Raw genomic sequence first — 229268 nt, 5'->3', positions numbered from 1 at the left:
AACTTAACATCGCCGTCAACGAAGGTGGTCAGACTTTTCATATAGTTCGTAGTGTCTCGGATTGGTAGGATTCTAGCCGGTCAACTCGCAGCTCTCATCGACCGGCTGTTTCAGGTAAAATCTATCTGACCAATAGGATTTCAACAGAGCGTTCTTAGTCGAACACTGATCGTACAGTAACAATATACAATTTTTAGTTGCTAGGTGAGTGAACTCCAAGGCAATGTATTCAGCCCTCCAACAGGAAAGTTGGTCAATCGGACGACACATACAGCGACGCTTGCTGCTTCGCCTGCCATACTGCTCTCGGTGGAATGGGCAGGTCAGTTCGCAGTCAACTGACTCCCGCAGCAACGCCCGACCATCTCCTGATTGTAAGCGGTCTCGTGGTGATTAACAGTATGGGCAACGAATCAGGTGTGAATATTAACGGCCCCGATACCCTCAAAGGTGCGTTGCTGCTCATGCTCATCGGGATTGCGATCATCAGCTACGGCGGATACGATCACGTACAACAGACGGAGGCAGTTCGAGACGCAGTCGAGGTTGATGCGACTATCACCGAACTCGACATCGAGGCGGACAGCGGAACGTCATCAAACCCAGGTGCGAATTACGATCCGGTGGTTGAGTTTGAATACAGCTATAATGAAAACGAATACACTGGAACAAAGATCTATCCTGCAGATATTGAACAGAACTACGAAACGCAATCAAGCGCCGAATCAGCTATTGAGGAGTACGAACAGGGGACACAGACAACCGCATATGTTTCTCCCGACCAGCCGGGAGATGCGTTTTTGAAAAATCAAACGTCGAGCGCACCGATAATCGCGATTGTACTCGGTGGATTATTCACCCTCTTCGCAACAGTTTCCGCTGTAAAGAAAGTCTAACACGCTGAAGATGGTTAGTCGAGGATAAAAAACGACTCTGTTGAAATCCTATAGGTTCGATAGCCTTGGGAGGGATACCGAGGCGGTCAGCCCAATAGCGGCGGAGTGTCCACAGAGTACGTGAACGAAGACCCATGAACAGACATCGCTCGTGGGTCGAGATGTAATCATTTCGATTGAGACCGTAGAAGAGTGGGTGGAACACCTTCTGTACTGAGCGATTGGGGGTGTAAACTATCAACCACAGAGGATCTCAACAAAGCCGAAAAAGAGGATTTCAACAAATTGAGTCGGCTAGAGTTTGGGTATTTCTGACGCGTCAACCGAGTTCTGTGTTGACCGGTTCGAAGCGCCTTCTCCGTCTCGCAACTGGAGGTATGCCGACGCGATGATCGCGTAGTATGGCACAAAGAACGCCGTTGTGAAAACAACTGTCACGATATCGGCGGCGACCGATAGGCCAGCGAGGGTCAATAACGGCGAGACCGCACCGATTACGCCACCAAAGAGCGCAGTCACAATAACGAGTATACCGAGTTTGATCCGGGATCCACGAGTCAACCCCCAGCTCCGCTTGAGGCTGCTGATGATCCCGCGATCTTCGACAGCGACAGCAAACATGAAAAATAGGAATGAGGCTGCCAAAAACAACCCAGGGAGAACCAAAAGAACGGTGCCAAGCATGATCGAGATAGTGATTATTAACCCACCAACAAGAGCGAAGACCGTGGTCCGACCGAGTCGCCGCATGGATGTCGCAGGGAACCGTGACATCTCACTTTGTGGTTGAGCAAATGTTCGCGAGAGGATAACGAGGTAAGTCGAGCTCAATATCATGATCACAACGAATAGAGCAACCCCGGCGCTTCCGGGAATCGGAAGCGCGAGTCCTGCATCCTGACTAAACTGTTCGGCAGCCTCTGGCGGGAGAAGCCCTAAGACGGCGCTATTGGCGCTTATTTGGAGTCCAAACTGGATAGCGAGGAATCCCAGAAATAGGATTCCACCAGTTCGAGAAACTGTCCGCCGAATACCGTCGCTAACCGCATGGCTGAGTTGGAGGGCCATACTGATCAAATGTGTCTAGCCGGTTCTAATAAAACAAGCGAAGACGCTGATAAACGTAAAAAAATTTTGTAGCTATCCGAACTCAATTGAATCCATTTACCAAGTTTTGGCCCTGTTGAAATCCTCAGTAAGTGATATATTTTGACCCGATCACGGTCAATACAGGGTATGAACTTATCAAAAATAGGTCCTCAGCGCGAACATAACGATGAACGCGCTAACTGCACCCACTAATCCGACTTCAACTGAGCTGTCGCCAAGAATGACAAGTCCAAGTAATGTGCCGACGGCGATGGCGAAACCGGATACGAGAGGACGACGAATGTTGGCCATTATACCAGGTCTTCTGCCGACATTGAAAGTGTTTCCGAGCAATGAGAGTCTCTTATACGGTCCGGCTATCAATACGCACTCTTCAGCGACCGGCTGTTTCAGATGAGAATCTGTCTGAAGAAGAGGATTTCAACAAACCGGATAAATCCAACAAACCAGCTTTGTTGAAATACCAATCTTTATATGTGTTATTGTCTGAAACATTCTATCACTGAAAATATTTTATTATCTGAGGTGATCAGATATTCGATAACTACCACTCGGCCCGTAATCTTACGTTTTTGATCTTCCATCCTAGACTATGGTACTCGTACTACCGAATTCTTCCACCTTTTCGCGGAAGACACAGCTAGCAGCTCTCGTTGGTAGCCTCGGTTATGTTCTCGTTTTGCTGTCAACAGCAGGGTTGGCGTACGGGCTGACAAACTTGTTGGCAGGTCTAGTGAGTATTCAAATCGGGCCTTGGCTCTGGTGGTCGATTCTCGGGGGTGCAGTCGTCGGTGCTTTGCTGGCAATAGCTTTCGCCCAATACGGGTCTGTGACACCTCTCCTCAGTGTCGTAGTGATCTATGGAATGGCGATGTACCAGATGTGGCAGGTTCTACAAGCCCCAGAGCCACTCCTTCCCGGAACTCCCCTTGACCTCTATCTCATCGGCTGGCCGCTGCTATTTCTCCTTGCGCTGGGGAGCGGTCTCATCGAGCGGCGGGTTCGAACTGCTAACGCCTCTGCGAAGGGGTCCGGGAACCCATGACCTTCGACCAGCCCCCTGAACCGACCTATCGGTCAATCTCTTGTACTGAATGATTGGTGGTGAAAAACATCAGCTACTGAGTATTTCAACAGAGCCACCACAAAGAATTTGTTTTGAACACCGATATCTCCGGCTGGACATGTATTGTTCCCGCCGCCGTGCCCTCCAACTGCTCGGCGCTTCCACAGTCATGACTTCAACTTCCGGTTGTCTGAGTCCCGGTAGTCTTGATGAGTACGCTCTTATCGCAGACGAACTAGACCTATCATCGGTCGGTCGGCCGTATCTGTGGTCCGACCCCACGGAGATCAGGGCTGTGACAAGAGTCGATTTCACCACCGAAATGAAAACGCAGTACGTTTCGGAACTGTTCGATCAGGGCAGTGTAACTGTCAAACAGTGGCCGCTCGTTAGACGAGCACAGTGGGGAAAAACGACGAGACCATATCCAACATTCCTCAAACGGAACGATCGCTTCTATCACGTCCAGATTGCTGACGAGCGGCAGCTTGAACGTGATCGATGGCATTTCGCAGTCGAGCGGACTGATGAAACGCCACCTGACGACGCGACAATTGAAACTCGTCCCTTCGATCTGTCAACACAAGATGAACGAGTGCTTGACGCAGCACTTGACGCGGTCTATGCTGGAAACGATGGATTCCTCGGTGACCCTGAATTCGACGAGCTGCAAACTGTGGAGTTCCATCACGGCCTTGACCCTGACGCAAGTGACCTGATTCCGTCGGCACAGTTTGATTTTGTCGAGGTCAATGAAGAATACTTTCGGCCAGTTACAGAGCAACGAAGTGTTCAGGTGCCAGAGTGGACGTACACCGTCACCGGGGTCACGCAGTCACCCAGCGAATTCAACGAGTACGCGAGAACCGAAATCGTCGAACACGATCTGACAGTCAGCAGTCTCTCCGAGTCCGCACGGAGTGTGATTGATGACGCGATCAGTGACGATCCGCGTCGGTACGAGGAGGGAAGTCCTCTCTCAGACGGCCTCTCGGAAGTGTTAGAAGCGCTCGGTATCGCCGGCGATCTTGAACCAATAGACAGCTACGAGGATCGGGTCGACTTCCGGAACGTCGTCGCCGAGTACGAAGACGCGATCTATCGGTTTGACCTGATCGTGACGCCGTAAGATACCAGTTTGTCAAATCACAAAAATTTAGTTCATTCTGGCTCTGTTGAAATCCTATTCTTCAGATAGGTTCTCGTGTGAAACAGCCGGTCAGCAGATCTGCCTACAATCAAGAATTATACAGTTCTATTCACGGTTACTTAGTCCGGCACCAATTGCAGCACCAATTGCCACTCCGATAGCGAGCCACAGTCCGATATTATTTGTAGCAGAACCGATAGCGACCCCAATCGCAAGTCCAATCGCCATCCCTATTCCCGTGTCTTTCCCGCTCGTTCCTGTCTCGCTTTCCCCGCTCATGTACTATCAGGTGACGTTAGGAGATGGTAAGCCCACCGTCTGTATTGATCGCAGCTGGGTCAGAATGTATCAATTGCTGAGGATTTCAATAGAGCCGTCGCTGTTCAACATAGAAGTGGCGTAGTCCTAGTCAGTCACTTCCTAAGGAGTCCAACAGAGCCCGAATGCTGTACCTTTTCTCCCGGTTTGCTGGCTTCGGCCATCCAGTCATTATTTATACATCTCACAATCATATTGGATATGGCCCTCCTCAAAACTCCACGGCTCCGCTGTGAGCAACTGATACTGCTCATGTCGGTGACGCTGTTCCACATTTTCAATCGGCCACCCGTTTGGGCAGATGAGAAACTGCCTCAGTCGGATGTGACGACGGCTGAGTACAGCTCCACGTTCGACAGGTAGTACCCCTCCGATTGATGCTCTACCCTGTTGGCGGAGTTGGATTTATTGCCCTCGGTTTAGCTATCGGCTGGTACGGACTTCGGCCGCTCGCGACTGTCCCAAGTATTCTCCGAGCCACTGTGAAGGACCCGAGCGAGGTGACGGATAGCGGGTCTTTTGTCGTTTGCCGCGGCGTGACGAACGAAGCGAGCGAGACGCTTTCGGCACCGTTTACGGGATCGCAATGTCTAGGGTTCGAGTACGAGGTTACCGAACGGCAACCGTTCGGGATCGGAATTCCATGGTTTCAGGCTCATCTCGACGATGGCGTGGCGACACGTCCGTTCACCCTTGATAGTGCGAGCGGGACCCTCACCATCGTCCCATCAGCCAAGCGGTTCGCACTCGATACAGAATCAACGGTCATCACGGTCGCTGCCAACGAAACGCCACCAGAACGTATCCAACGGTTCGTCGACGTGCGAGACACGCTTGAACCGGTCGCACGATGGGTGCGAATTATTCCGGGACTTGGCACGCGGCGTTACGTCGAGCGCCGGATCGATCCCGGTGAGGAGTATTTGATTGCGGGGCACACGGACCGCCAACAGAACGAGGTTGTCATCGCGGGTGATCTCATCATCACCGATCGCTCTCCGAGACAGCTTGTACTCCACCGGGCCTGGAGAGCGATATTTCCGATAGTGATTGCGTTGGTGTTCGTCAGTGTCGGCGTCGGAGGCATCGCTCTATGATCGACTGCTATACGAAACTGATTGACCCTCTACGATGACACGAAACTCAACCGCTATCGCAACGCGCAGCCTGACGAAACGATTCGGGAGTGAGTCCGCCGTTGACGGACTCGACCTTTCCGTCGACCACGGCACAGTGTACGGGTTTCTCGGGCCGAACGGCGCCGGGAAGACGACGACGATGCGTATGTTGACATCACTGACCCAGCCGACAGACGGTCAGGCATGGATCGACGGGAATCCTGTCTCGGATCGCGATGCGATCAGAGAATCGATCGGCTATCTCCCCGAGGAACCCCCGGTCTTCGACGAACTCACCGGGCGCGAACAGCTCGAATACTTCGGTCGGCTCCGTGATATCCCCGCCACCGAGATGGAGGGTCGGATCGTAGACTGGCTCAACCGGTTCGATCTCACCGACGACGCCGACAAGCGGCTCGACGACTACTCGAAGGGGATGCGCCAGAAGATCGGCCTGATTCAGGCGCTGCTCCACGAGCCCGATGTCGTGTTCCTCGACGAACCTACCAGTGGCCTTGACCCGCGAGCGGCTCGGACGGTCCTCGACGTCATCGCGGAGCTCACTGAGGAGGGCCATACGGTGTTCCTCTCGACGCATATCCTCTCGGTCGTCGAGGAACTCGCGGATGTCGTCGGCGTCCTCTACGAAGGCGACCTTGTTACTGAAGGGTCACCCGCTGAACTGACGGCGCGGATGGAAGCTGAAGAGGGAACGACTCTTGAGGACGTGTTCCTCTCGGTCACCGCCGAACGCGGACCTGCCGCCCCCAGATCAGCTACAGAGGGTACTGGAGACGCCCCCGACTCACAGGACGAACAGGCTACAGACCAATGACTCGGGCGAAGCGTCCTCGGCTCATCGCCCGAACGGAATTCCGACGTCGCTGGCGGACGATGAAGGGGAACCCGATGCAGCTGTTGGCACTCGCGTTCGCGGCCGTAATGCTGCTCCTATTCTCTCTCGGCGGCGTGTTTGGTGCGTACCTTGCCGGGGGGTTCGTCGCCGGAAACGAGGCCGAACCGCTCATCGAATGGGCACGGATGGTGTTCGTCTATGGGTGGATATTCGTGGTCGGATTCGGCGCGTATCGCGCGTACGCTGTCGCCCTTCGTCCCGACAATCTCGATGGCCTGTTGACGATGGTCTCCCATCGAGACGTGATCGCTGGCCTTGTGATCACCGAGTTCGTGCTGTGGTCTGTGTTCTTCCTCACTGTCGGAAGCGCCGCCACAGTTGCATTTGCCGTCAGTGCGGGCTCACTACTTACGATTCCTGCCCTGTTGCTCACGCTATGTCTTCTCCTCGCGACTGGGATTCCAGCCGGCTTTCTCCTCGCACTGGGCGTGCGAAACGCCGGCGTTCGATCGCGGCTGCTCAGCCGCCTCCGAACACTGTTTCTTTTGCTGTTTGGAATCGGGTACTTCGCGTTGATCTTCACGAATGCGTTCGCGTCAGTGTTGGAACCAATCTATCGAGTACTCGCCCCGACGCCGATCGATTGGTTCGGCGATCTCGCAGCAATAGAGCTTGGTATCGGGGCCTCTCCACTCCGAGCGATCGGTGCCGTGGGATTCACGGCCCTGTTTGCTGTCGCAGCGGTTGTCTCGCTGTTCCGACTCTCGGAGTGGCTCTGGTACGCTGACGGCGTTCACATCACCCACGAGGCCGACCGCTCGACTGACCAGTCCTCGTGGTTCGGCGGGCTTGCGCGGATATTCTCACAGCCAGTCGTCGGCGTCATCACAGTCGATTGGAAACGTGCCCGTCGGTCACCGCTCTCGCTCTCGTTCGCGTTGTATCCGCTGATCGTGCTTGCTGGCCCAGTTTTCACTGCTGTCCAGACCGGCGAAATCGGCACGAGTCTTCCACTGTGGCTGCTGATCAGTGGAACCTGGGTTGCCGGATCGCTCTTCGCGCTCAACGTGGTGGGCCAAGAGGGCGCGTCACTGCCAATCACACTGCTCTCTGACGCGCCTGAACGCTCGCTGGTCGTCGGACACGCCGTCTCTGGTGCGCTTCTCATAGCGCCGATAACCGTTATAACAACCGTCGTGGCGGGCATTTTGAGTCCACTCTCAATCGCAGTCGTGGTGAGTCTCGGCGTATCCGCACTCGTTTTGTCGGCCGTGTCGGGGGCGATCGCCACCGGAATTGGCGTCGGCTTTCCACGCTTCGAGGCGGTTAGCGTCTCTCGAAGCACAAAGGCGATTGTTCCGAGCGTCTTCGCCTTCGTGATCTACTCTGTGGTGGTGCTTGTCGTAGCACTTCCGACCGTTATCACTCACTCCGGCATTGCAGGCCACGCGCTCGCCTCGTTCGTTGGTGTCGACCAGTTTGTGGTTGGTCTAAGTGGAACAATTACTTCGGCCGTCCTCGCAGGTTTCGCCGGTGCCATTTCGATGTACATCGCACGAGATCGCGTGAGTGAGTATCGTCTTGAGTGAGGTCCAATATTAATGTCAGTAGTCGAGAACTCTAGCTCGGCATCGACGCACCATATCCGGACGAGTTTCCGATCCGGAGCGAAATTGAGGGCCAGGCGGCCGGCTCTATCCCAACCTCGACACGCTCGTTGAGAAGGGACTTATCGAAAAGAGTCAGCGGGACCGACGAACCAACGAGTACAGCACTACTCGCCGGGGCACGAGAGAGATCGAAGCTCGGACTGAATGGGAAGCCGGGTATATTGACCACGACGGGTGATCGAACCGCTGCGTTCGGGGACTGTTCGACTCTAGTATTTCGCGTCCCTCAAAATCGGAACCATACTTCGAACTCGACCAAAACACCCGACAGAGAAGCAACAACTGTTTGTCAACAAGAAGAAAATTTGATTATGATCAAGATCTGATTATGAACTATGAGCAAGACAGAACAGTTAAACAACTCTGAAAAAGAGATTGTCGCCGTCACTAAGCACGGCCAGGCGACCATCCCAAAACGGTTCCGCGAAAAGCTCGGGATCGAAGCGCCTGGGAAGGCGTTGTTCCGGGAAACCGAAGATGGAGAGGTGATCGTTGAACAGGTCCGCTCACCGAGCGAGATGCGCGGCTTTGCCGCCCGTAGCGAAGCGAGTACGGACAAGCCTGCGTCCGAGATTCTCAAAGAGAAACGCGACCAAGACCGGAACGAACGTGACTCGCAGTTCTCAACTGAAGAGTAATGTCGGCTCCTGACCGCGTTGTCTTCGACGCCGAGCCACTGATTGCACACTCCGACGATGAACCAGGCAGCGAGGTTGTAGAAGAGTATCTTGACGCGGTCGCAGTCCAGGACACCGTCGGCTACGCCAGCTACGTGAATCTCGCTGAGATCCGGTACACAATCGCCCGGAAGTACGACTGCGACACAGCCGACGAGTATCTCGACTGGTTGACCGATCTCGGTATTAAAACGGTAGATGTCGGCGATACTTGGACGGACGCCTCAGAGTATACGCTCAAGTATAATCCTGCGCTTGGCGACTCGTTCGCGCTGGCAACGGCTGAACATGTCGACGCGACGGTCTTAGTTGGCGGTGACAACGATTATGACGACGTCTCCGATATCCCGATTGAACGGTTCCGCGACGGTTCCGCGTAGGCACCCGTTCGAAGATCTGACCTGTCTCTAAACCACGGGAAGTCTCAGGGCTTGACCCCGAGGCGGTTCACCGCTTCAGTTGACCGATAGCGCCAAAAGATAATTACTCGTGTATGCAGTTTGTATACAAATGAGCACGTCGATCCGCGTCTCTGACGACACGAAGGAGATGCTAGAGAGCCTGAAACGGGATGACGAGACGTTCGACGAGCTGCTCGAACGCCTCGCTCAGACCGAGAAGCCGATCAACATCGGCGCGTGGAGCCCGGAAGACGCCGACCGCGCACGCGACGCCGTCAAGCGCTCGCGAGAGAGTTTCGAGCGGTGACCTTCCTCGACACCTCCGTTATCATCGACATGCTTGAAGGCGTCCCGGACACCGTCGAGTACGTTGAGGACCGCGGACAGCCGTACCTCACGTCTGCGCTCTGCGTCTTCGAGGTGTTCAGCGGGACAGTCGGTGCCGGGACCACCGACCTCGTCGCGATCCGGCAGGATTTCGGTGGCGTTCAGTCGATCGAACTCAACGACCAGATCACCCTCGAAGCCGCGCGGATGCAAGACCAGTTGATGGATGACGGTGAGCGCATGGCTGCTCGCGATCTCCTCATCGCCGCGACAGCGCGCTCCACCGGTGCCGAACTCATCGTCGCCGATTCTGACTTCGAGACGGGACTTCTCACCGACGTGATGGACGTGACGAACCTCCGGACCCACGACTGACTGACTCCCCTTCCCCAGGCTCCTCGAGGTCGATGTCTCACACGCCTTTCGCACCGGCAACAAGCAGCGCCGCAGTGGCCGGACCACCGCTCCCGAATGCGAATGCCGCAGTGAGCATCGTCGCGAGCAGGCCACACGCCACGGGGACAGAGGCAGCGTGCTGCGGCGTCGGCGTCGCCGCGTCTGGGTCATGCTCTATCGCACACTTCTCGTGCCGCGCGCGCCTGCAGATCGCATCCGCCCTGTGCAGCGAAGGAAACGGCGGCACCTGCCAGTGTCACCGCTCCTAGCGGTGGCATGTCACCGTCGAGATGCAGCAGGTGCGCGAAAACGTTGCATTCGCAGATGTCGTCGAGCACATCCCTCGCGGGGGAGTCTAGAGCTCGCGAGTTGGCACAGACGGGTGTTGAAGACCCCTCACACCGACGTGAGAATCGCTCAGTACAGGTAACTCACCTGTCACCCCGAACCTTGGTTGCCAGTTATTCGTCAGATCACTTCACGAAACAACGAGTCAGCCTTGACAATTAATGATCGCCATCAGGCCGATCATCCACGATGTCGAATGATTCCGTCTCCACCGTCTCATCAACGTCTCCTTCAATAGTCATAACATATGAAACATTTCTGACCGGGTCTCCGATGGTGAGATTTAGTCCACCGAGTTGGACACCAACCGAAGCGACTCTGTTGAAACCCTTAGGAACTGATAGGATCGGTGTGCGAGATACAGAGAGTGTAGATAGCACGGAAACTCCGTTTTTTTCCATCTAAATCCGGAACTAACCATAGAACATGTATGCTGACTCGCTAGTATTCCGTCCCGCTAACCAAGCAGATGGTCATCTTCTAGAGGGGTTCAGTCCCACTTCCGCGATTTTTAAGTTGTGAAATGGTCATAGAGGTATTGTGTACGAATTGGTCCACCGCTATGCCCCCCAGAGCCCCGCTGGTCGAACTGCGATTGCTATCATCGGCGGTTTGCTCGGTGTCCCCGCGTTTGTGCTCGGACTTATCGGACTAAGTGGAAACGTTGCGGCAGGCCTCTTGTTTCTCTTGGTCAGTACAGTAATACTCGGAATATCCGGACAATTAACACTAGGTGTCGTCCGTCAGGCGAATGCGGCTCCAGCATCCAGTCCACAGAACGACCAACAGATAGACGAGGCAAATGAGACACCGATTGAAACGCTTCGACGACGATACGCGGAGGGCGAAATTGACGACGAAGCATTTGAGCGACGTCTTGATCAACTCATCGAAACTGAAGAACCGGAACAGCGAAAGACCGAGAGTGAACGTGTATTAGAGTAGGTATTTACGCTGACCGAATCGATATATATCGATTTCATCACTGCGACGTGCCACATTCGCGCTCTGTATTCAGCACGTCTCCAAGAATATATCACTAATTGAGTATTTCAACAAAGCCGACGAATAATAAATAGTGATCGGCTTCAGTGCTTCGTTCGCCGTCGTGACTGCGATTTGGGTCCCGGTGACTCATCGCTGTGTTTTTGAGATGGAGTCTCCAAACTGAACGACTAATTCCTCCACAGAGAGTGCGTAGACCGTCATTTCTGTTCCTTTCCTAGAGTACCACGTATCGACGGCTTCGACAAGGTCAACTTCGCAGAGGCGATCGAGGTGATACTTGGCGTTCTGGGTAGACGTGCCGGTAGCCTCAGCGATGTCTGAAGTTGTCGCTGGTTCGTCGTCAAGCGTCGCCAGAATCTGCTGTGCAGTGTCTGAGGAGACCGTCTGGAGTACGTCACTCGGCTGCTCGTGATCAACGACGATATTACTGCGTTCGCGCGGCGTGTGATCGATTGGGGTACGATAGGGGAATGCTGTTGGCATAGATAGTGGCTGGTGTGAGTTACCGCTCAGTGTAGCTGGTTACGCGGTCGTTGAGTTCGAGTGATCCATCACGCCAGTGAATATATGCGATCAGTACCAGCCCGCCGAGAATGGCGAAGCCGACAAAGACGAGTCCCTCCTCTCCGATCCAGCGCGGTGGGCCGACGATGTCAACGGCGAGGAGCTCCGGCGTCTGCTGTGAATGTCCCAGTCCGAATATCGCGCTTTGTGTGAAATTGTAGAACACGTGAAAGCCGATGCTGAGTGCGAGTTCACCGGTTAGCACGTACACGCCACTCAGTACTAGCCCGGCGATCAGGTAGTACCCATAGTGGCTAGGATGTGTTATTTTTCCGCCGTGTAGAAACGCAAACACGAGCGTGCTGAGAGTTACTGCGAGGCCGACGGCCATCCACCGAGGTACGAATCCATTCGATCCCTCAGCAAGGTTCTTTAACATCGCACCGCGCAGAATGAATTCTTCCCACGTGGCCGCGAGCGCGATATACGCGAACACGATCCCCATCGCAGGTACGAACGATAGATCCCCGGATCCGCGCATCACACCAACGAACGTAGCCCAGCCAGCACCGAGGGACACTACGAGCGCCCCACCGTTGATTGCGGTGGCGACGAGCCCACCAACAGCGAATGAGTGCCACCACTCTCGATCGAACGAGAGCCCGAATCCACTCACAGGACGTCGATCAATAACTCGTGCACCGAGGAGAATTGCACCGATGAGAATGACGCCAATGCCAGTCAGTTCGAGGAGTTCCCGGACGGGATGCTCAAATCTGGCTCGGATCGTAGTCTGGAGTATGGCAAGGAGAATGAAGGTCAGCACCGTCGGTATCAGCGCACGAAGTGGCGCACGCAGTCGACCTTGTTCAGTGTTCCAGACCGGCCAGAGGAGTCGGAAGGCCCTCTCACTCAGGGCGGTCGGTATGACGCGGTCAATCGTCGATCGTAACGACATACACGCCGCAAGAGGGCGGGTGCAAGTAGCATCCTAGGCACGGCTTCCGACCTAGAAGCTGTGACGGGTTTTTTTACTTGCACCCGTGTCTGGCACGTATATGGACGAGGACGAGGATGCTGTCTTGGCGGTACTCGACGACGAGTACGCCCGGGCGATCCTCGCTCACCTCACAATTGAACCGATGTCAGTCGATGAACTCTGTACGGCCTGTGAGATGTCCGATGCGACGGCGTACCGCCGTCTCAGCCGGTTACAGGACGCAGACCTCGTGACCGAACAACAGGAGCTGGACCCCGACGGCCATCACTACAAGCGGTATGCAGCTACAGTCGAGACTGTCACCGTCACGTTCGCCGATGGAGGCTACGAAGTAGCAGTGACGCGCTCGACAACCGATCCTGCCGACCGGTTCACAGATCTGTTCGAGGGGTTGTCCTGAGATGCTCCTCTTACAGTTGGATGCAACTGGGACAGATCCGCTCATCGCACTCGGGGTGCTCGTCCTTTCCGTGCTCTCAGTAGCGTTGTCGCTGACAATCGCCGTCGTTCTGGTTCGTGGTTACCGTCAAGGACCGTCTCATCGCGGGATGCTTTGGCTCGCGGTCGGTCTCATCTTCCTGATTACGGTTCCTGAGTTGCTTCGCGTCGGGTTACCGACGGCGACCGACATCGGGACTGTCGGCCGGTCGATACTCGTCAGTGGCTGTGAGCTATTCGGATTGGGGACGATCATGTGGATCGTGTACGGGGGTGAGATGTAGTGATATCCGAGAGTTTGCTGGCGCTGGAACCACTCAGTGTGGTGTTGGTAGCTCGCGGCGTGACTGCTCTCGTCGGCTTGTTTGTCGCTACGTTAGCTTATCGTGGGTACCGTCGAAATGGCTCTGTAAAAATGCGAGCGCTTGCAATTGGTATCGGTCTGCTAACGGTAGGGGTATACGTGGCCGTCATGCTCGCTGATATGGTGGGAGCAGGGAACGGGATCGTATTGCTGGTCCGCGGTTTCGTGACAGTTATGGGCCTCTGTGTCGTGCTGTACGCTATCATCGTAGCATAGTCGTTTTTTGTCGAGAAGACGACACGGACATCCACGGACAGTACAGATTTCACCACATATTTGTCTCGGTCGGCCGGCATATTCGGTGGATGGTCCCCTTCGAAAACGCACAGCGCTACAGCCCTTCACCCGAAACGATAGCCGTTATCGTTGCGAATGTGCTGCCACTCGTGGGCGTCATCGGCCTCGGGTGGGATCTCGCTGCGCTGGTCTTCCTCTACTGGTTCGAACTCGGTATTCTCTCGTTTTGGGCGCTCGTCAAAGCAGTGTTCGCGGGCAGACGGTCGGAGTTCGATTCCGATCCACTGATCGGAGGCGCGCTAGCGAGCAAGCGCACCACGATCCCGGTCCCGTTCACCGACCTTGGCATTCGGTTCTCGACGCTGCCTGTCCTCGCCGTTGCCATCCCCATTCTCACACTCGTCTGGTTCTTTGCAGGCGTCACGACTGTCGGCGTGATCGGTCCTGAAACTCCCGATATTGACGCGTTGGTGATGGTGATGCTCTCCGCGTTCGGAATCTTTCTCAGCGAAGGAGCCTCAACGCTTCTCGAGTATTTTCATCGAGGCGGATACCGCGATCACAGTGCCCAGACGGCGATTCAAGGGAATTGAATTCTCAACGCGAGTCTCGATTCACGACACAATCCCTTGGACGTAGATGTGCGCGTACGCGCTCGCCCACACAATAGAAAGCAGTTCACCAACACTTGATGATATCACACTCAAAACAGGATTCAACGAAGCCAAACTCATCCCCATCTGAGGGAGAGATGTCGGCAGATAGAGGCTGAGTGCGCTTCCGGTAGCAATCACTGCGATGAGCACGAACTTTCCTCGGTAGTTCGTTGTGATACGCCAGCTAACCCGTAGGGATTCAATGGGGCCGTACTGGCCGATAACACAGGCTTCCGGTGCGAACCAGAACTTGAACAACAAGAGGAGAAACGGCACAGCAAAGATAATCCCACCGACTGCCGCCGCGACGGGAAAGCCAACTATCTCCACGGGATTCCCCGGAATCGCGCCCCCCAGAACGAGTAGTGGAAGCAAGACGAAAAACGGAATCGTCATTGCGGAAAAAACGATGAAAACGATCAAACTAACTAACGCCGGCGTTCGAGAGAGACTTCGATACAGGCCCTCACGTATCGTAACTGGATCTTCGGTCAGCTCTCCAGCGACGATCATTCCTACATAGGCTCGAATCAAGACGATGAATGCAAACCCCGCCGCTACCTCAACCACGCTGATTACGGGCGTGGGAAGCGCGTTAATTAGGTCTGTTTCGAGCAGCCGGTTAGCGAGAATAATTATGCCTGTGAAAGCAACAATCGACGGGTAGGATCGAAACAGACGAACGGACCAAACTAACGCATCGAAGACAGTTCGACGAGTTGCGGTCGTGTCGATATTACGGCAGTCGAGACAGCCACAGCCATCGATATCATCTCGAGCCCTGATTGTCGGTGCCACATCACGTGTAGTCGTGCCGTGGCTGGGAGAAGTCTCTCGGGTCGATGAGTCGGTGTGTTCGCTCATTCGGTCGTGACGAACTGGGCAATGGATTCGCCAGCGGCAAGCAGGATCGATGGTGGGCCCAGCAGCGATGCGAAGGATTTGAACGCGCGCTTGAGACCCGGCCGATCGTCCTCGGTGCCAAGAAAGAGGAGTGTCGGATCTTCGGAAACAACAAAGACGTTCATTTCACGACCTTTCTCCGAATAGCAGGTATCTGTGACTTCGATTACACCAGCTGCCTCGAGATTTTCCAAGTGGTAGTGGATGTTCTGAACGCTCTGGTCGAGTTGCTCAGCTATCTGTGAAGGGGTCGCCGGCGTCTTATTGAGCAGCCGGAAAATATCGTAGGCTGTCTCGGAGGACAACGCTTCGATCACCTCGCGTGTCGCGTCGTCGTCAAGGCTCAATACGGTCGGAGTATCGCTTCGTTCGACGGCAGCGTCGGTTTGTGTCGGGAGGAGTCGTGCCATAGGTATGATTACCTTCTGTGGACGAAGGCCACGGGGAACCGATCCGGTTGGTGACTGTTCGAAACCATCGTACGTAATTGTTGGTGGATGATCATACTGATTCCGGGGTACTAGCTGAGGCAGTGATTAACCGTATGTAGTAGGCTGTATACACCGTATAGAAGTACGCGAAGCCGACCGCGGAAAGGATAATGCCGATTGGGAGCAGGACAACGATCGGAATTCCGAGTTCAACTGGTAATATGTCAGCCGGCCCAGCCTCTGTCATCGTCAACTCGAGCAAGTATTCAGGGATGAAAAAGACGTTCAGTAGAACGAGCCACGCCAGCGAAAATCCCGCGACGCTTTTCAGGTTTGATTGGACGAGTTCAATACTTCTCCGGAATGCGTCAGTAACACTCTCGTTTTCGATGACGATCGCGGTGTCGTAAAACTGCACGAACATGATGACCACGAGGATCGACACCAACCAGATAAGCAGAGAGATGACGCCTGCTGCGAACGCAGCCATCTCGTTAATCACGGCGATTGCCATCGTCCCAATACCGAGGACGAACCCGATGAGTCCGAATCCGATAGCCGTTGCAAGAACAAGTAGCACGAACAACACTGTTGCAAGGAGGAGTCGGAGGTAATTTGCCCAGGCTGTAGTGAAAAAGTGGGTTAGAGACACGTTTGTTCCTTCTATCGCAGCTCGGGCAGTGCCGATGAACCCACCGAGTACGAACGGGAAGACGACCAGCCAAGCGAGCGATACGCCTGTCGAGAGGAGTGGTGATTCAATCAGCTGATCGACGTATTGCAGCTGGCTGCCGGCCCCGACGAGGAGACCGGTGACAAGCAGGATTGGATTCGCGCGGAGGGCGGTAAATCCATCTTTGAATGCGGAGACTGTAACCATCACATCTACCGATTACCGCTGTCGTATATTAGGTCAAACGTAGTATCAAAACGAGATTTAACTGTTTCGAGGCCTTCTAATGCCTGTTTCGTGACTATGCCGCAAAGAACAATTTTGATTTGAGCTATCGGGGTCTTGAACTACTTCGCCCTGCGAGAACTAGTTATCATGATACTACGTCAGTATCGTATACTGTTCGAACAGTTCTGTGAGATAGAGCCGTTTCGAACCCTACCGGTAATCGATGGACGTAGGAAATGAGAACTCGATATACTCGGCGGAAGCTGCTGACGACACTCGGGGCAACGGGCGTCACGAGTGTCGCTGGCTGTCTTTCGTCCGGTAATAGTCGATTTCGGTTGAGTGCCTACTCAGTAGAGGAGCCGTTCAAAACGTTACTACGGACAGATCCGACGGGACACCGAGCGCAGTTTGCTATCGATTATCCTGACGAGTACAAGCGTACCGTCTACGACGAACTACTTGCGAGTGGCTCCGTTACGGTACTGAGCTACCAGTTGGCCTACGAGTACGAGTTCGGATCTGAGCAGCGGGAACGCCCCCAGTTCGGGACGGACGGCGACCGGTACTACCGAATTCACGTCGATACTGTTCGCACTGTCGAACGGGACTGGTGGGAATTTTACCTCGACTTGCAGAACGCGGAACAGTCCGACGGTACTGATCCGGTGACGGCACCGATCACGTCACTGTCCGATCGTGACCAGCAGATACTACAGCAGGCGATGGAAGCCGCAGCAGCGGATCGAGACCCAGCAATCGATGTTGGTGATCAGAAGCCAGGTTCACGCGGCGTCACGTATCATCACCACCTCGATTCCGAAGCTAGCGACCTTGTCCCATCGCCCCCGTTTGAGTATCTCCAACACAACGACCACCTGTTCCAAGCCCGAGCCAAGCAAGAAACTATCCCAGTCACCGAACGGATATTCACAGCCGAACAGATCGGAGAATCACGATCTGAATACGAGCAACACGTGCGCGACGCCGTTCTCGAAGTTGACTTTTCGACGGTTTCGCTCTCAAGTGAGGCGACAGAGGTGCTCGACATGGCAACGGACGGGCGACCGGTCTCGGGGTTCTATGAAGAGTCACCACCACTGTCGGACGGGCTCGACGCAGTCCTCACGCATCTCAACGCCGCCGACCACATGAGAGGACATAGCGATTACAGGGAGTACACGACGTTTCCGAATATGTACGCGATCTACGACGGGAGTTGGTACGAATTTGAGTTAGCAGTCTATCCCTAAGTGAATTTTCGACGATTCTATTGAAAGCCTGTCCAGCTGATAGCTTTTGACCCGGTTGCGGTCAATACAGGTCCCGCATCAACAACTTTTATAGAGAGCAAGGAGAATTCCCGCACCTTTAGGCGCGGGATGAATCCGACATTTTGACCGACAATCTACCGGCGACATTCCAGTCGGATATTCCACGCGGTCGTTAGTCTTAATCAGAACTCTCTCATAATGTATTATGAAGTCAGTTCGATGCTGGAGACAACCCGCACCTACGTCGCCCGAATCACGAACCACTCACAGGTTCGTGACGACCTTGACCAGTGCGGGTTCTCTGCATCAAAACTGTGGAACGTCGGCCGCTACTACATCCAACAACGGTGGGAAGATGACGGTGAGATACCCGACGAAGCCGAGCTGAAGTCGGAGTTGAAAGACCACGAACGCTACAGTGACCTGCATTCTCAGTCAAGTCAGCGAGTTCTCGAAGAACTTGCTGAGGCGTTCACGGGCTGGTACAACTCTGACGACAGCAGCAACCCACCGGGCTACCGGAAACGTGGCGACGACCATCCACGCTCGACCGTCACATGGAAGAAACGAGCCATCAAGCACGACGACAAACACGACCAACTTCGGCTCTCAAAAGGTTTCAACCTGAAAGAGAGTCGGTCTGACTTCATCCTCGCCGAGTACGAAACCCGCCCTGACGTAGAAGTTGAGAACATCCAGCAGGTGCGTGCCGTCTACAACGACGACCACTGAGAACTCCATCTCGTCTGTAAGAAAGAGATTCCCGTCGAGGACGCCCCCGGTGACAAGACAGCGGGTATCGACCTCGGAATCAGCAACTATCTCGCCATCGACTACGAAGACAGTGCGGGTGAGTTGTATCCGGGGAACACGCTGAAAGAGGACAAACACTACTTCACTCGTGAGGAGTACCAGACTGAAGGTGAGAATGGCCCGTCGAAGCGAGCGCGGAAGGCTCGGAAGAAACTCTCTCGACGCAAAGACCACTTCCTCCACACCCTCAGCAAACACATCGTTCAGCGGTGTGTCGAAGAGGGCGTGGAGAAGATAGCGGTTGGCGATCTTAGTGACATCCGCGAGGATGAGGACGGTGACTCGCGGAGCTGGGGTGCGTCGGGGAACAAGAAGTTGCACGGCTGGGAGTTCGACCGATTCGCCCGCCTGCTTGAATACAAGGCCGAGGAACACGGTATCCTCGTTGATCGTGTAGACGAGGAGAACACCTCGAAGATGTGTTCGTGTTGCGGGCAGATTCGAGATAGCAACCGTGTGGAGCGTGGTCTGTACGTCTGTGAGTCGTGCGAGACGACGATGAACGCGGACGTGAATGGTGCGGTGAACATCCGGCGAAAGATAACTCAGAGTCCCCCGACGGGGGATATAAGTAACGGCTGGTTGGCACAGCCCGGAGTTTTCCTGTTCGACCGCGAGAGCGGACGGTTCACACCGAGAGAACAGGGAGATTGCAAACCCTAATATCCCAACGCTCGGGATTCTTCCGCCTTCAGGCGGAGGAGGATGTCAATCTCAGCGTGAGTGATATAAGTGTGACCGGGGAGATTCCGGAAAATCTCTGATCGCAGTGATATATTCACCTCGATTGCTCCGCCGTCTCTCGATTCTGATTGCGGAACCACACTGTTTCCGGAAACGTCCAGAAACCCAATTAACGGTGCGGAGCTCGCTCTATACTGATCATAGTAGTTCGAGCCGGCTGGACCTCATGAAGAACACTGTCTGACGTGCTCATCGAGGTCGCTAGGTCGTAGATACAGACAGACAGCTTTAGCTCTGGTTGCCTGCGTCAAATACGGCGGCAAAGTCCTTGAGAAGCTCCTGAGGTGATTGCTCATCATCGCGAGACGGAAGTGGTGCTTCCCAGCAGTCGATCTGAAGTGTGTGCCCATTCGATACTGTCTCCGACTCAGTTACCACATTGAAGATGCCGGTGCGATAGATCGCTAGTAGTCGCTGGTCATGAACACCGACATAATCGATACCAGCCCGATCCAGGACTGCCGGAATGTCAGTGGGCTCAGATAGCGAGACAGAGGCGCTTGGAGACGCCGAGTCGCTCATACCTTGGCTTAGTCCATCGCATAAATAAAGACCCATCTCGAGAAAGGCCGCACTCTCAACGATTAACCAACAAAAGCAACAGCAACGGGATTTTGTTGGTTAAGTTACCTGAGCCGCTAGGCCCGGTGACGGTGGTGTTGGCGGGTTCCCCATTTTGATAGACCTGAGGACCCTAGAGGGGTTGTTGACTTCGACGTCACGGTGCTTGAGGCATCAGGGATCATCTGTCGCACACCCCTCGTTGCCGCTGTAAACATCTCCCGGGAAATGGTATGGTGGCTCGAAAGAGATGGACCCCTCGTTGCCGCTGTAAAACCACCGTAGAGCGGTGTATGTATAGAAAACATCCACCTGCCCGCTCACACGTTCTACTATCAACACCACATCGATCAGTAATTTTATACCAAAGCGTGTTGTTTGTTACCGTACCACGCTTTTGGCATACTGAGAGGCCATGTTGTTTTGGCGTCGAAGACGTGAACCGTATGTTTCACTGTCATGGTGTTTTCCCCAAATCACGTAGCTGACCGGCTCTCGATCGACTTTCTCTGAATCACCCACAATTTCATCTGGAGGTCACACATCATTCGTGTTTACAGCGGCAACGAGGGGTGTGAGACCACCTCGATACCACTCTTACAGCGGCAATACGGGGCCCGTTATGAGACTGGACTTCTCAAAACGTAGGAATATACGGGTTTTAACCCCACTTGGACGGGTCGTCTAATACAGACTCCTGTTTACAGCGGCAAGGCGGTGAGAAGATTGATATGGGTCGGGTGAGTGCGACCCTGCATGAGCGATACGGAGTCATTCTTCGGGGATCCTGACCCCATTTTTGCTGATAAGGAACTCCTTCGTGTGAGTCATCTTCCGGAGGGTGATCGGATCATCGGCCGTGATGAGGAACTCACAAACCTCGCGAACGCGATTAAGGACGCCCAGCGAGGTGGGACGCCGAACAACGTGTTGATCTATGGAAAGACGGGAACAGGCAAGAGCCTCTGCTCAAAGTACATTACGCAGGACCTCACTGAGGCTGCCGCCGAGAATGATGTCCATGTTGACGTCGCATACATCGACTGTTTTCAGGACTCAACAGAAACGCAGGCTATCCGAACGATCGCTGAATCGTTCAACGATCCCGACGTGACGGATGTGAAAATTCCAGCGTCTGGCGTTTCCACGTCTGATTACTATCGGCGGCTCTGGAAGATACTCGATCTACGTCTCGACGTTGGTATCATCATTTTAGACGAGATCGACAAACTCGAAGACGACAACGTTCTCATGCAGCTCTCACGAGCGGCGGAGGCCGGAAAGGTAGAAGACAGTACACTCGGCATCATCGGGATCAGCAACAAGATTCGCTACAAGGAAACACTCAATGAGCGCGTCAAATCAAGTCTCTCCGAGCGTGACTTCGTGTTCCCGCCCTATGACGCAAATCAACTGCGTGCAATCCTCAACTCACGGGCAGATGCGTTTCGAGAGGGCGTCCTTGATGACGACGTGATTCCGAAGGTCGCAGCACTCGCAGCGAAAGAACACGGAGACGCTCGGAAGGCGATTGATATTCTCCGATATTCTGGGGAAATCGCCGACGAACACGATGACGACCGCGTCAGCGTTGAGTACGTTGATGAAGCACACGAGCGTGAAGAAGAGGCGCGACTCGCCGAACTAATTGGAAAGCAACCCGAGCACTCGAAATATCTCCTTCAGGGGCTCGCACTCCAGATGCAGCAGTCAACCGATACAGATGCGATGATCCCCTCAAAGCAGGTGTACTCGGCCTACGAGGTTGTGTGTGAACGCGAAGGAACCGACCCGCTCAAAATCCGTCGCGTCCGCGACCTCCTCTCCGAACTTGCGTTTCTCTCGCTGATCGAACAGAATCGGAAGGGCCGAGGGAAAGGGAAGGGTGCGCATACAGTGAATCAACTGGTTGATGCCCCCGAACTTATAATTGAGGCGTGCAAGTCGGCGTGAACTGGCTTTCTTGTGCGAGTGCTGATGGTGAATGTCGGAAAGTGTGTCCGACCGTCACTCGGCGCACTCTAGATCGGCGTCTTCACCGTCAATCTCAATAATGTCACCGTCGCCGATGTCTAGGGCGTCACGAAGGGTCTCAAGATGGTCGTCTGCCTCTTCGCGGCAGAAGTTGAGACTAGCACTCTCAATGCATATGTGTTCAGCCCACACCATCTCGAACGTTGTTTTCACCTTCGGGAACTTCACCGACGTATCGACTTTCTACCGCACCGATTCTGATTCAGATCGGTGATGGTACTGCTGTACCCAAGGTTCAACTTGATTCCAGAGTTTCGAGGGAGTTGCCGAGGGAAATATATTAGTGTTTACTTGTATAAGCTACTGCTAATATAATGGGAGATGCGATCACTGACGGAACCACGGAGGAAACGGAGACCTGCTGTACACCGCTCGAAGATGTCAACTCGGATGCGATGGCGACAGACCTCCAAGTACTGACCGCGATGGGGAATGACACACGATACGAACTGCTTCGCCAAGTTTTGAACGCCGACGACGGCGTCTGTGTCTGCGACCTCGAAGCCGCGGTCGGTGTTAGTCAGAGCGCCGTCAGCCAAGCGCTCTCGCGATTGTACACCGCAGGACTTGTCACGCGCCGCAAAGAAGGATCTTGGCGGTACTACGAACCGACTGAAACGACTGCGGCCCTTCTCGAAACCCTCGACGATCTGCGGGGTTCCCATGAGTAACGATACTACTACGGTGGCCGGTGACCGCGACCCCGAAGAGACCCGTAAGATGGTGCGCGAACGCTACGAAACTATCGCTTCGGACAGTCAAAACTGCTGTGGCGACGTCGGCATCGATACCACCGACGACGGTGGATGCTGTGACGGCACCGAAGGAGCGTCCGGGAGCGAACGCCTTGGCTATGACGCCGACGATGTCGCGTCTGTCGCCGAGGGCGCAGACCTTGGCCTTGGGTGTGGAAATCCGAAGGCGTTCGCCGAGATGGCGGCCGGCGAGACGGTGCTCGACCTCGGCTCCGGTGCGGGCTTCGACTGCTTCCTCGCCGCACGGGAGATCGGTCCGGACGGAACCGTCATCGGTGTGGACATGACACCGGAGATGGTCTCGAAAGCGAGGGAGAACGTCGCGAAAAACGACGCCGACAACGTCGAGTTTCGCCTCGGCGAGATCAGCCATCTCCCCGTTGCAGACGCGACTATCGACGTCGTTATCTCGAACTGCGTCGTCAACCTCGCTCCCGAAAAACAGCTCGTGTTCGACGACGCCTTCCGCGTCCTCAAGCCCGGCGGGCGCGTCGCCATCTCGGACGTCGTCCAAACCGCGCCGTTCCCCGACGACGTCAAGATGGATCCGGACTCGCTAACCGGCTGCGTCGCCGGTGCGTCGACCATCGAGAATCTCGAAGCGATGCTCGATAACGCCGGCTTCGAAGCGATCGAGATCGCGCCGAAGGGCGAGAGCACCGAGTTCATCAGCGATTGGGACGCCGATCGCGATCTCGGTGAGTATCTCGTCTCTGCCACTATCGAGGCTCGGAAGCCGCCACAGAAACCCTAACTCACCAAAAATTACAAACGGGCTTGTCCAGAGGAGAATTTTCCGATTGGAGGGACGAACGAATCCTCTGATTACGTCTATGCTACGGTTCGTCCGGATAGAACTCGTCGAACAGCGCCTTGACGCGTTGCTCTATGTCGTCACGAATCTCGCGGACAGTGTCAAGGTCTTGACCGTGCGGATCGTCTAACGCCCAGTCTCGAACGTCGACGTTCTCGGCGTCCAGTTCTAGCGTCGAACAGCCCATCGTGGCGACGACATCGCACGATTCGAGCTCGTCAGTCGAGACCTCCCGAGGCGTTCGGTCAGAGAGGTCGATGTCTCGTTCTTGCATGACCGTGATCACTTCCTTGTGGACGTGTTCAGCTGGATGTGTACCGCCGGTGAGAATCTCGAGAGTATCCCCTAATTCCCGGAGATCACGTTCCCGCTCGGCGAACGCAGCTGACATCTGGCTTCGTCCCGCATTCTGTACACACACAAATCCAAACTTAACGGGTGATGCTGTATCCATAGATAATCTCCTCTTTTATACCGTGTTAAGCGCTCCTATGAGTGTTACTTTTCAATATATATGGCTCAGTAGCCATTGTATCGAATGCTGGCTATTACCGACCAGTGAGAGTTACTTCGTCGATGGGTCATGTCGATAACTCTCGCTTCCGATCAAAGCTCCCGCGATCCGTCTAGGGCGATGAGGACGGCGTTGGCGCGTGCTGTCGCTCGATATTTCCGCCACTTCCCCTCTTTTCGGCGAGTGATGAGTCCAGCGTCAGTGAGTTGGGACAGCGCATGGCTGATCGCGCTGTCGCTGACGTCGAGCAGTGGCGCAAATTCACAGACGCAGAGTTCCTCGCCAGCGATGTGGAGGATACGAACGATCTTGTAGCGGGTCTCGTTCGCGAGCGCCGATAGCAATCCAACGTCTTCGTCCAGCGCAGGCCCGCCTGCGGCCGCGTCGATCTCTTCGAGTTCAGATAGACGCTGACATACCTCCTCGTCGCCACATCCACCTCGTTCGTCGGCGAGGTACCGTTGTAGACGTTCGGTTGAGGACATACACTTCGATTGAGCAGATAACGAATTAAGTATTCTGGACCGACCCGCGCACTCCTTACACTCAACTCTGACTCTATCACTTTAGGACTCTATAAGATATACTGTAGGCTCTATCGACAGCACGGAACCGATATGACGCGTAAAAATACTTGGATCAGCGTATTTCTTCTATTTTGAGTACTGACTACGTCTATGCGAGTCGAAGGTCTTATGAATATGATTGAACAATCCCTCAATTGAATGCGATGGAACAAGGCCACCAATATGATCCGTGACCGCCGCACTGCCAGCCGGACAATTGATAAAATACTCTTTCCCGAGCAATGACTGAACTCATCCTGTACGAGGAGGCGATGTGTTGCTCCACCGGCGTCTGTGGTCCTGACCCCGACGAAGAACTCGTTGAAGTCAGTGCCGCCCTCGACCAACTCGAATCGGAATTTGAGGATGTCGATGTCTCGCGGGCGAACATGCAGCACAACATCGACCAGTTCCTCGAGACCGAGTCCATCTCCGACTTGGTCGAGGAACACGGTCCCTCGATTTTGCCGATCACTGTCGTTGACGACGAAATTGTCGGCAAGTCCGAGTACCTCTCGTACGACGAACTCGCGGCAGCAATCGAAACAGCCACCCCGACCCAAGAGGCCTAACGCATGAACACAACCCCCACCGACGCACGAGCGGTCGTAGAGCCGACAAGCGAGGAGACCGAATTCGTCTTTTTCAGCGGCAAAGGCGGCGTCGGTAAGAGTACCGTGAGCTGCGCGACAGCGACCTGGCTCGCGGACAACGACTACGAGACGCTGCTGGTGACGACAGACCCTGCGCCGAACCTCTCGGACATCTTCGGGCAAGAGATCGGCCACGAAGTCACTGCTATCGACGACATCGAGAACCTATCGGCCATCGAGATCGACCCGGACACGGCGGCCGAAGAGTATCGACAAGAGACGATTGAGCCGATGCGACAGCTTCTCGACGACGAGCAACTCGAAACCGTCGAGGAACAACTCAACAGCCCGTGTGTCGAAGAGATCGCCGCCTTCGATAACTTCGTCGACTTCATGGATAGCCCGGAGTACGATATCGTCGTCTTCGACACCGCTCCCACGGGACACACCATCCGACTGATGGAGTTGCCCTCCGACTGGAACGCTGAACTGGAGAAGGGCGGCTCGACCTGCATCGGGCCGGCAGCCTCGATGGAGGAGCGCAAACAGGACTACGAGCGTGCTATCGACACGCTTCAGGACGACGAGAAGACTTCATTCGCGTTCGTCGGCAAGCCCGAGGACTCTTCGGTCGACGAGATCGAGCGCAGTGCAAGCGACCTCGGCGAGCTTGGGATCGAGTCCCAACTGCTGATCATCAACGGCTATCTCCCCGAGTCGGTGTGTGAGGATCCGTTCTTCGAGGGGAAGCGGGAAGACGAGCAGGCAGTTATCGAACGCGCACGGACGGAGTTCGGCGCCGACGCGATGGCAACGTACCCACTCCAGCCGGGCGAGATCGCAGGGCTCGACCTACTCGCAGATGTCGGTGGCGTCCTGTACGACGGCGACGAGGCCACCGTCGACGTTGGGACGGCGACCGACGTAGACGCCGAGACTACAGTCGACTTCGAGTCGATGGCTGACACTGAGGCGGTCGCCGAACAGCTGCAACCGGGCGATGAGACGCGGTATCTCTTCTTCACCGGGAAGGGCGGCGTTGGCAAGAGTACGATCGCTTCGACGGCGGCGACGAAGCTCGCCGAAGCTGGCCACGAAACGCTCGTCGTCACAACTGATCCGGCTGCCCACCTCGAAGACATATTCGGAGAACGTGTCGGCCACGAGCCGACCTCGGTCGGTCAAGCAAACCTCGACGCGGCACGGATCGATCAAGAAAAAGCGCTCGAAGAGTACCGCACACAGGTCCTCGACCACGTCACCGAGATGTACGAGGACAAAGAGGACACCCAAATTGACGTGGACGCGGCGATCGCAAACGTCGAAGAGGAACTGGAGTCACCGTGTGCCGAAGAGATGGCCGCCCTTGAGAAGTTCGTAAGTTACTTCGACGAAGACGGCTACGATGTCGTCGTCTTCGACACCGCCCCCACGGGGCACACGCTCCGACTGCTCGAACTCCCCTCCGACTGGAAGGGATTCATGGATTTGGGTTCGCTGACCAAGGGTGCCGCGCCCGCGAAAGGCGACCAGTACGACGAGGTCATCGAGACGATGAAGGACCCCGATCAGAGTACGTTCGCGTTCGTGATGTACCCCGAGTACACCCCAATGATGGAAGCCTACCGGGCCGCCGCAGATCTTAAAGACCAAGTCGGGATCGAGACCTCACTGGTGGTCGCAAACTACCTGCTCCCCGAGAAATACGGCGATAACGCCTTCTTCGAGAATCGTCGCGCCCAGCAGGCGGAGTACCTCAGCGAGATCAGTGATCGGTTCGACGTGCCGATGATGCTCGCTCCGCTACGTCAGGACGAGCCGGTCGGACTGGACGCATTGCGCGCGTTCGGTGAGGAAATAACCGGCTTGGATGACATCACCAAGGATACTGAGCCGGAGGTGACGGCGTCGTGAGCGAAGCCGTGTCGGAAACGACAGCCGTCGAGGAGTCACTTCAGACGTTCATCGAGACGCTCCGTGACTCAGCGACCTATCAACAGTTCGTGGACGCGAACGAACAACTCGAGGCCGACGAGGAGTCAAAGTCCCTACTCGAAGCGTACCAAGAAAAACAGCAGGAGTTACAGGCGGACGAGTTCGATTCGTCGATTATGAGCGAATTACAGGAGCTACAATCCGAGGTCTCAAGCAACGACACCATCCAACAGCACCGAGCAGCACAAGAGGAACTCGCCGCCCTCCTTGAGGAGACGAACGACGTCATCAGCGAACAAATCAGGCAGGAGTTCGCGCAGTCTCTTGGGGGTGGGTGCTGTTGAGCGCCTCCGACGATGAAGTTCTGACCGCCGCTGAAGCGCTCGGTGAAGACCTCGATGTGGCACAATCGGAGGTAACGGCTGACGAGTTCGAGTCGCTGCTGATCGAGTGCAACGAAGCGATCAACGACGGAATTGGTCTCGAGTACGGTGAGGTCTGCGGCGCTGGAAGCGACTGCTGCTAACACCAGTTCTGGTATTTTCTCAGTATTTCTATATGGCTTCGACCTCTGCGTCCCGGCGCGCTATCTTCCGACAAATCGCACAACGAGCGCACGTTGAGTGGCCAACATATGATTCGACACCGATCTATGATCGTACCTCACTTGCCGGATTACACTCGGACGTTCGGATCGTCTCAGAAACCTGGTTTACGCATCCCAACCATGATTCGGTTGAGCAGTTCGTCCTCGTACTTCCACTGGCCTACTTCAGCTTCGAGGCTCACGATCGCTATACACGCTCGACACGCTACGAGATGGACTCCCTGTTTCGGGTGTTCGTCCTGAAGGAACTCCACGGGTTGGAGCACGAGACAGCACTGTCCGAGTATCTAAAGAACCGTCCTGTACTCTGTGAGCAACTGGGTCTCGAGACGATCCCAGAGCAGTCAACACTATGGCGGAGTTGGCACAAGCGGTTCACCCCTGACCTCCGAGAGACGGTCGAAACGGCGGCTCGAACGATCCTCATCAAAGCCCAGAATGCAGGTGTCGGGATTCCGCGTGAACCGGAACGAAAGCTTCGGCACCACGATGACGAGTCTGGCGAGTTAGAACCAGCCGATCATACCACGTTGGAGCAGGCAGAGAAGATCACCGACCACGTCAGCCGCATCGTGTTCCCGGCGTTTTCGCTGGACCGTGGGGACGGCTGTGAGATACACGAGAACGCCTACTGGGACCTCCAGACGTATCTCGGATTGCGCGAGCGGCTGGCTGCGAACGAAGGAGCCCGCAGTTTCATTCATAAGTCCTCGCGAGATCGAACACCACTCGGACACGCCCACCGCGACCACATTCGAGATCTCTCTATCCAGCAGATTCGCGAGATGTACCGACAGGCGGTCCGACAGCTGATCAATGAACTCGCAGAGACGAAGGAGTTCTATCGAGCCGGAATCGTCGCCATTGACATCACCGAAGCCGACCCCTTCACAGGCGACCGCGCCGGACACGAAGACGAGATAATTGGAACGAAAGAGAAGAACGACGAATACGCCCACCAGTGGGCGACAGTCCAGTTGGTCGGCAACGCTGTTCCACTCGTCCTTGATGCCCGCCCAGTACGGAAAGGCGAGTCACGGAAGGAGATCGTCGAGGACCTGCTCGACTCTGCCCAGGATCTCGTTTACGTCGATAACGTGCTGATGGACCGAGAGTTCGACAGTCAGCACATCTTGGAGATGATCAGCCAGCGCGGGCTTTCCTACGTCGTTCCCAAGCGGATGCAGACCAGCGAAAAAGCCCAAGCCAAGCGGTTGCTCCGACGGGGTCAGGACCGATACGAAACCGACCGGAAGCTCCATCTCGAGAAGAACGAATGGCACGAGACGCGCTTATCTACCGTCGGAAAGAGGACTCCGAGCATGGCGATCACCGGCAGTACTCGGTGTTCATGACGAATCGAGGGAGTGGACACCTCACGGAGTACGGCTACCGCTGGGAAATCGAGAGCGGATACAAGTCGGTCAAACGCTTCATGGCTGCTACCACGTCGAAGAATTTCGGGCTTAGATTCTTCGACTTCGCGTTTGCGTGTCTGCTGTACTCGATCTGGCGATCCGTCGACTTGCTCGTTCAGGCTGCGTTGACTGGTAACTACGAGCACTCGCCGATGGTGACGGCAGATAACACACTGACGCTGCTAAAGAAGGAGACTGGAATCGGTTAGAGAGACACTCTGTCTGGGTTAGCGCGCCGTCTGAGTGGCTACACTATTGGACGTCTGAAAAATCTGCCCATATAGTTGAATATTTTACAAGAATGGCCGCTTGGAGAGTGATCTGGAGCAGTTTCCGCTGACCGAATCGGTCAAATTCGCGCATCACAGGCCCGCTAAACCCACTGTAGTCTCAACTTCCAAAGCGCAATATTTTGTATAGCGACATGCAATTTACAACACGGGGGATCTAGCCTATTTGTCCGTAATCAGCCGCTAGACGGGTGATTGGGGCGATATTGAAAATTTTGCTGTCCACTTTGGATTAGTCGAGTAGTCACAAGTAAATTTTTGAGGGTCGCCGCCGTCGGTGAAGCTGAATCGATGGCACCGCCAGCTGACGGCCCTCAACCCAGGGAAATGACCGGCGATACACCACTCGACGAGCCGCTGCCGAATTTCCTTGACGCCAAGGCGAAGACGATCGAAGAGACAGATTTAGCTGAAGACGAGACCCAGCGCTCAGGGAATTACGTTCAAGCGCTCGAACGCGTCGTCCCGGACTGGATAGAGTGGATGGACCGTCGCGGGGTAACCACCCTCGAAGCGCTCGACAGCCGGCATCTCGCCCGATATGCTGGTCACCTCGCCCGGCGCGTGAACGCTCGACAGGCAAACGGTGATGCCGAGGGGATCACACCCGCTACTGCGTGGAACTACTACTCGCTCGTCTCTGCGTATCTCCATTATTGTCAGCAGTGGGAGTACATCGCAGAGAATCCGGCAGACACTGACCGGGCGAAAGACGAAATGCCTGACCGCCCCACGACGGATTCTGGGCAACAACAGTTCTGGTCACAACAGCAGCGTGAGGCTATTGTCTCGTACGTCGACGAGCGAGCACACGACGCCATTGATGCGGATCCCCGGAGTCGAGAGGCACTCACAGCTGCCCGTGACCGGGCGCTTGTCTACGTTCTCGGATTTTCAGGTGTCCGTGGCGCTGAGATTCTGGCTGCCAGTCGCGATGACCGACGGACAGGGATTACGTGGGCAGACATCGATACTGATCAGGAAATCCTGACGGTACTTGGAAAGAGCCAGAAAGTCGAGAAGGCACCGTTAACTGACCGTCCTGTCGGGGCTCTCAGGCGCTGGCAGAAGCTCTTAGCCCCGCCTGCCGATACGTGGCCCGTGTTCCCTTCGTTCCATCTCGCCTCACTCCGAGAGGCCGCACGGAGCCAGCTCCAGAACCGGGGAGTCGATCCTGGCACAATTGACACAGTTACCAGCTTCAGCACAGCTGAACTCGTCGATGCCTTCCGAGAACGAGAGCTTACGCCACCGGCGCTAACCACTGAGGGCGGTCGGTACACGCTCAAGAAGCTCTCTCAAGAAGCTGCTGTGGACTGTTCAGCCGATTCAAAGGACTATCTGACGCTCCATGGCGCCCGCCGCGGTGTTGGGGAAGCATACTACGACGAGGCAGGATTCAGTGACGCACAACGCGTCCTTCGACATGAAGATCCGTCGACAACATCGAAAATGTACGCTCACAAGGAAGCCAGCGAACTATCTGACGTCGGCAGCGAGATCTTCTCATCAGAAGAGTAGCCGTTATTTCCTTGCCGTCCAGTCATAAACCGCTCACTGCGATATTATTCTAAATCGTACCCCCACTCTTTGAGGATGTCAACGACATTGTCTGTGTGTTGGAGTCCGACCAATAACGCTGCTTCCCGGAGATCGGCTTTGCGAACGCTTTCTCCAAGCCGGGCCTCGATGAGGGATTTCTGTTTCCGCTGGACGTTCATCGTCTCTTCTTGGAGGTGAAGCTGGACCGTCTGGTCGCGGCCGTCAGTGATGCTATTTCGCCGGAGAACCCAGGGGATCTCTCTCGCTGAAGTGTTGTTCGTACCGCTTTTGACTGTATCGTCAGCTCCGGTTTCAATCTCCACTTCGGTGGACCGCTCCTCCGGGCTGCCGTCCTCATTACCCGTGGTTTCCTCCTCGAACTCAGGCCCGCTGTCATCACCTTCCTCTTCCTCATCGTTCCATCCGTTGACGGTGCCTTCTTTGAATCCTCCCATTAGACGGTCACCTCCTCACGGTCATCTAACGTCCCCGGCTCCGGAGGTGAGGGGGCTGTAATTCTTCCTTGTGTCTCGAGGAATCGGGCTATCCGGTCAAACTTTGCAAGCGTCTCGACTTCGTAATCTCGTCGCCGGCTTCGGTGGCGCTGGACAAATTCGAACGCACTACACTGGTGTCGCCAGCACCCTTCCATCATCGACGTTCGGTCCCCGATTACCTCTGGTACCTCAAACGGCACTTCTTCGAGGATCTCTTTTTGATCTTTCGTTCCCTTGAACTCGATCGGAACGGCTCCAAGGACGCCTACGTCGATATTGAGTTCATTCGCGAAGTTCGTGGCCAACTCTTCTAATCCCTCAACAGATGCTTCTCCCTTCGCCGACGGCTCGAAGGGAATGAGGAGGTTCCGCGTCGCGTAAATCGCGTTATAGAGGTGATCCGACTCTGTTGCTGGCGGGTCACAAATAAGAACGTCATATCGGTCTGGGATATCATTTTCAGCGAGCACACGCCGGAGCTGCGCGTAGATGTTGTACGCATCACCAAAGTCCTCTGCGCGGCTCTTCTCGCGTGCTAGGTGGTCTGCGAGATCTGAGAGCGTGTTGTGTTCTGGAATGATGTCGATCCCTTCTGCTGTTCGAATGAGATCATCAAAATTGCCACCAGGGTTATCGACAAGATGTCGCACAAGGCTATCCGCAGACGAATTACTTCGATCGTCGTCAACATTGAACAGTCGACTTAGATTTCCATCCTGTGGGTCAAGCGGGATTACCAGTACATCAAGCCCTGCTCGTGCGTGTGCACGCGCAATGTTCGCGGTCAGCGACGTCTTCCCAACTCCGCCGGCCTCGCTGTAGACCGTGTATGAGAGCATACAGTACGATCTGTGACTAAGCATATAAACGTATGTCAGACACATGTCTGTGACTGTTGTTTTACTCAGTGATATAAGAAAGACAAATACTTTAGAAATCTAAGTAACATATCTAAGTCACAAATCTAAGACAGTTTTATTAATTATGTATTATCGAGCGTTCTCAGAGACAGTAGCATGACACAGTCACCTCAGGACGGACAGCTTGAAATCGAGTTGACCGACGATGTTGCGGTTGTCACCGGGGGAGATCGCGGAATTGGTGCCGCAATCGCTGCCGAACTCGCAGACTTGGGCGCAACCGTGTATGCAGGTGCCAGAGATACTGCTGATATCACTGCAACCAACCAGTATGCAGTCAAATTGGATGTCTCTGATGATGAAGAAATTGACTCAGCAATCGATCGAATTGCCGAGGAACACGGGTCACTGGATATCCTTGTGAACAATGGTGGTGTCTTCTTTCGATCGGGACCACTTCGCGAAATGAAACGGGCAGATTGTTACCATGTCGGCTTCACCACCTCTTTAAAAGCGGGTGTATTCGCCTTCTAGTTTTTATAACCTCATCGCAGAAATTCACTATAATAGCAATATTGTTGCGTCAGAAAATGAATGATGGGAGAGTACTACCGACTCGTTTGCCTTGTACTGAACCACTAGTCTTGATCTCTTTGGGGTCAATTCGTGTAGACACACCTGCAGACATCGTAGATAACATCGCAAACATGCGGCTACAGTCGGGTATTCGATACAGTACTGTTTTCCACCGTCGGGGGTAGGGAGTTACCATCACTGAGACACTATTGAACGAACTGGATCCCAATACTTTTGAGGCAGAATTGTATAATGTGCACACTACATGAAACACGACTCAGCTGGGGTTATCCGTAAGGCAGCCGTCGCGGGAGTTGTGCTGTTACTAATTGGCTCGATGGGAATCGGTGTCTCGGGATCGGCCGCAGAGCGTTTCAGCTCAGAGTCAGTTCCCGAGCTCGATGCGACAGTCACCGGAAGCAACGTCGTGACGCCGGGCGAGACCACGACGATGACGATCGCGATTCAGAACCGTCACGACGGAGTCACCAACTCTGATCGGGCAATAGAAGACGTCTCGCGGGTCGTGCAGGCACACGGAGTCCAAATCGGCGCCGCAACCGGGACGACGGTCACGTACGACGACGACGAACTTCCACTTAATGTCAAGATGGGAAAACAGAGCGTCGGTACAGTGCGGACCGGCAGCATCACGCGAGTCCCGCTGACCGTCGAAGTAAACGAGTCGGCTGAACCGGGAACTTACACAGTGCCGATGGATCTTGAGTTTTCGTACATCCGGGACATGTTCGTCGACAGCGACGATTACACTGTTAACCGGAACACCGGGACTGAGGAGACAAGCGTCACGATTCGCATTGAGCCGGACGGTCAGCTTGCTGTCGTCGACGTCAGCAGCAACGGGTTGTATAAGAATGCTGAGGGTGAGGTGGCGGTGACGGTACGCAATACCGGTAACGAGGCGATGTCCAACGCGAGGCTTTCCATGGTCGGTTCGGAGCATTTCGAGCCGCAGAGTAACCGAGCGGCACTCGGTACCGTCGCCCCCGGTGACACGCGTAACGCCACCTTCCAAGCTGTCGTCCGTGGAGTCGAGTTCGCCGAATCGTACGCCGTCGGATTCCGGGCCGCCTATGAGGACGCGAACGGACAGCCGAGCGAATCGATGGTCCGGTACGGAAACGTCGACGTGGCTCACGGCCCGCAGTACAATGTGTCAGTCGAGTCGCGTTCGCTGTATGTCGATTCGACCGGGGCGGCACGGGTTACTGTGACGAACACCGGCGACGTCGCCGCAACGAACGCTCGCGTGTTCGCTGAGCCAAGTCGCCCGTTCGCTCCACTGTCAAACGGCGGACAACTCAAGACACTCGAACCCGGCGAATCGGCGACCACAGAGATCAAGATGGAGGTCTCAGACCGCGCGCTCGCGCAGTCGTACGCGCTCCCGATAGTCGTCGCCCACGACGACGACTTTGGAAACACCGTCCGCAGCGACACGCTGACCGGGAACGTCTCGGTCGGCCCAGAGCGGCAGTTCGTTGTGGTCGACACCGCCCGGATCGAGGCGGGCGCGACCGAGCGAATCGAGCTGACCGTCAAGAATACTGGCGAGAGCGCGTTCGAGGACGCGACCGTTCGAATCAACGCAGACTCGCCGTTCGAGACCGACGACGACACAGCGTACGTCGGTAAGCTGTCACCGGGTGAGCAGGCGACCGTCTCGTACACCCTTACTGCAGGCGAGGCGGCGACGCCGAAGGCGTACACTCTCGACACAACGGTTAAGTACGACAACCCGTTCGACGAGACGGTCGTCTCCGACGTCCAGCCGGCCACAGTCGAAGTGACCGAATCGAGTGGTCCCTCGACTCCACTCGTGTTGACGGCAGTCGGCGTGCCGGTATTTCTCGTGGCGGGAGTCATCTTCAAGCGCGATCAACTACGCCAGTACCTCCGATAGATGAACGCCGGAAAACAGATCCAAGACGGTCTTGAACACGCGGGCCGATACGCTGCGCAAAATCAGGTCAAGACGATTGCCGTTGTCCTCGTGACGGCGCTGCTCGCCGTCGGCGTCGGGGTCGCAGGGATCCAGATGAGTATGGGGATGACCCTTTATATCGAGGACGACTCCCAGACAGCAACCGATTGGGAGACGCTAAAAGATGACTTCGAGACGGGAAACAACGTGTTCGTCATCGTCGAATCGAGCGAGCTTCACGACCCTGAGACGATCAGAGCGATCGACAGGCTCGACAGACGATACGCAGAAAACATCGACGAAACGACCACAGTTACCTCTATAGCAGATGTCGTCAGCCAAGGGAACGGTGGCGAGCTACCGCAAACGGAAGCGGAAGTCGAACGGGCGATTGACAGAGTACGCGCGCAGGGGCCGGAGTCGGCCGCAATGGTCGATCGCCTCGAACCCAAGCCCGGCACAACCATCATCCTCGCGAGCTATGGCGCTGTCGACACGTTCGACAGGGGGGCGTTCCTCCCACAGCGCGACTCCGACATCATCTACGACAGGGTGCGAACGGAAACTGCTCTTGCGCCGTTACCGCCCGGCGTGACGACGACAATCACGGGACAACCGGTCTTCGAGAACGCCGCGTTTGGGCTCATGTTGCCCGAGATGATCACGCTGTTCGCTGGGGCGTTCGCGCTGATTTTCACCGTGGTGTACCTTGTTATGCGCGCGAAGGTGGAGCGCGGGTGGCACGTCTTCCTTCCCCTTGGCACAGCGCTGGTCGCGCTGTCATACATGATCGGTGCGATGGGTGTATTCGGGTTCGATTTTAACGCGATCATGCTCGGCGTCATGCCCATCGCGCTCGGATTGGGAATCGATTACGGGCTACAGATTCACTCGCGGTACGTCGAGGAACGCGAGGCCGGGTGTTCGCCAGAGACTGCTGCAGCAGTCGCCACGCGGACCACCGGCCGCGCGCTGCTCATCGCTATGGGTGCGACCGTAATCGGACTGGGATCACTTCTGGTGTCTAGCGTTCCCCCTGTTCAACAGTTCGGTATAACCAGCGCAATCGCCGTGTTGGCGTCGATGGCACTATCGGTCACGCTCCTTCCTGCGCTGCTCGTTCGCTTCGACCGCGACGGATACACGCAACAGGATTCGACTGACTCGGCACCGGCGTCGAAAGACTGGCTCGAGGCGAGCACCGAGCGATTCACCAGCGTTGTCACCGGGGGACGACCGCTTTTGACGCTGTTGGTCGCCCTCCTGTTGGTCACCGGCGGGGCGTACGCGTACCCACAGGTGGAACCGAATCAAGAAATGATGGACTTCTGGCCGCAGGATCTTGACGCGAAGAACGACATGGATCGGCTGTCTGACACCGTCGACAGCCCAAAAGTGATGTACGTCAGCGTGAGCACCGAGCGTGCGTACTCGCCGGAGACGTTCCGAGAGTTGGCTAGATACCAACGACTTATGCTCACAAACGACCGGGTAAATGCGGTTCAGAGTCCCGTTTTGGCCGTCCAGGCGGCCAACGACGGTTCGATACCTAAAACTCGTAACCAACTTGACGCGACGCTGACACAGCAGACTGGATCGGGGATGATGGCCGTTCGAGACCCGACAGAGACTCCGTCACGCGTACTCCTGACGTTCTACGTTGACGACGTGGAAGGCGAGGCGGTCCGGACGCTGATCGACGAGTTCGAAGGAAACGCAGACCTCGCACTGACCGGCGCTCACGATGTCCGTGTCACCGGCAAACCAGTTCTTAACCGGAACGTGATCGAGAACGTCACGGCAGGACTGACACCGATGACGATTATCTCCTTCGCGCTCGGGTTTGTGTTCCTGTCGCTCGCGTTCCGGTCGGTCCGGGTGTCCGGAATTATCGTCGTCAGCGTCGCCGGGAGCGCGGCACTTCTCGTCGCCGGGGGAATGTACCTACTTTCCGTCCCGTGGAATCCCCTCACAATCACGATGTCGTCACTCACGCTCGGGATTGGCGTGACATACGGGATCCATATCTACGAGCGGTTCGTCTTCGAGACGGAGACGCACGGTCGACCGCCACTCGGAGCCGCGGCGACGTCGGTTGCCAAGCTATCTCGGCCGATTATTGGATCCAGTTTCACGACGATCTTCGGGTTCGGTATCCTCGTCGCCTCGCGATTCCCGGTCCTCGCGAACTTCGGGGTGACGACCGTGTTGGCGATCGGGCTGTCGCTCGCAACTGCCTTCGGGATCCTTCCTGCTGTATTGACGCTCAGATCGTCTGTCTCAAAGAGCGAAACCACCACTGAGCAAACTCACGAAGCCGATTGACATCCTCCTCGCGCTAAAGCGCGAGGCTTTCTCCTCAATTTTCCGTAAAACTGTGAACGCGGCTGTGAAGCGCTCGGTCCTGGTTTTGCCGTGCGAGCGCTGGTGGTTCTGTGATTCCCGCGAGATTGCGCTGACGTATATTATCCAGAACATCAAGCGCTTCGTCAAACAGTGAATCTCTCCGCTTTACAGCGATTCAATACAGCCCGTTGAAGCTAATGTCGCCATCTGAACTCGTATAGGGGAACGACGGGTTTCAGACGGACCTCTGTGGGGTTGAAGCCCGGTGGATCTGCTCCGAGAGCTACCGGAGTATGATAGCTTCAGACGGACCTTGTGCCGGCCCATTTTTTTGCCCTCGGTTTGGATTCATAAGACGGAGTCTCTCCTTTATGCGACGCTTTGTTCGCTGATCGTCTCACCATTCTCAAACCGATCCCGTGAGAGCGGCGAGATATCCGTGAGATCCGTCCCCCCGTCAACGATGAGGTCGGCGACAATCTGTCCAGAAGCGGGTGCGTGCTGGAACCCGTGACCAGAGAAGCCAGCGACGGTGACGAGACCGGGGATCGACTCCTCGACAATCGGGTGTCGATCCAGTGTGACCGCGTACAGCCCGGCCCAGCCCCGTTTGATCCGGGTATCGAGTCCGAAGTACTCGGTGTACGCATCGGCGTTTTCCACCGCTTGCGCTGCCCATTCGATATCCATTCCCTCGTCGTAGGCGTCGGGGTCTTGGTCAGGGTCAGCAGTTTCGTCAAACTGCCCCCCGACAAGCGCCAAGCCCTCTCGCTCGGGGCGGAAGTACGACCCCGTCTCAAGATCGATTGTCAGTGGAACTGACTCAGAGACTGGGGAAGTCGGCTCGACCACAGCGATCTGCCGTCGTCGAGGCGAAATCGGGAGATCAACGCCAGCCATGGCAGCGACTGTCGGGGCCCACGCGCCTGCAGCGTTGACGACGCAGTCGACCGCGTGCCGCTCGGACTCTTTGGCGTCCACCGCTCGGAGCTCAGCGCCGACGACACGGTCGCCCTCGCGGTGGAGTGTTGTGACCGCCGTTTTCGTTCGGATGTCGACACCTAACTCGCGGGCAGCCTCGGCATACCCCTGGAGGGCAAGGTTCGGATCGGCGATCCCGTCGGTGGAGTTGTACGTCGCCGCAACGAACGGGTCTGGGTCGAGCCCAGGGCAGTGCTCTGTCGCCTCTGCGGGCGTGAGCAGTTCGCTTTCGGCACCGAGTTCGCGCTGCATTGCAACGTTCTCGCGGAACTTCGCAGCGGTTTCTTCACTTCGGGCTACAAACAGATAGCCGTTCTTCCGGAGCCCGATATCTACACCGAACCGCTCCTCGAAGGCGTTCCAAACCGCCTTGCTAGCGAGTGAGAGTTCGACATTCACGCGCGTCGAGAACTGCGATCGGATCCCGCCGGCCGAACGAGTGGTGCTCCCAGCTCCGAGCGACCCCTTCTCGACTAATGTCACGTTTGCGCCGCGATCAGCCAACGAGTACGCGGCTGCAAGCCCGACGACGCCCCCGCCGACAACGAGTGTGTCCATACCTCTCGATCGCTCCCCAGAACATAAACGTACGACGCCGATCAGTCTCTCTCTGTGATCAAAGAGTAGGCGAGAGAGGCGAGCGTGCCAAGTAGTCGGCCGACGATCAGGCTAAGTCGTCGGGAACCAACGACCTGATTATGATGCTCGTCCTTTCCGCAGCGGAAGTCGACAAAAATCTTGAACTTGCGAGGCTCGTTGACGTAGTCGATGACGCATTAGTCAAACAGGCTGCTGGCGAGGTTGAACGCCCCCACCGACCGCATTTCCCAGTCGGTGCGGGTCTCGACGGCGACGAAGCCATCGGAACCGGGATCGCGATGCCAGCCTACGTTCACGGGGCGGACCACTACGCGACGAAACTCGTCGGCGTTCACGAGGGGAACGCAAAGCAAGGACTCCCGACGATCAATGCCCAGGTCGTCCTCACGGAAGCTCGGACGGGCCTCCCGAAGGCGTTGATGGCAGGGACGACAATTACGAACGCTCGGACCGGCTGTATCGGGGCGGTTTCCGTCAGGGCCTTGGCACCGGAACCGGATGGAGACAGTCTTACACTCGGAATCGTGGGAGCAGGCGCGCAGGCACGGTGGCAGGCGAAAGCGATTGAGACCGTGGCGACGCTTTCGGATGTCCGCATCTACTCACCGAGCGAGTCGCGAACGACGTGTGCAACAGATCTGCGCGAGGCGGATATTCCAGCCCGTGCAGTGGACACGTCGAGAGACGCCGTGGAGGGAGCCGATGTGGTCGTGACCGCGACGACTGCGACCGAACCCGTCTTCCCACCTGACGCACTCGGTGCGGGGAGTCTCGTCGTCGCGGTCGGCGCGTTTACGGCGGAGATGCAAGAACTCGACTCGCAGATCCTTGAGCGCGCCGAGCAGACATTCGCCGACGTTCCTGACGAGGCCGCAGAGACCGGCGACCTCCTTGCAAGCCATCTCGACGCCGACGATCTGATCGAACTCGGTGTGCCTCTGACAGAGGGGTACGTGCGAAAATCGCCTGATGGGGTGGTGGTTGTGGTTAGCGTTGGATCCGCTACCCTTGATGCTGCAGCGGGCGAGACAATCTACCGAGAGGCGGTTGAGGCAGATGACGGGACTGAGGTTCCACTGTAGGGTAAGAGGTGGCGGCTACTATCGGTCGTTGACGACATATCGTTGACAATCAAAAGAATTAGAATAGTGCCGAGAATAAGCAATAAAAGTCTGTTTTTGTGAATTGGATGTCGTTCTATAACTAGTTTAGATCATTTAACGGTTAAATATACTTATACTCATCCATTTTGTAACTTCGATGTGACCATGGTCGACCAAGTATTTAAGTAGTATTGTATATGAGCGAAAACTGGAATGCCATTAGATATCACGGAACGTGTGGATCGTCGAGCCTTTCTGACCCTCGCCGGAAGCGGAGGCATTGCCGGCCTTTCAGGCTGTATCGGATTTGGCGGCGATGAAGAGAGTAGCGATGGCGGTGACGGCAGCGGGAGTGACGGTAGTGACAGCGACGGTGGCGATAGCGGCGATGACGCTCCAGATACGATCGTCTTCGGACAACCCGGTGCGCTGTCTGGCTCATTCGACTTCCTTCAGCCCGGTGTGTCGCAGGCGGCTGACGCCGCAGTCCGCCACATCAACGAGGCTGGCGGGCCTCTCGGTGCGGAGCTAGAGCTCGTTCGCCGAGACACCGCCGTCGACCCGCAGGAAGCACGGACCGTCGCGACGCAGTTGGTCGAAAACGACAACGCCGCCGCGATTGTTGGTCTCTTCTCGAGTGAGATCAACCCGCTGTGGGACTACCTTCAGGACCTCCGAACGCCCATCGTCACCCCGTGGCCGGGGTCGACGTTCCTCGACACCCGCGGCGGTGACAAGGGAACCCCCAGCGACGTGAGTGACGATGAGTGGGTGTGGCGGACCGTTGTCGGAGACACCGTCCACACTGGTGGGAGCGCCGTCTATGCGCTTGAAGAAGGGTTCGAGACGCTCGGAATCATCAACGGCAACACCGAGGGCGAGCGGAGCTACGTCGACGGATTCCTCTCCGTCTACGAGCAGAACGGGGGGACTGTCGCCGAACGAGTGGAGGTCGAACTGGGGAGTTCGAGCTATCAGTCGGCGCTTAGCCGGCTCTTTGACGCCGACTTCGACGCCTTCCTCGTGAGCATGCCGCAGGAGTCGGCGATCACGGCTCTCAGTGACTGGTCCGACGGCGGCTATGGGCGTCAGCCCATCCTCTCGGACACCCTGGCACAGCAGGCTGTTATCGATCAGGTCGGCAGTGACCTCCACGGCGCGTGGGTCGCCTCACCCGGTCGTTCAGGCCCGAGCTACGACACATTCGAGGACATTTATAACGAAGAAGGTGACGCCGAGATCAACGGCTGGACGCCGCCATCGTGGGACTCCGTCCAGGTAACTGCGCTCGCTATCGAGCGCGCCGGCTCAACGGACCCCGAGGCGATCCAGAAAAACCTCGGTCCCGTGAGTCGCGGCGAGGGGACGACTGTCAGCACCTTCGCGGAAGGTAAGGAAGCGCTCGCCAACGGTGAGGAGATCACCTACCGAGGTGCCGCGACGCCAACGGACTTCACCGAGCACGGCAACGTCTTCGGGAGTGTGACGATCAGCACTGCCGAGTCCGGTGGCTTCGTCGAAACCACCGAGGTCGCCGCCGAAGATGTCCGTGAGTACGTCGCGGAAGGCGAATACTAACCGCGATGGGGCTACTTCAGGAGATCATCTTCGGACTGGTCACCGGGTCATATATCGCGATCGCTGCGATCGGGTTTACACTGATCTACGGGATCGTGAACATGATCAACTTCGCGTACGGGGAGTACATCTCCATCGGTGCCTTCATCGGGTTCCTCGCCGCGCATACCCTGCCCGGCCCGCTTCCAGTCGCGGTCGTCGTGGCGATGATCGGCGGTGGCGTCGTCAGTATCATCTTGGCCCGTGGGTTTTTCACCCCGATCAACCACACCGGACCGGTCCCGATGTTGTTGACATCGATCGGCCTCGGAATCGTTCTCCGGAATGGACTCCGACTCGTTGGCGGCCGAAGCGCCCGCTACTTCGAGACAGAGACGTCGACGTTCCAGTTTGACGCGATTCCGGACCTTCCGGTCGGACCCGTCGACCTCCTCGGCGGCTTCTTCGTCACATCCGAACAGCTGGTTGTGGTGGGGTCAGCAGTGGCGGTGTTCGCGTCCATCCATCTCTTGTTGACCCGAACAGACGTGGGAATCGCGATGCGGGCGATGGGCGACGACGAAAGCTTAGCGCGCGTTCGCGGTATCGACACCCAGTTGATCCGCGACAGCGTCTGGGTGCTCGCCGGCGTTCTCGCCGGACTCGCAGGCGTGCTGATGGCGGTCCAGACGAACGTCAGCGCCGACACCGGGTTCAGCCACATCCTGCAGATACTCTCTGCAGCCATCCTCGGCGGGGCTGGAAGCCCGTACGGGGCGATCCTCGGAGCGTACGTCATCGGCCTTGTGTTGGCCGTCTCGACGGCGTTCCTCCCCTCGTCGATGACCGGCTTGTCGTCTGCGGTGGCGTTCGTGATTCTGATCGCCGTACTGCTCATCAAACCCAGCGGGATTGCCGGAACAGAGGTGCGTGAGGCGTGAGCGTTCTCGATCGGCTCCCATCCGGACGCGGAGACCGAGCCCTGATTGCGGGACTCGTCTGTCTCCTCCTCGGCGCGCTGTTCGCGGTGACGCCACTTCGCGCCCAACTCCCGAGCGCGCTCTACGTCTTCGTCGAAGTCGGGATCCTCTTTGTGATCTACGGGATCCTCGTACTGGGGCTTGACCTTCAGTACGGTCACACCGGCCTCGTCAACTTTGGCCACGTCGTCTTCTTTGCAGTCGGTGCGTACGCGACTGCGATGCTCACGGCACAGGACACATTTGCGGGGATCGGCTTGGGGTATCCCTGGCCGTTAGGGCTCGCCGTCGGTGTGATCGCGGCCGCGATCCTCGGGGCAGCCGTCAGCCTCACCTCGATCCGACTCCGCGGCGACTTCCTCGCGATCGTGACGCTTGCGACAGCGGAGATATTCCACTCAATCTTCGTCAACTTCGAGAACATCTTCGGCGGGAACGTCGGCATCCTCGGCGTGCCACGACCGATCGCTTCGCTCGTCTCCGACAGCGACACCCGCCTCGTCGCCACGCTTCTCGTCTTGGGTGGGGTCACCCTCGTCACTCTCGCGGTCGTCACTCGACTGACCGATGCGCCGTACGGGCGCGTCCTCCGGGCGATCCGGGCTGACGAACTCGTGACGCGCTCCGTGGGGAAATCCACGATAACCTACAAAACGCAAGCGTTCGTCTACGGCGCGGCACTTGCGGGCCTCGCCGGAGGGTTGTTCGCGCTGTACAACGGTGCGGTCGCACCCGGCTTCTTCACGATTCAGGTAACGGTCACCGTCTGGATCGGGATGCTACTCGGCGGCGCAGCGAACCACCGAGCAGTGCTCGCCGGGTTGTCGATAATTATGGGGCTTCGGCTCATCTCCCGGTTCGCACTCAACGTGACGCCGGTCTCCGGCGACGTGTTCGCCTCAATTCGGCTCATCGTCGTCGGCCTGATCCTCGTTGCAGTAATCCGCTATCGCCCTGCCGGAATCTGGGGCGACCCGCAGGAGTTGGGGGTGGACCAATGAGCCTCCTCTCCGCGGAGGGCCTCGTGAAGGAGTTCGGGGGCCTGCGAGCGATAGACGGGCTTTCGGTGTCGATAGAAGACGGAGAGCTCGTCGGCGTGATGGGACCCAACGGCGCAGGAAAATCGACGTTCTTCAACTGCGTCAGCGGCGTCATCTCACCCGACGGCGGCACCGTCAGTCTCAAAGGCTCCGACGTGACGGGCGATTCGCCCGAGTCATTGGCACATCGTGGGTTGGTGCGGACGTTCCAGAACACCCGCGAGTTGGAGACGATGACGGTCCGAGACAACGTGCGGCTCGCCGCTCCAGACCAGCCGGGCGAACGGACGCTTCCCGCGCTGCTTCGCAGCGGTTCAATGCAGGAGCGAGAGGGGACCGTCCGAGAGCGGGCAGATGAACTGATCGAGATGTTCGAACTGGATCACCTCGCCGACGAATACAGCAGCAACCTGTCCGGCGGCCAACGGAAGCTGCTTGAGCTCGCGCGTACGCTGATGCTCGATCCAGACGTACTCATGCTCGATGAGCCGTTCGCGGGCGTCAACCCGACGTTGACTCGTGAGATTGCAGACCACGTGCGCGACCTCAACGAGGACGGGATGACGGTCGTAATCATTGAACACGAGCTCGAAACGTTGACTGAGCTCGTTGACCGGCTAATCGTCCTCCAACAAGGGCAACTGCTCGTTGAGGGTGACCCGGAGATGGTCCTCAAAGACGAGCGTGTGATCGAGGCGTATCTCGGCGGTGATGCCAAATGAGCCTGCTTGATGTCGTCGATCTTGACGCGGGATACGGCGACCTTCAAGTTCTCTCTGGCGTTGATCTCCACGTCGACGACGGCGAGTACGTGACAATTGTCGGGCCAAACGGCGCCGGCAAATCGACGGTGATGAAAACGATTGTCGGGATTGCGACCTGTCTAGGCGGGTCGATCGAGTACCAAGGGACGGACATCTCTGGGCTGTCCCCAGAGGAGGTAGTCCGCGAGCGGATCGGCTACGTCCCACAAACGGACAACGTCTTCCCGACGCTGACTGTCGAGGAGAACCTGCGGCTCGGCGCGTACGTGCTCGACGAGATGCCGACCGACCGCAAACGCGATGTCTACGATCGCTTCCCGGCGCTCGCCGGCCGAACAGATGAGGATGCTGGTTCCCTCTCAGGCGGCCAACAGCAGATGCTTGCGATGGGGTGTGCGCTGATGCTCGATCCCGACGTGTTGCTCTTAGACGAGCCCAGTGCGGGGCTCGCACCCGATCTCGTCGACGACATGTTCGACCGGGTAGACGAGATCAACGAGGCGGGCACCACGATCCTCATGGTGGAACAAAATGCGAAAGAGGCGTTGCGACGCTGCGATCGCGGCTACGTCCTCGCCAACGGGGAGAACCGCTACGAGGATGACGGCGACTCGCTCCTCAATGATGAGGACGTTCGTCGGGAGTTCCTCGGCGGATAACGGTTCGACCGCGGACCACAATTTTTGGTACGGCTTCTCCTCGTAGGTGTCACCCCTCAATGGTTCCTTTTTTCTCTAGGGTTCTATGTCGACAATCCCGAGATACGGATACCCCGACGGGTAGGTTACAGAGAGCCACTCGACAGTTCGGTCGGCAAGCGAACCCGTAGTGCTGTCGTCTAACGGTAGCATTCGTTCGGCGTCCTCTGTCCGTTGCTCCTCACCGAGCAGATACGCGACTGGTCGGGGGCTGAAGGCCGCAAGCCGCTCTGCGAGTTGGCCGTCGCCGCGTGGTTCTGCAAGCACCACCGGGAGTCCGGGGAACGATGCCGTCTTGGCGTCAAAAATGTCGCTGTTACCAATCTCTGGTCCGTCCGCGTCGAATGCCTTCTCAAACTCTGCGATTCCGGCGTCGAGGTCACCGACGCCAAGAATGACCGTATCGACTCCAGTGATCGACGACGATGCCAGATCACCTGTCGGCTGGACCCGCCGTTTGCGGGGAGTTCGGTCGCTGATGAGAAACGGGAGCGTCGAGCCTGGATCGCCTTCCTCGAGGTAGGTAAGATCCCACTCAACAAGCGTTCCATCCTCTCGAGTCCGTTTGTACTCCGAGGGGCCGTCGACGTGGATGCCCCGGTCGCGGAGGTCAGCACTCGCGGTATCAATATCGTTAACGTCGACGGCCCAGGCACATGGGCCGCCATCTCCCTGAATAGGATCGTCCCACCACGGCGACTCGGCGTCAGGCTCTAGCGTCGAAATGAGTTCGATGTAGCTTCCGTCCCGAAACCCAACAATTGCCATGTGCGTGACGCCGTTCGAGTGACGGCCGCCGTACTCCACCGGGAGGCCAGCATCGCTGAATGCATCGACGAGACGGTCCAGATCTCGTCCTGCGACCGTGACATGGTCGATTTGGAGGTCCATATGTGGAGGGCGAAAGCGACCATCAAATACGTTCCGGCGACGGCGCTGCGACTGTTGTCAGAATTCTATTTTATACTCTGCATTCTCGTCCCGACGGCGGCGTGAGGGGAATTCCGCGTCAATCTCGTCGTACCACACAACGGGGCGCTTCGCGCTGCCGTTCTCTTCGAATTCGACGAGGCCGTAGTCGGCCAGCTCGTTCACGTTGTTGAGAACCTCTGGTGGGTCCCGGTCAACAAGGCGAGCGAGTTCACGAATGCCTTCCGGCTCGTGTGCAACGATTGCTTCGAGGAGTTCGAGGTTGGTCGATCGAAAGACGCGACCGAACGTCTTGAGGTCCTCGATTGACAGCGTTGGTTCACCGGGTTCGACATCGTTGCCGGCGTCGATCGCTTCGAGCCGCTCCTCGAGGCCGCTGCGATCCGCGGACTTGATCTGGACGTGGAGTGTTCGGGTCATGATGGGTGGGTTGGTCTGGGGTTGCGATGATGCGTCGGTCAGCGGGCTCGGGAGTCACCAGTCAGTTCGTTTCTCTGGGGGGAGTGCCCCCCGCCACGCGCGGAAGATTTCTCTGGCTGGAACGTGGGGACATACCGGCCACGGTCGACGAAGCCGAATACGCTGTATATATAAATATGGTGACGGGAATGAACGGCGATGTTAAGTTAAGAGCGAGGCGGTCGACGTTTCGAGTGCTCTATGCCCAAAAGCGACCGCCTCGCCGGCTCTACTGATTGGATCGACTTGGAGTTTGTGGAGCGAGAGCGGACACCCCACGAGTTCATTGAAACCGGTATTCAGCTCCACCTTGCTGGCCTATCACTTTCGAATACCAAACAGTATCTTGAGAAGTTGGGTGTCGAGCGAAGCCGCACAGCGATCCACAACTGGATTCAAAAGGCCAATCTACAGCCAGCTGACGGGGCAAGCCCGAATCGCGTTGCGGTCGACGAGACTGCGATTCAGATCGACTCAGACCGATTCTGGCTGTACGCTGCCGTCGATCCTCGTACAAATAAATTCCTCCACGTTGACGTATTTCCTGTCCAAAATCAACAATTCACTCTGGTGTTTCTCCGCGATCTCAGAGAGAAACACCATGTTGACGACGCGCTCTTTTTCGTTGACGCTGGCGGCCATCTCACAGCTGCGCTCTCACGAACCTCGCTTCGATTTCAAATCACTCGTCATGGAAATCGGAATGCTGTCGAACGTGTCTTTAGAAAAGTAAAACGCAGAACATCTTCGTTTTCAAATACGTTTAGAAATGCGGAGCCGACGGCGGCAGAATCGTGGCTCCGAGCCTTTGCCGTCTGCTGGAACCGATGCTTAAGTTAACACGACCCTTCATCACCGGTGAATCCCTTTTGTGACGTTCCGCCCAGTGCTTCCTGTCTGTCTGTGGAATCATCTCTATTATCACCGGTGTCGCCGGTTGTATCATCGTCAGTCATTGTGAAATGAGGTTGGGAAGTATCACACAAAAGCGTTCTCCACCCACTGGGGTAACATTAGTTGAGACTGGCTCTCTCAATGCATAGAGCCCAGGCCAGTTGCTCGACTTGCCGACAAGCCGTATGATACTCAGGACCCCCCGCGCACGAACCCAGAAGTCACACGGAGGAAAAGTATGACTGACCGAAGCGAAGCAGATCTCGGTCAAATTCGTCCGGGTCGTCGACTCGAAAGTGGAAGAGCTGATTTCGCATATCTCCGATTTCAAGCACTAACTCGCGGATCACGTCCTGTTGATCATCGAAGAGTGATTCGAATTCTGCCCAGTGAATCGAGACGAATTGGGCATAGTGTGCGTAACTACAATGCTCGATCGACGCTGGCGTTGGCAGTGGGTGTTCCTCATCGAACGTTTCGGATAGCTGCTCCGACAGCGAATCTCCGAACACTCGCGTGAAAATCTCGCGCAACTGTATTTCGATAGACTCGATCAACAGAAACGGCTCGAGCATCTGTTTCAATCGCGTCAGGAGGTCGTAGTCGGTCAGAATCCGCCACTCGTCGTCTCGATCGGCCACGATGTACGTGTGTTCTGCGAGTGCATCGAATACGGCGAGAAGGTTCTCGTCTTCACTGATGGTGTGTGCATCTTCGACGGCCGCTCCGACCGAAATCTTATCGAGCGTTTTGTGTCCGACCTCCAGCCGCTGGAATGCAAGGAGGGTCCGGACGACTGACCTGTAGGTGACAATCCCGACGAGCTCGCTGTCACGTTCGACACCGATCTGGGTGTAGCTGTTCTCGAACATCCGACGGAGCGCCGATTCGAGCCCGAGGTCATATTCGACTGTCTGGAGGGTGTTTTCGATGGGCAGGTCAGCGATTGTGTACATGGATGCTCAGAACGTTGGCCCGTAGCTAACTATGCGTTTCCGTCCGTATCCAAATGACCGCTTTGTCCAGGTAGTATTCGATGTCTCTAGGTGTTGGTCAGTAAGATGCGTCTCGGTTTCTGTTCACAGATATGGAGACAAATATTGCTATTAGCGGGTTATTCAGTAGTCCGAGAGACTTGATTGTTCATGTGGCTGTCTGCCGGTAAGCACGTACGATGCAATAGTTCTAAAGAACTCTGCGAGGAGGACAAGCAGTATTGGGCCAAGAAAAATACCGTAGAACCCGAACGCGATCGGTCCGAGAATATAGGCAAACATTAGTAGTCCCACATGCGTCCGGTTACCGCTCACATACGGGCGAATTAGAAAGTCAGGAATCGTATCAACGACTACGAAGGCTAAAACGAGAAACAGGATCACGAAGCCGAACGCACTTGCCTGACCACTGGTGACAGCAGCTATCGCGAGAATTGCTCCGACAGGGAGGTACACAATTTTCATTCCCACAACTGGTATTAAACTTCCTGCTCCTGTGAGTGCGCCGACTAGGGGCGCAAATGGAACGTTTACTGCTCCTGGTGCAACGAGATTGTATCCAGAAAAGACAAGAATTCCGATGATACCCGTCACAAATGCGTTTAGGATATTACCGAAGAGAATGGAAGACAGTTCATCATCAACAGCTACTACATATGACTCGACAACACCTGATCCATCAAAATTGTCGAGAAACCAGTCTACAAGTCGTGAGCCGTCAGTAAGCATATAATATGTCCCGGCCAGAAGAATGAATCCATGGAGTGCTGCGTTTGCGATGAACCCGACTGAACCGGTCAGTGTAGCAACTATTTGTTCGACCCATGTCTGAACTGCGGGGTCGTTGAGGATTGCTACGACTTCCTCAGGACTCAGTCCCAGTATGTCACTAATTTCTAGTCCTACGAGTGGACCCGGGAGTCCACTTCCTTGTGCCGACTGTAGTGCAGAGATGTATGCTGCACCGGGACCATCCCCTCCAGCGAGCCGTTGGATTTCGGGTACTACCAGTACAAGGGTGTATGTGAGCAAAAAGAGAAACGGCAGTAGGAAAATAGCAATTGTAACCATAGCAAGAACTTGACGGCGATAGGGAACGCGATGGCCTTGGAGTCGCGACGGAAGCGAGAGGTTCTCGAGTTTACGATAAATTGGTCGGCTTGCGTAGTAGAGAAAGATTGCAAATATCAGCGTTGCCTGAAACTGGATTAAAACAAAAATGACAGCAGCTACTAATCCTAACCCTCCAATTCCGAAGATGATCCGCCGTCGTAGTCCTGAGCTATATTCCATTTACTAACTAATTGCCACATTACAAGAAAGGTATGTTGGTGTGGCGTGGGTGACTTTTTGTTTGTCAGGGCTCAAGGTTCTATTCCTCTAGCAAGAACTTATGCCCAGAGTGAATCCAATTGATCTCGTGTTACGTAATATCTCGCTCAAGATGGTGGCTTCACAGCGTCAGAATTGTCTGAGAATCCTGATACGTAATTACGTGATAGAACTGTGACTGACACAGCAAAATCCGTTACAATTAGTTATATAAAATCCACGAAAGGAATCGTACAGTTAGTTGCTGTACTTTCTGTTCTGTCAATAATAACAGGTGTGGCGACGCTAACAGGTGCCGCAAAAATTAATTTTATTGCCGATCAGTTGCCATTAAGTGCGACAGAGTCTGCTGGCTTTACAGGGTCGCTAACTGGGTTTCTTCTTTTTCTCACCAGTTACGGTCTTCGGCGACGATGGCGGGCTGCGTGGTACGTATCTCTCTTTCTCGTTCCCATGATAACGATTCAGGGAGTTCTTCAGTCAAGCGTATTTTCGACACCGCTTGTACTGCTCTCTCTCGTCGTATTTATGATATTATTATCTAAAGAAGGGGTATTCGATCGAAACGTCACACTGACAGACACGCAAATTGCTGCGGGCTTGGCTTTGGTCGGCGCACAGGCGTACGGTACGATTGGAACGTATTCACTTCGGAATGAATTCCGGGGAATTGACACTCTACTAGATGCATTTTATTTTACGATTGTAACTGGAAGCACGGTTGGATACGGCGATGCCACGCCCATTCCGGAAAGTGGATTTGCCCGCTTATACGCGCTGTCTGTCTTAATCGTTAGCACGGCTACGTTTGCTGTCGCACTTGGTACACTCTTAACTCCCGCTATTGAGAACCGGTTTACCGAGGCATTAGGTATGACAGACGACGCTGAACTTGACCAGCTTTCAGATCATATTATTGTCGCTGGAAATGATCAATTGACCGCCCCAATTATTGATAATTTACAGAGCGATTGCTCAATATTGGTTATTTCTGATACGGATACGCCCCAAAGCTTCACTGAATCAGATGTTTTAGAATTACATGGTTCTCGGACATCGAATGAGACATTTGAACGAGCTCGGCTAGATACGGCGCGTGCCGTCGTTATTGCTACAGAAGACGACGCAGAAGACATTATGACGGCAATCACCGTGAGAAAACAAGACGACGATATCTGGATTGTTGCTGCAGCGACAAATAATGAGAATATTGAGAAATTCCGCTTTGTAGGAGCCAATACGATAATTAGTCCGGCGCTCGTGGGCGGAGAATTATTGGCAGAATCTGCTCGGACCCAACAAGACACAGCAACTGAGGTCGTCCAACATTTACAAAAGGAGCAAGAAGACAATCGTAATCACTAGAACTATACTCCAAGGCGATCGGTACGGGACACCCACAGCGACCCAAGTGAGATATCCTTTGTTGAAATCCCCCTAGGCGATATATTCTGATCAGATGTCGATCAGTACTGAGGTCATACCAAGCGAATCGGTGGCCCATTTTTCAGCATTGTTGTGCTGGTCGCTGAGCGCGATCAGTTATTTGAAGAGATTGAAGCAGCAGTCGGTGAGGTGGAGACGCCACAGGCGGAAGCTGAAATGATCCTGCGGACGACGCTTAAGCAAGTCCGATCGAACCCTCTTGTTCGGAGGCTGTTTGTGGAGGGTGAGATACGACAGATCGATGAGCAGTTGAATGGAACAAACTATGATAATGCCACCAGTACAGCGGACGACAATAACACGGGCACGATTAGTGAAGGCGATAGCGACAACAAACCCGACACAGGTGCCGAAGTAGACTTCCGCGTGTTACCGCAGCCGGAGGCATGGGTTGCGCGCGATGATGTCCGGATAGACGATCCGGATATCGTACGAGGACTCCTACGGTCGCTGCTGTTCGTCACGCAAGCACAGAACACACCTATCGTCCTGAACGAGACCTATGATGAGGTTGAGGAGGCACTGATCGACACGGTTATTACCGGATTGTTCGCAGATAAATCGATGTCATCTAGTGTCTGATTCGGACACTCGTGGGTGAGCGCTGAGCATTCGCCTACCGCTCTCAGTGGTTGACATCTTCCCCGCGCGAGCAGGTTCGCGGCGCGACGCTCCGAGACGAACGTCTTAATTGGGAACATCGCTCGTTGGGTGACGCCGTCGCGTCATCCTTGCCTGCTGTGACTTCCAGTTACTACTGAGCATTGACCAACAACCCCCTACTCAAGAGCGCTCATAATTGTCACATCCCGCTTTGCTGTAACAGCATGACTGCGGCGAGTGCAGTAAAAATGTCTGGGAGAACAGTAAATAGGCCAATTCCAGTCGGCTCGACGCCAAAAACAACCCACACGATCGGATTTGCCCAAATAGCATACAGCAATAGCGAGACGTTGATGAGTAGCAGTGTCCGCGTGAACGGATTGGGAAGACGCCGATAGATTCGGAAATACGTTACACCCACTCCGAGAAGAATTGTTGCGGTGAATATCGAGACGAACACCTTTATCAGGATAAACAGATTTCGAATGAGATGTTCTCCCGAGAACGGTTGCTCTAAGAGCATCCAGACAAGGAGTGTCACTCCGAGTGCGACACTCGCCGCTATAGTGACTAATAGAATCGTTCGTCGGGTCGTCTCTGTCTCATCAAATTTCATCTGTATGCTACTCCTGCTCATTCTGTGTATCTCCGTCTGATTCCATATTCACACCTGCCTCTGGTGATGATGATTCAGTTGGTAATAGTTCAGTCATATCTGCTTTCCGAGCTACTTGCTCAAGGATGTCCAAATTCTCTTCCATCTGGTCAGTTAGAAAATAAGTCATTCCGTATCCGTCGCCCATCGTGGTTAATACCCTGTTCTCACAGAGCAGGTCAAGATGATGGCGGGTAGTTTTGTAGTCTAATTCTAAGCTCTCCGAAAGCTGATTTGCGTTCATCGGTGTCTCGTGGAGTGTGAGGATGATGCGAAGGCGATTTCGACCGCCTCGTGAACCACCAATCAACCACCAGAGAACCCGACGCATCTCTATGTGACTACAACCGGGAATATAAAAATATGACTGGATTGAATCGGTGGGATGTGTAAAGACCGATTGGGATAATCGGTCGCTCATAAGAGGTTGCGCCAGCAGGGGACCAGTTCTATCAACAACAGGACACCCATTCTACTGTGATTGTACTATGCTTCAGCAGTTATCACTCCAAGGCCTGCGGATAAGATTATTTGCCGAATTTCGCCACACCTACAGACAGACTTGAACCAGAATTGCACCCAAATTCATCCAGACTACGTGAGATCGATTCGTTCGGTAAACAGAGGCCTGAAGTCCGTGTCAGAAAGCAGTGGTGCGGAGTCCAGTTCGGTTGCTGGGTCGTGACCTTATCTGAATTTGGGTCTAATTGTGCGTCGATATGGTCTGACTTCTGGCTCAAGTCCGGCAAAAGAGTAACTCCAAGTAAATGCTGCCTATGAGTGTAATGTCAAAATCCATCTCCGATGAGCGCTACGAGATACGATATCTACCACACAGGTATGTATCTACCACCATTTCTTGGAAATAATGAATCGAGGCAATAATACGACCCTCAGCCGCTCCCGCTTAGAACGAGTGGCCTCGCTTATGATCCTCTCGATGCTGGTGGTCAGTGTATTCGCCGTCACTGCCCCCGTTGCATCTGCTCAGTCGAGTGGGACTGCAATCGCAATCTCAAATGTCACTGCAAGCACTCAGACGCCAACGGCGGGAGAACCGTTCTCACTTCGGGTCACGATGTCGAACTATCCCAATAGTCAACGGACAGCGAATCTTAATGATCTCGTCGTTGAGGTTGATGGCAATCGAGAACACATAGTAAATGGACTCGGTCAATTGACACCTGGGTCACAGATGACTGTATCCGTCCCGGTGACAATCAATGACCCCGGACAGAAAACTATCCGTCTCGAACTGTATGGGAGTGCCGGAGCGGTAATCAATGTCCAGTCTCAATACATCGTGGATGCGCGCGAGCCACAACGCCCGAGTTTGGGGATTGCTGTCACTGAACCCAAGACCGGTGACACGGGAAGTGTCACGGTTTCTAATCCGGTCGTCGGATCGACACGGCAGGTGAACGTAACTGTCGCCAATGGGAACACAGAATCACTCCGTAACGTCCAATTGCGTTTGGACGGTGATGCGGATATCAAAAATTCCCGACGGATTAGTGCTTCAATCGCGTCCGGAGACCAAACCAGCCACACGTATCGGGTGAAGTTCTCCCGGTCCGGACAGCAATCACTTAACGCGACACTTACATATGATACTCCCTCCGGAAAGACACGGACGGTGTCTCAAGTTGATACCGTCAACGTTGATGCGGCGACGAGTGATGTGACACTGGATGTTTCCAATCGGATTCGTAACGACTCATCGGTCATCCTTACAGAACTTCATCAGTTCGGCAACGTAGAACTTGAAGACGTACAGATCCGTGCAGTAAATGATGGAAGCACTGTTGCCAGAGTCCCTATTTCGAACGTTCCGGGCAAGGGATCCCGAAATGCCACTCTGGATGATAACGACATTCCAGCTGGCAACATCACGATTGTGGCAACGTTCACCGCCGGGACTGACCGACAGACCATCCAACAGAGTCTCCGGTACTCAAAATATTCCCCAGCGCCAACCTCTGCGATTGCACTAACCGATGTTGGAATCACTCGGGGTGGGGGAACGTTGACCATTGAGGGTGAGGCAGCGAACGTCGGCACCGCACAGGTGAATTCGGTTCTGATCAGTGCTGCTAACACGGACGCCGTAACGCCCGTTGGGCCGACAAAAGAATATTTCATTGACAATATCGACTCAAATGAGTTCGAAACGTTCGAAGCGACGGTGAACGCCTCGTCGGATCTTGACCAGATCCCGATTCAAGTAGAGTACACCATCAACGGCCAGCGGGTGTCCAGCACGCTCCCAGTTGATGTCGGCACCATCGAATCTCAGTCAGACAGCAATCAAGAAGGTGGCTCCCCGCTGCTAGCAATCGGTCTCCTCGTGATCGTGGTAGTCGGGGCTGGGATCGGAGTGTATCGGTGGCGAAACTAATGAGCATCAACGATAGCTTGCCAGCTGGTCCGTTGAGTAGTCTGATAACTGCCTCATCAAGGATACTCAGATAATGCCTCCAGCAATACAGATACACGACGTTACGAAGCGGTTCGGTTCCTTCACGGCCGTCGACCGTGTCGACTTACAGATCGAACAGGGCGAGGTGTTCGGTTTTCTCGGCCACAATGGCGCCGGAAAATCGACGCTGATCAACATGCTGCTAGACCACATTCGCCCGACAGCGGGTGATCTAGCGGTGTTCGGCGCCGACTGTCAGACGGACAGCGTCGAAGCGCGCAAGCACATGGGGGTCCTTCCGGACGGGTATGGTGTGTACTCCGGTCTCACAGGCCGCCAGCACGTCCAGTTCGCAATGGAATCCAAGGGCGTCGACGGCGAACCACTCAATCTGCTCGACCGAGTCGGTATTACGGAGGCAGCCGACCGTGCTGCTGAGGGTTACTCAAAGGGGATGACGCAGCGCATGGTGTTTGCAATGGCACTCGTTGGTGAGCCCGACCTCCTCATTCTTGACGAGCCGACGTCGGGACTTGACCCGGCGGGTGCACGGTCGATGCGTGAAATCATCCTCGAAGAGAACGAGCGAGGAGCGACTGTCTTCTTCTCGAGTCACATCCTCGAACAGATCGAAGCGGTCGCCGATCGCGTCGGGATCATGCACCAGGCCCAGCTTGCAGCAGTCGACACGATCAGCGGACTGCGGGATATGGCTGGCGGTGAGACGAGACTGCTCATCGCGACCGATAACCTCGAAGACACACATATCGATGCGGTCGAAGCACTCGACGAGGTCGACAAAGCGGGGCTCACCGACGAGGGCCGGCTCGCGGTCACGTGTGCGAAGGGCGCAAAGATGGACGTACTGCTTGCGTTGGACGAACAAGGCGTCGAGGTGCTCGACTTGACAACCGAAGAGGCATCGCTTGAGGACCTGTTCGTCGAATATACACGGAGAAGTGAATGACGAGATGGCTGACTGTGGCCCGGAAGGATATCCGCGGCCTGATAGAGAGCCGAACGGGGAAGGCCGGCATCGCGTTCGTTGTCTTGATCTTCGTGTTTGGCGGGTATATTGTTCCAACGACGACGTCCGACCCGACGATGACTGATTACGATGGGTTCATTCGCGGGATCGCGTTGTTTCTCGTTCCCTTGTTCGGGCTGTTGCTCGGCTACCGTGCGGTAGTCGGAGAACGAGCCGCGGGCCGCTTGACGCTCACACTGTCGTTCCCACATTCCCGAGCGGATATCGTGTTCGGCAAGATGATCGGGCGTGGAGTTGTCCTGTTCGGGGCGATTACGGTCGGTGTTCTCGGTGGCGCCGCACTCATCGAGTATCCGTTCGGGAGTGTTTCGCTCAACAGGCTCGTCAGCTATCTGGGCGCGACCCTCCTGTTCGGATTTGCGTTTCTTGCGGTCGGAATGGCACTCTCGACACTGACCGCATCACTTCGCCGAGCGACTGTGTTCACATTCGGGTTGTTCTTCCTCTTCGTTGTCGGATGGCCGCAGCTCACTGGGTTCTTTCTACAGGGGTTGGAGTACCTGAACCTGGCAAGTGACGAACTTCCCAATTGGGCCGTCTTTGTCCACGGCGCGGAGCCTAGCATGCTGTACAAACGCGTCTTGGACACATACGTGAGTCCGAACAAACTCACTAGCGGGGCGGCTCTCGGCTCCGCCGGGCCGTGGTATCTACAGGGTGGACCGGCTGCCTGGCTGTTAGTAGGCTGGATTATCCTGCCGTCGATTGGAGGGTATATCCAGTTCCGGAGGACGGACTTATGAGCTGGCAGGCGATCGCGCGAAACGATCTACGCAAAGCAATTCATGAGCGGGGGGCATGGGCACTCTTCGCTGGATTCTTCCTTGGGTTTGGAGGGCTCGCAGCCTTGCTCGTCCAACTCGGTGATCCAGTGTTTGAGGGATATCTTGACCTTCTTGCACCTGGTGTTGGCCTGCTAGTTCCACTCGCAGGGATCATCCTTGGCTATGAGGCTATTATCGGCGAACGAGAGTCGGGAACTGCTGTGCTGTCGCTGTCAATGCCACACTCACGAGCTGGTCTCATCGTCGGCAAAATTGTTGGCAGAACGACACTGCTCGCCACTGTCATTGCACTCGCTGCCCTCCTCGCCAGTGTTATTCTTCTGTATTTTTTCCCGTCATTCTCCGCGTCTCGTTTTGTCGGCTTCACAGCAATGTCAATCGTGTATGGGGCAACGTTCCTCTGGATCGCAGCTGCACTCTCGATGGCATTATCAACGTCGCGTCGGGTGATCGCTGCGGCGTTCGGTGCGTACATCGGATTAACCCTCTTTTGGACCGTTCTTGTCAATCTTACAGAAATAGTCCTCTTTCGGTTCCGTCCGACATCTGGAGAGCCCGAAACGTGGGTTACGCTTGCAAGTTTCATAGGTCCGAATACATCGTTCAATTATGTGCTTGGAGAGGTACTTGATGCCGGGACCATTCCCGCTGCCGTTGTAGACTCGTCTGCGGACTTCGTGACACCAGCGGTGGCATTACTCGCTCTTGTAGGGTGGGCCGTACTTCCGGTGATTGGCGGGTTCCTTTCGTTCCGCCAAGACGACCTCTGACATCCTCCTTTGGATTCAGCAGTCCACCATCGGTGACATGACGTCGCGTGTACTCACACAGTACGTCTCAGTTCGGAGTCGATGTACGAGGCCAGCGAGACGCGTGCTGCCGCCGCAGCGTTTTTGCGGTCTGTCGTCACGCGACCGTACATCGCGCCGTTGACCGTCGCTAGGATATGCTCCGTGACCCGCGACGGGTCGACATCACGGAAAGTGCCGTCGTCGATGCCGCGTTCGACGATGCTCCGGACGGTAGCTGCCAGTCGTTCATCGATCTGCGTGAATTGCTCGCGAAATACCTCGTTCGTCACGGCTTGGGAACGGAGACCGACTAGCACCGCTTGGAGTTGTCGTTGCTCCTCGTCGGGCTGAAGCGGGAGGAGCTTCTCAATGACGTGCTCGAGATCATCTGGCGGTTCGTCACCTGTCTCTGTCTCGATCGTCTCTTCGAATCTATCGGCGGCAAACTCGAGAAACGCGACCAGAAGGTCGTCTTTCGTGTCGTAGTGGTAATAGATAGAAGCCTTCGATTTATCGAGTTCGTCGCCAATTCGGGAGATCGACAGGTCGGCGTAACCGTGCTTGAGTAGTGCTCGATAGGTGGCTTCCATAATCTCTTCTTCGGCGGTGCTCCAGTGCTGTTTGGATGAATCAGAAGCCATAGTCAGTCCGATTGGTTCTCGTCGATTCGTTCCAGTTTGGAGACGTCGACAACGTTGAATTCGGTTGTACACCAGTGGCAGAATCCGAGATCGGGATCGACCGGCTTTCCGCAGGCAGGACAGGCTGGAGATTCATTAGCCCCTGTTGACCCGACAGTATTGTTTGCTTGGAATCTATCGGGTTGTCTTCTAACTTTCGCGATGAGATACGCGTCAAGGGCACTAGCGGCACTGATCAGGACTATCGGGAGAATCGAGAATGGATCGGTTAGCGTACCCGAACTAAGCGCGGTTATCGTTGACTCGGGGACGAACAGAACTGAAGCAGCAACGATGAGCCCTAACCATCCAAGCGCTCTCAGCCAGCGCCGGAGGTAGAAGTGGCCAAGTCCGGTGACTACTGTCCCCAGAAGCGCAGCGAGTAGTGGGTTGTTTCTGAGTGAGACTTGTCGCATACTATTGACTAAACGTTCAGTAGGTGTTAAAACCTTCGTCTAACTAAAAAGGCCAGTGACAGAGTCACGATGTGGTGTACTCAATATATCCGAATAAACCATTTTAAGCCGTATATTCGGGAGATAGAGAATTGTGGCTGAGAATATTGTCAGGTTTGAGGCGACCTACTCTCACGTGATATGAGGGGAAAGATTGATACTTACCGAACGTTCAGTATGTGTGTGGCGCAACCCGAAAACGCCCGAATACACAATGACCGATGAATCTCGGCCCACTGACGAATTGACAGCATCGTGGCACGGCCGCTACCTGGCTCGCTGGGGCAATGAGACACCCCTCTACGAAGCCGTCACCGACGCCGTGTCGACCGTTACCGGCGATGCCCACTCGGCCGTCGCCTCCCGCTACGACAGGGCGCATGCGTTCGCGCTCAGTCAGCTGTTCGGCAGACCCGACGAAGCGTCGACGCCCTCGACTGGAGTGGTGAAGTTCGTCGTCTCCGAGTGTGTCGTCTCGGTCCACAGCGACGGGCAACTCTCGGTCAGTCTCGCTGACGAAGCGGGGAGCAACACAACGGTATAGCACCGAAATCCCTGACGGCGTTCCGAGGACAGCGAACAAACTCGCCGTAACATCCCACTACAAATGAACTCAATCTCGAACCAACAATGAACTGGTCACCGGACTGGGGGCTTCGTGCCCGAATGCTCCTCACAGTTGGACTCTTGGCGGGCCTGTATGCCGTTTTTATCGGCGTACTTCTCACCGTCAACGCCGGACTCCTGACGATCATCGTCGTGATGGGGCTGTTCATGCTCGGACAGTTCTTCTTCAGCGACCGGCTTGCGCTCTATTCGATGGGCGCGAGCGCGGTGAGCGAGGAAGAGTACCCTGAGCTCCACGCCGCAGTATCCCGATTGAGCCAGCAGGCTGACCTCCCGGTGCCCACCGTAGCCGTCTCGGACACGCGTGTGCCGAACGCGTTTGCGACTGGCCGTTCACAGGCGACGGCAACGATCTGTGTAACGACGGGGCTCCTTGAGACGCTCGATGCTGACGAACTGGAGGGTGTGCTCGCGCACGAACTCGCACACATCAAGAACCGTGACGTGATGGTGATGACCCTCGCGTCGTTCTTCTCGACGCTCGCGTTGCTCGTCGTCCGGTGGGGATGGCTGTTCGGCGGCGGTGGTGACGAGGAGAGCCCGCCCGTCTTTGTCGCCATCATCGCCTCGTTCGTAGTCTGGATTCTCTCGTTCGTGTTGATCAGAACGCTCTCACGATACCGAGAGTTCGCAGCCGACCGTGGTGGTGCCGTAATCACGGGCAGGCCGAGCGCGCTTGCGTCCGCGCTGGCGAAGATCTCCGGTGAGATGGACCGTGTTCCGGATCGAGATCTCCGTGAGAACGCAGAAATGAACGCGTTCTTCATCCACCCGCTGAGAAGCGGGGTCATTGGTCGGCTGTTCAGCACCCATCCGAGTACGGACGACCGCATCGCCCGACTTCGAGCGCTCGAAAACGAACTGGAAACGGTCTAAAATCCTCGTTCGACGGCATTGAGGACGAGACGTGGCCTCTCAATCGGCCGCAGTCGATCCGTCCGTGTTACCTGATGCCGCCAGCTCACCGGTAACCGGGTGTTGTGTCGTCGTCGAGAGATCAATTCCGGCGGCAGCACACCGCTCGTTGACGCGACGAATGAATTCGGCCTTGATACTGGCGCGGCGATTTCGATCCGCTTTCGCGAGCCAGACCCGCGCGGAGAGGAGCACGGAGGAGTCGGCCAGGTCGCTCACGCGAACCGACGGCTCGGGGTCGTCGAGAACAGCCTCAACGTCACTTGTGACCGCCCGAAGAACGTCCGTGGCGACGTCGATATCATCACCGTACCCGATGCCGAACTCGTAGGAGATCGCTTGCGGATCGTTGTACGTTCGGTTCGTGACCGGCTTGGTCGCGAACTCGCTGTTCGGGACGAGGACGGTCTCGTTGTTCGCTGTCTTGATCGTGGTCACCCGAAAACCGATATCGTCGATCGCGCCGGAAGCGCCCTCCCATTCGACCAAGTCACCGACATTGAGCCGACGATCCTGCACGATGAAGATCCCGCTGACGAAGTTCGCGAGCATCTCCTGAGCAGCGAAGCCGACCGCCAGTGAGATGACACCGACGACGAGTGCCGAGCCAGAGGGTGTAGTCTCGAACCCGGCGACGCCCGCCTCGATACTCACCGCGACGACGATGACGACCGCGCGGAGGAGACGAGCGACTGCCTTCCTGACGGTTCGATTCAGACGAGTTCGTCGGAGGAGTCGTCGAACGACAAGAACGAGTAGCCCTCTGCCAAGCGCATAGAGAACCAACGTCTATACCGCGAACTCCACGAGCTGTTCGCCGAGCGAGAGATACTCCGTAATGTACGAGTCGAGGACTCCGTGAAAGGACATACCGGGCAGGTGGCCGGTAGCCTCATAATGCCTACTCAGACCGGCTGAAATCGACCGAAAGAGCCGGATATCTCCTCGTGAAAAATATATGAATGAACGAACGATAAATTCATATTGTTGCTAAACGAACGTTCAGTAAGAAAATTCATGCCAGCGATTCAGACCGACGATCTGACGAAGTACTACGGCGACGTGCGCGAAGGTCCTGAAACGGGGCCGGAACGGAAATGATGGCCGGCTTCAGCGACGAGAAACGGGCGTACATCCGGAGCGAACTACTCGATACCGGCCGGAAGCTGTTCGCTCGCTACGGTCTCAAGAAGACGACCATCTCGGACCTCACCGATCCGGTCGGTATCGCCGACGGGACGTTCTACCACTTTTTCGACTCGAAAGAACGGCTCTACCTCGAAATCCTGACCCGAGAGCAGGAGGCGTTCGCCGACAGTGTCGACGAGCTGCTCGCCGACGCGTCGGGTCCGCAGGAAGGGATTACCGCGTATCTCCGACTCACCATCGAGGAGATCGAGACGAACCCCCTTATTCAGCAGCTCGTTGTCGAGGACGACTGGGAGCGACTGGTTCAGGAGTTCTCCGGGGACGAACTGGCCGAACAACGCGAACAGGAGCTCGGGTACCTCCTCCCGTACGTCCGAGCGTGGCAGGAGGACGGACAGCTCATTGACGGTGACCCCAGAGCGATCACTGGGGCGATCAATGCTGCCGCGTTCGTCGCGCTACATCGGGAGGAATTCGGCGACGACCTCTACCCTGCAGTCCGTGACACGCTCGTAGAAAGCGTCGCCTCGGGATTGACTACCGATTCGAAACCGACCCCGTCCACATCCGAGACGCGGGCAGACGAAGAACAGCCCCAGTCGACCAGAGACGAACGGAGTACCCGATGACGCAACACCAGACACAGAGTTACGTACAGTGGTTCGAAGAGATAGGAAGAAACGACCTCGCGCTCGCCGGCGGCAAAGGCGCGAACCTCGGCGTTCTCGTTCACGCAGGACTGCCAGTCCCGCCGGGGTTCGTCGTGACGACCACTGCGTACCGAGCACTCACCGACGACACGGAGATTCAGGAACTGGTCGAGCGACTCGATTCGCTCGACACCGCCGATGCCGACGCACTGACGACGACAGCGGGCGAGATCCGGGCGCTCATCCAGAATCGGTCGTTCAACGAATCGGCCGAACGCGCGATTGCCGATGCGCTCGATAACGACGCCGACACGACCTACGCAGTGCGCTCGTCGGCGACGGCTGAGGACCTCCCGGCGGCCTCGTTCGCCGGCCAACACGACACTCATCTGGGCGTCCCCGCCGACGACGTCGTCGACAGGATTCGCGACTGCATGGCGAGCCTGTTCACCGATCGCGCCGTCGCCTACCGTGCCCGCAACGACATCGCCCACTCGACAGTCGAGATGGCGGTCGTCGTTCAGGAGATGGTCGATGCCGACGCGGCGGGCGTATTGTTTACCGCCGACCCCGACACGAACAGTCGCGCAATCGTCTCGGTCGATGCAACCTTCGGCCTGGGCGACACAGTCGTCTCTGGCGAGGTGAGCGCCGACAACGCCCGCGTCAACAAGGAGACCGGCGAGGTACTCGACTACGACGTTGGCGAGAAGGCGACCGAACTGCGCGTGGCCGCGGAGTCGGGAACTGACGCCACGAGCACGAGCGCTGAACGTCGTGGACATCGTGTCCTCTCGGACTCACAGCTTCGAACGCTTGTCGACCTTGGGACCCGTATCGAAGCGCTGTTCGACGCGCCACAGGACATCGAGTGGGCACTTTCGAATGGTGGATTCCAGATAGTGCAATCTCGGCCCATCACCTCGCTGTTCCCGTTACCCGACCCGATGCCGGCGGACGACCGCCTACACGTCTACCTGAGTCTCGGCCACATGCAAGCGATGTCCGAAGCGATGCCGCCGCTGGTGCAGGACTTCTGGCAGACCTGGATGAACAGCGTTATGTCACAGTTCGGCTTCGGTCCGTTCTGGCCGACGCCGGTGGTGACCGCCGGCAGTCGGATTTACATCGACCTCACCCCGGCACTCCGGGTCGAGCGGTTGCGCGATCCGCTGCTCGGAGTAATCGGAGCGGTAAGCGAACCGGCGGCGGCGGGACTGCGCGAGTTGATCGAACGCCGCCCAGAGGAGTTCGAGCGCGAGGGGCTCTCGCTTTCCTCGCTACCGGTGGTCGCCGGCACGACGCGACGGGTCGGCGGCCTCGCGGTTGCGGTCGCCCCGGCGTTCGCTGCCGGAGCACTCGACGCGTTCCAGGGGCCGCCGACGGTCGAGGAGTTAGACGAGACGTGGAGCGCCTTTGCGGAGTCGTTCGTCCCGGACGAAGTGACGACGGCGAACTCGCCCGCAGAGCGCGCTCGGGCGGTTTTCACGTTCGGAGACATCAAGTCGTTCATGGTCGCAGCGTATCCGAGGGCCATGCCGCTGTACCTCGCCTTCGGTATCGACACCTGGATGAACCGGACCTTTGCCGACGCCCCCGAGACAGTGAACAAGGTGGGGAGGGGCTTCGAGCGCGATCTCGTGACCCGAATCAACCTCGGGTTAGGCGACATCGCGGACGTCGCCCGCAAACACCCCGACGTCGCCGACGCCCTCCGGAACGGAGCCTCGCTCGAAGAGATCGCCGCCGTTGAGGGTGGCGAGGAGTTCGAAGCGGCCTTCGAGGCCTTCTTGGAGGACTTCGGCCATCGGGCGACGGGCGAACTCGACTTGAGCCGACCGCGCTGGCGCGAGAACCCGGCGACGCTGCTCAGTACGGTCCGGGCGAACCTGACGAACGAGGACGCTGGGGAGCATCGCGAGCGAGTACGCGAGTTAGCCGTTGAGGCGGAACGTGCCGCCGACGAACTCGAAGCACGGGCCAATCACGGACTGTTGGGGCCGGTCAGGAGACGCGTCGTTCGGAAGCTCATCGAGACCTACCGGGACACGATCTACACCCGTGAGTACCCCAAACACTACGCCGCAGAGGGCTTCGCCAGCTGGCGTGAGGCCTTGCTCGACAGCGGGCGTCATCTCGCGACCGAGGGCGTTCTTGACCGTCCCGAGGACGTCTGGTTCCTGCGGAAGGAGGAACTGTTCGCCGCGCTCGACGGCGACCCCATCGAGGCCGATATCGAGGCTCGGCGGCGGGAGGTCGCTTTCTACGACACGCTCGACGAACCGCCGCTGCTCACGAGCGAGGGTGAGACGCCCCGTGGAGCGATTGATCGGACAGACGTTCCCGATGGAGCACTTCTCGGCACCGGCGTTTCGACGGGGATCGTCGAAGGGCCCGCGAGAGTGGTACACGACCCGACCGAAGCCACCGTCGAGGGCGGCGAGATTCTCGTCGCGCCCTCGGCCGACCCGGGGTGGACGCCGTTGTTCCTCAACGCCGCAGGAATGGTCGTCGAGGTCGGTGGCCGCGTCAGCCACGGCGCGCTCGTCGCCAGAGAATACGGCCTGCCCGCCGTCGTTTCTGTCCCAAACGCGACCAAGAAAATCAAAACCGGCCAGTGGATTCGAATCGACGGCTCGCGGGGCACCGTCGAGATACTCGACGAGGAAGCCGGAAGCAACTGAATCAATGACAACAGAAATCCCAACTACGTACACGAAACGCTTCGGTGAACTCGGGCGGGATGACCTCGCGCTTGCGGGCGGAAAAGGCGCGAACTTGGGCGAACTCGTCGGGGCCGGCTTGCCGGTTCCGCCGGGATTTGTCGTCACAACCGAGGCGTATCGCTCGCTGATCGACACATCGGAACTCCGCGACGCCATCGCCGAGTTGGAGGCGCTCGACGAAACCGACACCGAGGCCCCCACGGCGACGGCCGAGCAGATTCGCTCGCTCGTTCGTGAGCAGGAGTTCTCCGAGGAGATCGAACGGTCGATCGCCGACGTGCTTACCGCCGATAGCTCATACGCCGTGCGGTCGTCGGCGACCGCCGAAGACCTGCCGAGTGCGAGTTTCGCGGGCCAACACGACACATCTCTCGGTGTGTCCACGAACGATGTCCTCGACGCAGTTCGCGACTGTATGGCGAGCCTATTCACCGACCGTGCCGTCGCCTACCGTGCCCGGAACGGTATCTCCCATTCAGCGGTGGAGATGGCGGTCGTCGTCCAGGAGATGGCTGACGCCGACGCCGCGGGTGTCCTGTTCACCGCCGACCCCGACAGCGGGAAGCGGGGCGTCGCATCCGTGGAAGCGACCTACGGTCTCGGTGAGACGGTCGTCTCGGGTGAGGTGAGTGCGGACAATGCCCGCATCGACAAGGCGACGGGTGAGATACTCGACTACGACATCGGCGAGAAAGCGACCGAACGACGCCTCACCGACGACGGAACGGAAACCGAGGAGACGACCGAGGAGCGGCGGCGCGAACAGGTACTCTCCGATGCACAGCTTCGCACACTGGTCGACCTCGGCACTCGAATCGAGAAGCTGTTCGGCGAGCCACAGGACATCGAGTGGGCACTCGCGGATGGTGAGTTCGTGATCCTGCAGTCCCGGCCCATCACCTCCTTGGTCTCACTCCCGGAACCGCGTCCCGACGACGACCGGTTACACGTCTACCTGAGTATGGGTCACGCACAGGCGATGACCGATCCGATGCCACCGCTCGCGCTCGACATCTGGGAGACGGTCTACGGCGGAATGTTGAACGACTACACCGGCGGTGACCGCGCGTGGATCACCAGAACTGAGGGACGGATATACATGGACATCACACCATTCCTCGGGTTCGGCGTGGCACGCGACGGCATCGTCGAGTCCATCAGCGTGATAAGCGAGTCAGCCGCCGAGGGAACTGTCCGGCTCCTCGACGAGCGACGCGAGGAGTTCGGCGGCGAGTTCTCCGTTTCGAGCCTGCCAACAGTCCTCCGCAAGCTCGCCGGCGCGCTCCCACTTGTCGTGGGGATGACTCCAGGGATGGTCCGAGAGGGTGTGCTCCCGTTCTTCCGCGGTGCAGCTGGCACTGAAGAGTACGTGGCCGAGTTCAATGCGTGGGCGAAGACACAGGAAGCACAGGTCCTCGACGCCGAAGGCCCGAACGAATTAGTCGAGAACGCGTTCGCGGGCTTCCCGGCCGAGTTCCTCTTCGAGATGACGCCGAAGTCGGTGCGGGTTATCGTCGGGCCGGTCGCTGGCGGACTGCTCGAACGGGTTGTCCCCGGCGTGGATGCCGCGCTCGTCGACGCGGCCGCGAGAGGGGCAGAACAGGAAGTGGGCACACGCATGACGCTTGCACTCGGTGACCTGGCGGATCTCGCACGAGAGACCCCGGCAGTCGAGCAAGCAATACTCGACGAACAGCCGTACGAGAAGATACGCGAAATCGAGGGAAGTGGACCGTTCGTCGAAGGATTCGAAGCGTTTCTCGACGACTTCGGTCACCGCGCGGCGGGCGAGTTCGACCCGAGTCGCCCCCGGTGGCGCGACGACCCCGCCACTCCGATCGGTATCATCCGCGGGAACCTCATCAGAGAACAAAAAGGGGCCCATCGCGAGCGTCTGCACGAGCGGAAGCGACAGGCACAGGACACAATCGACGAACTGCAGGCGAACGCGCGGCGTGGGCTCTTCGGCCCAGTTCGACGGCCACTCGCAAGCCACCTCATTCGGACCTACCGGAGTCACATCCACCTGCGGGACGAGCCCAAACACGCCGCGGCACACCTGTTCGCGGCGTGGCACGAAGCCCTCCAGCGGGCAGGCGAACATCTCGTGGCCGAAGGCGTACTGACCGAGACCGACGACGTGTGGTTCCTCCGCAGGGATGAGTTGCTTGCGCTCATTGACGATCCATCCGGTGACCTGCCGGATATCGACGTGCGTCGACGGGACCACGAGCGTCACAAGCGGGTTGACGTGCCACCCCTCATCACCAGTGAGGGAGAGATTCCCCGCGCCGAGCGCGAGGACGTCGGTGCGAACACGCTGGTCGGAACGGGCGTCTCCTCGGGCATCATCGAGGGCACAGCCCGAATCGTCCACGACCCGGCGAACGCAAACCTCCAGTCCGGCGACATCCTCGTCTGTCCGTCCTCGGACCCCGCCTGGACGCCGTTGTTCGCAACCGCGGGCGGGATCGTCACCGAAGTCGGTGGGCGACTGACCCATGGGGCGTTGGTCGCTCGCGAGTACGGCCTGCCTGCGGTCGTGTCTGTGACCAACGCGACGGAGCTGATAGCCGATGGTCAGCGCATCCGCGTCGACGGTGACACCGGAACGGTAAATCTCCTCAATTAGAACGAGAGGAGCTGATAACAGAACTGGGCGTAATCGGTAGCGATTGAGTTAGACACGGCGTACGTGAGGCAGTTTATCCAGAGGTGGCTCTGTTGAAATCCATCAGCGTTGACATTGAGCAGGGCTATTTTCCCATTGGACGTTACGGGTGTAATGAAAAGCTAGTGCCTCAGAAAGTCGCAAGATGGCAAGGGGCTTTCAACAGAACCACTCAAGCATTCCTCCGAGCGACGGTCTGGAATAGACTATCTGCTGTCTGAGAGTGCTATCAATTTACGACTTCGTTCACCAGATGTATCCAACAGCGGCTAAACTTCCGAGTATGATTATGACCGATCCACTGACAAAGTGGAATGTGTATGCTCCCTCCTCACCGAAGAGAACCGCTGATCGATGAACAAGAAGTCGGTATACTATGAAATGGCTCTGTTGAAATCCTCTTCTTCAGACATATTCTCGCCTGAAACAGCCGGTCGATGAAAACTGCGTATCTCGCACAGGTGTGTTGTGAAAGCCAGTGATCGGATCGGCCAATACAGGAGGCCGATACTCCGATCAGTACGGTCCCCACTCTCAGACTTGTATAATACTTGATTTGATTTTGTCCACGGTCTCGTCGTCCAGTTCAACTTCGGGGTGTGAACTTTTTGCGTGTTCTTCCGCTTGAGCCATGACCTCCTGTTCAGTCTCAGCTTCAATGGTCGCGCTACATCCGTCTACGATGCACTCGAGTCTCTGCATAGTCCAACTGTAGGATGTGTGTTACCGCATTATTGGTATTTACCCTCTAATGGCAGATACGCACGTGCTACCCGGCCGACTTCATGACCCCAACGAGCATGAGCGCGTTCGCGATAGATCGGCACGTTCAGCGAACGGGTGGTTCATCCGATTCGGCGGGAAGTAAGCCGTCGTGCTGACTTCAGCCGCTGTATCTCACACGGCGGTCTTGGGGTAAGACGGGCAGACCGGTGTTCTACGTCAGTGTGTGGGTCTCCTGTATTGACCGGAACCGGACTAAAACGTATCACTTTCTGAGGATTTCAACAGAGCGGTCGTGTTAACTTAAGCATCGATTCCAGCAGACGGCGAAGGCTTGGAGCCATGATTCTACCGCCGTCGGCTCCGCATTTCTAAACGTATTTGAAAACGAGGATGTTCGTCGTTTTACTTCTCTAAAGACACGTTCGACAGCATTCCGATTTCCATGACGAGTAATTTGAAATCGGAGCGAAGTACGTGAGAGCGCAGCTGTGAGATGTCCGCCAGCATCAACCAGAAAGATCGCGTCGTCAACGTGGTGTTTCTCTCTGAGATCGCGGAGAAACACCAAAGTAAATTGTTGGTTTTGAACGGGAAATACGTCAACGTGGAGGAATTCGTTTGTACGAGGATCTACGGCGGCATACAGCCAGAATCGGTCTGAGTCGATCTGAATCGCAGTCTCGTCGACCGCAACGCGATTCGGGCTCGCACCGTTAGCTGGCTGTAGATCGGCCTTTTGAATCCAGTTGTGGATTGCTGTTCGGCTTCGCTCGACACCCAAATTCTCAAGATACTGTTTGGTATTCGAAAGTGATAGGCCAGCAAGATGGAGCTGAATACCGGTTTCAATGATCTCGTAGGGTGTCCGCTCACGCTCCACAAACTCCAAGTCAATCCATTTAGTAGAGCCGTTGAGGCGGTTGGATTCGGACATAGACCATTCGGAACACCGACCGCCTCATCCTTAACTTAACATCGCCCAACAGAGCCGTTATAGATTATAACAGCTAGTCTTTGAGGCCGAGCTCTTCTTCAGTCGACGTCCCGGAGAGCCCAGCCCGGATCACTGCTGGGTAGAACTTCTCGTTCTTCGGTAGCTGCTCGCCGTGTTCACGCTGCCACTCGACGTCGACACCGAGACAGACGAGACCACTGAGAGCGCCGACGCGGACGGACAGACGGCGCTGACACCCGACGAAGAGCTCGACCACACAGACTACGGTGGGACGAACGTGTGGCTCTTAGAGCTGCCGCAGTTTGGCGATGAGAAGCGCGATCTTGATGACTTCCTCCAAGAGGGCTGGCTCGCACTCACGCCGCCGACGGCCATACTCGCCTCGTAGTAGTCGGTCCATCCGTCTTTAGTTAAGTGAAAAACCGCGTGATAGAGGCGGCTTATCGAGGCATCTTTCGGAAGGAATGAGAAAGTCCAGTCTGTGCACGACAAGGACTCCTCATTTCGGATTATGCGTCGGCTCACTACACTGTTTCCCTCTGAGTTCCTCGAAGAGCACGCCGAGGAACTCGGCGTGGTCGAACGTGACCGTAAGCTTCAGATCCCTGCCTTCGTCTGGACATTTGTGTTCGGTTTCGCCGCAGGCGAAAGCCGAACACTCGCCGGGTTCAGACGATCTTACAACTCAACTGCCGATGAGACAATCTCGCCCAGCGGGTTCTATCAGCGGTTGACGCCGACGCTTGCGGAGTACCTCCGCGACCTCGTCGAGCGCGTCCTCGTAGCCATGCTGTGAGAGGGCACGCTCAATCCCGTGGAACGCGGGCAAATCATTCGTGTAGATGCCGATCGATTCTGTCCGTCCTTGTTCGAGGAGTGTTGGTGCTGCCCCACCCACTTGTGCATCTGCTTGCTCTATCGTGTGCTCGGGACGACCGTGGCAAACATTTATAGTTTCTAGTTTCGTAACTCTATACACGATGAGCTACGATACAGAACACGTGCGAAACGCGGGTGACACACCGGGGATGATCACCGGAATCCCTACGTTCGCAGAATTACTCGATAACCCGTCTCTCGCTAGTCTCTATACATCCATTCGGCGGTCCGGGACTACGACGGGCCCTGAACTCGTTGAAACAACGACAGTCTCAAAGAAGACGGTGTACGACTATCTGCATAAACTGGAACAGGCGGGCCTGATCAGCAACGTTGACCATGATAGCAGGACCGCCGTATACACCGCTGAAGAGTTCAAACTGACATTAACAGTCCGCGAGACAGAAGTCTCGATTACCCCTGAACTTATCGAAGTGATCGCCCAGAAAAACGAATATCCAGCGATTGAGCGGGTTCTCGAAGACCACGGCATCGTCACGTTCGCACTCGCATACGACCTCGTGAAAGCACACAGTGAGGGAGATGTCACAATCCGGCAGATCGCGAGCCTCGCAGACCTTTCTTCTGGAACTGCGTATGATCTTGTCGAAGCCATCTATTCGATTCTCGATCTTGGTGACAACGAGTCGGGCCCGACGACGTACACACCAGATGATTTCGATGAGAACGAAGGCGATCTCCTCGAGGAATTTGACGACAAGTAGACCGAATGACGAGGATTTATACTGCGAATATTGCGGACACGGTGATGTTTCGGAACTTGGGAAAGCACCCCAGTCCGCACCTACAATCACTCAAAACTGCCGTAGAGGAAATCGGAACAGAAATTTGGGTGCCAGCAGCAGTCTACCACGAACTGGCGGATACCGGGAGTGCTGACTCACCGACGAATCCGTACCTCGATATGGCTATCGAAGAAGGGTGGCTGCGGGTAGCCCCACCGCTTCCCGGTAACCGTACAGCGGGATTCGATAGTAGTGCTGGACCGGTTGAGAAAGCACGGTTCGTTGCAGATGAGTTTCTCAACCAGCAAAGCAAGTATCCAGAGACGAACAACTGGCAGGATGCAGCAGTAGTCGCGTTGACAGTTCGACTGTTCGATGCGAATGCTCGAATCCGTGTGATCACCCACACAGCGGACAAAAATCTGGCCAAGGCGTGCGCTCGTATCCCTCCTGAATTTGGATACTACGATATCAAATCCCGATACTATAACCCGCCCCAGACAGCAAAGGCTGAGTTTCCAACTATTGACCAGCTTTCGTGGAATGAGTGATCTACCTCTAGGTCCAGCTCTGAGGCACTCAGTTTGATTATTGACATATATAACAGAAACCTGTTGCAGATATCTGTTACAGATGTCTGTAACAGATGCTTATTCTAGATAGTTCTATCAGGTGCATTCTTCAAGATCGGGATCCCATCAGCACCGCTTCTAGTTCCAAAATAAATACAGATAGTTGTTACAGAAAGATGTTCTAGATATCCGTTACAGATTATAGTCACGAATATCTGACACACATATATGTAACGGGCAGTCATATGAGTCGGTATATGATAACGACTGTCATCTACGAGAAATAACCCTCGCGCTTCAGCGGCACCACGGACTCGACACCGAGGCGGTCACCGAGACGACTGAGACGGCTCGCGACCACGGCGTATTGTACCGTGACGACGAGACGGGTCAATTCAAGATCAACACGCCACAGGACGAGAAAGGCCCAGAGATTGACCCCGTTGCCTTCAACCGGGATGCGTACCCACCGAGCGACGATGATGAGCCGGACTCCGACGACGACTCCGGTGGCGACTCCGACGACGACCCAGACGGGGGTGACACACCAACCGGGACACCTGACGAGGAACCCTCTGAGAAAACCACAGAGAATACTGATCAGCAAACCTCTGAGAATACCGACGACCACGCCGACACCGACGAGGAGGAGACACCCGCCACGGACGCGAGTAGTGAGAGCGACGAGCCAGACACGGCCAGCACGAGCGAAGCGGACACGCCGGACACCGAGACGACCAACACCTCGTCTCAAAGCGGGGATGGCTCAGAAGCGCGCACAGGCGCGCACAGTGCGCCCGGAGACACAGACGACGCAGACACCACGCCCAGCGCCGAGACGGCCACCACGGGCGACGACGGCGACACGGATACTGCCGACGACACCTCTCCCGACACCACCGAGACAGAGTCGCGCTCAGACGACACAGACGGCGCAGAGAGTGACGCCGACGAGACGCGGCGTGTGGGACAGACCGCAGCCGGCGAGCCGCGTGCGGAGCCCAACAGCACACTCGTCGACGCTGACCCTACCGACCTCCGCTTGAGTCCCACGCCCGATCTGGGTGCCGTCCAAGCCTGCCTCGAAGAGGCGGCCCGCTTCTTCCACAGCCAACTCGATACGACGATCGACAACAACGTCACGTGGAACGAGGAACAGGCGTTCGAGGCGGGCTACCGCAAACCTGAGACGCCCCGCGAGTACTTCACCGCGCTCGACGAGCCCGACCCGGCGTACCCCGTCGAACAAGATCCCGAGGCGGCCGACGCGATGCCCGCCAACGAAGACGCACAGACTTCGGGCATTCAGTCCACCGAGGACGCCGCCGAACGCATTGCCGAGCCCGAGGACTTCGCTGCCGACGAACAGCCGTACCAGTTCCTCGGCGCTGACCACCGGGGCTGGAACGACGACCTCGTCGCCGACAAGCAGCTCGGGTTGGCACCCGCCTTCGGCAAGAAGTTGTTCTTCCACCTCGAAAGCAAGGGGTTCAGCCACCACACGATGATTGCGACGGGGCTGTTCACCAAGCCGAACGACGCCTACGGCGAGAACGAAGAGGGCGAGGAGTACGTTGATTACACCACACTCGATGACCCCGACAACGCGAATGACCTCTCGTGTCTCTTCCGGGGGCGGTACATCTTCCCGTACTACGACGAGGACGGGAAAGTCGCGTTCTTCATCGGACGGCAGCCGGACTTCGACACCGAACACGGCACCCACCCAGAGGACTTCACGAAGGGGAAGTACGCCAAGCTCGCGACGACGAAGAACTACACCATCGCTGACGAGCCGATCTACGGCCGTGAGACCATCGTCGAGGGCGAACCCCTCGCGATTACTGAGGGGATGGCCGACGCGATCACGGCTCACGCCCACGGGATCCCGTGCATCTCGCCGGTGACGAAGACGTTCAAGATGAAACACCGCGACGTGCTCGCCGACATCATCAAGCGCCGGGAGATCCCCGACGTGTACTTCTTGCAGGATTCGGACCCGCCAAAGCGAGTGGTACTGGCCGAAGAAGACCGCGACCACGACGAGCGCTAGTGTGAACGCGACATGGCTCTTCGCGAGTTGTTCTGTACCGGCGAGTTTCCCGGCGACGAGATGTTCACCCGGAAGCTGGTCGTTGAAGCCGCTCGCGACGGAACACTGCAGGACAAACTCGACGATCAGGACATTCGCGTCGCGCCGCCCGCCGACGCCGACGTCGACGCAGAGGAGAAAACGCCCGTCACCGCCGAGGAAGTTCCGGTTCACCTGTTGGAAACAGACGGTGAGTTCCGGGCGAAAGGCCCCATCAGCGAGGTTATCGAACTCCACCAGCACGGGCCGGGCGTGGATAGCGCCGTGAACATGGGCCGGGTGCTGGACACGCATACGCCGTCGCCGGACGACACCTTCACCGGGACGGTCCAAGCCGCGGCCGACGTCTACCGCGAGGAAGTCCTCGAGGGCGACGCCGACCCCGTCGAAGACGATCACGAGCTCTGGGAGGAAGTCGCGACACGGCTCGGTATGATCGACGTCGACACCGAGACAGACGAGACCGCTAAGAGCGCCGACGCAGACGGACAGACGGCGCTGACGCCCGACGACGAACTTGACCACACAGACTACGGCGGGACGAACGTGTGGCTCTTAGAGCTACCGCAGTTTGGCGATGAGAAGCGCGACCTTGATGACTTCCTCCAAGAGGGCTGGCTCGCGCTCACGCCACCGGCTGAGTGGGCGCTCCGACTCACAATGGGGAATGGCCCGACGCCCGCCGACGACGGGAGTGATGGACCGGCCACGGCCCCTGCGTGGATGCAGACGCTCGCTGATCGGGCCGACCCAGTGGGTGAGTACCCGACCGGAATTGCCCCGGACACACTCGGGTTCCCGACGGCCAATGACCTCCCGCAAACGGTGGGGGCAATCACCCCGGATGGCATGGCCGCAGACCTCCCGATTTACGACCCGCATATCATCCCGTTTGACCCCGACGCAGACCGGGATGAAATCGCCGCGTCTCACCGGTGGCCAGTCACCGATCTCGAGACGCTTCGCACGGAGGGCAATACGGTCCAGCCGATGCCCGAAGCGAACACCGTTTACCCACCCCTCTCACTGTTCGGATTCATCCCCACGATCCACCCGTCACAACACCCCGCCGCGACGGGCAACATTGGGGGGCTTGTGAACGACGCCAGCACCACGATGGACATCGACCCACAGGAGATTGAAGCCCGGGTCGAGGAGGGTGACTATCGCGAACTCACAGGGAGCCACAACCCCCTCTGGACACTCGACTTGCGCGACCTTGGACTCACGCCCGGCTCGCGCGGAACAAACCCCTTCGGACACTTCGGTGAATCGGAGAATTACTTCGTCGTGATCGACGACGAAACTGCCTACTGCCACAAGCGGAATGCCCTCTACAACTTCCAGCATTTCGCGCTCTGTGACATGGGGAAACGCGACCCCAAACATTCGGCAAGTGGTCAGAAACTCGATGATTTAGAATACCTCCATCTGTGGACCTACGCTCGCCAGAACAACCTCGTCCCAGAGCACACGCCCATCCCCCTGAAGGGGCTTGTGGGATACGCGATCGAGAACGATTATTGCGAGCCTGACGACCTCGAAGAATTCGGCAGTTCGGAGGAAGATTCCGACGGCGATGACGACGAATCGAACGGCGACTCCGGGGGGAGTAACACGGCGGGCAAGCGCGCCCTGAAGCTCCCGGATGATGTCTACTTCCCAGTTCTCAAAGATATTGAAGACACGACAGGATACATGCCAGCGCGGCTCGCCGATAGTAACCGGTCGGGTAAAGGAAGCGGTGATGATGGCGACGGCAACGAGTCGCCCGACGTCGACACAGAGGCGATCGCTTTCGACAGTGTCCACCGCCGGTACGGGCAGTTCCTCACTGGAGACAACGCACCGGATCCACTGAAGCAATTCCTGCGTCGCTACACTAACACCGAGGACGGCGAGATCACAACCGACACCGACGAGACGATGTTCGTCCCGAAGGCAGAGCTCCGTGATGCGTTCAATGCGTGGGCGCAGATCAACCTCCGCTATGTACGTAACGATCCTGATAGGTCGGTCGATGATGTGGACTTGAGAGAACTCCCGCCGGGGGCGTTCACCCAGCCGCTGAAAGCACAGGTCGATGTCGAACTAAAGGAGGGTCGGCCCCGATTTGAGGACAGGCCTCGCAAGACAGTCTGGTTCGGAATCGAGCTTGGAGACAAGGCCGAAAACCTCGCTGATCTCGAGGGGAAGTTCACCGAAGACGAGTAACACGCACCCGGTCTCCATTTCCAGTCCCGACGATTCTGATTGCGGTATTTTTGCCAATTCATACGAAAACAGATAGTTCTAACACCGGCAATTGACGTCCTATTCTGACACGAGATTCCAGTAAATATCTTGCCGATCTCCGCTCACTATCTTGTCCTGAACGAACTCCAAGCCAGTATCATACCGGTCCAATACTCGAAGCCACTCAACCCATTCTAACCGCCTTTCTGGCCCTCAATGGATCCAGCCGTTTTCTAGCACCTACACGCCCCTACAATCACCCCGATCACCCCCCCTTGACCACTCTCGAAAACCGCAAGACGTGAAGGCCGGTCAAGGGGGTCCGGAGCAAATCGCAGAATGGCCCATTTTCTCCGAAAACCACCTTCTACTGGGATTTCTCTCTAAACACGATTATTTCGAATTGTTTGGACAGAAATATGAGAATATTCAAAACCACGAAAATAATAGGACGTAATGGGTGGTCAAGGGGTTCTGGAACAGATGATTAGACCCCTTGACCACTCTCGAAAACCGCAAGACTTGGAGGCTGGTCAGGGGTACAAAAGAAATAGAATATGACTTTATTTCACCTTTAAGCATAATATTCTGGACAACTCGGGGTTATAGAATGAAAATAACTAGACGGGGTGGGATTTAGGGCGTCTATAGGCCGATCTGTACCACCCCCCTTGACCACTCTCAAAAACCGCAAGACGTGAAGGCCGGTCAGGGGGTAGAGACCCGTTCATCTACTTCAGACAGAATATGACTGGCTCGCATACCTCAGCCCTGTGTATATTGCCGTTTCAGCGGTTTCACGTTTTGGACTTAATTTCACGGTTGCTGAAGCCCCCGAATTTGAGCCGGTGCGTGTTGAAAAGGTACGATATACCCCCGTTGGGTGGGGGTGTTCAGGCCAGAAGGCCAAGAGTAAAGAAAATGATACAGCAAGCTACACCGATCACCCCAGTTGTCCCCTGAAGGGGACTGGGTATCTAGAGACACAGGAGGCAGGGGGAAAGAGGGAACAGGACCAGCCCGATCAGCATGGACCTCACTCGGCATCCAGCCTCTCACACCACACCCAACTAGACGGCGGTCGCAACTACTGACCGCCTCAGACCACATCCGTTCTTCCACACAACTTCTCAGAGTACTGAGGCACAGACCATCCCGAACTTCTCGAGGGTCAGTCGGACCCGACAGACGGGAACACCCACGACTCCGATCGGCGTCACCGAGACGACACAGGATGCCTCCAGCTGGCCGGCGGCCACACACCACTCGGCACGCTCCACCCTCGGCGGGACGACGCCGTCGACGTCGACGCGACACCACATCCGGTCACCTCTTCTAGACGGTCACATCTCGATCCATCTCACCGTCGATTCACGACTCCACAACCAGTATCACTTTTCCGAGACATCTACCGGCAGTCGGCCGCGATGTTCAGCCGCCATCCGGCTGGCAGACACCACCGGACCAGACGCCGTGGGGGACGGCTGCACCACTCGGCGAGACCTCACCTCCGACGTCGGCGACCGACTCAACTCGACGATCAACACTGCCGTGGCGACCGGCCACGACCGACTCGTCGACGCCGACCGGCACTCCTCACCAACAGGGTATCGACCTGCCTCTCGGTGACGGTCGTCACCACCCACTTCGGCACCACCGTCGCGACGACACGACGCCGCTTCGAACCGGATACCCGGACTGACGAGACCAACCGATCTGATCCACAGCGAGACAGACCTCTCAGAAAACTGACTACCGCCACATCGGCGACGGCGACCCCTCTCACGGCTGGGTCACAGCCACGGCGAGACACCACGCCGGGACTGCCAGCCAGACGGCGACCGACCGGTGACGGTACCACCCCGATCTCGACTCGGAACTCGTCCCACCTCGAGGACGGGTGTCCCCGCGACGATTCTCGCCAACTCTCTCGGCACCAGCCGCCCCTCGGGGACAGCGACCGCCCCGCGTCTCAGACCGAAACCTCTCAGTATTATGATGTACCCTCGGCTGTCCACGAGTCCCCCCCTCTGGCGAGGGGGCCTCGCTCTGTCGCAACACGGTGAGACAGACCGCCATCTCCCCCCGGCGAAGCATCGGCAGGACCCCACCCGAACGGTTGCATTATTGGGGCCTGCCAGCGGTGAGGTTTCCACTCATGAATTCACTCTTCGCACTCGTCCTGTTCGGCATCGCTGTCCTGTTCACGATCGGCCTCGCAATCGTCCTTGTCTTCGCTATCATCGTCATGACCGACACGGCAGATGCATCGGACGGCTGCGACTACTGTGACAGCGCTGACGCCACCCGTCTCGGCGGCGGTGAAGTCGCCTGTCCAGACTGCCGTCGAAGGAACCTCTGACCACTCCCCAAAACGGACCCAATACGGCTGGTCGTCCGGGTTATTTTTTGCGCCACCAAGCCACCACAACACAACCGTAGTGCAGACAAAGCAAATCCACCCCTGAATCCACCAGTTACCGACGGTCGAATCCCGGCGGCTATCGGCACCGATCTCGACACCCAGATCGACCCGCTCAGACACCACCAGATCACCACCGATCTCGAGACCACAACACACCTCCATCTCACCACTCGTTAGCACAATGTACTAACGAGGGTGACGGCCAGATCGACGACGTCGCCGACGCCGATCGAGACGGCCAGCGAACGGTGGGCCAGCGACCACACTCCGACCGGGACCACAGACGCCATACATCTCCTTCGGCCGATGGACGAGATCAACATTATTCCCCTCATCCGGAGACGAGGGTTTCCCCCAGAGGGGGTGGCCTGACTACCGACCATGAGTAGCAACACTCGCAGCTTCGACAGCAGCATCGACATCGACCACACTGCCGACTTCCAGACGGACTGTGTCAGAACTACCTGTCACAACCAGCCGCTCCCGGCGATGACCCACCAGCTCACCGAGGTGGACCTCCTCGACCAGAACGGCACGCGAGCAGAGTACGTCTGCTCGTGCGGGGCCGAGTTCTTCGTCGACTGGGAGGACGGCGAGATCGTCGCCACCGAGGAGGTCGCCTGATGGCACATCCCCGGCTCGACACCGAGCAACTGTCTCCCGACTTCGACGACGACGAAGACGAGGACAGCGAAGACGGACTGCTCGACCGCTTCGACACGGAGGCCGCCCACTGGCAGGTGGTTCGGCAACTGCTTCTCCCGACGCCCACCTTCCTGACGGTCGTGGTGTACGGCTTCTTCTGGCTCACCGGCGTGACGGTGGCAGCGTTCCTCGGGTATGTCCTCCATCCGGTGTTCGAGATGGTGGCGCTGGTCGGGTTCGTTCTGATGTACCCTGCCGGATTCCTCGCTCTTGTCGTCGTCATCGCAGCAAAGGCGATGCAGTAGAGCCAGTCGAGAAGCCTCTTTTTTTGCGCTGGGACGACAGCCCAACGCGAGGGAAGTGGAGTTGACACAAACTGACTCTCTGTGAATCCCCGGTGATACTGATCCCGTGGGACTGGCAGTGGGTTGTAGGAGGTGGTTGCGTCTGTCTTCTTTCGGCTATTTCCCTCTACACTCTCGTTCTAGGCATTCTATCCACGACTTGCGGCGGAAACGTGGTGTGTACATATTGCTTGTCTCTCTGTCTCTCGTTTACAGCGGCACTCCGGGGTCCGGTGTCTTCCTCTTCCTACGGGTGTCTCTCTGGGTGTCCCCTATGACGGACAGTCTTCTCGGTGCCCCCCATGGGACAACCGTCGGTATCGGTGTCCTCCTAGGGGCGACTGTTCGTTGTGAGGATGGAAAGAGTGGTGAGTGGACTATCGAGACGGAGAACAACATGGACAGCACAGCTCGGGGCGGCATGGACCGGCTACGGACGCTTGACCGCTCGAACGCCACCTCTCCCCATGGCTCGACAGCCAGCGTCGGCAACATTGTTCCTCTCCTCCGGAGACGAGGGCTTTCCCCCGAGGGGGCGGCCCGACCAACAGCAATGTCCGAAACACTTCGCGGTTCGACGCCTCAGTCCGAGTTCGACCTTACAACTACACTTGACGACGATCAGGAATGCGCCTGCGAGGACTGCCACGACGACGTCGACGACCAGCTGAACCTGCTTCTCGGCTGTGACGTTCGCGGGATGGTCACCGACTACGGGACGGTCGGTTTCTGCTCGCTCGACTGCGCCCGTCAGTTCGTCTCCACGGGCCCGTACCAGTCACTCGAGGAAGACCTGATCGTCTACACCCAGCAGCCGGTCGTCGCGACGGTCGTCCACAACGGCGAGGTCATCGAGGCCACGCTCGGGTTCGACGTCAAGGAGGCGATCGAGGCGGCTGCCGAGCTCGTCGGCGACCTCGTCGACGACCCCGGCCTCTCTCCTGACGACCTCTCCGTCGACACTGAGGCACTCTAACCATGGACAGCACCGACGACGACACGATCGACATCGCCGACCCGACGCCGGTCGGCAGTCTCGATCTCCCGTGTCCCGACTGCGACACACTGCTCGACATCACTACCGACGAACAGCAAGCTCCCGACTACGAGGTGGACTGTCCCGACTGCGGCTTCGAAGACGTCTACGTCGCCGGGTGAGGATGTTCAGCCGGTCGCCTCTTTTTTTGCGCTGGGGAGGACGCCTCGACTCGTCGGGTCACGACCGTCGACGGGACGTCGGCCACCTCCCCAACCGTCGGGGCTGGACTAAGACCATCTGCGGGACGGTTGCCTCTCTCGCCGACGTCCCGTCGCCGCCCTGCCGCAGAAGGTCGTGCCCGCAACAGCACCGTGACCGCCACCACCACCGCTATCGGCCGCGGCCAGACCACGCGGACGCATCACGCGGTCGCTTCGCTCCACACGCGTTGCGCCCACGGACCCAGTCTCCAGCGGGCCGCGGCCTCGGCTCCCGCCACCGCGACGGGGGCGACTCCCGCTCCCGCACTCCCCGGGACGGGCCGGTCGACGGAGGTCAACATTGTACCCCCCAGCCGGAGACGAGGGCTTCCCGAGGGGGTTGCGTAACTGTTACAAAAATCAGAATTGTTAAGTAGTGAATAGCAGTAAATAACAGTAATGACAAAGGTGTACTCCGTCGGAGAGTTCGCAGACGAACTTGGAGTCCACCGTGAAACCGTCAAAAAGTGGTGTCGTGAAGACCAAATCCAGTATTCCCGAACCCCCGGTGGACACCGACGGATTCCACACACTGAGCTTCAACGGCTCGTGGGAAAACCGTCGCGGAGAAGCGATAAAGTCGCCATTTATGCGCGCGTTTCAGGCCACGCTCAGAAACAAGATGGCGACCTCGACCGACAACTCGAATCGCTTACTGAGTACGCACACAACCACGGTTGGAGTATTGAAAACAAATACTCCGATGTAGGGAGTGGTCTCAACGAGAACCGTCGTGGACTGAACAAACTCTTAGACGATGCTGAGAACGCCGACTACGGGCGCGTCCTCGTCACCTACCAAGACCGCCTAACCCGATTCGGATTCTCCTACCTCGAACGCCTCCTCGACCAGTATGACGTCGAAATCACGGTCATCAACGAGGAAACTGACAAGACTGCACACGAAGAACTCGTTGACGACCTCCTACAACTCGTTGCCAGTTTCGCAGGCAAACTGTACGGGATGCGCTCCTCAAAACGCAAGCGGATAGTCGAAAGCGTGGAAGCGGAGGTGGAAATCAATGAGTAGTCACCTCGCACTCCCGATCCGACTCCCGTTCGAAGAGAAAGAACGCCACGCTCGATTAGACACACTCACAAAGAGCGTAGCAAATACGCTTATCCAGCGATACTGGACGCCCGAACACCTCACCGGGGTTTCCGATTACTCGTATCAAGCGTGGAAATACTTCGACGAGGGCGAAGCGTTCGCTGACGTTGATCTGTACCTCCCGTCACGGTACAAACGCTGTGTGATGCAGACAGTCGGTGAGACACTTCGCAGTCACGCCGACAAACGCGAAGCCTTCCAGTCAATCCAAGGTGTCCTCCCTGACCACAAAATTCGCCGCATCCATACCCGGCGAATCAAAGAACAGCTGTGGAACGCAGAGGAATACATCAAATCTGGGTACGTTGACCTGCTCATCGGGCAACTCAATTCCTACTACGACAAACACGGTCGATTCCCTGAGTCGTACTTTGAGATGCAGGACTGTCCATCGTACTCGAAAGGCGTCCTTCCGTACTCCGCAGACGACGGCCCGACGAGCGGGCAGGCGGTCAAATACGAGTACGACGAAGACACGCAGACACTCACGGTCAAACTCAAAACGCCCGATACGCCCGAACCTGAGACTCGTGGTGGTTGGACGTGGACAGAACACGAACTGGAAGGTTACGAAGCGTTCCATGAACTCCTCGAACACGGGAGTCTCTCCGCGCCCTCCTTCCACCCGACACAGACGAAAACCGGAGACAACTACTACGAACTCTCGTTCCCCATCGAAGTTGAACACCAAGAAAAACCAGACGACGTGGAAACTATCTTAGCGATTGATGGTGGGCTCCGAAAAGACGCTACCGCCGTTGTTGTGAACAAGAATGGAGAACAACTCTCTGTCCCGTACTTCATCCAGAATACAGAGCGCGAACGGATGAAACGGCTTGGTCGGGAACGCAATCAACTCAACTCCAAGTTAGCATATCTACGTCGAGAAGGGCGTGACCACACAGACTCGTTCAGGCACGTTCAGGCAGAGTACGAGCGAGTCAACAACAAGATTCGGCACAAGCGCGATCAACTCGTTCACGATGTAGCCAACCAAGTCCTCGCACTCGCGTTGGTGTATGACGTGGATGCGATTGTTCACGAAGACTTGCGGAGTCTGTCACCGCCTCGTGGTGAAGGCCAACTCTCGTGGGAATTGTCGTCTTGGGCACGCCGAGAAATTATATCGAAAATCGAGTATCGAGCGGACATCGCCGGACTACACGTGGAGAAAGTGCATCCGGGTAACACGTCTCGGTCGTGTCCACGGTGCGGTTCCACGGGCCATACCACGAAGTCTCCCGACCACGCATTCGAGGTTTGGTGGGGCGGTCACTTCCGGTGTGACAACACCCGCTGTGGCTTCCAAGCCGACCGGGACTACGTTGGTGCAGTCAACGTGGCTCGCGTGTTCTTCAGCAGTTCGGCCTCGCTGGATCACGGTTTCACGTCCTCCTACACGGGGGACTCTGAAATCGTGCCAGCTAGCCGTTCCGCTGGCCCGCGTCTCGTGTTCGGTGACGCTCCTGTAGCGTATCTCGGACAGTCTAACGAAAAGAGGGTGACTGCTGGTGGCGGGTCGTGCTTCATAGCGCCCGCTGTCACCACGACAGAGACGAAAAACAATAGCAGTAAAGATTCAGTGTCAAGCCCAGCGACACACAGCACCTCTCAATTTACGAGAGCGACTGCTGTTTACTGCCGAAAATAGGAACGGTCGCCCGAGAGACAGCTATGTTCGCAGACACACCCACCGACGCTGACCGATTCGAACCGCGCCACGACGACCACCACCGCGCCATCGACGATCTCGACCTCGACCCCGGCGAGTGCCGCCGCGTCGACGACACGCCCCAAGGCCGCAGCTACCACCTGCGGGTCGGCGACCTCTACCTCGTGATCGGCAGCGACGGCGTCTGCCGGACCACCCCGGACGGGATGCAGTATGCCGAGGCCTACGGCCGGACCGAGACCGTCGACCCCGGCGAGGCGTTCGCCTTCCTGCACGGCGACCACTCCCCCAACGTCGACAACTTCTGTCTCGGCTGCGGCGTCGTCTTCGACGCTTCCGAGGACAGCCCCTGCACCTGCCCCGTCGGCAGCGAGACCGACTCCGTCGAGTGGCATTCATCTAATTGGAAGGCGATTCCAAATCTCCGTTCAAAATGTCGGTGCCGGGCGGTTGATTCAATTCTAATTTCTCCTCAGAATTTTATGAATAAAAGTCTCTGAAACGTTCTTTTTATATATAACCCTTATCAACCCTAGAATATGGCTGTGCCCATCAAGACAGCATCTTCGTCTGCTCTCTCGCCCTTTTCGGTCAGTTATATCCCCGAGCAAGGGCCACCCCAGAGGCTCCGATTTGAACCTCGTGATGACAACGAGGGTTGGTGGCTGATGGAACTCCGATATGAGGAGAATAGCTGGCGAACCGTCGGCCGTGAACCCGTGACAACCGTGCAGTGGGCCGTTTGTGAGGGGGAAAATAGGCGACCAGCCATGCCCGACGCGACTCCCTCAGTGTACGAACTAGAACTGTTCAGGCTTGCTGCCCAGCAGAACGCTTGGCGGATTCTCACGCTTCTCACCACGCTCGAAGAACCTGTGAGCCACGAGCAGGTGGCACAGTTCGTCACCGCGTTCGATCACGGCACTCCCGCCGCCGTAGAGACGGACGCCACGTGCACTGAGACGATTCTCGCGACGATCGCCGAACTCGATGAGGCCGACGTCATCGACGAGACAGCGAGTGGGCTAATGCGGGGCCCACGCTTCACCGACGCTTTCCAGATGGTCCCTCTTTCGTGAGACCCCTCAACTCGCCCGACACTGGTCGAATGGCCCGACAGATCGCTCGTCCACTTTTGCTCCGGGGCGAGAGACTTACATCCACCCTGTCGTACCCAAAGTTCCGATCTCGCTGATGTCTACACCCCACCTCCACACGACTGCACAAGACGTTGCCTCGCAAATCTCGACCTACTGCGGCGAGGCAGAACGACTCCTCGAGCGTGCTGACCGCACAGCGACGCCGACAGAACTCGTGTTGGCACCGACCGAACTCCACCGACGGAACCTGCAACGGCGGCTTCGAGAGCGTGCACGGCCGCAGAATGCGTTTGAATTCGTCGATCCAGAGACGGTTGCAGAAGAACTGCTTACAGCCGCTGACACGACGCCGACGAGCTTCGATCGCGTCGACCGGCTTGCGCTTCTCCAGTCGCTCCCGTCGGAGCCGGCGGATCAGCCGCCGGGACTCCGATCAATGCTCTCCACACAGCAAGACACAGCCCCTCAGCAGCTCGAACAGATCCGCTCAGGGATTGCGACCGCTCTGAGAGCTCACAGAGGCTCGTCGTTGGTTCCCATACGTGGCCTCATCGAAGCGGGAGGCTCCCGGACTGGCCACGAAGCAGTTCCCCCGCTCTGCGTGTTTCTGGTAGGTTCACGACGGCTTTTGAGACGAATGGAGCGAGTGGCTTCACTATCAATCAAGAAAGATTTTTAACTGTTACCGGATTATTGGTAACTATAAGATGTATGAGGTATTAAACAACACGGCGGCCCAGACTCTCCTTGCCATCCAGAATGGCGACTCAATCCGCCGTGTCTCTCAACGCCTCCACATACCGTACGAGACGGTGAGACAGGCCGTCAATCAGCTGGAAGATGCAGGCTATGTTTCGTATGATGACGGCCTCACCGTCGTCGACGAGCGCGTCCGCGACGCGGCGCGCGAACTCGTTGCTGCGAGCGCCGGTGTCAGTTTCCCCTCCATCGACGAGGCCTACGTCATTCCACAGTTTGGTGAGTGGCCGTTCGCGTTTACGCGGATCGACGCCGTCTACGTGTGGACTCAAGGCGGCTACCAAGTCGGGCGGAACCCAGATGACTATCCACTGTTCCTCGCTGTTCGTGAGCAAGATGTCGACGCGTGGGAAGCGTTTTTTGACTCGTTCGGCCTTCCCACCGTATTTGAGCGACAGCCCCGCGACGAGCTGGACGGGGCACTGCAGATCGTCCTTGAGCCACGCGCCTCGCTCGATATTGAGCATGTCGAGGGATACCCGGTAATTCCACGGACTGAGACCATCGAGTATATGCACGAGAACTATGCCCAGTTCCAGTCAGCGCTGGCGATGCTCAACCGGATGTACGAGGACCTCAACCTCGATGTCACGTATCGAGCAACAGAACGAGCTCGAACATGAGCTTCACCAACCGAAGTGATGCACTCATCGAACTACTTGAGGAGCTCACGCAGAAGGGTCACAAATGCGTCCTCGTTGGCGGCTACGCAGTCTCAGCGTTCAATGCTCGCTTCTCTACAGATCTCGATATCGTCGTCGCACCAGACTCAAAGTCCGAGTTCGTCGAGTTTCTTGAACGGCGGGACTTCGAGGAAATGGACAACCACGCCAAGGAGTGGTTCTACGACACCGAAGTGATCGAGTACGAAAAACGGCTCACACCGCAACAGCCAATTGGCTTCGACCTGCTAGTGAACGGGCTCGGGTGTCGCCAGACAGAGGCACAGTGGTCGTTCAGTTATCTCTACGATCACAGCCACGAGCAGGAAGTGAGCGGCGGAACGGCGACGACGACTGCCAGAGTTATCGATGGAGCAGTCCTCATCGCAGCAAAACTCCACAGCGCTCGTGAAACAGATCTCCGAGATGTCCTCGCAGTGGCCGAAGAAATTGACCTCGACGCTGTCACGGCACACTTGCAGCGAGGGGATGATAATGCACTCAGAGAGCAACTTGAGCGTGGACTAGAGATCTTAGAAAGCGATGAACTCAAACACGGATTTCGGAGTGATTTCGGGGCCTCCGCTGTCTCGGAAGAAACAGTCATCGCCCTCCAAGAATACCTCTCCTCACAGGTTACCCACCTAAGCTGAGGCCGTTGTGAGCTAGTTGATTGAGAAGCAAGCTACAGTTCTCTTCGGGTATCACACGTCGTCGCCTACCAGCAACAAGAGCGGGCGGTCGAAGTGCCACGGAGCGATGCAACCGAGATGTACCACAGCCTCAAGCGGTACCATCTCGGCCCGCTCGTCGAGCTCGACGTGCTCACAGTCGATGAGGACAGCGTGATCGGTCCCGGCTCACGCTTCTTCGACACCCCACCGACGACGAACCCGAACACACCGATCGCGACGGCGTCACCGGCGACCGCCAACTCGACGCCGCCGAGGGCGGTTGCCACGACCCCGACCGACGCGTACGTGAAGAGCGCTCCACCGTAGTGATCCGGTCGACGCATCGTGTCGAAAGGAAGGAGCGCGGGCGGCAGACTGTCGACGCGCGAGTGGTCCGTGGTGCTGCTCGGAGCGGTCATAGACCGGCTACGGACGTACTACGACCACGACGAGCACGGACCCAATCGACATCGGGAAGCGAGACAGTTAACCAACAAAATTGCTGTCAAGCGTGAGGCGTTGGTTAATATTGAGGAAAACTCTTCGACTGCGCGGTCGTCGAAGGGGTCTGGCATCGGGAGGGCTTCGACGTTGGTCTCGGCCTCCTCTGAAGAGAACTCTACCTCCTCAGCGAGGAACTCACGTGGGCGCAGCGTCGTCAGCCGAGCGCGGTGTCGAGATCTCGAGATTGAGAATCACCGGCGGCACGATGGGAGGTCAATTGGACGTTGAGAGTGCCGATCGGGGAACCACCCGGATCTGGGGTGAGACGGAACCCCCCCACACCACATTTCCGCCTTGACATCCTCCCCGCGCTGAAGCGCGAGGATTCCCACGGCACCGCACCGCTGGGTTGGGATATTGTGGTTTACGACGTGGCCTGTTCTTGAGGCGCGAATGCGCCAGTTTCCTTGTCAAACAAGAACGTCGATGGCTGTGCCAACCAGCCGTTACTCCTATTCACCGAGAGATTCGGTGAACTCGGAGATACTTTCTGCCGAATGTTCTCAGCCCCGTTCACGTCCGCGTTCGCCACTGTCCCGCACTCATCGCAGACATACAGTCCGCGTTCAACACGGTTTGCGCCACGCTTCCGACCACAGGATGAACACAACTTCGAGGTATCCCGTTCAGACACTTGTTCAACCGTGATACCTTCCGTTTCGGCTTTGTATTCGAGAAGGTCTGTGAACCGGTCGAACGCCCACGAGTGCAGATCAAGATTCCCGTGCTTGTCCCAATCCTTTGACTCGCCGTTGTCCTCATCTTCACGGATGCCGGAGAGATTTCCCACCACGATAGTACCAACTTCTTCGTCAACACACCGCTGGACGATATGTGTCGAGAGTGTGTGGAAGTAGTGGGTACGGCGGGCCGACTTCTTCTGGTTCAGCCGGGTGGCCTGATTGGAGTTTGAGTCGTCACACCGAGCAATTCGCTTGCTGAAGTAGTAGTCGTCCTGCTTCAAGCAGTTCAGCGGGTACAGCTCGCTGTGGCCGTCTTCATACGCGAGCGCGGCAAAGTTGTTAATACCGAGATCAACACCCACCGTCTTCTCACCGGGGGCTTCATTCACGTCGATCTCGACCTTACAGACGAAGTGTAGTTCCCATTCGTCGCCCGTCCACACAATCTTGGCTTGTTGGACGTTCTCCACGGCGGAGAGGTCAACGTCGGGGCGGGTTTGGTACTTACACAGGATAAAATCCGACCAGTACTCTTTCAGGTTCGATCCTTTTGAGAGTCGGACGCGGTTGTACTGGGTGTCGAGTTTGAAGCCAGCGGCTTTGAACGTGACTGTGGAACGCGGGTGTTCGTCGCCGTGTTTACGGTAGCCGGGCGGGTTCGCTCTCGTGTCTCCGTTACGTCGTTTGCCGTACCAGCCGTTGAACGCTTCAGCGAGTTCTTGGAGGACTCGCTGACTTGACTGCGAGTGCAGGTCAGCATAGCGGTCGTGGGTTTTGAGGTACGTGGTGAGTTCGTTATGCTTCGGGATGTGATCGATTTCATCCCAGATCCGGCTACATGTCCACCGTCCGACGTTCCAGAGCTTACTGGCTGCGAATCCGAGCGAATCAAGGTCGCCTTGCACCCGAGACTGGTTCTGTATGGAAGCAGTATAGGTTCGGGTAACGACCTGTTTCGCCATATGTAATCTATGTAGTCAAACTAACTTGAAGGTGTGTATTTGCTCACCGTGGAATATCCAACTGTGCCATCGAGCGGTGGATTGTGACGGGTAGTGTCGGATTCATCCCTGCGCTGAAGCGCGAGGCTTTCTCCTCGATTCTCTGTGACTTAAAAATTTTATGATATGACATATTGTTTTGGATGTAGTTTTCACACGAGATCTCGGCCAACCTGACTATCAATACAACAACCCTCGAATATCAACGATATTATTGTCTAAAGTGTTATTCAAATATAAAATTGGCAAAGATTTATAAGACATTCTGGTAATAGCCAACCGTTGACAGATTCGATCACAGCCGAGTTCGGCGCCGTGGTCAACCTCAGTCGGTCGACAAGCGGTACGCCGAGTCGTGGGCGTATCGCGATGACGCCTACACAGATTCGCATCCAGACCGGAGACGTAGCGCGCCGGATCGACATGGACGAGGTTTTCGATATTGTACGAGATGTATCGATGGCCGCCGCTGCCGACTCGACGGAGACTGTCACGCTGGCGTTCGACAGCGGAAACCGACGCGAGACACTCGCCATGCGGGCTGACGCGGCGACGCTCGTGAAGTTCCAGCGTCTGCTTTTCAAACAACTGCTCGTCGACGTACAAGTGTCTGTCTCCCACCGGCGTGTGGACGACCAAACTGACGACAGACGATCCTGTCGACTCGCCGTCTCAGCCACAGCGATACGACTCAAACCGACAGACGGCGGCGATCGGATTACCGTTGACCGAGACGATATCGCTCGGTTTAGCCTCTCGGGAGCCGATGCACCGGTAGTCGTGTTGTATCTGAACGCGCCGGACCGGACCGAACGGATCAGCGTTCAGTTTCCGTCGTTTCGCCTACTGAACCTCTTTGGCCGGTACCTTCGCGCTGACCTGCTCGCGGTCGATGCGCTCGGGTCGGTGTCGGACGGGAGCGGTCCCATCGAGTTACTACTCGTCGACGATGACGAACAGAGCCTCGAGATGACCCGCGTCTTCTTGAGCGAACAGTCAGACCGACTCTCGATAACCGAAGCGACGAGCCCCCTAGCAGCGCTCGAACGTCTCTCTGAACACCCTCACGTCGAGCAAATCGACTGTATCGTCAGCGACTACAAGATGCCGGGTATGGACGGTATCGAGTTTCTCAACGCTGTCCGAGACCGCAATCCGGCGCTGCCCTTTATTTTGTACACTGGACGGGGCAGCGAGGAGGTAGCCAAGCAGGCAATCCTCGACGACGTGACTGACTACGTTGAGAAGGACGTCGGCCCGAAACAGTACGAAACTCTCATCGAACGGATCAAGAAGGCTGTTCGGTGACCAGCGGTCCGACCGGCTTGCCATTTTTCTGGCGAGCAAAATGATGCGTTGAGCGAAGGCCCAACACTATACAAAAACCGCCCGACTCTCGCCAGTGGTAGTCCGATTACCGCATGCGAAGCCACGTTAACCAACACTGGCGCAGAAGGCATCCAAATTTTGTTGGTTACGTCTTTCAGTGCCCGCAGAGGGGCGGAGGCACTCACCGGAGACCACGACCGATGACCGATAGATACCTCCCCGCCGTTCTTGAGGAAGCAGAACAGATCGCAACCCACCACGACCAAGTCGCCCATTCGACCGAGAATACAGCCCACGAGTATCTGCGGTACGCGGTGCTGAAACTGCTCGAAGAGGGCCCGCCTGATCCAGACAGTACACTCCCGCGAATCGATAATGTGACCGTCGGATACGGGCAGGATACGGCGATGTTCGAGAGCTGGCACACCGACGTCGAGTGGTGGACGACAGTCCCTCCGCAGGAGGAGTGTACGCGCTTTCGGATCTTCTACCCCATCGAGCACGAGTCAGTTCCACGCCTCATCGTCGACGTAATGAGTGCGCTTGGGGCTTGGCGGGCCTGGACCGGGAGCGCTGTCGACTGCGGGTCGTACGACCATCACGAGCGGCGTGAAGTCCACTTTCTGTGGCCACAGGGGCATCCGGTCGAGAACCTCCTTCAGGAGCGAGTTCACGGGCCTGACGCCGTCGCGCCGGATGGTGGCTGTACAGGCGACGTTCGCGATCGGATGATCGCTTCAGCGAACGGTGGGCAGGTCGACGATCTCGAATCCCGTACCCGTCGCGCGGTCACCGAGGAGATGTCGGTTTCGTTGCTGGAGAAGGGCGGTCGGTACGAGGTACAGTCGGCGTCCGGAAACAGCTACGAAGTCGACATTGTCGGCGAATCCTGTACCTGTCCAGACTGGCAGCAGCGCTCCCCCGCCGGCGGATGTAAGCACCTCCGTCGCGTCGATCACGAAATCAAGCGTGGGCGAGTCCCGCGACCGGATGGCAGACTCCCGGCCGATGCGGTTGATTCCGGTTAACCAACATATCCACGTTGGTTAACGCGGACAGTTACGGTTCCACTGCCGTCACGGGAGGTCGTCTGTCACGTCGACGAGTTCCTCCTCGGTCTGCCAGCGATACAGCCGCCCCTCCTGCTCGAACAGCTCGAAGACGCCGTCCTGCATCCAGCCGAAGGGGTGTTCTTCGTCCTCATACACCCGCTTGAGGACGTGGCTCTTCGCGAAAAACTCCGTCGTGCCGACGAGGAGCCCCTGCTCGACGAGGAAGTCACTCGGATCCTTCTCGGCGACGCCAATGAGGTAGGTGACGATATCGGCAATCAGGCAGAACTTCTGGATGCTGTTGTCCCACTCGCCACGGATGTCGACCATTCGGAACGCGTAGGCGTCCTGCCGGCGGTTGAGCCGGTCGACCACGAGGTTCAGCCGTCGAATCGGCTCCCGGTCGTAGTTGCCCAGCACGAAGTACGAGCGCTCATTTTCGTAGACGGGGGTCAGTTCGCTCAGGGCGTGGAGGATCTCTTCGTTGTCCGCCAGCGAGATCGCTTCGTCGTCGAGTTGATCTTTCGCACTGGTGAGGACTTCTTCAGGGACCGTCGGTTCCTCGTCGGGCATATATGACACTCCTCAGCGTCGTGCGATATGATTTATGGAGTAACTCACTAGCTTAGTTGGATGTAATTTACTCCAGAGTGATTTACCCAAGAGTAAACTACTTGTCGCTAGGACGTGTATCATGTTGTATGAGTACAGAAACGGGGACAACTGAGGGGACGGAATCACGGGAGCTCGTCCACTTTGTCACCCAGCAGACGCGGTTCGCGCTGATTAACAACATCCTCCAGCATCCTGACCAGCTCCCCTCGATGTATGAGCTCGAGGAGCTCAACCCCAGCGTGAGCGACGCCACCGTCTACAAACACATCCAGAAGTTGATCGATAAGGGCATCGTGAAGGAGGTCGCCCTAGACGACGACCAGCGCCGTCAGGGCTACCCGAGAAAGTTCTATGGGCTCACGGAGGACGGCCGGGCGTTCCTCGACGATCATAACCTCCTCGCAGCAGAGGACACGCTCCAGCAGATCTACGACACCATCACTGACAAGCCCGAGAAGATGGTCAAGTACGAGAACGCTCCCCGTCCGGACGGCATCTGACCGTGCGTTCTATTCTAGAATAGTTTTCTATTCACTGATGGTGGTGTGGCAATCCCGGCTCGGTGATTTATTTCGCGTTCTTGTGGGTGGATCAGCCGTGAAAGCCTGCGTGCTTATTGACTACAAGGGTTCATATTAGCCCTAGGCCAATACATCTCCGTACAAAACACAGGGCACGCATAATGTAGAAAATACCACAACAATTTTTTTGTTTTAACTTTCAACTTCACGCTATGTACAAACGGCGACAACTACTGGCTACTGCTGGGGTAGCTACAATTAGTGGATTCGCAGGGTGCAGTAGCTTGGGTGTTAACGGCGGATCACCAGACAGCTCGGGAGGTAGTGATGAAGGCACACCAGAGAATCCGGTCGCCGCCGCAAATCCTTGGCTTGGAACAATCGCTCACTTTTCGGATGGAAGCTCCCCTACAGAAATCCGAAATACGTTTAATGCCGACATTCCCCGTATTTTGGTCGCTCCTGCGACTCCACAGAATACCGCTTTTATTTCAACCGAAGATGTGAACACTATCGAAGAATCAGCCCAAGAAGCTGATCTTGAGACCCGCGGGATTATGAGTGTGTCTTGGAATGGTGGACCTGTTTGTGATATTCAGAACTGGGTACAAATACCTAGTGAACCCTCTGAATCCACAGTACGACAGGCATTTCCGAACGCAATTTTTGTTTTTTTGAATACCTCCTCAGGAGAAGATACATGGGAGATCTATACACCACAGATGGAACGTAGTGAGTTAGCTGGTGGACTTGAACAGCTTGGAGTCGCTTCCGAGAGCTCAGTTCTGGGATACAGTTCCTGTAGTACTGCCGAACCAACCACATCCGAATCTACCGTAGAAGCCTCACCGAAAGAAGCGGTTCGCTCGTACTTAACCGCGACATTTTCCGGGGAAGTACAGGCGGCGAACGCTCTCATCCACCCTGACGGAAATGTTAGCGAATACACCGAGGAGGCGGCCGAACAAAGTGAATCTTTCAATCTAACAATCGAGTCTCTAGAGATTGCCGAAGAAAGCGAGGATACAGCCACCGTAAACGCAGTAATATCCGCCAATAATATAGAAACTGATGAACAGTTGAGGAGATCAGTAGTCTATCAGCTCCGAACAGACGGCGGCACTTGGAAAATCTATAATGAGGAAAGCGAACCCGCATAACGGATTACGTTTATAGTAGATACCAGTACGATTTTGGGCAAATATCTGGACAAAGCACCTATTTAGTTCACAGTACTCTGTTGATCCACAGAAGGCATCAGTACCGAGATATTCTGTGCTCGGTTCAGAGTTGCTGCTGAGAGAATTTTGAGATGGATCTTGGCAGACAGCGAGATTACTGGATAGAACGGTCCAACCATTACCGACGAAGAGCGAGATAAATCCGCCTTCAGAGACCGTAATTCACGTGCAATCATCGGATTCAACAGAGCAGATAGCTGGTAATTCCGTGCTTAGAGCGATACGCGAGTCACCTATACTGACCGATTCCAGTTTCGTGTAGGGATTCCTCTACAACATCCTCGTACCCGTGGCGGTTCGATGTCTGGTTAACCAACAAATCTATGATAGTACGCGCTTTGTTGGTTAACACGAGGCGATCGCTGATGTCCGACAAGCCACCGACGCCGCCGGCCGACCTCTCGACGGAGATGGTCGATACCCTCAACAGTTACACCCCCGAGCAGCTCCGATACGTCGCACGCTACGCCGAGGCGTTGGCAGCGCACAAAGCTCGCGGCGGCCACGTTGACGAAGAGCCGGATGACGACGAGGTCGACGAGCGGCCGGATGACCTTCCGGACGACGTCCCGTCGAAGGCCACAATCACGATCAAGGAGATCAACGATAACCGCTACTACTACTGGCAGTGGCGGGAGGGCACATCAGTGAAGTCCAAATATAAATCGCCGGTCAATCCTGACGAGTAGATCAGGTATCAAGCCGGATATCGATGTATTCACACCCCGTGTGCGATATGAAATCCACAAAGATATCTGGGTTGTACCCCCCGTGTGCGAGATGATACATAGTGCGAGCGCATACCCGCGTCTTCAGGCGCGGGTCAAGCGAACAATAGCGTACATCTTCACCGACGATAGTACGGCTGGATTTCCGACTGTGTACGATAGTTTTAACACATCACGGAGGTATAGTGTGTAGTACGGATGAAGACCACACGGCACGCAACATACAACCTCAACTACCACATAGTGTGGATACCGAAGTACCGCCAATCGGTACTCGTCGGTGACGTTGCAACCCGTGTGCGAGACATCCTCCACGAAATAGCCGACGAGAAAGGGTTGGAGATCATCGACCTGACCGTCCAACCCGACCACATCCACCTGTTCGTCAGTAGCCCGCCGAAACACGCCCCGTCACTTCTCGCCAACTGGTTCAAAGGCATCAGTTCACGGAAATACAACCACCGACACGCCGACCACGACGGCGAGAAAATCAAGTGGGCACGCGGCTACTACGCAGGAACAGCGGGACACGTTTCGAGTGAAACTATCGAGAAGTACATCCAGCGTCACGAGGAGGATGAACAGTGACCGAACTCACCGAGACGTTGGAACTGAAGCTTGTGGAACCGAACGCCCACAAGCACCGAAAACTCTGTGAGACGAAACAGGCGTACCAAGACGCGCTCGAAGCCGCATTCACCGCCAACTGCACCACACAGTCAGCGGCCAACGACGTAGTGGTCAACTACGATCTAAGTGGGTACGCGAAGAACGCGCTCAAGAAGTACGTCCCGCAACTCTGTGGCGGGAGCTACGACGCCAAAGAGCTTCACGACGACCACCCTGTCCGCTTCACGAACGAAGGCCCGAAGCTCGATCACAAACCACAGAACGCAATCGAGTGGTACGTCAAAATCCCGCATCACGACGACTACCACCTCTGGGTGCCCGCACAGCCGAATCCTGAACAGCGGGAGTGGTTGGAAGCGTTGCACGCAGGAGACGCGAAGATGGGTGAATGTCGGCTGTTCAACCGTGACGGAGAGTGGTACTTCCACATTGTCGCTACGCGGGACGTGGAGGAACGAGAAACCAGTTCGGCGGAGACGCCGATTGGGGTAGACATCGGGGAAGCCTCTTTGTTAACAGTGTGTCACCGTGACGAGCGCGGCTCCCCGACTGCACCCAACCTCTGGAACGACGAAGGCAAGCGAGTCCGACAACTCCGTGAGACGTATTTCACGGCGACTCGACGCCTTCAGAAACGCGGAAGCGAACGTATTGCTGAATCCTACGGCGACGAGTTGTGGCGACACATTGATCACATCCTTCACACGGTCACATCGGAGGTAATCGCCTACGCCGACCAATTCGAGAACCCCGTACTGGTTCTGGAAGACTTGACGCACATCCGTGAGAACATTGACTACGGCGCGTTCATGAACCGCCGCCTCCACAGATGGGGCTTTGCGAAGATGCACGCTCAGATTCGCTACAAGACGGCTGAGAAAGGGATTTGTGTGGAGACGGTGAATCCCGCGTACACCTCGAAGACGTGCCACTGTTGCGGAGAACAGGGCTACCGTCCGACGCAGGCGACGTTCACGTGTTCCAACTCGGAGTGTTGGGTTTCGAAGTACCACGCAGACGTTAACGCCGCGCTCAATATTGCAGACCGCTACCTCAGCGGAGAGAGTCACTCAAGAGAATACACGAGTGGCGATGACTCAGCTGAGGAAGGGGGACGTTTGACCGTCCCACAAGACAGCCAAGCCGATGCTGACACCCAGCAAGAGACGCTTGAAACGTATGCGTCTTGAAACCTTAGGGCCGCGCTCGGCCTGAAATCCCATGGTGGGATTACCGCGACTTTAGGCGCGGGAGGAGGTCAAGGAAATCAGTCCAGACGATCAAGCGAGCCATACATTTCCTCGTTCTGAATGTGGGTACAGAACTGTGCGCAGAGCCGACAGCAGTCCGCGGTATCGGTGAATGTCCGGACACTGGCGTCCCAGCGCGCGTGCACAGCGCCAAGCATCGCACTTCGAACTGATGGTTCGGTCGCGACCATAACCCGTCGCGCACGCGTAGGTGGCGTTGCATCGGCTGCCGGCCCTTGCATTCCAGTTGTCGATAGAATATCCTCGAGAACGCTCCCGATATCGATCCCGACACCGAGGTTGTCGCCGACCTGTGGGGCGATGAAGATTGTTGCATTACTCGCCTGCGCAAAGGCGATACTTTGTGTGGCGGCATCCATCTCGTCAAGCGGGATCCCCACGTCGATTGCCAGAAATGCATTGAAGCCGCGATCGCGTAGGCAGTCCCGCGCCTCCTGCAGGAGCCGCAAGACATCGTCTTCGGCGTACTCGCCGGTGGTCTCGTCCCACGTCGCAAACGATGGGGCATCGGTTTTGACATCGGCGTCCGCCGGGAGTAGCGCGTCGGCGTCGAACGTCCGGTATGGGCCCATCAGATAGACGAGAAACTGTTCGCGTCGGACAGGGACAAGCGCATCTGAATCACCGACGGCGCGAGGGAGATTGTCGATAATCCGTTTCCGCATTCGACTCGTGGGTTCGGAACGGTAGTATATAAATACCGGTATTTTAAGGAATATTCTAGTCGAGAACGACTAAGTACGTAGCGTCCTAACCGTCACTCGAAGGGCCCCAAATGTCCGAAACCGATCGCCAGCCAACAGAAGACGTTCGCCAACCGGACCCGCCGCTTCCCGAAGACAGCGGGCTGACGCTTGAGGAGTATCTCGCGATGCAACAGGCGATCGGCCACCCGACGCGGTTCCGGATCCTCCGCACGCTTGTGGCCAACGACGAACTGAGTGCTGCCGACCTCAAGGCCACGGTGGATGTCGAATCCCACAATTTCCACTACCATCTTGATGAACTGGTCGATGTCGGGCTCGCCGACAAGCGCCAGCGACGGACCGCTGACAATCAAGGTTTTTATACGTACTATCGGCCGACGGCAATGGGGCGGGGGATTCTCGAGTACGGTGTCGAGGAGCTGATGCGTCGTGAACGGGAGTTTAACGACGCTTATTGACCAATTTGGTGTTGACACCCACTGTATTGACCGCAACTAGGGCAGAATATATCACTTTCTGAGGATTTCAACAAAGCCGTTCTGACCCCACATGACAATTTAATCTTCGGCCGAGGTTATCAAATGAGATAGCCTTCTGTGAGGCTGACTTGGAGTGCGGTGACCGGCGCCGCTACACTTCTTCTGTTGACTCCGGTTGAGGCAGTACAACCTCGACAATGGTACCGTGCGGATTGCGGAGTGCTGTTGAAATGTTGCCTCCCAAGCGTCGGGCTATCCGCTTAGCTGACCAGAGTCCGACCCCACTACAGAGAACAGAGGAGAGAGCCCACGACTTCAGTCGTGGGGTGAATCCGTCATCTGGAAAGCAATCCACGGCATTTTGCCCGCTGGATGTCCCATGTTACAGATCACCCTCCTCCACTCGTTTCATTCCCTGCACTAGCAGCCCCTTCCACGTCAAACCGTACCTGTCTTTCAGCTCCTTCATCCTCTCGAACTGGTTGTCATCACCTACTTCGATGTGAATATTGTTCGGCATACTCTAATAGAACAAGCATATTTATTTGTATTTGTGGGTTCACGTACCCAATAGCGATGATGCGCACCAACACGTTCGTCGTGCGACCGCACTCCGAGGACGGAGAGCGCGTGTTGCGGGACTTGTTGGATGCGTCAGCTGCACTCTGGAACGAGGTCAACTACGAGCGTCTCATGCGGTACAATGACGAAGATGATTTTGAAGGCGATGTCTGGGACGCTGACACCGGTTCACTCGAAGGACAATACAAACCTGTCCTTGGTGGGTCTACTGCCCAACAAATCATTTCGAAAAACAGCGAGGCGTGGCGGTCGTTCTTCAGAGTCGAAAAGAAGTTCGACGATGAGTCAAACGACTCGGTCACGGAGCACCCTGCCCCGCCCGGATTCCGTGGGAACAAGGATGATGGGCGTGTCCTCAAGGGCCTCATCCGAAAAGACGCATACAGCGTCGAGTGGGGCACACGATCCCGACTTGAGATCCTCGTCGGGGAAGACCTCCGAGACAGACACAACAGCCCGAAAGGTCGCCTCCGGCTTGAGATCGTCGGCGAGCCGAACTGGCCTGACTACGAGGATCAAAGCCGGTTAGAACTGTGGTACGACGAAACTGATGGCACATTCAGAGCCTCGCAGCCCGTGACCATTCCTGACGACACACGGGCAACTCCACTGGCTGATGACACAGCCGCTCTGGATGTCGGTGCCAACAACCTCGTCGCCTGCACCACCACGACCGGCGACCAATACCTGTACGATGGCTCGAGTCCGTTTGACCAGTTCCGCGACACGACCGAACGAATCGCGGACCTCCAATCGAAGCTCGACGACCAACAACAGTCGAGTACGCAAGTCGACCGCTTGTCCAAGGTGAAGTACGGCCGACGCGATCACGCACAAGACGCACTGGTTCGTGACCTCGTCGACCGGCTGTACGAGAAAGGCGTGTCGACTGTGTATGTTGGTGATCTCAAAGACGTGCTCTCGACGCATTGGAAGCCGGAGGTGAACGCGAAGACGCACAACTTCTGGGCGTTTCGGCGGTTCATCAATCGGCTAGAGTCTGTCTGTGAGGAGTACGGCATCGAGTTCGTAGAGGAGTCTGAGTCGTGGACAACCCATGAGTGTCCAGAGTGCGGTGCGCGTGAGGAGACAGCGCGGAACGGCGACGTGTTCCGCTGTGTGTGTGGGTTCGAGGGACATGCTGATCTCAAGGCGAGTCAGCTATTCCTCGAACGCGAGACTGGTACGGACGTGGGGCTGATGGCTCAGCCCGTGTGCCTTGAGTGGGACGACCACGAGTGGTCGGAGACACCAGACTTTCCCGAGAGGGCAAGTCCCAAAGAGGAGCGCACAGACCGGAGTACCCGCCGAACGGTGGGGAATGTTGCCTCTGTGGAATCGGCATAGCCAGACATCCCAGCAGAGGAATCCCACGACTTCAGTCGTGGGAGGAAGTCAAGCTCAGGAGTACGACCTCGTGGCGGTCGAAGACCTGAACGTGAAGGGGATGCTCGAATCACCGTCGAACAGCCGTAACACGGCGTCTTCCGCGTGGCGAACGTTCCTCACGTTACTCGAATACAAGTGCGAGCGTGAAGGAACGCACTTTGTCGCCGTAAATCCGAGAGGGACGACCAAGGAGTGCGCGTCGTGCGGCGTTTGGACCGACAAACCGTTGTGGGTCCGTGAACACACCTGTCCCGCCTGCGGGCTTAAGACGGACAGGGACGCGAACGCGGCGTGGAACATCCTATCTCGCGGCCTCGAAGATGTAGGAGTGGGACACTCCGAATCAACGCCTGTGGAGACTGCGCTCCCTGTGGATACCAACTCGGTGTCTGCAAAGCGCGTCGTGGAAGCAGGAAGCCCTCCCCTCAGGGAGCGAACGGCATCAGCCGTGAGCGAGTAGGGTAGGGTAGTTCACGTGCCTACCGCCGCGAATGCGACCACGAGCGCGAGGTACGCGGCGACGATGACAACCGCCAGTACCGGGATCAGTGTGAGATGGTCGTGACTCCCGTTGTTTCCATCGACCTCACCGCGTTCAACGGCGTCAACATCAACGTCGCCAGACTCGATTGCGTCAGCGGAAGGCATCACCTCGGGGAGCCCCTTACGTCTAGCGTCGAACTTGTTGAGAACGAGCACTGCGATTGCCGTCAGAACGAGCGCCAGTGGCAGTGCGAAGTATGCCGTCTGAAGACCCAGCCCGTACAACACGAGGACGAGCACTGTGACCCCCGCCGCAGTTCCTGCGAATGGGACTTGGGTGTTAACGTGATCAATATGATCGGAGCCTGAGAAGATCGAAGACATGACTGTCGTGTCGCTGATTGGTGAACTGTGGTCGCCATAGATAGCGCCGCCGAATAGCACCCCGACAAGTACGGGGAGGATAGAGGGACCGACCAGTTCATACCCAAGCGGGATTGCGAGTGGGGTGAGGATAGCCATGGTGCCCCAAGAGGTACCAGTCGTGAACGCGACAAACATTGCTGCGAGGAAGATTATGACGGGGAGGAAGCTCCCAGGAACACCGCTGCCGACCATTATATCCACAATTGCTTGTGCGGTGCCGACCTTCTCGGCAGCTAAACCGATCGACCACGCTAACACGATGATCGCGATGGCGATGTTCATCGTCTTGAATCCCTGGATGATGGTATCGCTGGCCGTTTCGAGGTCCATTGTCCGGTAGCCGAGTGAGCCGATAAACCCGGACACCATGAACGCGAAAGACCCATACAGAAGACCGAGCGCCACGTCAGTCTCTTGGAATGCCTTCGAGATACTAACGCCGGGATTTTGTCCACCACCCAGCCACCACATCGAGACCAAACTCACGACGAGCAACACAAAGATGGGGCCAAAGAAATTCACGAGGGTCGGGTTTCTGTCGCTCGGCTCGCCGACGTCTTGGGAGACGTCGGACAATGGTGTTGCGTCTTCCCGAATAGTCCGACCGGTGGAACGCGCCCGCCACTCGGCGTCAAGCATCGGACCAAAGAATCGCTGAGTAATCGCGATGAACCCGACCATAAAGAACGCCATGAAACAGTAAATGTTCCAAGGAATACTCTGGAGGAACAATCCGAAGGGGGTCATTCCGAGTTCCGCGGCGGTAACCGTAGCCGCCTCGAACCCGACGATAATCATCGAGACTTGGTAGCCGATCCAAGATGACACAGGCCCGAAGGTCGCCACGGGAGATGTCGTCGAATCAAGCGTGTAGGCGTGCATTTCCCGGGAGGAATGATTTTCCTGCGCGAGATCCCGTGTCGCGTTGCCTGTGACGATCGTGCTGGTGTAAGAACTGAAGAAAATGAAGACTCCGATGAGCCACGTGAGGATTTGCGACTCTCGGGCGCTGTTAACACGATCACCGATCCACCGCTCCAGTGCCAGGATGCCACCGGAGCGGTGAATGAACGCCGCACCCGCGCCCATGAACATTATGAGAATGATGAATTTCGTATTGAATGGCGACCGAAATACTTCGACGAGCCAGTCCATCGTGAGTGCTGTCGCCGCGATTGGATTCCAGTTCGCCACGATCATCGCGCCGATCCAGACGCCGGCGAATAGAGACACAAGCACCTGCCGTGTCGTCATCGCCAACACGATTGCCAGAAGCGGCGGTGCCAACGCTAACAAGCCGTAACTTGTGGTAGCCACGAGCAGGATTTGATACCGTTTTAAATTAAAATTTTTGATACACGTTCACTCCCCGAACTAAAAAGAAAGTGACACAGACCTCGCTGAGCAGATTTTACGGAGAATCGAGGAGAAAGCCTCGCGCTTTATCCCGGGGATAATTTCCCCGATGAAGCGGGAGATTTGGGTCATGAACAACTGAACTCTCCCGCTTCAACTCCTTTGATTTAGCGGCCTGCCTCGTTGTCGTATGTCGACTCAACACAACCGATCAAACCCAAGAGATCAAGCGGCAATTTAATACAAGCACCACCGATAACTAGCTTATGTTACGGCGGACTGCGGCAGATGTTTTTGCTATTCTTGCAGTTTTCGCTGTTATTGCCCTTGTCATCGGACAACTCACTGGCCAACCCGTCTTATTGGGATATGTCACGTCTGAGAGTATGTCACCGACGCTGGAAGCTGGTGATGGATTCGTTGCTGTTCCGGCAAGTGTATCGGGCGATATTGAATCGGGAGACGTCATCGTCTTTGATGCGGTCGAACTGCAGGGCGGCGGGCTCACAACGCACCGAGTCGTCGAAGCCACGGAGAGGGGGTATATTACACGGGGAGACAACAACCCGTTTCGCGATCAGGAAAGCGATGAACCGCCCGTGACCGACGACCGGGTCGTCGCCACCGCGTTGCAGGTGAACGGTCAGGTACTTCGACTTCCGGGGTTCGGTACCGGCGTCGAGGCGATTACTGGCGCGGGCGAAAGTGCCCAAACAGCCGTTGCGGGGGCTCTAGGTATCGATCCCGTCGACTCACGGACGATAAGTGGGCTGTTTGTCGCGACTGGACTGGTCCTTTTATTATTTGTGTTCGTCGACGACCTCCGGGTCGGACGTGAACGGGACAGGACGCGAAGCCGATCGCGGTTTGGCGATCAGGGGATAGACGGTCGCTGGGTCGCACTCGCGCTGGCGTTTCTGATCCTCGTGCCCGCTAACGCGGCGCTATTCGCGCCGACGGGCACCCAACAGGTTGTGATTGACGGCGACGATCTGCCCGGAGGTACGGAACCGGGAGAGATCGTCGAAACCGAACTCACTGCCGAGAACAGTGGTCTGATCGCCATGTTGGTTTTGTTGGAGACGGGACGCTCCGGTGGAGAGTTGAACAGCAACGAGTTGGCGATTCCCCACGGCGAGTCGGCGACGGCGACGCTTGAGGTGATAGCGCCACCCCCCGGAGAGCAGGCTGTGGTGACAATCTCGGAACACCGATACTTCCTCGTCGCGCCACCCTCGCTGATCGTTTCGTTACACGAGATCCATCCGCTCGTGGCGGTGGGCGCGTTCAACGCGTTGGTACTCGGGAGTGTTCTCACCCTTGTCGGTGCGGTCTTCGGGTTCGGGGCGAAGCGGGTTCGGAGCCGGACGCGGGATATTCCGCTCCGAATGCGGATCAAACGGCTGTTGAAATGAAAAATAGGCTGTTGGCTTTACAGAATACAAGGAGAATGCCCCGGGGCTTGACTCCGGGGTTGAATCCGACAACTCTTGACATCCTCCCCGCGCTGAAGCGCGAGGCTTTCTCCTCGATTCTCCGTAACACAAGCTATCGGCCCCGTCGACATCACATTAGTCTTCTTCCCCGTCTGCTTCCTCGTTTCCTTCCTCGTCTCCTTCCTCCTCGTCTTCTCCTTCCCCCATAGATTGCTCCTGTGAGTCGTTGCCAGTGACCGCTTCATTGCCGCTGACGCTACCTTGCGGGGTAACGTCGCCCACGATTTTACCGTTAACCGTGACGGAGCCTCCAGCATCAACGTTACCCTCGACCTTGCCGTTCGGATTTATCGTTACAGCTCCTCCTGCATGAACATCTCCGTTGACCGTCCCGCGGATCGTAACGCTTCCATCCGCGTCGATTGCCTTGTCACTATTACCCTCGACCTTGCCGTTCGGATTTATTGTTACATCTCCTCCTGCATGAACATCTCCGTTGACCGTCCCGCTGATCGTAACGCTTCCATCTGCGTCGATTGCCTTGTCACTAGCACCACAAACGACAGAATTCTCTTTTATTACAACTGAGTTGAAAGCCGTAATCTTGCCCCCGATGCTGGTGTTTGGGTTTATTCTGATTTTTTTGCCTGTGACGTTCCCCGAGACTCGGACGTTGTTGATCTTTATATTAAGGTTGTCGATAGTAATATCTCCGGCGACCTCTCCGTCTGTCTTCCCTTTATTAATGACTGCCTGCCCACTGTTCCCCTTCTGGTTCCCTTCGTCGAACTCATCACCGTTTATCGCACCATCGCCAACGGTAACTGGGCATTTTGCAGGTTCCGGGACCACGCACTTGACAGTGAATGTGCGCGAAAACTCCACGCTGTAATCCGGACCGCTCGCAACAAAATCAACATCTACGTGCTCGGTTGTCGTCGTAGGGCAACCAACGAACTCTACGCGCACGGCTTCGCCGCCATCTTCATTCGCAGGAAGTGAGTCAGGGGCTGATACGGTGGTGATAAAATCCGGGGCGTCCTCCCCCAGTGTGACCGAAACGTCGTCGAAGTCAAGCCCGAAACGATTTGTCACGGTGGTCAGCGTCACTTCCTCGTCCATCGTACCCGTCACGGTCTGATCAGTGTTTGTCACTCCGAGGAGTCCGTCTGGGTCCGGAGCTGTTCCGAGTTCGGCGTTCCGTGGTGTATCAACTGTCGTGAATCCGGACGTCTCTGTGGCGAACAATCCTACCCCACCCCCGATCAGCCCGAGCGCGGCCCGTCGAGTCCAATTTTTCTCACTCATGACCGGAACTCCGGCGGTTTCTCGTTGTCCCCGAGCAGCATTTCACGGCTCTTGTAGACGTGATAGGCAGCCGAACCGGCGAACAGAATGCCGATCAGCGCCGCCCACGCCAAATCCGGGACCGATGCCGGAAAGATGCCGACCCAGACGGCAGCGACAAGTGCAAGTGAAAACGCCGATAGCCCGAGGTAGTACTCGCCCCACGGGATCGAACTCCGTGGGACGATGTCCATGTAGATATCGAGCTCCTCGGCCTCGTCCGTCAGCTCAAGCTCACCCCGCTGGTGGGTGATGACACCTGCGCGTTCTAGCCGTGGGATGTGGTTCTGCTGTATGGAGGTGTAGACGAGGTGGCGCTCCTGAGAGGTGACCTCTGAACGTGGCTTCTCATTTTCCCACGCTGCGACTTGCTCGGCGATCGACGAGAGTTCCGCTGTGCCGTCGTCGCGTTTCATAATGTGAAGTGTATGGCGACGGCGTGGGTTGCTCAACAGGTCGTGGACCTCGTCGCTCGAAAGTGAAGAGGTGTCAGCCTTCGAATATTCCATATAGTCCATATGTAGTTTGAGACTGCGACGGCATTCAGATAATTATAGCTTACTTACTATATTCAAAAGCATAAACCGTCCGATTTCATATTTCTTTTTATTTGATATTTGTATTGTTAAATACTTTAGGATAAGTATTGTATCTCCAGACGAATTCGCATATTTCTCCACAAAAAGCGGCTCAGATTAGTTTGAATCTGACTGTTCGATCCGGATATCCAACTGCTCGCGACTATTGTCGGCAGTTCCTGTCTTGACATTAGCACCTACGAAATTGCCGGTGGTACCTGAGGTTACGGTCTTTGTAGCACCACTAGAAACTGTCTTACCATCTACCTTGTTGAGAATACTGCCGCCATTTGTGTCACCAAAGGTGACGTTAAAGTCATTGGAAGCGTTGCCCACAAACGCGAAGAAGTCGGTATAGTTGACATTTGAGTTTGGTGGAAGTCCGTCCTCATCCCCAAACACGATTGTCACATCATTAGCAACAAGACTCACGTAGTCAGTACTGATATTGGTGTAGGTGCCTGATTTCTCCGGGAACACGTCGGTCCCATCTGTAGAGACCGAAGTGTTGCCAGCGGCGTTGTAAATATCAACGGTGGGGGAAGAAGCATCAACCAACACGTCAACGAAGTTTCCGGCAATATCATCTGCGAGGTCATCTTCTTCTTCTTCACTAAGTCCCGATACGACGCCATCTGTCCCCGGATCGCTCACACCCGCACCGAACACATTCACTTCGACCGCACGTTCGGCAGTGGTCGAACTAAATGCTCCCGACCCGAACGCAGCACCTGTTCCGACGCCGACCAGCCCGATTGCACCCAGTACACTTCGACGGTTAATCTTCATTGTTACACTTCAGTATTGTGTAGCGGGCACTTAGTAATCCGCCGCGTTAGCGGTCTAAATGCGACATTTAGATCGTGTGGGCCACCGTCAAGCACTACTGGGGCGGTAGCCATCGCGCGGAGTGCCCGCTTAACGCGGCGCAATACTATACCTCTCCGGCTAGTAGAGAGTGATAATGAAACGACGAGTGCTGCTTGGTGGACTCGGCACAGCAAGCATCAGCGTCGGAGCCGCGTTCGGATCGGGTGCGTTCACCTCGATAGAGGCCGACCGTGCTGTCGAACTCAACGTCAATAATGACAGCAATGCACAAATTATATTTCGAAGGAATGCGGATGCCGTTGGCGCGAACCGACTCATACGCACGACAAGTGAGGGTACCGGTACCGACGATAGCAATAATGGTATCGAGGTAATTGAATTCTCTCAGACTGATCTCAACGAGCAGTCAAAAACAACATTTGAAGACGCGCTTGAGATCAAGAACAATACCGATCAGAATGGAGGACCCGCTACCGATGACTCCGGTCTTGATGCGACGATCTATGTTGTACCAAAGGATAAAGATGGGAACTTCCTTGATCAAGACGTGCTCGATTTTCTCGTTGGAGGGAGCACTATTGTCGCTGAGGGTACGAGCGATAGCAGTACTAAGAATGAAACCCAGCTAAACACTGGCAACAAGATAATTGTTGACATAGAGGTTGACCTTCGTGGTGATGGCAACGGTAACGACCTAGACGACATTAATCAGGTAACATTCGTTGTGGACGCCGACGAGTAGGCATCCCTTACGCATCACGTAGTACAAATTAAAACTGATAAATAATCAGGGTTGGCGCCGACCACTCGACCCACCTCAATTCGAATGAACCGCACTGTCGTCATCGTGCTCACTGCCTTCGTCCTGTTCAGCGGCGCGACCGCCACCGCGGCGGCCTTCACCGACGGCGACGAGGTCGCGCCAGATTCCGAAGTATATCTTGATGCTGCCGATAGCGACAACGGCGAGCAGTACGTCCAGATCGACGACACCGACCGAGTCCGACTACAGTTCAACACCCTTCCACCGGGCAGCCAGACGCGGGTAAACGACTTGTTCGTGATCGGCTTTGCTGGCTACGAGGACAGCGACAACGCGACCGAGGTCCGGGTTGAAAGCACCGACGACCGCGTCACGCTTGAACGGATGGACACGGGCGAAACCTTCGGCAACGGGACGGTCGAACTCCAGCCGGGCGAGTCAGTGCTGTTCGGCGCGGTCATCTCGACAAGCGCGCAGGGGTTCTCTAGCACGATTGAGCTCACAGTTGATGTCCCGGACGATGACGCGGACAATAATGGTGGCAATGTTGGCGGTGGCGGCAGCGGCGGTGGAGGTGGGAGTAGCGCTAGTGAGGGTAGTGGTGCCGCAGTTGATGATGACACCGACGCTGATGATGACGCTGACGAGGAAGAGTTTGACGAAGAGGATGGGGATACGCCGGGTGGAGAGAGCGGAAACGGCGAAGACGGCGAAGACGGGACGAGAGACGATGACGGCGCGGTGGCGGGCGACGACGGCGATTTGGGTGCCGGCGCCGACCCCGGTGACCTGATCGAACTCGCCGGCTTTGGCACTCCCATCTCGCTAGGTGCCGTAGGCGGGATCGCGACGATCCTCACCTTCAGCTACGTCTATCGGATCCGAGTAGCTGCTGGCGGCGTAGCAAGTAATATGGGTGGATCAGAATAATGACGACGGCAGCCGATGAGGGGGTCAACACGACACACGGATCTGTGGCGTCGACAGAAGAGTCGTTTTCCGATGCGGTACGGCGTGTGGTTCAGCCTATCGATATCGTTGCATTCCTGCTCCCCGCAGCGTTATTCCTCGGGGTTGGGCTACTCCCGCCGGAACTGCGGCAGCAGTTGGCATTCTCGTACAACGACCCGGACGTACTGACGGCGCTAACTGCTAACTTCGCCCACGCCGATGCCGTACACCTGCTTCGGAACCTCACGGCGTATCTCGTTGTCGTTCCGACGGTATATCTTCTCTCAGCGCTTGCCGGCCGCAGGCAGCTGTTTTACACTGTCTTCGTCGTCGTTTTCGCTGTGTTCCCATTCGTATTGTCTGGGTTGAACCTTATTCTCCCCCGCGAAGCGCTTTCCCTCGGAGCGTCGGGACTGACACTCGCGTTTGTCGGCTACCTCCCCGTCGCACTCGCCGAGTACACCCGGCGCCGATTCCCTGTCGTCAGCGTCGCTCGGCGCAGTATTGCCGCTGGGCTGTTCTTCATAGGTTTGGTTATCGTGATACCACTCGCAGTTGCTGCCGTCCGGCCGGGGCTCGCGGCCGCGTTAACGATCGTGGCGTTGCTTGCCGTCATCGGATACGGTGTGACGTTGCGGCGATCCGGGGTCGATCGCTCAATCTTACGTGAACCGCTACCGGGGTTTCTTGAACTCGGTATCTGGTCAATTGTCGTTATTACCGCCGCGTTAATCACGGCATTCCCAGCAGACCCGCTATCAGCATCCGGGCTGGTAAATGTGTATACACACTTCCTTGGGTATTCATTAGGCTTTCTGAGCAGTTATATCGCGGTGCTGTTACTACTCGACGCTGATTGACATCCTCCCTGCGCTGAAGTGCGAGGCTTTCTCCTCGATTTTGCACAAATCCACGAGAAAATCTGGAAACCGTAGGACACCGAGCGGCCCGGATTTAGCTGACTGCAGGCGCTAAGCCCCCGTCCTCAACGAGCAACGCAGGGCGTAGTCCGAGTAGCGCAGTAGGGCGGGGATACAGCGCCGTTATCATCTGTTCGTACACTGCCATGACAAGCCCAAGAGAGCAAAAAAATCCGAGCCCTCCAACGGATAACCAGAGTCGATAAAGTGTAGTGACGAAGAATAAATAGACGGCCACACCGAGAGAGACGGATGTCAACAAGGCGAGCGTCACTGCTTTCCAACTGGGAGATTCGTCACGGAAGTATCTGTACGCATTTGTCGTAAGCACAACGAGAGAGGCCCAGCCTGCCGCAAGCACCGTAAACCAAAGAAGACCGATGAGGATTGTTCTGTTGAATAGCGGTGTTGACCGAGGAGGGCAAAATTTGAGTCGGTTTGTTAGCGGCTGACGCTAGTGGTCTCAAGGTTGGCATCGTCTCACCATGACTCAGAGGTCGCTATTCAACAGAGCAATGAGGATGAGAACTGAACCAACTGTCCCCTGAAACCCGAAACCTACAATGGTTCCGCAAAGCAGGAAAAGATAGAAACCTACTACGAATTCTTCAAGAGACCTGATTGACGATTCAGCCATACTGATTTCATTTAACGATTACTACATAATTGCTGGGGATAAAATATTCATACTACTGTTTTCGAACTACACCTCCTGAATCAATTAATACGTGAATTCCCTGTATTGACCGCAATCGGGTCAAAATGTATCATCTATTGAGGATTTCAACAGAGCCGTCTTTCTCCTTTGCCACAGTTTGTCACCACCTACTTATCATCTCGCCACGATTCCCACACCTCTCGATACTTCCCGAGTTCACGGTACTCTTTCTTCCGCTCGAAGGCGTCGATGGCATATATCACCTCGTTGTCCTTGTCCCAGTCGATCAGGACACGGAAGTCACCAACACGAAGCTTGTAGCCAGGATGATTCTTCAGCCGATCAAGAAAGTGGTTCGGGAAGTCGCCGATGTCCTCCAACTTGTTGATGATCCGCTCTGCGTCCTGCGTTTCGAACTGCTCCAACGTTTCGACCAACGTCTCCGTCAGAACAACTTCGTGGGCCACCCTTTAGCCCTCAGTCGTCGATTCCGAGGCGTTCTCGGGCCTCGTCCGTGGACATCGTCCGTCCCGCTGCGACATCCGCGTAGCCCTCTGAAACGCTTTCCTGCGCGCCGGGCGTCAGAATCGGCTCTGTGGTGTCGCGCAGTACCTCACGGATGAACTCCGAGCGGTTGGTGTACTCCAACTCCTCGGCCATCTCGTCGATTTCTTCAAGAAGCCGCTTCGGCACCTTCACGTTGAGTTTGACCATGTCCCCATCGCCGTTCTCTCCCGCGTCAGTGCTCATACCGCGTGGTACGCGGGTGGTATATTTTAGTCTTTATGCGATTTCTTCAATATCCGCCTCAGTCGTCGTCGCAGACGACTTCGCGGAGTTCGCCGAGGATCTTGTGATCGAAATCGGCGACAGTGTCGTCGTTGAGCGGTATGAAGACGAGATTGCGATTCGGCCGGTGGAAGAATGACCCGGTCCTTGGAGGAGCTCGACCGGATCGCGCACGACCCCGGACAAACGCACCTCCGAGGGTGCGCGGACAATGCCCGTGGTCCGTACCCGGGGCACCCACACGGTGCGGACTGAATAAAACCAGATTACCAACAACTTCCAAGCCATGATTGAAGCCATCGAACGCGACGTTTTCGTGCGAATTCGCACCGACCTACTGGTGGTCGGTGACAGTATCAGAGGAAAAGAACGGATTACACTCGTGAGTCAATCCATGAACGACAATGAATCGCCCGACAAATATTCGCGGCGCAGACTGAATAAAGAAATCGCATTACCAATAACTGTTAACCGCCGAGCTGGTCATCAGTGATCTCAAACCGGGCCCCACCACTGGAGTCCTCGGTGGCGTGGATGTTCCAGTTGTGGGACTCAACGACTTCGTTTACGATTGCTAGCCCCAATCCGGTCCCATCTGTCGTCGTTGAGTATCCGGATTCGAAGACATCGGCCTGCTCGTCAGCCGGAATACCACTGCCATCGTCTTCCACGTAGAACCCGTCTGGAAGATCACCAACAGTAACGGTTACGTCGTCTCCACCGTGTTCAACGGCGTTCTGAAAGAGGTTTATCAAGAGTCGCTTGAGTTGACTTCGATCGGCTTGGATGGGCTTCGCAATGTGGTTATCCAGTGTTGCACGCTTTGTTTCGATGTTATCCCAACACTCCGTACAGAGATTGTTGAGCGATACTGACGAGCGATCCGCATTCGAACCTATATCACGCGTCAGTGTGAGGATGTCGTTGATCAAGGTACGCATCCGGCCATGAGCCTCAGCGACAGTGTCGAGACTATCGCTTTCGCAGTCTTCCCGGGCAAGTTCAAGGTATCCTTCTGCAACGGCCAGCGGATTTTTCAAATCATGTGAGACGAAACTTGCAAACTGCTCGAGCTGTTCATTCTGCCGTGTCAACTCCGCTTCTCTTTCTTGGAGCCGCTGCGTCTGTTTGAACGTGTCTAACGCAACTACGATCCCTTTGGCAAGCAACTTTCCAAGAACGAGATCCTCCTCATCAAACGCAGCCACAGTTGGTGATCCCGCAATCAAAATTCCATGATCGTCAAGTGGGAGATGAAGTTCACTCCGGATTAGTGTTTCCGGGTTGAATATGTCAGGATCTGTCCGGATATCGTCGATTGCCTGTGCCTCGCCCTGTTCAAAAGCTCGCCATGCAATACCATCTCCATGAGGAAACGTCGGCGGAGATCCAATAAGATCGTCAACTTCTGACGTGCTACTCACTGGTACTAACACATCTCGATCAGCATCATAGAGATTGCAAACATTTGCATCTAACCCAATGATCTCTCGGGCGGCTTCAACGCCTATCTCGGCGATTTCCTCACGAGACTCTGCAGCCAGCAGTTCATACATCGTCCCATGAAGGGCCTGCAACCGTTGCTCGCGTTCTTTTTGACTAGTAATATCACGCGAGAGCGCAACGAACCGATCGCTATCAGCCAAATCAAGCCGCACAACGTGGACTTCGACGGGGACTGTCAATCCATCCTGCCGCTGGAATTCAGTCCCAACTCGGAACCGTTCACCAGTCTCTGTAGCAGCTAACTGTGCACGGAGATCTTCTTGATCGATAGATGGATCGACCGTCCACACACCCTCTCCGATAATTTCTGCTTGATTGTAGTCGAGTTCTTCGCAGAATCGCCGGTTCACATCGCGGATAATGCCGTCCGCATCGTGTATGGTGATCATATCCGGGGAATACTCGAACAACGCTTCGAGACGAGCTTGTGCTTCCTCGAGTTCCTGTTCCTGTTCAGTTTCGGTAGTCGCATCACGGACCGTACAGATGAGTTCGTCGCTGTCGGTCAACGCAAGGGCATGATCTTCAATAAACGTCTCCCTATCGGCTCGAAGGCCGATTGTTTCCCCACTCCAGTACCCCTCAGACTCAACAGTTGGTAAGATTTTAGTCCGAATTTTTTCGCGATCTTCATCGCGATACAACAGTTCCCAACTCTTGCCGATGAGTTCATCCGAACTGTACCCATAAATATCGGCGTATGCTTGGTTTACATAGACAAAGCGGCGGTTTTCGTTGAGTATACTGATGCCTTCACGTGCTGTTTCGATCGCATCAAGTTGGCGTTGTTGTTCAGCTTGTGCCCGCGATCGATCAACGACATTCCGAATGCGATTCGCCAAGACAGTATACTGCTCAGTGCCGGGCTCTTTTTGTAGATAATCAGTAACACCAGCAGAAATTGCCTCACTTGCGACTTCTTCAGACCCCTTTCCAGTAAACAAAATGAATGGCAGATCCGAATACTGGTCTCGTACAGCACCGAGAAGGTTTAGCCCGTTTTCTCCGGGCATATCATAATCAGAGACGACACAGTCAAACTGGCTATCGGCAAGTTTGTCAAGAGCGGCATCTGCGTTCGGTGCGGTGTCGACGCTGAAGCAGTCATCCACACGTTTGAGAAGTGTCGCCGTGAGATCTGCAAAGTCACGGTCGTCGTCGACGTGGAGGACACGAATGGTCACGGAGGCCATACTCATGACAGATTGTACCCTAAAATGCTAGAGGAAAGCATATATTTCTATTGACATCGATCGGCTAACAGACTCTCCCTTTTTATAAGTAATTATTTCTGATAAAGATTCGTAGTCGTGAGGTATTCGGCCTGCAACCGACAGTGGAACGTGAGGTAGTTGTCGGCTTCACGCCCGCCGTAAACGGCGGGATTCTCGCCTTGAAAGAAGATAGTTGGCAAACCCTCGGTCGTGAACCCCTGACAGACGTCCAGTGGAGCGTTTGTGAGGAGGAAAATGGGCGACCAGTCATGACCGACTCAACTCCTCCACGGTTCAAACTAGACCTGTTCATGCTTGTTGCCCAGCAGGATGCATGGCGGATTCTCGCACTGCTCACCCTGCTCGACGAGCCCGTGAGCCACGAGCAGGTGGCGGAGTTCCTCGCCGCGTTCGATCGGGGCAACCCTACCGCTGTGGAGACAGCGTCCACGGACACCGCCACTCACGACACGACGATCGCCGACCTCAACGAGGCCGGCGTCATCACCGAGACAGCAAATGGACTGATACGGGGTCCACGCTTCACTGAGGCCTTCGAAGTAGTGATCCCGTCGTGAGCCACCAATCGCACGACGCCGGCAGACCGCCCCGACAACCCGCTTGTCCACTTCCGCTCCGGGGCGAGAGACTTATATGCACCCTGCTGTACCCCACATCCCGATCTCGCTGATGTCTACACCCCACCTCCACACGACTGATCATAATGTTGCCTCGCAGATCTCGATCTACTGCGGCGAGGAAGAACGGCTCCTTGACCGTGCTGACCGCACAGCGACGCCGACAGAACTCGTGTTGGCACCGACGGAACTCCACCGACGGAACTTGCAACGGCGACTGCGCGAGCGTGCACGGCCACAGAACGCGTTTGACTTCGTCGACCCGGAGACGGTCGCCGAAGAACTGCTTGCCGCCACAGATCCGATCCCGACGAGCCTCGATCGCGTCGACCGGCTTGCGCTGTTGCAGTCGCTCCCGGCGGAAAAATTGGACCAGCCTTCGGGACTCCGAACACTACTCTCCACACAGCACGACATCGGCCCCCAACAACTCGAACAGATCCGCTCAGAGATCGAGTCGATGACGAACTTCCATCCGGATCGGATTGCGGCGCTACGCGATGTCACTGGCGAGTTTGCACCCCCGATCGCGGCCGAGGCGACCACACTGGTTGATGGTGGCCTCGCCGTCGAGACGTGGTTGCGCAACCAGACTGACAAAGTGGTCTCGAAGACGGCATTCCTCAGACGGGCGACGCGCCGCCTCAACACGGATGGCGAGGTGTGGACCGATTGCTATCCCGCTATCGAGCGGATCTCGTTTGTCGGTGTGAGTAACATTCCAGCACCAGATGTTGACTTCCTGCACAGTCTCTGTACGGCAACGACAGCAGATATCGAACTCCACCTCCGGCCCGGAACCGGTGAGTACCTCACAACGCGCCTGCCGGATCTCCTGTCTATTGAGCGTCCCGGACAGGAGGTGAACCTGTGACCCACGCCCAGCGCACAGCACTCGCTGGTGAGCTGCCGGCACCCTTATGTCCCGTTGTCGAACTTGCTGCACCGACGCGTCGTGAGGAAGCGCGCGCCGTGATGGCGACGCTCCGCGAAATACGCGATCGTGGCGTGGACATCCGTGATATCGTCGTCGTGGCTCGCGATCTTGATCCGTACGAACAGCCGCTGACCCGGGCAGCGATCCAGTATGGGGTGACGCCGGTGTTTTGGACACAGTTGCGTGTGACCCGAACCGAACCATACGCGCTGATAACGGCGCTTTGTACGCTCTTTGGCGCCGGCGACGTCGCTGCTGCAACGCTGTTGGAACCATTGGCGCAGCGGTGGACACCACTCACGGATACAGCCGGGTGGCCACTCGAACAGTCGACGATCCACTCGCTTCTCGAGGCCCTTCCCCCCGGGCGTCGATCGATCGCCGAGTGGGCCGAGACGGTACAGACACACGCCACCGACGAGCGACTCACAACGTATTGTGACTGGCTACAGTCCCATGCCGAGCCCGAACCAACACCCGACACCGTCGGAGCCGCTCTGACACCGGCGATCGACGCCTACCGGGAGACGGGCGTGCCCGCCCGCCAGCGGGCGGACGCACCGGCGCTCATGGCGACGGAGACGGCCGCGCGAGCAACGGTCAGGGTCACACGGCTCGTCGAGCAAGTGACGCACAAATACGACGAGTGGCTTGCTGATGGGACTGTCTCCCGATCGTGGGAAACGGTCCGGGAGCTGTGTGAGCTGCTGGCGACACAACGCCCGGGCCGCCGTGAACACTCGAACGCCCGCGCTATCGACATCATGGAGGCAAACGACGTGTGGGCGCTATCTGTCCCATTCGTTATCGCGGTCGGCACGACGGCAGCCGAGTGGCCGGCCCAGACTGACAGCGTCGTTCCCACAGAGCTACAGGAAGCCGTGCTCTCCGGGGCCGGCGGGACGGACATTGTTGCGCCGCGCAGTGCGTGGGGAGATGGCCGCGATCGCGATCACTTCGCCGACGCGATGCGTGCCGCCGAGCGCGGTGTGATCGTGACGCGGTACACACAGACCGCCGACGGCGACGACATCCACCCCTCGCCGTTTCTTGCGTCACTAGACATGGAGACCGTCTCCGGGCAGGCCCGCACCCAACTGGTGAGCACGACACCACAGCTTCCCCCAGAGATTGCCGCGCTCCTCCCGCCGAGTGGGGAGTCTGACACAGCACCCAGCGAGACAGCTCATGAGTAACAACAACGATCCACGCACGCTTCGGAACGCACAGGCAACGATCAGGGACCGCTTCGTCGACGCCGAGTCGGGGCTGTTCGCGATGAACTGTGTCGCCGGCGCTGGCAAATCGATGACGGTCCAGCGAATTGCGGCGGAAACCATCATTCGGCGGTACGCCAGCGGCGATCGGACACCCGTCCAGAGCGTGGCCGTCATGTCGTTCAACACCGACGAGGCGGCCGCAATCGGACCGGCGGTCTGTGAGCACATTCGGGAGATCGTCACCCACGAGTTGATACCCGAAGCGGCGTCACTCACCGAGACAGATGTCGCGTATCTTGTGACGCGGGTCCGGCACGCGCCGTTTATCGGCACTGTCGACAGCGTGTTGCGTGATGTCTTCGACGAGTTAGCCACCGATCTCGGGTTCGAGGAGACGCCAACAGTTGGGAATGAGGCGTTGCTGGAAACGGTGCACAAAGCGTGTTACGACGCCGTCGCGAGCGATCCGTCCCACGCGGATGCGATCGCCGAGCTGGAAGCGGCATATCTGGATGATGGCTGGTCAGCCACTCCCGAGGAGATGCTTGCTGATGCCGTTCAGTACTGTCGCGATCAGCGGCTCTCGACAGCAGCGTTCGAACGCAAACTGCACACCACACAGGGGGCGGTGTACCCTGAGGGACGCACCACCAGCCGTGCGGATATCGTGGCGACGATCGCGGATGTCGTCGACGCCGACGCCGCAGCCGACACCGACGAAACCCTCTCAGCAGCGGAGTGGGACGACCTTGTAGCTGCTGACCAGCGGCTCTACGACGCGTGGGAGAAGACGCTGACGGCGTTTAGTGAGGTCCTCGAGGCATATCGCGAGCAGTACCGAGCCCTGATCCGCGAGTATGGTGTGGTCTCTCACACCGATGTCGCCTTCTTTATCACCAGTGTGTTCAAGCGTGACTGGCCAGTCGATGGCGACGGGCCGACCACCGACCAGCACACAGCCCTTCGTCAGCGGTACCACGCGCGCCTCGACAGCGTGATCATCGACGAAGCACAGGATATCTCCACCATCCAACACGCGGCGCTATCCCAGCTTGTCGCCCCCTCAATGCGCGTCCTCGCGTGCGGAGATGCACTCCAAAGCATCTACGGCTGGCGACACGCCGACCCGTCGCTGTTCACGAGCGCCTGTCGCAATGGACAGTATCTCGGGATCGACTGGGACACCCATGCGACGGTGACGGCCGCGACGACCTACCGGGGGACCCCAGACATCGCCACCGGCATCAACACGATCATGCGGCCCGTCTTTGAGGACCCGGCGCGGGGTGGACTCAGCGACTTCGAGGCGACGTACCCCGGCCTCGACGCATCTCGGGATCCAACCGTCGACCCGAGCATCCACATCGCCGCGTTCACCGGTGGGACAGCACCCGACACGGCACAGTGGGTCAACCCCGACGGGCGTGCTGGCGAGGCGAACATCCTTGCGACATACCTCACACAGGGACTCGCTGATGGGACGTTGACTGACGAGACCGGGTCGCCACAGTCGATAACCGTCGTTTTTCGGAAGCGAACGCGGATGGATGCGTACAAAGACGCGTTCGAGGCCGCGGGCTTGACCGTGCAAAACGCGAGTTCGCGGCTTTTTGCGTGTCCCGTGGTCAAGGCGGTGCTTGCTGTCTGTGACTGGCTCACTGCGCCAACCGATCGGGCCCAGACACGCGCGTTGTTGACGGATTCGCCGTTCGACTTTGCGCCGTTTCACGACCGGTTCGAGCGGGCTGGGTACGACCTCGACGCCATCTGTGCAGCCGACGACCTCGACGCCGACACGCGGGACGTTCTCTGTGGCCTGCGCGATCTTCGCGATCAGCTGGGGCGGTTTCACCGCGTTCCTGCATCGGTGTATCTCGAAGACATCATCGAGCAGCTTGGACTTCGAGCTGACCCGGGCGACCAGTTCACCGAGCTGCCGACAGCACAACGGGTGGCCGCGCTCGACGCGCTCACGAACACTGTCGAAGAGTGGGAAACTGACAGTCAGTATCCACCGAGCGACCTCGGTGACCTGCTTGCGCCGTTTCGGGCAGCCCCGCGCAAGGGACCAGATATCCCGAGTGTGACCGACGATGCCGACGTCGTCTTCAGTACGGTCCACCGGCTCAAAGGGGATCAAGACGACGTGATTGTGCTTGCAACGCCGGGGTTCAAGCTTTGGGACACAGGCCCGTTCTCCCAGCGGTTCATCACGCAGGGTGACGTTGCGGCGTTGGCCCCGCCGACAAACGTCGAGACAGCACCCGATATCGCACTGCCACCATTCGATGGGGGCCTCTACACGCCAAGCGGTGGCGGTCGAGAGAGACAAGGCGTCGCATCACGCGATGTCGGGTTGCGATGGGCGAGCGAGCACTGGCTCGACGACGCTGCCGGTGGGCCCCCGCACCTGCTTGGGCCCGAGCATCTCCAGTCTGTGGCGGCCAATATGCGAGGGGAAGCATGGCGATTACTGTATGTGGCGCTCTCTCGGGCGCGTGACCATCTCGTCATCCCGCTTCCGAAGAGACTGCCCGGCACAGCCCAGCCGCGTGACCGCTGGCTCGATACGCTGGATGAGACACTCGGGTTTTCGCCCGGACGGACAGCCACGTACGCGATCGACGAGCCGTCCAGTGCCGGCGAGCTCACGATCGGGGTGAATGACGTCGACGGCGGTGCGACGCGCGTGACGCCCGACACGCCGCGATCGCTGACGAGTGCCGTCCCGCCTCGGCGCGACCAGTTGGCGTCGTGGGTCCCACGTTTTCTCGACCCGAGTTCGGCCTATCCGCTGACTGAAGATGTCGACGGGACCGTGGGTGCCCACCTTCTCGACGAGGCCATTCACACCGACACTGAGGCGGTGGCCGACAGCCTCCCAATCATGTTCGAGACACTTGGACCAGAGGCAGTCGGAACCTGCCTCCACGAGGCAGTACTCACCCTTATCGAGATGGACGTGCCAGACACCGAGATCGATGCGTGGAGCAAGCCGGTCCAAAGCGCGCTTCAGCACGCGATGGAACAGATAACGCCGCAGTCGATCGAGATGCTGCCAGATACTGAACGTGGTGGCCTCGTCAGCTTCTTCCACAACTCGGTCGTGTCGGCCTTCCTCGCGTCCGACCTGTGGGCCCAGATCCAAGCAGCAGAAGCTGTCTATGTCGACCACGATTTGAGTGGACTCGTGACTGCTGGAGAGGTTGAGGTTGAAGTCCATGGTGAGGCCGATATCCTCATCGATATGGGTGGTGGGGAGTGGCAGCTGGCCGATCTCAAAATTGCGCTGACTGACGATGTCGACGCAACGAAACCGCGGTACGAACTCCAGATCGCCGCCTACGAACACATCCTCCGCCAAGAGCTTGGCCCGGCAGCGACAATTCACACCAGTGTCGAGACGTTCGGGTGTGTCCGAAAGTCAGTGCATGGACAGTTTCCGCCAGCGGTTCTTGCACGCCGGATTCGGACCCTCATTTGGACCGCTTGAACTCAAAGCGTGCCCCGCCATCGGTTCCGTCTGTCACCGAAACCGTCCAGCCGTGTGCCTTCGCAATATCGGCCACGATGGAGAGCCCGAACCCAGTTCCTCCGTCACTGGACGTGACGCCATGCTCGAACACTTCATCCTGCTTCTCGTGGGGAATCCCGGTGCCGGTATCCTCAACGTAGAATCCATCGTCTCCGTTTAGCCCACCCACAGTTACCGTGACATCAGCCCCGCCGTGCTCGACTGCGTTCCGGAAGAGATTCTCGAAGAGTTGGGTCAACCGCCCTGTATCCCCGGTGACTGTCGGAATTCCATCTACAAGTGTAAGCGTTGCCTCCCCGGTGTCGACGTATCCCCACGCTTCCGTCGTAATACTCTTGAGGTCGATCTCTTCTGTATCCTCGACCGTCGTTTCCCCACGTGCCAGCGTCAGGAGGTCCTCGATGAGCCGTTCAATTCGGTCGTGTGTGGATTCTACTTTTTCAAAGTGCTCTGCCTTCCCGGTCTCCGCTGCGATATCGAGGAATCCCTTTGCGACGGAGAGGGGGTTCCGAAGGTCGTGGGCAACGACGCTCGCGAACTGGTCAAGTCGCTCATTCTGTCGATGTAATTCTTCCTCTCTGCTCGCCCGTGCGAGTGCTGCCTCGACAGTCGCACCAAGAATCCGGAACAGGTCGATGTCCGTCTCAGAATAGACCTGCGTGGAAACTGACCCCGTCAATATGACCCCATACTCGCCCAGTGGAACGAGAACCTCGCTCCGAATCTCTGTGTTTGGATTGTAGGGTTGCCCCTCAGCCTGGACATCATCATATACTTGAGTTTCTCCGGACTCAAACGCGTTCCACGCAAGGCTGTCTCCAGGAGTTAATCGGGGAGACTCGCTAAACAGGTCTCGTGCTGCGGCCGTTTCCGTGATCGGAACGAGCGCGTTCTCTCGCTCGTTGTATTCCCAGATTCCGGTGATATCGAGGTCGAGTATCTCGGCCGCGGCATCGACAGCAATTGCCCCGATCTCGTCGCTCGATTCAGCGCCGCTAAGCGATTGTGCGGTGTCCTGAAGCGAGCGGAGGCGAGCTTCCAGCCGCTTCTGTTCGGTGATGTCCTCCAAGACAGCGAGGATGCTCGTAGTCTCTCCGTCAGGGCTTGTAACCGGCGCGACCGACAAGAGAAGGTCCAGTTCGTCTCCGCCTTTCGTCTCTCGCCGTATCTCTTTCGCCCGAATCCGCTCGCCATTCAAGGCGCGCTGCTTGTGTGAGGCAAACTCTTCTTGCTGCTCGTCCGGCACGATCGGGTTGAATTCACCAACTACTTCATCTCGCGACCAGCCGAACATATTCTCGGCCTCGTCGTTCCAGCGGATGACGCTGCCATCGGTGCTGATCTCCATGACTGTGAGTGGCGTGGCCTCAATGAGTGACTCCAGCCGCTGATTCGTCGCCTTGAGTTCACGCTCTCGCTTGACCTGCTCGGTGACGTTTCGAGCGATGCCCACGACTCGAACGGTCTTGCCATCGACGACGACCGGTGCGAGGCTGGTCTCCCAGAATCGAGCATCGTCGCCGGCGTCGAGTTTCTCGCGATACGAGATTGGTGTGCCTTGTTCGACGCAGCGAGTGTAATTGCTCTCGAGTTCAGCACCCTCCTCCTCGCCGAACACCTCTCGGGGTGTCTTGCCGCGGACTTCTTCAGTCGAAAGTCCGGTCTGTGTCTCGTATCCGGGGCTAACTCGGGCAAACTCAAACGACGGGTTCTCACCAGAAGTATCCGCGTCGAGTAAAAATATTGCGTCCCCGGACGTTTTGAGCAACGCCTCGTATTCCTCCGCAAGTTCTCGGTGCTGTCGACGTTCCGCTTCTCGCTCCGTGATATCCTGAAAAACGCCCCGAAGTGCTGTATCACCATGCTTTGTGTTCTCAACGTATCCCCCCCACGCCCGGACGTCACGCACATCGCCGTTGGGCCGAACGATACGGAGGTCGAGGTCGTACGGTTCTCCGTCTTCGATTGCTTGGTCGACCGCTGCGGTAATCGTCTCTCTGTCGTCGGAGTGGTAGAACTCGATCGCGTCGTCGAGAGTTGGTTCGTAGTCCTCGTCGACACCGTGGATCTGGCGGACCCCGCCAGACCAACTAAGTTTGCCGCTCAATGGGATGAATTCCCAGATGCCGATATCCGCGATGTCCTGAACGCGGTTGAAGAGGAACTCCTGACGTTCGAGTTCGGTACGGTCACGACGACGCGAGAGTTCGGTACTCACGAGTTGTGCTACTAGTTCGACAAACGTTTGTTCAAGTGCTCCGAACGGCGCGACTCGCGTCGTCGGACTCGAGAAATTGACTGTCCCGTAACGCGTGTCATCAACGACGAGTGGCACGCCAATGTACGATTCTAACTCGAAGTCACGGTAGGCAGGATGCGTCTCTTTCCCGTCGCTAACGGCGTCAGCGAACGAACAGACCGAATCCGTGCCGACGACTTCCGCACAGTACGTCGATTCGAGATTAAACTGATCGCCAGCTTCGATATCGGCTTCCGGTGCGTGGGCTGCTTCGACCGTGTAGTCGCTGCCTTGGATCCGCGAGACTATACCGATTTCGAGTCCGAGCGTCTTACAACCAACTTCAAGAAGATTCTGGAGGCGCGACTTGGCCGAGACATCGCTTTCTGCCATGACCGCTTGAAGCTCCTGGAGTGCGTCCCGCTCTCGTTCCAGTTGCCGCTTTACCTCGCTTTGTTCGGTCACGTCTCGAGCAACAACGAGCACCTGTTTGCCATTTTGACTCTGGAACGGAGTTATCCGGACGTCGAATGTCCGCTCGCTGGTCCCGACCACGACATCGAGTTGGAGGTCTGAATCGTACAACCCGGTGGACCCACCATCGCTCTCGATCTCGTCGAGCGTCGATTCGACTACTTGAGCAAATCGCGTTACACCGGAATCACTAACACGGTCACCAACAACCGTTTCGAACTGTTTTCCCGTGAGCTGAGCCGATTGATCTCCTGCGAGTAACCGCTTTGTAGCCGTATTCGCGAACTCGACGCGTTCCGTTTCGTCGAGGATAAACACGATGTCGTGGATGTTCTCCAGAATCGCATCACTGCGCTCTAGATCCAGTTTCCGCTCTCGCTCAGCAGTAACCTCACGTGAAAAGACGGTCAAGCCGCCGTCATCTGGGAATGCTCGCACTTCGACCCAGTAGCCAAACGGCTCTCCCAGGTGCTGTTCGAATGATACTGGTCTACCAGTCTCCATCGCCGTTCGATATTTACTTTCAAGTTCCGTCCCAACAATTGACGGAAACTCCTCCCAGATGATTTCTCCGACGACCGCGTCCGAGTTACAGCCGACTCGATCAGCCATTTTCTCGTTCATATACTCGATGCGCCAATCGCTATCGACGGCGTAAATCGCGTCAGTTGCGCGTTCAAGTGTCCGCCGAAAGCGGTCAAACATCTGTTCGGCGACTTCCTCTTTACGAGCCGCCTCGGTCAGGGTCTGTATGCGGCGGCCAAGCAACTTGAAATTGTTCTGCTCGGCATGGATCGGAATATAATCAGAGACGCCAACTTTCGTGGCTTCGCTTGCGATTTGCTCATTGCCTCTACCAGTAAACAAGATGCTCGGCAGTTCGTCTCGTTCGGCTCGTAACTGCTCCAAGAGATCAATTCCAGTTCCATCTGGTAGTGAATAGGAGGTGACCACACAATCGATAGAAGAAATGGCTAGTTCTTTGAGAGCAGCCTCCGCAGTGTCGACAGCTGTAAACTCAAAAACTGATGAAATATTCAGGAGTTTGGTTTGAACCATCTCGGCAAAGTCAGCATCGTCATTTACATACAGCACGTGAATAGACTCGGATACCTGATTATCTATATGACGCATTATCTAATATAAATAGAGTGTTCTAATCAATTGTTTGGACCAATTCTCGTTCGCGATATCTGAGTAAAGACAGCCGTGTTGGAACTATCTTTTTTCAATCGAAGCCAACACATTAGCTATCACCCACAGATTGTACAACGAGAGTGCGAACAGAAAGTAGAACAGTCGCACCGAGAACGTCGGCGACGACGTTTTCGGGAGGAAGTCACCGAGATGTCGATATAACGATTCGATCCACCAGCGGTGGTGGAGCGTCGCCGCGCATTCGTCTTTAGCTAAGACTGATAGTAATATTCAAACCTCAGAGTATAACTAGAGGCGTTGGGAAGAACAATTCCAGTCGGTGAGACGCTGTTCATCGTGAAATCAGGCGATCAGAAACGCTAAGATTGGTTTTTTCGGCGTTTTGTCGAGGTGTACGAGCGAAATTTGACCACAGATCACGGCTAGATAGTATTATCGCGAGTATTAGCTAAAGACGGATGCGCCGCGGCGTATGCTTTCGCTGTCGATGAGTCTACGTCGAAACTCGTTACGAACCAGACGTGCTCACGCGCTGTAGCGGTGATATCGACGTACTCATCACGATCGAATTGGAGCGTTTTCTCACCTGTATTTATGAATTCCTAATCAAAAACGATCCGAGAGAGGATCTCTTGGAAATCCTCTCTGGTATACTTTTTATACGGTTTCACGCCGAATTCGAGTTCTGGAAACAACCCGGTCGACGAAGCACAGGAAACCTGTTTCGCCTCAGCTATCTGGACCATCTGTCGACCAACACAGCCCAGGATGAGGAGCCTCAGTCAGGTTCGGCAACTACCGTCTATGTCTTGTTTAGAACCCGTACCGGTCGTGGGCCTCGTCTATTGTGAGCAGTTCGACAACGCGGACTTGCTCATCTGACTGATTTACCACGTACAGCGCGGTATGAGTTCTCCCGATATGCAATCGGTATACCTCCTCGCCGTCGACGATAACTTTCTCTCGGTCACCCGTGCCAGCACCCGGCTTTGGATACGGCTCCGAATCGAGCTTTTCGAGGTTTTCTCGTACGATCCGCTGGCTCTTTTCCTCGAGCGACTGGTAGTAGTTTTTGGCCTCCTCCGACAGCAGAATATTATAGCTCATCGAGCGGAGTCAGCTCCTCTTCGTCGGCCTCGCGCACCGATCGGACTCGATCGGCGAGCTGACTCCGGTTTTTTTCTTGGATAAGGTCTTTCAGCAGTTCGTCGTAGGTCTGCCCTGCGCCTTTGAGTTCGTTCAGTTCTTCCCATCGTTGTTCGGTTACTGGTATTCTTTTGGATGCGTTCGACATGATGACCGACTCAGAAGGCGATTAACCCGCTGAGCCGCGGACGTTTCGAGGCCCTGTGTGATCTCAGCCCCTTCCGCCTCTCATTCTGTGACCTATTCTCTGCGTTGTACATATTTACAACGCTTACAATATATGAGTTCCGGTGTGCTGGAGTCGCCGGGAACAACACTCCGAGAGCGGTGGGTGGTGACTACGCGCTCGCGGGTGTACCATTGGCGTCTCCGCTATTGGTGAGCGGGTAGTCGATGTGGACCTCGATGCGGTCGAACGGAACGACGGGTTGAATCGCACCGCTGGGCCCGCCCTCTTCGAGCGTGAGGATGCCCAGTACTTCCAGCTGCTTCAGGTCCGAGTGGACGTCGGACACGTCACGCTCGACGAGACGTGCTGCCTCGCGCATGCTCTCGGGCACCTCTTCTGCGATCGCCCGAATGAGCTCGAGGCGCAGCGGCGTGAGACTGTCGACGAAGTCGTCGTAGGTGCCGAACTGGAGCGTTGCCGTTCCATCCTGATCGTCGAGATTGTCGGCCTCGACATCTTGGACGAACTGGAGCGCGTCCTGACGGAGCTGTTCTCGGTTGTCGACGGTGATGTGGAGTGTGGTCATGGTCGGGGTATCGTGTGTCGGGTGGTGTTCGATCAGTGCGGCCGGGGTGGATCGCCGCTGACGGCGTCCCAGTACTCGTCCGCGCTCGCCCAGAACTCGACAAGCCGGTCCTCCATTCCGGGGAACTCGACGTCGTCGAGGTCACCGGCTGCGGTGTGGTGTTCGTGGCCATTCGTGTCTGGGGAAAGAGCGCAGGCGGCAACAGACTGTCGACGCGCAAACGGCCAGTGGTGCTTCTCGGAGTGGTCACAGACCGGCCACGGACGTACTACGACCATGAGCACGGGATCAACCGACATCGGAGAGCGGGATAGTTAACCAACAAAATTGCTCTCAAGGGTGAGACGTTGGTTAAGAACTCGACTCGACAGAAAAGTCAGGCAGCAAAATCCAGCTAGGTACGCGCTCGCATCTTCCGTGGGTACCGATTTGATATCTGCAATACATGTCGCGAAAACAGGAAGTCCCACGCTCAAGAAGCGAACCGCGTCAGCGATGAGCGGGTAAGGTGAGGTAGCTCACTCTTCTCTCGCACGACCGAAGAATGCGAGCGCTGCGCCAAGGAGTGTGACATTTTGAAGAAACGCTGTAAGTTCCCCATCGCGCTCCTCCTCGTCGACAGCCCAGAAGTCATGCATCAGTGGTGTCACACCAATCAAAAACGCAGCCACAGCACTCACGGAAAGTTTTGGAGCCTTCCAGACGCTGATTCCCAGACCGCCGCCGAGAAGAAGACCACTTCCTGCCGGCACAAGCGTCTCTGCCTCAGGCACTCCCTTGGCATCGGCGTATGCAATCCGCCCATCGAGGTTCGTGAGATTTCGCACAGCAAGCGCTACAAGGCCAGCCCCAAACAGTAAACGGCCGAAGAAAGCCGGTTTCTCTGTGCTTTCGGTGTCTGTTTCAGACATTACTAGTTAATAAAGTGAGCGGCAATTTAATACTTTGTAAGCGCGAGTCTTCCCTCAGAGAGCAACCGGAGAAAGCGAGGAAAGTAGGATATCTAACATTACTCGAACAACATAAACGAATACGGTCGTTAGAAACCGTAATGATTGGGTATCCGGGACTGAACCGGACGCTTCGCGACCGCGACTCTCCGGTGCGGTGTACGCGCGGTATGCAGAGACAGACGTTCGAAGAGCGCGGACTGTCGTACGTCTCGACGCTCGCGCAACAGAACCTCTGTGATTTGTACGAGTTGCTCGCGTGGAATCACGAGCACGACATTCAGGCCTACCGCTGTACGTCGTCACTGATCCCGTGGAACTCGCAGTTTGAGCTCTCCGAACTACCTGAGTACGAGGAGGTCCGCCGTCTCGCGCGTCGCTGCGGGGAGCTCATTGAGGAGGCGGGCATGCGACTCACGTTTCACCCCGACTACTGGTGTAAGCCGGCAAGCGACTCGCCGGACACCCGTGATCGCGCTCGGGCGGCTTTGGAGTACCACGCCGACTGGTTCGACCTACTGGGGCTCCCGGTCACGCCGTACTACGGGATCACGGTTCACATCGGTGCGACGTACGGCGACATCGAGGCGACCGCCGAGCGCTTCTGCGCGTTCGCCGATAGCTTATCGGACGCCGCACGGGCGCGGCTGACCGTCGAGAACGACGATAAAGCAAGCCTGTGGAGCGTTCCGGAACTCGTGGAACTGGTCAGCGAGCCGACCGGCGTCCCGGTAGTATTCGACTACCACCATCACTCGTTCGCCGACCGGGGCTACACGTACCGCGAGGCGTTCGAACTCGCGGCGGAGACGTGGGGAGACGTCCGGCCGATGACGCACTACTCTGAGCCGGCGCGTCTGCGCGATCCGACCGCACGTCCGCAGGCGCACGCCGAGTTCGTCGCGGATCTGCCGACGTGGCTGGCGGCGAACAGCGACGTCATGATCGAAGCCGGCGGCAAGGAACGAGCCGTATTTCGACTCCGTGACGACGCGTCAGACGGCCGTGCCGCAGACGAGGCGTCAGGAAGTCTCGTCGTTTAACAGTCTGTGCAGCGTTGCGATCGCCTCGCCGCTCCAATCTGAACAGTCCGTCGTACGGCGGTGGATACGGCGGCACAGCGTTTCTGGTGGTGCGCCGCTCACGGAGACGATCGGTCGTGTTCGCTGTTCCCACGAGACCGTCCATGGGGCGTCCGGCTCAATCCGAAGATACGTCACGGTGTCATTCCCGCTATCGATATCCGCGAGCGAGCGATCTCGACGTCCGGCTACGGCCGTGTCGTCGACAACCACTGACGCCGTCGGCGACACCGCGTTGAGCACACGGACCGCTTCGACGAACTGCGACCGGCTACCGGCTTTCCACGTCAGCGTCTGGTGGGTCGCAAACGTTTCGATGTGGATCACCGGATCGACAGGAATCGTCCGCGAGTAGTCGTCCGACGTGTTGTCAGGCATACGTACTTGCTCGCTACACCGGTGAGGGCGTCTCGCTTGCGGCGTGAGGCGCGCCGGTCGGTTCAGCCGTCGAACTCGGGCATCCGTCCGCCGTCGACGGCGACGTTTTGCCCGCTGATGTAGTCGGCCGCGTCGCTCAGGAAGAACTGAAGCGGAGCAGCAACATCCTCGAACGACGCAGGACGCCCACGCGGGAACGCGTCGACGCCTGCCTCTGTATTTGAGACCGCGAACGGAGAGACGGCGTTGACAGTGACGCCGTCGTTGCGCGTGTCCGTTGCCAGCATGCGCGTGAACATGAGGACGCCAGTCTTCGCGACGAAGTACGGGAAGTTCACCGGGTGAGCGTGCATCCGGTTGCTGTCGGCAAACCCGATGTTGACGATCCGCCCCCATTCTTGATCACGCATCGCGGGAACGGCTCGACGAGAGCACAGTACAGTGCCATAGAATGTTGTTTCGATGACGTTCTGCCACGACTCCCAGTCAATCTCACTCCAGTGACGTGCGTCGAAGTCCCCAACATTGTTAACGAGTATGTCCACTGGCCCAAGCTCTGACTCAATCGTCTCGAACAGTTCATCCACGGACGCCGGATCGGTGATATCGCCTTGAGCGGTGATCGCAACCCCACCACGGTCGCGGACCTCGTCGGCCGTGGCGGCCGCCGCCGCGTCGCTTTCGTTGTAGTGCACGGCGACATCCGCGCCGCATTCGGCGATTGACAGCAGCAGTTCGCGACCGACCCGTTTCGCACTGCCGGTCACAAGGGCTGTTCGTCCACTCAAATCCGGGAGTGAATCCATGGAATTTGTTAGTGGTGAATCGTGGTAAACATTCCTGCGTCAACCACGACAACTCCCAATTGCGAGCGGATAATTCGACGAGATGAAGCCCCTTCCGAAGTCGCAGATCCTCCGGTTTACTGGATATCCAGTCGCGCTTCGACCGGTGCCTCCGTCAGCTACTCGGATACGGCGTTGAGGGTATTAACCACTTGCTCAACGGCCTCGGTTACGCTCCCTTCGTTCTCAACGAACTGGATCGGTGCGTTCCGCTCACGGGCGTACTCAAGCGCCGCCGTCCGGTTGAGGTCCTGTTCGAATTCGATCTCTCGCTCGGTTGCTTGCGGTGTGTCACGGCCGCTGTTGCCCCTGCGCTCAACGATCGTGTCGGGTGCCGCTTCGACGAGGACAAACGTCGCTGGAGCGACATCACGGAGGACGCCCTCTGGCAGTCCGTGAATGTAACCAGCGTCCGTTTTGACGGCAAGATGCGTCGAGAGAATGACGTCACTGGTCTCGGCTTGGTCGGCGACGTATTCGGCCGCTCGGCGCTGCAGTCGCTGCGTCTGTCGGTGTGACAGTGTTGACAACTCGTCTCGGTCTACGGTGATGTTATGTGTCATCGCCTGTTCGAGCATCACGTCCCCGAAATTGAGCAACAGGTAATCGTCGTCAAGCTGCCGACGAACCTGTTGACAGATGCTCGAGAGCCCGACGCCAGTGACGCCGGACATGAGTGTGACCGTCATTAGAACTGCACCTCCTCCATGTCTTCGGGGTCGGTGAACCCGCCGCGGTCGTCGTAATACTTCCGGCCGATAAAGCCGTCACTGACGAACGTCATTAGTGAGCCGTATAAGCTGTCGGGCGAGTTGAAATCCTCAGTTTCACAGCGGGAGAGGACCTCTTCGATGGTCTCATTCTGTCCAGTCGGGGCTTCGAGGTCGGTCTCGCCGACCCGCTCAATAACGGTCTCGCGTGACACGGGGAACTCGAACTCTCGTGCGAACAGATCACGCGTTTCTGGGAGTCGCATACAGATATGTTACCGCTCAACATACATGAACTATTGGAGTGTTTCCACGGAGTGAACCATCTCGGTGACATCCCCCTCGCGGTAAACGGCGGGATCCCCGTGTTGAAGAAAATAGCTAATTCCCACAGTTCTACATTACAACGTTTACTTTTATACATCCAGTCAGTATTGTGCGTATGGGTACAAACCATACAACAAAGTCAGACAGTATGTTTCAGTGGCCGTCGGAACCGATCGGGTATCTGGCAGTTCTTTTCGCCCTCATCACGGGACTCATCCATCTTGTGGCGACAACACGAGCGATTGAAATGAGCGTTGTGCTGGCGGTCCTCTTCGTGCTTAACGGACTAGGGTTCCTCGGCGGAGCAGCACTGTATTTCACCCGGTTTTGGCGACGCTCACTTTTCCTTGCGGCTGCAGCATACTCCTTGGTGACGATTCTTGCGTTATTCCCGTTCCGAGGGTGGGGGATTGAAGCATTCTACATGAACGGGGCAATTAATCCAATTGTCACTATCACGAAGATTGCGGAAGCGTTCCTTGCGATCGTGTCGGTTTACCTGTATAGCAGGACGAGCGACTAAGCGCTTCGTCGGTTCGAATTTGCTCTGCGGTTCATGCCGTAGGGCTCTGTTGAAATCCTCTTCTTCAGATAGGTTCTTGTCTGGTACAACTGGTCACTGAAAGGTGCGTATCGAGCATCAATGGTCTGTGTGAGACGCTAGGTCTCCCGAAGCGTTTTGGGTCTCGGTGAAGTACCGGGAGGTATGGCACGAGCTGATTCTGGGAATTCGGACCCTCCTGAACGGGAAATCCGCTTAGTGAAGAACCCGGATGGCCAGTGGACGGCTCGTGATCTCCGTGTCGGCGTGACTGCTCAAGGTAAAAGCCGGGACGTAGCACTTGACAATCTTGATGCCGTCATTGAGGCGGTAGAAGGCGATGGCGGGCGGCCTCCAACCGACGAGGAGATACGTGACCTCGGTGTTGATCCTGAAGTCGCTCAATCACAGAGCGATGAGCTTCCCGATGTCTTACAGTAGCAATGGTGACGCGGGACTTTTCGGGTGAAGACGTGTACAAAGTGCTGGTGAACGTTGGTGGGTTTCAGCACGTCCGTACCACAGGGGATCACCTGATTCTTCGATGGGACCCACCAGAAAGCCATGAGAACACGGATGCGCGTACGGTGACTGTTCCGGTCCACGACTCAATCAGCATCGGAACGCTCCATGATATTGCTGACGACGCCGGTGCGGAGAATTTCGAAGCGTTCTGCGAGTGGATCGACGAGAATCGGTGACGACCGATATAGGTTTCTGAGTCACCTGTACTGGGCAATTGGGGGTGTGAAACTATCAACCGCTGAGGATTTCAACAAAGCCTGCCGTAGGTATTCTCTCCGCTTCAGCACTAATTGGTGACATCCTCTCCGCCCTGAAGGGCGAAGATTCCTACGGCCCCGCACCGCTGGTTTGGGGTGTTCATCAACTACCGCTGAGAGGTACGAACAGCACATGCAGTATGTCAGCAAAACAAATATTTGAGAAACCCGCAAACAGCCTGTTAATCTGCTGAAAAGTCTCTATCTATCTTTATTGTCAGTTGGAAGTAATTTATAGTTGGCACCCAGGAAGCAACAGCGTGTTTTCTTGTGGTGTCCCCAACAGAATGTCAAAGAAAAAACCAGAACGGACGAGTTCCGGTAGACAATCTACCGGAACCGGTAGCAGTTTTCGTCCATCAGTCAAACTGTGGCATCGCATACGAAAGGCCTGTATTTTTCTCCAGCTCGATATTGTGGGCATGGGAATCGCGGGAACACTTGTCACGATGGTGATCCTGTCACTCGAGCCATCCTTAGCACCCGTCGTCGTTGGATTGGTCGCTTACGGTGTCTACGTCGGTGACAGAATTAGCGATGTGCGATACGACCCACAAGCGACGTCCGAGCGAAGTGCGTTTATCGGGCGACACAGGCGTCTGCTTTCGATCACGTCTGCTGGAGCATACGGACTTGCAATTACTCTCTCGGCGCTTGGTGGCCCACTCGCGCTTGCGGTCACCCTCGTGCCAGGCGTAACGTGGATCTTGTATGTAGCGGATCTGTCTGAACGATCGCTTGTGCCGCTCAAGCGCCTGAAGACTATCTTTGTGCTTAATTCTACGCTTGTGGCACTAGCGTGGGCGACGGCAATGGTACTCCTGCCAATTGTGTTTGCTGACGCCGCGATCACGCCACTTGCGATTGTGTTGGCGATTTACTTCTTCGCCGACATTTTTGTCAACACTGAAATTCCGAACGTCCGCGACATCGAAGATGACGCGCAAAATAATGTCTCAACATTTCCGACTGTCGTCGGCGTCAAACGGACGCGGCATCTATTGTATGTCATCAACATGCTCTCAATTCTCGTCGTCGTTGGAGCGTTTCTTAGCGGATTCCTCCCAGCACTTTTTGCGTTAGTCCTTCTTGCTGGACGAGTGCTGGCGGTTTTCCTTAATAGTCGAATTGGGCGTAGTGATGACTACCGTCGCCTAGAGTTGCTCGGTGAGATGAACTACGTGTTCGTGGCGTGCGGACTGTTCATCGCTATCTTCGGGTAACCCACGGCGCTCTCTTTTTTTATTAACAGTTTGTAGGCGCTAAGTCCCCTTCCTCAAGGAGCGACCAAAGGGAGCGAGTAGGGAGGGGATACAGCGCCGTCATCACCTGTTCATTCCTCCGATACAGACGGCCCGCAGGCCAACGCGCCGAAGCATTTACCTATATGTCTCGCATATAAATTAGCATGGCATCATTCACAGTTGAGGGTCAAGAAGCTCTCGACCGGGAGGTGAAGCCCTTCGGAAGCGGTGGTGCTCATATTACCATCCCGAAGCGGTGGCTCGGGGCAGACGTGAAAGTAGTCCGCACCTCTGAGCCTGCCGAACCAGAGGAGTAACGCAACATGGACTTCGCCTACAGGTTCCGACTCAACCCCACACCCAGCCAGCAGGAGCGGCTAGCGTGGACGTTGGATATCTGTCGGCAAGTCCGTAATCACTTTCTCCACCGCATGAACCGTGTGGAGAACCCGACGTACACCCCTGAACAGAACCGTCTCCCCGACCTCAAAGAATGGTGGACCGAGCTTCAGGATGTCAACTCGAAAGTCCTTCAGATGGTCGTCCGACGGCTCTACACCGACCGCTCTAATCTCAGGAAAAAGAAAGAGAAGGGGCACACGGTCGGGCAACTAAAATGGAAGGGCAAAGGGTACTACCACTCTTTCGAGTATAACCAATCTGGCTTCGAACTCAAGAAAACGAGTGGTCAAGATCGGTTGTACCTCAACAAGATCGGCGACGTGCCCATTGTTGCCCATCGCGATCTTCCAACCGACGCCGAGGTGAAAGGTGTCGTCGTCAAACGTGAGCCGACCAGCAACTGGTACGCCTCGCTCCAGCTGGAAACACCCGACAATCCACCTGAGAAACCCGACGAGTTGACAAAGACAGTCGGAATCGACGTAGGCATACTCAACTACGCAAGCGACACCGACGGCACGGCTGTCGGGTCGCTCAACGTTTCAGACGATCGCAAACGGTTGGAACGCGCCCAGCGTGATCTCTCGCGGAAGGACCACGGGTCAAACAACTGGGAAGAACAGCGAAAGACTGTCGCTCGGCGTCATGCCGATCTGAAACGGAAACGTCGCGATTTTCTCCACAAGCTGTCGAACTACTACGCGAGTGAGTACGACCTCGTGGCTGTGGAAGACCTCAACACGAAAGGGTTAGTCGAACTCCCGGGTAACTCACGCAACCGTGCGGGGGCGGCGTGGGGTACGTTCCTGCGAATGCTGGAGTACAAGTGTGAACGTGAAGGCACGTTCTTCGTATCGGTAGAACCAGCAGGGACAACCAAAGAATGCGCTGCCTGCGGTGTCAAGACGGACAAGCCGTTGTGGGTCCGGGAACACTCCTGTCCCTCGTGTGGCTTCACCGCCGATAGGGACTGGAACGCGGCATGGAATATTCTTTCTCGCGGAATCAAGCAGTTAGGAGAGGGACGCTCCGAAACAACGCCTGCGGAGACTGCGCTCCCTACGGGGACCGATTCGGTCCCTGCAAAGCGCGTCGTGGAAACAGGAAGCCCCGACCTCAAGGAACGAGCCGCGCCAGCGGCGAGTGAGTAGGTCGGGGTAGTTCACTCGCAGAAAATTAAATTTCTCAGACATAAAGTTCGTATACATAGATGTCCTTGTAAGATTGTGTCGAATACTACCTTTCTGCTGTTTGTGCTACACATCTCTGTCGTTCTTGGCTCAGCTTCGGCTATTTTAGCGTGGAGGGAGGGACACACTCCAGGGGCAAGACCTCTCGTACTGCTGCTTGCTGGGCAGGTATTCTGGTCGCTTATGCTCGTCTTTCGACTCCGAGCACCCGCTGTGGAAGCGAAGCTATTCTGGATGCACATGATGTGGATCGGCGTCGTTGCAATCCCACTCGGGTGGATGTTGTTTGCGTTATCATACACTGGTCGCGATCGCTTTTTGAACTGGAGATATGTGTCGGTGTTCGCAGTCGTCCCGGTGGTGACCGTGATTTTGGCCATTCTCGGGCCGGCTCAAGATCTTCTCCAAATCAGTATTGTACAAACCCCAGATCTCAGCGTCGTCCAGAACAACAACGGGGGCATCTGGTATTGGGTCGTCGCCGCTTATACGTATTTACTGGGTGGCGTGGGCAGCGCTCTGTTGATCGGGTTGGCTCTGAACCAGATGACTGCGTTTCGGAATCAGGCATATACACTGATTGGAGCATTGCTTATCCCTTGGGTGATAAACTTTTGCTACCTCACAAGCGTTCTCAAAACCCCTATTGATCCGACACCAATCGCATTTTCAGCTTCTGGCGTCATCTACTTGATCTCTATTCGACGGTACAGTTTGCTGCGAACGAACCCAGCACCGAACAATAGTGCCCAGAGACTCGTATTCGACGGTGCCCAAGAGGGCATAGTTGTTCTTGATCTGAATGATAACGTAATTAACGTCAACGAACCAGCATTAGAGATGCTCAATGTGCGAAGAGACGAACTGCTCGGGTCGTCTGCGCCCGAAGCGATCCCCAAGTATGGGGCGTTCCCAGATTCCGGGTCGTTTGAGGACTTTCTAACGATACGAACCGAGTCAGGCAAGAGGAATTTCAAGATCAAAACCGTCGAGATTACGACACAGGGAGGGCAAGTCACCGGGAGCATGGTGACGTTACAGGACGTGACTGAGTTCTTGCGGCAAGAACAGCGTCTGCAGGTCCTCAATCGCGTGCTTCGTCACAACATCAAGACAGAAACAAACCTGATACTTGGGTACAGCGAGGGCCTACCAACGGAAGCAGCAGATCGGGTAAAACAAAGCGCACTGCAAATCGATGAGTTGGGACAGAAGGGTCGTGAGGCGATCCAGCTTTTCAGTCGTGCTCGAGAAAAACCTGAAGTCAGGTCGATGCAGACAATCCTTGAGGAGCAACTGAGGGAGGTCAGATCACGCTTTCCGGACGTTACATTTGAGCTACAGTGTCCTGACCAGAATGTAGCCGTCGATGTGCTCGTTAGTCCGGTGCTTTCGAACGCTATCGAAAACGCTGCCGAACACAACAACAGTGACAGTCCACATGTTGAGATTGTTGCCAGCGTAGACGAGCAGATACAGATCGAAATCCGCGATAACGGGCCGGGGATACCCGAGCACGAACTATCGGTACTATCTGAAGGAACCGAATCTGTGCTCCACCATGGGAGTGGGCTCGGACTATGGATTATCAAATGGGGAACCGACCTCCTCGGCGGTCGTGTGAAGTTTAGCGAAACGGAAGCGACCGGGACTGTTGTCAGCATCTCACTCCCACGGAAGGAACCGTCAGGCTCTGTTGAACCCCTCAGATATTGATATTTGGCTCTGTTAAAATCCTCAGAGAATTACATATTTGCCGTGTAATTCTATAGGATGAAGTCACTCCCGAAGTCGCAGGTTCTCCGGTTTACCAAGAAGGCGATCCATCTGGCACGCCGGGCGGTCTCTCGGTACTCCTCGAAATTCTCAATAGATCGAGAGACACGGTTTCAAGGGGCTACTTTGTCGGAATGAACTTCGAAGACTCTGTCGTAACTCGTAGTGGAGACAACAGTGGCATGCCGGAGACGCGCGGTGTATCCCGTACGACTATTGAAATACCTCTCTGATCCGGTGGAATACTCGACACTCAATACACATTTTCATCGACCGGCTGTTTCACATGATATTATGTCTGAAGAATAGGGTTTCAACAGGGCCTCTATGTTCACGCGGAGGAGGATGTCAAACTCTGTATCTCGTATGCCGTTACGGACATATTGTGAAGAGATCCGTGTTCAACTGGGTCAATTCAGCAGGTTTCATGAACCGAGGGTCGTGGGGCGTCTGGCGACGGCCAGTACATCGTCATCAGCACCAGCTGCCGGCAGACGGATCGTTGCGACGGTCCCGTCTGCATCGTCTCGAGACGCGATCTGGAAGACCCCACCGTACCGTGTGACGACCCAGTTGACGAACCACATCCCCAGCCCCGATCCGTGTTCGAGCGGTGACTCCGTCCCTGACTCAACGACGGCACGCTCCATCTCATTGATCCCAGAGCCGTCGTCAGTGATCGTCACAGTGACTTCGTCGCCATCATCATGCGCCGCGAGCGTTACTGCCGTGTCATCCGTCGGATCATGAACTAACGCGTTTCGTACCACCTCTGAAAGTGCCGCGGCAACCTCACTCCCAGCAACCACATCACGTGATGTGTCGACAACTCCCTCAACAGTCGCGTCGGGATGCTCGTCGGCGAACTGTTGTTGGAGATCATCAAACGCGTCGCCAATATCGACCCGCTCGGGGTTGCGGTCCGCTTGTGCAGCTGCGTGGAGCTCCCGTGCGCGGTCTGCCAGCGAAATCACGTCCTCAGCCGCTGACACGACCACCTGTTCAGCATCTGTCGTGCCAGTCGTGCCGCCGAGTACGACGTTCATTTTATTCCGAAGGTTATGACGCAGTACACGGTTCATCACGTCTAACAGCTGTTCACGACGCTTTCGAGCCGTGATATCCTGTTGAAATCCGATGAACTGCACTGTCTCGCCAGCGGCGTTCTCAACGGGCGTCACCGTCACCTCGTTCCAGAACGCAACACCTGACGCCCGATAGTTCAGAATCTCAACTGACACCGACTCGGAAGCAGCGATCGCCTCTTGGAGCGCCGCGACCGACTCCGGGTCTGTCCCGGCACCTTGGAGGAACCGACAGTTCGTCCCGATCACCGCCTCACGGTCGTACCCGGTCAACTCACAGAATTTCTCGTTTACGTACGTCACCGGGAGATCGTCTTGTGTCGCATCTGCGATCACGATCCCAACCTCTGCGTCGTCCATCGCCCGGTTTTTCACCTCAAGCTCGCGGCGACGTTCTTTCCGCTCCGTCACGTCACGCGCCACCCCCTGGATTCCGGCTTCCCCGCCAATCCCGTTGTCGAACGGCTGCGCGTTGACCTCGAACACACGCGGTTCTCCGCCCGCCGTCTCAAGTGTTAGTTCGACGCCTTCGATCACCTCACCCCCTTGCACGCGCTGGTACAACTCAAGTGACTCCTCGACGTCTGTGCTCACGAACACCTCCAGGAACGAGGTGCCGACGAGCCCTGCCGGGTCGTACCCGAGCACCCGATCAACGGCAGATGACACGTAGGAGAACTCTGCGGATGAGTCGATACGAAAAATAATGTCCGTGCTCGCGTCGGCGATCCCCTCGAACCGTTGTTTTTCGGCCTCAAGCCGGCGATTCTGCTGAGCGAGCTCCACCTCATACGACTCCCGTTCCAACGCCTTCCCAATACGCTCAGCCAACAGTTCCACGAACAACTCCTCTAACTCGGTGAATGGGTCGGTGCGCCCGTCACGATCGGCGAAACACACCGTTCCATACAACTCGCCACCAACGGTGATCTTCGCGCCGATGTACGTTTCTAACCCGAATGTCTCTACAGCCACGTCGGCGATTTCACCGCTGGCGTCAGCGTCTTGCACGGATAACACTCCGTCCATCTCTACCGTCCGCTGACAGTACGCATCTTCAAGCGGACACTCCTCGCCCGGCTGGAGCAACGGGTGGTCACCGGTTGACTGAACAATTCGTTGTGTCCCGTCAGTAATGCGAGTGAGGAACCCAGTCGAAACCCCAAGATAATCCGTGCCGATCTGGAGTTCACTCACAATTTTTTCGGCGGGAGCGTTATCAATCGAAATCGACAGTCCCGTCTCTCCGTGAGGGTTCGGATTAAATTGAGACACGGTACTAATTCTACTAGCGGTTGGATGCGTATAAACCCGTTGCGGCGAGAAAATAGGTGTCTCAACCGGTTTACCAAATCAAGTTAAGAACGCTTCCTACGGTCTCCGTGACCTGTGTAAATATCTCGTAACAAAGCCGCCGTATCGGCTCTGTTGAAATCATGAGAAAGTGGGCTCTGTTGAACTCCTCAGAAGACGATATATTCTGGCTTGGTTCGTTTAAGAAGAATAACTTGTCAACATTGCCTAAAGAAGTTCTACGCATTTCTCCGGTAAAGCAGTCCTGAATGCAAATTTAATTTTGCTGATGGCGTATTAAATACAACCGAGGCATGACGTATCACGTACTGAGGATTCTAAAGAGGCCAGAGTCAGCGATCCCCTGACAGCATTCCGATTTGCACGTACCAAACGGTTATGTAGATCGCGATCCCATGATGAACTATGAGCCAAGGACGTGACGAGGCAGGACGGTTCGAAAAAACCGTCACTGAACAGGATATTCTCAAGATATTCGACTATGAGGACGATCCAGTTCTCACCGCTCCGGAGGTTGCAGATGGCCTGCGTCGGTTCGGGAAGCAGATCACACCTGAAGGAGTCAGAAATCGGCTTGAAGAGATGGCTGATAAGGGACTCGTGAGTCGGAAGAAACTCGGGGCACGGGCAGTTGGCTGGTGGGCTGAGGTCGCCCCCGAACTAGCCGACGAAACTGCCGAGTGTATCGAAACGCGTCGTGGATCGGACGATTGGTCGGAACTGTAACTCTACATGGCGACGGTTCTGTTGCATCCTGATGTGGAGAAAAAACTGGAGAATCTCCCGAACGATATCGAGGACCGGATCCGCTCAAAGCTCAAGGAAGCCGGAAAGAACCCAGACCGACACCTCAAACCGCTCAAAGGCCGTGATGAGTACTCTCTCCGCATTGGGAAGCGTAGAGCGATTATCTACTGGAACGATCAACAAGACGAACTGCGGGTATTAGAGATCGACACACGAGATACTGTCTATCAGTAGTAATCCAGTATCTAGTAATGAATCTCCGATTCTATTGAATAATTAGCAAGTGATATATTCTGACCCGTTTGTGGTCAATGCAGACTATACACTGACGGAACGTTTCGCTCAGATGCCGAGGCTATCTTTGATTGCCGAGTCGATTTTTGCCACATCTGATGACGGGACGGATCCGATGTTCTTCTTAACACGTCCGGCGATGTCGATAACCCGGATTTGACTTAGGTCTGCCACTGAATCGTGACTGAGGGCAGTATCCGAAGCCAGTACTTCCACCTCGAACGGGTACGTGTCTCCAGATGTGTACTGCGTTGTGAATGGAGCGATGATAGTTGTCGGTGAGTACTGATTCCCAACATCGTTCTGGATGACAACACAGGGCCGGCTCTTTCCTTGCTGCTCACTCCCTTTCGTGGGATTCAATTCAACGATAACAATGTCGCCACGGCGTACCTGCACAGTTGACTCCAGAATTCACTCGCTCCAGTCGGGTGCGTCACCGAGATGCCCAGTTGCTTCTGCGGATGCGTCTTCCATTTCTTCAGCCAACTCACGAGACCGCTCGGCTCTCTTTCGATATCCTTCAGCAAGCCGTTCCTCATCTCTCGGCGGTTTAATTATGATCTCGTCATTCACTTCGACGAATTCAACTTCGTCACCGCCTTCGATGCCACGACGGTCCCGAAGGTCCTTCGGAATCGTCACCTGCCCCCGATCTCCGACTTTCCGTTTGTGTTCGGTCATATCAGTTCATACTTTTTTCATACTAATATAGATATCGGTGGCATGGTCATTCAATTCGCATCTCTCATCGACCGGCAGTTTCACATGATATTATGTCTGAAGAATATGCTCTGTTGAATAGCGACCTCTGAGCCATGGTGAGACGATGCCGACCTTGAGACCACTAGCGTCAATCGCTGACAAACCGACTCAAATTTTGACTTCCTCGGTCAACACCGCTATTCAACAAAGCAATACAGTCTCTCACACAGACGTGTTCATGACCTCCGCGAGTTCATGATCAATCTGCTCGACCTGCCGGGTCAGCCCTGAAACCATCTCTGTCTGATTGTCGTTTTCGTCCGCAATCTCTGTGATTTCTTCGCTCACGACAGTAGCCCGTTCGGAGACTTCATTGACAGCACTCGATATCTCTTCGGCCACGCTCGCCTGCTCATCTGTCGCGGCTGCAATCTCGTTGATTCCGCTTTCGGTTTGTTCAACCGCAGCCAGAATTTGCTTCTGGTTCTCGAGAAGGAGTTGAATGTCATCTCTCGCAGACTGGATCTCGTCGTTTCCTGCTCTTACTTCGGTAGTTGCCGTAGCAGCCTTCCTTTTGATCCTCGCGACGATTTCTTCGATCTCGTCAGCTTGGTCTTGTGAGCGATTGGCGAGGTTCTTCACCTCGTCGGCGACGACCGCAAACCCATCATTATCGCTTCGTGCCGCTTCGATGTTGGCGTTCAGCGCGAGCATATTTGTCTGCTCGGCAATATCGTTGATTACGCCGACAAGTTCCTCAACTTGCTCAATCTCGTCTTTTAGCTCAGCAACATTGCCTGCGACGGTGGCTGACTTCTCGGCTGTATCGTCTACCTGACTGATAACCTCGGTCGCGGTGTCGACGGACTCCTCAGCGAATGCTCTTGATTCCGCGCTTTGATTGCTGACTTCCTCGGCGCTGGAGGCGATCTCTTCGACAGTGGCGCTGAATCCGGAGATGTCACCTTGGGTACTCTCAAGCTCGGTTGCTTGCTCATTGACGAGTTGGGTGATCTCGTTCGAGCGATTCGCGACTTCGGTTGTCGACTCGCCCAACTGCTCCATCGATGTCTCGACATTGTCCGAGAGTTCCTCTTGGAGGTCGGCGAGCGTCTCCCGCTGTTCGACGACGGTGGTGACGTCGAAGAGCAACTCGACAGCACCAACGATCCTGCCGGTTGGTGTCTGAATCGGGGTCCCGATTGCGCGGGCATGTGCTTTTGTTCCATCTGGTCGTTCGGCGGATCGGAACTCGTTTTCACGTATCGGTGTTCCAGTGCGGACGACTTCTTCGGCGAGGGTCTCGTCTTTGCCCTCGGTACCAAACACGTCGTATGCGTTCATCCCGACAGCTTTGCGTGCTGGGAGGCCAAGCAGATCGGCTGTAGCGGTGTTCCACTGTGTGATGTCACCATCGACGTCGACGACGAATGCTGGTTCAGGGAGATCTGCGATGAACTGCTCGAACGAGTGCCGCCAGAAATCTTCGCCAGATTCGGAACCACTCTGCTGAAGCTGGTCGTTGTCTGTGGCCGTGGCCATATCGGGAGACGTTTACTAGGGGTAATTTGTTTTTTGACGAAATTATCGCCTCTGATAGACTTGCAAGACGAATTACTATCGGCCCCTTCGACTCAGTTGGGATTCTAGTTTTTGGACAATTTCTCAGCTGAAACAGCCGGTCGGTGAGAATCATAATGGCTTTGTTGAAACCTACTCTTCAGACAGTTTCGCACGACTTCAGCATTTTCGAGGTGGAGCCCCCGACCTCAAGGAGCGAACGGAGTGAGCGAGTCGGTCGGGGAGGAAACCGACATGGGACGACACAACCACACACCCCGACCGACTCCCGAGCATGTAATTACAGAGATTCAAGCAGAATGCCTGACCCTTTAGGATCAGGATGAATCCGACACCACGAGCCGATAAGTGTCTGGTTCACACCGACACAGATTCGTCCCTGACGGTACTTCCCAGAACGAGTGCGCCAGCGATGATTACGAGGTTCTTTACGATATACTGACCCTCAACCGTTAAGCCGTACGGGAACGTGGTGTAGACGACTTCAGGGAGCAGTACCATCGGAAGGAACGTCCCCGGAAGCTGGAGTGCCAACAGTAGCAATCCAACACGAGTAAGCGGCGGGTAGAGCAGACAGATTCCGATGATCACCTCCCACACGCCAAGTACCGGGACGAAAAACTCAGGCGGAAGAACGTACACCGTTGAGGCGACGAGGTCGCCGGCCGGCGAGACGCCGAGTACTTTGAGTGCGCCGAACCAGATGAACACTGCTCCGACAGCGGCTCGCAACGCTGGAACACTCCAACGGTCCATTTTTGATGCCAGTGTCGCGTCGAGTGCATCCAACCGCTCTTGGTACACGGTCATCGTGTCTTTCGATTCGTTTTCTGAGGTTGCCATCGCGTGTGTAATAGCTACGATTTCGCCGGACAAAAGGCTTCTAGCTCTTGATCGACCGTGTCAGATTCGTTGACCAGAACCGGTGTGACTCTCACTATCTATAATTAGCGAGAGAATCCCGCCGTTTACGGCGGGCGTGAATCGCGTCGCCCCACTACGCAAACCCCGCGCGACTGCTCTGTTGAATAGCGACCTCTGAAAGGGGTTAGAGCGATCCCGGTTATGGAACAACGCGACTTATCTACGAACGAGGGGATTCAGGTTCGGCCCGCCCAACCAACTACCGCTATTCAACACAGCACGCGCGACAACTCTCTGAATACCCCACGCCAACACAAATTTTTTAGATACGAGAAAACGTACAGAATATTGGATGCGAGTTGATATAGCCATTGAACGTGGAAGCGACCTCCACGAACGGGTGAAAGAATACTCCCGTGAGAACGGCCTGCGAATGGACTACGCATACGCCGAACTCGTCGAACAAGGACTCGACACTGCCGAAGAATGAGTGAGGAGTGCAAGACGCTCGAAGCGTATCTTGCCCCACCCACTCAGCACAAGCAGCGCAAGCTCCACGGGGAACACGATCGATACGAATCGTTGCTCCGTCGCAGCTTCAACGGTGAGTGCGACACGATGACTGCCGTCAACGAGATCGTCACTGGTGAAGACCTCAACTGGCACTCGAAAAACGCACTCAAAAAGTACGTACCAAACCTCCTCGACGAGGATACGTACGATGCGAAGCAACTCGCAGACGACCACCCCATCCGTTACGCCAACACTGCAGCCGTTTTTGACCACGACGACGATCGCCATCACGAAATCTGCTGGGAAGTCCCACTTCCCGGTCACGGAACGAACTTCTGGATACCACTCCAACTGAATCCCGAGCAAGAAGAGTGGTGGCACTCGTTGATTGATGACGAAGATGACAGTGTGTGGGCGGGTGAAATCCGCTTACAACTCGATGGTGACAGATGGGTGTTGCATGTCACCGCGAACTACGAAGTGGAATCAGACCACTCGTGTTCGTATGACAGTGACGACGTGACCCCTGTCGGGTTCGACGTGGGAGAATCCAAACTCTTGGTGGGCTGTGCCCTCCGAGGCGACACGCCTGTTGATCCGTTGTTCGTTGATGGTGGTCGTGTCCGACACCTTCGACAGAAACAAGCCTCTGCCGAAGACCGCTTGAAACCACGGTACGCCTCAAAACTCTTGGACGATCTCGTGTGGGGGCGGTGGCAAGACGCCATCGAAGACGAAGTAGAGAAAGCCTCACATCGGGCCGTCGAATACGCCTCTCAGTTTGAAAACCCGGTCATCGCTCTCGAATACCTTGACGGGATCACCAACGAGGATATCGGAGAATACTGGAATCGACGCCTCGGCAAGTGGCTGTTCTCCCAGATACAGTCACGTATTGAGGATAAGGCAGCGGAACGCGGTATTCCTGTGGAATGCGTGCATCCGCACCACACGTCGAAGACGTGCCACGCGTGTCAACACGTTGGTTATCGACCGCATCAAGGCACATTCAAGTGTACGAATGAGGCGTGCTGGGTGTTGGAGTACCAAGCAGATCTGAACGCAGCAGCGAACATAGCCAACCGGCTGAATCCGTGGGGAGAGAGCCTGCCTTGGAAAACGGTAGGCGATGACTCGCCACAGAGCGGGGGCCAGTGGCAGGCCCACGAAGACACGTCACCGAGCGAGGGACTCCCGTCTGAGAAGCGGGCTTCCGATGACAAGGGTTCGTCTAGCTCACCAGTAGTGGGAGCAGGGGCGAGGCCAGAGACCGGTGACGCGAACACGTCTTGAAACCTCAATCCAGTATCTTACTGGTATTCCACCTGCGGTGGAAGCCCCGCCGTTCACGGCGGGCGAGGATGTCACCTCCACTATGAGAAGGGTCAATTAGTTCATCCCAGTCATCTGGATTCCATCAACGAGTGACCGACCGATGTCGTCGTACCCGATCGTCCGTCCGCCGTAATTATCAGCGAACGATTCAGCTTCGCTGGGTTCCGAGAACGGCATGAGATCTGGCCCCATTCCACCCATGACATCCGATTCGATGACGTATGTGAAGCCCGTCGCATCGGCAAATGTCTCGGGGGCGGTCGGTGCTGGCATCTTCTTTCGCTCAGTATCTTCAGAGATCTCCCAATCGACACGGGAGTAGTCCGTGACGTAGACCGCCGTCGCTTCCGCGCCGTCAGCTACCAGGTTAAGATGGTACGGGAAGAGGCCATGTGCGAGCGTGTGAAACCAAGCAAGGTTCTCAGTTCCTTCGGAGCCTTGGACGGGCCCCTGTCTGGGCTCGGGTTCTGTATTGGCGTAGAACACCTGCCCATTAGGGCCTCCATGGTCTCCAATGACCATCCCACCTTGGTAATCAGTCTTTTGGCCCGACAAATCCACCGGTTCAGGGCTTGATTCAGGGGATCCCCCAGCGCAGCCAGCCGTTCCAATTACGGCTCCCAAGCCGACTGTATGAACGACCTGTCGACGCGATATCAAATGGGAGTCAGATTCAGATTTCATAGCTATAGTTCTTCTTATAGAGTGAATACGGTTCTGGTGTAACTGTCGAACGCAATTTGTCTTAGGAGAGAAGACACTCACAGGAGACATCTACTCCAGATCAGCTAGCGCACAGCACAGTTTAATTTGGATGTGGAGGATAGGTGTAACGACGGTTTGGCACCGCCAGTCAGCCGCTGTTCACGATGGCTGGGTTAGATGAGTTCCCGGTAAGTGGCAGAAACATGGTTGCGAACCTGAAACTCCCACCGCTCGGGGTTTCTCCGCGTTCACGCGGAGGAGGATGTCAATCTATGTCGTCATCGTCGTAGTCGGTCGTAACCACCGCGCTGCGAATATCTTGGTATCGCTGTGAATTCTGTAAGTCTTCAAGACCGATATTGAGGGTCCCCGAGGCTCCTTTGTCGGTCGCAACCCCGCTCGTGAGAATACTTTGAATCCCCTGTTCAATGGTCATGTCTATGTCATACACGTCCGACTGAGGAATATACGTTAACAGCCCGCCAGTCACTGGGTTTGGTGCTAACGGCAGGAACATCGAGACCATCTCCTCGTGATCGGTTGAGTCTTCAATCGTTACCGGAGCGTCACCGGTCTTGAATCCGAGTACGTAGACGTTCTCGTCGAAACACTGGACGAGCTTCACCTCCTGAAACTTGTCGTCCTGCTCGTCAAGGACTACGTCCCCCATCCGCCGAAAGCTCTTGTACACTGTTCCGACGCCTGGGATTGAGGACAACATGAGATCGAAGACATCCACGACCCGCTGACCATAGTGATTACGCCCCACAATCCCGACGATAGCGATAACAAGCACAAGAACCGCGATCGCGATGAGCTCGGAAACGAACGCCACAACGTCGGTGTAGATCCCGATTTCGATGAGCAACTGGACAAATCCGCCCGATTCAATACGTTGGATGACACCAGCCCATCTTAGGACCCTAATCAGCGGGTCTAGCGCATTCCGAATGAATCCGATTGCGATGCTGACAATATATAGCGTCACGATGACGGGAATCATGATTGCGACACCCGTGATCAGCGAATTGTATGCGCGCGTGTACAGAGATTGCCCGGTTTGTTTCGCCCGGGTCGCGACTTGGGAGGGCTTGCTATCGTCAGGCGAAGACATAACCCGTGCTTTCGGGAGGGCCAGTAAAAGAGATACTCATCTGGTCTGTAGATATGTATCCAACTCTTGCCGCACCTCATCGACGGTCGCGTCAGTCGCTTCTGCGGGTTGCTTCGTGATCATCCAATCCTTGAGCGTGAGGACCGACCACGGAGACACGTAGGATGTCCGGGGGAGCCGTCCCCGTTCGAGCCTGTTGGCGGTGAGTTCAACGGCCTCAGTCCGAGCTGTCGTCGTGATCACTGCCGCAACGTACTCTTGGCCGTGGAAGGGGACGTGATCGTTCGAGAGGATCAGGTACGGGCGCTTTGGGTTGTTTCCAAACGGGTCGTCCGAGATGACGATAGCGCCTTGCGAAAACACCATTCGCTATGACTCTTCGTCGCTCAGATCGGGCAACTCCTCAGCCCACCCGTCGTTCTGAGCGTACCAATCATCACTGTATGTAGAAGATGCTGTTTCGACCCCGATGAAGGCAGCCGTCGCTGCTGCGATCCGGTCGTCTTCTGCGGCTGCCCAATACGGTTCCTTGTGACGAACGAGGCCCGCAGCTTCGAGCCGGTTCATTGTCGGTCCAACACTCCCACGTGGGATCTCTGTTTCCTCTGCTAATTCCGCTGGCGTGTACCCCACGGTCGGTGTCGTCAACAGGAACTCCAACAACCGCCTCGCGTTGGTCCCCTCTGACAGGTCAACGCGTGGGTTTCCGGGTTCGTGTGTTTCGAAATCGACGGGCATATACGAGAATTGTACGCTTATTGTATTAGATGTTGGGACGGGATCTTGTATTGACCGCGACCGGCTCAGAATATATCACTTTTTGAGAATTTCGACAGAGCCAATAAAGCCGTTTCTTCGCACATCTTCCTCCCTGAAACAGCCGGTCGACAGCTTAGCCTGACCGGCTACAGGCAGGACAGCCGCCGTTTCGCAGATACACCGACATCTCGGTGTTGCTCCCGCATGTGTTACAGATACATTCCATCGTGACCTCTACTTCAGGCTCCATTCCGTGTACTTGGTCGTGTGTCACAGATTGTGCGATGATTCCAGTGACAATCGCTTCTGTCCTTGTCTCGATCTGCTGTAAATTTTTTACTCGCGAGTGAATATCATTGATCTCTCGTTCGTACTCAGTGCCACGGTGCTCTGTTAGGTATGTATGTATTGATTGATATGATACCATGTCGCCGCTGACTTCGTCGGTGTCTACTCCCCTACTATCGAGATCGAATCCTGTCAGAGATTTGTCCTTGTCTTTGACAATCTCGGTACACTCCTCCACAAGTGATCGATCCCAAATAATACCCGCTTCGCGGAGTGCTGCATCGAGCACACGGATGTTGAAGAATTCCGCGAGTTCACGACAAGAGCGCCGGGTACTCTCGGGCTTTGTCCATTCCGTAACCATTCGGTCGCCAATGCCGTCGAGGTCGTACTTGTCGATTACTCGAATTATCTTCGGTCGTGTACTTGTAGTGTTACGCATTGTTCTTGTACAGGGCGGGACACAGGCGCTGATTCCGCTGTTCGACGCTACACGTGAGTTGGGATGAGGCCTCTTCACAGCGGGCGACGCGGATTTGTGTCTCCTCGTCGGTGAGCGGTCGCTCGCGGATGGCGGCGGTTGTTCGATCGCTTGCTGGGTGTCTCATTGGGACGCACCCCGTGGTGAGAGGGGGCGTAGCTGGTCAAGAAGCGATACGGTCGGTGCGTAGTATTGTGGTGTCATGCGTGGTTCATGGGTAGTGGTTTCAAGCAATGCGGCTGGGTGGTAGCTGTGGTGAGTTGGTGCGTCGGTGATTGCGGTCCAGTCCTCCCGGCGCAGTCGCCACTGGTTCACCGGAAGAGCGGTGTCAAGGCAAGTGACAGTCGGGGCGTGTTGACCCCACGTGAGGATTCGGTGTGGGTGTCGCCAGCCGACTCGGAGTGGCACCCACTGGTTGGTGGCGAAACCGACTGAACGTGTTCGTGAGCGGTGCGTCAACAGCGGGAGCAAAGAAGGGGGGTGACCGAGGTACGGCGACGGCTGTGGTGACGGGTGGTTGGGCTCGTCAGTGGTGAGCCAGCGTCGGTGGCCATCCACGTGAACGGCCTGTACCCGGTCAAGCGCTTGGACAGTGCCAATCCGGCGATCATAGCTACTGGCCGCAATATCGGCCCGCTCGAGTAACGCTGAGCGACCAAGCGGCTCGTCGGCTCGAAGCAAGGTCGCATACAACGCCGTCGCCGTTGGCACGAGATCGGGGCGGAACCGTGCGACAGAGAGCGTCGCCGCCGCGCGTTCAACCGCAGCCACGGTCGGAGCGTGAGACTCGTTCAGCGCGCGTAGCAGGCTCACCACGACATCGTACGGACATGCACGGCGAGTGGTGTCCGCCGGGCCGAACGAGCGCAGACACAGCCGCACGAGCCGCTGTCGCTCGCGGGGTGTCCACTGGGTGTCGTGGGTCATCGCAATCTCGTCGATCACCCGCCGGATGGCGGGGTAGGTCGTCCCGTCGACGACCGGCACCGAGAGCGTGGGGGCGGTTTCGGTGCCCTCCGCGATCGCCTCTCGGACGGCGGTGAGCTCTGCGGTGAGCGCCTCGTGGATCGCATCGCGGAGGTCGGTGATCGTCGGGCCCGCAAGCACCCACGACATCGTCAGATCCATCGTCGCGTCGGGCTCGACGTCGTAGGGAAGCCGCCGCCGCAGTTTGGGTGGGCGCTCTTCGAACAACATGCGGTAGCCCGAGTGAACGCCATACACCGATTGTTTGGGCACCGTCTTCGCGAGGAACGTACAGAGCTGCCGGCGTTGCGTCGAGTTTCGCGCGAGCGCCGCGGTGTCCGGGAACCGTATTGTGGTCGTTAGATCGACGCCGATTGCGTGGTACAGGTGAGTGGCCGAGGCGACTAACCCGTGGAGGTCTTCGAAGAGTTTGCTTCGGGCGGCACTATTGGTACTGCTCGTGTGTTCGCCGATCTTAGCGAGCAGTGTATCACGAACAGTCGTGATGCGGTCACGCCACGCCGCATACGTGTGCTCGTCCTCGCTGTACCAGCCAACTTGGTGGCCCCGACACAGCACTCGTGGGGCGTCTTGTTCGAGATCACCGCGATGGATTGCCTCGAATGCGCGGCCGAACCGCGACGGCGTCAAGATCTTCGAGAGCGCCTTATCGCTGAGTAAGACAGCCGCGAGACGTCCCAGAGTGGCTAAGGGCCCACCCCACTGGAGAACGACCTGCGCCTCGCCGGAGGTGTGGCTCAGATACCCAACCCGGCCGTCATCGAACGGCGTTGGGGTGTCATCAACGAGTGTGACGCTATCGTCTTGGGCAGGGGTCCGAAACCGCTGGTGGAGGTGGGTTTCATCGACGGTGTCGGGCCCCCTGAGCCACTGGACGAACTCCCCGTCGGCGTCGGGGTCACCCGTCGCCGCCAGCCACTCTTCGAGTGAGGGTGGGGTGTCACCTGTGGAGCCCTCCGGGCGGGGCGACACTGTACCTGTAGACTCGTGAGTGGTCGCAGTAAGATCGTCAGTCAGTCGGCGTTGTTCGGGGTGGACGAGGTCGCCGGCAGCGTCGAGATACCCAGCCACGGCCGTCTGACCGCGTTCAGAGAGGGTGACGCTGTGGTGGGTGCCTCGACGGTCGACGTCGACGAGCCCACGCGTCTCGAGATCAAGGACGTACCGGCTGACCGTCCCTGCCTCAATGTCGATCGCATGATCATGTTCGAGATCTTGGTAGGTTCGCCCGGTTGTGGCGTCGAGATTGGTGAGGAGACGTCGTTTCTTCGGTGTGCGTTCGAGCCCATCGAGCGCTTCCCAAGCGGGGTGGCACTCGTCGGTGGTCGGCTCGTGAGACTGAACGCGGTGGGGATGCGGGTGGGACCGATCCCGGCTCTGCGTAAGATCGAGGTGGATTTCACACCACTGTGGGTACCGCCGGGTGAGGTGGCGTTTGAGCGCCGGGGAGACGACAACGCGAACGTCGAACCCGGCTGCGAGCACGGCGATGGCCGCGAGTGCGCGGACGCCAGTTCGGCGGTCGGTGAGATCGGTCCACGCCGCCCCATCGAGTGCGAGGGTAATCGCTCGGGGAGTCGCGTCGAATTCGCGGTGGAGCGCGACTGGTCCCTTAGCGAGCGCGCCAAGCCCGGCGTTGACCGCGCCGCGCCCGGTGCCGACTGTATGAACGGTGTCGCGTAATTCGTTGTGGCGTTGTGTGTGATATGACGACTCGGTGTCGCCGTCGACGAGCGCCAACTCGGTAATCGCCTGCGTGTACGCGACGGCCTCGGCGGTCGCATCGTCCCACGTGTTCTCGAGGGAGGTCCACTCCGGAAGGGTGGTATCGAGGAGTGACGTACTCGCCCGCCACGGGTCGCTGTGGGGTGTCTGGGTTCGGACTGTTTCTGTGGTCGCCTCACGAAGCTGGTCGAGGAGTTCGGGTATCCACTCGGTCAGCCGCGGCGAGACGCTTCCACAGTGGCTGCCGGCGGCATCATACTGTGTGGTTGGACCCACAAGATGGACGCCGCGCTTGTGGCCTTGGCCGGCGGGCTGTGCGTGCCCGCGGCGGGCCTGCTCGTCTGCTGGCATCACTTGTGCGGCTCCCAGCAGTTGACCATCGCGACGAGCCGCCGGAGCAGCTCTCGGATATACTGGCGGACCGTTCGCGAGACAGGATCGACACTGCGGGCGATCCGGAGTGCGGCCGCGATGTCTGGATGGTGTGTCTCGTCGACAGTCCGGGTCGCTCGGAACAGCGCCGCCGTCACGCCGGCCGCGTCACTGGCGGTGCTCGCGGTGAGCGCCCGCCGAAGGTGTGCGATCGTCGCGAGAGTGATGTCCGGATCGGCTGCTGGCTGTGTGGATGGGCGCGTTGGTTGGTGACCGGACCTCTTCGGTTGCGGTGGTTCGGTGCGGGACGACGACCACATTAGTCATCTCCCTCCGTCATCGGTGAGTCACCGACGGTCACCTGCGCCCGAGCGTCGCGCCGTCGCTGCCGGTGGGTCGCATTCGGGACGACCTGCTCGGCGAGTGGCGTCTCCGGTGGCAGCCAGCGGATCGTCGTCGTCGCTGGTGCGCTCACACCGAGTGGGACCGGGTCGACGAGAATCGGCCAGGTGGATTGGGTCGCAGCGTCGGAGGCGATTCCGATGCGCCCGGCGACCAGCAGTTCGTGGACGCCGAGCGTGAACACCTCCTGCTGGCGGTGTTCGTTGTGCGCGCAGACGCAATGGCCAACTTCGTGGGTGTGTTGTTCGGCTGGCTTGTGGACGTACGCGACGACGTCGTCGCCCTCGGTGAACGAGCACCCGCAGTGTTGACACGCACCCGACGTGGACGCAAGCGACAGCTGATCGAGACGCGTGGTGACCTCGCTTGCAGGATGGACTGGCGGCGTCGAGCCGGTGTTGGTGTGTTGCTCCCGACTCATGGTCCCTTGTTCACGTGTGCGAGAGACCGGCCACAGTACCAGCCACACTGAGGGCAGATCCAGCCGTTGACAAACCGATTAACGAGCCGGTCACACTGACGGCAGCGCCACAGCTTCGTCATTGTGTGTAGGCCTCCACTGCCTGCTGGACGGTGATATCGTCGTAGTCGCCGGTAAGGCGTTCGCGGGCGTCAAACCGGATGTGTGGACGGGTAAAGTTCACGCGGTCTCACCTCGGATCCACGCGTCGCGCTTTGTGAGCGCTGTCTGTGCTGCGTCAGTCAGGCTGTAGCTGTTGGTGCGGCCGTCGCGCTGGCGTTTGTTGATGAGTCCGTGTGCGACGAGCTCGTCGAGGTTTTGGTACAGCCGACTGTGGTTAATCGCTTCACCGTAGTAGGTGGTAAGATCCGTTTTCAGTGAGAGCCCGCTCTGTTCGTCGGTTTTTGCGAGTGTGCGGAGGAGGTCCCGCTGGAAAGCGGTGAGGGTGGCGACAGCGACCGTCTCATCGGCTTCGGGCGTCTCACTCCCCACCGGGTTACACATCGCGCACCTCCCGCAGATCGCTCTGGAGCGCGCCGAACGCGTCAACACACTCTCTGCAGAGCGCGCCGCCGTACGCCGCGTCATAGCCGTCCGCGGACGCTTCGCACAACTCGCAGCTGCCGGTGTTTTCGATCGATTCCTCGGTCGTCGCGCAGGGCTTAAGCCCCGCAGTTGCCATCGTTGGCATGGTTCTGTGGTTTCAGCACAGAACCCGACCCGGTCGGGTGCTGATGACACCGCGACCGGGATCCTACATTTTCTCACTAGCCGAGGGTTCGTCACTCGGGCTCCGTAGTCCACACAAAGAAACGACGTGTCTTAAAGTTGACGACGGGTCTAGAAAGACCTGATATGTCTTTCCAGCATTTATGCAGGGAACAAAGTTTCTTCGCGGAAACTTCGTGTCTATGAGGAAGAGCGCAGATTGGATGACCATCTGGGACGATCGAATTTTGGAGATTATGAGTGCCGAAGGCCCTACCTCACCAACTCCGCTGTCTAAGCACGAATATGTCGATATCGGTAAATCGGGCGTTTCCAAGCGTCTGAATCGGATGAAGGACCACGGGTTAGTCCAAGAACTCGGAAACGGGGTATACTCGATCACACCAGCTGGGGAATCGTATCTCGAAGGTGAACTCGATGCTAAGTCGATTGAGGAGGGATCCGAGGCCGAGAACGGCGACGAAAATGCGCATGTCTAACTTGACTTATGTACAAAAAATCGGCAAACTGGATGGTGCAGGAGGACGAGAAAATCCTTGAGTATCACAGCCGAGAAGATCCCTCGTCGTGGTGGCAGATCGCTCACGATCTCCACCTCGGCGGTCGTCTCGTTCGTACTCGCCTCAACGTCCTCGCGAAGGCTGGTTGGGTCGCTAACGATGATCGCGGCGACCTCGACGATCACTGGTCGATCACGACACGTGGCGTTGGCTATCTCGCCGGCTATGTCGACGCCAAGCTCATCCGCCCGCTTCCCGCGCTTCGGCCGCCGCACGCGACGCGTCCCGGCTGGTGGGCCGGGTTCGGGTAGTGATGAACGAGGTTCCAGAAGGGAAGTGCGGGTACACGTGGGGAGAGGATTACGGAGCGGGCGATCAACTGAATCATCAGAGTTGCTGCTGGCGTGATACCTACCAAGACTCAGATCTGTGTGTTTGGCACGCCGATCCGGACGAGGTGGGTGAAAAGGCTGTAGAAGCGTTGCGACAATCTTTGGTCGACGCCGAGATCCGAGAGCAAACACAACCGGGGGGCGAATTACTTGACGGAGCAGTGTTGACAGGAATCGAATTTGATCCTAGTTTTGCATTAGAAGAATATTACCTTCGAGATGCAGATCTCTCTGAAACTATCCTCTACAATGCAGATTTCGCCGATGCCAACCTCTCCAAGGCCAATTTCACTGACGCCGTCCTTGGGCGTACCGACTTCACCAATGCTGTTCTCTCCAGGGCCAACCTCACCGGCACCAACCTCCTCGGTGCTGACCTCACTGACGCCAACTTCTTCGATGCTGATCTCACCGACGCCAACCTCCTTGAAGCTGACCTCACCGATTCCAGCCTCCTCAGTGCCGATCTTACCGGTGCTAACTTTGCATTGGCTGACCTCACCGACGCCGATCTCTGTGGTGCCAACCTTACCGGCGCTAACTTCGTGAATACTAATCTCACCGATGCCGACCTCTTCGGGACCGACTTCACCAGCCTCAACCTCGAGGGTGCTAATCTTACCGGCGCTAACCTTTATCAAATCAACCTCTCGAACGCCCACCTCGCAGATGCTGATCTTACCGATGCCGATCTCCAAAGCGCCGATCTTACCGACGCCGATCTCCGTGTTACTGATCTCACCGACGCCAACCTCAAGAATACCGAACTCACCGATTCCGATCTTACAGATGCCACTTTGCGTTGGACATCGCTCAAAGACGCAACCGCTATCCGCACGAACTTCACCGACGCCGATCTTCTCGGAGCAAACTTGGAAGGAGCATCTCTGAAAGATAGCCAATTCGACGGTACCAATCTCACAGGCACACGATTTTACGATACAAAGCCTCAGGGGATGTCGATCAACGATCAGACTGTCTTCAGTGATCAGACCGTGTACGAGCGGGAGGCCGACCCATGCGACCCGTGGCACCTCCTCGACGGAGAGTCGACTATCCCAACATCACTCCGAGACAAGTTCGCTCTCGCGGTGCGAAGCGGTCAGATCCTTCAGTCACGCTATCACAGCGCCGACGCGAGCCCGCCCACAGAATCCATAGCGAAGGTCCGACAGGCCATCAGACGATTCCGTCGCCACCGCAACCTCGGCACGGAGGATCGGCGAGAAGTCGGCGATCGACTGAAAAAAGCGACCAGCGTATATCGCATCCGACAGCGCCTCCAGCGCGAGAACAGCCGCCCACGCGATGTCGCGCAGCCCTACGTGAGAGAGCAGCACTCCCGCCGAAAGCGAGCCTTCGTGACGGTCTCGTACTGGGAGTGGTTCAAGCACTCCACGTATCGGTGGGTGATGCTCTACGGTGAGAGCCCTGCCCGCGTCGTCGGTACCTCGATCGTGGTCGTCGCCGTCTTCGCAGCGATCTATTCGGTCGTCGGTGGGATCGTGATCGGCGGTGAGACGCCCGACCTAATCGGTTACATCTACTTCAGCGCCGTCACTTTCTCGACGCTCGGCTACGGCGGCATCGAGCCGACCACGACGACGACGCAACTGCTCGCTAGCGTACAGTCCCTTATCGGTGGGATTCTGATCGCGTTGCTCGTGGCTGTGTTTGGACGGCGGGCGCTGCGGTGACAGTCTCAGATCGTGACCAAGAATTTAAGATTAGTCGACATTTTTGAGCAGATAGACATCAAGTGACTTTTTCTAGCTCTGTTCCAGATTTTGGAGTCTTAGATTATCTCCGCCACAATCCGGTGACACCCCTCCTCGCAATTCTAATGGGCGGTGTGTTACTCGTTGAAATACAGGTATTAGCACACTCGTCTAGTCTATTCGAATATCTATTCGTTGCCTCTGGCGGAGTATCACCGGGACTACTGCTAGGACCCGTCTCCCATGGGAATTTCAGACACTACCTATCAAACATAGGGCTATTGTTGCTGATCGGCTGGCCGATGGAAGATCGACTCTCCAACAAAGCGTTTCTTGGATTCATTTTGTTGGCTGCTTACCTACCGACGTATCTACAGATAGTCTACTCAGTCGCGACAACCGGTTCGGCTGGTACCTTGGGTTTCAGTGGTGCGGTGTACGCATTCCCTCCAGCTCTCCTCGGTATAGTGTTACAGGAGGTTCGTGCTACCGAGAATGGACTCGGTACATTCGGGTTGGTGGCTCTTGGCGTGACAGCAGCAATCCCTCTCGCAATGCTGGGGTATCTTGATCTTGTCTCTGGGCTTCCGAGTGCGAAAGTGACTCATTCTGTAGGGTATGTGCTCGGTTTGGCTTATGGGTTCCTAGCAATAGGTCTGGGTAGGAGATAATTAGGTCGCAACGTACGCTTTCGGTAGCGAGATCTTTAAAGTTCCTTCAGAGCCCTTCTTTTCCTCGATAGCTTCGTTGATGACACGCTCGTTACTCAGGAGATCCTTCTTATCCAGCGTCGCAAACTTTCCACTTCCCCCATTCAGATTCCAGCTAACAGCGTCACAGACCACCTGACAGTCATCCTCATTGGGTACCTCCTGACCAATACCGAGTAACAGCCCGATATCGTCGTTTCGCGGGTACGGCTCTCCAACAATTTCCTGAACTCTACCGTATCTTCGATCAGCCACTTTCTGCTTCTCTCGGAGGATCCGCATCTTCTCCTTTTGTGACTCTCCCTGCTGAATATCGTTCCGAAGCTGATTGAAGAAGCCAACGTCATTATGTCTTAGATAGTCCCGTTCGTTGGCTTTCTGCTCGCCAATATTATCCTCATCAGACGTGATCACCTGTATAAAATCGTAGTAGATATCGTCTTTCCGATCCGGAACTCGCTGAAACTCTTCCTCGACCTTCTCGCTGATCGCCTTCTCAAACTCAGACTCCAGAAGCAGTTTCCTCGCTCCTTCGTTTTGCTGGTCCAGAATATACGATATGAGGACGCACGTGTCACAGAACACCTCCTCCTTAGTTTCTGAGGGTTCCGAGCTCATTCTTTCGCTAAGTTCTCTTCTTCGAGGTATGCTCGAACGAACTCATCAACTGACTCGGTATCTGAATTGACTGACGGGTAGTCCCGTTCCGTCGGAATCAGTGTCGCATCTGCAGCCGCAGTCCTCAGTTGTTCTAGCTTTCGCTCATACTCTGATTCCTTTTCAGAGAGTTTCTGGAGGTGTTTAACCCTCAGATCATCACGTCGCGGTCCTGTCGCAGTTTTTGAAGAGATTACGAGAGCAGGAAGCTTCCAAGCTTGGTGGTAAAAGAACTTATTGAACCGATTAATCATCTGGAGATGTGATTCGTCTATCCGTTCAACTTCCATTTTTCCGAGCGCGAGACACGCGTCTTCGAGGAGATCCGTGAACTGTCTAAATTGGGGTAGGAGCTCTCGAAGATCGTCGTCTTTGCTCATCTCCAAGTGTAATTCTGAGACAAGGTCCGCAATCTCTTCATACCGATCTGGACCCATGACATCGGCATTTTGACCGAAGTCCGCGAGAGTGTGCCCGTGATTCCGATTTTCGATGATATCCCAGAGTCGCCCTTTCTGCTGAGTCAATTCGTTGCGAAGGTTCTGGCAAGCCAAATACAGATCCTTGTAGTCACCAACCGCTTCCTCTTCGTAGAACTCAAGCAAGAACTGGCCACCACGCTGGTACCGCAGCTCCTCTATATCGAGATCATTCTCGTAAAATTCAGCGTAGTCTCTAATGTGGTCACTGACGTGGATTTCAGGCTGTGTATCTGCGAATTTGCTCTGATCTTTATTTGTCGGTCCGCTAAGACGGTCAAACGACGCCTGTAACTGATCGACGCCGATTATATCATCAACATCGTCTGTCTTCGCCCCAGCGAGGTACCAGCTGTGCGTAACCTCCGGTAGCTCGCCTTGGTCCTTCAGCCCATAATAAATGAACTTCTCAAGCTTCGTTTCTGTGAACTTCGAGAGAGACTCCCGATCAACATCACCGATGCGTAGAAGGGCCAAAGCGACACCGTCCAAAGCGTCGCTGAGTATCTCTTTTTCACGCTCGGTGAGCTCCGCCATGGAACATATGTTCCACCGTCTGTCAAATTAAGGTTGCCTTCCGGCAATACAGCCTGTTAAGAGCATATAGAGGCCCTGAATGTGTATATTCCCGTCATAGAGGCGCTCCCAGCTACAGGCGACTAATGACTGGTGACTGCCTCCTCGACGATCTCGATCTCCTCGTCGGTCAGCCAGTACAACACACGGTCTCGTCGATCAGTGCGTCCGTCTGCTCGATCTTCGCGTCGAGTTCCTCGGCGCGCTCCCTTAGTACAAAATGCGACTGATAGCTATGACTCAGACCACTCTCCCCAGTCACTCCCGCTCAACGTCGAGCTGCTCCGAACTCACTTTTTCGTACATCTCCAGTCGGTCGTAGAACTCGTCAGTCACCACGTCGGGCATCGCCACGCGAAACCGGTGTTCCTCCCACGTCCCGTGGCTCGTGATGACTAACTCACTCACGCCCAGGTCGGGATTCATCTCGACGGGCCAGTCCGTTTCGTACAGACAGTAGATGTAAGTGAGCGGGAATTCAAGCGCGTTCATCGTCTTCTCGACGTACCGCGTCTCGATCGTGACTCTCTCGGACGGCTCAAAGCCGACCGGGTCCGGAATCGTACCGTCGGGGTTGCGCACGAGTTCCTCCAGCGACTCTTCGTTCGTGCTGTCTGTCTTCGACATACGCCGACTCACGTGAGCCCGTGTGAAGTCAGTACGCCAGACCCGGAGCGAAACTGAAACTGGAAGGCAGATCAGCGGGGCGCTTAGCGTTCCCTGAGGTTACTCGTCGACCGCCTGCTCGACGATCTCGATCTCTTTGATGCGCACCATCGTCTTCAGGTAGTTCTCTAGGTCGTCGACCACGTCGTCAACGTCGGGCAGTTCGATCGCCTTCAGCCGGTCGATCAGCGAGTTCGTCTTCGTCGCCGTCTCGCGGAAGTTCACAAAGCCGCCCGCCTTGTCGATAGTGACCGGCACGAAGAGAGCCGTTAGAACAGACCCGCGTCCTCTTTAGCGGCTTGAGCCGCTTCTTGGAGCTTATCGGCGCTCTCCACGGCGTTCGCTACCATCGGAATAAAATCACCTGATCGAAGATCCTCACGGTCGACTATCTGGCAGTATCGTGCTGTCTCACTTGCTGAACCTAAAACGGATTCAGTGATATCGGGCGGAGCACGGTGTATATGATCTCGCAATCGATCCCCAATTTTTCCGTACGCTGCCGACATATCGTTCTTCTGCTCACGAGTGCCACGCGCCTTGTCGTGTCCGCAGATCTCCGGCAAATAGGAATCCGGTGTTTCCCGCTCAACTTGGTCTGCGAGACGAATTACCTGATCGTACCATCCTTTGACCTCTGCAACTTCATCGCGGTAATTCCGAGATTCGACTATGGCAACACCAATGAGACCGCTAATAAGCGCACCGACCACCGGGCCGAAGATGGTACCTATTGTACTCATGCTTTCACAAATATTTGTTAGCGGGCACTTGTTGTTTTACTGTAGATAGGGGATCGGTGGTGCGAATTGCTACAGAGAAGGATGAAGTAGGACGACTGAAGTAGTGAAACTAATGGACCAGTCTGATTTTGACAGACCACAGAACGATCCACGTGCTCAGCGTGTGATACGGTCGATCGAGAGATTTGCCACCGAGTTCGATCGACGTGTCCCGAGAGAACACGCTAACGAAGTCCTCTACAGTTCAGTCGCTCTCAAAGGAGAATTGATACGTCAGGGGCCAGAAAGGTTTATAGAAGAACACCTCATTCGTGATGTTGCTGATGCTCTCGGCTACCAATATCGGCCACAACCGAAGGGATTCGACGGACTCGGTGACGACACTCCCGATTTTACGATTACTAACGTCAACGTTACTGTAATAGGCGAACTCAAGGCTCCGAACGGAATCAAGAAGGCTAAATCAGAGTCGATCAGTTACCTTGATCAAGCTGAAGACCGGCCTCTCGTCGGAATCGCTTCTGACGGGTGGACATGGATCAAGTACACGGCTTCAGAGGGGGACCAGCCGACGTTCAGTGACCATTGTTCTCTTCGAAAGGTTATCCGTGATGTCGCTCGCGAGCAGGCAGTGGACAAATCTCCACGTCGTGATCGATCGGAATTGCGGCGTCGCTGCTACAACTTCGTGAGCGCGTTTAGTGCTGAAGATATCGGAAAGTCAGTCGAATCAAAACAAGGATAGAAACTTCTCATTTTTGTTCTGTTGAATAGCGACCTCTGAGCCATGGTGAGACGATGCTGATCTTGAGACCACTAGCGTCAACCGCTAACAAGGGCTGTGTTGAATCGCCATACAGCAGCGAGGTAGGCCGCTAAATCAAAGGAGTTGAAGCGGGAGAATGCGGTTGTTCATGACGCAGATCTCCCGCTTCATCGGGGAAGTTGTGCCGGTTGCTCAAAGAGTTACTGGCGATGGAGGCGAATCCGCCGCACCGGAAGGTGGCGGCGGATTCGCCGACTATGCACTCGTTTCCCTCCATTGTCTGCGGATTTACCTCGATTCATCGTACCGCATGACGATCGACCTGCTCAAAGAGATGCCACAAATAACCGGGGAGATCGGCCTCAACGCGGCCGATCTCCCTGCGCCGTCCACGTTGTGTAAGGCGTTCGACCGGATCAGCATGAACGTCTGTCGAGTGCTGCTGCGCCAGTCGGCGCAGCTGCACGATCTCTCTGAACACGCCGCGATCGACGCCACGTTCTACGACCGCTCACCAGCCAGCCGCCACTACTGCCAGCGAATCAGCTACCGCGTTCAGAAGCTCAAAGTCACGAAACTCGTCGATACAGCGTCTCAAGCCGTCCTTGACGTTCACTGCTCAACGAACCGGGAGGGAAGTGACGCCGATCTTGCTGAGCAGATCGCCCGCCGGAATGCGGGCGATCTGCGGTCTCTCGCGGCCGATAAAGGCTACGACAAGCAATCGCTCCGCGAAGGATTACGCGATCTCGGGATCAGACCGCTGATCAAGCACCGCATCTTCGCACCGTACGACCACGCACACAACGCCAGAATCGACGATAATCGCTACAATCAGCGCTCTATGACCGAAACTGTGAACTCGGCTGTGAAGCGCTCGCTCGGCTTCGCCGTGCGAGCGCGGTCATGGTTTCGTGAGTTCCGCGAGATCGCGCTGATGTGTGTCGTCTATAACATCAAACGCTTCGTCAAACAGTGAATCTCTACGCCTTACAGCGATTCAACACGGCCCTAACAAGTCGCCTCAAATTTTGACCCCCTCGGTCAACACCGCTATTCAACAGAGCACTCATTTTGAGGCTCTAGGGCCACCGCGATAGAGCGAGTCCTTTCGAAATCTATTCTCTTACAGCCTCCTCAACGATCTCGATCTCCTCGTCGGTCAGCACGTACAGTTCATACACGATCTCATCGATCAGCGCGTCCGTCTGCTCGATCTTCGCGTCGAGCTCCTCGGCGCGCTCCTTCGTCTCCAGGTAGTTCTCCAAGTCGTCGGCCACATCGTCGACGTCGGACACCTCGATCGCTTTCAGCCGGTCGATCAGCGAGTTCGTCTTCGTCGCCGTCTCGCGGAAGTTCGTGAAGCCGCCCGCCTTGTTAATAGTGCCGGGGATTAGGCAACTAATCTGGGCAGAACCTATCTCTGAGTGACCCGCTATCTAAACTGTAGAATAGAATTTACAGTCAACCGGATTGATAAGTACGGCCTATTGAAGGACTACATACGCATCTTAGAAGTAGTAGATATGACTCAGGAACGAAATAGAAATCCGAGAACAGACTCTCAGTATGAGCAACTTTTAGAGAGTCTTCAGGACTATAAAGAAGATGGGACTGTTGAGGTTGAAGACTGGGAGAATGTAGAGAATCTTGGTGAGATCCCTAAAAAAGAGGTGTATAAACTCCCAGAACAGGATGCTAATAATTTGTTATCTTTCTATATTAGCATAGTTGCCGAAACCGAGACGCTTAGCACATTAATACTCAGCGCTGAGGTGTTTGATCATGGCAGGAAGAGAAAAGGATCCTACGAGTTCCTTTCCGAATCATTCACTCAAAAGCACAAAGAAGACATGTTGTTCTACTTGGGTATGATTGATGAGGGATTAAAGGGTGAGTTGTCTCGTCTGAGAAAACGACGAAACGAATTAGCGCATACGGACCGTCATCAAGAGTTTGAAAATATCAACAACATAATTTCTGATGTGAAGAGGGCAAAGAAGGCTAAGAACAAGCTTGAGGACATTGAGCAAAAAGTCGAACGTAACGCCTTCCAGTAAACCAGATATCGTATTAGAACTCTGATTTAGAAGTGGCTCCAGAGCGTTGCCGGGTTAATCACTAGTTAGCTCTCAAAAAGCAAGGATGACGCAACTACTGGTGCTGTATTCCGGCTTTTGCCGACAGCACCCTTTCTCACAAGGCGGCTCCTTCCTGCGCTTCCCCTACATTGATAAGAGTTAGTGAATTTTCAATAGCCATGTCTGTCCAGCAGATCACTGCGAAGGATATCGCGGGCTGGGAGTCCCTCCAAGATATCGCCGACTCCTTCGCAAAACGTGGTCTGAAACCGCAACCTGACCTCGGAGAAAACAACCAGTTTGTTCTTCAGCTCGACGATGACGAGTTCGTCGTACTCGTCAATGCGGGCCCTAGTGAAACGGCGACGGACTTCAAGCCGGACAACCGCTCCCGACACACGAACCTCGTCGCCACGAACGACTTCGAGGAGTTCACCTTCCTCACGCGGATGCGAAGCTGGGAAGGTCAGCAGCACGGACGCATCAAGCACCAGAAGATTTCGTTTACCAAAGCGCAGTTCACGAGCGACAGCGGCGAAAAGAACACCGTTCTGAAGAAGCTCAATTCTATCGAGTACGGGTCTTCTGCTGCGATCTACGACACCCTGTACGACACCCAACAGGTCGTTGAGGAGTTCTACGAGGAGTTCGAAGAACTCCGGACGAACCTCGTTCAAGAAGTGTCTGGGATCCCCGACGATCGCGGCGACGCGAAACGGCGATACATTCAGGTTATCCTCGACCGGATGATCTTCCTGTATTTCATTCAGGAAAAGCGGCTGCTAGACCGGAATCCGAACTACCTCCACGAGCAGCCCGGCAACGTCGTCAACGACGGTGAGGACCGGTACGAGAAATTCTACCGGCCACTGTTCTTCGATTACCTAGCAGAGGACAAGCAAAATCCCGAATTCGGGAGCCTCCCGTACCTGAACGGCGGGTTGTTCGCAAAAGACCCTGTCGAGGAGGAGTTCCCAGACGCAAAGGTCGGAGCGTCCGCTGAGGAGACGAATGAACTCCTCAACGATATTTTAGAATTCCTATCGGGGTGGAACTGGAACGTGGACGAGCGACTCGACATAGTCGACCCAAAGAACCTCTCGCCGGCCATACTCGGTCACATCTTCGAGCAGACGGTTAATCAGAAGGAGATGGGTGCGTACTATACGCCTGAGGAGATCACCGGTTTCATGTCCCGCCGGACGATTCATCCATACCTTCTCGACCAGCTAAACGACACCATCGACACCGAGTACGACGAGATCGATAACGTGTTTGGCTTCTCCGAAGTCAAGGTTGCCGAAAGCGGGACAGCGGTTGCGGATGGCGGGACGATGACCCAGCAGGCGGCCACCGAGAGCGTGGAGACGAAGCACGTAGAAACGCTATACCACGACATCTTGAAGGAGGCGCACGTCCTCGACCCCGCGGTCGGGAGTGGCGCGTTCCTGCTCGCCGCGCAGGACGTGCTGGTGGACATCTATCTCCAGTGTATTGAGTACTTCCAGCAGCTCGAAGCGGAGGAGAAAGGCTGGGAGTTGGAGTCTCGCACTCGCGACGAATTGGACTCAATCAACGAAGGGCAAGGCGGCGCATCGCTGTACGCGAAGCGAACGGTCATCCTAAACAATCTATACGGGGTCGATATCGACGAGGGTGCGGTCGAAATCTGTAAACTTCGTCTCTGGCTCTCGATGGTCGCCGACATCGAAGACGAGCCCAACGAGGTGGAGCCACTCCCTAACATCGACTTCAACGTGCGGCAGGGCAACAGCCTAATTGGTCAACTTGATACAGGCATTGAGAGCAACGAAGACGGAGATAGCGACCTCGACTCTTGGGAGATTAAAACTCGCTTCGAGGACGTGAAAGAGGCTATCAAGAAACACAAGGAAGCAGAGACCAGCGTTGGGGCACAAAAATGGCGGAAAGAGGCAGAAGGCAGGATAGAGGAACACCGAGACAAATTTGATGAAATCCTCCAGAGAGAATTCCAAGATGCTGGCTTTGACGACATTACGATCAAGGAGATCCGAGAGTGGTCCCCCTTCCACTGGCCATTGGAGTTCGCTGATGTTTTTGAGAGAGGAGGATTCGACGTGTTCATTGGGAACCCACCATGGGACATGCTCTACGCGAACCGCGACGACTTCTTCATCCGCTACGATGAGCAGTTCCGTACCTATCCGTCGGAGGAGAAAGACGGTGTGATGGAGAACCTCCTCTCAAGCCCTGAAGTTGCGTGGGCATGGGAGGACTACAAGGAATCGATGGAAACTCAGGCAGACTTCTTCACGCAGGGAGATGTCTACAAGCTCCAATCTCCCGTGGTGGGCGGTCGAACGATGCCGACAAAGAACGAACTTTCGGCTCTTTTTCTTGAGCGGGTCTTCAGACTCTCCAGAGACGGCGTGAAGGTGAGTCTGCTCCTTCCCGGTACTATTTTTGGGGGAGTAATGGGGAAAGATCTCCGAATGCATCTGCTGGATCACACGGATGTGGAGAATCTCATCGGGTTCGAGAACAAGGGCATCTTCGAGGCTATCGATGATAGATACCGGTTCGCGATTCTGACATTCGAATATGGGGGAAAGACATCAGCTCTTCGAGGGATATTCAACCAACGTGACATGGATATAGTCTATCGGATCGAAAATGAGGCAGTCAACATCCCGCGCGACGTACTCGTCAGTTATTCTCCAGAAGGTGGAATTTTCCCATCCATCACTTCGCAGATCGAAGTAAGCGTCTTGGAGAAGGTAGTTGAGCAGCCTTCTTTGGGTGAAGATTTAGACGAGACTTGGACAGTTGATATGCTCACTAAGGAGTTCGTTGAATCGACTGATAAGGATAGGCTCCAGACATCGGCTGAGGAGGCCGACTATCCCGTCTACGGCGGCAAAAATATCCATCAGTTCCAGTACGATAATACCCACACAGATGCGTTAGATGGACCAAAGTACTGGAGTCGGGGGATGTACGATCCAGTGAATAGTGCTCAGTACCGTGTTCGAGAGAAGAAATTCAACAAGGGTAATCTCAAACGGGCAATCTACGACGCCTTTGGAGGGTCAAAGACGAGCAAGTCTCAAGTTCAATTCGTAGATGAACTACTCGAAGAACACCGTGGTCACGGACTTGAGGAAGAGGACGTTCTACTCGATTGTACTGAGTACCGAATCGGAATTCGGGATGTTTCTCGTGCCCGTGACGAGCGAACAATAATAGCGACGGTACTTCCGAAAGAAGTCATCTGTCTCCACACCATTAATACGTTCAAGCCGTTCGCTATTGAGCCGGAAGAGGAACATCTCACAGAGTCCCCACTCCGGTCACCCTACGTCCGGCGATTTACCGATCAAGAGCTCTTCGTGGCAACGGGACTTCTGAACAGCATTGTATTCGATTTCCTAATGCGGACCAAAGTAGAGACGCACATCGTCAAGCGCGAGTTACTGGAATCCCAGCTACCCCGCCTCACCGACGGAGATGACTGGTTCCACTATATCGCTGAACGAGCTGCCCGATTGAACTGTTACGGGGAGAAGTTCAAAGAAATGCGCGAGCGACTCGGCGGAATCAAGCCAGCAGTAGAAGAACAAGAACGTAGAGAGTTACAAGCTGAGATCGATGCAGCCGCATTCCACGCATATGGGCTCGAACGTCGTGATGTGAAGTTTGTCCTTGACGACTTCCATCGGGTTGGGAACTCGAAGCTGATGGACGAGATGTACTTCGATCTGGTCTTGGAAAAGTATGATCTAGTAGACGGGAAAGGGCCCCTACCGTAGATCCACTGACATTACCCGATGATTCCCCAGCATACGAGCTTTGCTTGTACATCGCTTTCTCCCATCAGTTTTGTTTGGTATTCTGTAGAGGTTTTCACATTCTCTTCTAAGAACGCTTCCAACTCAGATAAGAACTCTCCGGGTGGCCAGTCCGGGAATGAGTCGTACTCTGTGGTGTCCCGAAACGTATCCCGGAGAATGCGGTCTTCGTCAGTATTGGCTAACTTCACGTCTTGGAGGCGTTCGCTAAGAATCTCGGCCCACTTATCAAGTGATTCGTACTCGCGATTCGGTACCTGCTCCTTCCCGTGGTTGGGTCGCAGGTAGTGCGCGATGAAATCTAGAATCGTCTCCTGCTCTTTTGAAAACTTTTCTCCGCTCTTGAATATATGCTCGGTCTGGCTACCCCGAATCGCCTCTAGCCGATTGTCGATAACTTCCTGAATCGATCCTCTGTTGGATAGGACGTTCTCAGCGTCACTGGTGAGAGGTTCTCCCCTCACCTCGGGATCGATTTTGAGCGTCCCGACGGGGCGCTCCTTGACTTCGTCCGCGAACGGCTTGTAGTAGAAGGCACGCCGAACGCGACCCAAGGGGGACTCGTGATCGTCGTCGTCGAACCAGAGGTGTGCGAGCCCGAACACGCCCGGACGCGGCCCGGAGTCGTGGTCGGTGACGTTCGTGTACAGGCGCTTACGCTCCTCGGGCGACTCTTCAAAGTAGTCCGCGGCGTACTCGAAGTCGTCTTCGGAGAGCCCGAACTCCTCGTTCAGCTCCTTCTTTAGCAGGAACCGCTCATAGGCGGCGTGTTCGTTACTCCCCGCGTTACGGAGAAGTGGATTCTTGCTCGTGTCATCGAGCTCGTTTACGTCCTCGACCTCCCGCGACTTCTGGAGCGAGTCCTCGATCTCGTCGACCTGCAGCTCGCCGATCGTCTTCTCCGTCTCCACGCCGGTCTGTTCGAGGATCTGGTCCTCGTTCGGATCGAGGATGTTATTCTCCTTGCCGACGATCAGCGCGATGTCGTTGATCTTCGCTTGAAGCCGTTTCAGCAGCTTGATTGCCGCCTCGATGTCGCCGTCGGGGTAGAAGTTGTGGACGTACTTCTCGTCGGTACTCCCGATCCGGTCGATACGCCCCACACGCTGAACGATCCGCATCGGGTTCCACGGCAGGTCGAAGGAGATCTGGACCGATACGTCCTGAAGGTTAACCCCCTCTGAGAGGGTGTCGGTCGCGATGACGTACTGGAGTTCGTCTTCACCGGACTCGGCTAGCGTCTGCTGGTACCCCGATGCCTCCGGGGCAAACCGCTGGATAACGTCTTGCTTGTTGTCATCGCCGCCTTTGACGACCGCGCTGTTCGCCTCCGTGAGTGGCGAGTCGGGGTCGTTGAGTAGCGCCCTGTGGACGTAGTCTGCGGTGGCACGGTACTGTGTGAAAACAAGGACTTTCTCGTCGTCGTACCCGTTGAGAACGTCCGTGAGCCGCTCGACTTTCGGATCGCGGAACTCCCGAAGCGAGAACACCGCCTCGTAGAACTCGCGAGTCTCTCCGTCGACGTTGCTCAGATCGCTCCGCGGGTAGAGGATCGGATTCAGTTCCTCCTCTGGAACGTCTGGGAGGACTCCAGCGTTGTGCTCGTGAAGCCACTGCCTCGTCGAGACGGCTTGGTCGTTCACGTCCCCAGAGTCCTGTGCGATATCGCCGATGAACTGCGAGAGGAAGTAGGCGATAAGCGTCAGGTCCTCTCGGATGTACGTCTTCACCTCACCGATTGTCGCGTCCGCCAATTCGTCCGGTGCATCGGTCTCCGTGTCTTCGTCCGCACGAACTGCAGTGGTGTCGAAGCCGAACTCTTCGAGCGTCTGTTCGAGATCTTCGGCAGCGTCGCCTCCTTCCACGAAGTCATCAAGCGTTTCCTCCTGCTCTTCGTCCTGCGCTGCGCGCAATAGGTCGATCTCTTTCTCTTCGGGGAGTCCATCAAGAAGCCCGAGAAGCCGCCGCTCGCTCTGGTGTAGCGTCTGGATCGACTGAACGAACGCGTAGGTCGACGACTCCAGCCGCTTGAGCAAATTCAGCTTGTACAGCGCCTTCAGCGTCCCGCCTGCCTTCGGGTTCTTCACCGTGATGTGCGGGAGGTGGAGCGCGTCCATCACGTCCGGCAGCATGCGATACACCGGCTGGTACGCCGCCGGAAGCGTATATTGTTCTTTGTTGAGCGTCGGCGGCTTGAAACTCATCTCAAAGTCTTCGTCCTCTTGGATCTGGTCTTTGACGTGCTTCCGCGTTCGAAGCACCATCACCTCGTTCAGAATCTTCGAGATCTCCTCTGAATGGCGCTGGAGTTGCTCGGTGATACTCTTTCGTTTTTCATCGCTGGCCTCCTTTTTTCCCGCAGCAATCTGTTTCCGTGTCTCTGAGAGTTCGATGTACTCTTCGAAGGCGCTGAAGTCCAATGACGCCTTGTTCCGCAGTTCCTCGGGGCTGGTGAACATACTGATGAGATTCTCCAAGTCGGTCGCGGAGTTATTGATCGGCGTCGCCGTCAGCATTATCATCGTCTTGCCACGGAGCTGACGGAGATTGGCGTGGCGGCGAGTCCCCTTGTAGTCGTCATCGTGGTCCGGGGTCGGCCGCCACTTACCGTGATTCCGGAATCGGTGAGCCTCGTCGACAAGTACCACGTCGAACGCGTCTTTGAGGTCTTGAACCTCGTCGTACGCGAGATTCTGGAACTTACTGATACTCATTACATCGAGATGTGTTCCATCGACCTCAAGCCCGAAGTACGGATTACCGTCTTCATCAGTGTCGTCTTGGAGGAGATCTTCCCACTGCTCGGTGAGGTTTGCGGGCACGATTAGGAGACAGCGATCCCCGCGCTGGCGGTAATCGTGGAGGAGTTCACCGCCGATGAACGACTTCCCGAGACCAACTGAGTCGGAGATGAGACAGCCGTTGAACTGGGAGAGTTTCTCTTTCGCGCTCTCGTACCCGAGCGTCTGGAAGTAGTACAGCGGACTGTCGCGAAGGTTGACGTTCCCTCTTAGTTCGTCGTACGCGAGGAGCTTGTACATCTCGAACGGTTCGATGTACGTGCCTAAGTCATCGAGTGTCTTGTCATCATCAGACTCCTCTTCTTGCTGCTTTTGCCAGTCTTGGTATTTCGTGCTGTTTTCGATGATCCGGATGATCTCCTCACTGAAGTCCTCAGCATTCGCCCACTGGTTGTCGTACCAGCTCTCGAACGCCTCCGCATCGGGTCGATCTTGACTTGTCAGATTCAGTTCGATATTGTTCCGATGCCCGCTAGCGGTAAAATTCGAGGAACCGACAACGGTCGCACATGGCCGGGTATCTGTGTCATCATCGTCGACCAGCCAATCATCATCGTCGTGTGGTGCCCGGAACGAGGCGCCCTTGGCGTGGAAGTATCCGTTCTCTGGGTTTCGCACGCGGACGCTGACCTTGCCTTCCGCTATGAAATCTCGTAACCGGTCCAGCCGATCTAATTGTGCGTTATTCAGCTCCTCAATACTCTCTTCAACTTCCTCCTTGAGTTCACTACGCAGGTTTTGACCTTCGCCGATCTCATCTGCTGTACTACGGTTCGTTTGTCGACCCATCAGGATCCGAATGGGAGCGTGGCCAATCTCCTCAGGGTCCGCCAATTGTTCGAGGTCTTCCCGATAGAGGTCGAAACCGGAGAGATAGAAGTACCCAGTGGCGATGCGTGCTTCTTCGATCTGTGGAATTATCTTCTTATACACATCCTCAACGGTCCTCTCGGTGTTATCGACCAACGGAGGGAGAGAAAGCATCGTGATATCTGGAGTAATAGTCAGGATGACTTAGTGGTTAGTGGTGGGCGAGTGGTTCTGTTGAAATCCGTCCCTCTCCAGCTTTTGTTTCGCGCCGCGATTGTCGGCGATCGGCCGACCGAATGCTGACTTGATTCCGCGATTTCGACCGCGGCGATCCCGCAGATCCCGTGATCGCACCGTGACGACTTCTGCGCCGTCGTCACTTCCACTTTCACCGCCCATCCATGGCTCACCCCTTTTACGGATCTCCCCATCCACGCTACCATGCAAACCCATTCCCAACGACCGACCGCCGACCTCCCGGAGCTCACGCCGGGCGTCACGCTCGTCGACGTCGACGACGAACTCGGAGTCACGCCCGTCCAAGCACTCCTGCTCGACCGAGTACTCAGTAGGGACGCTCCCGCGTTCTGGGTCGACGGCGCGAACAGGGCCAACACCACTCGCCTCCGCGAACTCGCCCCGGCGGACCGCGTCCTCGACCGGATCGAGGTGGCTCGCGGGTTCACGGCCCACCAACACACCGCGCTGCTCGACCGATTGGCTGGCCGGCTCGCCGCCTGCGAGTCGCCCTCAGTCGTCGTCGCAACCGGACTCGACAGCATGTACCGCGCCACCGACGTTGACAGCGAACTCGCCGAGCAGCTGTTCGTCCGCGCGATCGCATCGGTCGCACGCATCGCTCGCGTCCACGACACGCCGGTCGTCGTGACGCGGCACCGCGACGATGAGTTCTCGACGCCGCTCCGCCGGGCCGCGACGACGCACCTCCAGTGTGAAAAGACCCCCTTCGGGCCGCGCTTCGAGGACGCCACCGGCGACACGGAGACGCTCGTCTACCACACCGACGACGGCTGGTTCCAAACGACGCTCGCGTACTGGCAGGAGGTGCTCGAACACCGCGCCCGGCTGTACGACGGAGCGACCGTCAACCGCGCCGCAGCCGCACCAAGCATCCAGTAATGGGCCGGACGAACCCGACGTACCGGGACCAGTTGAGCGCGATCGAAGACGACTGGCGCGCGTTTCGACGCGTCCTCCGCCGGCAAGACAAGCCCCGATTCGACCGGCTGTTCGTGTACGCTCGCGACCACGCCGACGCCGCGGGGAACCTCAACCCCGCCGACCCACTGGCGCCGGTGTGGATGGCGATCGCGCTCGAACAGGAACGCCGGATCGCCGAACTGGAAGACGAAGTCGAGTCGCTCACCGACACATAACGTGACGCTCACGCTGGAGTACCTCGGTGACGGCCGCGTCGCCCGATGGACGCTCACCCCGGACGGCGCCGCTCGCGAGGTTCACGAGGCCCATCACCCGACGCTCTTCGTCGGTGACTCGGTGGGCGATCTCTACGGGCGATCGGGTGGTCCGGATCCGGCGCCGCCGTCTCGGGACGGACTCTCGGACGCGCTCCGCGAACTCTGGTCGTTCCTCGATGGACAGGAGGCTATCGAGCGGCTCAGCGTCGAAGCACACCGACAGACGTTCCGGACTGCCGCCCGCCCCTTGCTCCGCGTCGACGCCGCCTCGATCGAGGCGGTCCGGACGGTCGCAAACCGCGTCCGACAGTTTGGACAGCCCGACACCTACACGTGTTACAACGTCGATTTTACTCGGCAACTACGGTTTTGCCTCGAAACAGACACCCGAGCCGCGCCGGACCGCTCGATACGCGACCTGCGGACGCTCCATCTCAACTTCCCACGCCACGAATCGGACATCGAGTCGCTACCGCAACTCGCCGTCGAGGGTGATCGCGTCGGGTCATCGCCCGGCGAAACGATCAGTGGCGTTCAAGCGGCGCTCGACGACCACGATCCCGATGTCCTAGTCGTCTCGACGGCAGCGCTCGTGCCACTCCTGTTCGAAGCAGCCGACGTTTACGGCGTCGACCTCAAACTCGGTCGACGTGACGGCTACACCAAGCTTGCCGGCGAGTCGACGTACACGTCGTACGGCAACGTCGGACACTCGCCGGCCCGATACACGGTCCCCGGCCGGGTCATCGTCGACGAGGCCAACTCGTTCTTCTACCACGAGTCCGGGCTGGAGGGCTGTCTTGATCTCGTTGAACGCTCTGGGCTCCCCCTACAGGAACTCGGGTGGGCCTCAATCGGGCGAGTGCTAACGGCAATGCAGATCCGAGAAGCCAGGGATCGCGATGTACTCGTGCCGTGGCGCGCGTGGCGCCCGGAGCTGTTCAAGCGGGCGTCGACGCTCGACGATGCCGACCGAGGCGGCACAACGTTCGCCCCCGATGTCGGTCTCCACGAGGACGTTCACGAACTCGACTTCGCCTCGCTGTATCCCAACATCATCCGGACCCGGAACATCTCGCCCGAAACCGTCCGCTGCGGGTGTTGTGACACCGACGACGTGCCGGGGCTCGGCTACTCCGTCTGCGATCGGGACGGCTACCTACCGGAGGTGCTCGGCCCACTCATTGACGCCCGGAGCGAGATCAAAGGAGAGATCCCCGATGTCGCCGGCGACGAACGCGAGCGACTGGAAGCGGCCTCCTCGGCGATCAAGTGGATCCTCGTGTCTTGCTTCGGGTATCAGGGGTTCTCAAACGCCAAGTTTGGGCGGATCGAGTGCCATGAGGCGATCAACGCCTACGCTCGTGAGCTCCTCCTTGACGCCAAAAGCACGTTGGAGGAAGCGGGCTGGCGGGTGGTGCATGGCATCGTCGACTCCATCTGGGTAACACCCGCCGACGATCGCGAGCAGCGCCCCTTAAAGGTGGTCGCCGCCGAGATCAGCGAAGAAGCGGGCATCGAGTTGGAGTACGAATGCGCGTTCGAGTGGGTCGCATTCTGCCCGACGCGAAACGGTGAGTCGGGAGCGCTCACTCGGTACTTCGGGAAGCGCCGTGGTGAGGCGTATCCTGAGGCGGGACTCGGCGATGCAATCAAGACGCGAGGCATTGAGGGGCGGCAGCGATCCACGCCAGCGTGGGTCGAAGAGGTCCAAAGCGAGGCGTTGCGCGTGTTCGACGAGACGCGCTCGCCAGAGGCGGTGTGTGATGTCCTCCGGCGGCACCTCCGAGAGCTACGGGAGGGTCGGGTAGATCCCAGTACGCTCGTCGTCGACAATCACGTGTCGAAGGATGTGGATCAGTACTCAATGGAGACGCTTACCGTCGCTGCCCTCAAGCGGGCACAAATCGAAGGGTCGGGATTGGCTCCTGGACAAACTGTCCGGTATGTCGTTGTTGATGCGGACGCACGAGGTGCATCGCGGGTCAGGTTGGAGTTCGAAGCCGTACCACGGTACGACACCGGGTGGTACGAGGACATCGCTGTACGCGCCGTTGAGAGCGTGCTGGCGCCGGTCGGCTGGCGGGAAAAAGAGATCAGACAGTACCTCAGTGAGACGAAAGACGAGACGCTAGCGAGTTTCTGAGAACAGCCACCTGCGTTTTGTGCCGTTCCTTCTGACGCCAGTCAGAATTGGTCGCGCGCCGCCTCCGTTGGGAGCCAGTGTGCGCCGATCAGTCTGGCCTTCACCTACGTCGCCCTCTGGTTCAGTCGGGTAGTATATCCGAAAATTCTGCTGTGTTGAATAGCGATCTTTGAGCCATGGTGAGACGATACCGATCTTGAGACCACTAGCGTCAACCGCTAACAAGCCAACTCAAATTTTGACCACCTCGGTCAATACCGGTATTCAACAGAGCAGAAAATTCGGATATCAACAAAGCCGGAGTACCCGGTGTCGGTAGCGCTCTGTAACCGGTGCCCGCAGACTTGGCACGTGTGGTCGTACTGTGACTTCAGCTCAGTCACAAGGGATTGGTCACGGAGGATTCGGTCTCGGACTGTCGTTGTTCGTTCCGGCTCAACGATACTGTATGTGTCTGAGACTGAGGTACTCGTATCCTCGTCTACCTGTGTTGGTGTTGTGCCGAACAGTGCCCGTTCAAGCGTTCTCTCATCGCTGCGAAGATTTTCAAGGCGCTCTGGTTTAACGCGGCGGAAGCCTTGGACGCGTGGGGTTCCGTTGTAGCTGAGTGTGTCCCAGATGCGCGTGATTGCTGGCGCACAGTCACGGTACTCCTCAATGGTGAAAATGAAGCGGCTGTCCGGATTGTTCCACAGCCATGAGCCAATGCCGGGGTCCTCAAGGGTTCGCCCAACGATGCCGCCGGCGAAGAAGTCGCCGTCACGGTAGAATAACACGCAGTCGTGGGGGCGCATTTCGTCGAAGTATCCTTTTGTTTGTGATCCAGCTGTCGCGCCCCAGAGCCGGGTTGGAAGGAGTGACGCGATCGTTTCTGGCGTAGCGTCCGTATCCGAGGGTTCGACGGGCGTATGGACGGTGTTTCTGAAGTGTTCGGTCCAGTCGTCGTTAACGGGGACGAGATACTGGTTTGGTCGTTCAATCTGCCATTTTCCGTGTGCGTCGTGAGGAGTGATGCGCGTGTTATTTTGTCGCCCGAGTTGTTGTTGGACGCGGCGCACGGCGTGTTTCCACTCGGGTTGATCGGCTCCGTTAGCACAGATGTCGTCGCACCGTAGGTCCTCGTCACACAGATCGGGATACGTGGTCTGTATTGCTGGGTAGATGTCCTCGCTTGTGGATTGGACACCTGGCGGGACGCAAGCAAGTTCTGTGGCAGTTAGTGTATTTTGAAGCTCGCGGCTCTGTTGAAATCCTCAACAGTTGATAGTTTCACGACCCTGATCGCTCAGTATCGGATCTCTATGGATCGATGTGGTGTACCGCTTCAGGAGACAGGAGTCGGTCAGTGGGCAACGCAACCCACCCGTTCGGGAGAACACGAACCTTGCCTTGGTGAAGCACCTTCTCTTGTTCCAAATCCCCATATACGGTCGCGTTTTCGTAATCAACTAAGAGTTGATCCGGGAGTTCATCAGGTACGAAGACCATATTTGACGGACCGTTCCTGCGAGCATAGTTCTTGTCACAAGCCGAGATACGGTCGATTTGGGGCTCGCATCAACCGGCTGTTTCATGCGAAAAAATGTTTGAAGAATAGGATTTCAACAAAGCCGGACGTGAAATCCGAGAGTCAAACTGTCCTCGAACGTAGCGGTTCGATCACCGGTCGTGGTTGATATACCCGGCTTCCCATTCAGCTCGGGCCTCGACCTCTCTGGTGCCTCGACCAGTGGTTGTGTACTCGTTAGTTCGTTTGTCTCGCTGACTTTTCTCGACAAGCCCTTTCTCAACGAGCGTATCGAGATTCGGATAGAGCCGACCGTGGTGGACCTCTTTTTCGTAGTAGTCCTCAAGTTCGTCTTTGATTGCGAGTCCGTGTGGATCATCAAGGCCAGCAATTACGTACAACAAATCCCGCTGAAATCCCGTGAGATCAAACATACTTCACCTAGAGTATCCAGCTTTTGAAATAACTACTGATCTTCGAAATGATGTTTCAATAATGGCTTTTCTGTTACCATCGAGCACAGTGGAGTAGTAGCTCAGGAGATTGTAAATCTGAATTAACCAACATGCACTCTCTCTCTCCAACTCTGTTGATTAAAATTATTTATCAGCCGCTACGACACTGTGAGATATCTGTCCCACTGGCACCGACTCTTAAGCACCGTTAGAGCGAAGCAAGGCGTATGCTACGGCAGTTCCTCTGCGCGCTCGGCGTTCTCACGGCGCTCATCCCAGACCAGATCGTGGACGTATTCGAGGCGATTGCGATTGAGAACCCTGAACAAAACACCGTCCATTCGTGGTTTGGTCCCCTAATTCGGGCGGAAGGTGTTGTCATTACGCTTGCGGCGCTTCGTGACGGTCGCCTCTACGCGTGGCTGCTGAATGTCACCGGAATCGTTGGTGCCGTCTTGCTTTTCGTCCCACGACTGTACGAGCAAATGGCGGGGCCGCTCGTGTACGAAGACCCCGAGTCGGTGGAATGGAACGAACACCTCACCGACGGCGTCCGCGTGATCGGTGCGGTGTATGTGCTCCTCGCGCTTTTGGACCGCCGGCGTCGAATGGGGGCATGACCGACGACCTCTCCGACCGGACGATCCTCCTCACCGGCGGAACGAGGGGATTCGGGCGGGTGGCGGCGGTCAACCTCGCACAACGGGGTGCGACCGTCGCAGTCGTCGGCCGCGACGAGTCGAAGGGAGCCACCCTCACAGAACAATCCAACGACCCTGCCGGAACGATCGCGTTCCATCAGGCCGACCTCGCCTCCCAATCCACCATCCGGTCTCTCGCAGCAACCGTGAAACACGAGTACGGCCAGATCGACGTCCTCGCTCACAACGCCGGACTCTCGGCTGGGTCACGTCGTGAGAGTCCAGACGGAATCGAGATCACGCTCGCGGTGAACCACTTGGCCCCCTACCTTCTGACATACGAATTACTCGACCATCTCCGTGACGCACCCGATCCGCGTGTTGTCGTCACTGCCTCGGACATCCATCGACGAGCGACACTCGATCTGGACGACCTCCAGCTGACGGACGAGTACGACTCACTCGACGCGTACGCCCGCTCAAAGCTGGCGAACATCGCGTTCACGGTCGAACTGGATGACCGACTTCCAGATGACTCTGCGGTCACGGTCAACTGCGTTCATCCGGGATTCGTTCCGTCGACGGACCTGTTCCGTGAGGCGTCGCTCCGAACGCGGCTGCTGGTTCGGATCGCCGGGCTGGTTCCGGGTGTCGCTACCTCAAAACAGGCAGCTGCTGAACGCCTCCAAACGCTTCTCGTGGAGCCGACGTACGGCTCCGTGAGTGGGCAATATATCGGCGGTGATGGGCCCACAGACCCCGCGCCCGAGGCGACGAGCCAGGCGGTGCGACGGCAGCTCTGGCGAATGAGTGCCGAACTGGTTGACATTACACCCGACTGGCCGACGTCTAGCACCAACTAAGATTCTTTCACCGTTAGCATTGATGGCGATCACAGTATCTCCGTCATTGGTGTATCTCGATGAGACAGAAGCGCAGTACAACTCAGTAGTTGTACTCATTCGGCTCTGTTGAAATCCTCAAGAAGTGATATATTCTGACCCGGTTGCGCTCGATATACTGATCACAGCATTCTCACGACTACTTGACCAGCTGTAGTAGAAACCGCTAAGAGGAGCCCCATTTTCACGGAGACACGATCGGTGAGAAAACTAAAGGAGAGGCCGACGATAGCAGACGCGACAAAGCTGTAGGCGATAGTTGCTGACAGAGAGAGGGCCATAGTCGATTCAAACCCGACGAGTTCATGAATATCTTATGGCCAATAGGTACGTTCAGCGACCAGCTGTTTCAGACAAGAACCTGTCTGAAGAAGAGGATTTCAACAAAGCCACTCATTCTGCTGTCCCTCTATTCCGGCGCGACAACGTCTTCACATACCGGACATTCTGCCCACACCCCCTCAGTACCGTCTTGTTTCTCGTACTCAACGAGGATCCATGCTTCGGATATGTCCTCACCACATTTCGGGCACCGACCGAGGGGCGATTCGTCAGCATTCATGCGAAGGGGTGGAAGGAGCGTGTGACAGTTCCTTCCAAATGAATATCACCCGGCTTGAACCTAAGCTTTTGGCGGCTTTGCGGGCCAAACGCACCAGGTTTCCGGTGGGGTAGACCACCAGCACGATTAACCAACACATGCTTTTGGTCCTCAACTTTGTTGGTTAAGAGTACGCTCGATCGCTATCCAACTTCCGAATATTTAGCTCCCCACGAGTGGACGGTCGTGCTAACTTAAGCATCGGTTCCAGCAGACGGCGAAGGCTCGGAGCCATGATTCTGCTGCCGTCGGCTCCGCGTTTCTAAATGTATTTAAAAACGAAGAGGTTCTACGTTTTACTTCTCTAAAGACACGTTCAACAGCATTCCGATTTCCATGACGAGTAATTTGAAATCGGAGCGAGGTACGTGAGGGCGCAGCTGTGAGATGTCCGCCAGCATCAACCAGAAAGAGCGCGTCGTCAATCTGGTGTTTCTCTCTGAGATCGCGGAGAAATACCAAAGTAAATTGTTGGTTTTGAACGGGAAATACGTCAACGTGGAGAAATTCGTTTGTATGAGGATCGACGGCGGCGTACAGCCAGAATCGGTCTGAGTCGATCTGAATCGCAGTCTCATCGACCGCAACGCGATTCGGGCTCGCACCGTCAGCTGGCTGTAGATCGGCCTTTTGAACCCAGTTGTGAATTGCTGTTCGACTTCTCTCGACACCCAACCTCTCAAGATACTGTTTGGTATTCGACAGTGATGGGCCAGCAAGGTGGAGCTGAATACCGGTTTCAATGATCCCGTGGGGTGTCCGCTCTCGCTCCACAAACTCCAAGTCAATCCAATCAGTACAGCCGTCGAGGCGGTTGGATTCGGACATAGAGCATTCGAAACACCAACCGCCTCGTTCGTAACTTAACATCGCCACTCGGTGGAGGATCTTCTTCAAGTGGATGTGGTTTTCGAGTTTGACGGGCTGAGCCGGGATCTACAGAATTTTCTCATGGAATCTTTGTTCGCGTATGTCTACGAGTACCGTTTAGCGCAGAACCACCGTGGCCAGGATTTGAGGCACCTGTTTTTCTTGGATGAAGGGAAGCAAGTTTTCAGTGTTTACAAGGAGCGGCAGGATGCTTCGGGAATCCCAGAGATCGATGAATTGACCGCGAAGATGAGGGAGTTTGGTGAAGGCCTGGTGGTGGGTGATCAGGAGGCTTCCAAACTGACTGATTCGATCAAGGCGAATACCTACACCAAGGCCTTGCTTCCTACCGGCGACCGGAAGCAGTTTGAAGCGGTCACGGATTCGATGAACCTGTCTGAGAGGCAGGCGGAGTTTGCTTCTCAGCTTGATGTAGGTGAGGCAGTTATCCAGGTCGGTAACCGTAGCCCGGTCCCGGTGAAACTCAGGCTAGACTGATCGAACAATCGAACTCAGTTAACCCTCCCTAAGGAGCTCCCTATTTGGCCGCCGCAAGCCTTGTTTAGACGCTCCCGACGGCTGCGGTTAGTTGCTCTGTTGGATGAACTGAATCACCCCCAAAGTAGCTCTCTACCCGATCTCGTCCGTGGGATCGCGACTGTAGAACACAACTGCACCGCGTCTAAACAAGACCGCCGCCGCAAAAAGTTGGCCGGCGCGGCCGGGATGTGACGCATCCCCTACGCCGTGTTCACAGCGGAGTACGGAGGACGCGCGCGACTTCAGTCGTGGGTCACTGACTGACGTAGCCTTCCTTGTACGTCCGATGTGAGCGACAGTACATCGATACCACCCGGACACAACGTGGACTGCCGTCGATAGTCCCCGGTATTGGGAATTCGGCTCAATATATATCTGGTATGAACGCAACGTCCACGCGTGTCACAGCAGTACGTCGTTATCGGGGGAAACGCTGCCGGGATGAGCACCGCGACGCGACTCCGACGACTTGACGAGACCGCCGAGATCGTCGTCCTCGAGCGGGGGGAGAACATCTCGTACGCGAGTTGCGGACTGCCGTATCACCTCAGCGGCACTGTCGCTGAAGACGATCTCACAGTGATGGGGAGCGAGCAGCTCGCAGCCGCCTTCGACCTCAATATCCGAACGGGCGTCGCTGCGACGAATGTCGATCCGGATACGCAGACGGTCTCGGTCACTGCGGCCGACGGCGAGCCAGCGGCGATTGCCTACGATGGCCTCGTTCTCGCGACGGGAGCGAAGCCGCTCGTCCCGCCCATGTTCGACCTGTCCGAACTGGAACACTGTCACACACTCCGGAGCGTCCCAGACGCGACGGCTATCCGCGAGGGGATAACCGGTGACGGGCGAGCGCTCGTTATCGGCGGCGGCTACATCGGCCTTGAAGTCGCCGAAAACCTCTCTGAAGCCGGGAACGACGTCGTCGTCGCCGAGTTACTTGAACAGGTAATGCCAAACACACTCGGTCCGGAAATGGCAGCGAGAGTCGAGTCACGGCTCCGTGACCGGGGCGTTGATCTCCAGCTGGGAACCGGCGTCGACTCGCTGGCGGAACCCGGGGACGGGACGGTCGTCGCCACGACGGACGGCTCGCGGGAGACATTCGATCTCGTCGTCGTCGCAACCGGCGTCACGCCGCGAACGGAGCTGGCGGAGTCGGCAGGCGTAGAGCTACACGACAGCGGTGCGGTCGCGGTCGATGATAGAATGCGAACGTCGACGCCGTCGATCCACGCCGTCGGCGATGTCGCCGCTCCGCCGGCCGCTCGGACCGACGGGAACGCGTGGGTACCGCTTGGTGGGCCGGCCAACCGGATGGGCCGGGTCGCCGCGAACGACATCGCCGGACGTGACGACCGCCTCGATCCGGTCTTGGACACCTCGATCGCGAAGGTGTTCGATCTCGACATCGGTACCGTCGGTGACACGGCAACGGCGCTCGACGAGGCGGGACAGGCCTACGAAGCGGTCTACACGAGTCAGCCGAACCACGCGGAGTACTACCCCGGGGCGTCAGAGATCGACTTCAAACTCCTGTTCGATCCCGACGACGGAACGCTCTTCGGTGCCCAAGTTATCGGCGAGAGCGGCGTCGACAAGCGAACCGATGTCCTCGCGACGGCCATCGCACACCGGGACACCGTGTTCGATATCCGCGATTACGATCTCGCATACGCGCCGCCATACTCGGCCGCGAAAGACCCGGTAAACATGTTAGGAATGATCGGTGCGAACGTCGTCGAAGGCATCGCCGACGTCGTCCATCTCGATGAGTTTCTCGAACGGAAAGACGAGGCAACGGTCATTGACACCCGCCCTCCGGAGATGCGGGAGGCCCAAGGACGGATCGACGGCGACGAGAACGTCCCGCTCGGCGAGCTCCGAGACTGGGCCGCCGACGCCAATCCGGACGGGGAGGTACTCACGTACTGTAAGATCGGGAAGAGTTCCTACATGGCAACGCGGGTACTGGCAGAGTACGGGATAACGGCTCGCAGCCTGACCGGCGGCTACTACCGCTACGAGTACGCGGCAACGGACGACGGCGAACGAGTCGAATCCATACCAGCAGAGTGACACCGGCTCTGTTGAAATCCTCAGTATCTGATAGTTTTTTACCCCAATCGCTCAATACAGGTAACTCACGAATCGCTCAGTAAAGAGCACGAATGTGGTGCGAACCGAAGCTAATCTGCGAGAGAGATTGAGCGATCGGTACCAAATATTTAAATTCTACAGAATATTGTTTGTCCCCTTTAGATAAACCATCTAATTATTACATTTATTCAGAGTCAGAGAACTCATACTGTTTGTTCACTTCACCATCAGCAGTTTGGTAAGTGAAATTAAATCCATTCAAAGCAGATGGGATGTCATCTGGAGCGCTAGCATTTTCACCAATTTGCTTTATCAATTCATCAGCTTGAGAGGTGACTTTTGAATCAGGGTTCTCCGGTTTGTTCTCCACGTCCAGAAACAGACCTAACAGCTTTGAGGTCACACTGCTAGTTGCTCCCGATACTATAGAATAGATCATATCGATCATTTTTCATCACCAGTTTGAGTGTATTCTTGAATGAGTGTAGATGCTATAACGTTTGCAGTGGCTTCCTTCATTTCGATATCCATAGTAATATGTTCGCTCTCAAGTCGAGATTCAATTAGTTCTAAAATGAGGTTTTTTAGCATTCTGACCTCTGCTTCAGGTATATCCAATACATCACCCATCCTTTCGAATTCACCTTCTAGCTCAGAATCTGTTATATTAATTTGTACAGTCTCGTTATCATCCGGAGCATGAGTTTCAAGGAATTCAATTATTTCTGAGGTTATCTCTTCTATGCCAGCGTCCCCGGACTCTGGTTCCGGAAGAGACCCCGACGCTACAACACTTTTTGCTTTTATTCCTCCATTACCCTCTTCGATCTCGAACTCTACCTCTTGACCCTCCTCAAGATCCGGACCGCCAACATCCTCCATATGAAAGAATATATCCTCATCTGTATCCTCGACTTCAATAAATCCGTATCCACCTTCATCATTGAAAAAGTCAACCTTACCTTTCGCCATTTTGTTATTACTTTTGTATGATAGTACTTAATTCTTACATACATTCCAGATCTCGCTCGTATGATGGAAGGAACATATACTCACTACGCAGTTTTCAGCGAACAGCCGTTTCGAAGGTGAGTGTGTCTGAAGAAGAGGATCTCAAAAGAGCCATTCGTATCACCCCGATGGATTTGATCGAGACGATCAGCGTCGGTTGCGAGACGCGGCTGTTGAGCTCACAGAACAGAACGTCTCAGTTCTCATTTCAAATTCACCACCGGTCACAGAGTTGTATGAGGAGCATGACGCGTTCTCAGTGACGTACGCCGATGCGACGCGAGCGATTAACAGCGACGCGAGTAATCGTGGCGAGGTTGCTGAAGTCCTGATAACAAACGTCCAACCTGAGGATCGGCGGCGGAAGACGCTCGCAGAGTTCACTGAGTGACGACTTCTTCTGATCACTTTCACGTCGCTCTTCGAAGCTTAATATGCTCCCGGGTCAACGTATCAGTTGAGATGACTAACGAGCCGGATTCCGCTCGGCACTCCGACTCCACCCCTCCACCACGCTTCAATACTGACGGTGGTGGAGCGGGTCCACAACTGCCGGCGTTGCCGCCTCCAGATGAATCGCCGACTCGAGTCCTTGCGCTTTCTGGGGCCGCTGTGAGCGCCTCTCACCGCGATACTATCACCGCGGTAGTCGATAGCTTGGATCCTGATGTGCTTGTTGCGACGGAGCCGCAGGCGAGCATCGTTGGTCCGGCACTCAGTCGGGAGTTTGATCTCGATATTCTTGAAGTTGGCACCGGGATGCGGCCGGACGTGGCGGTTACAGACGAGGATCGGTGTGTTGTCATAGCGTTGCCGATGGGTGAGGAGCCGCTCGACCCAGAGCGGATTGCGAGCAGAGTCGGGATGTCTTCAGTGGGAGAAGATCCGGCTGATGTAGCGACGACTTCTCAGATCTGTCTGATTGACCAGTCTGTTTCGTTATCTGTGGATCCGTATGCCCGGTCAGCAACGCTTGACGGGATCAGTAGCTATCGCGGCCGGGTTCCGGATCAGTGGTGGACGGCGCGTACAGTTCATCTTTCGACGGCGCTACGGGCTGGGTTCACGACGACACGGAGTCACGGAGACGATGGTGACGCGCAGTTTGTTGGTGTCGGGATGTCGAACGCCGATCTCGGTGTTGGTACGACGGCGGATACGACACAGGCAACGCTCGTTGCGCTCTACTCGAACGGAGCGATCGACGTGTCCGAGATTGATCCGCAGAAATTCGGCTTGCGCGGTGTTCCGGAGATCGGTCCGACACGGTTTGAGACGCTGCGTGATGCTGGCACCACTACCGTTGAGGCGCTCGCTGACACTCCGCTCCGGCAACTCACCGAATTATCTGGGTTGGGGCGAACGTCTGCGAGCACGATCCAGACCGCTGCTGAGGCACAGTCCACGAATACCGTCCTCCCGACGGGTGATGATTCGTTACCGAATCAGGATCCGGTGTTCATCGACATTGAGACGGACGGGTTGAATCCATCGACGGCGTGGCTGATCGGAGTTCTCGACGGCGGCCCTGAGGATGGGCACTACATGAGTTTCCGGGAACAGGCGGTCGGTGACGGGTCACACTTAGAGGCGTTTATGACGTGGCTCACCGGTGCTGCGTCGGGCCGGCCGGTTGTCGCATGGAACGGGTACCGATTCGACTTTCCGGTCATCACCGAACAACTCCAGCAGCACCACCCAGATCTCGTGGAGGCTTGGACCGATCGTTATCAGTTCGATGCGTTGTGGTGGGCTACGAAGAAGAACGGCGGCAACGCAGCGCTTCCTGGGCGAACGAACAAGCTGGAACACGTCGCTGACGCGCTCGGCTGGGAGCCGTCGACGAACGGGATCGACGGTGAGACCGTTGCCAAGCTGTACACGGTGTATCGAAGCCAGGTTGCCGGGGAGGCGAACGCCGGAACCGCTGTTGAACCGGACTGGGACCGGTTGGAACGGTACTGCGAAGACGACGTGCGAGCGCTCGCTACGATCTACGAGCATCTCGAAGCAGCTGCGCGACGGGACTCGGAAACGAAGACGCCGACCGGTGAAAACAGCTCACAAGGCTCGCTCGCCGATTTCTCCTGACCATGACTGATAACCATTCACCTCGATCCGAACACGTGACCTCAACCGACACGCGGATGCTGCGGCCCGATGGAGGGACTGCTAGTCACCGCGAGATTCTCTCTGAGTCGGAGCTGAAAGAGTCGTTCCCGGACTGGCGTGAACAGATCCGGCATAGTGAGCGGCTCGACGCGCAGTCTGCTGAGACTGTCGCTCCCGAGGACGTACTTCAGGATCGGCTTGCGTCACCGCTCGGCCATGATCTGTACTCACATCAGGCCGAGGCACTGGATCTGCTTGCGGCCGATGAGAACGTGGTTGTTACGACGTCGACCTCATCGGGAAAGACGCTGATCTACCAGCTTCAGATCGCACGGAATCACCTCGCTAACGATGATGCGACCGCACTCTGTCTGTTCCCGACGAAAGCGCTCACAAACGACCAAGAACAAGCGCTGAACGATCGGTTGCGCGGTGAGTTGGATCTTGATACTCACATCGGGACGTATGATGGTGACACCAAAGATGAGCGGAAGCGGACTGTTCGTGAGAATGCGAACGTCATCCTCACGAACCCGGCCGGGTTGAACGTCTACTTACCGCGCCACAACAAGGATCGCGGCTGGCATCGCTTCTACAGTAATCTTGAGCTCGTGGTGATTGACGAGGGCCACGAGTACGGCGGTGTCATGGGGACTCACGTTGCGTGGATCTTGCGCCGGCTTCGGCGCGTACTCGCCCACTACGGTGCGGATCCGCAGTTCGTGATCACGACTGCGACGATCGGTAATCCGGCTGCTCACGCCTCCACATTGACTGGAGCCGAGTTCAGCGTCGTCAGCGAGGATGGGTCGCCGCGTGGGAATCGTGATATCGTGTTGTGGGAGCCGCCGCTTGATGACGAGGCGCTCGAAGGGTATGATGATGGCAGCGGCGACCTGATGGAGGGGTTCGAACAGGCACGTCGGTCCAGTGCGCGTGAAGCATCCTCCGTGACGGCGCACTTAGCGGTCAACGGGATCCAGACGCTACAGTTCACGACAGCCCGTCAAGGGACCGAAATCGGTGCAAAACAAACGGTTCAGGCCGTCCGTGACCACCCGCGTGATAGGTACATCGACGTCGAACCTTACCACGCGGGCCTTGGGAAGCGGAAGCGTCGATCCGTCGAAAACCAGTTGAAAAGCGCTGACCTCGATGCGGTTATTTCGACGAATGCGTTGGAGTTGGGGATTGATATCGGGTCGGTGGACGCAACGGTGACGGACTCATATCCGGGGACCAAACAGTCCTTCTGGCAGCAGATCGGCCGTGCGGGCCGCGGGACGAGCGACGCACTCTCAGTGCTTGTCGGGGGGAAGGACGCGATGGATGCCTATATTCTCGATAATCCGCGGTACTTGTTCGATGACGACACCGTGGAGGACGCGGTGGTCTCCATCGATAACGACCGCGTCTTCGCGGACCACCTGCTAGCGGCAGCCGCTGAACGTCCGTTGACGGCTGAAGATGCGCCGTATCTCGGTGGCGAGGACCGGTTCCGGGAAATGACTGCCATGTGGCAAGACGCCGGGCTACTTGAACAAGCGGGGGATCTCGACGCTGGCGGTGTCACCTACGCCGGCGACCGACGCCCGCAGAGCCGGATCTCATTGTACGGGACGACAGGCATCGATTACGAGGTGGTCTGTACCAACGGCGAAATTGAGCACGACCCGGTCGCTACCGAACGAGCCTACCGCGACTACCACGAGGGAGCGTTGTTCCTCCATGCAGGTCAACAGTACGAAGTGATCGAGGTGGACCACAGCCAGCCCCACCCGCGAATTCACGTCGAAGAGGTAGCTACCACGCACTACACGCAGACGCTGTCAACCAAGCAGGTTCAGGATCTCGAAGTCAAAGACCACACGTCGCTGGCAGGTGACTATAATGTCTACTTCGGGACAGGGACGGTGCGGATCACCTACGGGAACTACATGGTCCGTGACTATCAGACGGGTGAGCTAATTGAGGGGCCGCTTCCGACCGAGACACCGCCGCTTGATTTACAGACCGAACTCCTGTGGGTCTCGCTGCCCGAAGACCATCTACAGGCGACGATCAACTCGCTTGACGAGCCGCTCTTAGAGCCAACAGAACGGGCGGGCGATGATCCGCGAGTCCCGATGGAGCAAGCGCGGTACACGTACGCCGGCGGGCTCCACGCCGCTGAACACGGGATCATCCAACTCGCGCCGCTGGAGCTGATGATCGATAACCACGATATTGGCGGACTCTCAACGCCGTCGCACCCACACGAGACGATCCCAGGACCAACATGGTTTGTTCATGACGGAATCGACGGTGGGATCGGCTTCTCAAAAGCGATATACGAGCACATCGAGACACTAGCTGATCGGACACGCGAACACATTGCTGACTGTGAGTGTGGCCGTCGCCGGGGCTGCCCGCTCTGTGTCATGAGCGAAGACTGTGGGAACAACAACGACCCACTCGATACTGCGACTGGGACGATGATTCTTGATGACTTGTTGGCAGCGTTCGATACACAGTCAGAGAGGTAGCGAGGTATTCGACGCGGAACAATCCATTCACAGACGGACCTAAGCCGGTGAGTGCGTACAGTTCTCCGTTGAAACTCTCTCCTGGGTCACCATGGTCCGGATGCGCTACCAACCGCTTGCTCTAACCGCCATGTGTTGCTCAACACGGTCTTCTTGTCGTCGGTGCCGCCGGTGGTGAGGATTCCGACGTGGTAGAGCTGATATTTGAATTGGAAGTGAATCCCGGATTTATAGATCGTCGGATCACTGAGGGCGGACTGGTTAAGATCGCCGTCTGCGGTGAGAACGTCCTCTCGTCGATGTTGGGTGAAAAACACCTCAACAGCGAGTGGCTGGTTGATGCGTGTGGCTTCGAGTGCGACGTCGGCGAGCGTCGCGTCCCGTGTCCCGTTCTGATGAAGCCGTTCGAGTGCGCTGATGATGAGTCGAGTCGGCTGGTATTGGATGGCGACGGACCGTGCGAGCTGCGCCCACCTCGGGGCGAGTTTCGTGAACCGCTTTGATCGGCCGGTCCACTTATCGAATTTTGTGAGCGCAGCCGTGACGCTCCCATGCCGATCGCGGGCGAAGCGGACGACCTCTGCGCCGAGGTGCGTCAGTGAGTCGCCGGTGGGTTGCTCGTCGACGAGGCTCAACAGAATAGCGCCGCGCCGCCCTCCAGAAATAGCGTTGATGACGTTGTCGGCGTACACGGTCTCGGTGTCACCGTCGGCAGCAAGCGCAAGCGCGTATCCGAGGTAGTTTTTCGGGTGATTCACTGGGAAGCTCCCGTCGGTGAGTCGGTGCGCGGTGGCTTGGAGTCGCACCGCGTCGATCGTCGTGGAGAACTCACCGGCCCCCGTAACCCGGGCGGGCTCGACGACACGCGCGGAGTTAGTGTCCTCTACGGCGATGATGCCGACGTTGAGGTTCCTCGCTTGTGCGCGTGCCGCGTCTGTGATGCTGGGTTCCGGCGCAGCGACGTACCCGAGGTTGACTTCAGGGAGGTGCGCGTGCGCTTGCGTGATGCCGCGAGCGACGTCGGCAGCGGCCGGGTCCGAGTTGTGGCCTTTCGCCTCGATCACCGCGACTGGTGTCGTGGCTGCGTCACCGTTCAACACGTTGGTGGCTGGCATGCCGACACCGAGTAAATCGGGTTCGCCGGCGTGGAGTCGGATCGTGTTGTACGGTGCGAGGCGGTCACGAATCGTGTCGGGGACGGTCCAGCCGCCCCACGTGGATTGCGTGAACTGCGTTTCCGTGACCGCGTACTGGTCGGGGCTCGTCTCAATATCCGGGTACAGCGTATCTTTCGCCGCAGCAAGCACCGTAGGTTCAGCGAGCGAGGCTGCCATTACACTGCCTATCACTCGTGGGGAACATAATGGGAGGGGGGTTCAGAGAACCAGAGTCAGAGGCGTAGTGTATCTATTTGCCATCAGTCCTAGATTCACCGTCGACACTCTCTGATGGCTTCCATCGATCGTGCGGCCTGAGGCATCGGCAGGACGACCAAACCTCAATGCTTATCCCTCACACAAGTATTCTTCAGGTATGTCTCAGAGCATATCGAAAGATGACTCTAAGCCGATCGATCTCGCTGAGGCAGGCCAACGAACACTCCAAATCGGAGCCGACAACCCTATCCGAATTAGCTCGGGCCATCGAATCCTCCATCACGATGGGAAGTGCTCGCGGCCACACGGCCACAACTACGAGATCACCGTCGAAGTGACCGGGGAACTCACCGAAGAAGGCTGGGTCGTCGATAAAGGCGACGTCACGGACGTCATCGACGCGTGGGACCACCGGTTCCTCGTCGAAGAGGGCGACCCGCTCGTCGACGCGTTCGAAGCGTCGGGCGACGGCGACGCCCTCGTCGTCCTCGATCACCCACCAACGGCAGAGGTGATGAGCGTCCTCCTCGAACAACGCATGCTCGATGCGTTCCCAGACACCGTCTCGGACGTGTCGGTGTCGGTGAGCGAAACCGGCGAACTCTGTGCGAGTTACTGATGCCGGTCGCACACGATATCGAGGAACCCGCAACGGACGCTGACGCGACTGGTGAGGGGCTTCCTATCAACGAGGTGTTCTACTCGTTACAGGGAGAGGGAACGCTTGCAGGCGTCCCCTCCGTCTTCGTACGGACCTCTGGGTGTAACCTGCGGTGTTGGTTCTGTGATTCGTACCATACGTCGTGGGAGCCGACCGGGGCGTGGCGCGACGTCGATTCGATCGTCGAGGAGGTGCAGTCCCACGAACAGGCTGGCCACGTCGTGCTCACAGGTGGGGAGCCACTCATCCACGAGGAGTCAGTCGAACTCCTTGAGCGACTCGCCGCAGAGGGGTATCACACGACGGTGGAGACGAACGGGACGATCAATCGGGATGCGCCAATCGATCTGGCAAGTATCAGCCCAAAGTTGGCGAGCAGCACGCCGACACCGGAGCGTGACCCGAAAGGAGAGGGCGAGTGGGAACAGAAACACGAACAGAATCGGATCGACATGGATGCGTTGTCCCAGATGGTCGACGACTACGAGGCCCAACTCAAGTTCGTCGTGACCGACGAGACGGACCTCTCGGAAATCACGGACCTGGTTGATCGGGTGCGAGAAGCGACGGCGACGACTGTCGCCGATGATGACGTGTTGTTGATGCCGGAGGGCATGACGCGAGAGCAACTTGACGGGACGCGAAGCGAGGTCGCCGAACTGGCGATGGAGTACGGCTACCGGTACACGCCGCGACTGCACGTGGACCTATGGAACGACGCGCCGGGGACATGAGTACGACAGCCAACACCCGGGTCGGAGCAGTGTGGTGCCACGAGTGCGACACGGATGTCGCTCGTGATGGAGTAGACAGAATAGCAATCGACTCGACGAGACTGACAATTCATGAGTAACGAGAGCGCGGTCATTCTGGTGTCCGGCGGGATGGATAGTGCGACGGCCGTCTACGAGGCGATCGAGCAGGGGTACGAGCCGTACTTTCTCCACACCTCGTACGGGCAGCGCACCGAAGACAAGGAGTACGAGTGTGCGAAAGCGCTCGCTGAGGAAGTTGATGCGGCTGACTTTCTCCATATCGAGACGGGACATCTCTCGCAGATCGGCGCGTCGAGTTTGACGGACGAGGAGATGGACGTGGCCGACGCCGACATGGAGAGTGACGAGATTCCGACGTCGTACGTCCCCTTCCGGAACGCGAATTTGTTGTCGATGGCGACGTCGTACGCGGAGGCGACTGATTCGGAGGCGCTGTTTATCGGCGCACATTCCGAGGATTTCTCAGGATATCCCGACTGTCGTCCGGCCTTTTTCGACGCCTTTCAGAACGTGATCGACGTCGGCACAAAGCCGGAGACGGAGATCGAGTTGAAAGCGCCGTTCGTCAAGTGGTCGAAAACGGAGATCGCGGAGCGCGGGTTGGAGCTCGGGGTGCCGTACGAGATGACGTGGTCGTGTTACCGCGATGAAGAGCCGGCGTGTGGGACGTGCGACGCGTGTGCGTTCCGGTTAGAGGCGTTCCGGAACGCTGGGTCACGCGACCCGATTGCGTATGTAGAGCGGCCGGAGTTCTCGTAATTCATTGCCAGTTGGTGGTGGTCAGTTCGGTTGGAAAGACCACTCACCAGAGCGACTCAATACGTTGCTCGATTGCTTCGAACACCGTTGAGTACACATCGAGTGGATGATAGAGATACGAGCGCATACCCCCGTCTTTAGGCGGGGGTCAAGCGGACAATAGCGTACACTTCCAACGACGACGCCACCGCTGGATTTCCCACTGAGTCACCGCCAGTATTAAGATCCTGTGGCCTGATAGTGTACAACCGGATGAAGACCACACGGCACGCGACTTACAACCTCAACTACCACATAGTGTGGTTGCCGAAGTACCGCAACTCGGTACTCGTCAACGAGGTCGCAGACCGTGTGCGAACCATCCTCCACGAAATAGCCGACGACAAAGGCGTCGAAATTCTCGACCTTACCGTACAGCCCGACCACGTTCACCTGTTCGTCAGTAGTCCGCCCAAGAACGAACCGGCGCTACTCGCCAACTGGTTCAAGGGTATCTCCTCGCGCAAGTACAACCACCGATACGCCGACCACGACGGCGAGAAAATCGGATGGGCGCGAGGCTACTACGCAGGGACCGCCGGGCACGTTTCAAGTGAGACAGTCAAGAACTACGTCCAGCAACACAAGGAGGGCGATTCGTGATCGAACTCACGAAGACGCTCGAACTCAAACTGGTAGAGCCGAACGCCCACAAGCGGCGGAAACTCCGTGAGACGCGAGAGACGTACCAGCACGCCCTCCAAGATGCCTTCGACGCCCGATGTACCACGCAGACCGAAGCGAACGACGTGGTGGTCAACTACCACCTGAGCGGGTACGCGAAGAACGCGCTCAAGAAGTACGTCCCGCAGTTGACGACGACGTACAACGCGGGCGAACTTCACGACGACCACCCTGTCCGCTTCACGAACGAGGGGCTACGGCTCGACCACAAGCCCGAGAACGCAATCGAGTGGTACGTCAAAATCCCGCACCACGAGGACTACCACCTCTGGATGCCAGCACAGCCGAATCCCGAACAGCGAGACTGGCTGGAAGCGTTGAACGCTGGTGACGCGGAGATGGGGGAGAGTCGGCTGTTCGAGCGGGATGGGACGTGGTTCCTCCACGTCACCGCCACCCGCGACGTGGAGGATGGTTTCGAGGCGTCCGTTGAGGAACCGACGCCCATCGGTGTCGATATTGGGGAAGCGTCGCTCGTCACGGTGTGTCACCGCGACGACCACGGTTCTCCGACCGCTCCCGAACTGTGGGCCGACGAGGGGAAGACCGTTCGTCGGCTCCGCAAGACCTACTTCACCGCCACAAGGCGGCTTCAGAAGCGCGGTAGCGAGCGTATCGCGGAGTCCTTCGGGGATGACGTGTGGAGACAGATAGACGACGTGTTCCACCGCGTCACCTGTGAAGTCGTGGAATACGCCGAGTCCGTCGAGAACCCCGTTCTCGTTCTGGAAGACCTAACGTATATACGGGAGTCGATGGACTACGGCGAGTACATGAACCGGCGTCTCCACGGATGGGGATTCGCCAAACTCCACGCACAGATTCGATACAAAGCCGTCGAGAAGGGTATCCCGGTGGAGACGGTGAACCCGCGCAACACCTCGAAGGAGTGCCACGCTTGCGGTGAGGTGGGATACCGCCCGCGACAGGCGACGTTCAAGTGTACGAACGACGCTTGCTGGATGGGCGAGTATCAAGCGGATGTGAACGGAGCGGTGAACATCGTAGACCGCTACCTCAGCGGAGAGAGTCGTTTCAGAGGACACGAGAACGACGATGACTCGGCTGAGGATGGGGGGCGTTTGACCGCCCCACAAGACAGCCAAGCCGATGCTGACACCCAGCAGGCGACGCTTGGGACGTATGCGTCTTGAAACCGTAGGGTCGAGCAGACGCTCGGCCTGAAATCCCGTGGTGGGATTCCCGCGTCTTTAGGCGCGGGAGGAGGTCAATCGAAGGAAGGTCGAGATCTGAGATGTCCGTTCCGGCTGGCGGTTCGTGGAAATGGAGTCGAGTGTTGTGTGTATTTGGATGCCGATCCCAGCGGCACTCCCAGTGGGTGTTATCTCCCCGAGTCTCGACGTAGTGAATGGAAAAATCACCAGTGGTGAACCACCGGATATCGACTCTGGCGGTAGCCACCGCGTCGGGATACTGTTCAGTGTCTAGGGTTGCAGTGAGCAATCGCGGTTCGTACGCATCAGGGTCGAACTGGGTGTCAGCAACAAGTGGGTCCGTCATCAACTGTTGTTCGAGCAGGCGTAACGTTTGTCGATCGGGTGGACCCGTAGAGCCAGCCGCTGAATCCTCCGGAGGCGGACTCATCTCAGGCGGGGATCAGATGCCCGTCGTTCTGTGAGAGTTGGCGAGCGAGTTCGTAGAGTCGAATATCTCGAATGACACCTTGCCAGTCGCTTACTGCGGTCATGCGGTCGTGGATCGTCTCATGGTCCTCAGCGTCGAACACTGCAACGGTTGCTGGGTCGGTGGTGCCGAATTCGTCTTCGTACTCTGTCCGTCGTTGTTCGAGCGCTTCGACGCGGTCGAGAATCGCATCGACAGAGAGGTCCGTAGCGATCCGACTCGCCTCTTGCCACTCGAGATATCCGTCGTGTCGCTGATACCTGGCCGGGCGGCTGTCAGTATCGGCGCGGGCAATACCCATCTCTGTAAGGCGATCGAGGTGCTTTTTTGCTGCGTTTGGAGAGCAGTCTGCGAGCTCTGCGACATTTGTGTACGTCGTCGGTGACGTGAGACCGAGAACGACATCGTAGACACGGCTGAATGTATCCGTTCTGTCCTGCCAGCGTGGCGTCTCTACCGCTGAGTCAGGAGCCGGGTCGAACTCGCTCATGGACGCTTCTACGGAACGAGTCTCGATATATTTTTGTATCAATCATATATCTGCGAGCTGGTGTACGGTGCGTTTCATTTGGTGCTCGGACAGGCAGGCCGATGACACATCTCGTGCCCGAACGCGGGGCGACCTGCGAGCGTGGGTTAGAGCTCGGTGTGCCGTACGAGATGACGTGGTCGTGTTACCGTGATGAGGAAGCCAGCGTGCGGGACGTGTGACGTCTGTGCGTTCCGGCTCGAGGCGTTTCGGAACGCCGGGCCACACGATCCGATCGCGTATGCTGAGCCGTCGGTGTTTTCGTAATTCATCGGTCAGTCCGCGTTCTGCTTTTGTAGCGGTGCTGTCTGTCCATCCTCTCAGTCGCATCCGACAGAACGCTTATTCGAACGGTCCACGAAAAAAGAGTATGGCAAGTGCGACACGCGACGCAGCCAACGGGGAAGGCGTCGAGTTCACTCACGAGGATGACGGCTCGATCACTGCGAGAGATATCGAGACCGGTGTCGCCTCCTTCGGCGAGACGAAAGCGGAAGCGCTCCGGATGCTTGCGGAGGCGATCGAACTTCACGAAGGCGGTGGAGAACCCGTCACCGATGAGGATCTCGAAGAGTGGGGTCTCGAAGAGACCGAGTTCTCGTAACGCCTATTCAAACGGCGTAGGAAAACTAACTCAGCCTGCTGGGGCTAAGCTTCGTCGGTGACGTCACCCGTAAACTCATCTTTGCCGTTGATCCGTCCCGTAACTCCATTCATCGCCGCCAAGCGATGCAGGAGGCGATGCGGCTTCGAGACAGCGGGCACACTGTCGAAGAACTCACCGACCGTCTCGCCGAGATGAAGACGCAGGTCCGTGACTGGGAGGGCGAATTCGGCGTTGAGTCACCGAACCAGCTTCGCGGAACGCTCGCTGACGAGTCCCTTGATGCTGACGAGGAAGACCGTCGCCGCGAGATCGCCCGTGAGTGGGGGCAGCTTCAGCGGCGTATTCAGATCGTCGGCTTCGCCATCCGCGAATGGGACTTCCTCGCTCCGACGACAGAGTCTGCGAAGGCCAACAGCTAACGGATGTCTGTCCCGCATCCCGGTGGTGATCCGAACGCGAACCTCTATGGGCAACTGAAGCGAGACATCCTTGATCGCGTACCGCAGATTTCGACGGTTGAGTTCGTTCCGGATGATATCGAGGCCACGCAGCTGCGAGCAATTTTCGATCCGGCTCGTCTTGATCCCCCGACAGCCCCTGAGTCACCAGCACTAACCGTCAAGTGGTATCGACAGGACCCAGACGATTGGTTCCGTGTCAACTACACGGACCCAAACACAGGCTTTCACGCCGGCTGGCACCAAGACGAGGATCATCCCGATCTCGGACAGGCGCATGTCCAGTACTCAACCGCCACTACTGAGGACCGATGGGGGATCACATTCGAACACGAAACTCCCTCTCTGATCCTCTGGGAAATCGTCGAGGAACTTCTCGAAGATGTCCGTCCCACCTATCAGGAAAGAGCGACTCACACTGCTGTTAGGCCTCCTCTGGCGACCAGAGCTTCGACCGGTAGTTGAGATCGAACGCTGTCGTCGTGCCAGCCTGCCTCGCAGCCGCTAACAGGTCGGCCGTCATCTCCGCGAGCGTCGGCGAGAGCGCTGGCGTGAACCCGCTCATGTAAAACACGTTAGCATCAGCGATTTTACCCCCATCAATTTCGCTCGGTGTGGCCGTTGTGATCGCCGCGTCGGCGCGGTCCTAAATGACAGTCGCCCCCCTCGGAGTGGAGCCCTCCTCGATGTAGTAGACACTTTGCCGCGCTTCGTCGACCTACGCGACACCCGGCTCGACGCCGTGGTGCCTGACCTCATTCGTGACTCGATGCCCGAACGGCGAGTCGAGGAGCTTCGAGAGCCACACTGCCGGCGCGCCGAGCCGGGCGGCCGCAATCGCGACGTTGCTTTCGGCGCCGGCCGTTCGGAACTCCAACGACGTGGCGGTTTCCAAGCGCTCTCCAGACGGCGGGTTCAAGCGGAGCATCGTCTCGTCGAACGTGACGAGACTGCCCGTCATCGGTGCGTCTCCGCCAGTGCTGTGAACTCGCTTGCGGCCTCGGTCAGCTCGCCGAACTCCCCGTTGTCGATTGCGTCGCCGTCGACGATCGCACTGCCGACGCCGAGGGCGACGGCGCCGGCGTCGAAGAACGCCGCGGCGTTGTCCAGCGAGACGCCGCCTGTCGGGATCAACGAGACCTCCGGTAACGGTCCGTTGATAGCGCTTACCTGTTTGGGACCCACGGTCGAAGCGGGGAACAGCTTACAGAAGTCAGCGCCAGCCTCCGTGGCTGTGAGCGCTTCTGTCGGCGTCATCACACCGGTCGCGATGGGCGTTTCGTACCGGTTACACGTTTCGATGACGTCCGCATTGACTGTCGGCGTGACGACAAACTCCGCGCCTGCCAGTTGGACGGCCCGGGCGGTTTCGGCATCGATAACCGTGCCAGCGCCGATAGCGACGTCGTCGTGCTCGGCTGACAGCCGCCGGATCATTTCGACTGCGCCGGGTGTGTTAGCTGTTATTTCGATCGCATCGACACCGCCCGCTGCGATGGCATCGACGACCTCGCTGCACACATCCGGTTCGATCCCACGAATAATCGCGACAATACCCGTCTCTAAGATGCGCTCGCGCGCGGCAACCTCGCTCATTCCTATACAGGTCAACACTGTGTAGCCGTACATAACTTCGGTGATGGGATCGGGCGGCCGCCGCGGACACCCGCGGCAGTCGGCGTCCGCCATCGAAGTCAGACCGGACAACGGCTCGCTACCGGATCGGTAACGAGCCGCTTTAATACCATTCGATGGAATCGACAGCAGCAGGACCATACCTCATTAGTCTGAAATTGACAGATTAGAGCTGATCGGCGCCGTGCGTCACTCGCTGTTGAGCGCGAATGTCAGGGCTTCACCGCCGACGGTCGCGTCGATGGTTCCATCCCGAAGAGTTGCCTCCGATGCACGGTCGGACCCCCCTGTGAGTGTTGCGGCGTCGCCGAGTAGGTCGCCAGTATCCGTAGAGACAACGGCAAACACAGCCGCGCCGTGCGGCGCCAGCTCCCGCTCGACGACTTGACCGTCGACGACTTCACCGGAGAGGCCGTCCCAGATGACTCGGTCACCCTCCTGGCCGTACTCGTGTGCGTCGAATCGGACAGTCGACCGCTTGTTTTGCCAATTAAACAACGCAACAGTCGTGGCGCCGTCGCCTGGCCTATCGCAGACAATCCGCGACGGGAACCTCTCTCCGTCGAGTCCAATGACCTCGCCGCCGGATGCTGGCGGGATGGACCGTTGGAGGAGCCGCCGACCAGCTGTGTCGATTTCCGCAAGCCGGTCCGAGAACATGTTTACGCCGCCGGACACGGCAACGAGCACCGCGAACGCCTCACGCTCGGATGCGGTGAGATCGCTCGTGTCTCGAACCAGCTGACAGTCGGGGTCATTGAGCCACCACCGGCGGTGTAGGAAGTCCCGATTCAGGGTGTTTCTGACCGCGTTTTTCAGTCCCGGCTGGCTGCCGGATTCACCCGGTGTCTCCCACGTCGGATCGGTGTCCGGGCCGATACGCATCGCGTCGAAGAGGCCGACGCTCGGGGCCATCGGCGCGCCACAGCCCAGAAGGAACACGTCGTCGCCGGCCGCCTCGGTAATCGCTTCGACTCCGCGCCGGTACGCCTCGATCCGCGTCGCCTCTGCGTCGTAGCGCTCGCCGGGCAGCGCCGCCGCAAACAGGAAATCGAGTTTTAAATAAGTGAACCCCCACTCGTCGACGACCGTCGACACGGTTTCCCGCAGCCACTCGAGGACCTCCGGGTGCGTCGTGTCGAGCCCGTACAGTTCCGACCCGGCGCGAAAGCCGCCGTCGACCGGCGTTTCGGGGCCGTCTGAAGGCGTCTCCGTCGGCTCCGTCACGAACCACTCGGGGTGGTCAGCGTACAGGTCGGCTCCTTCCTCCACGTAAAAAGGCGCAAGCCACAGCCCCGGTCGGTACCCCGCGGTCACGATGTCGTCCGCGACAGCGCTCATATCCTCGAACCCGTCGGCGATGGACCGCCAGTCGCCGAACGCCTCCATATACCCGTCGTCGATCTGGACGACATCAACCGGGATTTCCCAGTCGCGAAGCTCTGCGAGATTTTCCCGGACGTCTGCCTCGGTAAGGTCGGTGAAATAGTGATACCACGAGCACCAGCCGGTCGGCGCATTCTCGGGTACTTGTGCGTCCATCCGGTCCCCGATCTCGTCAGCCAGCGCGGCGAGCCCTGCTCGGAGTTCTCGGTCGGCGTCGACCCACAACGGCGGCAGCGTCAGGCGCTCGCCGGGCGCCAGGCGCGTCCCCTCGAGCGGACACACCGCGCGGACCGTCTCGACACCGCCGTTGTCGTCGTCGATATCGAACCGGGTGCAGTAGCGGTCGTGTTCGAGGAATCCGGCCGTGACAACGCGGTCGTCCTCAACGAATCCGGCTAGGTAGCTACTAACGCGGTCGTCTTCCGGCGCCACGAGGTCGTTCATCATCGGGGCGTTGTCCGGATCCTCTTCCGGAAAGCGCTCGCCGACTGGGACTGTCCCCGTCGACGACCACGACTGGTAGCCGTGTCGGTACACGCGCGCGTCCGACCCGAATGCGGTCTTGAACGAGAGCGCCACCTCGTCGCCGCGAATCGACTCGTTACCCGTGTTCGCCACCGTGCAGGTCACGGTGACGCCGCCTGCTTCGTCCGACAGTGACACGCCTACAACCTGTGGATGGTCGTCCGCAGTACCGGACGTTTGGAGGACCCCGGTGAGTAGGTCGCTGGTGTCGTCTGCGACCGCGAGTTCCTGTCTGTCCGGCTCATACGTGACCGTGGTGGCACCTACAGAGTGTTCGCGCATACACAAATCACAGCACCCCGCTACAAATAGCCACTCACGTCAGCGCCATAATCGGCTGATCACCGGCAGACAGCGAAGCAGCCGTCGGCCATCCGAACGCTTACGTGGCGTGATAGAGTGGGTCGGCCATGCGTCTTGGTGTCTGTTATTTCCCGGAACACTGGCCGAGCGAAGAGTGGGAACGCGACGTGGAAGCGATGGCCGACGCCGGTCTCGAATACGTACGAATGGCGGAGTTCTCGTGGGGTGTACTTGAACCCGAGCGCGGAGAGTTCAATTTCGAGTGGCTCGACGAAGCCATCGAACTCATCGGCGACCACGGAATGCAGGTCGTGTTGTGTACCCCGACAGCGACGCCGCCAAAGTGGCTGGTCGATGAGCGGCCGTCGATCCGCCAAGAGGATCCAGATGGGACGGTCCAGGAACACGGCAGCCGCCGCCACTACTGTTTTAATTCTGAGGCTTACCGCGAGGAGACGACTCGAATCGTCGAGCGCGTGACGGAGCGATACGCCAACTCGCCGCACGTCGCCGGCTGGCAGACGGATAACGAGTTCGGCTGTCATCGCACCATCAGGTGTTACTGTGACGACTGTGCCGACGCGTTTCGGATGTGGCTCGCCGACCGCTACGGCGACGTCGACCAGCTCAACGAGGCGTGGGGGAATCGGTTCTGGAGCCAACAGTACAGCTCCTTCGAGGAGGTCGATCCGCCGGGACCGACCCCGGCCGAGCATCACCCCTCGCGACTGCTCGCGTACGCCCGGTTCTCCAGCGACTCGGTCGTCGACTACAATCGCCTCCACGCCGACCTCATTCGCGACGCTAACCCCGACTGGTTCGTCACGCACAATTTCATGGGGCGGTTCCCAACCCTGAACGCCTACGACGTGAGCGACGACCTCGACCTCGTTTCGTGGGACTCGTACCCGACGGGATTCGTCCAAGACCGCTTCGCCGACGAGGCGTCTCCGGACCAACTGCGCGCCGGCGACCCCGATCAGGTAGGGATGGACCACGACCTGTACCGAAGCGCGCTCGACCGCCCGTTCTGGGTGATGGAACAGCAGCCGGGAGATGTCAACTGGCCGCCACACTGCCCGCAACCGGGTGAGGGCGCGATGCGGCTCTGGGCACACCACGCCGCGGCTCACGGTGCCGACGCCGTCCTTTACTTTAGATGGCGGCGCTGTCTCGAAGGCCAAGAACAGTATCACGCCGGACTCCGCAAGGCCGACGGCTCCCCAGACCGCGGGTACACAGACGCCACACAGACATCCGGGGAGTTCGATACACTCGGCGAGACCGACCACGTCGACGCGCCAGTTGCGGTCGTGTTCGACTACGACTCGCTGTGGGCGCTCGACGCCCAACCACATGCGCCCGACTTCGACTACTGGGCGCTCCAAGAGGCCTTTTACGGCGCTGTGCGCGGCCACGGTGTTCAGGTCGACGTGGTCCCGCCGACCGCCGACCTCTCGGGGTACGAGGCCGTCGTCGCGCCTGCGCTCCACCTCGTCACCGACAGCCTCTCCGAACGTCTGACCAACTACGCCACAGCCGGCGGCGAGCTACTCTTCGGACCCCGGACGGGAGTGAAAGACGCGGAAAACAAGCTCCGACCGGCGTCACAGCCCGGTCCCCTGAGCGATCTTGTGGGTGCGACCGTCGACCAACACGAGTCGCTCCCGCGACGCCTCGAAGCGGCAGTCCGGCCTGTCGACGCGCCCGACGGCGACAACGACACGACCACCCCGTTCCGAACGTGGGCCGAGTGGCTCGAGCCCGAGGCGGCCGAGACGCAGTACGAGTACGACATGGACGGCCCGGCCGACGGTCGCCCGGCAGTCGTCACCAACGCGGTCGGCGACGGTCGCGTCACCTACTGCGGGGTCTGGCCCGAGTCAGCGCTGGCCAAGACGCTCGCGGCTAACCTGCTCGACCGCGCAGGCGTCCGACACGCCGAGCGACTCCCGGACGGCGTCCGTATCGGCTACCGCGGCGGCCACACGTGGGTAACGAACTTCACGAGCGACCAGCTCCGACTCCCCGACATCGACGCCGACGCGCTCGTCGTCGACGACACTGACAGAGACGCCATCGATACGGGAGCGGTCGGCGGCGAGAGAGACGCATCGGCAAAAGGCGTCGCCGTAGGACCGTACGGGGTCGCCGTCGTCGAAGGCGACCACGTTGACGGGTTGCGGGTCGCCGAGCAGCAATCGATCAGGTTTTAAGACAGATCAGATATTTAAAAAAGCGTCCGCGAGCGGCCGGCGGCTATTCTGCGTTCTCGCGCGCCCGGTAGTTCGGGAGCGTGTCGTCCTGCATCACCGCGCCGCGACCGCCGTCGAGGAGCAGCGCGCTCCCGGTGACGAACGCGGCGTCCTCGCTCGCGAGGAACGAGACCGCTCCAGCCACGTCGGCCACCGTACCGATCCGTCCGGTCGGGTGGATCGATTCGACCTCCTCGAGTCGACCCTCGGGCAGTTCGTCGCGCGTCCGTTCGACTTCCACCCAGCCGGGGACGACGGTGTTCACCCGGACCTGTGGGCCGAAGTCCACCGCGAGCGAGCGCGTCATGCCGTTTATTCCCGCCTTCACCGCGTTGTACGGGAAGTGCGCGGGCATCGTGGCGTAGGCGTGGTTCGACGAGACGTTGACGATGGCGCCGCGGTCCATGTGTTCGAGCGCGGCCCGCGCCGCGAGCCAGTATGCCCGAAAGTCCGTCTGCAGGACGAACGACCAGTCGTCAAGCGTCGCCTCCGCGGCGGTCGTCTCCGTCTGTACGCCGGCGTTGTTGACGAGGACATCGACTGAGCCGTAGCGCTCGGCGGCGGCCTCCACCAGCGCGGCCACGTCGTCCGGGTTGCGCATGTCGGCGCGCACGAACGTCGCGTCGCCCGTCAGTGGGGCGTCGTCTGCGCGTTGCTCGTCAGCTCCCCGGTTCGACTCCGAGATGCGGTCGGCGACGGCCTCGCCGGCGGCCGCGGTCCGGCCGCTGACGACGACGTTCGCCCCCTCGGCCGCGAACCGCTCGGCCACGCCGGCGCCAATCCCCCGCGTCGAGCCGGTGACGATCACGGTTTGCCCGGCGAAGCGACCGGGGACGGCGTGTTCGGTCGGCGACTCGTGTCGGCGGGTCATCGCGCCCTCCGGGACCGAAGCGTCGGTGCGGCTCGTCGCGCGTGTCCGTCCCGTCTTGCTTGGGTCAACACGGCGATCACCACTCCGCGACGGAGCCGTCGTCGTGGCGCCACACGGGGTTGTGCCAGTCGACGTCGCCACGCTGATCGCGAACGTGTTCCTCGTCGATTTCGATCCCCAGCCCGTCGCCGTCGGGGATGTCGACGAAGCCGTCGTGGTACTCGAAGACCGAGGGATCGGCGAGGTAGTCCAGCACGTCACTCGTCTCGTTGTAGTGGATGTCGAGTGACTGTTCTTGGATTAGCGCGTTCGGGGTGCAGGCGTCGACCTGGATACAGGACGCGAGCGCGATCGGCCCCAGCGGGCAGTGCGGGGCAACCGACACGTCGTACGCCTCGGCCATCGACGCGATCTTCTTCAGTTCGGTGATCCCGCCGGCGTGTGACACGTCCGGCTGGATCAGGTCGACGGCGTCCGTCTCCAGCACCTCCTTGAAATCCCACCGCGAGTACATACGCTCGCCGGTGGCGATGGGGATGGTCGTCGACTGCCGGATCGCCGGGAGCGCGTCGTTGTTCTCGGGCAACACCGGCTCCTCGATGAACATCGGGTCGTACGGCTCCAGCGCGGCGGCGAGCCGGCGCACCATCGGCTTCGACACGCGGCCGTGGAAGTCGACCCGATGTCGACCTCGTCGCCGACCGCCTCGCGGACCGCCGCGATCCGGTCGACCGCGTCGGCGACGGTGGCCGGGGTATCGATCGGTCGCAGCTCGGCGGTGGCGTTCATTTTTAACGCCGAAAAGCCCGCATCGGCTTTCTTTCGGGCGGCCTCGCCCACGTCCGCCGGGCGGTCGCCCCCAATCCACTGATACACCCGGATCCGGTCGCGAGCGCGACCGCCGAGCAGTTCGTGGACGGGCGCGCCGAACTGCTTGCCTTTGAGATCCCAGAGCGCCTGGTCGACGCCGGCGATGGCGCTCATCAGGACGGGACCGCCGCGGTAGAAGCCGCCCCGATACATCGCCTGCCAGTGATCTTCGATCCGCGTCGGGTCCTCGCCGAGCAGGTAGTTGTCGAGGAGCTCCTCAACGGCCGCGACGACCGTGTGCGAGCGCCCCTCGACGATCGGTTCTCCCCAGCCGACGGTGCCATTGCTCGTCGTGAGCTTCAGGAACAGCCAGCGGGGCGGTACTTCGAACAGCTCGTAGTCAGTAATATACATGATACGTTATGACTCAGGGGTTCCGACGACGGACAGGTCGACGGTGTCGGTTTTGGTCTTGAGCGCGTCGCCGTTTTCGACATCGAACAGATACACGGCCGCCTCACTGAAGTCGAAGGCGACCTGCGTGTCCTCAGCCGGCCGGATGGCCGGTTCGACGCGGGCGGTGAGTTCGTGGCCGTCCATCTCCATGTAGAGGAAGTTCTCGTTGCCCATCGGTTCGACGACCGTCACGTCAGCCGCGTTCGCTCCCGAGTCGATGATAGTGATGTCTTCCGGGCGGATACCGACGCTGACGCGGTCGTGTCCTTCGACCGGCGCCGGGTCGTCGAGCGTGTAGGTGAACCCGCCGGGTCCTCGAAGGGTGTCACCGTCGACATCGGCCGTGATGAGGTTGATACTCGGCGAGCCGATGAAGTCTGCAACAAACTGGTTGACCGGTGAGCGGTACACGTCCTCCGGGGAGCCGACCTGCTGGAGTACGCCGCCGTCCATCACGGCGATCCGATCGCCCATCGCCATCGCCTCGGTCTGGTCGTGGGTGACGTACACTGTCGTCACGTCGAGGTCGGCCTGAAGCTCCTGGAGCTCCGTCCGCATGTCCGACCGAAGCTTCGCGTCGAGGTTGCTGAGCGGCTCGTCCATTAGGAATACGGACGGCTCGCGGACGATTGCGCGGCCCAGCGCTACGCGCTGTTGTTGCCCTCCCGAGAGCGCCTTCGGCTTCTCGTTGAGGAGCTTGCTGATACCCAGCATCTCGGCGACGTCCTCGACTTTCTCTTCGATTTCGTCGCCGGTGAGCTTCGTCGAGAGCTTCAGCCCGAAGCCGATGTTGCTTCGGACGGTCATGTGCGGGTACAGCGCGTAGTTCTGGAAAACCATCGCCACGTCGCGCTCGCTGGCCCGGCGGTCCGTGACGTCTTGGTCGCCGAACGCGATGGACCCTTCAGTCACGTCTTCGAGGCCGGCGAGACAGCGGAGCGTCGTCGATTTCCCGCAGCCGGACGGACCGACCAACACGAGGAACTCGCCGTGGTCGATATCGACGGAGAGATCCTCTACCGCGACCACGTTCTCGGTTCCGGAGTCGTACACCTTGTCTAGGTCTGTAATGTTGATTCCTGCCATAGTTACTCCTTAAGGGAACCCGCGAGGATGCCACTGACGAACTGCTTTTGTAACACTAAGAACAGCACGACCATCGGCACGATGGCGAGTGTCGCCGCCACCATGATCTGATCGTAATAGATCCGCTGGAACCCGGTTAGCTGTGCCAGCCCGATTGGGATCGTGTACATGTCCGAGGATTCTAAGATCACGAGCGGGTAAAGGAACAGGTCCCACTGGAAGAGGAACAGAATGATCGCGAGCGCGGCCAGCGACGACCGCATCGTTGGGAGCGCGATCCGGTAGAATATCTGGAACTCCGTCGCCCCGTCCATCCGCGCGGACTCAAGCAGGGCGTCTGGAATCGATTTCATGTTCTGTCGCATGAGGAAGATTCCGATAGGGTTCGCTGCCCACGGGAGAATTATCGCTCGGAACGTGTTCGTCCAGTCCAGCTGTGCCATCAGCAGGAACAGCGGAATGACGAGCAGCTGGATGGGCAACACGAGCGTCGCCAAAATTGTGTAGAAGATCGGCTCTTTGTACTTGAACTCGTACTTCGCGAACGCAAAGCCGGCCATCGAACACAGCACAAGCGACAGCAGCGTGTAGATGACGGCGATGAGGACGCTGTTCCGGATCGTCCGGACGAAGTCGAGTCGCTCCTGCAGGGCCGCGAAGTTGTCCATAAACGCGGTGCCGGGGATCAACCGCGGCGGGAACTGCAGAAACTGCTCTTGCGGGAGCGTTGCGGCCACCAACATCCAGTACAGCGGGACCATCATCACGATAACCATCGTGATGACGAACGCGTAGGTGAGGAACTGCCAGACCGCGTCCTTACGACGCTGGTCGCGCATCAGTCCTCACCTCCGATCTTGATCTGGACGACCGAGAACACGCTGACGATCGCCACGAAGACGACCGTGAGCGCGCTCGCGTAGCCGAGGTTGAAGTTGATGAATGCCTGTCGGTAGATGTACTGCACGATAGTGATAGTGGAGTTCGTCGGACCGCCGCCGGTGATGACGTACGGCTCGGCGAACAGTTTGAAGGTGCCAATTGTCGACAGCACGACGACGAACAGCAACACCGGTTTGAGCTGCGGGAGCGTGACGTACCGGAATTTCTCCCAGCGGTTCGCCCCGTCAATCTCCGCGGCCTCGTACAGTTGCTGTGGAATCGTCTGGAGACCGGCGAGGAGGATGATCATGTTGTATCCCGTCCATCGCCACGTCACGGCCGCGATGATCGTGTTCCGCGCCCAGAACCCGTCGGTCAGCCACGGGACCGGACCCAGTCCGACGCCCGCGAGGACGTAGTTGAGGAAGCCCAGTTGCTCGTTAAAGAGCAACAGGAACACCGTCGAGTACGCTACGAGGTTGGCCGACACTGGCAGCGCGATGGCGGTCCGGAACACCCCTTTCAGTCGCATAAAGGAGGCGTTCAGTGCGAGCGCGAGCGCGAGCGCAAGCCCGATCATCAGCGGGACCTGGATGACCAAGATGTACGAGGTGTTGAACATCGACTGCCAGAACAGGTCGTTGCCGAGCAGCCGAGCGTAATTTCCGAGCGCGACGAAATCAAGCTGTGCTATCCGCGGTATTTCGATGTACAGCGGGCCGAGATCGATCCAGAACAGCGAGCCCTGTCCGACGCCCTGGTACTCAAAGAACGACAGGTACAGAGTGTAAAACACCGGGAAGGCGAGGAACACGCTGAAAAGCAGGAAGAACGGAGAGATGAACAGGTACGCGACCCGCGGCAGCGTCGGCGTCGCCGCTGTCAGATCCTGTCTCGCGAACCGGAATCGGTCCCACACCGGACGGAACGCTCGTCTGAACTCTCGCGTCGCTTCCCGGACTTTCTCACTGGCACGGCGGCGGTACGCTTGGCCGGTTCGATCAGTTGTCTCGTCAGAAGTTGCCATGCGATCGATTACCTCGATTACGCGAGGTCTCGATCGGTGTTTTCGCCGACCGTCTCCGCAGCAGCCTGTACAGCCTCTTCAGGAGACTGCTCGCCGTTTATCATGCGCTGGAGTTCGGTTTCCATCGCCTGCGACACTTCGGGCGTGTCGGCGGTGAACCGGTAGCCCGGCGCGTTCTGTGCGACCTCGGCGAACAGCGCACGAGCCGCCTGTCCGTCGTAGAAGTCCAGTTCCTCGTCGAACACTGGCTCGTCGTAGACGGTCTCCAGAGCCGGGAACAGTCCGTATTCGTCGTACATGGCGAGTTGCATCTCCTCGGTCGCCAGCGACCACTCCATGTAGTCCCAGCCGCGCTGTTTCTTTTCTTCGGAGACCTGGTTGGCGATCATGAGGTTGGAACCGCCCCAGTTCGACGCCCGCGGACCGCCGGACTCAAGGGCGGGAATCTTGTACACACCCCAGTCGCCCGCGGTATCGGGAAGCTCTGCGCGCAGCGTCCCCTCCATCCACGCCGCCGAGGGGAGCGACGCGATGGTCGCGTCGCCGTACGCGCTGAACCACGCCGAGGTCCAGCCCTCGATGTTGGCCGCGATGTCGGCGTCGTAGATCTCTTTGATGTTTTGGGCCACTTTGAGCGACTTCTCGTTGTGGATGTTCACCTCGCCGCTGTCCAGGAACGGCTCGCCGGACAGCTGACGGAACTGGTAGCGCCAGACTCCAGAGAGGTCGCCCTCGGGGAGGTTGAGCATGTACTGGTCGTCCGGGAGCTTCTGGCCCTCTTCGATGAGGTCTGCCCACGTCTCGATCGATGAGGGGTCGATGTCGTGTTCGTCGTACACCGACCGGCGGTAGTAGACCGCTGTTGGGCCGGTGTCCCACGGGAGCGCGTAGATGTCGCCGTCGACAGTGAGCGCTTCCCACTTGCCGGAGACGAAGTCCTCCTGAACGCTCGCCTCCTCGATCTCGTCGGTGAGTGGGGCGACGGAGTCAGTCGCGATGAACGAGGGACCGTCGACGGACTCGAGCATGGAGACCGCCGGCGCACCGGAGCCGGAAAGCAGGTTGGTCTGGAGACGGTCTTTCATCGCCGAGCGACCGAACTCCTCGACCGCGACCGTTGCGTCGTTTTCTGCCTCGTACTCTTCGGCCGTGATCTGCAGCGCCCGCGCGGCAACGTCCCAACCCCACACGTTGATTTCGGACGCCATCGCCGTGTTTCCGCTGTCGTCACTGCCGTCGCTGCCGTCACTCCCATCGCCGCCGTCACTGCCGTCACCGCCGTCGCTCCCGTCTCCACTGCCCGGATCACCGGTTCCGACACAGCCTGCGAGGCCCGCGATCCCCGCGAGTCCTGCGCCTTTCATCAGCCGTCGTCGCCCCACTTGTGCGTAGTTTAGTCTATCAGTCATGATCGTACCTGACTATTGCTCTGTTGTAGTACAGGTATATAAAGATGCTGGACAACTGTCCTAAAAGTAGGCTACAAACGCTCGTAATGCGTTTTCTTGGTCAGAACGGTACTACATTATATGTGTTGCTATACCATATGGCGACAAATCTGTTTAATTTCTTTCATCGGATGTTATGTTATTATATTTGAGTCTGAAAATATAGTCATAGTCTCCACGGCGTTCACCCATGGTAAACAAAAGTTATACCTCTGTCGTCCGTACAACCCATCGAAACGATGGGAGATGCAGACTCCGTCACCGTTCAGGCGACCGTAACATCCCTCCAGATCCTCGAAGAGCTATATGAGCGTGACGGCGGCGGCGTCACCGAACTAGCCGACGAATTAGCAGTCTCGAAGAGCGCGGTCTACAACCACCTCTCGACGCTCTGTACGCTCGGATACGTGACGAACACGGAGGGAACGTACGAACTCACGCACCAATGCCTCCGGATCGGGTTCGGGACACGAGAACGGAACCCCGTCTACCAGGCGGCAAGCGGTGAAATTCGGGGGCTCGCACGAAACACGAACGCGGTGGCGAACCTCGTCGTCCCCGAGGGGCCGAACGTAGTGTACCTCCACCGCGCCGGCCAGCAGGACCATCCGATTCCGATCGGTGGGAGCGTCCGACTTCACGCGGCCGCCGCCGGGAAGGCGGTCCTCGCGTTCAGGTCCCCGGACGAGATTGACGCGTACGTCGCTCGCCACGGACTCGATCAGAAGACCGAACGAACCGTGACAGACCCCGCGACGCTCAGATCAGAGCTCCGGTCAATCAGAGATCGAAAGATCGCATTCGACCGCGGCGAACTCAACGGAAACTGGCGCTGTGTCGCCTCGCCTATCGTCGTCGACGGTGACCCTATGGGCGCGGTTAGCGTCTCTGGATCGGCCGACGAGATGCAGGGAAAGCGACTCGAAGAAGACACAGCTGGGCTCGTATCCAGCACTGCAAAGACGATCGAACTCGAACTGTTGTGACGCGGCAGCCCTCCTCGATTCGGTCCGAGTTAATATGTCTCCGGAAACAGAATTTTCATCAGAACTGATCGACTCGACCAGATCACAGATAGTGGAGTAACTCACTCTCGATTATGCGAGAAAGTACAAACATATATGCGAGTTCAGCGTTAACACTGTCCCAAGAGGTGCCAAGCATGTCCGAATCTTCGGGAGATGGCGTCCAGTCGTGGGCTGAATCGATGAGCGCCCGCGACCGTATTCGAGCGGTCGCCGAGACGCTTCGCGAACCGCGGTCGGTCAACTGGATTAGCAAACAGGCCGACGCTGCCTGGAGTACGACCAACGAGGAACTCCAGGATCTCGTCGACCAAGGCCAGCTGCGCCGCGTCGAGGCGGGCGAGACCACGCGCTACCAACCGGACTACACGCGACTGCTCTTCGAGGAGATCCGTACGCTCATCGAGGAAAACGCGCGCGAGGAGCTACGCAACGAATTGGCCGCGATCACCGAGGAGATAGAGGAGTGGCAGGCCACCTACGACGTCGAGACGTGGGAGGAACTCGAACAGTCGCTCGCCGACGGTGATCTCGCAAGTACTGAGCTTCGCGAGCGCCGCGACGTCATCGCGTTCTGGCGTGAGAACGAGGAGGATCGCCGCCTCATCAAGCACGCACTGGAACTCTACTCCGACGTTGAAGCCGCCCGCGAGCAGATGACCGACGTGGCTGACCGCGCCACGAGCTAATCCTCCTCTCTCACAGTATGATCTTTCTCGCAGGTCGCGACCGCTATACACAGCGGACTCTTCTCCGCGACGTTCACGACCGATTGACGTATCAAGCTGGGTGTGTGGAGGTACGCTATCGTCCGTCTCGACGCCGACCCCGGTACGTCATCGCGGATGTCGATCCGACAACCTTCCTGAGTGACTCCTACGATGTCGCGACTGCACGACTGGAGATTCGGTTCTGGTATCCCGATGGCGTCGACCACGAATACTACCACATCAACTGGGTCGAACCGGACCGGAACCTGATGCTCGGCTTCCACAAAGACGCCGATCATCCGGATCTTGGATCCTGTCACATCCAACTGAATCACGAAGACACGCCTGTCAATCGACATCGCGCATCGTTTCTCGATGCGCACCCGCTCGCCGTCCTCGATGACCGACTCCAACAGTTCCCGACGGCGGTAGAGGCGGTTCGTTGGGAGAATGGGATGCCCTCGCTCCCTACTTGGCCCGTTTAAACAGCGAGTTCATCAAGTGTTTCGTGATGCCTCCGGACCGTCGTTGGCGTGACGTTCCCTGTCTCCGCGACATCACGTTGGGTCACCCACTGCCCCTGTTCGTGCCTCGCTTTATACCCAAGTTCTTTCGCAGGAATCTCTTGGAGTCGCTCGTCGTCGCTCAATGTATCGAGAACAGCCCCGACGGGCTCGGTGAACTTGAAAACTAAGGCTCTGTTGAAATCCTCAACCAGTGATATGTTCTTGGAGCGGTGCTGACTACAGAGGATGAAGTCAGCAATCTTGACCCTTGAACGAAGCGGTTCTAACTAGTTTAGGTCGTTAGTGGTGGGGCTACCGCCGCCTGGTTCAGGATGGTCCCCACAACGAGAATGATGACCACAATCGGCCGTGGGATCGTTACTCGCAGCTTCCGAATGAAGTAGCCACGGACAGGAGGGGCTGCAAAGGCTGCTAACAATACATATATGATTGTCGTACAGATAAGTCGAACTGGCTGTCCGGAGACGCTTTCTGTTGCCACCCCAACCGCCAGGAGAATCAAAAAGCCGGCAGCGAACCACGATACGAGCGGTCCAGTCGTCTCAATCCGTATTAAACGGGCTGTCTTGCGAATATATCTAGCCCGTCGTTGCTGGGTAGTCTCAACCTGCTCGGCAGCATGGGCGAGCGGTCTGTCTCTTTCGCCGAAATCTTTCAGCGTCGACAACAGCACGAAGAATAATATAAACGAGAGTATTGTCCACATCGCTTGGGTGGCGGGAGTGACCACATATCTGCCCCCTTCCCCTGGGTCAGGAATGACAACAAAAAGCAACAGCTCAACAGCAAGAAACACACATGCAATTGTCCATCGAACGATCGGCTGCTCAAGTTTTCCCACGCTTGGCAGTGAATCGGCTCTGACCTGAATAAATTCACTGTGTCGAGATGATTCAGTTCTGGCAGAATCGAAGATTCACATCGAAAACAAACTCAACGCCCACAGCATCAACTTGACATCCTCCTCCGTCTGAAGGCGGAGGAATCCCGAGCGTTGGGAGTTTCAGGTTCGCAACCATGACTCTGCCACTTTTCGGGAACCCGTTTAACCCAGCCATCGTGGTCAGCGGCTGACTGGCGGTGCCAACCCGCCGTTACTCCTATCCTCGGCGTCGTTTGACTCCCATCTGTTGTTTTTGCCAGTAGGGAGTCAACGTCGCTTCGACGGACTTGGAGTTACCTTTGGGCTTGCTCAACCAACAGGCACGAGGCGAACGTGTTTGCGTTCGTGTTCACCGTGTTGGCGTTTCGGATACTGTCTCATTAGTGGCGGATAGACCGCCTCCGAAGGCTGTTCGGAATCGCTCCGTTCCGACCAGACCTTGATCATTACTATGAAGTGACAATACTTGAAACTACGGATTAGAAACGCAGGAACGCCACCGAACGTGGTTCGTGGAGAGTAGTGTCGGATTCATTCTCCTTGAATCTCTATAATCACTCTACAGAGTTCGAGGCAGAGTGCCTCGGGGCTTGACCCCGAGAGTGAATGCCGACAAACACTACACAAACAACAGAATCCGGTAGCTTTAGAAGACAACATCTCGGATAATTGACTATGGAAGCGGATGGACTCACCCACACTCTCGATTTCCAGCTCGACATTCGAGAGGGCGATCCATCCCTCCTAACAGACGGCACACTCGAATCCCGACGAGTCGTCAACGAGATCTTCCGTCTCGACAAGGAAGGCTGGGATTGGGACGACATCGAAGACGCCGTCGTTGACCGCAGCGACCACGTCCAAAACACCACTCAACGACTCGTCGCCAAAGCGACCACCGCACTCCGAGAATACTACGGCGACGAGGATCACGACTACGGACGCCCCAACAACAACGTTCGCGAACCATTCCCCATTCGGATGAATCACGGAGAGGGATACGACCTATCTCTTGACGGGGACACCAACGACATCCACTTCAGAGTTAGTGCACTCAAACACAACCACGTTCGCGGCGTTCTCACGGGCAGTCCCGATCACGTGGAACAACTCCAAACCGCACTTCAAGATGAAGATGACGAATGGCGTGTCGGTACCGCAGAAGTCGTTCCCGTAGACGGCGGCCACGAACTACACGTGAACGTCACGCGGACAACTGCTGACGTAGCTCCCAAAGAGGACGCTCAGACCGTTGTTGGCGTGGACATCAACGAGGACTGTGTTGCGCTCGCCGTATTGGACGAAGACGATATCATTGCCTCCGTGATCATCGACTACACACTGATCAAGGAACGCCGTCACGAGTTCTTCACGATGCGGAAGCGAATGCAACAGAACGGGCAAACCGCGTTCGAGACAGTTCTTCAAGACCGTGAAAAGCGGTACGTTCACGACCAACTCCACAAAATATCACACGACGTTGTGGAGTGGGTCAGTCAGTTCGAAAATCCGATCATGGTCTTCGAGGACTTGACCGACATGCGTGAAGACATCGAGTATGGGACTCGAATGAACCGGCGGCTACACTCGCTTCCGTTCGCTAAGCTTCGGTCGTACATCACGTACAAAGCGGCATGGGAGGGCATCCCGTCAGATGCGGTTGATCCAGAGTACACGTCCCAAGAGTGTCCGAGAACGGAGTGCGAACACCGAGTCCGAGCGAATCGGCGTGGGAAGCGATTCAAGTGTGTTGAGTGCGGGTGTCAGGACCACGCAGATCGTGGGGCTGGCATCAGTATCGCGAAAAGGTGGATGTCGAAAGAAGAGAGAAATGTGCCTCTTCTCAAGATCCTACCGGGATTCCAGCAGGTGCGACGAGAGGCATCGGGGCGTGTGGACCGCCCGGCTGCGACCCCGTCACTCGTTGGAGGTCACCAGACCGAGAGTGGCGCGGGAGTGTTACGCTAAGCCGCAGGAAGAAGCCTCGGGGCTTGACCCCGAGGCAGTTCACACACCTGTCGTACTCGTACTGTTGCTGATTGCGGTGGGAATCGGTCGGTACGGCTCCGGGCAGTAATCCGGAGAGCCTTGTAGCGACCTATCAGAGATACGCGCCCTCTATCTCGCACACCTATTTGAGCGCATGGAAATCTCTTTATTGGATAAGAACATACTACTATATATGACTATATGAGGAATCAGGTAGGGCCTTCCAATTTTGAGAAGCGTTATGAGTCATTTCATGACGATGATGGTGAATGGTCGTTTGAAATTCAAGAATATCAGGCTGACCTCAATTTAATCACGCCGTCAGATGTGCCTGCTACCCTCACCCCCAAAGAGGCATACCGTGCTGCTGTCTTTCTTGAAGGGTTCATTCAAGAGAAAAAGAGTACAGGGGATTGGTCGGATAGCGCGCTTGATAAGTTTAAGAAGTTTGAGTCTACTATAGAAGTTGAGGCCGTAGCAAAAGCACTCAGAGAACTCTCGAATCAGAGCGAGCCCAATTGAGATAATATGTGAACCGTGCTGAGCGGTTCAACCCAATCAAGCCGGAAGATGACTCTCTGCGAGGTGTACGCCCGATGTATTTTATATAATAACCCGGGTTGGTTCGGCTCTCACGCGCACGAAAACGACTAGCCCCCTGACTGAAGTCCTGCTCGGACCCGATCCATCGCTCGCTGGCCGAGTTGGAGTTGCGGTCGCTTTCGCCTGTGTAGCTGAAGTCGGGATACAACGCCGCCTCGGAGAGCACGAACTGCGTGCTCCGGTCTCCCCCGTACGGCTCATACCCATATATAATATATTTTGTTCACATATATAGGTTGAAACTTCTAGCGCGAGGAGTAAGAGCTGCTATGGCAGAAACCGCATCCGTCCGCGTTGGTCACTGTTGTCCGGACGCACCGAACGTCGATGTCCACGTCGACGGCGAAATCGCCTTCGAAGACGTGCCATTCGAAACCATCAGCGAGTACGCCGAGCTGCCGGCTGAAAGCCACGAGATCGCTGTCACGCCGCATGGCGACGACGAGGCAGTCCTCGATCTGACAGTCGAACTTGAGGCAAACGGCGCGTACTCGGCGCTTGCGACTGGTATGCTCGCTGAAGCCGAGTGTACAGTACTTTCCGACGCCCCCGGTGATGTCGAAGCCGACCAAACTCACGTCCGGTTTGTCCACGCCTCACCGGACGCTCCCGCTGTCGACGTGCGAGTCGCCAACGGTGGTCCGACTCTGTGTGAAAATATCGAGTTCCGAAGCGCCAGCGAGTACGTTCCTGTTGACGCTGGCTCCTACGACGTTGAGGTCGTCCCGCATGGAAGCGACGACATCGCGCTCTCGCTGCCTGACACCGAACTTGACGGCGGCGCCGCAGTCTCAGCAATCGCGGTTGGGCAGGCGGGTGACGACTCGCTCGGCGCAGTGTTCGCGGACGACACCCAGTAGCCTCCCGACCTCGATTTTTCACGCTACTGTTCGCTAGAGCTGGCCGCTTAGCCGACTTCCACGATGATTTCATTTTTGTCGAGCGGGAACGGGTACAACAGACCGGTCACAACGAGTATATATCCCACCGGTTGACCTCTGACGCGTCCGTGCACCTATTATAAGGGTTCAAGAACCGGCTGCCGAATAACCCGGACAAGCAACAGATGACAACAGATACCAACCGGAGGTCAAGGAACGATGAGACGACCGGGCAGAGGTTGGTGAGTCCCGCGTTCACCGGTCTGGTACATCAGGTTGACAGGCAGTCGTCGGGTCCCGATCGGGTCACAGTGTTCCCAGTTGACGCAACCGACGAGGAGCGGCTGTCAACGTGGGTGACGGCAGATGTCGACTCCGTCGTCAAGCCCGAATGCTTCCGATAACCGCCCGGATGGACCGCGAACGCGGCGGTCGAGACGGTCAAGAGGCCCGACGGTGCCGACTAGTGTCGAATCCGATACCCCCGTCAGCTCGGATTCAGATGTTGCGCCCGACGCCGATTCGGATGCCTCTGCCAATAACAAATGAATTCGAGGTGGTCCGTCGGTGGGTATGAAACGGCGGGAGCTCCTCGACAACGCGCTGAACCGAGCCGCGCTCGGGGTCGGCGTTTCTTCGGTCGTCAAACTGTCCAATTTGTGGTCTGCGGCGCTGTCTCTTTCTGCAAGCGAGCCGACGCAGCCGACACCCATCGACGCGAGAGATTCGACTACTCGGGAACGAACTGCGGACGGCTACGCCATGACGTACGAGTGGACGGACCGGTCCGGACGTGAGTGGCGTCTGGAGTTCCCGATTGAGCGGTCTGCGTACAGAGAGGCGGCCGACGAGGCGCACGGATATTTGAGCGGCTTCGAAGCGGCGAAGACGAGTGCTCACGCCGAGCGGCTCACGGAGGCACTCATCAGCGCGAGCACGAGAGGCAAGTGTACTCCGCAATCGCTCCCTGAGTCGATCCTTCTCGATGGGGCAATTGGACTTGTACACTCGCTCAGATACGCGACAGATTCGGAATCGACGGGAGCGCCGGACTACATCCGAACCGTCGAGGAGACGCTCGTCGATGGCTGCGGTGACTGCGAGGACCTCACGTACCTGCTGGTCGGAATGCTTTCCCAGCCGGCATTCGGCTACCGGACCGCGATGGTGATCCTTCCCGGCCACATGCTGGCGGGCGTTCACAGAGGTGACCTCCCAGAGGCGTACGCCGACGCACCTACCCTCCCGGGAGGAACGTACGTCGGGATAGAGTGCGCCACGTCTCGCCCGATCGGCGAGTTCAAAGACGAGCCTGTGCTAGCGGTGTACGGCGACGGCGTGGAATACATCGACCAGTCGGCGATCGCCGACATGGGTGAGGAATTTCTTCAAGACCCGACGCAGTTTCAGACGATTGCCGACGCGTCGGCGAAGCGCCCCTACTAATACAGTATCGAGAGTCACCGCGCCGCGAGCGCTCGACGCACCTGTGGTGACGACGGTTACGGACGCGCCACCGCCGTCGATACAACAGAGGCTCAACAGTCCGACAACCGACAACGATCCCAACAGGCCGTCGTCGTTCATCGGCTCTCTTCCTCGGTTCGGAACGCGTCGAGCGCGAGCGACCAGTCGTACTCGCGGTAGCGGAGCCGCAAGATCGAGTCGGGGTCGATCGCGTCGTACTTGCGGAGGAGCGCATGGATGCCCGACCGTCCGCCGAAATCGCCGCGGTACCACAAGAGGAGGCGAGGGATCCGGGCGGTCCCGTCGTCAACGACGGTTTCGCTCTGTAGGTAGGAGGCAGCGGACCGGTCGAGCTGGTCGTCCACGTCGGCGGCGTCGTAGGCCGCGACCGCGGGACAGGAGGCGGCACCGCAGTTGAGTGCGAAGTGAACGCGCGCGTCGGGCTCGGCGACGCGGTGGCGCCGGACGAACGCCGAGGGGAAGGGATTTGCGACGTAGCCGAGCCCGTACTTCCACTGTGACCCCCGGAGAATCCCGTGTTCTATCTGATCGAGACTCAGGTCAGTCCCGGCGACGGCGACGATCGAGTCGCCGAAGAACCGACGACGGTCCTCGAAACGCTCAGGAGCCGCGAGCAGGGCGGGCCCCGTCGCGGCGTTGTAGACGTTGAGCCAGAACGCGAGCCGCTCGTCGGGACCGTACTGCCGATGGTTGGGTTCATCCCTGGCTACTACCGGTTCACGAGACGCGAAAAGCCGCTCCCGGCCGTGGTGACGATGGTGCTCGTCGCCGCGGGATCGACCATCGGGTGGGGTCTCGCCGCCACAGGAGCAGTTACCGGATAGCGCTCGTGGCGACGGAGCCGGAGTGAATCGCTCGCTCGTCCCGGCTCCGATCGGTGATCAAGATTCGATCGGCCGTCCCGGATCGATCTTCATTGCGACGTATGCGAGGCTGGCGAGGAGCAGCGCAACCCCGATCGGTAATAGCCAGACGAACGCCGTCAGGACGACGGCCGTCGCTTGGACGCCGAGCGCGAGCAGCACGACCGGGCCGCAACAGACCGTCCCGGAGAGGAGGGCAGGAACGGACGCAAGCAGGCCTGATCCGGCTCCGATCCCGCATGCTTTGGGCCGTCGAACCGCCAGATACGTCATCCCGAGGTTGATACCGACGAGGCCAGCGACGACGCCGCCGATCACGACGTTGATCGGCGAGAAAAGCAGCCGGACGACGCCGGTGTCGACCGTGGCGATCGCGCCGAACGACGCCGGGCCGGTCCGGGCGAACAGGCGACCAAGCGGGTCGTCGATCACGAGGACGCCGGGGGCGACCCCTGTGCGAAGGGACAGATCGCCTGTCGCCCAGAGATACGCTAGTAAGTAGCCGATTGTCACGGCGGCGACGACCGCCGCGCTATCGCGGCGACCGATGGCCAGTCGCACCGCCCCGTCGATGTTTCCGAGGACATCGTAAAACGTCGCACGTGTGCTGCGAGCGCTCATCGGTGAAGATCGGTCATCGGGTAGTAGCCGTACCAAGCGAACCACATGGCATCGAAGACAATCTCCCGCTCGAACGGCAGCGAGTCGGGAGCGTGAACGGCGCCGTCGACGTCGACGTCCCCGTCCGCCCACGAGAGCGTCGCGGTTTCGAGGTCGGCACTATCCGTCCCGTCGATCTCGGTGCCATCTCCGCTTTTGTACACGTATCCGGTGTCGAGCGATTCGTCGTAGACGGCCGCGTGACGGACGCCACCGAGATCGAACTCGATAATCCGCTCTTCACGGAGCGTCTCCTTGCGGACGGCGACGGCGCCGTTCGCCGACCGCATCCCGATCACGACGGTTTTCGGGGCGAGCCGGTTGTCCTCCGTAAGCGGTGGAAACAGAAAGGCGTCGCCAGCGTAGTACCCGTTTCGGGGGTTGTACCCGCCGTACGGATCGCTGCCGTAGTTCCGGGCGAATCCGGTGTCCTCGGTGAGCACGACCGTCTCGGGATGAGCCGAGCGCCACCGTTCCCACGTCGTCCAGACGACCCGGAACTCCTTCAGGTACTCTCCGGGGTCGTCGCCGGTGATCCGCGTTGCGAGCATCTGCGGCCACCAGCGCTCGGTCGCTCGGTCGAACATGACGAGGTTCGCGTTGATCAGCTGCCCCGAGACTCCAAACGTTGTCTCGCCACGGTGGAAACCCTGTGCAGTGCCGGTAAGCGGACAGTACGTCACGGACACTGGCGTTCCGCCGACGATGTCGTTGACGATTTCGTGCCAGACGAGAATCGACTGCGGGTACGCCTTCGCTTCACCGTCGAGGACGACGCCGAACACCGGATCGCCGTCGTCGAGCAACGCCGGCGGATCCGTCGCCTCGGCGAACTGCGGGTCCTCGATCGCGGGAATACCGTCGGGGGGCGGCCCGCCGGATCGGCTCGCCGCTTCGAGTTTCTCGGCTGTGTACGCCGCCGGGAGCGACCGCTCAACCGTCGGCGGCCCATCGACAGCCGAACCGGTCGATCCGTCAGAACTGTCGGTAATCGGACCTGATCCGGCGCCGGCGTCAGGGGATCCAAGACACCCCGAAACCGACGATATTCCGACCCCGAGGGCGCCGAGGAGGGCTCGTCTGTCAATTTGTACCATACAATAGGTTGGCGTCAACGGATGTTAACAGCGTTCAGATCGTGCGGCGAGAGCGCACAGGCGGTTTGACTGAACGGAAGAAGTGCTCGACCGTCGAGTGGTGATCAACTCGTCATCGACCGATGGCTGCGAATACTCGATCTCGGATCGTCTGCCGGTCTGGAAGCGACAACAGCGTCGTCGAGTCGCGGGAGTGTACTGTCCGGATCGGACGGTCCCCTTTTGATCAGTTTCAGCACCACGTACCGCAGATACCCGTGGACGGCTCTGTTGAAATACTCAGAGATTTACATGTTCGTCTTGTGATTCCACGAGATGAAGGCCCTCCCGAAGTCGAAGATCCTCCGGTTTACTGAGAAGGCGATCCATCTGGCCCGTCAAGCCGTTTCTCGATACTCCTCGAAATTCTCCAAACACCGCTATACACTTCCGCAGCACGTCGTTCTGCTGTGTCTCAAGGTTCGGAAGAACACGACCTACCGTGGCCTGCTTGACGAACTGATCGAGATGCCACGCATCCGTCGTGTTCTTGGATTAGCTGAACTCCCTACGGCATCAACGCTCTGTAAGGCGTTCAATCGTCTTGATATGGCTGTATGGCGTATCATATTGACTCTCTCAACGACGCTACTTCCGACGAGCGGCGTTGTCGGAGTTGATGCGTCAGGGTTTGACCGCACCCACGCTTCGAAACACTACACAAAACGCGCTGAACTTACGATTCAGCAGCTCAAAGTGACATTGCTGGTCGATGCGAAGGTGAACGCAATCCTCAATCTCCACGTGACGACGACTCGGAAACACGACAGCCAGATCGCTCCACCGTTGATCAAGCGCAACCCCGAGGATATTGATATTCTGCTCGGTGACAAGGGATACGACGACCAGAAGATCAGGCGACTTGCCCGGCAACACGAGGTTCGTCCACTGATTAAGCATCGTGAATTCACGTCACTCCACAAGGCGTGGAACACGCGCTTAGACGCTGATCTCTACGGCCAGCGGAGTCAATCAGAGACGGTCAACTCAACGCTCAAGCGGAAATACGGTGCGTTCGTCCGGTCACGACGCTGGTAGAAGCAGTTCCGTGAACTCACCATCGCCTGTCTCAGTCACAATATCGACCGATCACTCTGAGCGGTCAATACAGCCCAAGACTAGCTCGAAGCCTTCGCCGTCTACTACAATTCACGTCAAATTTATTGCGAGAGGTAGAGCGCCTCGCGCAGATTCAGCCACCCCCATGTCGGGGGTGACGGCTGTCCACCTCAGAGGCCAATACCGAGGTCGACCCCACCGTTGGCCTGAGATTCGCTCTTAACCTGTGAGAACGTCGTCTGACTCTGGTCGGTGAATGCTTCCATGTAGACCGGGCCGCTGGACGGGAGGTTTGCGCTGTCCACGTCGACATCGTCGGCTACAAGCCGGACGATGACATCGCATACCTCAGCTACGAGCTGATCACCGACGCCCTCCGCGATAGTGACTCTACCGAGGTCGTCGGGTACCGGAACCGATTCGCTGACCCATCTCTAGCTTTGATTTTGGCATCTCGATCGCAGGCGACAACTTGGGGGGTAATCCTCGATGGATCCGACGCTCGCAAGCGGATCGAGGAGGGACGGGCCGAGTTGCGGTCACCTTCGCCTGTGACGACGAGCGTGATGTCCAGCTAGTGTTCGGAGCAACTGCGAGATGCGCCGGCGTCAGCGTCTCGCTTCATTGGGCCCATATCTTCATCCTGTACGGTCGATAAGCAGCTCTCATCGAAAAGTAGCGAACTCGCGATAGGAGTGGGACGGTTTATTTGAATATGACTGGCGTAACTTTGAGAAACTCGTCGCCGATTATTTTCGAGCTGAAGGATACTCTGCCCAAGTTACGAGATCAGGAAGCGATAGAGGTATTGATGTCATTGCACGAAGCGAGAGCGAGCGAATTGCTATTCAGGTCAAACAACAGAATCCAGAGAACAAAGTCGGACGGCCAGTCGTTCAAAAGACTGCCGCAATGTTAGCGGCGAATGAAGCAACACAAGTAGTTATAGAGCATCAAGGAGAATGAATCCGACAATTCTGCGCCTGTCCACGTAGTGATAGCCGATCAGAGATTTGACAATCCGTGGCTTAAAGTGACAGGCAGCCCTACATACAGACAGGAATCAGACCGGAAATAGAGCGATTCCGATCAGTCCTACGATGGCGGCCTGTCCGCCCCAAGCAATGAGACAGTAATCGGAACCAGTCGGGTGAACGGTCGGTTCCTACAATGAACCGATGCAGTGCCCGACTGCCGTACGCACCACAGAAAGTAACTCCAAGTCCGTCGACATCTGCCGGACTCCCCGAGGCACAAACAACTCTGGGAGTCCGAACACGATGGAGGATAGGAGTACCGGGGGCTTGGCACTCCCAGCAGTCCCACCCGCCACAGTCCGTGAACCCCGTACGGATTCTCACCGTGCTGGGGTTCGGTGGAACTGCAAACCTGAAATCTCCAACGCTCAGGATTCCTCCGCGTTTACGCGGAGGAGGATGTCAATGCGCTAATTACGCCCACTCGGTAGCACGACAAACCCGCAACGGGCGTTTTTCGGTTTCGTTCACACGAGATCCGATATCAAGACCTTATGTAACATATGTATAACATCGGAAAGCAAGAGTTACATAAGGAGTTACGACGGTATTGAGCAGTTACTATAACCACCCGATCTCGGCCGGTGATCAGCTGCCTTGCTCTTTATCAATACCTCTAGAGTACTCAGCACAGTCCGCGTCTATCACGGCGGCTCTGTTATAATTCCCAGAAACTGATAGTTTGGAGCGGCTATGCTGGATACACAGCGCGAATCGGTCATAAACTGGCTGGGTGAACTAGCCTACGGCAGTAGCAGTCCATTACAGGATAGTAACGGAGTAATTACCACGCGTTTAATAGATTCTGCCGTAATCACGTAATGTGACCGATTTAGTATCGCTACAGGGGCTGTTAGCCGTGTTCTTGTGGGCAGCACTGCTCGTCTACGGTCTCTCGTCGCTGTGGTGGGTCGTTGAAGTGACTGTGCTTTCACGTGGATGGGGGCAGAATAGTGAGGAAGTTTGGGGACTTGATGATATCCAAGTTCGCATACTGACGATTGATGCTGAGTCTGTCGTCCAACAGACCGTCAACGCACTCCCCGATGATATCGCAGATGTGCGTGTTATCGCCGAAGCAGACATCAGTATCGATGGTGCTCAAGTCCATATTGTTCCCGATGAATTTGATTGTAACGCGACTAACAAAGGTCGAGCTGTCGAGTGGGCACGAAGAAACGTCGATGGTAATAAGGAATATCTCCTCTATCTAGACGAAGATACGCTCGTTACGGGGCTCACTGGCCTTCCGGATGCTGATTTCATTCAGTTCACAGAGAAGCCAATCTACACCGGTTCACGACTCACATATCTCTGTGAAGTGTTTCGTACGGGGTATCAATTTGAACAGCTTGGATTTCATCGCCTATCGTATCCGCTATACGCGTGGGGTGGAGGCTTCGCAATCCGCCGTGAGATTGAACAAGAAGTCGGCTGGGATGTAGCCACGATCACCGAAGACACAAATCTGATCTGGCGGGCAGCAAAAAACCGCGATCTGACCTACCAGTTAGTCGATGCCCGGTTTCGGAACCAAGCTCCGCCGTCGCTCAAATCGATGATCAAACAACGGCGGCGGTGGATGTCCGGCACAGTCGGTGACGATTACTTACTTCCTCCACTATACCGGCCGCTATATTTCACTCGGGTCATTGCGTGGGCGTTCTCACCGTTTGTGCCGTTGTTAGCTATCGCATCGTACCTGTTGCCCGGGACAGCCCCCGGGATAGGTCTGTATTCGCTGCTCTCTACAGCTCTTTTGGGGATCCTGTTCGTGTATATGTTGTTTGGCGTGGTTGCCTATCGGAAGCATCCGATTTTGTGGCCAGTATTCCTGATTCTCACACCGTTGGCAGTTGTCCTCCACTCAGTCGGAGCACTCTGGGGTGTCGTTAGCCCAGTCGAGAACTTCGAAGTAACCGAAAAGGTCACTACTGACGTTATTGAGCAAGCTAACAACCTTGACCAGGGGGCACTCGCCGAGCATGAGGGAACTGACCGACTTCTCCGCGAGTCCGATGATGAATTCGAAAAGGGGATTTTTACTGACGACGATTAGTCGGGACACACATATTCCACCTACGGTGTGAAGGTTTTCTAACAATAACAACGCCCGAAGGAGTAGGAGCATCTGTATCTCGCACGCCGACCCTATCAGATCTGAAGGATCTCAGTAGAGCCAGTTGTAGCCAATTATTTGCTTCTCACTAATGATTTCCACTCAAGCATGACCGGAGTCGTGATCCTCCCCGCTGGTCGCGACGACGCGTTTGAGGACTACAAACAGTTCATCCGAGATGGGCACCCAATTGCGGATATATTGAGTCCTATCTCGATGAGGGGGACCTCGAACTATTTCGGACGACATCTGAAACAGCCGGTTGAGAAAGTGTACGAACTGGCTGTAGGGACCGTACTACTAATCTCGCAACCGTCTCTTCACGACCTCCCCAAGTTCTTTCGCAGGAATTTCTTGGAGTCGCTCGTCTTCGCTTAATGTATCTAAAACAGCCCCAACGGGCTCGGTGAACTTGAAAACCAAGTGAACACCCGATTTGAATCCACCACTGACCCGTTCGCTTTCCAGAACACCGTACGTTCCGGCCTTATTGATGTGGCTGTTGACTGTTTCTTGTGTGTATATCTCCATGTCGCTTCCCTCACAGAGAATTTTGTAGATGTCGTACACCACAGGGCTCGGAGCCGCTCCTTCATTCTCTTTCGCGACAAGTGCGGCAGCGTACAGAGATAGTTTCTTTTGGACAGACATCCCGCCAACGATCTCAAGCACCCGGTTCTTCACCACAGAGTCGTTTGCCGATCTGACGTGGTCCTGCGTCACTACCGGGTCGCCCGCCCGGTTCGCGATCTCTCCAGCATCCCGGAGCAGATCGATCGCGCGACGCGCGTCACCTTCGTTTTGAGCACCGTACGCAGCCACGATCTCGATTACTCCATCTTCGAGGGCGTCGTCTTTAAACGCATCTCGACGTCGTTCGAGAATTTCGATGAGCTCGTTGGCGTCGTAATCCGAGAAGTGAATTCCGTTCGGATTGTAGGAGCTGTCAGTCCGGCTGTCCAGGTTCTCGCGGAACTTCGGGTAGTTAGTGACAACCACCGTTGACAGCTGCGTATCAACATGCTGTTCAGACATGACTCGGCTCAAACTATAGAGTAGTCGAGAGTACGCCGGTTCGTCTGCGCCCGTACTGCCGGTGAGCGCGTCGATCTCGTCGAGGATGAATACAATTGAATCGAAGTGATCGTCGACGATTTCGTAGAGTCGGGTGTATTTCATATCGGTCGAGACACCCGACCGAGGGACATCCCAAACCACGCCCGCTTTTCGCGCCGTCTGGTGGCCTAGCTTCCACACAGCGCGGTCAAGCGTGTGAGACTCCATCGTTTTGAAATTGACTGCCACAAAGTCAAACTCAATACCGCTTTCCTGGGCTCGTTCTTTGACTTTGTTCGCGACGGCTTTCACTGTCAGCGTCTTGCCTGTGCCACTAGGACCGTACAAAAGTAGATCCGGCGGTCGCTCACCATCGAGAGTGTCCCGAAACGCCCGAGCTTCGGCAGCGAGTTGCTCGTCCCGGCCGTAGATCCGATCCTGATCGACAATCGTACTTGAGTCAACGAGGTCTTTGTTTTCAAAAACCGTCTGTACGTCGCCATCGAGGATGCTATCCACGACAGATGCTCCGGACTCTTGTGACCCACCAGACTCGGTATGTGGCTGCACCGAGTCGGGTTCGTCGCCTTCCATACTGGTTATTATAAACTAACCGCTAATAACCTTTGTCGAAATGAAGGGAGTGAAGTCGAAATGAAAGGGCCGTTGTCGATATGAACACCCCGCCGTCGAAATGAATTTTCTGCCTCGTTCGTATCATCACACACAAACTTCGAAGTGAAGGCCCCTCTATCGATATGAAATCTCAGACACCAAGACAGACACCCCGTCATCGAAATGAAATCCCTTCTCGGAGTCCTAGCCCCGGTAGATCTTCTTCGAAGTGAGCACCCTTCAGTTGATATGAAACCATTTAGCCCGGAAGTCGGTCCCATCCACACACCCCGTCATCGAAATGAAATACAAAATCACTGTGTGCGAACCCGTCCACGAGATTTCATCGTGAGGAATGGCAGCAGGTTCTTCGAGATGAAATACTCGAGCAAAACACTAATGCTGCCGTATTAGACCGTGCAAATTAGATTTAGAGCAATTTTCTCTGTGGAAGAACCAATTTCATATCGAAGACGGTGTGTGAGAGTCATCTTACTACTACGTCAATTTTCGATTTCATATCGAATATGGGGTGTGAGAGCTACCGATATTATCTCTCGTTGTCCGCTCATAGTCGATACGCCGTTTGTTTTCACATTATACATTCCCTTCATTTCACAGAACTAATCCGCTGTATAACCCAACTAATATCTCTCGACAATAGTCCACATGGTTGTTACACACGAACCAGTCACACCAAACATCACTCGGCTCCCCGTCAGTGGCAGGCCCAAGAGAGATCGTTGACGTCAGTTCGGCGTCAACGTAGAACCAGTCGGCATCTCGATCTACATGGTAGTATCAGTCAGGTCTGCTCTGTTGAATCCGCAGAAGGCGGCGGGATAGCGTCGCTCTGAAGGTAGTAGCGAAGCGAAAGAGTCGAATGTGACTAACCTACTCTTCCCCTTCGTTAAGCAAGCCGCGTCGCTGGCTCAAAAGCGCTGTGCCGCCAGTCCAACGGCGGTGAGTGATCCGACTGGCCACGGATTTCCCGGGTGGAAGCATGTGAAGCTCCACTTTTTGCGGGTTCACATGGATGCGACGTACTGAGAGATCGTGGATTGGGCGAGTGAAATGGATCCTGTTCGTGGTCTGTTACAGCTCGCTCAAACGGCATTCCCCGCACCCTCAACGCTGTACCGGTCGTTTGAGAGGGTGACCATGTCCGTGTGGCGCGGCTTTCTTCGTGAGTCCGCGACTATCTGCGATCCGGGTTTGAACGGTGCCATCGATGCCACATTCTTCGACCGCGAAACGGCATCGAAACACTACCAACACCGCTCGGATCGCCACATACGCACGCTCAAAACGACGGCGATCGTCGATACAGACCCGTGTGCCATCCTCGATATTCGTTGTTCGGCACACTGGCCTCACGACACCCAAACTGGCCGTCGAGTCGCTCTTCGTAACACCGAGAAAATCAAGATTCTTGCCGGCGACAAGGGCTATGACGACTAATCTCTCCGGGACGCCCTCCGTTCAAAGGGTGTCCGGCCCTTGCTGCGTCATCGGCTGTTTGCTGCGTACGATCACGCACACAACGCCCGGTTGGACAGCGAATTATACGGCCAGCGCTGGATGGCCGAGACCGCCTTTTCGGCTATCAAGCGTCGGTTCGGCCCCGCTGTCCACCCTCGCGCTTGGTACCGAGAATTCTGCCAACTCGTGGTGACCGCCACAGTCTACAACCTCGAACAAGCTCTCAAACAGTGACCCCGACGCCATCATCGGATTCAACAAAGCAGACTCTACTGAAGGATCATCTTGCTGGGTCGCTGAGCTCATCCACCTCAGCATTCACCCTGCTCTTTGGTGTGCTACTCGTTCTATGACACCCTCAACTTTCGACACATCCAGGCAAGCCGTCTGAGCGATGCCATATCGCCAGACGGCGTCCATTTCCCGGTTAGCTTGACGGAATCATCCTGTGAGAGCGTCTGAGGCTCCCGTCAGTCGCCCCAAAACGAGGCACAAAACATCGTACACCGAGATGGATACAGACGATCGGGGACATCGTCTCAGTCGAGATTGACGTTGATCGCTTTGGTCTGGGTGAACTCGTCGATGGCTTCGGTCGCGTTCTCCCGGCCGGTGCCGGACTGTTTGTAGCCCCCGAAAGGCTGTCCCGCCGAAACGTCGTTGTAGTGGTTCACCCAGACGACACCGGCTTCGAGTCGATGGGCAGTTCGAAGGGCATTGGTAATGTCGCCTGCGATGACACCCGCGGCGAGACCGTAGTCAACGTCGTTCGCCTGCGCGACCACGTCATCCTCGTCACTCCAAGAGAACGTCTCCATGACCGGACCGAAGATTTCCTCTTGGACTGACGGATGGTCGTGGTCGATGTCGTCGATAATGGTCGGTTCGTAGAACGCACCGCTCTCCAGCGGATCGTCGTCAGGCACGTTACCGCCGGTCCGGATGGTCGCGCCGCTCTCGCGAGCGGCCTCGACGAACTCGTATGTTCGTCGCACCTGCTCGTCGGAGGCTTTTGGCCCCATGTCCGTCTCTTCGAGCAGCGGATCGCCGACGTTCATACCGGATGCGGCAGTAGTGAAGGCCTCGAGGAACTGCTCTTCGACGTCCTCGTGGACGAACAGACGGGAGCCGGCAGCACAGCACTCGCCTTTATTGAAGAAGATAGCCATCATCGCCGCCTCGACCGCCTCTTCGATGTCTGCGTCGGGGTAGACGATGACGGGACTTTTCCCGCCAAGTTCGAGCGTCGTCTTCTTGATGTCCTCGGCGGAGTTGCGGATGATCTCTTTCCCGACTTCTGTCGACCCGGTGAAGGAGATCTTGGGCACGTCTTCGTGCGTCGAGAGGGGTTCGCCGGCGTCCTCGCCGTAGCCCGTCACGACATTAACGACGCCGTCCGGAACCACGTCATCGACCAGTCCCATCAGTTTCAGGATAGATAGCGGCGTCTCCTCGGACGGTTTGAGAACTACCGTGTTGCCGGCAGCAATAGCGGGACCAATCTTCCAGATGGCGATCATGAGCGGGAAGTTCCAGGGGACGATCGCGCCCACGACGCCGTAGGGTTCCTTGACGGTGAAGACCTGCTTCTCTCGATCGAAGAGATCGTTGGTCTGGCGTGTCTCTCCATTGACGTTGCGGGCAGCAGCGGCGTAGTAGGTGAGGTGATCAACAATCAGTCTCATATCGCCCATCGCTTCGGTGATCGTCTTTCCCGTATCGAGCACTTCGAGCGTCGCGAGCGTCTCTTGGTTCTCTTCGACGGCGGTGGCCATCTCTGAAAGGACGCGCTGATGCTCCCCCGGCGAGGCGTCGTTCCACCCGCCTTCGAACGCACGCTGTGCCGCATCGACGGCGGCGTCGATGTCGGCAGCGTTGCCGGCCGGCACTTCACCGAGCACTTCGCCCGTCGTGGGATCTCGCGTCTCGATGACCTCGTGGCCGTCACCGTCGACGAACTCTCCGTCGATATAATGCCTGAGAGAGTCCGGCACCGCGTCTGCAGCGGCATCTCGATGGCGTTGTTTGATCGCATTAGCCGTCTCTTCGGAATTATCGCTTGTCATGCTCATACTGAGTACCGTGTAAAACGTTAGCAGACGACAGTAAATAAGTTATTGAAAGATCATTAATATTAGTGCCTTGAGAGGGCTGATCGTGAGACTACGGAAGGCGAGCACGTAGATCTCGATAATTCGTTACGAACGGTGGGGAGCCGATCGGACCCGTGCTGTGGTTGCGCTTCAGGAGTACACCAAGATGAGCTCGATAACCATAGAGTTGGGCGGTCGGCCTCAGTAGCCGCTGAGGTTGAACTCACCCAGCTGCGTGTAGGTCGTGATGCCCGAGGCGTGTGGCACCTCGTCGGTGGGAGCCTCCATCAGCAACCAGAAGAAGACTTCTCTTCCCTGAATCGGCTCGCCGCTGACGTACTGCGCGGGGTGGTAGAACTCCAGTTCCGGCTGCGGATTCTCGGGGTTGGCACGAATCACCTGCCCGATTTCGTCGTCTTTTGGCTGGACGACGACGACCTCCTTCATGTTATCGAGGGGGACGTCGATGGTCTCGGGGCCGGCAGGGTTCGTGAACCGAACTATGTGTTCTTCGCTCACGTCGTTGCTCCCGAGGTAGAACTCGGTGCCGGGGGTTTGCCACTCGTCGCCGTCGAAAACCCTCGTCTCGACGCCGTCCGTCGTCCCCGGGGTCGGCTTCGTCAACCAGTTCTCGAGGTAGTACTGGGCAGGTCCGTCGTTCTCGCGCTCGCGGTACTCGTAGAACTCGTTGACGTAGCCGGGCCCGTGTCGCTGGAACACCGGCATGAAGACGCCGTCCTCGTAGAACTGGTAGTTGATGTAGTAGTTGTACGGGGCAAATCGGTGCCCGGAGTGGAAGTCCCGGGCGTTCCTGACTGCACCGGTGTGGTAGTGGGTCCGGATGTTGAACCCACCCGGGCGGCTCTGCGTGGAGGGGTACTCGGTCTTCCCGAGGATGCCTGGGCCGCCCAAGCTGAGGCTGTGGATATCCCAGTAGATGAGTTCGCCGCTGATGACCGGCTCCTCGTTGGGGAACATCCACTCTCGCGTGTTGCGGCCGTTCCGCTCCGGCATGTCGTAGCACGTGGACGTGCTGTAGGGGGCGGTGAGCGAGAACACCGGCGTGCCGTTGAAGTCAGCCCTCACTTCCGCCCCGACGGTCCGGGGACCGCTCCAGCTGATGGACCAGCCGTCCTGTTCGAACTCCTGTGGCGGTTCCTCGATGCGGTGGAACCCGTTGGGGCCCGTAATCTGTGGCCGTTGCATCATCGGCGGCTCAGGAACCTCGCCGAGAACCGTCTCGCCGGTGGTCGCGGTGTCCTGGGCCATCCTGTGCGCCGGGTGTTCGGCGAAGTCGTTCACGATGTGAAGGTCGAGCAGCGTCGGCTCCTCTCCGGTGACGTCCATGAAGCCGCTGACCGCCTTGAGCTCGCCGCCGTCCATCACGAAGTACACGAGGTTGGAGACCTCGCCGTGGGCGTAGTCCCCGTAGCTCGTGATGATCTCCGCGGCCTTGACCATCGGGTACCACTCCTTACCCTCCAGGTGTTGCCAAATCTCCTCCTTGTTGAGCATCGTCTCGTGGCGGGCACGCTGGGTGTCGTTCCAGTCGCCCCGCGTCCACGTGACATCGGTCGGCTCGTTTATTTTCAGGCCGACGAGTTCGTCGGTTATGCGGTCGACGAGTCCGTAGGCCACCTGTCGGTTCGTTGCAGTGACTTCGAACGGCGTATTGTCGGGTCCGCCATCGACGGTCATGCCCGTCGTTCCCTGGACGCTGACAGCGTCGAGTCGGTTCGTCAGCGGGTCGTACGCCTCGAAGGATGCGACCCAGTTGCTGGCGACCTCGTTGACGCGGGGATCGGAAACGAGTGTTTCGACGGCCTGGCGCTTCCGATAGGACCAAAGTTCCTGAAACCCGAAGTCACTCACATCACGGGGGCCTATGCGTCGCGCGGACGTGATGCGTTCGCCCGGTTCCGGCAGGTCGGCGTCAGTGCCCTCCTGTCCGGATGACGAGGTTGCTTCGGGTGTGACGTCGCCCCCCGAACCACAGCCCGCGAGTGCGACACCTCCTGCGACACTTAATGCCGAGAGGAACTGCCGTCTGCTCGCTTGTCCGACCGTTTCATGGATATCATTATCGATCATGCTATATGAGGCCATACTAAAAACTATCACTTATAAATTTGGGGTGGTAAACCGGTAGTGTTCAGATAAGCTGGTTCCATGCGAAAGCGAACGATCTGAGCCACTCGTCGGCAGTTTCTGCTTCGGCGTTGCTGAAACAGTTTGAGAAACAGATAGTTCGACGTTTTATCTCACGAAAGACACGTTCGACGCTGTTCCGATTTCCATGTCGTTCGTATCTGAAATTGAGGTCGTGTTTGCGACAGGCTCGCTGAAGTGAAGCTGATCCATCGACGAGAACTGTTGCGTCATCTATGTCGTGTTTGTCACGGAGATCAGCGAAAAACCGATCCGCGAGGGCGTTATTTGTCGTCGGCTCAAGCTGTGTATGGAGCAGATCGTTCGTTTCCGGATCGACAGCAGCGTACAGCCAATATTGTTCATCGTCAAGTCGAATCACCGTCTCATCGACCGCGACGTGATTCGGGCTCCGACCAGATTCCGGCTGTAGGTCGGCCTTGTGAACCCAGTTATGAACGGTTGATCGAACTCTTTCAACACCGAATACCTCAAGAAACGAAACAGTATTCGAAAGCGATAATCCTGCTAAATAAAGCTGAATACTGAGCTTCATCAACAGCTGCGGTGTTGCCTCTTGCTCCACAAACTCTAAGTTGATCTCGTCTAAACAGCCGCTGAGGCGGTCGTTTTCGGGCATAGAACACTTTGAAAACGCACCACCTCACCTTTCAAACCTTATCTGAACACCGCCGGTAAACCGGTCGCGTAAAGTTAGAGGATGAGACGTTCGACTTCAGAGTGCTTATGGCCGAAATCGACCGCCTCAGCGAAGGCATCGCGTGGATCGACTTGTCGTTTGTGGAGCGAGATCGGACTCCACGCTGGGCGATTGAAGAGGAAATTTGCTATCATTTGACTAATATGTCGCTCCAAGAGGTGAGTAAATTTCTTGAATAATATGGGATCAAATGGAGTCACATGGCTATCCATAACTGGGTTCATAAAGCCGATCTACAACCTGTCTCTACTGTCTCAGAAGATCAACTCGCGGTTGACGAAAAGATGCTCCGCCTGCACGGTCAGAAGTTCTGGCTGTACGGCGCGGTTGATCCGTATACGAACGAGATCCTCCACGAGATCCCCTATCCAACCGAAAGTAAACAGACCACGCGGTAGTTTCTGACCGAACTACACTAGCGCTACCAGCTGAATAACGTCGAATTTCTCGTCAATGACGCAGACTATCTTGGACCAGTTCTTACTGAGGACGGGTATCGATTTTAAATCAGTCGACATGGAAATCGGAACGCTATCGAACGTGTTTTTGGGAAATAGAACGACGAAAATCTTTGTTTGCTAATAGTTTCAGCAATGTCGCGTTAGAGACAGCTCAAAACTGGCTCGAAGCCTTCGCCGTCTACCACAATTCACGTCAAACTTAACGCGGCCGGTAGACCCTGTGGTGTGCGGACGATCCGGTAGCACCACCATCAATACCTGCAGCAAGTACTGAAATCGCTGCCGAATTTGTTCTGTGATTCTCCCTCTCAAGTACACTATGGATCCACGGAAATGTGCGATCAAGGCCGCGCCCTCACAGCGCAATCCACTCACCAAAACATATATTGTGTAGATCTCATTTGTACATAATTAATGATAGATAGTTCATTCAGCAGACGAAAACTCCTCCACACTGCGGGGGTAGTGGTTGCCAGTGTTGCGGCTGGGTGTAACGATGAAAATCCGACGACCGAGAACACGAACCAACCCAGTGACGGCACATCGTCGCCAGAGTCGACGCCCAACGACACTACCGACGGTGAGACAGGGACTCCCTCTGTCGACGAGTTCTTGACGGAAACGGACAACTACGACGGCATTGCCGACAAAACAGGCTCCGACGCCGTCACTGTCGACGTCGGCGTTGAAGCCAACGGCGCGTACTACGGCTTCAGCCCGGCAGCGATCCGTATCGATAGCGGAACGACGGTCACGTGGGAGTGGACCGGTCAGGGTAGTACCCACAACGTCGTGGCCCGGCACGGTGCTGACTTCGCAAGTGAACAGAAGTCACAGGAGGGTGCGACGTACAAACAGACTTTCGATGAACCGGGCTCGGTGTTGTACGTC

217 protein-coding genes and 20 pseudogenes (1 of these 237 only partly in view) are annotated in these 229268 nt (G+C 56.9%); 135 read left to right on the top strand and 102 right to left on the bottom strand.

Annotation, left to right across the window (positions count from 1 at the left end; genetic code table 11):
- Positions 1 to 401: 401 nt before the first annotated feature.
- Positions 402 to 896, top strand: a complete 495-nt coding sequence (locus DOS48_RS29190) for a DUF3592 domain-containing protein (protein ID WP_168654583.1) — start codon at positions 402 to 404, stop codon at positions 894 to 896.
- A 294-nt stretch (positions 897 to 1190) separates the two neighbouring features.
- Here the strand turns inward: DOS48_RS29190 and DOS48_RS29185 are convergent, their stop codons facing one another.
- Together DOS48_RS29185 and DOS48_RS29180 are read right to left on the bottom strand one after the other, a co-directional pair.
- Entirely contained in the window at positions 1191 to 1964 is a 774-nt protein-coding gene (locus DOS48_RS29185; RefSeq protein ID WP_168654582.1) for a hypothetical protein, read from the bottom strand.
- A gap of 177 nt (positions 1965 to 2141) precedes the next feature.
- Positions 2142 to 2297, bottom strand: a complete 156-nt coding sequence (locus DOS48_RS29180) for a hypothetical protein (protein WP_158603183.1) — start codon at positions 2295 to 2297, stop codon at positions 2142 to 2144.
- A 301-nt stretch (positions 2298 to 2598) separates the two neighbouring features.
- Here DOS48_RS29180 and DOS48_RS29175 point away from each other — a divergent pair, with 301 nt between their 5' ends.
- The 11 genes and pseudogenes from DOS48_RS29175 to DOS48_RS29690 form a co-directional block, all read left to right on the top strand.
- Positions 2599 to 3051: a hypothetical protein gene (locus DOS48_RS29175; protein ID WP_168654580.1), complete on the top strand. Its 453-nt coding sequence runs from the start codon at positions 2599 to 2601 to the stop codon at positions 3049 to 3051.
- Between the two features lie 139 nt (positions 3052 to 3190).
- Positions 3191 to 4201, top strand: a complete 1011-nt coding sequence (locus DOS48_RS29170; RefSeq protein WP_168654579.1) for a hypothetical protein — start codon at positions 3191 to 3193, stop codon at positions 4199 to 4201.
- A gap of 821 nt (positions 4202 to 5022) precedes the next feature.
- Complete coding sequence (locus tag DOS48_RS29165; RefSeq protein WP_244629420.1) at positions 5023 to 5637, top strand: hypothetical protein; 615 nt, start codon at positions 5023 to 5025, stop codon at positions 5635 to 5637.
- Positions 5638 to 5671: 34 nt separating this feature from the next.
- Positions 5672 to 6493, top strand: coding sequence for an ABC transporter ATP-binding protein (locus DOS48_RS29160; RefSeq protein WP_168654575.1), 822 nt, complete (start codon positions 5672 to 5674; stop codon positions 6491 to 6493).
- A 59-nt stretch (positions 6494 to 6552) separates the two neighbouring features.
- Positions 6553 to 8103, top strand: a complete 1551-nt coding sequence (locus DOS48_RS29155) for a hypothetical protein (RefSeq protein WP_244629419.1) — start codon at positions 6553 to 6555, stop codon at positions 8101 to 8103.
- Positions 8104 to 8200: 97 nt separating this feature from the next.
- Positions 8201 to 8362: pseudogene (locus DOS48_RS29150) on the top strand (helix-turn-helix transcriptional regulator); the annotation flags it as partial.
- Between the two features lie 157 nt (positions 8363 to 8519).
- Positions 8520 to 8822 (top strand): AbrB/MazE/SpoVT family DNA-binding domain-containing protein, encoded by a 303-nt coding sequence (locus DOS48_RS29145; protein ID WP_168654572.1) that lies wholly within the window; start codon positions 8520 to 8522, stop codon positions 8820 to 8822.
- Complete coding sequence (locus DOS48_RS29140; RefSeq protein WP_168654571.1) at positions 8822 to 9241, top strand: PIN domain-containing protein; 420 nt, start codon at positions 8822 to 8824, stop codon at positions 9239 to 9241. Before DOS48_RS29145 ends, DOS48_RS29140 begins: the two co-directional genes overlap by 1 nt.
- A gap of 130 nt (positions 9242 to 9371) precedes the next feature.
- The gene (locus tag DOS48_RS29135) at positions 9372 to 9569 is read left to right on the top strand and encodes an antitoxin VapB family protein (protein ID WP_168654570.1); all 198 of its coding nucleotides are present in this window, start codon (positions 9372 to 9374) and stop codon (positions 9567 to 9569) included.
- Positions 9566 to 9964, top strand: coding sequence for a PIN domain-containing protein (locus tag DOS48_RS29130; protein ID WP_168654569.1), 399 nt, complete (start codon positions 9566 to 9568; stop codon positions 9962 to 9964). Before DOS48_RS29135 ends, DOS48_RS29130 begins: the two co-directional genes overlap by 4 nt.
- 299 nt (positions 9965 to 10263) lie before the next feature.
- Positions 10264 to 10344: pseudogene (locus tag DOS48_RS29690) on the top strand (deoxyribonuclease); the annotation flags it as partial.
- Between the two features lie 147 nt (positions 10345 to 10491).
- Here the strand turns inward: DOS48_RS29690 and DOS48_RS29125 are convergent.
- Positions 10492 to 10734 carry a hypothetical protein gene (locus DOS48_RS29125; RefSeq protein WP_168654568.1) on the bottom strand — a complete coding sequence of 81 codons (243 nt, stop codon included), beginning with the start codon at positions 10732 to 10734 and terminating at the stop codon, positions 10492 to 10494.
- Between the two features lie 139 nt (positions 10735 to 10873).
- On the opposite strand from DOS48_RS29125, the gene DOS48_RS29120 reads away from it, so the two are divergent.
- Complete coding sequence (locus tag DOS48_RS29120; protein ID WP_168654567.1) at positions 10874 to 11278, top strand: SHOCT domain-containing protein; 405 nt, start codon at positions 10874 to 10876, stop codon at positions 11276 to 11278.
- A gap of 189 nt (positions 11279 to 11467) precedes the next feature.
- Here DOS48_RS29120 and DOS48_RS29115 read toward each other — a convergent pair whose 3' ends face one another.
- Positions 11468 to 11824: a transcriptional regulator gene (locus DOS48_RS29115; RefSeq protein ID WP_168654566.1), complete on the bottom strand. Its 357-nt coding sequence runs from the start codon at positions 11822 to 11824 to the stop codon at positions 11468 to 11470.
- 19 nt (positions 11825 to 11843) lie between these two features.
- Positions 11844 to 12671 (bottom strand): CPBP family intramembrane glutamic endopeptidase, encoded by an 828-nt coding sequence (locus DOS48_RS29110; RefSeq protein ID WP_244629418.1) that lies wholly within the window; start codon positions 12669 to 12671, stop codon positions 11844 to 11846.
- A 232-nt stretch (positions 12672 to 12903) separates the two neighbouring features.
- Here DOS48_RS29110 and DOS48_RS29105 point away from each other — a divergent pair, with 232 nt between their 5' ends.
- The 3 genes from DOS48_RS29105 (at position 12904) to DOS48_RS29095 (ending at position 14477) form a co-directional block, all read left to right on the top strand.
- Positions 12904 to 13245, top strand: a complete 342-nt coding sequence (locus DOS48_RS29105) for a winged helix-turn-helix domain-containing protein (RefSeq protein ID WP_168654564.1) — start codon at positions 12904 to 12906, stop codon at positions 13243 to 13245.
- Between the two features lies 1 nt (position 13246).
- Positions 13247 to 13567: a hypothetical protein gene (locus tag DOS48_RS29100; RefSeq protein ID WP_168654563.1), complete on the top strand. Its 321-nt coding sequence runs from the start codon at positions 13247 to 13249 to the stop codon at positions 13565 to 13567.
- A 385-nt stretch (positions 13568 to 13952) separates the two neighbouring features.
- Entirely contained in the window at positions 13953 to 14477 is a 525-nt protein-coding gene (locus tag DOS48_RS29095; protein WP_210755422.1) for a DUF6498-containing protein, read from the top strand.
- A gap of 21 nt (positions 14478 to 14498) precedes the next feature.
- On the opposite strand, the gene DOS48_RS29090 is transcribed toward DOS48_RS29095, so the two are convergent.
- From DOS48_RS29090 to DOS48_RS29080, 3 genes are all read right to left on the bottom strand, one after another.
- Entirely contained in the window at positions 14499 to 15404 is a 906-nt protein-coding gene (locus DOS48_RS29090; protein ID WP_244629417.1) for a hypothetical protein, read from the bottom strand.
- Positions 15401 to 15853, bottom strand: coding sequence for a transcriptional regulator (locus tag DOS48_RS29085; RefSeq protein ID WP_168654561.1), 453 nt, complete (start codon positions 15851 to 15853; stop codon positions 15401 to 15403). The genes DOS48_RS29090 and DOS48_RS29085 overlap by 4 nt, the downstream gene beginning before the upstream one ends.
- A 91-nt stretch (positions 15854 to 15944) precedes the next feature.
- Positions 15945 to 16754 (bottom strand): hypothetical protein, encoded by an 810-nt coding sequence (locus tag DOS48_RS29080; protein ID WP_168654559.1) that lies wholly within the window; start codon positions 16752 to 16754, stop codon positions 15945 to 15947.
- Between the two features lie 359 nt (positions 16755 to 17113).
- Between DOS48_RS29080 and DOS48_RS29075 the strand changes: the two genes are divergently transcribed.
- A complete protein-coding gene (locus DOS48_RS29075) occupies positions 17114 to 18028 on the top strand; it encodes a hypothetical protein (RefSeq protein WP_168654556.1) in 915 nt (304 codons plus the stop codon).
- 240 nt (positions 18029 to 18268) lie between these two features.
- Positions 18269 to 19525, top strand: a pseudogene (locus DOS48_RS29070) (RNA-guided endonuclease InsQ/TnpB family protein).
- Between the two features lie 309 nt (positions 19526 to 19834).
- Here DOS48_RS29070 and DOS48_RS29065 read toward each other — a convergent pair.
- Positions 19835 to 20128: a hypothetical protein gene (locus DOS48_RS29065; RefSeq protein WP_168654555.1), complete on the bottom strand. Its 294-nt coding sequence runs from the start codon at positions 20126 to 20128 to the stop codon at positions 19835 to 19837.
- A 795-nt stretch (positions 20129 to 20923) separates the two neighbouring features.
- On the opposite strand from DOS48_RS29065, the gene DOS48_RS29060 reads away from it, so the two are divergent.
- Positions 20924 to 22120 (top strand): Cdc6/Cdc18 family protein, encoded by a 1197-nt coding sequence (locus tag DOS48_RS29060; protein ID WP_168654552.1) that lies wholly within the window; start codon positions 20924 to 20926, stop codon positions 22118 to 22120.
- Between the two features lie 54 nt (positions 22121 to 22174).
- On the opposite strand, the gene DOS48_RS29055 is transcribed toward DOS48_RS29060, so the two are convergent.
- Positions 22175 to 22369, bottom strand: coding sequence for a hypothetical protein (locus DOS48_RS29055; RefSeq protein ID WP_168654284.1), 195 nt, complete (start codon positions 22367 to 22369; stop codon positions 22175 to 22177).
- A 146-nt stretch (positions 22370 to 22515) separates the two neighbouring features.
- Here DOS48_RS29055 and DOS48_RS29050 point away from each other — a divergent pair, with 146 nt between their 5' ends.
- The gene (locus DOS48_RS29050) at positions 22516 to 22872 is read left to right on the top strand and encodes a helix-turn-helix transcriptional regulator (protein ID WP_394353608.1); all 357 of its coding nucleotides are present in this window, start codon (positions 22516 to 22518) and stop codon (positions 22870 to 22872) included.
- Entirely contained in the window at positions 22865 to 23710 is an 846-nt protein-coding gene (locus DOS48_RS29045) for an arsenite methyltransferase (RefSeq protein WP_168654550.1), read from the top strand. Before DOS48_RS29050 ends, DOS48_RS29045 begins: the two co-directional genes overlap by 8 nt.
- An 82-nt stretch (positions 23711 to 23792) precedes the next feature.
- Here the strand turns inward: DOS48_RS29045 and DOS48_RS29040 are convergent, their stop codons facing one another.
- Together DOS48_RS29040 and DOS48_RS29035 are read right to left on the bottom strand one after the other, a co-directional pair.
- Positions 23793 to 24224: a low molecular weight phosphatase family protein gene (locus DOS48_RS29040; protein ID WP_168654548.1), complete on the bottom strand. Its 432-nt coding sequence runs from the start codon at positions 24222 to 24224 to the stop codon at positions 23793 to 23795.
- 152 nt (positions 24225 to 24376) lie between these two features.
- Positions 24377 to 24769, bottom strand: a complete 393-nt coding sequence (locus DOS48_RS29035) for a metalloregulator ArsR/SmtB family transcription factor (RefSeq protein WP_092562732.1) — start codon at positions 24767 to 24769, stop codon at positions 24377 to 24379.
- Between the two features lie 323 nt (positions 24770 to 25092).
- Between DOS48_RS29035 and arsD the strand changes: the two genes are divergently transcribed.
- From arsD to DOS48_RS29005, 6 genes and pseudogenes are all read left to right on the top strand, one after another.
- On the top strand, positions 25093 to 25422 hold the full coding sequence (gene arsD, locus DOS48_RS29030; protein ID WP_168654546.1) for an arsenite efflux transporter metallochaperone ArsD: 330 nt from the start codon (positions 25093 to 25095) through the stop codon (positions 25420 to 25422).
- Between the two features lie 3 nt (positions 25423 to 25425).
- Complete coding sequence (arsA, locus tag DOS48_RS29025) at positions 25426 to 27357, top strand: arsenical pump-driving ATPase (RefSeq protein WP_168654545.1); 1932 nt, start codon at positions 25426 to 25428, stop codon at positions 27355 to 27357.
- The gene (gene hcsL / locus DOS48_RS29020) at positions 27354 to 27722 is read left to right on the top strand and encodes a halo-CC-star protein HcsL (protein WP_168654543.1); all 369 of its coding nucleotides are present in this window, start codon (positions 27354 to 27356) and stop codon (positions 27720 to 27722) included. The genes arsA and hcsL overlap by 4 nt, the downstream gene beginning before the upstream one ends.
- Positions 27713 to 27904 (top strand): halo-CC-star protein HcsS, encoded by a 192-nt coding sequence (gene hcsS / locus DOS48_RS29015; protein WP_092562744.1) that lies wholly within the window; start codon positions 27713 to 27715, stop codon positions 27902 to 27904. Before hcsL ends, hcsS begins: the two co-directional genes overlap by 10 nt.
- 32 nt (positions 27905 to 27936) lie before the next feature.
- Positions 27937 to 29612 (top strand): annotated as a pseudogene (locus tag DOS48_RS29010) (transposase).
- Positions 29613 to 29984: 372 nt separating this feature from the next.
- Positions 29985 to 31214 (top strand): site-specific integrase, encoded by a 1230-nt coding sequence (locus DOS48_RS29005; protein ID WP_168654541.1) that lies wholly within the window; start codon positions 29985 to 29987, stop codon positions 31212 to 31214.
- A 44-nt stretch (positions 31215 to 31258) separates the two neighbouring features.
- On the opposite strand, the gene DOS48_RS29000 is transcribed toward DOS48_RS29005, so the two are convergent.
- Both DOS48_RS29000 and DOS48_RS28995 read right to left on the bottom strand, forming a co-directional pair.
- Positions 31259 to 31690, bottom strand: coding sequence for a hypothetical protein (locus DOS48_RS29000; protein ID WP_168654539.1), 432 nt, complete (start codon positions 31688 to 31690; stop codon positions 31259 to 31261).
- A complete protein-coding gene (locus tag DOS48_RS28995) occupies positions 31690 to 32571 on the bottom strand; it encodes a ParA family protein (RefSeq protein WP_168654537.1) in 882 nt (293 codons plus the stop codon). The genes DOS48_RS29000 and DOS48_RS28995 overlap by 1 nt, the downstream gene beginning before the upstream one ends.
- A 177-nt stretch (positions 32572 to 32748) precedes the next feature.
- Here DOS48_RS28995 and DOS48_RS28990 point away from each other — a divergent pair, with 177 nt between their 5' ends.
- From DOS48_RS28990 to DOS48_RS28980, 3 genes are all read left to right on the top strand, one after another.
- Positions 32749 to 33126: an SDR family NAD(P)-dependent oxidoreductase gene (locus tag DOS48_RS28990; RefSeq protein ID WP_168654535.1), complete on the top strand. Its 378-nt coding sequence runs from the start codon at positions 32749 to 32751 to the stop codon at positions 33124 to 33126.
- A 307-nt stretch (positions 33127 to 33433) separates the two neighbouring features.
- Complete coding sequence (locus tag DOS48_RS28985) at positions 33434 to 35092, top strand: COG1361 S-layer family protein (protein ID WP_168654533.1); 1659 nt, start codon at positions 33434 to 33436, stop codon at positions 35090 to 35092.
- Positions 35093 to 37438, top strand: coding sequence for an RND family transporter (locus tag DOS48_RS28980; RefSeq protein WP_168654531.1), 2346 nt, complete (start codon positions 35093 to 35095; stop codon positions 37436 to 37438).
- A gap of 390 nt (positions 37439 to 37828) precedes the next feature.
- Here DOS48_RS28980 and DOS48_RS28975 read toward each other — a convergent pair whose 3' ends face one another.
- Positions 37829 to 38998 (bottom strand): FAD-binding oxidoreductase, encoded by a 1170-nt coding sequence (locus tag DOS48_RS28975; protein ID WP_168654529.1) that lies wholly within the window; start codon positions 38996 to 38998, stop codon positions 37829 to 37831.
- A gap of 140 nt (positions 38999 to 39138) precedes the next feature.
- Here DOS48_RS28975 and DOS48_RS28970 point away from each other — a divergent pair, with 140 nt between their 5' ends.
- From DOS48_RS28970 to DOS48_RS28945, 6 genes are all read left to right on the top strand, one after another.
- Positions 39139 to 40122, top strand: coding sequence for an ornithine cyclodeaminase family protein (locus tag DOS48_RS28970; protein WP_168654527.1), 984 nt, complete (start codon positions 39139 to 39141; stop codon positions 40120 to 40122).
- A gap of 234 nt (positions 40123 to 40356) precedes the next feature.
- Positions 40357 to 41721, top strand: coding sequence for an ABC transporter substrate-binding protein (locus tag DOS48_RS28965; protein WP_244629416.1), 1365 nt, complete (start codon positions 40357 to 40359; stop codon positions 41719 to 41721).
- A gap of 5 nt (positions 41722 to 41726) precedes the next feature.
- Entirely contained in the window at positions 41727 to 42641 is a 915-nt protein-coding gene (locus tag DOS48_RS28960; protein WP_168654526.1) for a branched-chain amino acid ABC transporter permease, read from the top strand.
- Positions 42638 to 43681 carry a branched-chain amino acid ABC transporter permease gene (locus DOS48_RS28955; protein ID WP_092564789.1) on the top strand — a complete coding sequence of 348 codons (1044 nt, stop codon included), beginning with the start codon at positions 42638 to 42640 and terminating at the stop codon, positions 43679 to 43681. Before DOS48_RS28960 ends, DOS48_RS28955 begins: the two co-directional genes overlap by 4 nt.
- Entirely contained in the window at positions 43678 to 44442 is a 765-nt protein-coding gene (locus tag DOS48_RS28950; RefSeq protein WP_092564791.1) for an ABC transporter ATP-binding protein, read from the top strand. Before DOS48_RS28955 ends, DOS48_RS28950 begins: the two co-directional genes overlap by 4 nt.
- A complete protein-coding gene (locus DOS48_RS28945) occupies positions 44439 to 45143 on the top strand; it encodes an ABC transporter ATP-binding protein (protein WP_168654524.1) in 705 nt (234 codons plus the stop codon). Before DOS48_RS28950 ends, DOS48_RS28945 begins: the two co-directional genes overlap by 4 nt.
- A gap of 75 nt (positions 45144 to 45218) precedes the next feature.
- Here the strand turns inward: DOS48_RS28945 and DOS48_RS28940 are convergent, their stop codons facing one another.
- Together DOS48_RS28940 and DOS48_RS28935 are read right to left on the bottom strand one after the other, a co-directional pair.
- The gene (locus DOS48_RS28940; RefSeq protein ID WP_168654522.1) at positions 45219 to 46073 is read right to left on the bottom strand and encodes a VOC family protein; all 855 of its coding nucleotides are present in this window, start codon (positions 46071 to 46073) and stop codon (positions 45219 to 45221) included.
- Between the two features lie 57 nt (positions 46074 to 46130).
- Positions 46131 to 46532, bottom strand: coding sequence for a hypothetical protein (locus tag DOS48_RS28935; RefSeq protein WP_168654521.1), 402 nt, complete (start codon positions 46530 to 46532; stop codon positions 46131 to 46133).
- A gap of 240 nt (positions 46533 to 46772) precedes the next feature.
- On the opposite strand from DOS48_RS28935, the gene DOS48_RS28930 reads away from it, so the two are divergent.
- Positions 46773 to 47411, top strand: coding sequence for an IS6 family transposase (locus DOS48_RS28930; protein WP_168654519.1), 639 nt, complete (start codon positions 46773 to 46775; stop codon positions 47409 to 47411).
- Between the two features lie 275 nt (positions 47412 to 47686).
- Here the strand turns inward: DOS48_RS28930 and DOS48_RS28925 are convergent, their stop codons facing one another.
- Both DOS48_RS28925 and DOS48_RS28920 read right to left on the bottom strand, forming a co-directional pair.
- Positions 47687 to 48421: a CBS domain-containing protein gene (locus DOS48_RS28925; RefSeq protein WP_168654517.1), complete on the bottom strand. Its 735-nt coding sequence runs from the start codon at positions 48419 to 48421 to the stop codon at positions 47687 to 47689.
- Positions 48422 to 48583: 162 nt separating this feature from the next.
- On the bottom strand, positions 48584 to 49753 hold the full coding sequence (locus DOS48_RS28920) for an AI-2E family transporter (RefSeq protein WP_168654515.1): 1170 nt from the start codon (positions 49751 to 49753) through the stop codon (positions 48584 to 48586).
- A 213-nt stretch (positions 49754 to 49966) separates the two neighbouring features.
- Between DOS48_RS28920 and DOS48_RS28915 the strand changes: the two genes are divergently transcribed.
- Together DOS48_RS28915 and DOS48_RS28910 are read left to right on the top strand one after the other, a co-directional pair.
- The gene (locus tag DOS48_RS28915; RefSeq protein ID WP_168654513.1) at positions 49967 to 51157 is read left to right on the top strand and encodes an NAD-binding protein; all 1191 of its coding nucleotides are present in this window, start codon (positions 49967 to 49969) and stop codon (positions 51155 to 51157) included.
- A 153-nt stretch (positions 51158 to 51310) separates the two neighbouring features.
- Complete coding sequence (locus tag DOS48_RS28910) at positions 51311 to 51820, top strand: TetR/AcrR family transcriptional regulator (RefSeq protein ID WP_168654511.1); 510 nt, start codon at positions 51311 to 51313, stop codon at positions 51818 to 51820.
- A gap of 220 nt (positions 51821 to 52040) precedes the next feature.
- Here the strand turns inward: DOS48_RS28910 and DOS48_RS29515 are convergent, their stop codons facing one another.
- Together DOS48_RS29515 and DOS48_RS28900 are read right to left on the bottom strand one after the other, a co-directional pair.
- Positions 52041 to 52457 (bottom strand): hypothetical protein, encoded by a 417-nt coding sequence (locus DOS48_RS29515; RefSeq protein WP_244629415.1) that lies wholly within the window; start codon positions 52455 to 52457, stop codon positions 52041 to 52043.
- Positions 52458 to 52464: 7 nt separating this feature from the next.
- Positions 52465 to 52827, bottom strand: coding sequence for a winged helix-turn-helix domain-containing protein (locus tag DOS48_RS28900; RefSeq protein ID WP_168654509.1), 363 nt, complete (start codon positions 52825 to 52827; stop codon positions 52465 to 52467).
- Positions 52828 to 53424: 597 nt separating this feature from the next.
- Between DOS48_RS28900 and DOS48_RS28895 the strand changes: the two genes are divergently transcribed.
- The 4 genes from DOS48_RS28895 (at position 53425) to DOS48_RS28880 (ending at position 57518) form a co-directional block, all read left to right on the top strand.
- Positions 53425 to 54894, top strand: coding sequence for a hypothetical protein (locus tag DOS48_RS28895; RefSeq protein ID WP_168654507.1), 1470 nt, complete (start codon positions 53425 to 53427; stop codon positions 54892 to 54894).
- 73 nt (positions 54895 to 54967) lie between these two features.
- On the top strand, positions 54968 to 55882 hold the full coding sequence (locus DOS48_RS28890; protein ID WP_168654505.1) for an ABC transporter ATP-binding protein: 915 nt from the start codon (positions 54968 to 54970) through the stop codon (positions 55880 to 55882).
- Entirely contained in the window at positions 55879 to 56706 is an 828-nt protein-coding gene (locus DOS48_RS28885) for an ABC transporter permease (RefSeq protein WP_168654503.1), read from the top strand. Before DOS48_RS28890 ends, DOS48_RS28885 begins: the two co-directional genes overlap by 4 nt.
- A complete protein-coding gene (locus tag DOS48_RS28880; RefSeq protein WP_168654501.1) occupies positions 56703 to 57518 on the top strand; it encodes an ABC transporter permease in 816 nt (271 codons plus the stop codon). Before DOS48_RS28885 ends, DOS48_RS28880 begins: the two co-directional genes overlap by 4 nt.
- Positions 57519 to 57571: 53 nt before the next feature.
- Here DOS48_RS28880 and DOS48_RS28875 read toward each other — a convergent pair whose 3' ends face one another.
- Positions 57572 to 58180, bottom strand: a complete 609-nt coding sequence (locus DOS48_RS28875) for a TetR/AcrR family transcriptional regulator (protein WP_168654500.1) — start codon at positions 58178 to 58180, stop codon at positions 57572 to 57574.
- Positions 58181 to 58182: 2 nt separating this feature from the next.
- A complete protein-coding gene (locus tag DOS48_RS28870; protein ID WP_168654498.1) occupies positions 58183 to 58635 on the bottom strand; it encodes a zinc ribbon domain-containing protein in 453 nt (150 codons plus the stop codon).
- 253 nt (positions 58636 to 58888) lie between these two features.
- On the opposite strand from DOS48_RS28870, the gene DOS48_RS28865 reads away from it, so the two are divergent.
- Together DOS48_RS28865 and htpX are read left to right on the top strand one after the other, a co-directional pair.
- Positions 58889 to 59218, top strand: a complete 330-nt coding sequence (locus DOS48_RS28865) for a HalOD1 output domain-containing protein (RefSeq protein WP_168654496.1) — start codon at positions 58889 to 58891, stop codon at positions 59216 to 59218.
- Positions 59219 to 59304: 86 nt separating this feature from the next.
- Entirely contained in the window at positions 59305 to 60177 is an 873-nt protein-coding gene (htpX, locus tag DOS48_RS28860) for a zinc metalloprotease HtpX (RefSeq protein ID WP_168654494.1), read from the top strand.
- 39 nt (positions 60178 to 60216) lie between these two features.
- Here the strand turns inward: htpX and DOS48_RS28855 are convergent, their stop codons facing one another.
- Positions 60217 to 61002 carry a mechanosensitive ion channel family protein gene (locus tag DOS48_RS28855; RefSeq protein WP_168654492.1) on the bottom strand — a complete coding sequence of 262 codons (786 nt, stop codon included), beginning with the start codon at positions 61000 to 61002 and terminating at the stop codon, positions 60217 to 60219.
- A 311-nt stretch (positions 61003 to 61313) separates the two neighbouring features.
- Between DOS48_RS28855 and DOS48_RS28850 the strand changes: the two genes are divergently transcribed.
- From DOS48_RS28850 to DOS48_RS28840, 3 genes are read left to right on the top strand one after another with little or no spacing between them, the layout of a single operon-like run.
- Positions 61314 to 61994, top strand: coding sequence for a TetR/AcrR family transcriptional regulator (locus tag DOS48_RS28850; protein WP_244629414.1), 681 nt, complete (start codon positions 61314 to 61316; stop codon positions 61992 to 61994).
- Positions 61991 to 64699 carry a PEP/pyruvate-binding domain-containing protein gene (locus DOS48_RS28845; RefSeq protein WP_168654490.1) on the top strand — a complete coding sequence of 903 codons (2709 nt, stop codon included), beginning with the start codon at positions 61991 to 61993 and terminating at the stop codon, positions 64697 to 64699. The genes DOS48_RS28850 and DOS48_RS28845 overlap by 4 nt, the downstream gene beginning before the upstream one ends.
- Before the next feature lie 4 nt (positions 64700 to 64703).
- Positions 64704 to 67373, top strand: coding sequence for a PEP/pyruvate-binding domain-containing protein (locus tag DOS48_RS28840; protein WP_168654488.1), 2670 nt, complete (start codon positions 64704 to 64706; stop codon positions 67371 to 67373).
- A 573-nt stretch (positions 67374 to 67946) separates the two neighbouring features.
- Here DOS48_RS28840 and DOS48_RS29575 read toward each other — a convergent pair.
- From DOS48_RS29575 to DOS48_RS29610, 3 genes and pseudogenes are all read right to left on the bottom strand, one after another.
- Positions 67947 to 68114, bottom strand: a complete 168-nt coding sequence (locus DOS48_RS29575) for a DUF1059 domain-containing protein (RefSeq protein WP_168654486.1) — start codon at positions 68112 to 68114, stop codon at positions 67947 to 67949.
- A gap of 319 nt (positions 68115 to 68433) precedes the next feature.
- On the bottom strand, positions 68434 to 69072 hold the full coding sequence (locus tag DOS48_RS28830; protein ID WP_168654484.1) for an IS6 family transposase: 639 nt from the start codon (positions 69070 to 69072) through the stop codon (positions 68434 to 68436).
- Between the two features lie 73 nt (positions 69073 to 69145).
- A pseudogene (locus DOS48_RS29610) lies at positions 69146 to 69271 on the bottom strand (HNH endonuclease); the annotation flags it as partial.
- On the opposite strand from DOS48_RS29610, the gene DOS48_RS28820 reads away from it, so the two are divergent.
- The 6 genes and pseudogenes from DOS48_RS28820 to DOS48_RS29500 all read left to right on the top strand — a co-directional run bounded on the left by DOS48_RS28820 (position 69245) and on the right by DOS48_RS29500 (position 75596).
- Positions 69245 to 69481: a hypothetical protein gene (locus DOS48_RS28820; RefSeq protein ID WP_168654283.1), complete on the top strand. Its 237-nt coding sequence runs from the start codon at positions 69245 to 69247 to the stop codon at positions 69479 to 69481. The pseudogene DOS48_RS29610 and the gene DOS48_RS28820 overlap by 27 nt on opposite strands.
- Before the next feature lie 123 nt (positions 69482 to 69604).
- Positions 69605 to 69874 (top strand): annotated as a pseudogene (locus tag DOS48_RS28815) (IS4 family transposase); the annotation flags it as partial.
- A gap of 199 nt (positions 69875 to 70073) precedes the next feature.
- On the top strand, positions 70074 to 70697 hold the full coding sequence (locus tag DOS48_RS28810; RefSeq protein ID WP_168654482.1) for a helix-turn-helix domain-containing protein: 624 nt from the start codon (positions 70074 to 70076) through the stop codon (positions 70695 to 70697).
- Positions 70698 to 70711: 14 nt separating this feature from the next.
- Positions 70712 to 71269 (top strand): hypothetical protein, encoded by a 558-nt coding sequence (locus tag DOS48_RS28805; protein ID WP_168654630.1) that lies wholly within the window; start codon positions 70712 to 70714, stop codon positions 71267 to 71269.
- A 388-nt stretch (positions 71270 to 71657) separates the two neighbouring features.
- The gene (locus DOS48_RS29505) at positions 71658 to 73343 is read left to right on the top strand and encodes a hypothetical protein (RefSeq protein ID WP_244629413.1); all 1686 of its coding nucleotides are present in this window, start codon (positions 71658 to 71660) and stop codon (positions 73341 to 73343) included.
- 12 nt (positions 73344 to 73355) lie between these two features.
- Positions 73356 to 75596, top strand: coding sequence for a hypothetical protein (locus tag DOS48_RS29500; RefSeq protein WP_244629412.1), 2241 nt, complete (start codon positions 73356 to 73358; stop codon positions 75594 to 75596).
- Between the two features lie 2185 nt (positions 75597 to 77781).
- On the opposite strand, the gene DOS48_RS28795 is transcribed toward DOS48_RS29500, so the two are convergent.
- Positions 77782 to 78204, bottom strand: a complete 423-nt coding sequence (locus tag DOS48_RS28795; RefSeq protein WP_168654480.1) for a hypothetical protein — start codon at positions 78202 to 78204, stop codon at positions 77782 to 77784.
- 219 nt (positions 78205 to 78423) lie between these two features.
- Between DOS48_RS28795 and DOS48_RS28790 the strand changes: the two genes are divergently transcribed.
- The 10 genes from DOS48_RS28790 (at position 78424) to DOS48_RS28745 (ending at position 86226) form a co-directional block, all read left to right on the top strand.
- Positions 78424 to 78666: a hypothetical protein gene (locus tag DOS48_RS28790; RefSeq protein ID WP_168654478.1), complete on the top strand. Its 243-nt coding sequence runs from the start codon at positions 78424 to 78426 to the stop codon at positions 78664 to 78666.
- Positions 78666 to 78992 (top strand): hypothetical protein, encoded by a 327-nt coding sequence (locus DOS48_RS28785; RefSeq protein ID WP_168654477.1) that lies wholly within the window; start codon positions 78666 to 78668, stop codon positions 78990 to 78992. Before DOS48_RS28790 ends, DOS48_RS28785 begins: the two co-directional genes overlap by 1 nt.
- 592 nt (positions 78993 to 79584) lie before the next feature.
- A complete protein-coding gene (locus DOS48_RS28780) occupies positions 79585 to 80007 on the top strand; it encodes a hypothetical protein (protein WP_168654475.1) in 423 nt (140 codons plus the stop codon).
- Between the two features lie 2 nt (positions 80008 to 80009).
- Positions 80010 to 80189 (top strand): hypothetical protein, encoded by a 180-nt coding sequence (locus DOS48_RS28775; protein ID WP_168654474.1) that lies wholly within the window; start codon positions 80010 to 80012, stop codon positions 80187 to 80189.
- 480 nt (positions 80190 to 80669) lie between these two features.
- Positions 80670 to 81299, top strand: coding sequence for an IS607 family transposase (locus tag DOS48_RS28770; RefSeq protein ID WP_168654473.1), 630 nt, complete (start codon positions 80670 to 80672; stop codon positions 81297 to 81299).
- A complete protein-coding gene (locus DOS48_RS28765; protein ID WP_244629411.1) occupies positions 81292 to 83031 on the top strand; it encodes a transposase in 1740 nt (579 codons plus the stop codon). The genes DOS48_RS28770 and DOS48_RS28765 overlap by 8 nt, the downstream gene beginning before the upstream one ends.
- Before the next feature lie 23 nt (positions 83032 to 83054).
- Positions 83055 to 83552 carry a hypothetical protein gene (locus DOS48_RS28760; protein ID WP_168654472.1) on the top strand — a complete coding sequence of 166 codons (498 nt, stop codon included), beginning with the start codon at positions 83055 to 83057 and terminating at the stop codon, positions 83550 to 83552.
- 270 nt (positions 83553 to 83822) lie between these two features.
- Positions 83823 to 84131 carry a hypothetical protein gene (locus tag DOS48_RS28755; RefSeq protein WP_168654471.1) on the top strand — a complete coding sequence of 103 codons (309 nt, stop codon included), beginning with the start codon at positions 83823 to 83825 and terminating at the stop codon, positions 84129 to 84131.
- Between the two features lie 728 nt (positions 84132 to 84859).
- Positions 84860 to 85534 carry a helix-turn-helix domain-containing protein gene (locus DOS48_RS28750; RefSeq protein WP_168654470.1) on the top strand — a complete coding sequence of 225 codons (675 nt, stop codon included), beginning with the start codon at positions 84860 to 84862 and terminating at the stop codon, positions 85532 to 85534.
- Complete coding sequence (locus DOS48_RS28745; RefSeq protein WP_168654469.1) at positions 85531 to 86226, top strand: nucleotidyltransferase family protein; 696 nt, start codon at positions 85531 to 85533, stop codon at positions 86224 to 86226. The genes DOS48_RS28750 and DOS48_RS28745 overlap by 4 nt, the downstream gene beginning before the upstream one ends.
- Before the next feature lie 65 nt (positions 86227 to 86291).
- Here DOS48_RS28745 and DOS48_RS28740 read toward each other — a convergent pair whose 3' ends face one another.
- Together DOS48_RS28740 and DOS48_RS28735 are read right to left on the bottom strand one after the other, a co-directional pair.
- Positions 86292 to 86666, bottom strand: a complete 375-nt coding sequence (locus DOS48_RS28740; RefSeq protein WP_168654468.1) for a hypothetical protein — start codon at positions 86664 to 86666, stop codon at positions 86292 to 86294.
- Between the two features lie 449 nt (positions 86667 to 87115).
- Complete coding sequence (locus DOS48_RS28735) at positions 87116 to 88396, bottom strand: RNA-guided endonuclease TnpB family protein (RefSeq protein WP_168654467.1); 1281 nt, start codon at positions 88394 to 88396, stop codon at positions 87116 to 87118.
- A gap of 321 nt (positions 88397 to 88717) precedes the next feature.
- Between DOS48_RS28735 and DOS48_RS28730 the strand changes: the two genes are divergently transcribed.
- Both DOS48_RS28730 and DOS48_RS28725 read left to right on the top strand, forming a co-directional pair.
- Positions 88718 to 89743: a response regulator gene (locus tag DOS48_RS28730; RefSeq protein WP_168654466.1), complete on the top strand. Its 1026-nt coding sequence runs from the start codon at positions 88718 to 88720 to the stop codon at positions 89741 to 89743.
- 221 nt (positions 89744 to 89964) lie between these two features.
- Positions 89965 to 90792, top strand: a complete 828-nt coding sequence (locus DOS48_RS28725; RefSeq protein ID WP_168654465.1) for a hypothetical protein — start codon at positions 89965 to 89967, stop codon at positions 90790 to 90792.
- 48 nt (positions 90793 to 90840) lie between these two features.
- Here the strand turns inward: DOS48_RS28725 and DOS48_RS28720 are convergent, their stop codons facing one another.
- Positions 90841 to 91389, bottom strand: a complete 549-nt coding sequence (locus DOS48_RS28720; protein ID WP_168654464.1) for a hypothetical protein — start codon at positions 91387 to 91389, stop codon at positions 90841 to 90843.
- A 128-nt stretch (positions 91390 to 91517) separates the two neighbouring features.
- On the opposite strand from DOS48_RS28720, the gene DOS48_RS28715 reads away from it, so the two are divergent.
- The 5 genes from DOS48_RS28715 to DOS48_RS28695 all read left to right on the top strand — a co-directional run bounded on the left by DOS48_RS28715 (position 91518) and on the right by DOS48_RS28695 (position 95741).
- Positions 91518 to 91931 carry a PadR family transcriptional regulator gene (locus tag DOS48_RS28715; protein WP_168654463.1) on the top strand — a complete coding sequence of 138 codons (414 nt, stop codon included), beginning with the start codon at positions 91518 to 91520 and terminating at the stop codon, positions 91929 to 91931.
- A gap of 233 nt (positions 91932 to 92164) precedes the next feature.
- Complete coding sequence (locus DOS48_RS28710) at positions 92165 to 93112, top strand: hypothetical protein (RefSeq protein WP_168654462.1); 948 nt, start codon at positions 92165 to 92167, stop codon at positions 93110 to 93112.
- 446 nt (positions 93113 to 93558) lie between these two features.
- A complete protein-coding gene (locus DOS48_RS28705) occupies positions 93559 to 93882 on the top strand; it encodes a hypothetical protein (RefSeq protein ID WP_168654460.1) in 324 nt (107 codons plus the stop codon).
- A gap of 237 nt (positions 93883 to 94119) precedes the next feature.
- The gene (tnpA, locus tag DOS48_RS28700; protein WP_168654459.1) at positions 94120 to 94509 is read left to right on the top strand and encodes an IS200/IS605 family transposase; all 390 of its coding nucleotides are present in this window, start codon (positions 94120 to 94122) and stop codon (positions 94507 to 94509) included.
- A complete protein-coding gene (locus tag DOS48_RS28695) occupies positions 94506 to 95741 on the top strand; it encodes an RNA-guided endonuclease TnpB family protein (protein WP_168654458.1) in 1236 nt (411 codons plus the stop codon). Before tnpA (DOS48_RS28700) ends, DOS48_RS28695 begins: the two co-directional genes overlap by 4 nt.
- Positions 95742 to 95818: 77 nt before the next feature.
- Here DOS48_RS28695 and DOS48_RS28690 read toward each other — a convergent pair whose 3' ends face one another.
- Positions 95819 to 96487 (bottom strand): hypothetical protein, encoded by a 669-nt coding sequence (locus tag DOS48_RS28690; protein WP_168654456.1) that lies wholly within the window; start codon positions 96485 to 96487, stop codon positions 95819 to 95821.
- A gap of 110 nt (positions 96488 to 96597) precedes the next feature.
- Between DOS48_RS28690 and DOS48_RS28685 the strand changes: the two genes are divergently transcribed.
- Positions 96598 to 96987, top strand: a complete 390-nt coding sequence (locus tag DOS48_RS28685) for a helix-turn-helix domain-containing protein (protein WP_168654454.1) — start codon at positions 96598 to 96600, stop codon at positions 96985 to 96987.
- 403 nt (positions 96988 to 97390) lie between these two features.
- Here DOS48_RS28685 and DOS48_RS28680 read toward each other — a convergent pair whose 3' ends face one another.
- The gene (locus DOS48_RS28680) at positions 97391 to 97528 is read right to left on the bottom strand and encodes a hypothetical protein (RefSeq protein ID WP_168654453.1); all 138 of its coding nucleotides are present in this window, start codon (positions 97526 to 97528) and stop codon (positions 97391 to 97393) included.
- A gap of 56 nt (positions 97529 to 97584) precedes the next feature.
- Between DOS48_RS28680 and DOS48_RS28675 the strand changes: the two genes are divergently transcribed.
- Positions 97585 to 98937 carry an RNA-guided endonuclease TnpB family protein gene (locus DOS48_RS28675; RefSeq protein WP_168654451.1) on the top strand — a complete coding sequence of 451 codons (1353 nt, stop codon included), beginning with the start codon at positions 97585 to 97587 and terminating at the stop codon, positions 98935 to 98937.
- A 52-nt stretch (positions 98938 to 98989) separates the two neighbouring features.
- Positions 98990 to 99439 (top strand): annotated as a pseudogene (locus DOS48_RS28670) (RNA-guided endonuclease InsQ/TnpB family protein); the annotation flags it as partial.
- 11 nt (positions 99440 to 99450) lie between these two features.
- Here the strand turns inward: DOS48_RS28670 and DOS48_RS28665 are convergent.
- A complete protein-coding gene (locus tag DOS48_RS28665; RefSeq protein ID WP_168654629.1) occupies positions 99451 to 101142 on the bottom strand; it encodes a Na+/H+ antiporter NhaC family protein in 1692 nt (563 codons plus the stop codon).
- Between the two features lie 368 nt (positions 101143 to 101510).
- Here DOS48_RS28665 and DOS48_RS28660 point away from each other — a divergent pair, with 368 nt between their 5' ends.
- Entirely contained in the window at positions 101511 to 102659 is a 1149-nt protein-coding gene (locus tag DOS48_RS28660) for a signal peptidase I (protein WP_168654449.1), read from the top strand.
- 156 nt (positions 102660 to 102815) lie between these two features.
- On the opposite strand, the gene DOS48_RS28655 is transcribed toward DOS48_RS28660, so the two are convergent.
- The 3 genes from DOS48_RS28655 to DOS48_RS28645 form a co-directional block, all read right to left on the bottom strand.
- Entirely contained in the window at positions 102816 to 103988 is a 1173-nt protein-coding gene (locus DOS48_RS28655; RefSeq protein ID WP_168654447.1) for a polymer-forming cytoskeletal protein, read from the bottom strand.
- A complete protein-coding gene (locus DOS48_RS28650) occupies positions 103985 to 104545 on the bottom strand; it encodes a hypothetical protein (protein ID WP_168654446.1) in 561 nt (186 codons plus the stop codon). The genes DOS48_RS28655 and DOS48_RS28650 overlap by 4 nt, the downstream gene beginning before the upstream one ends.
- 177 nt (positions 104546 to 104722) lie before the next feature.
- A complete protein-coding gene (locus tag DOS48_RS28645; RefSeq protein ID WP_168654444.1) occupies positions 104723 to 105394 on the bottom strand; it encodes a hypothetical protein in 672 nt (223 codons plus the stop codon).
- A 175-nt stretch (positions 105395 to 105569) separates the two neighbouring features.
- Between DOS48_RS28645 and DOS48_RS28640 the strand changes: the two genes are divergently transcribed.
- From DOS48_RS28640 to DOS48_RS28630, 3 genes are all read left to right on the top strand, one after another.
- The gene (locus tag DOS48_RS28640; protein ID WP_168654443.1) at positions 105570 to 106178 is read left to right on the top strand and encodes a hypothetical protein; all 609 of its coding nucleotides are present in this window, start codon (positions 105570 to 105572) and stop codon (positions 106176 to 106178) included.
- Between the two features lie 84 nt (positions 106179 to 106262).
- The gene (locus DOS48_RS28635) at positions 106263 to 107129 is read left to right on the top strand and encodes a hypothetical protein (protein WP_168654441.1); all 867 of its coding nucleotides are present in this window, start codon (positions 106263 to 106265) and stop codon (positions 107127 to 107129) included.
- Positions 107129 to 108010 (top strand): rhomboid family intramembrane serine protease, encoded by an 882-nt coding sequence (locus tag DOS48_RS28630; protein WP_168654439.1) that lies wholly within the window; start codon positions 107129 to 107131, stop codon positions 108008 to 108010. Before DOS48_RS28635 ends, DOS48_RS28630 begins: the two co-directional genes overlap by 1 nt.
- A 550-nt stretch (positions 108011 to 108560) precedes the next feature.
- Here DOS48_RS28630 and DOS48_RS28625 read toward each other — a convergent pair.
- From DOS48_RS28625 to DOS48_RS28610, 4 genes are all read right to left on the bottom strand, one after another.
- Positions 108561 to 108707: a hypothetical protein gene (locus DOS48_RS28625; RefSeq protein WP_168654431.1), complete on the bottom strand. Its 147-nt coding sequence runs from the start codon at positions 108705 to 108707 to the stop codon at positions 108561 to 108563.
- Between the two features lie 188 nt (positions 108708 to 108895).
- On the bottom strand, positions 108896 to 109195 hold the full coding sequence (locus DOS48_RS28620) for a type II toxin-antitoxin system RelE/ParE family toxin (protein WP_168654429.1): 300 nt from the start codon (positions 109193 to 109195) through the stop codon (positions 108896 to 108898).
- Between the two features lie 10 nt (positions 109196 to 109205).
- Positions 109206 to 109478 (bottom strand): ribbon-helix-helix domain-containing protein, encoded by a 273-nt coding sequence (locus DOS48_RS28615; protein ID WP_168654427.1) that lies wholly within the window; start codon positions 109476 to 109478, stop codon positions 109206 to 109208.
- 506 nt (positions 109479 to 109984) lie between these two features.
- Positions 109985 to 112222, bottom strand: coding sequence for a PAS domain S-box protein (locus tag DOS48_RS28610; RefSeq protein WP_168654425.1), 2238 nt, complete (start codon positions 112220 to 112222; stop codon positions 109985 to 109987).
- 284 nt (positions 112223 to 112506) lie between these two features.
- On the opposite strand from DOS48_RS28610, the gene DOS48_RS28605 reads away from it, so the two are divergent.
- From DOS48_RS28605 to DOS48_RS28590, 4 genes are all read left to right on the top strand, one after another.
- On the top strand, positions 112507 to 112815 hold the full coding sequence (locus DOS48_RS28605; RefSeq protein WP_168654423.1) for a hypothetical protein: 309 nt from the start codon (positions 112507 to 112509) through the stop codon (positions 112813 to 112815).
- 76 nt (positions 112816 to 112891) lie between these two features.
- On the top strand, positions 112892 to 113749 hold the full coding sequence (locus DOS48_RS29495) for a hypothetical protein (RefSeq protein WP_244629410.1): 858 nt from the start codon (positions 112892 to 112894) through the stop codon (positions 113747 to 113749).
- Positions 113746 to 115008, top strand: a complete 1263-nt coding sequence (locus DOS48_RS28595; RefSeq protein WP_244629409.1) for a hypothetical protein — start codon at positions 113746 to 113748, stop codon at positions 115006 to 115008. The genes DOS48_RS29495 and DOS48_RS28595 overlap by 4 nt, the downstream gene beginning before the upstream one ends.
- A complete protein-coding gene (locus DOS48_RS28590; protein ID WP_168654421.1) occupies positions 115001 to 118525 on the top strand; it encodes a UvrD-helicase domain-containing protein in 3525 nt (1174 codons plus the stop codon). The genes DOS48_RS28595 and DOS48_RS28590 overlap by 8 nt, the downstream gene beginning before the upstream one ends.
- Here the strand turns inward: DOS48_RS28590 and DOS48_RS28585 are convergent.
- The 7 genes and pseudogenes from DOS48_RS28585 to DOS48_RS28550 all read right to left on the bottom strand — a co-directional run bounded on the left by DOS48_RS28585 (position 118509) and on the right by DOS48_RS28550 (position 125250).
- A complete protein-coding gene (locus DOS48_RS28585) occupies positions 118509 to 122414 on the bottom strand; it encodes a PAS domain-containing protein (RefSeq protein WP_168654420.1) in 3906 nt (1301 codons plus the stop codon). The genes DOS48_RS28590 and DOS48_RS28585 overlap by 17 nt on opposite strands.
- A 99-nt stretch (positions 122415 to 122513) precedes the next feature.
- Positions 122514 to 122657, bottom strand: a pseudogene (locus DOS48_RS29490) (transposase); the annotation flags it as partial.
- A 594-nt stretch (positions 122658 to 123251) separates the two neighbouring features.
- Positions 123252 to 123545, bottom strand: coding sequence for a type II toxin-antitoxin system RelE/ParE family toxin (locus DOS48_RS28570; RefSeq protein WP_168654418.1), 294 nt, complete (start codon positions 123543 to 123545; stop codon positions 123252 to 123254).
- On the bottom strand, positions 123535 to 123732 hold the full coding sequence (locus DOS48_RS28565; protein ID WP_168654416.1) for a hypothetical protein: 198 nt from the start codon (positions 123730 to 123732) through the stop codon (positions 123535 to 123537). The genes DOS48_RS28570 and DOS48_RS28565 overlap by 11 nt, the downstream gene beginning before the upstream one ends.
- A 190-nt stretch (positions 123733 to 123922) precedes the next feature.
- Positions 123923 to 124339 (bottom strand): transcriptional regulator, encoded by a 417-nt coding sequence (locus DOS48_RS28560; RefSeq protein WP_168654414.1) that lies wholly within the window; start codon positions 124337 to 124339, stop codon positions 123923 to 123925.
- A gap of 32 nt (positions 124340 to 124371) precedes the next feature.
- Positions 124372 to 124638, bottom strand: a complete 267-nt coding sequence (locus DOS48_RS28555) for a hypothetical protein (RefSeq protein ID WP_168654282.1) — start codon at positions 124636 to 124638, stop codon at positions 124372 to 124374.
- A gap of 219 nt (positions 124639 to 124857) precedes the next feature.
- On the bottom strand, positions 124858 to 125250 hold the full coding sequence (locus tag DOS48_RS28550) for a DoxX family protein (protein WP_168654412.1): 393 nt from the start codon (positions 125248 to 125250) through the stop codon (positions 124858 to 124860).
- 140 nt (positions 125251 to 125390) lie between these two features.
- Between DOS48_RS28550 and uvsE the strand changes: the two genes are divergently transcribed.
- Positions 125391 to 126332 (top strand): UV DNA damage repair endonuclease UvsE, encoded by a 942-nt coding sequence (uvsE, locus tag DOS48_RS28545; protein WP_168654410.1) that lies wholly within the window; start codon positions 125391 to 125393, stop codon positions 126330 to 126332.
- Here uvsE and DOS48_RS28540 read toward each other — a convergent pair.
- The 4 genes from DOS48_RS28540 to DOS48_RS28525 all read right to left on the bottom strand — a co-directional run bounded on the left by DOS48_RS28540 (position 126312) and on the right by DOS48_RS28525 (position 128570).
- Positions 126312 to 126749: a hypothetical protein gene (locus tag DOS48_RS28540; RefSeq protein WP_168654408.1), complete on the bottom strand. Its 438-nt coding sequence runs from the start codon at positions 126747 to 126749 to the stop codon at positions 126312 to 126314. The genes uvsE and DOS48_RS28540 overlap by 21 nt on opposite strands.
- Before the next feature lie 62 nt (positions 126750 to 126811).
- Positions 126812 to 127555, bottom strand: coding sequence for an SDR family NAD(P)-dependent oxidoreductase (locus DOS48_RS28535; RefSeq protein WP_168654407.1), 744 nt, complete (start codon positions 127553 to 127555; stop codon positions 126812 to 126814).
- A 158-nt stretch (positions 127556 to 127713) separates the two neighbouring features.
- Entirely contained in the window at positions 127714 to 128283 is a 570-nt protein-coding gene (locus DOS48_RS28530) for an adenylate kinase (protein ID WP_168654405.1), read from the bottom strand.
- Positions 128283 to 128570 (bottom strand): hypothetical protein, encoded by a 288-nt coding sequence (locus tag DOS48_RS28525; RefSeq protein ID WP_168654403.1) that lies wholly within the window; start codon positions 128568 to 128570, stop codon positions 128283 to 128285. Before DOS48_RS28525 ends, DOS48_RS28530 begins: the two co-directional genes overlap by 1 nt.
- 176 nt (positions 128571 to 128746) lie before the next feature.
- Between DOS48_RS28525 and DOS48_RS28520 the strand changes: the two genes are divergently transcribed.
- The 8 genes and pseudogenes from DOS48_RS28520 to DOS48_RS28485 form a co-directional block, all read left to right on the top strand.
- Positions 128747 to 129154, top strand: a complete 408-nt coding sequence (locus DOS48_RS28520) for a hypothetical protein (RefSeq protein WP_244629408.1) — start codon at positions 128747 to 128749, stop codon at positions 129152 to 129154.
- A 183-nt stretch (positions 129155 to 129337) separates the two neighbouring features.
- Positions 129338 to 129613 (top strand): HicB family protein, encoded by a 276-nt coding sequence (locus DOS48_RS28515; protein WP_094520315.1) that lies wholly within the window; start codon positions 129338 to 129340, stop codon positions 129611 to 129613.
- A 2-nt stretch (positions 129614 to 129615) separates the two neighbouring features.
- The gene (locus DOS48_RS28510; RefSeq protein WP_168654402.1) at positions 129616 to 129873 is read left to right on the top strand and encodes a type II toxin-antitoxin system HicA family toxin; all 258 of its coding nucleotides are present in this window, start codon (positions 129616 to 129618) and stop codon (positions 129871 to 129873) included.
- Positions 129874 to 130376: 503 nt separating this feature from the next.
- On the top strand, positions 130377 to 131177 hold the full coding sequence (locus tag DOS48_RS28505; protein WP_244629407.1) for a UbiA family prenyltransferase: 801 nt from the start codon (positions 130377 to 130379) through the stop codon (positions 131175 to 131177).
- A 185-nt stretch (positions 131178 to 131362) separates the two neighbouring features.
- A complete protein-coding gene (locus tag DOS48_RS28500; protein WP_168654400.1) occupies positions 131363 to 131515 on the top strand; it encodes a DUF2080 family transposase-associated protein in 153 nt (50 codons plus the stop codon).
- A gap of 6 nt (positions 131516 to 131521) precedes the next feature.
- On the top strand, positions 131522 to 132751 hold the full coding sequence (locus DOS48_RS28495) for an RNA-guided endonuclease TnpB family protein (RefSeq protein ID WP_168654398.1): 1230 nt from the start codon (positions 131522 to 131524) through the stop codon (positions 132749 to 132751).
- Between the two features lie 75 nt (positions 132752 to 132826).
- A complete protein-coding gene (locus DOS48_RS28490) occupies positions 132827 to 134506 on the top strand; it encodes a histidine kinase N-terminal 7TM domain-containing protein (protein WP_321169477.1) in 1680 nt (559 codons plus the stop codon).
- 57 nt (positions 134507 to 134563) lie between these two features.
- Positions 134564 to 134695 (top strand): annotated as a pseudogene (locus DOS48_RS28485) (IS5/IS1182 family transposase); the annotation flags it as partial.
- 296 nt (positions 134696 to 134991) lie between these two features.
- Here the strand turns inward: DOS48_RS28485 and DOS48_RS28480 are convergent.
- Positions 134992 to 136848, bottom strand: a complete 1857-nt coding sequence (locus tag DOS48_RS28480) for a PAS domain S-box protein (protein WP_168654396.1) — start codon at positions 136846 to 136848, stop codon at positions 134992 to 134994.
- 522 nt (positions 136849 to 137370) lie between these two features.
- Here DOS48_RS28480 and DOS48_RS28475 point away from each other — a divergent pair.
- Both DOS48_RS28475 and DOS48_RS28470 read left to right on the top strand, forming a co-directional pair.
- Positions 137371 to 137691, top strand: a complete 321-nt coding sequence (locus DOS48_RS28475; RefSeq protein ID WP_168654395.1) for a winged-helix domain-containing protein — start codon at positions 137371 to 137373, stop codon at positions 137689 to 137691.
- Positions 137692 to 137697: 6 nt separating this feature from the next.
- On the top strand, positions 137698 to 137946 hold the full coding sequence (locus tag DOS48_RS28470) for a type II toxin-antitoxin system RelE/ParE family toxin (protein ID WP_168654394.1): 249 nt from the start codon (positions 137698 to 137700) through the stop codon (positions 137944 to 137946).
- Between the two features lie 108 nt (positions 137947 to 138054).
- On the opposite strand, the gene DOS48_RS28465 is transcribed toward DOS48_RS28470, so the two are convergent.
- From DOS48_RS28465 to DOS48_RS28450, 4 genes are all read right to left on the bottom strand, one after another.
- Positions 138055 to 138405, bottom strand: a complete 351-nt coding sequence (locus DOS48_RS28465) for a type II toxin-antitoxin system PemK/MazF family toxin (protein ID WP_168654393.1) — start codon at positions 138403 to 138405, stop codon at positions 138055 to 138057.
- A gap of 15 nt (positions 138406 to 138420) precedes the next feature.
- Positions 138421 to 138690 (bottom strand): AbrB/MazE/SpoVT family DNA-binding domain-containing protein, encoded by a 270-nt coding sequence (locus tag DOS48_RS28460; protein ID WP_089309307.1) that lies wholly within the window; start codon positions 138688 to 138690, stop codon positions 138421 to 138423.
- Positions 138691 to 138933: 243 nt separating this feature from the next.
- The gene (locus DOS48_RS28455) at positions 138934 to 140253 is read right to left on the bottom strand and encodes a methyl-accepting chemotaxis protein (protein WP_168654392.1); all 1320 of its coding nucleotides are present in this window, start codon (positions 140251 to 140253) and stop codon (positions 138934 to 138936) included.
- Between the two features lie 396 nt (positions 140254 to 140649).
- A complete protein-coding gene (locus DOS48_RS28450) occupies positions 140650 to 141135 on the bottom strand; it encodes a DoxX family membrane protein (protein WP_168654391.1) in 486 nt (161 codons plus the stop codon).
- Between the two features lie 373 nt (positions 141136 to 141508).
- On the opposite strand from DOS48_RS28450, the gene DOS48_RS28445 reads away from it, so the two are divergent.
- Positions 141509 to 141646, top strand: coding sequence for a hypothetical protein (locus DOS48_RS28445; RefSeq protein WP_168654390.1), 138 nt, complete (start codon positions 141509 to 141511; stop codon positions 141644 to 141646).
- Complete coding sequence (locus tag DOS48_RS28440; RefSeq protein WP_168654389.1) at positions 141643 to 142962, top strand: zinc ribbon domain-containing protein; 1320 nt, start codon at positions 141643 to 141645, stop codon at positions 142960 to 142962. The genes DOS48_RS28445 and DOS48_RS28440 overlap by 4 nt, the downstream gene beginning before the upstream one ends.
- 96 nt (positions 142963 to 143058) lie before the next feature.
- Here DOS48_RS28440 and DOS48_RS28435 read toward each other — a convergent pair whose 3' ends face one another.
- The 11 genes from DOS48_RS28435 to DOS48_RS28385 all read right to left on the bottom strand — a co-directional run bounded on the left by DOS48_RS28435 (position 143059) and on the right by DOS48_RS28385 (position 150979).
- Positions 143059 to 143688, bottom strand: a complete 630-nt coding sequence (locus DOS48_RS28435) for a nitrous oxide reductase accessory protein NosL (protein ID WP_168654388.1) — start codon at positions 143686 to 143688, stop codon at positions 143059 to 143061.
- A 286-nt stretch (positions 143689 to 143974) separates the two neighbouring features.
- On the bottom strand, positions 143975 to 144823 hold the full coding sequence (locus tag DOS48_RS28430; RefSeq protein WP_210755426.1) for a DUF502 domain-containing protein: 849 nt from the start codon (positions 144821 to 144823) through the stop codon (positions 143975 to 143977).
- Positions 144824 to 144859: 36 nt separating this feature from the next.
- Positions 144860 to 145189, bottom strand: a complete 330-nt coding sequence (locus tag DOS48_RS28425; RefSeq protein ID WP_168654386.1) for a type II toxin-antitoxin system PemK/MazF family toxin — start codon at positions 145187 to 145189, stop codon at positions 144860 to 144862.
- A gap of 3 nt (positions 145190 to 145192) precedes the next feature.
- Entirely contained in the window at positions 145193 to 145561 is a 369-nt protein-coding gene (locus DOS48_RS28420) for a helix-turn-helix domain-containing protein (RefSeq protein WP_168654385.1), read from the bottom strand.
- Positions 145562 to 145715: 154 nt separating this feature from the next.
- Positions 145716 to 146312: a rod-determining factor RdfA gene (rdfA, locus tag DOS48_RS28415; RefSeq protein ID WP_343203729.1), complete on the bottom strand. Its 597-nt coding sequence runs from the start codon at positions 146310 to 146312 to the stop codon at positions 145716 to 145718.
- The gene (locus DOS48_RS28410; RefSeq protein WP_168654383.1) at positions 146305 to 146478 is read right to left on the bottom strand and encodes a hypothetical protein; all 174 of its coding nucleotides are present in this window, start codon (positions 146476 to 146478) and stop codon (positions 146305 to 146307) included. Before DOS48_RS28410 ends, rdfA begins: the two co-directional genes overlap by 8 nt.
- Entirely contained in the window at positions 146475 to 149414 is a 2940-nt protein-coding gene (locus tag DOS48_RS29485; protein WP_244629435.1) for a plasmid replication protein RepH, read from the bottom strand. Before DOS48_RS29485 ends, DOS48_RS28410 begins: the two co-directional genes overlap by 4 nt.
- Positions 149414 to 149593 (bottom strand): hypothetical protein, encoded by a 180-nt coding sequence (locus DOS48_RS28400; RefSeq protein ID WP_168654382.1) that lies wholly within the window; start codon positions 149591 to 149593, stop codon positions 149414 to 149416. Before DOS48_RS28400 ends, DOS48_RS29485 begins: the two co-directional genes overlap by 1 nt.
- A gap of 161 nt (positions 149594 to 149754) precedes the next feature.
- On the bottom strand, positions 149755 to 150258 hold the full coding sequence (locus DOS48_RS28395; protein WP_168654381.1) for a hypothetical protein: 504 nt from the start codon (positions 150256 to 150258) through the stop codon (positions 149755 to 149757).
- Positions 150259 to 150477: 219 nt separating this feature from the next.
- The gene (locus DOS48_RS28390; RefSeq protein WP_168654380.1) at positions 150478 to 150801 is read right to left on the bottom strand and encodes a helix-turn-helix transcriptional regulator; all 324 of its coding nucleotides are present in this window, start codon (positions 150799 to 150801) and stop codon (positions 150478 to 150480) included.
- Positions 150794 to 150979 (bottom strand): hypothetical protein, encoded by a 186-nt coding sequence (locus DOS48_RS28385; protein ID WP_168654379.1) that lies wholly within the window; start codon positions 150977 to 150979, stop codon positions 150794 to 150796. Before DOS48_RS28385 ends, DOS48_RS28390 begins: the two co-directional genes overlap by 8 nt.
- Positions 150980 to 151229: 250 nt before the next feature.
- On the opposite strand from DOS48_RS28385, the gene DOS48_RS28380 reads away from it, so the two are divergent.
- From DOS48_RS28380 to DOS48_RS28365, 4 genes are all read left to right on the top strand, one after another.
- The gene (locus DOS48_RS28380) at positions 151230 to 151505 is read left to right on the top strand and encodes a winged helix-turn-helix domain-containing protein (RefSeq protein ID WP_244629434.1); all 276 of its coding nucleotides are present in this window, start codon (positions 151230 to 151232) and stop codon (positions 151503 to 151505) included.
- Positions 151506 to 151537: 32 nt separating this feature from the next.
- Positions 151538 to 151837, top strand: coding sequence for a winged helix-turn-helix domain-containing protein (locus DOS48_RS28375; RefSeq protein ID WP_168654378.1), 300 nt, complete (start codon positions 151538 to 151540; stop codon positions 151835 to 151837).
- A gap of 2 nt (positions 151838 to 151839) precedes the next feature.
- A complete protein-coding gene (locus DOS48_RS28370) occupies positions 151840 to 153615 on the top strand; it encodes a pentapeptide repeat-containing protein (RefSeq protein WP_168654377.1) in 1776 nt (591 codons plus the stop codon).
- Between the two features lie 122 nt (positions 153616 to 153737).
- A complete protein-coding gene (locus DOS48_RS28365; RefSeq protein WP_168654376.1) occupies positions 153738 to 154307 on the top strand; it encodes a rhomboid family intramembrane serine protease in 570 nt (189 codons plus the stop codon).
- Here DOS48_RS28365 and DOS48_RS28360 read toward each other — a convergent pair whose 3' ends face one another.
- From DOS48_RS28360 to DOS48_RS28340, 5 genes are all read right to left on the bottom strand, one after another.
- On the bottom strand, positions 154308 to 154964 hold the full coding sequence (locus tag DOS48_RS28360) for a hypothetical protein (RefSeq protein ID WP_168654375.1): 657 nt from the start codon (positions 154962 to 154964) through the stop codon (positions 154308 to 154310).
- The gene (locus DOS48_RS28355) at positions 154961 to 156019 is read right to left on the bottom strand and encodes a hypothetical protein (protein WP_168654374.1); all 1059 of its coding nucleotides are present in this window, start codon (positions 156017 to 156019) and stop codon (positions 154961 to 154963) included. The genes DOS48_RS28360 and DOS48_RS28355 overlap by 4 nt, the downstream gene beginning before the upstream one ends.
- A gap of 297 nt (positions 156020 to 156316) precedes the next feature.
- The gene (locus tag DOS48_RS28350; RefSeq protein ID WP_168654373.1) at positions 156317 to 156685 is read right to left on the bottom strand and encodes a hypothetical protein; all 369 of its coding nucleotides are present in this window, start codon (positions 156683 to 156685) and stop codon (positions 156317 to 156319) included.
- Between the two features lie 99 nt (positions 156686 to 156784).
- Positions 156785 to 156982, bottom strand: coding sequence for a hypothetical protein (locus DOS48_RS28345; protein ID WP_210755425.1), 198 nt, complete (start codon positions 156980 to 156982; stop codon positions 156785 to 156787).
- A gap of 11 nt (positions 156983 to 156993) precedes the next feature.
- Entirely contained in the window at positions 156994 to 157467 is a 474-nt protein-coding gene (locus DOS48_RS28340) for a hypothetical protein (RefSeq protein ID WP_168654372.1), read from the bottom strand.
- Positions 157468 to 157579: 112 nt separating this feature from the next.
- Here DOS48_RS28340 and DOS48_RS28335 point away from each other — a divergent pair, with 112 nt between their 5' ends.
- Entirely contained in the window at positions 157580 to 158212 is a 633-nt protein-coding gene (locus tag DOS48_RS28335) for a hypothetical protein (protein ID WP_168654371.1), read from the top strand.
- A gap of 169 nt (positions 158213 to 158381) precedes the next feature.
- Positions 158382 to 159212, top strand: coding sequence for an IS5 family transposase (locus tag DOS48_RS28330; RefSeq protein WP_168654370.1), 831 nt, complete (start codon positions 158382 to 158384; stop codon positions 159210 to 159212).
- Between the two features lie 139 nt (positions 159213 to 159351).
- Here the strand turns inward: DOS48_RS28330 and DOS48_RS28325 are convergent.
- Positions 159352 to 159609, bottom strand: a pseudogene (locus tag DOS48_RS28325) (restriction endonuclease); the annotation flags it as partial.
- A 150-nt stretch (positions 159610 to 159759) separates the two neighbouring features.
- Between DOS48_RS28325 and DOS48_RS28320 the strand changes: the two are divergent.
- Entirely contained in the window at positions 159760 to 160293 is a 534-nt protein-coding gene (locus DOS48_RS28320) for a hypothetical protein (protein ID WP_168654369.1), read from the top strand.
- A gap of 200 nt (positions 160294 to 160493) precedes the next feature.
- On the top strand, positions 160494 to 164105 hold the full coding sequence (locus DOS48_RS28315; RefSeq protein ID WP_168654368.1) for an Eco57I restriction-modification methylase domain-containing protein: 3612 nt from the start codon (positions 160494 to 160496) through the stop codon (positions 164103 to 164105).
- Between the two features lie 11 nt (positions 164106 to 164116).
- On the opposite strand, the gene DOS48_RS28310 is transcribed toward DOS48_RS28315, so the two are convergent.
- On the bottom strand, positions 164117 to 167929 hold the full coding sequence (locus DOS48_RS28310; protein WP_168654367.1) for a helicase-related protein: 3813 nt from the start codon (positions 167927 to 167929) through the stop codon (positions 164117 to 164119).
- 267 nt (positions 167930 to 168196) lie between these two features.
- Here DOS48_RS28310 and DOS48_RS28305 point away from each other — a divergent pair, with 267 nt between their 5' ends.
- Genes DOS48_RS28305 through DOS48_RS28295 form a run of 3 tightly spaced genes read left to right on the top strand, consistent with a single transcriptional unit; the run spans position 168197 to position 171340 of the window.
- Positions 168197 to 168895: a hypothetical protein gene (locus tag DOS48_RS28305; RefSeq protein WP_168654366.1), complete on the top strand. Its 699-nt coding sequence runs from the start codon at positions 168197 to 168199 to the stop codon at positions 168893 to 168895.
- Positions 168895 to 169152 carry a hypothetical protein gene (locus tag DOS48_RS28300; RefSeq protein ID WP_053771982.1) on the top strand — a complete coding sequence of 86 codons (258 nt, stop codon included), beginning with the start codon at positions 168895 to 168897 and terminating at the stop codon, positions 169150 to 169152. The genes DOS48_RS28305 and DOS48_RS28300 overlap by 1 nt, the downstream gene beginning before the upstream one ends.
- A 1-nt stretch (position 169153) precedes the next feature.
- Positions 169154 to 171340 carry a type B DNA-directed DNA polymerase gene (locus DOS48_RS28295; RefSeq protein ID WP_168654365.1) on the top strand — a complete coding sequence of 729 codons (2187 nt, stop codon included), beginning with the start codon at positions 169154 to 169156 and terminating at the stop codon, positions 171338 to 171340.
- Between the two features lie 251 nt (positions 171341 to 171591).
- Here DOS48_RS28295 and DOS48_RS28290 read toward each other — a convergent pair whose 3' ends face one another.
- From DOS48_RS28290 to DOS48_RS28280, 3 genes are all read right to left on the bottom strand, one after another.
- A complete protein-coding gene (locus DOS48_RS28290; RefSeq protein ID WP_168654364.1) occupies positions 171592 to 172398 on the bottom strand; it encodes a hypothetical protein in 807 nt (268 codons plus the stop codon).
- A gap of 241 nt (positions 172399 to 172639) precedes the next feature.
- Positions 172640 to 172828, bottom strand: coding sequence for a hypothetical protein (locus DOS48_RS29480; RefSeq protein WP_094579826.1), 189 nt, complete (start codon positions 172826 to 172828; stop codon positions 172640 to 172642).
- A gap of 171 nt (positions 172829 to 172999) precedes the next feature.
- A complete protein-coding gene (locus tag DOS48_RS28280; RefSeq protein WP_168654363.1) occupies positions 173000 to 173281 on the bottom strand; it encodes a helix-turn-helix transcriptional regulator in 282 nt (93 codons plus the stop codon).
- Positions 173282 to 173529: 248 nt separating this feature from the next.
- On the opposite strand from DOS48_RS28280, the gene DOS48_RS28275 reads away from it, so the two are divergent.
- Positions 173530 to 173922: a hypothetical protein gene (locus DOS48_RS28275; RefSeq protein ID WP_168654362.1), complete on the top strand. Its 393-nt coding sequence runs from the start codon at positions 173530 to 173532 to the stop codon at positions 173920 to 173922.
- Positions 173919 to 174806, top strand: a complete 888-nt coding sequence (locus tag DOS48_RS28270) for an SDR family NAD(P)-dependent oxidoreductase (RefSeq protein WP_168654361.1) — start codon at positions 173919 to 173921, stop codon at positions 174804 to 174806. Before DOS48_RS28275 ends, DOS48_RS28270 begins: the two co-directional genes overlap by 4 nt.
- 829 nt (positions 174807 to 175635) lie before the next feature.
- Here the strand turns inward: DOS48_RS28270 and DOS48_RS28265 are convergent.
- Entirely contained in the window at positions 175636 to 176274 is a 639-nt protein-coding gene (locus tag DOS48_RS28265) for an IS6 family transposase (protein WP_168654360.1), read from the bottom strand.
- 51 nt (positions 176275 to 176325) lie between these two features.
- On the opposite strand from DOS48_RS28265, the gene DOS48_RS28260 reads away from it, so the two are divergent.
- Positions 176326 to 176814: a hypothetical protein gene (locus DOS48_RS28260; protein ID WP_244629433.1), complete on the top strand. Its 489-nt coding sequence runs from the start codon at positions 176326 to 176328 to the stop codon at positions 176812 to 176814.
- Positions 176815 to 177255: 441 nt separating this feature from the next.
- Positions 177256 to 178935 carry an FAD-dependent oxidoreductase gene (locus tag DOS48_RS28255; protein WP_168654359.1) on the top strand — a complete coding sequence of 560 codons (1680 nt, stop codon included), beginning with the start codon at positions 177256 to 177258 and terminating at the stop codon, positions 178933 to 178935.
- A 205-nt stretch (positions 178936 to 179140) separates the two neighbouring features.
- Here DOS48_RS28255 and DOS48_RS28250 read toward each other — a convergent pair whose 3' ends face one another.
- Together DOS48_RS28250 and DOS48_RS28245 are read right to left on the bottom strand one after the other, a co-directional pair.
- Positions 179141 to 179359 (bottom strand): hypothetical protein, encoded by a 219-nt coding sequence (locus tag DOS48_RS28250; protein WP_168654358.1) that lies wholly within the window; start codon positions 179357 to 179359, stop codon positions 179141 to 179143.
- Between the two features lie 386 nt (positions 179360 to 179745).
- Positions 179746 to 179928: pseudogene (locus DOS48_RS28245) on the bottom strand (cold-shock protein); the annotation flags it as partial.
- Positions 179929 to 180624: 696 nt separating this feature from the next.
- Here DOS48_RS28245 and DOS48_RS28240 point away from each other — a divergent pair.
- Both DOS48_RS28240 and DOS48_RS28235 read left to right on the top strand, forming a co-directional pair.
- A complete protein-coding gene (locus DOS48_RS28240; RefSeq protein WP_168654357.1) occupies positions 180625 to 182058 on the top strand; it encodes a ribonuclease H-like domain-containing protein in 1434 nt (477 codons plus the stop codon).
- Between the two features lie 35 nt (positions 182059 to 182093).
- The gene (locus DOS48_RS28235) at positions 182094 to 184604 is read left to right on the top strand and encodes a DEAD/DEAH box helicase (RefSeq protein ID WP_244629432.1); all 2511 of its coding nucleotides are present in this window, start codon (positions 182094 to 182096) and stop codon (positions 184602 to 184604) included.
- Between the two features lie 86 nt (positions 184605 to 184690).
- Here the strand turns inward: DOS48_RS28235 and DOS48_RS28230 are convergent, their stop codons facing one another.
- A complete protein-coding gene (locus tag DOS48_RS28230) occupies positions 184691 to 185938 on the bottom strand; it encodes a hypothetical protein (protein ID WP_168654356.1) in 1248 nt (415 codons plus the stop codon).
- 199 nt (positions 185939 to 186137) lie between these two features.
- On the opposite strand from DOS48_RS28230, the gene DOS48_RS28225 reads away from it, so the two are divergent.
- The 5 genes from DOS48_RS28225 to DOS48_RS28205 all read left to right on the top strand — a co-directional run bounded on the left by DOS48_RS28225 (position 186138) and on the right by DOS48_RS28205 (position 190053).
- Complete coding sequence (locus DOS48_RS28225) at positions 186138 to 186599, top strand: 6-pyruvoyl tetrahydropterin synthase family protein (protein ID WP_094520216.1); 462 nt, start codon at positions 186138 to 186140, stop codon at positions 186597 to 186599.
- Positions 186599 to 187375, top strand: a complete 777-nt coding sequence (locus tag DOS48_RS28220) for a 7-carboxy-7-deazaguanine synthase QueE (RefSeq protein ID WP_168654355.1) — start codon at positions 186599 to 186601, stop codon at positions 187373 to 187375. Before DOS48_RS28225 ends, DOS48_RS28220 begins: the two co-directional genes overlap by 1 nt.
- Positions 187376 to 187486: 111 nt before the next feature.
- Positions 187487 to 188176, top strand: coding sequence for a 7-cyano-7-deazaguanine synthase QueC (gene queC / locus DOS48_RS28215; protein WP_168654354.1), 690 nt, complete (start codon positions 187487 to 187489; stop codon positions 188174 to 188176).
- A gap of 252 nt (positions 188177 to 188428) precedes the next feature.
- Positions 188429 to 188818, top strand: coding sequence for an IS200/IS605 family transposase (tnpA, locus tag DOS48_RS28210; RefSeq protein WP_168654353.1), 390 nt, complete (start codon positions 188429 to 188431; stop codon positions 188816 to 188818).
- Positions 188815 to 190053 carry an RNA-guided endonuclease TnpB family protein gene (locus DOS48_RS28205; protein WP_168654352.1) on the top strand — a complete coding sequence of 413 codons (1239 nt, stop codon included), beginning with the start codon at positions 188815 to 188817 and terminating at the stop codon, positions 190051 to 190053. The genes tnpA (DOS48_RS28210) and DOS48_RS28205 overlap by 4 nt, the downstream gene beginning before the upstream one ends.
- A gap of 76 nt (positions 190054 to 190129) precedes the next feature.
- Here the strand turns inward: DOS48_RS28205 and DOS48_RS29475 are convergent.
- Together DOS48_RS29475 and DOS48_RS28200 are read right to left on the bottom strand one after the other, a co-directional pair.
- Positions 190130 to 190504: pseudogene (locus DOS48_RS29475) on the bottom strand (hypothetical protein); the annotation flags it as partial.
- Between the two features lies 1 nt (position 190505).
- Positions 190506 to 191033, bottom strand: coding sequence for a sugar-specific transcriptional regulator TrmB (locus DOS48_RS28200; protein WP_168654351.1), 528 nt, complete (start codon positions 191031 to 191033; stop codon positions 190506 to 190508).
- Between the two features lie 137 nt (positions 191034 to 191170).
- Here DOS48_RS28200 and DOS48_RS28195 point away from each other — a divergent pair.
- The 4 genes and pseudogenes from DOS48_RS28195 to DOS48_RS29470 all read left to right on the top strand — a co-directional run.
- A pseudogene (locus DOS48_RS28195) lies at positions 191171 to 191339 on the top strand (7-cyano-7-deazaguanine synthase); the annotation flags it as partial.
- Positions 191340 to 191442: 103 nt separating this feature from the next.
- Positions 191443 to 191676: a type II toxin-antitoxin system HicB family antitoxin gene (locus tag DOS48_RS28190; RefSeq protein ID WP_168654350.1), complete on the top strand. Its 234-nt coding sequence runs from the start codon at positions 191443 to 191445 to the stop codon at positions 191674 to 191676.
- Positions 191677 to 191786: 110 nt separating this feature from the next.
- Positions 191787 to 192098: pseudogene (locus DOS48_RS28185) on the top strand (hypothetical protein); the annotation flags it as partial.
- Positions 192099 to 192101: 3 nt separating this feature from the next.
- Positions 192102 to 192602, top strand: a complete 501-nt coding sequence (locus DOS48_RS29470) for a hypothetical protein (protein WP_244629431.1) — start codon at positions 192102 to 192104, stop codon at positions 192600 to 192602.
- Here the strand turns inward: DOS48_RS29470 and DOS48_RS28175 are convergent.
- From DOS48_RS28175 to DOS48_RS28165, 3 genes and pseudogenes are all read right to left on the bottom strand, one after another.
- Positions 192565 to 193098, bottom strand: a pseudogene (locus DOS48_RS28175) (PfkB family carbohydrate kinase); the annotation flags it as partial. The gene DOS48_RS29470 and the pseudogene DOS48_RS28175 overlap by 38 nt on opposite strands.
- Positions 193095 to 193733 (bottom strand): bifunctional 4-hydroxy-2-oxoglutarate aldolase/2-dehydro-3-deoxy-phosphogluconate aldolase, encoded by a 639-nt coding sequence (locus DOS48_RS28170; RefSeq protein WP_168654612.1) that lies wholly within the window; start codon positions 193731 to 193733, stop codon positions 193095 to 193097. The pseudogene DOS48_RS28175 and the gene DOS48_RS28170, both read right to left, overlap by 4 nt.
- Before the next feature lie 228 nt (positions 193734 to 193961).
- Positions 193962 to 195965 (bottom strand): glycoside hydrolase family 36 protein, encoded by a 2004-nt coding sequence (locus DOS48_RS28165; protein WP_168654349.1) that lies wholly within the window; start codon positions 195963 to 195965, stop codon positions 193962 to 193964.
- A gap of 128 nt (positions 195966 to 196093) precedes the next feature.
- Between DOS48_RS28165 and bga the strand changes: the two genes are divergently transcribed.
- Positions 196094 to 198202, top strand: coding sequence for a beta-galactosidase Bga (bga, locus tag DOS48_RS28160; RefSeq protein ID WP_168654348.1), 2109 nt, complete (start codon positions 196094 to 196096; stop codon positions 198200 to 198202).
- A gap of 43 nt (positions 198203 to 198245) precedes the next feature.
- Here the strand turns inward: bga and DOS48_RS28155 are convergent, their stop codons facing one another.
- From DOS48_RS28155 to DOS48_RS28130, 6 genes and pseudogenes are all read right to left on the bottom strand, one after another.
- A complete protein-coding gene (locus tag DOS48_RS28155) occupies positions 198246 to 199112 on the bottom strand; it encodes an SDR family NAD(P)-dependent oxidoreductase (RefSeq protein WP_168654347.1) in 867 nt (288 codons plus the stop codon).
- Positions 199113 to 199188: 76 nt separating this feature from the next.
- A pseudogene (gene dgoD / locus DOS48_RS28150) lies at positions 199189 to 200336 on the bottom strand (galactonate dehydratase).
- Positions 200337 to 200342: 6 nt separating this feature from the next.
- A complete protein-coding gene (locus DOS48_RS28145) occupies positions 200343 to 201464 on the bottom strand; it encodes an ABC transporter ATP-binding protein (RefSeq protein ID WP_168654346.1) in 1122 nt (373 codons plus the stop codon).
- A gap of 2 nt (positions 201465 to 201466) precedes the next feature.
- A complete protein-coding gene (locus DOS48_RS28140) occupies positions 201467 to 202303 on the bottom strand; it encodes a carbohydrate ABC transporter permease (RefSeq protein WP_053773107.1) in 837 nt (278 codons plus the stop codon).
- Positions 202303 to 203373, bottom strand: coding sequence for a carbohydrate ABC transporter permease (locus DOS48_RS28135; RefSeq protein ID WP_168654345.1), 1071 nt, complete (start codon positions 203371 to 203373; stop codon positions 202303 to 202305). Before DOS48_RS28135 ends, DOS48_RS28140 begins: the two co-directional genes overlap by 1 nt.
- Before the next feature lie 17 nt (positions 203374 to 203390).
- Positions 203391 to 204737 (bottom strand): extracellular solute-binding protein, encoded by a 1347-nt coding sequence (locus tag DOS48_RS28130; protein ID WP_168654344.1) that lies wholly within the window; start codon positions 204735 to 204737, stop codon positions 203391 to 203393.
- Positions 204738 to 205060: 323 nt separating this feature from the next.
- On the opposite strand from DOS48_RS28130, the gene DOS48_RS28125 reads away from it, so the two are divergent.
- From DOS48_RS28125 to DOS48_RS29605, 3 genes are all read left to right on the top strand, one after another.
- Positions 205061 to 205807 (top strand): IclR family transcriptional regulator, encoded by a 747-nt coding sequence (locus DOS48_RS28125; RefSeq protein WP_168654343.1) that lies wholly within the window; start codon positions 205061 to 205063, stop codon positions 205805 to 205807.
- A gap of 176 nt (positions 205808 to 205983) precedes the next feature.
- A complete protein-coding gene (locus DOS48_RS28120; protein ID WP_168654610.1) occupies positions 205984 to 206535 on the top strand; it encodes a hypothetical protein in 552 nt (183 codons plus the stop codon).
- 17 nt (positions 206536 to 206552) lie between these two features.
- The gene (locus tag DOS48_RS29605) at positions 206553 to 207041 is read left to right on the top strand and encodes a hypothetical protein (protein ID WP_168654342.1); all 489 of its coding nucleotides are present in this window, start codon (positions 206553 to 206555) and stop codon (positions 207039 to 207041) included.
- Between the two features lie 313 nt (positions 207042 to 207354).
- Here DOS48_RS29605 and DOS48_RS28105 read toward each other — a convergent pair whose 3' ends face one another.
- Entirely contained in the window at positions 207355 to 207924 is a 570-nt protein-coding gene (locus tag DOS48_RS28105) for a hypothetical protein (RefSeq protein WP_168654341.1), read from the bottom strand.
- Positions 207925 to 208641: 717 nt separating this feature from the next.
- Here DOS48_RS28105 and DOS48_RS28100 point away from each other — a divergent pair.
- From DOS48_RS28100 to DOS48_RS28080, 4 genes are all read left to right on the top strand, one after another.
- Complete coding sequence (locus DOS48_RS28100; RefSeq protein WP_168654340.1) at positions 208642 to 209934, top strand: RNA-guided endonuclease TnpB family protein; 1293 nt, start codon at positions 208642 to 208644, stop codon at positions 209932 to 209934.
- Positions 209935 to 210156: 222 nt separating this feature from the next.
- Positions 210157 to 210477: a hypothetical protein gene (locus DOS48_RS28095; protein ID WP_168654339.1), complete on the top strand. Its 321-nt coding sequence runs from the start codon at positions 210157 to 210159 to the stop codon at positions 210475 to 210477.
- 350 nt (positions 210478 to 210827) lie between these two features.
- Positions 210828 to 211418, top strand: coding sequence for a DUF4397 domain-containing protein (locus DOS48_RS28090; protein WP_168654338.1), 591 nt, complete (start codon positions 210828 to 210830; stop codon positions 211416 to 211418).
- 594 nt (positions 211419 to 212012) lie between these two features.
- Positions 212013 to 212885 carry a hypothetical protein gene (locus DOS48_RS28080; protein WP_168654336.1) on the top strand — a complete coding sequence of 291 codons (873 nt, stop codon included), beginning with the start codon at positions 212013 to 212015 and terminating at the stop codon, positions 212883 to 212885.
- A 137-nt stretch (positions 212886 to 213022) separates the two neighbouring features.
- On the opposite strand, the gene DOS48_RS29465 is transcribed toward DOS48_RS28080, so the two are convergent.
- From DOS48_RS29465 to DOS48_RS28065, 4 genes and pseudogenes are all read right to left on the bottom strand, one after another.
- Complete coding sequence (locus DOS48_RS29465; RefSeq protein WP_244629430.1) at positions 213023 to 213271, bottom strand: hypothetical protein; 249 nt, start codon at positions 213269 to 213271, stop codon at positions 213023 to 213025.
- 21 nt (positions 213272 to 213292) lie between these two features.
- Positions 213293 to 213802 (bottom strand): annotated as a pseudogene (locus DOS48_RS29685) (DUF547 domain-containing protein); the annotation flags it as partial.
- 6 nt (positions 213803 to 213808) lie between these two features.
- Positions 213809 to 214411 carry a hypothetical protein gene (locus DOS48_RS28070; protein ID WP_168654335.1) on the bottom strand — a complete coding sequence of 201 codons (603 nt, stop codon included), beginning with the start codon at positions 214409 to 214411 and terminating at the stop codon, positions 213809 to 213811.
- Entirely contained in the window at positions 214408 to 215547 is a 1140-nt protein-coding gene (locus DOS48_RS28065) for a DUF3179 domain-containing protein (protein WP_168654334.1), read from the bottom strand. Before DOS48_RS28065 ends, DOS48_RS28070 begins: the two co-directional genes overlap by 4 nt.
- Positions 215548 to 215862: 315 nt before the next feature.
- On the opposite strand from DOS48_RS28065, the gene DOS48_RS28060 reads away from it, so the two are divergent.
- The 3 genes and pseudogenes from DOS48_RS28060 to DOS48_RS28050 all read left to right on the top strand — a co-directional run bounded on the left by DOS48_RS28060 (position 215863) and on the right by DOS48_RS28050 (position 219741).
- On the top strand, positions 215863 to 216624 hold the full coding sequence (locus DOS48_RS28060) for an IS5 family transposase (protein WP_168654333.1): 762 nt from the start codon (positions 215863 to 215865) through the stop codon (positions 216622 to 216624).
- Between the two features lie 747 nt (positions 216625 to 217371).
- Positions 217372 to 217611 (top strand): annotated as a pseudogene (locus DOS48_RS29680) (restriction endonuclease); the annotation flags it as partial.
- 894 nt (positions 217612 to 218505) lie between these two features.
- Entirely contained in the window at positions 218506 to 219741 is a 1236-nt protein-coding gene (locus DOS48_RS28050; protein ID WP_168654332.1) for a glycosyltransferase family 2 protein, read from the top strand.
- Positions 219742 to 220101: 360 nt separating this feature from the next.
- Here DOS48_RS28050 and DOS48_RS28045 read toward each other — a convergent pair whose 3' ends face one another.
- Entirely contained in the window at positions 220102 to 221376 is a 1275-nt protein-coding gene (locus DOS48_RS28045) for a Cdc6/Cdc18 family protein (protein ID WP_168654608.1), read from the bottom strand.
- Positions 221377 to 222357: 981 nt separating this feature from the next.
- On the opposite strand from DOS48_RS28045, the pseudogene DOS48_RS28040 reads away from it, so the two are divergent.
- A pseudogene (locus tag DOS48_RS28040) lies at positions 222358 to 223188 on the top strand (IS5 family transposase).
- Between the two features lie 305 nt (positions 223189 to 223493).
- On the opposite strand, the gene DOS48_RS28035 reads toward DOS48_RS28040, so the two are convergent.
- The 3 genes from DOS48_RS28035 to DOS48_RS28025 form a co-directional block, all read right to left on the bottom strand.
- A complete protein-coding gene (locus DOS48_RS28035; RefSeq protein WP_168654331.1) occupies positions 223494 to 225026 on the bottom strand; it encodes an aldehyde dehydrogenase in 1533 nt (510 codons plus the stop codon).
- Positions 225027 to 225248: 222 nt separating this feature from the next.
- Positions 225249 to 227138 (bottom strand): hypothetical protein, encoded by a 1890-nt coding sequence (locus tag DOS48_RS28030; RefSeq protein WP_244629427.1) that lies wholly within the window; start codon positions 227136 to 227138, stop codon positions 225249 to 225251.
- Positions 227139 to 227199: 61 nt separating this feature from the next.
- Entirely contained in the window at positions 227200 to 227835 is a 636-nt protein-coding gene (locus DOS48_RS28025) for an IS6 family transposase (RefSeq protein ID WP_168654329.1), read from the bottom strand.
- Between the two features lie 107 nt (positions 227836 to 227942).
- Between DOS48_RS28025 and DOS48_RS28020 the strand changes: the two are divergent.
- Both DOS48_RS28020 and DOS48_RS28015 read left to right on the top strand, forming a co-directional pair.
- A pseudogene (locus tag DOS48_RS28020) lies at positions 227943 to 228580 on the top strand (IS6 family transposase).
- A 211-nt stretch (positions 228581 to 228791) separates the two neighbouring features.
- Positions 228792 to 229268, top strand: partial view of a halocyanin domain-containing protein gene (locus tag DOS48_RS28015; RefSeq protein ID WP_168654328.1) — the 5' portion only. Its footprint extends 51 nt past the window's final position; 477 of the gene's 528 nt are visible here — the first part of the coding sequence; it begins with the start codon at positions 228792 to 228794; the stop codon falls past the right edge of the window.

It is taken from the genome of Halorubrum sp. PV6 (assembly GCF_003990725.2).
In the GTDB taxonomy this organism is placed as follows: Archaea; Halobacteriota; Halobacteria; order Halobacteriales; family Haloferacaceae; genus Halorubrum.
Note: the sequence above shows the minus strand (reverse complement) of the source record. Positions and strands in the feature narration are given on the sequence as shown.

What these genes read in the sequence shown, in the direction of transcription:
- DOS48_RS28775 (WP_168654474.1), top strand. Translation starts at nt 80,010, where the DNA reads ATGGACAGCACCGACGACGACACGATCGACATCGCCGACCCGACGCCG.
- DOS48_RS28430 (WP_210755426.1), bottom strand. Translation starts at nt 144,823, where the DNA reads ATGTCTTCGCCTGACGATAGCAAGCCCTCCCAAGTCGCGACCCGGGCG.
- DOS48_RS28385 (WP_168654379.1), bottom strand. Translation starts at nt 150,979, where the DNA reads ATGGCAACTGCGGGGCTTAAGCCCTGCGCGACGACCGAGGAATCGATC.
- DOS48_RS29495 (WP_244629410.1), top strand. Translation starts at nt 112,892, where the DNA reads ATGCACCCTGCTGTACCCCACATCCCGATCTCGCTGATGTCTACACCC.
- DOS48_RS28780 (WP_168654475.1), top strand. Translation starts at nt 79,585, where the DNA reads ATGTCCGAAACACTTCGCGGTTCGACGCCTCAGTCCGAGTTCGACCTT.
- DOS48_RS28850 (WP_244629414.1), top strand. Translation starts at nt 61,314, where the DNA reads ATGATGGCCGGCTTCAGCGACGAGAAACGGGCGTACATCCGGAGCGAA.
- DOS48_RS28875 (WP_168654500.1), bottom strand. Translation starts at nt 58,180, where the DNA reads ATGGCTTCTGATTCATCCAAACAGCACTGGAGCACCGCCGAAGAAGAG.
- DOS48_RS28830 (WP_168654484.1), bottom strand. Translation starts at nt 69,072, where the DNA reads ATGTCCGAATCCAACCGCCTCAACGGCTCTACTAAATGGATTGACTTG.
- DOS48_RS28515 (WP_094520315.1), top strand. Translation starts at nt 129,338, where the DNA reads ATGGCACGAGCTGATTCTGGGAATTCGGACCCTCCTGAACGGGAAATC.
- DOS48_RS28645 (WP_168654444.1), bottom strand. Translation starts at nt 105,394, where the DNA reads ATGAAGATTAACCGTCGAAGTGTACTGGGTGCAATCGGGCTGGTCGGC.
- arsD (WP_168654546.1), top strand. Translation starts at nt 25,093, where the DNA reads ATGACTGAACTCATCCTGTACGAGGAGGCGATGTGTTGCTCCACCGGC.
- DOS48_RS28375 (WP_168654378.1), top strand. Translation starts at nt 151,538, where the DNA reads ATGGTGCAGGAGGACGAGAAAATCCTTGAGTATCACAGCCGAGAAGAT.
- DOS48_RS28640 (WP_168654443.1), top strand. Translation starts at nt 105,570, where the DNA reads ATGAAACGACGAGTGCTGCTTGGTGGACTCGGCACAGCAAGCATCAGC.
- arsA (WP_168654545.1), top strand. Translation starts at nt 25,426, where the DNA reads ATGAACACAACCCCCACCGACGCACGAGCGGTCGTAGAGCCGACAAGC.
- DOS48_RS28985 (WP_168654533.1), top strand. Translation starts at nt 33,434, where the DNA reads ATGAAACACGACTCAGCTGGGGTTATCCGTAAGGCAGCCGTCGCGGGA.
- DOS48_RS29480 (WP_094579826.1), bottom strand. Translation starts at nt 172,828, where the DNA reads ATGGTCTTCGTACCTGATGAACTCCCGGATCAACTCTTAGTTGATTAC.
- DOS48_RS28505 (WP_244629407.1), top strand. Translation starts at nt 130,377, where the DNA reads ATGGGAATCGCGGGAACACTTGTCACGATGGTGATCCTGTCACTCGAG.
- DOS48_RS28460 (WP_089309307.1), bottom strand. Translation starts at nt 138,690, where the DNA reads ATGACCGAACACAAACGGAAAGTCGGAGATCGGGGGCAGGTGACGATT.
- DOS48_RS28470 (WP_168654394.1), top strand. Translation starts at nt 137,698, where the DNA reads ATGGCGACGGTTCTGTTGCATCCTGATGTGGAGAAAAAACTGGAGAAT.
- DOS48_RS28275 (WP_168654362.1), top strand. Translation starts at nt 173,530, where the DNA reads ATGCTACGGCAGTTCCTCTGCGCGCTCGGCGTTCTCACGGCGCTCATC.
- DOS48_RS29090 (WP_244629417.1), bottom strand. Translation starts at nt 15,404, where the DNA reads ATGAGCGAACACACCGACTCATCGACCCGAGAGACTTCTCCCAGCCAC.
- DOS48_RS29060 (WP_168654552.1), top strand. Translation starts at nt 20,924, where the DNA reads ATGAGCGATACGGAGTCATTCTTCGGGGATCCTGACCCCATTTTTGCT.
- DOS48_RS28770 (WP_168654473.1), top strand. Translation starts at nt 80,670, where the DNA reads ATGACAAAGGTGTACTCCGTCGGAGAGTTCGCAGACGAACTTGGAGTC.
- rdfA (WP_343203729.1), bottom strand. Translation starts at nt 146,312, where the DNA reads ATGCGTAACACTACAAGTACACGACCGAAGATAATTCGAGTAATCGAC.
- DOS48_RS28740 (WP_168654468.1), bottom strand. Translation starts at nt 86,666, where the DNA reads ATGACCGCTCCGAGCAGCACCACGGACCACTCGCGCGTCGACAGTCTG.
- DOS48_RS28340 (WP_168654372.1), bottom strand. Translation starts at nt 157,467, where the DNA reads ATGAGTACAATAGGTACCATCTTCGGCCCGGTGGTCGGTGCGCTTATT.
- tnpA (WP_168654353.1), top strand. Translation starts at nt 188,429, where the DNA reads ATGAAGACCACACGGCACGCGACTTACAACCTCAACTACCACATAGTG.
- DOS48_RS28660 (WP_168654449.1), top strand. Translation starts at nt 101,511, where the DNA reads ATGTTACGGCGGACTGCGGCAGATGTTTTTGCTATTCTTGCAGTTTTC.
- DOS48_RS29045 (WP_168654550.1), top strand. Translation starts at nt 22,865, where the DNA reads ATGAGTAACGATACTACTACGGTGGCCGGTGACCGCGACCCCGAAGAG.
- DOS48_RS28435 (WP_168654388.1), bottom strand. Translation starts at nt 143,688, where the DNA reads ATGAAATCTGAATCTGACTCCCATTTGATATCGCGTCGACAGGTCGTT.
- htpX (WP_168654494.1), top strand. Translation starts at nt 59,305, where the DNA reads ATGAACTGGTCACCGGACTGGGGGCTTCGTGCCCGAATGCTCCTCACA.
- DOS48_RS28675 (WP_168654451.1), top strand. Translation starts at nt 97,585, where the DNA reads ATGATGCGCACCAACACGTTCGTCGTGCGACCGCACTCCGAGGACGGA.
- DOS48_RS28135 (WP_168654345.1), bottom strand. Translation starts at nt 203,373, where the DNA reads ATGGCAACTTCTGACGAGACAACTGATCGAACCGGCCAAGCGTACCGC.
- DOS48_RS29080 (WP_168654559.1), bottom strand. Translation starts at nt 16,754, where the DNA reads ATGGTTACAGTCTCCGCATTCAAAGATGGATTTACCGCCCTCCGCGCG.
- DOS48_RS28755 (WP_168654471.1), top strand. Translation starts at nt 83,823, where the DNA reads ATGCCCGACGCGACTCCCTCAGTGTACGAACTAGAACTGTTCAGGCTT.
- DOS48_RS28550 (WP_168654412.1), bottom strand. Translation starts at nt 125,250, where the DNA reads ATGTCTGAAACAGACACCGAAAGCACAGAGAAACCGGCTTTCTTCGGC.
- queC (WP_168654354.1), top strand. Translation starts at nt 187,487, where the DNA reads ATGAGTAACGAGAGCGCGGTCATTCTGGTGTCCGGCGGGATGGATAGT.
- DOS48_RS28900 (WP_168654509.1), bottom strand. Translation starts at nt 52,827, where the DNA reads ATGCGTCGGGTTCTCTGGTGGTTGATTGGTGGTTCACGAGGCGGTCGA.
- DOS48_RS28885 (WP_168654503.1), top strand. Translation starts at nt 55,879, where the DNA reads ATGACGAGATGGCTGACTGTGGCCCGGAAGGATATCCGCGGCCTGATA.
- DOS48_RS28280 (WP_168654363.1), bottom strand. Translation starts at nt 173,281, where the DNA reads ATGTTTGATCTCACGGGATTTCAGCGGGATTTGTTGTACGTAATTGCT.
- DOS48_RS29115 (WP_168654566.1), bottom strand. Translation starts at nt 11,824, where the DNA reads ATGCCAACAGCATTCCCCTATCGTACCCCAATCGATCACACGCCGCGC.
- DOS48_RS28735 (WP_168654467.1), bottom strand. Translation starts at nt 88,396, where the DNA reads ATGGCGAAACAGGTCGTTACCCGAACCTATACTGCTTCCATACAGAAC.
- DOS48_RS28440 (WP_168654389.1), top strand. Translation starts at nt 141,643, where the DNA reads ATGAGTGAGGAGTGCAAGACGCTCGAAGCGTATCTTGCCCCACCCACT.
- DOS48_RS28030 (WP_244629427.1), bottom strand. Translation starts at nt 227,138, where the DNA reads ATGATCGATAATGATATCCATGAAACGGTCGGACAAGCGAGCAGACGG.
- DOS48_RS28570 (WP_168654418.1), bottom strand. Translation starts at nt 123,545, where the DNA reads ATGAGCTATAATATTCTGCTGTCGGAGGAGGCCAAAAACTACTACCAG.
- DOS48_RS29085 (WP_168654561.1), bottom strand. Translation starts at nt 15,853, where the DNA reads ATGGCACGACTCCTCCCGACACAAACCGACGCTGCCGTCGAACGAAGC.
- DOS48_RS28560 (WP_168654414.1), bottom strand. Translation starts at nt 124,339, where the DNA reads ATGACCACACTCCACATCACCGTCGACAACCGAGAACAGCTCCGTCAG.
- DOS48_RS28495 (WP_168654398.1), top strand. Translation starts at nt 131,522, where the DNA reads ATGGACTTCGCCTACAGGTTCCGACTCAACCCCACACCCAGCCAGCAG.
- DOS48_RS28945 (WP_168654524.1), top strand. Translation starts at nt 44,439, where the DNA reads ATGAGCCTGCTTGATGTCGTCGATCTTGACGCGGGATACGGCGACCTT.
- DOS48_RS29605 (WP_168654342.1), top strand. Translation starts at nt 206,553, where the DNA reads ATGATCTTTCTCGCAGGTCGCGACCGCTATACACAGCGGACTCTTCTC.
- DOS48_RS28540 (WP_168654408.1), bottom strand. Translation starts at nt 126,749, where the DNA reads ATGCCTGACAACACGTCGGACGACTACTCGCGGACGATTCCTGTCGAT.
- DOS48_RS28990 (WP_168654535.1), top strand. Translation starts at nt 32,749, where the DNA reads ATGACACAGTCACCTCAGGACGGACAGCTTGAAATCGAGTTGACCGAC.
- DOS48_RS29185 (WP_168654582.1), bottom strand. Translation starts at nt 1,964, where the DNA reads ATGGCCCTCCAACTCAGCCATGCGGTTAGCGACGGTATTCGGCGGACA.
- DOS48_RS28330 (WP_168654370.1), top strand. Translation starts at nt 158,382, where the DNA reads ATGACGCAGATCTCCCGCTTCATCGGGGAAGTTGTGCCGGTTGCTCAA.
- DOS48_RS29155 (WP_244629419.1), top strand. Translation starts at nt 6,553, where the DNA reads ATGAAGGGGAACCCGATGCAGCTGTTGGCACTCGCGTTCGCGGCCGTA.
- DOS48_RS28865 (WP_168654496.1), top strand. Translation starts at nt 58,889, where the DNA reads ATGACCGATGAATCTCGGCCCACTGACGAATTGACAGCATCGTGGCAC.
- DOS48_RS28310 (WP_168654367.1), bottom strand. Translation starts at nt 167,929, where the DNA reads ATGCTTTCTCTCCCTCCGTTGGTCGATAACACCGAGAGGACCGTTGAG.
- DOS48_RS28765 (WP_244629411.1), top strand. Translation starts at nt 81,292, where the DNA reads ATGAGTAGTCACCTCGCACTCCCGATCCGACTCCCGTTCGAAGAGAAA.
- DOS48_RS28200 (WP_168654351.1), bottom strand. Translation starts at nt 191,033, where the DNA reads ATGAGCGAGTTCGACCCGGCTCCTGACTCAGCGGTAGAGACGCCACGC.
- DOS48_RS29485 (WP_244629435.1), bottom strand. Translation starts at nt 149,414, where the DNA reads ATGCCAGCAGACGAGCAGGCCCGCCGCGGGCACGCACAGCCCGCCGGC.
- DOS48_RS29515 (WP_244629415.1), bottom strand. Translation starts at nt 52,457, where the DNA reads ATGAAATTTGATGAGACAGAGACGACCCGACGAACGATTCTATTAGTC.
- DOS48_RS28455 (WP_168654392.1), bottom strand. Translation starts at nt 140,253, where the DNA reads ATGGCCACGGCCACAGACAACGACCAGCTTCAGCAGAGTGGTTCCGAA.
- DOS48_RS28585 (WP_168654420.1), bottom strand. Translation starts at nt 122,414, where the DNA reads ATGCGTCATATAGATAATCAGGTATCCGAGTCTATTCACGTGCTGTAT.
- DOS48_RS28500 (WP_168654400.1), top strand. Translation starts at nt 131,363, where the DNA reads ATGGCATCATTCACAGTTGAGGGTCAAGAAGCTCTCGACCGGGAGGTG.
- DOS48_RS28360 (WP_168654375.1), bottom strand. Translation starts at nt 154,964, where the DNA reads ATGAGCTCGGAACCCTCAGAAACTAAGGAGGAGGTGTTCTGTGACACG.
- DOS48_RS28950 (WP_092564791.1), top strand. Translation starts at nt 43,678, where the DNA reads ATGAGCCTCCTCTCCGCGGAGGGCCTCGTGAAGGAGTTCGGGGGCCTG.
- DOS48_RS28605 (WP_168654423.1), top strand. Translation starts at nt 112,507, where the DNA reads ATGACCGACTCAACTCCTCCACGGTTCAAACTAGACCTGTTCATGCTT.
- DOS48_RS29180 (WP_158603183.1), bottom strand. Translation starts at nt 2,297, where the DNA reads ATGGCCAACATTCGTCGTCCTCTCGTATCCGGTTTCGCCATCGCCGTC.
- DOS48_RS28925 (WP_168654517.1), bottom strand. Translation starts at nt 48,421, where the DNA reads ATGTACACAATCGCTGACCTGCCCATCGAAAACACCCTCCAGACAGTC.
- DOS48_RS28625 (WP_168654431.1), bottom strand. Translation starts at nt 108,707, where the DNA reads ATGGCTGAATCGTCAATCAGGTCTCTTGAAGAATTCGTAGTAGGTTTC.
- DOS48_RS28510 (WP_168654402.1), top strand. Translation starts at nt 129,616, where the DNA reads ATGGTGACGCGGGACTTTTCGGGTGAAGACGTGTACAAAGTGCTGGTG.
- DOS48_RS28745 (WP_168654469.1), top strand. Translation starts at nt 85,531, where the DNA reads ATGAGCTTCACCAACCGAAGTGATGCACTCATCGAACTACTTGAGGAG.
- DOS48_RS29190 (WP_168654583.1), top strand. Translation starts at nt 402, where the DNA reads ATGGGCAACGAATCAGGTGTGAATATTAACGGCCCCGATACCCTCAAA.
- DOS48_RS28615 (WP_168654427.1), bottom strand. Translation starts at nt 109,478, where the DNA reads ATGAGCACTGACGCGGGAGAGAACGGCGATGGGGACATGGTCAAACTC.
- DOS48_RS28380 (WP_244629434.1), top strand. Translation starts at nt 151,230, where the DNA reads ATGACCATCTGGGACGATCGAATTTTGGAGATTATGAGTGCCGAAGGC.
- DOS48_RS28350 (WP_168654373.1), bottom strand. Translation starts at nt 156,685, where the DNA reads ATGTCGAAGACAGACAGCACGAACGAAGAGTCGCTGGAGGAACTCGTG.
- DOS48_RS28705 (WP_168654460.1), top strand. Translation starts at nt 93,559, where the DNA reads ATGTCCGACAAGCCACCGACGCCGCCGGCCGACCTCTCGACGGAGATG.
- DOS48_RS28270 (WP_168654361.1), top strand. Translation starts at nt 173,919, where the DNA reads ATGACCGACGACCTCTCCGACCGGACGATCCTCCTCACCGGCGGAACG.
- DOS48_RS28920 (WP_168654515.1), bottom strand. Translation starts at nt 49,753, where the DNA reads ATGGAATATAGCTCAGGACTACGACGGCGGATCATCTTCGGAATTGGA.
- DOS48_RS28845 (WP_168654490.1), top strand. Translation starts at nt 61,991, where the DNA reads ATGACGCAACACCAGACACAGAGTTACGTACAGTGGTTCGAAGAGATA.
- DOS48_RS28590 (WP_168654421.1), top strand. Translation starts at nt 115,001, where the DNA reads ATGAGTAACAACAACGATCCACGCACGCTTCGGAACGCACAGGCAACG.
- DOS48_RS28355 (WP_168654374.1), bottom strand. Translation starts at nt 156,019, where the DNA reads ATGGCGGAGCTCACCGAGCGTGAAAAAGAGATACTCAGCGACGCTTTG.
- DOS48_RS28795 (WP_168654480.1), bottom strand. Translation starts at nt 78,204, where the DNA reads ATGGAGGTGTGTTGTGGTCTCGAGATCGGTGGTGATCTGGTGGTGTCT.
- DOS48_RS28190 (WP_168654350.1), top strand. Translation starts at nt 191,443, where the DNA reads ATGGCAAGTGCGACACGCGACGCAGCCAACGGGGAAGGCGTCGAGTTC.
- DOS48_RS29160 (WP_168654575.1), top strand. Translation starts at nt 5,672, where the DNA reads ATGACACGAAACTCAACCGCTATCGCAACGCGCAGCCTGACGAAACGA.
- DOS48_RS28080 (WP_168654336.1), top strand. Translation starts at nt 212,013, where the DNA reads ATGAAACGGCGGGAGCTCCTCGACAACGCGCTGAACCGAGCCGCGCTC.
- DOS48_RS28960 (WP_168654526.1), top strand. Translation starts at nt 41,727, where the DNA reads ATGGGGCTACTTCAGGAGATCATCTTCGGACTGGTCACCGGGTCATAT.
- DOS48_RS29145 (WP_168654572.1), top strand. Translation starts at nt 8,520, where the DNA reads ATGAGCAAGACAGAACAGTTAAACAACTCTGAAAAAGAGATTGTCGCC.
- DOS48_RS28095 (WP_168654339.1), top strand. Translation starts at nt 210,157, where the DNA reads ATGAGGAATCAGGTAGGGCCTTCCAATTTTGAGAAGCGTTATGAGTCA.
- DOS48_RS28655 (WP_168654447.1), bottom strand. Translation starts at nt 103,988, where the DNA reads ATGAGTGAGAAAAATTGGACTCGACGGGCCGCGCTCGGGCTGATCGGG.
- DOS48_RS28320 (WP_168654369.1), top strand. Translation starts at nt 159,760, where the DNA reads ATGACTCAGGAACGAAATAGAAATCCGAGAACAGACTCTCAGTATGAG.
- DOS48_RS28130 (WP_168654344.1), bottom strand. Translation starts at nt 204,737, where the DNA reads ATGAAAGGCGCAGGACTCGCGGGGATCGCGGGCCTCGCAGGCTGTGTC.
- DOS48_RS28100 (WP_168654340.1), top strand. Translation starts at nt 208,642, where the DNA reads ATGGAAGCGGATGGACTCACCCACACTCTCGATTTCCAGCTCGACATT.
- DOS48_RS29105 (WP_168654564.1), top strand. Translation starts at nt 12,904, where the DNA reads ATGGACGAGGACGAGGATGCTGTCTTGGCGGTACTCGACGACGAGTAC.
- DOS48_RS28410 (WP_168654383.1), bottom strand. Translation starts at nt 146,478, where the DNA reads ATGAGACACCCAGCAAGCGATCGAACAACCGCCGCCATCCGCGAGCGA.
- DOS48_RS28475 (WP_168654395.1), top strand. Translation starts at nt 137,371, where the DNA reads ATGAGCCAAGGACGTGACGAGGCAGGACGGTTCGAAAAAACCGTCACT.
- DOS48_RS28565 (WP_168654416.1), bottom strand. Translation starts at nt 123,732, where the DNA reads ATGTCGAACGCATCCAAAAGAATACCAGTAACCGAACAACGATGGGAA.
- DOS48_RS28790 (WP_168654478.1), top strand. Translation starts at nt 78,424, where the DNA reads ATGAGTAGCAACACTCGCAGCTTCGACAGCAGCATCGACATCGACCAC.
- DOS48_RS28120 (WP_168654610.1), top strand. Translation starts at nt 205,984, where the DNA reads ATGTCCGAATCTTCGGGAGATGGCGTCCAGTCGTGGGCTGAATCGATG.
- DOS48_RS29125 (WP_168654568.1), bottom strand. Translation starts at nt 10,734, where the DNA reads ATGGAAAAAAACGGAGTTTCCGTGCTATCTACACTCTCTGTATCTCGC.
- DOS48_RS29500 (WP_244629412.1), top strand. Translation starts at nt 73,356, where the DNA reads ATGGCTCTTCGCGAGTTGTTCTGTACCGGCGAGTTTCCCGGCGACGAG.
- DOS48_RS28630 (WP_168654439.1), top strand. Translation starts at nt 107,129, where the DNA reads ATGACGACGGCAGCCGATGAGGGGGTCAACACGACACACGGATCTGTG.
- bga (WP_168654348.1), top strand. Translation starts at nt 196,094, where the DNA reads ATGCGTCTTGGTGTCTGTTATTTCCCGGAACACTGGCCGAGCGAAGAG.
- DOS48_RS29575 (WP_168654486.1), bottom strand. Translation starts at nt 68,114, where the DNA reads ATGCAGAGACTCGAGTGCATCGTAGACGGATGTAGCGCGACCATTGAA.
- DOS48_RS29100 (WP_168654563.1), top strand. Translation starts at nt 13,247, where the DNA reads ATGCTCCTCTTACAGTTGGATGCAACTGGGACAGATCCGCTCATCGCA.
- DOS48_RS28335 (WP_168654371.1), top strand. Translation starts at nt 157,580, where the DNA reads ATGGACCAGTCTGATTTTGACAGACCACAGAACGATCCACGTGCTCAG.
- DOS48_RS28890 (WP_168654505.1), top strand. Translation starts at nt 54,968, where the DNA reads ATGCCTCCAGCAATACAGATACACGACGTTACGAAGCGGTTCGGTTCC.
- DOS48_RS28930 (WP_168654519.1), top strand. Translation starts at nt 46,773, where the DNA reads ATGCCCAAAAGCGACCGCCTCGCCGGCTCTACTGATTGGATCGACTTG.
- DOS48_RS28220 (WP_168654355.1), top strand. Translation starts at nt 186,599, where the DNA reads ATGCCGGTCGCACACGATATCGAGGAACCCGCAACGGACGCTGACGCG.
- DOS48_RS28995 (WP_168654537.1), bottom strand. Translation starts at nt 32,571, where the DNA reads ATGCTCTCATACACGGTCTACAGCGAGGCCGGCGGAGTTGGGAAGACG.
- DOS48_RS28725 (WP_168654465.1), top strand. Translation starts at nt 89,965, where the DNA reads ATGACCGATAGATACCTCCCCGCCGTTCTTGAGGAAGCAGAACAGATC.
- DOS48_RS28870 (WP_168654498.1), bottom strand. Translation starts at nt 58,635, where the DNA reads ATGCGACAAGTCTCACTCAGAAACAACCCACTACTCGCTGCGCTTCTG.
- DOS48_RS28315 (WP_168654368.1), top strand. Translation starts at nt 160,494, where the DNA reads ATGTCTGTCCAGCAGATCACTGCGAAGGATATCGCGGGCTGGGAGTCC.
- DOS48_RS28690 (WP_168654456.1), bottom strand. Translation starts at nt 96,487, where the DNA reads ATGCGGAAACGGATTATCGACAATCTCCCTCGCGCCGTCGGTGATTCA.
- DOS48_RS28680 (WP_168654453.1), bottom strand. Translation starts at nt 97,528, where the DNA reads ATGCCGAACAATATTCACATCGAAGTAGGTGATGACAACCAGTTCGAG.
- DOS48_RS28145 (WP_168654346.1), bottom strand. Translation starts at nt 201,464, where the DNA reads ATGGCAGGAATCAACATTACAGACCTAGACAAGGTGTACGACTCCGGA.
- DOS48_RS28035 (WP_168654331.1), bottom strand. Translation starts at nt 225,026, where the DNA reads ATGAGCATGACAAGCGATAATTCCGAAGAGACGGCTAATGCGATCAAA.
- DOS48_RS28225 (WP_094520216.1), top strand. Translation starts at nt 186,138, where the DNA reads ATGTCTCAGAGCATATCGAAAGATGACTCTAAGCCGATCGATCTCGCT.
- DOS48_RS29135 (WP_168654570.1), top strand. Translation starts at nt 9,372, where the DNA reads ATGAGCACGTCGATCCGCGTCTCTGACGACACGAAGGAGATGCTAGAG.
- DOS48_RS28555 (WP_168654282.1), bottom strand. Translation starts at nt 124,638, where the DNA reads ATGTCGGTTGATCCCGTGCTCATGGTCGTAGTACGTCCGTGGCCGGTC.
- DOS48_RS28300 (WP_053771982.1), top strand. Translation starts at nt 168,895, where the DNA reads ATGGGCCGGACGAACCCGACGTACCGGGACCAGTTGAGCGCGATCGAA.
- DOS48_RS28750 (WP_168654470.1), top strand. Translation starts at nt 84,860, where the DNA reads ATGTATGAGGTATTAAACAACACGGCGGCCCAGACTCTCCTTGCCATC.
- DOS48_RS28395 (WP_168654381.1), bottom strand. Translation starts at nt 150,258, where the DNA reads ATGAGTCGGGAGCAACACACCAACACCGGCTCGACGCCGCCAGTCCAT.
- DOS48_RS28090 (WP_168654338.1), top strand. Translation starts at nt 210,828, where the DNA reads ATGGCAGAAACCGCATCCGTCCGCGTTGGTCACTGTTGTCCGGACGCA.
- DOS48_RS28305 (WP_168654366.1), top strand. Translation starts at nt 168,197, where the DNA reads ATGCAAACCCATTCCCAACGACCGACCGCCGACCTCCCGGAGCTCACG.
- DOS48_RS28665 (WP_168654629.1), bottom strand. Translation starts at nt 101,142, where the DNA reads ATGACGACACGGCAGGTGCTTGTGTCTCTATTCGCCGGCGTCTGGATC.
- DOS48_RS29470 (WP_244629431.1), top strand. Translation starts at nt 192,102, where the DNA reads ATGTCTGTCCCGCATCCCGGTGGTGATCCGAACGCGAACCTCTATGGG.
- DOS48_RS28975 (WP_168654529.1), bottom strand. Translation starts at nt 38,998, where the DNA reads ATGGACACACTCGTTGTCGGCGGGGGCGTCGTCGGGCTTGCAGCCGCG.
- DOS48_RS28610 (WP_168654425.1), bottom strand. Translation starts at nt 112,222, where the DNA reads ATGAGTATGGCCTCCGTGACCATTCGTGTCCTCCACGTCGACGACGAC.
- DOS48_RS28810 (WP_168654482.1), top strand. Translation starts at nt 70,074, where the DNA reads ATGAGCTACGATACAGAACACGTGCGAAACGCGGGTGACACACCGGGG.
- DOS48_RS29035 (WP_092562732.1), bottom strand. Translation starts at nt 24,769, where the DNA reads ATGTCCTCAACCGAACGTCTACAACGGTACCTCGCCGACGAACGAGGT.
- DOS48_RS29170 (WP_168654579.1), top strand. Translation starts at nt 3,191, where the DNA reads ATGTATTGTTCCCGCCGCCGTGCCCTCCAACTGCTCGGCGCTTCCACA.
- DOS48_RS28785 (WP_168654477.1), top strand. Translation starts at nt 78,666, where the DNA reads ATGGCACATCCCCGGCTCGACACCGAGCAACTGTCTCCCGACTTCGAC.
- DOS48_RS28635 (WP_168654441.1), top strand. Translation starts at nt 106,263, where the DNA reads ATGAACCGCACTGTCGTCATCGTGCTCACTGCCTTCGTCCTGTTCAGC.
- DOS48_RS28445 (WP_168654390.1), top strand. Translation starts at nt 141,509, where the DNA reads ATGCGAGTTGATATAGCCATTGAACGTGGAAGCGACCTCCACGAACGG.
- DOS48_RS28715 (WP_168654463.1), top strand. Translation starts at nt 91,518, where the DNA reads ATGAGTACAGAAACGGGGACAACTGAGGGGACGGAATCACGGGAGCTC.
- DOS48_RS28025 (WP_168654329.1), bottom strand. Translation starts at nt 227,835, where the DNA reads ATGCCCGAAAACGACCGCCTCAGCGGCTGTTTAGACGAGATCAACTTA.
- DOS48_RS28425 (WP_168654386.1), bottom strand. Translation starts at nt 145,189, where the DNA reads ATGGTGTTTTCGCAAGGCGCTATCGTCATCTCGGACGACCCGTTTGGA.
- DOS48_RS28125 (WP_168654343.1), top strand. Translation starts at nt 205,061, where the DNA reads ATGGGAGATGCAGACTCCGTCACCGTTCAGGCGACCGTAACATCCCTC.
- tnpA (WP_168654459.1), top strand. Translation starts at nt 94,120, where the DNA reads ATGAAGACCACACGGCACGCAACATACAACCTCAACTACCACATAGTG.
- DOS48_RS28760 (WP_168654472.1), top strand. Translation starts at nt 83,055, where the DNA reads ATGTTCGCAGACACACCCACCGACGCTGACCGATTCGAACCGCGCCAC.
- DOS48_RS28895 (WP_168654507.1), top strand. Translation starts at nt 53,425, where the DNA reads ATGATCCTCTCGATGCTGGTGGTCAGTGTATTCGCCGTCACTGCCCCC.
- DOS48_RS28165 (WP_168654349.1), bottom strand. Translation starts at nt 195,965, where the DNA reads ATGCGCGAACACTCTGTAGGTGCCACCACGGTCACGTATGAGCCGGAC.
- DOS48_RS28530 (WP_168654405.1), bottom strand. Translation starts at nt 128,283, where the DNA reads ATGACGGTCACACTCATGTCCGGCGTCACTGGCGTCGGGCTCTCGAGC.
- DOS48_RS28650 (WP_168654446.1), bottom strand. Translation starts at nt 104,545, where the DNA reads ATGGACTATATGGAATATTCGAAGGCTGACACCTCTTCACTTTCGAGC.
- DOS48_RS29000 (WP_168654539.1), bottom strand. Translation starts at nt 31,690, where the DNA reads ATGGGAGGATTCAAAGAAGGCACCGTCAACGGATGGAACGATGAGGAA.
- DOS48_RS28710 (WP_168654462.1), top strand. Translation starts at nt 92,165, where the DNA reads ATGTACAAACGGCGACAACTACTGGCTACTGCTGGGGTAGCTACAATT.
- DOS48_RS28980 (WP_168654531.1), top strand. Translation starts at nt 35,093, where the DNA reads ATGAACGCCGGAAAACAGATCCAAGACGGTCTTGAACACGCGGGCCGA.
- DOS48_RS28940 (WP_168654522.1), bottom strand. Translation starts at nt 46,073, where the DNA reads ATGGACCTCCAAATCGACCATGTCACGGTCGCAGGACGAGATCTGGAC.
- DOS48_RS28535 (WP_168654407.1), bottom strand. Translation starts at nt 127,555, where the DNA reads ATGGATTCACTCCCGGATTTGAGTGGACGAACAGCCCTTGTGACCGGC.
- DOS48_RS28370 (WP_168654377.1), top strand. Translation starts at nt 151,840, where the DNA reads ATGAACGAGGTTCCAGAAGGGAAGTGCGGGTACACGTGGGGAGAGGAT.
- DOS48_RS28170 (WP_168654612.1), bottom strand. Translation starts at nt 193,733, where the DNA reads ATGAGCGAGGTTGCCGCGCGCGAGCGCATCTTAGAGACGGGTATTGTC.
- DOS48_RS29050 (WP_394353608.1), top strand. Translation starts at nt 22,516, where the DNA reads ATGGGAGATGCGATCACTGACGGAACCACGGAGGAAACGGAGACCTGC.
- DOS48_RS29175 (WP_168654580.1), top strand. Translation starts at nt 2,599, where the DNA reads ATGGTACTCGTACTACCGAATTCTTCCACCTTTTCGCGGAAGACACAG.
- uvsE (WP_168654410.1), top strand. Translation starts at nt 125,391, where the DNA reads ATGATTGGGTATCCGGGACTGAACCGGACGCTTCGCGACCGCGACTCT.
- DOS48_RS29065 (WP_168654555.1), bottom strand. Translation starts at nt 20,128, where the DNA reads ATGAGCGACTCGGCGTCTCCAAGCGCCTCTGTCTCGCTATCTGAGCCC.
- DOS48_RS28520 (WP_244629408.1), top strand. Translation starts at nt 128,747, where the DNA reads ATGGGTACAAACCATACAACAAAGTCAGACAGTATGTTTCAGTGGCCG.
- DOS48_RS28155 (WP_168654347.1), bottom strand. Translation starts at nt 199,112, where the DNA reads ATGACCCGCCGACACGAGTCGCCGACCGAACACGCCGTCCCCGGTCGC.
- DOS48_RS28265 (WP_168654360.1), bottom strand. Translation starts at nt 176,274, where the DNA reads ATGTCCGAATCCAACCGCCTCGACGGCTGTACTGATTGGATTGACTTG.
- DOS48_RS28720 (WP_168654464.1), bottom strand. Translation starts at nt 91,389, where the DNA reads ATGCCCGACGAGGAACCGACGGTCCCTGAAGAAGTCCTCACCAGTGCG.
- DOS48_RS29140 (WP_168654571.1), top strand. Translation starts at nt 8,822, where the DNA reads ATGTCGGCTCCTGACCGCGTTGTCTTCGACGCCGAGCCACTGATTGCA.
- DOS48_RS28840 (WP_168654488.1), top strand. Translation starts at nt 64,704, where the DNA reads ATGACAACAGAAATCCCAACTACGTACACGAAACGCTTCGGTGAACTC.
- DOS48_RS28420 (WP_168654385.1), bottom strand. Translation starts at nt 145,561, where the DNA reads ATGCCCGTCGATTTCGAAACACACGAACCCGGAAACCCACGCGTTGAC.
- DOS48_RS28070 (WP_168654335.1), bottom strand. Translation starts at nt 214,411, where the DNA reads ATGAGCGCTCGCAGCACACGTGCGACGTTTTACGATGTCCTCGGAAAC.
- DOS48_RS28965 (WP_244629416.1), top strand. Translation starts at nt 40,357, where the DNA reads ATGCCATTAGATATCACGGAACGTGTGGATCGTCGAGCCTTTCTGACC.
- DOS48_RS29005 (WP_168654541.1), top strand. Translation starts at nt 29,985, where the DNA reads ATGGCACCGCCAGCTGACGGCCCTCAACCCAGGGAAATGACCGGCGAT.
- DOS48_RS28230 (WP_168654356.1), bottom strand. Translation starts at nt 185,938, where the DNA reads ATGGCAGCCTCGCTCGCTGAACCTACGGTGCTTGCTGCGGCGAAAGAT.
- DOS48_RS28140 (WP_053773107.1), bottom strand. Translation starts at nt 202,303, where the DNA reads ATGCGCGACCAGCGTCGTAAGGACGCGGTCTGGCAGTTCCTCACCTAC.
- DOS48_RS28970 (WP_168654527.1), top strand. Translation starts at nt 39,139, where the DNA reads ATGATGCTCGTCCTTTCCGCAGCGGAAGTCGACAAAAATCTTGAACTT.
- DOS48_RS28390 (WP_168654380.1), bottom strand. Translation starts at nt 150,801, where the DNA reads ATGTGTAACCCGGTGGGGAGTGAGACGCCCGAAGCCGATGAGACGGTC.
- DOS48_RS29040 (WP_168654548.1), bottom strand. Translation starts at nt 24,224, where the DNA reads ATGGATACAGCATCACCCGTTAAGTTTGGATTTGTGTGTGTACAGAAT.
- DOS48_RS28450 (WP_168654391.1), bottom strand. Translation starts at nt 141,135, where the DNA reads ATGGCAACCTCAGAAAACGAATCGAAAGACACGATGACCGTGTACCAA.
- DOS48_RS28525 (WP_168654403.1), bottom strand. Translation starts at nt 128,570, where the DNA reads ATGCGACTCCCAGAAACGCGTGATCTGTTCGCACGAGAGTTCGAGTTC.
- DOS48_RS28065 (WP_168654334.1), bottom strand. Translation starts at nt 215,547, where the DNA reads ATGGTACAAATTGACAGACGAGCCCTCCTCGGCGCCCTCGGGGTCGGA.
- DOS48_RS29095 (WP_210755422.1), top strand. Translation starts at nt 13,953, where the DNA reads ATGGTCCCCTTCGAAAACGCACAGCGCTACAGCCCTTCACCCGAAACG.
- DOS48_RS28935 (WP_168654521.1), bottom strand. Translation starts at nt 46,532, where the DNA reads ATGACCCGAACACTCCACGTCCAGATCAAGTCCGCGGATCGCAGCGGC.
- DOS48_RS28060 (WP_168654333.1), top strand. Translation starts at nt 215,863, where the DNA reads ATGAAGGCCCTCCCGAAGTCGAAGATCCTCCGGTTTACTGAGAAGGCG.
- DOS48_RS28685 (WP_168654454.1), top strand. Translation starts at nt 96,598, where the DNA reads ATGTCCGAAACCGATCGCCAGCCAACAGAAGACGTTCGCCAACCGGAC.
- DOS48_RS28880 (WP_168654501.1), top strand. Translation starts at nt 56,703, where the DNA reads ATGAGCTGGCAGGCGATCGCGCGAAACGATCTACGCAAAGCAATTCAT.